Here is a 228,970-nt window from a genome sequence, read left to right as displayed (position 1 = left end):
GCGATGATGGCAAACGATCAGGAAGTGAAGTATCTGGTGCCGGGGCTGGAGCGCGGTTTACAGCTGCTGTTGGCCTTTGGCGAGCAGCATCGCGATCTGACCTTTGCCGAACTGCATCGGCTGGTGGATATGCCGAAGGCCACCGCCTATCGCGTGGTACAGACGCTGGAGTACATGGGATTTCTGGAGCGCAACACGCGCACCAATACCTTTTCGCTGGGCATGAACGTGCTGCGTCTTGGCTTTGAGTACATCGCCTCGCTGGACGTGGCGCAGGTCGGCCAGCCGGTGATCGAGCAATTGCGCGACGTGAGCCAGTGCAGCAGCCATCTGGCGATCCGCGACGGGCGCGACATTATCTATATCGCCCGCGTCAGCGCCGCCGGGTCGCGTATCAACCAGGTCAGCATTGGTACCCGTCTGCCGGTGCACTGCACCTCGCTGGGCCGCATGCTGTTGACCGATATTTCCCGCGCTGATTTCGAACAGCTGTTCCCGCATGAGCGCCTGCCGGGCAACACGCCGGGGCAGCTTCACGACCGCGAAGCCCTGTGGCAGATGGTGCAGCAGGACAAAGCCCGCGGGTATGTCATTGGCGAATCCTTCTTTCGCCACGGCATCTCTTCCATCGTCTACCCGGTGTATGACCGAAGCGGCCGCGTGGCGGCGGTGGTCAGCATTCTGGTGCCGTCGGAGGAGATCCCACTGAGCGACCGCGAGCGCCTGCAAAACGAGGTTCGCCTTGCGGCGGATAAAATTTCTGGCTTCTTAGGGTATCTGTCACAGGCCAGTTAAATCAGTGAGTTAACGTCAGGCGCTTGACTGCGTCGGGCATGTTTTACGCCCAATCTGGGCCAGATGAGGCAACGAACGATGAGTATAACCGGAATTGAAAAGCTGGAATTTGGTGTGGAAGACCTGACGCACTGCGCCAAATTTATGCGTGATTTTGGCCTGACGGGCGATGCCAGCGGCCAGCGTTTCATCACCCTGAGCGGCGCGCGCGTGGAGCTTAACCCGATCGACAGCCCCGACCTGCCGCCCGCGTTTGAAGCGGGCAACACTCTGCGCCGCATGACCTGGGCGGTTGCCAGCCAGTCTGAGCTGGATGCGCTGCGCCCGAAGCTGGCGCAACAGCCAGGTTTTCGTGAAGTGGGCGACGCGCTGGAATGCCTGGATCCGAACGGCATGACGCTGCGCGTGCAGGTGACCCAGCAGACCGACGTGGAGCTTAACGTCGAGCCAATAAACCAGTGGGGCGACGCCCGCCGTATCGACACGCCCAGCCCGGTTTACGATCGCGCCCAGCCGATCAACGTGGGGCATGTGGTGTTCTTCGTGGAAGAGCTGGCGGCAGTGGAGAAATTCTACCGCGAGGTGCTCGGCTTCCAGGTCTCGGATCGCTATATCAACCGCGCCGTGTTCCTGCGCTGCGGGGCGCGTGGCGGCCATCACAACCTGTTCCTGCTGCAACTGCCGAACCGCAAGCGCGGCCTTAACCACGTGGCCTTCACCGTGCGCGACATCCACGAGGTGATCGGCGGCGGTATCGCGATGAATAAACATGACTGGAGCACCTTTATCGGGCCGGGCCGTCATCCGGTGTCGTCGGCGTACTTCTGGTACGTCAACAGCCCGACCGGCGGCGCGTTTGAGTATTACACCAACGACGACTACCTGACCGAAAACTGGCAGCCGCGCGAGCTGGAGCACTCCCTGGTCTCCTTTACCGAATGGGCGGTGGAGGGCGGGATTGACCACGACACGCGCCGTCAGCAGAAAAAGCCGGAGGCGGTATGACATCGCGCATTGTCATTATCGGCGGCGGCCAGGCGGGCGGCTGGGCGGCGAAAACCCTGCGTGACGAGGGCTTCGACGGCGAGATTTGCGTGGTGGCGGAAGAGGAATGGGATTTCTACGAGCGGCCGCCGCTGTCAAAAGCGTCTCTGCTGGAGCCGGACTCCGCGCTTCCGCGGCTGTTTAGCGAAGAAGCGCAGCAGGCGCTGAACCTGATCTGGTACCGCCCGCTGCGTGCTGAATCAGTCGATCGTGAAGAGAAAATCGTGCGTTTAAGCAACGGCGAATGTCTTAGTTACAACATCCTTTTAATCGCTACCGGCGGTCGGGCGCGCCTGCCTTCGCAGGCGTGGGCCAGCCATCCGCAGGTCTACACCCTGCGCCACTGGCAGGACACGCAGCGCCTGAAAAGTCGCCTGTCGGAAAGTCACAAACTGGCGATTATCGGCGGCGGCTGGATTGGCCTTGAGATTGCCGCTTCCGCGCGGAAAAGCGGCGTAGCGGTCGCGCTATTCGAGCAGCAGCCTGCGCTGTGCATGCGCTCGGTGAGCGGCGAGGTGTCGCAGCGCCTGGAGGCCCTTCACCGCGAGCAGGGGGTGGAGATCCGTACCGGCTGCGGCGCGCTGGAGCTGGAGGACGACGGCGGACTGCCGGTCATCCACTGCGACGGCAACCGTGAAACCTTTGATACGGTCGTGGTCGGGATCGGCGTCGATCTCAATCTGGAGCTGGCGCTTGATGCGGGGCTGAAAACCGGGCGCGGGATCGTGGTGGATGCCCAGGGACGCACCTCGGATCCATTCATCTTTGCCGCTGGCGATGTGGCCCAGCACCATCACTACGGCCTGTGCATCCAGTCCTGGGCCTTCGCCCAGAATCAGGCGGTGGCGACGGCGAAAGCGATGCTCAACCCCGATGCGCCGGGCTACGACGACGCGCCGTGGCTGTGGTCGGATCAATATCAGCACAATATTCAGATCCTCGGTATTCCGCAGCCGGAGAGTAAAACGATAGTGCGTGAAGATGCGCTGTTCTTCTCGCTGGATGAAAACGGGCGGCTGACGCAGCTGGTGGCGTTCAACGATGCGCGCACCGTCAAGCTGGCGAAGCGCTGGATGGCGGCGGGGCGGGATCTGTCGAACGTACCGCTTGCCGACCCGACATTTTCACTGATGTCACTGCGATAGCTAACCCGCACCCGTAGGGGGAGAGATGACCACACTAGAGACGAACACCGCGCCGGTTGAGGCGAGCGGTGAGGGGACCCGCACGCCCGAAAAAGCGGTGCGCTGGGCCATCCCGCTGTCGCTGCTGGCCTGCGTGCTGCTGGCGTTTTTCGACAAAATCAGCATCGCGGCGCTCTTTTCGGATACCCATTTCCAGCAGGCGATGGGCATTGATTTCGACACCACGCGCCTCGGCATATTGATGAGCGCCTTCCTGCTGAGCTACGGCTTTTCGTCGGTATTTTTGAGCGGTTTAGGCGACAAAATTGCGCCGCTGCGCCTGCTCACCGGGATGATGGCTGTGTGGTGCGTGCTGATGGTGGCGATGGGCTTTACCCATAACTACACGCTGATGATCGTCCTGCGCATCCTGCTGGGCGTGGCGGAAGGGCCGCTGTTCCCGCTGGCTTTCGCCATCGTGCGCCACAACTTCCCGCAGCATTTACAGGCGCGCGCCACCATGCTGTGGCTGCTGGGCACGCCGGTAGGGGCGGCAATTGGCTTCCCGCTCTCCCTCTGGCTGCTGAACACCTTCGGCTGGCAGAGCACCTTCTTTGTCATGGCAATGCTGACCGTGCCGGTGCTTATCTTTGTGCGCATCGGCCTGCGCGGGATCCGTCTTGAAGCAAAACCCGGCACCTCGCAGGCGTCTCAGGACGAGCGGCGCGCCGCGCGGCGCGAGCTGTTCGTCAGCCCGCATTTCTGGATCATCTGCATCTTTAACATCGCGTTCCTGACCTACCTGTGGGGCATCAACGGCTGGCTGCCGGGCTACCTGATCAAAGGCAAAGGCATTCACCTTGAGCATGCAGGCTGGCTGTCGTCGATGCCGTTCATCGCCATGCTGGCGGGGGAAGTGATTGGCGCGTGGCTCTCGGACAGGGTCGATAAGCGCGCGGCGGCCTGCTTTATCTCGATGGCGGGGGCGGCGGTGGGGCTGGCGGCGGTAATGCACCTCGATACCCCGCTCGCCGTCATCGCGGCGATGAGCTTCAGCACCTTTATGTGGGGCACCGGCGCGCCCAACATTTTCGCCCTGCTGGCGAAGGCCACCCATCCCCGGGTGAGCGCCACGGCGGGCGGCATTTTCAACGGGCTGGGAAACTTTGCAGGCGCGCTGTCGCCGGCGGTGATGGGCGCGCTTATCGCCTTCACCCACAGCATGGATTCCGGGCTGATTTTTCTGGCGGTGATGGCGGCGGTGGGCTGCGTCCTGTTACTGCCGCTGCTGAGACGTTACTGAGGAGAGTGTCATGACTGATTCAACCGTAACCCACAAAACGGGCATCAAACCTGACCATCTGACGATGGAGGAGTGGGTCGAGTCGCGCATCGCGCGCTTCGAAGGCCGTAAATACGACTGGAACGCGCTGAAGTTCCAGGCCGATTTTGACCCAAAATACCGCCGGGCGCAGATGCGCTACATCGGCACCGGCGCAACCGGCGTGGCGAACGACACCAACACCGTGCAGGCGGACCATTTCACCTTCTCCACCATGGTACTGCCGTCGAAGTGCGAAGGGCCGCTGCACCTGCACGACGACGTGGAAGAGGTGTTCTTCATGCTCAAGGGGCAAATCACGCTGATGATCCAGGACGGCGACAACTACACCGAAACCGTGCTGCGCGAGCGTGACCTGATCTCCGTCCCGCCGGGCATCTATCGCGGCCTGTTTAACCACGGGGAAGAAGAGGCGCTGATGTGCGTCATGCTGGGGACCAACAAGCCGGAAATCCCGACCTATCCGTCCGACCATCCGCTCTCGAAAGTGAAGCGGAACTAAGGGGGCACCATGACGGGTTTTCGTGAACAGGGAAGCGGCATTCCGCTGATGCTGCTACACGGGATCAGCTCTGGCGCTGCGTCCTGGCACAAGCAGATGGCGCTGAACGGTTTTCGCGTGCTGGCGTGGGACATGCCCGGTTATGGCGAAAGCCCGATGCTGGCCGTCGCGCGGGCAAACGCGGGGGATTACGCCGACGTGCTGGCGGCGATGCTGGATCGCGCCGGTGTCTGGCAGGCGGTGCTGGTGGGCCATTCCCTGGGGGCACTGGTCGCAAGTGCCTTTGCGGCGAAGTTCCCGGATCGCGTCATTCATCTTGTACTGGCCGACGCTGCGCAGGGCTACGGCAATGCCGCGCCGGAGCAGCGGGAGCAGGTCTGGCGCAACCGCGAGCAGCAGATGGCGTTGGGCGGCGAAATCCTCGCCCAGACCCGTGCCGCGAAGCTGCTGCGCCCCGGCGCGCGCGCGGAAGATATCGCCACCGTCGCGGCGGGCATGCGCACGCTGCGCCCGGAAGGCTACCTTGCCGCCGCGTGGATGCTGGCGCATGACGACATTCACGGCTGGCTTAAACGATACTCCGGCACGTTTGAAGTCTGGTGCGGCGAGCAGGACGCGATAACGCAGCCCGAACTGGTGCAGGGGCTGGCGCTGCGCTACGGCATGCCGTTTACCGCCATTCCGCAGGCCGGGCACGCCAGCTATCTCGATAACGACGTGTTTTTCAACCAACAGCTTTTACGCATTAACGAAGAGGTGCGCGATGAATGCACAAATTGACGGGCGCGTAGCGGTAGTCACCGGCGGTTCTTCTGGCATTGGCTTTGAAACGCTGCGCCTGCTGCTGGGGGAAGGGGCGAAAGTCGCCTTCTGCGGCCGTGACCCGGACCGGCTCGCCAGCGCCCATGCGACGCTGCAAAACGAATTCCCCCACGGGGAGATTTTTTCTTACCGCTGCGACGTGCTGAATGCCGACGAGGTTCAGGCCTTTGCGGATGCGGTGCAGGCGCGCTTTGGCGCGGCTGATCTGCTGATCAACAACGCCGGGCAGGGCTACGTGGCGCACTTCCATGACACCCCGCGCGAGGCGTGGCTGCACGAGGCAGAGCTGAAGCTGTTTGGCGTCATCAATCCGGTGCAGGCGTTTCAGGCGTTGCTGGAGCAGTCAGACATTGCCTCTGTTACCTGCGTCAACTCCCTGCTGGCGCTACAGCCGGAGGAGCACATGATCGCTACCTCCGCTGCTCGTGCCGCGCTGCTGAACATGACGCTGACGCTCTCGAAAGAGCTGGTGGGTAAAGGCATTCGCGTCAATTCCATTTTGCTCGGCATGGTGGAGTCCGGCCAGTGGCAGCGCCGCTTTGAAAACCGGGCGGACAAAAGCCAGAGCTGGCCGGAGTGGACGGCGGATATCGCGCGCAAGCGCGGCATTCCAATGGCGCGCCTCGGCAAGCCGCAGGAGCCCGCGCAGGCGCTGCTGTTCCTCGCCTCGCCGCTGGCCTCGTTTACCACCGGCGCCGCGCTGGACGTTTCCGGCGGCTTCTGTCGCCATCTGTAAGGACGCATCATGAAAAAGGTAATGTTGATTGGTTTTGGTGCCATGGCGCAGGCGGTGATTGAGCGCCTGCCCGCCGGTGTGGCTATCGGCTGGATCGTGGCGCGCGCGTCTCACCATGCCGCCATTCACGACCAGTTTGGCGATGCGGTCGAGGCGCTGACGTCGCCAATGGCGTGCGCGCAAACGCCGGATCTGGTGCTGGAATGCGCCAGCCAGCAGGCGGTGGCCCAGTACGGGGAAGAGATCCTGCGTCGCGGCTGGCATCTGGCCGTCATTTCCACCGGCGCGCTGGCGGACAGCGCGCTGGAGCAGCGTCTGCTCGCGGCGGGCGGAAAACTGACTCTGCTTTCCGGTGCAGTGGCCGGTATCGACGGGCTGGCGGCAGCGAAAGAGGGTGGGCTTGAGCGCGTCACCTATCAGTCGCGCAAAAGCCCGGCCAGCTGGCGCGGCAGCTATGCCGAGCAGCTTATCGATCTGAATGCGGTGTCAGAGGCAAAGGTCTTTTTTGAAGGCAGCGCCCGCGAGGCGGCGCGGCTGTTCCCGGCGAACGCCAACGTAGCGGCGACCGTGGCGCTCGGCGGCGTCGGGATGGATGACACCCGCGTGCAGCTGATGGTTGACCCGGCAACGAAACGTAACACCCACACGCTGCACGTCGAAGGGCTGTTTGGCGAATTCCATCTGGAGCTGAGCGGGCTGCCGCTGGCGTCTAACCCTAAAACCTCCACCCTGGCGGCACTGAGCGCGGTGCGCGCCTGCCGCGAGCTGGCCCTGAGCTGAGGAGTGACGATGGACGATCTGAAGATTTTTATCGGCGGCCAGTGGCGACACGGCGGAGGTAACCCGATGCAGAGCCACTTCCCGGCAGACGGGTCGATCAACGCGACGCTGAACGCCGCCAGTCTGGATGACCTGGAGGAGGCGGTAGACGCCGGAGAGCGCGCCTGGCGCGATCCCGCCTGGCGTAACAGCCTGCCGCACGTGCGGGCGAAGATCCTGCACAAGGTGGCGGATCTTATTGAATCCCGTGTGGATGAACTGGCGCAGATGCAGAGCCGGGATAACGGCAAGCCGCTGGCGGAAGCGTGCGGGCTGGTGATGAGCGCGGCGGGAACGGCGCGCTACTTTGCCGCCGCCTGCGAGCTGCTGGAGGGTGAACTTCCGACACCGCGCCAGCCGGATCTGCTGACGCTGAGCCGCTACGAGCCCCTTGGCGTGGTGGCGGCCATCACGCCGTGGAACTCGCCGATTGCCAGCGAAATGCAGAAGGTCGCACCGGCGATTGCCGCCGGGAACGCGGTGATCCTCAAGCCCGCCGAAGCCACGCCGCTGATGGCGCTGGAGTTGGCGCGGATTTTTGAACAGGCCGGGCTGCCCGCCGGGCTGCTGAGCGTGCTGCCGGGCAAAGGCTCGGTGATTGGTGATGCGCTGGCGCGTCATCCTCGCGTGCGCAAAATTTCCTTTACCGGCGGAACCACTACGGGCCGTCATCTGGCGCACGTGGCGGCGGAAAAACTGATCCCGGCCTCGCTGGAGCTGGGCGGCAAATCGCCGACTATCGTGCTGGAGGATGCCGATATCGAACAGGCGGTGCGTGGGATCTGCTACGGCATTTTCAGCTCGGCAGGGCAGGCGTGCATCGCCGGATCGCGGCTGTTTATCCACGAGAGTATTTACGCCCCGCTGATGGCGAGGCTGCTGGAATTAACTCGCGGGCTGCGCGTCGGGCATCCGTTTACCGACGGCGTGCATGTAGGACCGCTGATCGGCGAGAAACATCGCCAGAGCGTGATCGAGTACGTCGAACTGGCGAAGCGGGAAGGGGGCCGCGTGCTGTGCGGCGGCGAGATCCCCGCCGATCCCGCTCTGGCAAACGGTAGCTTCTTCCAGCCAACCATTATCGAAGGGCTACACAACAGCGCCCGCGCATGTCAGGAAGAGATCTTCGGCCCGGTGCTGGTGGCGATGCCGTTTGGCGATGAAGCGGCGCTTATTCGCGAGGCGAACGACTCGGTTTACGGCCTGGCGGCGGGGATCTGGACGCGCGATACCGGGCGCGCCCTGCGTCTCAGCGAGCAGCTGGAGGCAGGCACGGTGTGGATCAACACCTACAAAGTTTTTGCGATTTCGACCCCGTTCGGGGGCTTTAAAGAGAGCGGTCTGGGCCGCGAGAAGGGTATCCAGGGGCTGAAAGCCTGGATGCAACAAAAGAGCATTTATCTGGCGACGGGTAACAGCGTCAACCATTGGTGCGACTGAGAAAGGGTGAGCAATGAGCGAAATGATAACCGTCGGCGACGCCATCGCCAGAACGCTGGAGCAGTATCAGGTTGAGGCCATCTACGGCGTCATCTCCATTCACAACCTGCCGATAGCGGATGCGGTTGGGCAGCGGGGCAATATCCGCTTTGTGCCCGCGCGCGGTGAAGCCGGTTCCGTCACCATGGCCGATGCTCACGGGCGCTTTTCCGGCCTCGGCGTGGCGCTGACCAGCACCGGCGCGGGGGCCGGGAACGCGGTAGGCGCGCTGGTGGAAGCGATGAATGCCTGCACGCCGCTGCTGCATTTAACCGGGCAGGTAGAGAAAGCCTGGCTGGACGCCGACACCGGGTTTATCCATGAAACCCGCGATCAGCTGACCTTCCTGAAGGCCAGCTCAAAACGGGCGTACCGTATCAGCAATGCGAATCAGGCGATAGCCATTCTGCATAAAGCCATCCAGGACGCGCAGACCCTGCCGTGCGGACCGGTTTCGGTGGAAATCCCGATTGATATTCAGGGCGCCAAAATTCCGCTGTCGCTGGTTACCGCCCCGGTCAAACCGGCATCGGTTCCAGCCGTGGATACCGGGATGGTTGACGCGCTGTGGGCGCAGCTCAAACAGGCGAAACAGCCGCTGCTGTGGCTGGGCGGCGGGGCGCTGGGAAGCGCTGAGGCGGTGAAAAAACTGGCGGATGCGGGCATCACCGTGATTTCCAGCACCCACGCGCGCGGCGTGCTGCCGGACGACCACCGCGCCAGCCTGCGGGCGTTCCACAACTCGCCGTCGGTGGAGGCGCTGATTGCGCAGTGTGATTTTACGCTGGTCGCCGGTTCACGTCTGCGCAGCAACGAAACCCGCTCCTGGACGCTTGAGCTGCCGTCCCCGCGCGTGCAGATTGATATCGACCCGGCGGCGGCCAGCCGTAACTACCTGATGGATAGCACGTTGATAGCCGATTGTTCAGCGCTGCTTGGCGCGCTGGCTAAAAAAGTGCAGGGCCGCGAGTGGGGCAACGCCCAGTGGGATATGCAGGTGCAGCAGGCGGTCGGGCAAGCTGAGCAGGGGCTGCGCGAGCAGTGCGGCGCCTATGCGAAGCTTAACGACGCCATAGAAAAAGCCCTGCCGAAAGACGGCCTGCTGGTGCGCGATATCACCGTGTCCGGCAGCCTGTGGGGTAGCCGCCTGTTCAGGGCTAACGGTCCGCTGCTGAACATTCACTCCCTCGCCGGGGCGATTGGTATGGGACTGCCGATGGCCATCGGCACCGCGATTGCTAACCCGCAGCGCAGGGTGGTGGGACTGGTGGGCGACGGCGGCCTGAGCCTCAATTTAGGCGAGCTGGCGACGCTGGCGCAGGAGAAAGCCAACGTGACGCTGCTCATCATGAACGACGGGGGCTACGGCGTAATGCGCGGTATTCAGGATAAATATTTTGGCGGGCGTCAGTATTATAACGAACTGCATACACCGGACTTTACCCTGCTGGCGCAGGCGATTGGCCTACAGGCCTGGAGCGTTGAGCGGGCCGAGGATTTTGATGCGGTGATGACGGAAGCGCTGGCGATGCCGGGGCCGTCGGTGGTTGAGGTGCGGATGGGGCAGATTGGCGCCCTTAAGTTTGCCGGGCCGCCACAGAAAACGCTGTACTGATTGAGCCTTGTTGCCCGGTAGCGCGGCGCGCACCGGGCCGAAGTTTTATTTAATTCCGTCTGCCGCCATGCGGTCACGGATATGCTGCGCGCGTTCAACGGAAGCCGGGTGATCGTCAAACATGGAGCTTTGACGGCCTTCCTCCAGTTTCGCCAGTTTTTCGAAGCTGGTGGCTAAACCCGATGGATTGATGCCGCGTTTGCGCAACAGATCGTAAGAGTAGTCATCCGCTTCCGACTCCTGACGCTGGGAGAACTGGGAGTTAACCAGTTTCTCACCCACGTCGCCCAGCTGCGACTGGGACAGGCTGCCGACAATGCCGCCCGCAGAGGCCGCCGCAGCACGCACGGCATTGGTGCCCAGCGCAACCTGCATCCCTTTCTTCACGTGACCGAGAGCAACGTGACCCATTTCATGGCCGATCACCGCTTCCACTTCGTTGTCGGTCATCATGTCCATCAGGCCGCTGTAAACGCGGATACAGCCGTTAGCCATCGCGAAGGCGTTAACGTCTTTCGCCATATACACCTTGTAGTTCACCGGCTGACCGTTAATGTTGTCGCCCAGCGCGGAAGCAATCTTGTTCAGACGCTGCGTGTAGGTGCTGTTTGCCGGGGCAAGCGTAGCTTTTCCATCCATATCCTTACAGGCCTCGTCGCTCAGCGCTTTCACCTGCGCATCGCTCAATGAGTAGGCCTGAAAAGCTTCTGCGCCTGAGGTCATCAGGCCGTTAGAATCCATATTCTGACAGCCGCTTAGCAGGAGCGTTGTTCCCACAGCCAGCCCAATTGCACGCATTTTCATGATGTTGCTTCCGTACTCGTTAATCTGAATTAATTCCGAAAAATGCACCGTCAACGAAGCCGGTGTCGGGCTAAGTATAAGGAATATCTACAGGGGCGGGCGAGTAGATTGCGCAACATGCGAGCATGATCCAGAGATTTCTTAAGCTGCAAAAGAATGGTCCATGTACATGCCCTGCGGCTTGGGTTACATTGTTGGCACTTTTTTCCGGCGTAGCCCAAAACGCGCTGTCGTCAAGGGCATGGCCTTTAACAGTCCGATCTGGAGTTAAAATGTCCTCACGTAAAGAGCTTGCTAATGCTATTCGTGCGCTGAGCATGGACGCAGTACAGAAAGCCAAATCCGGCCACCCGGGCGCCCCTATGGGCATGGCTGACATCGCCGAAGTCCTGTGGCGTGATTTCCTTAACCACAACCCGCAGAACCCGGCATGGGCAGACCGCGACCGTTTCGTGCTGTCTAACGGCCATGGCTCTATGCTGATCTACAGCCTGCTGCACCTCACTGGCTACGATCTGCCAATCGAAGAGCTGAAAAACTTCCGTCAGCTGCACTCCAAAACTCCAGGTCACCCGGAAGTGGGCTACACCGCTGGCGTTGAAACCACTACCGGTCCGCTGGGTCAGGGCATTGCGAATGCCGTGGGTATGGCGATTGCTGAGAAGACCCTGGCGGCACAGTTCAACCGTCCTGGCCACGACATCGTTGACCACTTCACCTATGCGTTCCTGGGCGACGGCTGCATGATGGAAGGCATTTCTCACGAAGTGTGCTCCCTGGCAGGCACCCTGAAGCTGGGTAAACTGGTTGCGTTCTACGACGACAACGGCATCTCCATCGACGGTCACGTTGAAGGCTGGTTCACTGACGACACCGCCGCACGTTTCGAAGCCTACGGCTGGCACGTTGTGCGCGGCGTTGATGGCCACGATGCTGACTCGATTAAACGTGCCGTAGAAGAAGCGCGCGCCGTGACCGACAAACCGTCCCTGCTGATGTGCAAAACCATCATCGGCTTCGGTTCTCCGAACAAAGCGGGCACTCACGACTCCCACGGCGCACCACTGGGCGACGCGGAAATCGCACTGACCCGTGAAGCGCTTGGCTGGAAACACCCTGCCTTCGAAATCCCGTCTGAAATCTACGCTCAGTGGGATGCGAAAGAAGTGGGCCAGGCGAAAGAAGCGGCCTGGAACGAGAAGTTCGCGGCTTACGCGAAAGCCTTCCCACAGGAAGCGGCTGAATTCACCCGTCGTATGAAAGGCGACATGCCGTCTGACTTCGACGCGAAAGCGAACGAGTTCATCGCGAAGTTGCAGGCGAACCCGTCTAAAATCGCCAGCCGTAAAGCGTCTCAGAATGCGATCGAAGCGTTTGGTCCTCTGCTTCCAGAATTCCTCGGCGGCTCCGCTGACCTGGCGCCATCTAACCTGACCCTGTGGTCTGGCTCTAAGCCAATCAACGAAGACACTGCCGGTAACTACATCCATTATGGTGTACGTGAATTCGGGATGACCGCGATTGCCAACGGTATCGCTCTGCACGGTGGTTTCCTGCCGTACACCTCTACCTTCCTGATGTTTGTGGAATATGCACGTAACGCCGTGCGTATGGCTGCGCTGATGAAACAGCGTCAGGTGATGGTCTACACCCACGACTCCATCGGTCTGGGCGAAGACGGTCCAACTCACCAGCCAGTAGAGCAGGTAGCTTCCCTGCGCGTGACCCCGAACATGAGCACATGGCGTCCATGTGACCAGGTTGAATCTGCGGTGGCGTGGAAATACGGCGTTGAGCGTCAGGACGGCCCGACCGCGCTGATCCTCTCCCGTCAGAACCTGGCGCAGCAGGAACGTACCCCAGAGCAGCTGGCAAACATCGCCCGCGGTGGTTACGTGCTGAAAGATTGCGCGGGCCAGCCTGAGCTGATCTTCATCGCGACCGGTTCAGAAGTTGAACTGGCCGTTGCAGCATGGGAAAAACTGACTGCTGAAGGCGTGAAAGCGCGTGTGGTTTCTATGCCATCTACCGATGCGTTCGACAAGCAGGATGCCGCGTACCGCGAATCCGTACTGCCTAAAGCGGTCTCCGCTCGCGTGGCAGTGGAAGCGGGTATCGCTGACTACTGGTTCAAATACGTTGGCCTGAACGGCGCTATCGTCGGTATGACCACGTTTGGTGAGTCTGCGCCGGCTGAACAGCTGTTTGAAGAGTTTGGCTTCACCGTTGAGAACGTTGTCGCTAAAGCGAAAGAACTGCTGTAATTGCCGTTTTGCCCGGTGGCGCTAACGCTTACCGGGCCTACAAATGGCATAAAATGTAGGCCGGGTAAGCGTTAGCGCCGCCCGGCTTTTTTGTATGCACGATTCCTCAGACATGTAACTGCTCTGTAAATTATTCCACCGAAAATGTGATGCAAGTCATATAGCTCGCTTATTCATCTGGACAGAGATTCCTTTTATTCCCCGATTCGCTTATTCTTGCTGAAGCGTTTCAGTCGATTAAATGTTCGACAATTGACCAATCAATCGCAGTTTGTGACAGCAAGGATTCCCCTTCGGGCGTCGCTGGATTACTCTTTCAGCCACCTCAAACTCAGGGATAGCTTTGCAGGAGATCTATGACCGTACGCGTAGCGATTAATGGCTTCGGTCGCATCGGGCGCAACGTGGTTCGTGCTTTATATGAATCCGGGCGTCGTGCGGAAATCACCGTGGTGGCAATCAATGAACTGGCGGATGCTGCGGGCATGGCGCATTTGTTGAAATATGACACCAGCCACGGTCGCTTTGCCTGGGACGTTCGCCAGGAAAGGGAACAGCTGTTCGTCGGTGACGATGCCATCCGCGTGCTGCATGAGAACAGTATTGAAGAGCTGCCCTGGCGCGAACTGGGTGTGGATGTGGTGCTGGACTGTACCGGCGTGTACGGTAACCGTGAACATGGCGAAGCGCATCTGAATGCTGGCGCGAAAAAAGTGCTGTTCTCCCATCCCGGCAGTCACGACCTCGACGCCACCGTCGTGTTTGGTGTCAACCAGCACGAGCTGCAGGCTGAACACCGCATTGTCTCCAACGCCTCCTGTACCACCAACTGCATTATTCCGGTCATTAAACTGTTAGACGATGCGTATGGCATTGAATCCGGTACCGTGACCACGATTCACTCCGCCATGCACGATCAGCAGGTTATCGACGCCTACCATCCGGATTTACGACGCACTCGCGCGGCGAGCCAGTCCATCATTCCGGTGGATACGAAACTGGCTGCCGGGATCACGCGTATTTTCCCGCAGTTTAACGACCGTTTCGAAGCGATTGCCGTGCGCGTCCCGACGATAAACGTCACCGCAATCGATCTTAGCGTGACGGTGAAAAAACCGGTAAAAGCCTGTGAAGTCAACCTGTTGCTGCAAAAAGCGGCACAGGGAGCATTTCATGGTATAGTTGACTATACGGAATTACCGTTGGTCTCAGTAGATTTTAACCACGACCCGCACAGCGCCATCGTGGATGGCACGCAGACGCGAGTCAGTGGTGCGCACCTCATCAAGACGCTGGTCTGGTGTGATAACGAATGGGGCTTTGCTAACCGAATGCTCGACACCACGTTAGCCATGGCCGCAAAAGGTTTCAGGTAGAGCGCACCTTGCGCTTGCAAAACTTTAAGAATCAACGAGAGGATTCACCATGTCTGTAATTAAGATGACCGATCTGGATCTGGCAGGTAAACGCGTTTTCATCCGTGCCGATCTGAACGTACCGGTTAAAGATGGCAAAGTGACCAGCGACGCGCGTATCCGTGCATCTCTGCCAACCATTGAACTGGCTCTGAAGCAGGGCGCTAAAGTGATGGTCACCTCCCACCTGGGCCGTCCAACTGAAGGCGAGTACAACGAAGAGTTCTCTCTGCTGCCGGTTGTTAATTACCTGAAAGACAAACTGTCCAACCCGGTTCGCCTGGTGAAAGATTACCTGGACGGCGTAGAAGTTGCTGAAGGTGAGCTGGTTGTTCTGGAAAACGTTCGCTTCAACAAAGGCGAAAAGAAAGACGACGAAACCCTGTCCAAAAAATACGCTGCGCTGTGCGACGTATTCGTGATGGATGCCTTCGGTACGGCTCACCGTGCGCAGGCTTCTACCCACGGTATCGGTAAATTCGCAGACGTCGCCTGTGCAGGTCCACTGCTGGCTGACGAACTGGAAGCTCTGGGTAAAGCACTGAAAGAACCTGCTCGTCCGATGGTCGCTATCGTTGGTGGTTCTAAAGTTTCTACCAAACTGACCGTTCTGGATTCTCTGTCCAAAATTGCTGACCAGCTGATCGTTGGCGGTGGTATCGCGAACACCTTCGTTGCTGCGCAAGGCCACAACGTGGGTAAATCCCTGTACGAAGCGGATCTGGTTGACGAAGCCAAACGCCTGCTGAGCACCTGTGATATCCCGGTTCCAACTGACGTTCGCGTGGCGACCGAGTTCTCCGAAACTGCTACCGCAACCCTTAAATCTGTTAATGACATCAAAGATGAAGAGCAGATTCTGGACCTGGGCGACGTTTCTGCACAGAAACTGGCTGAAATCCTGAAAAACGCAAAAACTATCCTGTGGAACGGTCCTGTCGGCGTGTTCGAATTCCCGAACTTCCGCAAAGGGACTGAAATCGTTGCAAACGCTATCGCAGACAGCGAAGCGTTCTCTATCGCAGGCGGTGGTGACACCCTGGCAGCTATCGACCTGTTCGGTATCGCTGACAAGATCTCCTACATCTCCACTGGTGGCGGCGCATTCCTCGAATTCGTGGAAGGCAAAGTCCTGCCAGCAGTAGCAATGCTCGAAGAGCGCGCTAAGAAGTAAGCCATTCAGGGGCAGGGAAACCTGCCCAATTTTCAGCGCGCTTATCAGAGCTCGCACCTTTTCTAACGGCCGAAGATACAGGACTAAGCAACATGTCTAAAATTTTTGATTTCGTAAAACCTGGCGTTATCACTGGTGATGACGTACAGAAAGTGTTCCAGGTAGCTAAAGAAAACAACTTCGCTCTGCCAGCAGTTAACTGCGTAGGTACCGACTCCATCAACGCCGTACTGGAAACCGCTGCAAAAGTTAAAGCACCGGTTATCGTTCAGTTCTCTAACGGCGGCGCTGCGTTCATCGCAGGTAAAGGCGTGAAAACTGACGTTCCTCAGGGCGCTGCTATCCTGGGTGCTATCTCTGGCGCACATCATGTTCACCAGATGGCTGAGCACTACGGTGTTCCGGTTATCCTGCACACTGACCACTGCGCGAAAAAACTGCTGCCATGGATCGACGGTCTGCTGGACGCAGGTGAAAAACACTTCGCAGCAACCGGTAAGCCACTGTTCTCTTCTCACATGATCGACCTGTCCGAAGAGTCTCTGGAAGAAAACATCGAGATCTGCTCTAAGTACCTGGCGCGTATGTCCAAAATGGGCATGACCCTGGAAATCGAACTGGGTTGCACCGGCGGTGAAGAAGACGGTGTGGACAACAGCCACATGGACGCTTCTGCTCTGTACACTCAGCCAGAAGACGTTGATTACGCTTACACCGAGCTGAGCAAAATCAGCCCACGCTTCACCATCGCAGCATCCTTCGGTAACGTGCACGGCGTGTACAAGCCAGGTAACGTGGTTCTGACCCCGACCATCCTGCGTGATTCTCAGGAATATGTGTCTAAGAAACACAACCTGCCGCACAACAGCCTGAACTTCGTCTTCCACGGCGGTTCCGGTTCTTCTGCTCAGGAAATCAAAGATTCCGTAAGCTACGGCGTAGTGAAAATGAACATCGATACCGACACCCAGTGGGCAACCTGGGACGGTATCCTGCAATACTACAAAACCAACGAAGCTTACCTGCAAGGTCAGCTGGGCAACCCGAAAGGCGAAGACCAGCCGAACAAGAAATACTACGATCCACGCGTATGGCTGCGCGCTGCCCAGACTTCTATGATTACTCGTCTGGAGCAGGCTTTCAAAGAACTGAACGCGGTTGACGTTCTGTAATTTGTACTGCTGACAGCACATCAGAAGGCCCGCAAATGCGGGCCTTTTTTTATGCTTTTTCAATATCCTGCAATACCTGATTTTGTGATCTGTTTGGCATTACCCGCTCTTTTTGTTTACCCTTTACTGACCTGCCTGTCCCCTTAAGGGATAGATTTTGTGTTTTGGTTTAGCAAAAGGAAGAATAAATGGAACAACTTGATGTTGTAGACAGCATCAATCACGCGGGTAACTGGCTGGTGCGCAACCAGGCGCTACTGCTGAGCTACGCTGTGAATATTGTTGCCGCTATTGCCATCATCATTGTCGGGATGATCGTGGCGCGTATCGTATCGAACGCGGTCAACCGGGTGATGGTTGCACGACACATTGACGCCACGGTCGCCGATTTCCTCTCCGCGCTGGTGCGTTACGGCATCATCGCCTTTACGCTGATTGCGGCGCTGGGGCGTGTCGGCGTGCAGACGGCATCCGTCATCGCTGTGCTCGGTGCTGCCGGTCTGGCCATTGGTCTGGCATTACAGGGTTCGCTGTCGAACCTGGCGGCGGGCGTACTGCTGGTAACCTTCCGTCCGTTCCGTTCCGGTGAATACGTGGATTTAGGCGGGATCGCGGGTACCGTGTTGCAGGTACAGATTTTCTCTACCACTCTGCGTACTGTCGACGGTCGTATTGTGGTGGTACCGAACGGGAAAATCATTGCCGGCAATATCATTAACTTCTCCCGCGAGCCGGTGCGTCGTAACGAGCTGATCATCAGCGTGGCGTACGATTCCGATATCGATCAGGTGAAGTCTCTGATTACCAACATCATTGCTTCAGATGACCGTATTCTGAAGGACCGCGAGCAGACCGTTCGTCTGAATGAACTGGGCGCATCATCCATTAATTTTGTGGTGCGCATCTGGAGCAAAAGCAGCGATCTGCAAAACGTATACTGGGATGTGCTGGAGCGCATTAAGCGTGACTTCGATGCTAACGGCATCAGCTTCCCGTACCCGCAGATGGACGTAAACGTCAAAAAAGTCAAAGAAGCAGAGTAACGTCTCCGTAGGCCCGGTAAGCGTCAGCGACACCGGGCTTTTCTTTTATTAGCCTCGCTAATCCCCAATTAATATTATCCATTTCCTCTAATGTCGTTCCCGCAGTATAGTCTGCCCAAGGACAACTCTGCGAGAATTACGTTATGTTATCTTACTATTTTCAAGGGCTTGCGTTAGGTGCGGCCATGATCCTTCCCCTTGGTCCACAAAATGCGTTCGTGATGAATCAGGGCATCCGCCGTCAGTACCATCTGATGATTGCCCTGCTGTGCGCGGTGAGCGATCTGCTGCTGATTTGCGCCGGGATCTTTGGCGGCAGCGCCCTGTTGATGCAGTCGCCGTGGCTGCTGGCGCTGGTTACCTGGGGCGGCGTAGCGTTTCTGCTGTGGTACGGGTTTGGCGCCCTGAAAACGGCCATGAGCAGCAATCTTGAGCTGGCGAGCGCCGAAGTGATGAAGCAAGGGCGCTGGAAGATTATCGTCACCATGCTCGCCGTGACATGGCTTAACCCGCACGTTTATCTTGATACGTTCGTGGTGCTCGGCAGCCTGGGTGGACAGCTGGACGTTGAGCCGAAACGCTGGTTTGCGCTCGGTACGGTCAGCGCCTCCTTCCTCTGGTTCTTTGGTCTTGCGATCCTGGCGGCATGGCTGGCACCACGACTGCGTACCGCCAAAGCGCAGCGCATTATCAATACCCTGGTGGGGCTGGTGATGTGGTTTATTGCCTTCCAGCTGGCGAAAGAGGGCATTCATCACGTACAGGGATTGTTCAACTAAGCGTTGTCTTATGGACATCTGAACAAGACCCGCTAAGCTTGCTGGCATGAGCCCTGTTAACAGGGCACTCTTCGCAACATGGAGGAATGACAGTGAAGTTTAAGGTGATGGCCCTGGCGGCATTAGTAAGTTTAGGTGCGGTGTCGGTGCAGGCGAATGAACTGCCAAACGGCCCGCACATTGTCACTTCAGGTACGGCAAGCGTGGATGCGGTACCGGATGTTGCAACCCTGGCAATTGAAGTGAACGTGGCGGCGAAAGATGCTGCTTCCGCCAAGAAACAGGCAGACGATCGTGTTGCGCAATACCTCTCTTTTCTGGAACAGAACGGTGTCGCGAAAAAAGACATCAGCTCTGCGAACCTGCGTACTCAACCGGATTACGATTACCAGAACGGCAAAAGCATCCTGAAAGGCTATCGCGCCGTGCGTACTGTAGAAGTGACCGTGCGCCAGCTTGATAAGCTCAACGGATTGCTGGATGGTGCGCTGAAGGCAGGGCTGAACGAAATTCGTTCCGTCTCGCTGGGCGTTGCGCAACCGGAGAAGTATAAAGACGAAGCGCGTAAAGCGGCGATTGATGATGCCATTCATCAGGCACAGCAGCTGGCATCCGGCTTCAAGAGCAAGCTCGGTCCGGTTTACAGCGTGCGTTACCACGTCTCAAACTACCAGCCAAGCCCGATGGTGCGGATGATGAAAGCGGACGCCGCGCCAGTTTCTGCTCAGGAAACCTACGAGCAGCCAACCATTCAGTTCGACGATCAGGTTGATGTGGTGTTCCAGCTGGAGCCGACTGAAAAGCCAGCTCAGTAACCCGTAGGCCGGGTAAGGCGAAGCCGCCACCCGGCTTGTTTTTCAATCCTGTCTTAACACCTTATGCCCAAACGCCAGCAGCGCGTCGGTGACGTTGCGCATCATGCGGCTTTCCGGCGCAAAACGGTGCCAGTACAACATCCGGCGCTGATACAGCCCCGGAGTTAAATCAATCAGCTCACCGCTTTTCAACTCTTTCTCAATCTGCAGATGCGGGATCATGCAGCAGGTGGTTCCCTGACGTGCAAGCTGTACGAAGGCTTCGGACGAGTTAACGATATGACACGGCACGCTGCCCGGCGGCAAATCGAAGTTTTGTTGCAGGAAGGCCTGATGCATATCGTCCAGATGGTCGAACGCGACGGCAGGCGCTTTCAGCAGCGCGGCGCGGGTCACACCGTTCGGGAAATAGCGCTCGGCAAAGGCTTTTGAACCGACGAAGAGGTAATCCAGCGCGCCCAACTGATCCACCAGACAGCTTGGCAGCGCCTGAGGCTGAATACTGACGGCACCAACCACTTCGCCGCGACGCAGACGTTCCTGGGTGCGGGTTTCATCTTCAACCTGGAGATTCAGGCGGATAGGGGAGTCGGCCAGCACCGGCGCAAGGGCCGGCAGCAGCCAGGTTGCCAGACTGTCGGCGTTCACCGCCAGCGACAGCAGCAGCGGCGTGGAGCCGGTCTGTTCATCGCCCAGCCACTCATCTTCCAGCAGTTCAACCTGACGTAGCAGGGCGAGGAGCTTTTGTCCTTGCTCCGTTGGACGCGGCGGTACGGTACGCACCAGCAGCGGCTGCCCGAACATATTTTCAAGCTGTTTGATACGCTGTGATACGGCGGACTGGGTGATGCACAGCTTTTGCGCCGCGCGCTCAAAACCGCGTTCACGAATAACTGCATCAAGTGCCTGTAGTGTTCTGTAGTCCGGACGTTTCATTGCTCTGGCTGACTCCTTAATTTTGCTTAATCTGCACTATGACACAATTTTCCCTTCGTGGCAGACGAAATCCATTCGACGTGTTCTATAATGCGCCCTGAGTTTTCACACCACAGGCAAAACGATCATGACGCAGGATGAACTGAAAAAAGCAGTAGGATGGGCCGCTCTCCAGTACGTACAGCCGGGTACCATTGTCGGTGTTGGTACGGGGTCGACGGCGGCGCACTTTATCGATGCGCTGGGCACGATGAAGGGGCAAATCGAGGGCGCGGTTTCGAGCTCCGATGCTTCCACGGAAAAGCTGAAAAGCCTCGGCATCACTGTTTTCGACCTCAACGAAGTGGACCGTCTGGGCATTTACGTTGATGGCGCGGATGAAATCAACGGCCACATGCAGATGATCAAAGGCGGTGGCGCGGCGCTGACCCGTGAAAAAATCATTGCCTCCGTGGCGGATAAGTTCATCTGCATCGCGGACGCCTCCAAGCAGGTCGACATTCTGGGGAGTTTCCCGCTGCCGGTCGAAGTGATCCCGATGGCGCGCAGTGCCGTGGCACGTCAACTGGTGAAGCTGGGTGGTCGTCCGGAATACCGTCAGGGTGTGGTGACCGACAACGGCAACGTGATCCTCGACGTTCACGGCCTTGAGATCCTCGATGCCATTGCGCTGGAAAATGCGATCAACGGCATTCCGGGCGTCGTGACCGTAGGGTTATTTGCCAACCGTGGCGCGGATGTGGCGCTGATCGGCACGGCTGACGGTGTAAAAACCATCGTAAAATGATCTGACGGGGGGAGCGCTCCCCCCGCTAAAAAATTTTGAAAAGCTAAATTCGGTGACTTGTGTCACGTTTTTCCGCCTCTTTTGCCGATCCTTCCGCGTTTGTAAATTTCCATAGCATTTTCCTCTGTCATTTTGCTCTGTATGACTTTTCTTCAGAGTGCCGACGCAAACGTTCATATTGCTGCAATAGTTTTTTTTGATATGTTGGCTGCACGGGATTTATATCCAGCACAACATCAGTTCAGATAAAAACAGGGTCGGGTAAATGGCAAAGGTATCACTGGAGAAAGACAAGATTAAATTCCTGCTGGTTGAAGGCGTGCACCAGAAAGCGCTCGATAGCCTTCGCGCTGCAGGTTACACCAACATCGAATTTCACAAAGGCGCGCTGGATACTGAAGAGCTGAAAGCGTCCATCCGTGATGCCCATTTCATTGGCCTGCGATCCCGTACCCAACTGACTGAAGACGTTATTGCTGCGGCGGAAAAGCTGGTGGCGATTGGCTGTTTCTGTATCGGTACCAATCAGGTTGATCTGAATGCCGCCGCAAAACGCGGTATCCCGGTCTTTAACGCCCCGTTCTCCAACACCCGTTCTGTGGCGGAGCTGGTGATTGGCGAGCTGCTGCTACTCCTTCGCGGTATTCCGGAAGCTAACGCCAAAGCGCACCGCGGCGTGTGGAATAAACTGGCCGCGGGCTCCTACGAAGCGCGTGGTAAAAAACTCGGGATTATTGGTTACGGCCACATCGGTACGCAGCTCGGTATTCTGGCGGAATCCCTTGGCATGCACGTGTTTTTCTACGATATCGAAAACAAACTGCCGCTGGGTAACGCGACGCAGGTGCAGCATCTTTCTGACCTGCTGAACATGAGCGACGTGGTCAGCCTGCACGTGCCGGAAAATGCGTCCACAAAAAACATGATGGGAGCGGAAGAGCTGGCGCTGATGAAGCCGGGCTCACTGCTGATCAACGCCGCGCGCGGTACAGTGGTCGATATTCCTGCCCTGTGCGATGCGCTGAAGCGTAAGCATCTGGCGGGTGCGGCGATTGACGTGTTCCCGACGGAACCGGCCACCAACAGCGATCCGTTCACCTCTCCACTGTGCGAGTTCGACAACGTGATCCTGACGCCGCACATCGGCGGTTCTACTCAGGAAGCGCAGGAGAATATCGGCCTGGAAGTGGCGGGCAAGCTGAGCAAATATTCCGACAACGGTTCAACGCTCTCTGCGGTGAACTTCCCGGAAGTGTCTCTGCCGCTACACGGCGGGCGTCGTCTGCTGCACATTCACGAAAACCGTCCGGGCGTGCTGACTGCTATCAACCAGATCTTTGCCGAACAGGGCGTCAACATTGCCGCGCAGTATCTGCAAACGAACGCGCAGATGGGTTATGTGGTGATTGATATTGAAGCGGATGAAGACATTGCCGAGAAAGCATTGCAGAGCATGAAGGCCATTCCGGGGACGATTCGCGCGCGTCTGCTGTACTGATAGTGCGGTCTGTGGTGTCGGGTGGCGCTTACGCTTACCCGACCTACAATGTTCGTGCGGTCTGTGTGTCGGGTGGCGCTTACGCTTACCCGACCTACAATGTTTGTGCGGTCTGTGTATCGGGTGGCGCTTACGCTTACCCGACCTACAATGTTTGTGCGGTCTGTGTATCGGGTGGCGCTTACGCTTACCCGACCTACAACGGTCGTGCGGTCTGTGTGTCGGGTGGCGCTTACGCTTACCCGACCTACAATGTTCGTGCGGTCTGTGTGTCGGGTGGCGCTTACGCTTACCCGACCTACAATGTTCGTGCGGTCTGTGTATCGGGTGGCGCTTACGCTTACCCGACCTACAATGTTCGTGCGGTCTGTGTATCGGGTGGCGCTTACGCATACCCGACCTACAACGGTCGTGCGGTCTGTGTGTCGGGTGGCGCTTACGCTTACCCGACCTACAATGTTCGAGGATTTATGTAGGCCGGGTAAGGCGTAGCCGCCACCCGGCTTTGTTCTACCAGGTCCAGGTTTTACTGGGCGTCACCACCGCTGGCAACGGCACATCCCATTTCTCCACGGGTAATGCCTCCACGCCCTGACAATCATGCGCATAGCCCACCGGCTGCAACCCGTACTGCTGCCAGTTTTGTAGCGTTCTGTCGTAAAAACCACCGCCCATACCTAATCGCCGTCCCTGCTCGTCAAACGCCACCAGCGGCGTAATCAGCACATCCAGTTCAGATAGCGGCAGCACATCGCGCACGTCGAGTTTGGGTTCGGTGATTTTCAGACGATTCACCACCAGCTCGCTGTGCGGATGGTAGTGCAGAAACAGCAGATTGCCCCGGCTAAAGGGATGCAGCACCGGCAGATAAACTTTTTTCCCGGCGCGCCAGAGCTGGTCGATAAGTGGTTGGGTATCCAGCTCACCATCAAACGAAAGAAACAGGGCGACGGTGTTTGCCATCACCACAGGCGGATAGGCCATCATACGGGCGGCGGCCTGCTGGGCAAACTGTGCCTGTTGTTCGGCGCTTAAGGCACGACGACGCTGGCGAATGAGCTGACGGATATCCTGGCGTGAAGCAGAGACTTCAGGGAATTGAGTCATGGTAGTTGGTAGAAGAAGAGAGAGGGAATCTCCGAGATGCCGCCGCAGGCTGTAACCCTTGAACCCTTGGTTCAAGGTGAATGTGTCGTCATAGTTTTAAGGCTTCTCGGACGGACCGAGCATGCTCACCAACCATGGAGCGCCACATTCTTGTGGTATGAAATATCGGCTCAGGGGACTGGCCCGCTTGCAAACATCTCAGAGAAATTTTGTCTTCACAGTTACTCTACCATAGTCAACTGAGAAGTGTTATTCAAACTTTGGTCCCGGTCTTTCAGGACTGCGACCTTGATCAAGCAATGCCTGTTCAATGGTCTGCTGGAGCATTTTAATGCGCTGCTCCATGCTTGCCGCGTAATCGCGGGTCTTCGCTTTTTCCTGAGTCAGTTCATAGCTGATGTTCAACGCGGCGATGAAAACCAGCTGCTCAGTATTTGTGACTCTAGTGCGTTCTTTTAGATCTTGCAACCGCTGATTCAAATCGTCCGCAGCCTGATTCAAAGCATCCCTTTGTTCAGGCGGACAATTCACTCGCAGTGAACGGCCAAAAATCTGGAGATCGACGGGTTGTGCAGACATGCCACCTTCCTGCTGATTGACTGCGCTGCCTTCGCTTACTGCCCCGGGGGCTGCGAAGGGGCGACACTATAGCTACCCTGATGTGAAGATACAAGCCCTTTTCTGGTATCACCAGGGTCCAAAGTGGTAGCATATCATGAATATCCTCCCTTTGATGACGAATGCGTATGTCTATACAGAACGAAATGCCTGGTTACAAGGATTTAAACCAGTTACTGAACCAGCAGGGAGTCGGTCTAACCCCTGCCGAAATGCACGGTCTGATCAGCGGCATACTGTGCGGCGGAAACAGCGACAGCTCATGGCAGCCGCTGATCCACGACCTCACCAACGAAGGGCTGGCGTTTGGCCACGAACTGGCGGAAGCGCTGCGTAAAATGCACGCCGCAACCAGCGATTCCCTGGAAGACGATGGCTTTCTTTTTCAGCTTTATCTGCCTGAAGGCGACGATGTCAGCGTCTTCGATCGCGCTGATGCGCTCGCGGGTTGGGTAAACCACTATCTGCTTGGCCTGGGCGTAACCCAGCCTAAACTGGATAAAGTGACCGGCGAAGCGGGTGAAGCGATCGACGATCTGCGTAACATCGCCCAGCTCGGCTACGATGAAGACGAAGACCAGGAAGAGCTGGAGATGTCTCTCGAAGAGATCATCGAGTACGTGCGCGTGGCGTCTCTGCTGTGCCACGACAACTTTACGCGCTCGCAGCCGACCGCGCCGGAAGTTCGCAAGCCAACATTACACTAAGAAAAATAACGCACAGGAGGGTGTCATGGTTATCTCCAGTCAAGAGTATTCTCGCCGTCGTCAGGCGCTGCTGGCAAAAATGCAGCCGGGAAGCGCTGCCCTGATTTTCGCCGCGCCGGAAGTGACGCGCAGCGCCGACAGCGAATACCCCTATCGCCAGAGCAGCGATTTCTGGTACTTCACCGGGTTTAACGAGCCGGAAGCGGTACTGGTGCTGATTAAAAGCAATGACACCCACAACCACAGCGTGATTTTCAACCGCGTGCGCGATCTGACCGCGGAAATCTGGTTTGGCCGCCGCTTAGGTCAGGAGGCGGCGCCGGAAAAACTGGGCGTGGACCGCGCGCTGGCCTACAGCGAAATCAACCAGCAGCTCTATCAACTGCTCAACGGCCTGGACGTGCTGTACCACGCGCAGGGTGAATACGCCTATGCGGATGAGATTGTTTTCACTGCGCTGGATAAGCTGCGTAAAGGCTCACGTCAGAATTTGTCTGCACCCGCAACCCTGACAGACTGGCGACCGGTGGTGCATGAGATGCGCCTGTTTAAGTCTGAAGAAGAGCTGAATGTGATGCGCCGCGCGGGCGAAATCAGCGCCCTGGCGCATACCCGCGCCATGGAAAAGTGCCGTCCCGGTATGTTCGAGTACCAGCTTGAAGGGGAAATTCACCATGAATTTAACCGTCACGGCGCGCGCTTCCCGTCCTATAACACCATCGTAGGCGGCGGGGAAAACGGCTGCATTCTGCACTACACCGAAAACGAAAGTGAACTGCGCGACGGCGATCTGGTGCTGATTGACGCCGGCTGTGAATATCAGGGTTACGCGGGCGACATCACCCGTACCTTCCCGGTGAACGGTAAATTCACCCCAGCGCAGCGTGAAATCTATGACATCGTGCTTGAGTCTCTGGAGACCGCGCTGATGCTGTTCCGCCCTGGCACCTCCATCCAGGAGGTTACGGGCGAGGTGGTGCGCATCATGATTACCGGGCTGGTGAAGCTCGGCATTCTGAAAGGCGATGTGGACACCCTTATAACCGAAAACGCCCATCGTCCGTACTTTATGCACGGCCTGAGCCACTGGCTGGGGCTGGATGTGCATGACGTGGGGATATACGGTCCGGAACGTTCGCGCGTGCTGGAGCCTGGCATGGTGCTGACCGTTGAGCCGGGGCTGTACATCGCGCCGGATGCCGACGTGCCGGAACAGTACCGCGGGATCGGCATTCGTATTGAAGATGACATCGTCATTACAGAAACCGGTAACGAAAACCTGACCGCGACCGTGGTGAAAAAAGCCGATGACATCGAGGCGCTGATGGCGGCGGCACGCGGATGAGCGTAATCATCGTTGGCGGAGGCATGACCGGCGCTACTCTGGCGCTGGCTATTTCGCGGTTAACCCAGGGCCAGCTTCCGGTGCATCTGGTTGAGGCGGTCGCGCCGCAGGCGACCGATCATCCCGGTTTCGACGCCCGCGCTATCGCGCTGGCGCAGGGAACCTGTCAGCAGCTTGCGCGTATTGGGATCTGGCAGGCGATAGCGGATTGCGCGACGGCGATCGGCACCGTTCACGTCAGCGATCGCGGGCACGCCGGGTTCGTGACGCTGGATGCCCACGATTACCGGATCGAGGCGCTGGGGCAGGTTGTCGAGCTGCATGACGTAGGGCTGCGGCTGTTCCGTCTTTTACAGGACACACCTGGCGTCACGCTGCACTGTCCGGCGCGCGTCGCCAGCTTTAACCGCCGTGACGAAGCCGTCAGCGTGACGCTGGACAACGGCACCACGCTGGAGGGGGAACTGCTGGTGGCGGCGGATGGTTCACGCTCCGCGATCGCCACGCAGTGCGGCGTCGAATTGCGCTCTGAACCCTATGGGCAGGTGGCGGTCATCGCTAACGTCTCTACGGCTGGCGCGCATAACGGCAGGGCATTTGAGCGCTTCACTGAGCACGGCCCGCTGGCCATGCTGCCGATGTCGAACGGGCGCTGCTCGCTGGTGTGGTGCCATGCGCAGGACCGGGCCGATGAGGTTCTCTCCTGGTCCGACGAACGTTTTAGTTCCGAGCTGCAAAAAGCCTTCGGCTGGCGGCTTGGGCGTATCACCCAGGCCGGAAAACGCGTGGCCTATCCGCTCGCGCTGACGACCGCATCGCAGACTGTCTCCCATCGCGTCGCCCTGGTCGGCAACGCCGCGCAGACGCTGCACCCCATCGCCGGGCAAGGCTTTAACCTTGGCCTGCGCGACGTGATGAGCCTGGCTGAGCTACTGGCGCAGACGTGGAGCGAACAACAGGATTGTGGCGCATACTCAGTGCTTAGCCATTACCAGAAACGACGTCAGGCGGACAAAGCGGCGACCATTGGCGTTACCGACGGTTTAGTCCACCTGTTTGCCAATCGCTGGGCACCGCTGGTTGCGGGTCGCAACCTTGGGCTGATGGCGATGGAACTGTTCATTCCGGCACGTGACGTGCTGGCGCAGCGGACCCTGGGTTGGGTCGCGCGTTAAGGAGTAATCACCGTGCAAAATGTTGATGTCGCCATTGTCGGCGGCGGAATGGTAGGACTGGCGCTGGCCTGTGGTTTACAGGGCAGCGGCCTGCGCGTGGCGGTGCTTGAGCAAAATGCGCCGCAGCCTGTGGCGCAGGATGCACCGCCGGAGCTGCGCGTCTCGGCGATCAATGCCGCCAGCGAAAAGCTACTGACGCACCTTGGCGTCTGGTCTGAAATCGTGGCGCTGCGTGCCAGCTGTTACCATGGCATGGAAGTGTGGGATAAAGACAGCTTCGGCCATATCGCGTTTGACGATGAAAGCATGGGCTACAGCCACCTTGGGCACATCGTTGAAAACGCGGTGATCCACCACGCGCTGTGGCAAAAAGCGCAGCAGTGCAGTGACGTCACGCTGATCGCACCGGCGAAACTTCAGCAGGTGGCGTGGGGCGAAAACGACGCGTTTATCACTCTTGAAAGCGGCGACATGCTGACCGCGCGGCTGGTAGTGGGTGCCGACGGCGCCAATTCCTGGCTGCGTAACAAAGCGGATATTCCGCTGACCTTCTGGGATTACCGTCATCACGCCCTGGTTGCCACAATCCGCACCGAAGAGCCGCATGGCGGCGTGGCGCGCCAGATTTTCCACAATGATGGCATTCTGGCCTTCCTGCCGCTTGCCGATCCGCATCTCTGCTCCATCGTCTGGTCTTTAGAGCCGGAGAAAGCGCAGCAGATGCAGGAGGCGACGCCGGACGCCTTTAATCAGGCGCTATGCGTGGCGTTTGATAACCGTCTGGGCCTGTGCACGCTTGAAAGCGAACGCCAGGCGTTTCCGTTAACCGGTCGCTACGCGCGTCAGTTTGCGGCGCACCGTCTGGCGTTGGTGGGGGATGCGGCGCATACGATTCATCCGCTGGCCGGGCAGGGGGTGAACCTCGGCTTTATGGACGCGGCCGAGCTGGTTGAAGAGCTGCGTCGTCTGCATCGGGAAGGTAAAGATATTGGTCAGCATCTGTATCTGCGTCGCTACGAGCGCAGCCGCAAACACAGTGCGGCGATGATGCTGGCGGGTATGCAGGGCTTCCGCGAGCTATTTGCCGGAGCGAACCCGGCGAAAAAACTGCTGCGCGATATCGGCCTCAAACTGGCCGACACCCTTCCCGGCGTCAAACCGCAGCTTCTTCGTCAGGCAATGGGCCTTAACGATCTTCCCGACTGGTTACGTTAATCTCGATCCCCGTCACACTTTATTTTCCCGGCCTTCGCGCCGGGGAAATCTCCTCGTTTGAAATAATCTAATTTCACGTCATTTTTCGCATTAGAAAATCTAATCTTACTATTTTTATGTTACGGAAATTCGGCCCGTTTTTCCGCACGAAATATCACCATCTGCTAAATCCTGTTAGCTCGATGTTAATTTTATGCGGGTTTAATCGCATTTTACCAGTGAATAACTCTGTAGGCTTTTCAGCGATTTTTGGTCATAAGCTAATGTGATGACCCGTTTTACCTTATGGTTAACCGCCGGTTTCGGTGGTAAGTTCAGGTAAAAGAGAACGTTTGCGTCGGCCCCCGATCGCGAGGTCGACACCGGGTTTCACGGTGAATTTTTCAACGAGGAAAAGATGGCTCAACAGACTCCTTTGTACGAACAGCACGTGTTATGCGGCGCCCGCATGGTGGACTTCCACGGCTGGATGATGCCGCTGCACTACGGCTCGCAGATTGATGAGCACCACGCGGTGCGCACCGATGCCGGTATGTTCGACGTGTCTCATATGACGATTGTCGACCTGCGCGGAAGCCGCACCCGGGAGTTTTTGCGTTATCTGCTGGCAAACGACGTCGCCAAACTAAAAACGCCGGGCAAAGCGCTCTATACCGGCATGCTCAATGCCTCTGGCGGCGTGATTGACGACCTCATCGTCTACTACTTCACCGAAGATTTCTTCCGCCTCGTTGTAAACTCCGCCACCCGCGAAAAAGACCTCTCCTGGATTTCCCAACACGCTGAACCTTACGCCATCGACATCACCGTTCGTGACGATCTGTCGCTGATTGCGGTGCAGGGGCCAAACGCCCAGGCGAAATCCGCGTCTCTGTTCAGCGACGAGCAGCGCAAAGCAACCGAAGGCATGAAGCCGTTCTTCGGCGTGCAGGCGGGGGATCTGTTTATCGCCACCACCGGCTACACCGGTGAAGCGGGCTACGAAATTGCAATGCCAAACGAAAAGGCCGCCGATTTCTGGCGTGCGCTGGTGGAGGCGGGTGTGAAGCCTGCGGGCCTGGGCGCGCGCGATACGCTGCGTCTGGAAGCGGGGATGAACCTCTACGGTCAGGAGATGGACGAAGGCGTCTCACCGCTGGCGGCCAACATGGGCTGGACCATCGCGTGGGAACCGGCTGACCGTGATTTTATTGGCCGTGAAGCGCTGGAGATGCAGCGCGAGAAGGGCACTGAACAGCTGGTTGGCCTGGTGATGAAAGAAAAAGGCGTTCTGCGCGGCGAGCTGCCGGTGCGCTTCACCGATGCCGATGGCAATCATCGCGAAGGCGTGATCACCAGCGGAACGTTCTCCCCGACGCTCGGCTACAGTATTGCACTGGCACGCGTGCCAGCGGGGATTGGCGAAACGGCGGTGGTGCAGATCCGCAACCGCGAAATGCCGGTCAACGTGACCAAACCGATTTTTGTTCGCGCCGGTAAGCCGGTCGCCTAACTATTTTTATCAGGAGAACTTCAATGAGCAATGTGCCAGCAGAACTGAAATACAGCAAAGAACACGAGTGGCTGCGCAAAGAGGCGGACGGCACTTACACCGTTGGGATCACCGAGCACGCGCAGGAACTGCTGGGCGACATGGTGTTTGTTGACCTGCCGGAAGTGGGCGCAACCGTGAGCGCAGGCGACGACTGTGCGGTGGCGGAATCCGTTAAAGCGGCCTCTGACATCTACGCTCCGGTGAGCGGTGAAATTGTTGCCGTGAACGACGCGCTGAGCGACTCCCCGGAGCTGGTGAACAGCGAGCCTTATGAAGGCGGCTGGATCTTTAAGATCAAAGCCAGCGACGAAGCGCAGGTTGCCGCGCTGCTGGATGCGACCGCGTACGAAGCACTACTGGAAGACGAATAACGTTGTGCCGGATGGCGCTGCGCTTATCCGGCCTACAGATCTACGTAGGCCCGGTAAGCGTTAGCGCCACCGGGCAACAGCGTTACAGATAATTACGATTCACTGCACGTTTCAGGAACCATCGCTCATGACACAGACTTTAAGCCAGCTTGAAAACCGTGGCGCCTTCATTGAACGTCACATTGGGCCGGATGCTCAGCAACAGCAGGAGATGCTGAAGACAGTTGGCGCGGATTCATTAAACGCACTGATCGGCCAGATCGTGCCAAAAGACATCCAGCTTGCCACACCGCCGCAGGTAGGCGAGTCCACGACGGAGTTCGCCGCGCTGGCGGAGCTGAAGGCCATCGCCGGCCTTAACAAGCGCTATAAGTCTTATATCGGCATGGGCTACACCAACGTGCAATTACCGCCGGTGATCCTGCGTAATATGCTGGAAAACCCGGGCTGGTACACCGCTTACACCCCGTATCAGCCAGAAGTCTCCCAGGGCCGTCTGGAAGCGCTGCTGAACTTCCAGCAGGTGACGCTGGATCTGACCGGTATGGATATCGCCTCTGCCTCGCTGCTGGATGAAGCCACTGCCGCCGCTGAAGCGATGGCGATGGCGAAGCGCGTGAGCAAGCTGAAAAACGCCAACCGCTTCTTCGTCGCGGCGGACGTGCATCCCCAGACGCTGGACGTGGTGCGCACCCGTGCGGAAACCTTCGGCTTTGAGGTGATTGTCGACGACGCTGACAAAGTGCTGGATCACCAGGACGTCTTCGGCGTGCTGTTACAGCAGGTGGGCACCACCGGGGAAGTGCATGATTACAGCGCGCTGATCGCCGAGCTCAAATCCCGTAAGGTTATTGTTAGCGTCGCCGCTGATTTTATGGCGCTGGTGCTGCTGACGGCGCCAGGTAAACAGGGCGCGGATATTGTCTTCGGCTCAGCGCAACGCTTCGGCGTGCCGATGGGCTACGGCGGCCCGCACGCGGCGTTCTTTGGCGCGAAAGATGAATTTAAACGTTCCATGCCAGGCCGTATTATCGGCGTATCGAAAGATGCCGCCGGTAACACCGCGCTGCGCATGGCGATGCAGACCCGCGAGCAGCATATCCGCCGCGAGAAAGCGAACTCCAACATCTGTACCTCGCAGGTGCTGCTGGCTAACATTGCCAGCTTATACGCGGTGTTCCACGGTCCGGCAGGTCTGAAACGCATTGCCAGCCGCATCCACCGTCTGGCCGATATCCTGGCCTGCGGTCTGCAACAGAAAGGTCTCAGACTGCGTCATGAGCACTACTTCGACACCCTGTGTGTCGATGTGGCAGACAAAGCGGCCGTGCTGGCGCGCGCCGAGGCAGCACAAATCAACCTGCGCAGCGATATTCACAATGCGGTTGGCATTACGCTGGACGAAAGCACCACCCGTGACGATATCGTGACCCTGTTCAACGTATTGCTGGGTGACGCACAGGGTCTGGACGTTGATACGCTCGACAAAGAGGTTGCGCTCGACAGCCGCTCCATTCAGGAAAGCATGCTGCGCGACGACGCGATCCTGACTCACCCGGTGTTCAACCGCTATCACAGCGAAACCGAGATGATGCGTTACATGCACTCTCTGGAACGTAAAGATCTGGCGCTGAACCAGGCGATGATCCCGCTGGGCTCCTGCACCATGAAGCTGAACGCCGCGGCTGAGATGATCCCAATCACCTGGCCTGAATTCTCCGAGCTGCACCCGTTCTGCCCGGCTGAGCAGGCGGAAGGTTATCACATGATGATCAACCAGCTCTCCGACTGGCTGGTGAAGCTGACCGGGTACGACGCGCTCTGCATGCAGCCGAACTCCGGTGCGCAGGGTGAATACGCCGGTCTGCTGGCGATCCGTCACTATCACGAAAGCCGCAACGAAGGCCACCGCGATATCTGTCTGATCCCAAGCTCTGCCCACGGCACCAACCCGGCCTCTGCCCAGATGGCAGGGATGGAAGTGGTGGTCGTGGCGTGCGACAAAAACGGCAACATCGATCTGGCCGACCTGCGCGCGAAAGCCGAGCAGGCAGGCGACAAACTCTCCTGCATCATGGTGACCTACCCGTCCACCCACGGCGTGTACGAAGAAACGATCCGTGAAGTGTGTGAAGTGGTGCATCAGTTCGGCGGCCAGGTTTACCTCGACGGCGCGAACATGAACGCCCAGGTGGGCATTACCTCTCCGGGCTTTATTGGCGCGGACGTGTCGCACCTCAACCTGCATAAAACGTTCTGTATTCCGCACGGCGGCGGCGGCCCGGGCATGGGCCCAATCGGCGTCAAAGCGCACCTGGCACCGTTTGTGCCAGGCCATAGCGTGGTGCAGATTGAAGGCATGCTGACCCGTCAGGGCGCGGTCTCCGCGGCACCGTTCGGCAGCGCCTCTATCCTGCCAATCAGCTGGATGTACATCCGCATGATGGGCGCGGAAGGGCTCAAGCAGGCCAGCCAGGTGGCGATCCTCAACGCCAACTACATCGCAACGCGTCTGAAAGACGCCTATCCGGTGCTCTACACCGGCCGCGATGGTCGCGTGGCGCACGAATGCATCCTCGATATTCGTCCTCTGAAAGAAGAGACGGGCATCAGCGAGCTGGATATTGCCAAGCGTCTGATCGACTACGGCTTCCACGCGCCAACCATGTCCTTCCCGGTTGCAGGAACGCTGATGGTTGAGCCGACCGAGTCTGAAAGCAAGGTGGAGCTGGATCGCTTTATCGACGCGATGCTGGCGATCCGCAGCGAAATCGACCGCGTGAAAGGCGGGGAATGGACGCTGGAAGATAACCCGCTGGTCAACGCGCCGCATACCCAGAACGAACTGGTGGCAGAGTGGAACCACGGTTATACCCGCGAGCTGGCTGTCTTCCCGGCAGGTGTAGCAAACAAATACTGGCCAACCGTGAAACGTCTTGATGATGTTTACGGCGACCGTAACCTGTTCTGCTCCTGCGTGCCGATGAGCGAATACCAGTAACGTTGTTCCTGTAGTAACGTAGGCCGGGTAAGGCGAAGCCGCCACCCGGCTTTTTTATTGGGAGAAAAGAATGGCAATTGCATTGGTCACCGGCGCCAGCCGGGGTATTGGTAAAGCCACCGCGCTACAGCTGGCAAGCGAAGGCTACACCGTTGCGGTGAATTTTCATCACAACATCAAAGCCGCGACAGAGGTTATTAATCAGATCGTGGACGCGGGCGGTAAGGCCTTTGCCGTGCGCGCGGATATCAGCGATGAATCGCAGGTGATGGCGATGTTCGACAGCATCGATCGCGAAGGTGAGCCGCTCGCCGCGCTGGTGAACAACGCCGGGATTTTGTTTGAACAATCCTCCATCGAAAACCTCTCCGCTGAACGTATTAACCGCGTGCTGTCCACCAACGTCACTGGCTATTTTCTCTGCTGCCGTGAGGCGGTGAAGCGCATGTCGCATAAACACGGCGGCAAGGGCGGCGCGATTGTGAATGTCTCCTCGGCGGCCTCACGACTGGGCGCACCGGGGGAGTATGTGGATTATGCTGCCTCCAAAGGGGCCGTGGATTCCCTGACAACCGGCCTCGCGCTGGAGGTGGCGGCGCAGGGCATTCGCGTTAACTGCGTGCGGCCAGGCCTGATTTATACCGATATTCACGCCTCCGGCGGCGAGCCGGGGCGTGTGGATCGGGTGAAGTCGATGTTACCGATGCAGCGTGGCGGTCAGCCGGAGGAGGTCGCCCAGGCCATTACCTGGCTGCTGAGCGACAAAGCCTCCTATGTCACCGGTAGCTTCCTGGAGCTGGCTGGCGGGAAGTAACGCTACGACGCCAGCCACAGCCGCAGGCGCATTCCCCAGCCGCTGGTCCAGCCGGTGGTGATCGACTTCACTTCACCGTGAGAGATCACCACAAGCGTTGGCGTCACCTGAACGTCCCACTGACGCGCCAGTTCTCCGCTGGCGTCGTTGACCGTGGGCATCATCGCCTTCTTCTTTCTCATCCATGTTTCGAGCGTCGCGTTATCGCCCGAGCGCAGCGCAACCGACATCACGTTACCCCCGTCCGCGGCAATCGCCGCCACCGACGGCGTGGTGTAGCGGCAGACGCCGCACCATGTCGCCCAGACGTAGACCAGCAGCGGTCGCTCCTTACTCATGGCGATAAGATCGACGGGCTGATCGTCGAGGGTGTGCAGTGCCGTCGCGGAGAAATTCTGCGGCAGCGCGGGCTGGCGGAAATAGTCCACCGCCAGGCTCACGGCTACGCCAATCAGCAGCCACACGGCCAGCTCGCGCAGCAGGCGAGGAAGCTTACTTGCCACGGGCGTTTGCCAGCTGTTCTTTGACCAGCCCCTCCAGATCGTCATACGGGATTGCGCCCGCCACCATCTGGTCACCGATGATGGTCGCCGGGGTGCCCTGAATATTCAGCACCTGCGCCAGGATCAGGTTCATCTTTACGCTGTCCATGGTTTTATCATCGGTTTTAATGCTGTCCGTCCCGGTCTTCACCTGCGCGGCGGCGATGCTGGCGTCATCGTGATAGCCCTTTTTCATCATCAGCCGCTGGTGTAGTGCCCAGAATTGATCCGGCGCCTGCTGCCACGTTGAGAGCGCCGCTTTCGCGGCATTTACCGAGCTTTGTCCCTTGAACGGCAGCAGTTTGATGATGAGCTGCACGTCGGGATTATCGTGCACGATTTTCTCCAGCATTGGGTCGAACTGCTTGCAATACGGGCAGTTGTAGTCTGTGAAGGAGACGATGGTGAGCTTCGGCGATGTCGCGCCGGTTCGCGGGCTGTTGGGGTCGTTAAACAGCAGTTTTGCCAGCTGGTCGTTGGAAGCGTCATCTGACGGTGCGGCGAAACCGAACGTTGATAACGACAGCAGAAGTAAGGCAACGAAGGTTCTCATGTTATTTTCCTTTTGCATCGGACAGGGTGCTCAGCACTGCTTCGCGGCTTAACAACGCAGGCAGCACGTGGCCCTGCGGTAATCCCGGTCCGTAGATCTGGTTAAACGGCACGGCGGCGCTGCCGCGCGTGGTTAAAAACTGGCTGATGGTATCTGAGGGGCGGCTCCAGTCGCCGCGCAGGGCGACAACGTCCGGGGCGGAGAGCGCATCCTGCACGTCGTCGCGCAGCAGAACGTTGTATTTATTGGCTTTACAGGTCACGCACCAGTCGGCGGTCACGTCGACGAACACCCGTTTGTTCTCCGCCAGCGCGCGGGCAATGGCCTGCTCGCTGAGCGGCTGCCAGTGAATACGATCGCGGCGGGAGCCCTCGCCGCCGGAGCCGGAAACAAACGCGACTACCCCGGCCACCAGTACAGCTAATACCCCGGCGCGCAGTGCCGTTTGCCAGCGGTAGCGCCAGGCGGTGATCAGCAGCAGCGCAAGGATCAGCAGCACGCTCAGCGTAATGACCGGCAGGCTGCCAATGTGCACCGTCAGCAGGCTCAGCAGCCACAGCGATGAGCCGAGCATCATCATCCCCAGCACTACGCGTACAACGTTCATCCAGCGCCCCGGACGCGGCAACCGCTGGGCCAGCCCCGGCCAGGCCGCCACCAGCAGCCACGGCAGGCTCATGCCGATACCCATCGCCAGGAAGATCCCCCACAGCAGGGGAAGCGGTGCCGCCAGCGCGACCGAGACCGCCGTCCCCAGGAACGGCGCGGTGCAGGGTGTCGCCAGCAGCGTGGCAAACGCGCCTTGCCAGAAATGACCCGCAAGCCCGTTGCCGCCGCGCGTGGCGAGGAAGGTGCTGGCGCCGGAAGGGAGACGGATTTCAAACAACCCCAGCAGGCTGGCGCTGAAGAGCACCATTACCAGCGCCATTGCGGCAATAAACCACGGGTTCTGGAACTGGATCCCCCAGCCGAGCGCCTGATTGCCTAAACGTAATACCGTCATCATCAGCGCCAGTGCGAGGAACGAGATCACGATCCCGGCTACCGATGCAAGAAACTGTCGGCGTACCTGACCGCGCGCCTGCCGTTCGGTTTGCATCAGCGTGCCCAGCTTCATGGCCAGCACGGGCAGTACGCAGGGCATGACGTTAAGGATCAGACCGCCAGCAAGCGCCATCAGCAGCACCCAGCCTAACGGGAGCGTCGGCGCGGCGTTCCCCGGCTGAATGCTCAGGCTGGACTCCTGCGCCTGCCCGCTATCGGCCAGAACCAGCGACAGGGTTTTGCCGCTGAGGTTGGGCGCGGCCTCGCCCCAGCTGTCCGTCACGGGCACGGTGGCGACCAGCGAATCACCGCGCACGGTGAGGGCCGGTTTGCCGAAATCAACATCATCCATACCGTCGATAAACAGCGACGGCGCCTGCCAGCCTGCGTCACGCTGCGCCGTTACGGTCAGCTTGCCGGGGGCATAGGTGGCGTTAAGCGTTGAGGTCAACCCGCCGCTGAGGGGAAGGGTGCCCATGACCCGACTGAAATCGTAATCAAAACTGGCGCCTGCGGATGCGGTCATGTTCAGTGAAAACGGGTAGTCGGTAAGAATACAGACGTTGCTACAGGTGGAGAGCGTCAGCACGCCGCTCAGGATCGTCGGGACGTCGCCCCGCAGAGTGAGGGGAAAGCTGACATCGCCGTGATAGCCCTGCGTGGTGATGCCCGCGACGTCGAAACGCTGCGGCACAGGCCAGCGCCAGATCGCCTCGACGGGCTGATGCCATTTAATCGCGGGTGCGACGCCGCCTTCGCCCGGCGAGCGCCAGTAGGTTTTCCAGCCTTTTTGCAGGGCGACGTCCAGCAGCAGGCGGGTTTCGCCAGTGCTTTCAGGTTGCGCACGCAGCCTGACGCTGGCGTGCTGATTATCGGCGGCGCGCAGCCAGCCGCTGTCGGCAGCCTGGCTGAGGGGCAGCCATAGCCAAAGCAGGCAGACCAGCAGTCGCCTGAATACAGTAAACATAAATTTTCTCCGTAAATGATGAATTAACCTGAAGTAACAGGCGAAGGCTCATTCACGGAAGACGCATAATCGCAGATGCACCCTTAACCGGGGCGGGGAGATAACGCGGGGAGGCCACTGCCGTTCGCGGCGCGGTGGACTGGCTGCCAGCAACGCAAGCAGCAGGGTGACGGCAATCAGGGCGCCTTCAAACAAAACAGGCGGGACCGACATCAGCGACTTGGCGCTTAGCTCACACGGGGTTACCGGTGCGTCGGCACTCTCCTGCCCCTGCTGGACAGACTGGCTCGTGGCGGTGACGTTCATGACAAGCGCGTGCATCCCGGCCATCCGCTGGGCGGTACATATCAGCACCACCAGACAGGCCAGGGCTACAAGCAGGATAGCGTTGCGTTGTCGCTTAATCATGTTCGCCTCAAATATTCAGGATGCCTATATTATCGGGCGAACATATTTTGGCAACGCAAAAGCTGTAAAGAAGTGTCTGGAAGATAAGCAGTTTGCCCTCTCCGCTTGCAGAGAGGGCAAGCCATTACAGCGTTTCGCCGTTGCTGGCAATGACGGTTTTATACCACTCAAAGCTCTTCTTACGGGAGCGGGACATGTCACCGGTGCCGTCGTCGTGCTTGTTGACGTAGATAAAGCCGTAGCGCTTGCTGTACTGGCCGGTGGTGAAGGAGACGCAGTCGATGCAGCCCCACGGGGTGTAGCCCATCAGATCCACACCGTCCCAGGTCACCGCCTTCATCATCTCTTCCACATGGGCGCGCAGGTAGTCGATGCGGTAGTCATCGTTGATGCTGCCGTCCTCTTCCACCTTGTCGTAGGCGCCGAAACCATTTTCCACGATAAACAGTGGCTTCTGGTAGCGCTCGTACAGTTCACACAGCGAATAACGCAGGCCCACAGGGTCAATCTGCCAGCCCCAGTCGGACGCCTTGACGTGTGGGTTCGGCACGCTGCCCTCGAAGCCGGAAATGGCGTCACCGGTGCCGCCTTCCGCTTTGACCGCGTTGGTCATGTAGTAGCTGAAACCTAAGTAATCGCAGGTGCCTTCACGCAGGATCTGCTCGTCGCCTGCTTCCATTTTGATGGAGAAGCCACGGCGTTCCCACTCGTTCAGCACGTAAGACGGGTAGTAGCCGCGCAGCTGTACGTCGGTAAAGACGTAGCGCTCGCGCATGGATTCCTGAGCAAACATGACATCTTCTGGCTTGCAGGAGTACGGATAGAGCGCCACCATCGCCAGCATGCAGCCGACTTTCATCTCCGGGTTAATGCGGCGGGCGGCTTTCACCGCCAACGCGCTGGCCACGAACTGGTGGTGCAGCACCTGGTACATGGTCTCTTCCGGGTTGTCGTGCTCGGTATAGACCACGCCAGAGCAGCAGTAGCCGAACAGCGGCGCACGCCAGTTGCGCTGGTTGTTGATTTCGTTGAAGGTCATCCAGTATTTGACCTTATTTTTGTAGCGCTCAAATACCACTTCCGAGAAGCGTACAAAGAAATCGACTACTTTACGGTTGGTCCATCCGCCGTATTCCTGAACGAGGTGCAGCGGCATTTCAAAGTGGGAGAGGGTGATCACCGGCTCGATGTTGTACTTCAGCAGTTCATCGAACATGTCGTCGTAAAACTTCAGCCCCTCTTCGTTTGGCTGAGTTTCGTCGCCTTTCGGGAAGATGCGCGTCCAGGCGATTGAGGTACGGAAACATTTGAAGCCCATCTCGGCAAACAGCTTGATGTCTTCTTTGTAATGGCCGTAAAAGTCGACGGCTTCGTGGTTCGGGTAATATTTGCCTTCACTCACTTCCTGCGTGATTTCACGCGGAACGCCGTGTGCGCCGCCGGTGAGCACGTCGCAAATGCTTGGACCTTTGCCGCCTTTGTTCCAGCCGCCTTCAACCTGGTGCGCCGCCACCGCGCCGCCCCATAAAAAATCTTTCGGTAAAGTGAGTTTTTTCATCTTTGCTATTCTCAATTCAGGACTTATTGATTTCGAGTCTAGCAAAGCGGAAATAAATGTCACGATATAACATTTTGCGGAAATTGTAATTTGTCACATCAAAAAAACAGGATGTTTTATTCTGTTAATTTCTTCGCCAGTTTCCGGCCTAATGATTCCAGAATATAGATAACGGGGATTTGCGTGGTGATATCGTAAACGCCGCCTATGCGCGTTTGGGGGACATGCCAGGAGAGATTAAAGTCCGCCAGTTTCGCGAGACGAGAATGTTCGTGGCTGGTGACAGAGAGCACCTTGCAGCGATGCAGGCTGAACTGGCTGGCGAAGCGCAGGATTTCCTCGGTTTCTCCGGAGACGGAAAGTACAATGGCCAGTGCATTTTTAGCCATATCGTTAGTGACCGGGAAATAAGGATCGTCGATATGGTTGCTGAATTTCCCGATATTTGAAAAGAAACGTGCGCCATATTTTGCCAGCGATCCGGACGTGCCTGCGCCAACAAAAATAATTCGTTCAGATGATAAAATAATATCGACGGCTTTATCTAATAACGCATCGAACTCTTCGTTATTTACGCTTTTAAAGAAGCTGATAATTTCACTGGCACCAAAATTCGCCTGCTGCGGCTCATTCTGCTCCAGATAGAGTTTAAAGCGCACCCGAAATTCCGAGTAGCCTTCGCAGTTGAGCTTTCGGCAGAAGCGCAGGATAGTAGTGGTAGAGACTCCCGCCGCATCCGCCAGCTCGCGGATGGTCATGTACATCACTTTGTCACGGTTCTTAATGACATAGTTGTAGACCATCATTTCCAGATTGTTGAGGCTGGCAATGGCGGAATGGCTGAACATACTCACAATGGCTAAACTCGCTGTCGGACACTATCCCTGAAGCATACCATGATGACGAAGGGTGAGAGACGGATTTATCTCCTTGATTACTCAGGTGTTAATGAAATCATTTACACCTGTGCGGTGGATTTATTTTGCATTATACTGATTTGTAAGGATAAATCTTGATTATGGATTTATTTTAGCTAACAGGTGTTCACTGGAATCATTCTCAGTTAGCATAGACTGGCGATGAATAATCATCTTTTGTTTTCCCGGAGTTAAGTATGGTGAGCAGACCATTAATCGCACAGGGATATTCGCTGGCTGAGGAAGTAGCCAACAGTATAAGCCATGGCATTGGCCTGGTGTTTGGGATTGTCGGCTTAGTATTGCTGTTGGTGCAGGCGGTAGACACCAACGCCAGCGCGATGGCCATTACCAGCTACAGCCTGTATGGCGGGAGTATGATCCTGCTTTTCCTTGCCTCAACGCTGTATCACGCTATTCCGCATCAACGGGCGAAGATATGGCTCAAGAAATTTGACCACTGCGCAATCTATCTTCTCATTGCAGGCACCTACACGCCATTTTTGCTGGTGGGGCTCAACTCACCGCTGTCGCGTGGCCTGATGATTGTAATCTGGAGCCTGGCGCTGCTGGGGATCCTGTTCAAGCTGACCATCGCGCACCGGTTCAAAGTGTTGTCGCTGGTCACCTATCTGACAATGGGCTGGCTGTCGCTGATTGTGGTGTATCAGTTAGCCATTAAGCTGGCGGTGGGGGGCGTGACGCTTCTGGCGGTGGGCGGAGTGATCTACTCGCTGGGCGTGATTTTCTACGTCTGCAAGCGTATCCCGTACAACCATGCCATCTGGCACGGCTTTGTGCTGGGCGGCAGCGTGTGCCACTTTCTGGCAATTTATCTGTATGTTGGTCAGGTGTAGTTTTTTTGTAAGGTGCGGTCTGATGCCCTCACCCCGACCCTCTCCCACAGGGCTGAGGGTTCCCCACAAATTAATGCGAGCACTGAGCAATCCCCTCGCCCCTCCGGGGAGAGGGTTAGGGTGAGGGGAACATACGGCGGTGGTGGTCATTCCGTTCACTTTATGTTCCTTGCTACTCTGTAACGACATGACCGGTGAACGTGCCAGGGTGGCTCAGTCGCCACCACCCTGGCGACCCGGGCTTCCGGCGGAAAATCGCCGCTTCGCGGTGCCTTCGGCTTATTCCTTCCGGCTTATCGGGGACGGGCGGAGGTAACATCCCTGTAAAGCCCGCCCTCTCGGCGCATCCCTGCGCCTCGCCCCGGCCTACAGGAAACGCCTCAGCGATTTACAGCCGGACCGAGGCATCGCTGAAAGCCCTCAGTTATTCTGAGGCAACGTTATCGCTTTTGCTTTCAAATTACTGGGGATCCCTCAGCCCACAGGGAGAGGGTGAATATCAACACCGGGCGATACAGCATCAATCTTCCAGTGAATACGGCAGCGGCTCAATGCTGAGCGTGTTTGCATCGTCCCGCACGCGGAACACGCTGTCGGGCTCCATATCATTATTCATGACAACCTGCACCAGCAGGCGGCCATCATCGAGCTGGACGGCGGCTAACACGGTGCCGGTACGGCGCCAGTTTTCGCCCATCTTCATCTCGAGATCTTCACCCGCTTCCGGCACACGGCTGGCGTGACCAGCCAGCGTCCACAGGGCACGTTTGTTCGCGCCGCGGAATTTCGCACGCGCCACCATTTCCTGTCCGGTGTAGCAGCCCTTCTTAAAGCTGATACCACCCAGCGCCTGGATGTTTGTCGCCTGCGGGATAAACTGCGCGCTGTTTGCCGCGTCAATAACCGGCAGGCCCGCTTCGATGTTCAGCGCCAGCCACTGCTGGCTGTTGTTGAGCTGTGCTTCACCGCGCAGGGCGTCAGTGACGCGTTCCGCCGTTGCTTCGTCGGTTACCAGCAGGAAGCGCTCCGCAGGGTGTTCGAACCACAGAATGGAGGTTTCTCCCTCGCTGATCAGCTGTTTTCCGGCATCCGGTAGCTCGGCAAACAGGTTTTTCAGCGCTGCACGCGCCTGGAAACCCGCTACCCCCAGCAGAACGTGTTCATCGTCCGGGGCGATGGTGACTTTAGAAAAGACCGCGTATTTTTTCAGCTCTTTAAGCTGGGCGTCACGCAGGCTGCGACGCTCAATGAAGGCGAATCCGTCCTGACGGCGGAACAGACGCAGGTTGCTCCACATTTTGCCTTTTGGATCGCAATGCGCGGCCAGCAGATGCTGGTGCTCAGTCAACTGCGCCACGTCCGCCGTGACCTGGCCTTGCAGGTATTTTTCGCTGTCTGCACCGGTCAGTGTCGCCAGTGCCCAGTCATCAAGAGTAATCAGCGTCAGCGGCAGACGCGCAGAGGCGGCGGGCTGGCGAGGAGAAAATGGTGTAAATGCCATAGTGATGTCCTGAATTGCTTAACGCTTTGATAATACCTAATGGTAAAAGAGACTGTATTCAATGCAAGCGCTTTCAGCAGGCCATTCGTGCCATTACGCGGTTATGCGTGGCGCTACGCAAAATAGTGTAATCCGCTGTCTTTATAAGGATTATTCAGGAAGCCTGCTCGAGGTTCGCAATATTCCAGTAAAGAAACGGTCAAAAACACGTTACACTAGCAGGTGTTCCCGAAGAGCAATAATGAATACCGAACGGGATACCGACTGTGCCAAACGTAATGCAGGAAACAGAACATGGATATTAACAACAAGGCCCGTATTCACTGGGCGTGCCGTCGCGGCATGCGTGAACTTGATATCTCCATCATGCCTTTCTTCGAGTATGAGTACGACAGCTTAAGCGATGACGATAAGCGCCTGTTTGTCCGTCTGCTTGAGTCCGACGATCCGGATTTATTCAACTGGCTGATGAATCACGGCAAGCCCGCCGACACCGAGTTGCAACGGATGGTGCAATTAATTCAAACACGGAATCAGGAACGTGGTCCTGTGGCAATCTGATCTTCGCGTCTCGTGGCGCTCACAGTGGATGTCCTTACTGCTCCACGGTCTGGTCGCGGCAATGGTGTTATTGGTGCCGTGGCCGCTAAGCTATACCCCTCTGTGGCTGCTTTTGCTGTCGTTTGTAGTGTTTGATAGCGTGCGCAGCCAGCGTCGAATCAACGCCCGTCAGGGTGAAATTAAGCTGCTGATGGATTCTCGCCTGCGCTGGCAGGGAAAAGAGTGGGAAATGATAGGGACGCCGTGGATGCTCAACACCGGGATGATGCTACGGCTGCGTCGGGTCGAGGACAATCGTCGCCAGCACCTGTGGCTGGCAGCAGACAGTATGGATCCTGCGGAGTGGCGAGATCTGCGCCGGTTGATCGTGCAACAGCCGACGCAGGAGTAAATCAGCTGAACTGCTCGGCCATCTCACCCAGAATCTGCTCGCACCAGCTCTGGAGGCGCTCGTCGCTAAGATCGTACTGGTTGGTTTCATCCAGCGCGAGCCCGACAAACAGCTGACCGTCGGCAATAATCGGTTTTTGACTGGTGAACTCATAGCCTTCCGTAGGCCAGTAGCCGATAAAGGTCGCGCCCTTTGGCGCCAGTTTGTCGTGCAGCATGCCGAGTGCGTCAAGGAACCACTCCCCGTAGCCCAACTGGTCGCCCATGCCGTACATCGCAATGATTTTGCCTTCAAAATTGACTGAATCGAGCTGATCCCAGATGGCTTCCCAGTCTTCCTGAATCTCACCAAAGTCCCAGGTAGGGATACCCAGAATCAGCACATCGTACTGCTCCATCAAGGCAACCGCGTCATCTTTCAGGTTATGCAACGTCACCAGTTCCGGGCCAATAATGTCGCGAATTTTCTCCGCCGCCATTTCGGTGTAGCAGGTGCTGGAACCATAGAACAGACCAATATTCATCGCGTAACTATCTCAATTCTTGCTATGACTTTGCGCGTAGTGTACCAGAAACCGATGGCAATCAGGCATAATGGCCAGATTGCAGAACCATAGGGGTTGATGTGGAAAAGGATCTCGCACTCATCGAACAGTTTCTCGACGCGCTGTGGCTGGAGAAAAACCTCGCTGAAAATACGCTCAGCGCCTATCGTCGGGATCTCACTCTGCTGGTCGAGTGGCTGGCGCACCGGGGGCTGACGCTTGAAAGCGCACAAAGCGATGACCTGCAAGGGTTACTGGCTGAGCGGATGGAAGGGGGGTACAAAGCCACCAGCTCCGCACGTCTGCTGAGCGCCATGCGCCGCCTGTTCCAGCACCTTTACCGCGAGAAGATCCGCGCGGATGATCCCAGCGCACTGCTGGCATCGCCTAAACTGCCTCAGCGGCTGCCAAAAGATCTCAGCGAAGCGCAAGTTGAGAGATTATTACAGTCGCCCGCAGTTGACCTTCCGCTGGAGTTACGCGATAAAGCCATGCTTGAACTATTGTATGCCACGGGCTTGCGCGTTTCCGAGCTGGTGGGCCTGACGATGAGCGATATCAGCCTGCGTCAGGGCGTGGTGCGCGTTATCGGTAAAGGGAACAAAGAACGGCTGGTGCCGCTGGGTGAAGAGGCGGTCTACTGGCTGGAGACGTATCTGGAACACGGGCGTCCGTGGCTGCTGAACGGCGTCTCCATAGATGTATTATTCCCGAGCCAGCGCGCGCAGCAGATGACGCGACAAACGTTCTGGCATCGCATTAAACATTACGCCACACTGGCGGGTATTGACAGTGAGAAGCTGTCGCCGCACGTTTTGCGTCACGCCTTCGCGACGCATCTGTTAAACCACGGCGCGGATTTACGCGTGGTGCAGATGTTGCTTGGACACAGCGATCTTTCAACGACGCAAATATACACCCATGTCGCGACGGAACGCCTGCGGCAGCTACACCAACAGCACCACCCTCGCGCGTGAGTGCCGACGAATTGTTACAGGATCATATATGAAAAAGTCTTTAGCGCTGTTCACCCTGCTGGCAGCTTCGGTTTCCGGTTTTGCCCATGCGGATGATGCCGCCATTAAACAGTCTCTGACGAAACTCGGCGTCGCCAGCAGCGAGATCCAACCAGCGCCGGTGGCTGGCATGAAAACGGTGCTGACCAACAGCGGCGTGCTGTACGTGACCGAAGACGGAAAGCACATCATTCAGGGGCCAATGTACGACGTGAGCGGTGCGCAGCCGGTGAACGTCACCAACCAGCTACTGATGAAAAACCTGAATGCGCTCGAAAAAGAGATGATTGTCTACAAAGCGGCGCAGGAAAAGCACGTCATTACCGTCTTCACCGACATCACCTGCGGCTACTGCCACAAGCTGCATGAAGAGATGAAAGACTACAACGCGCTGGGCATTACCGTGCGTTACCTGGCCTTCCCACGCGCTGGCGTGCAGAGTCAGCCTGAGCAGGATATGAAAGCGATCTGGTGTGCGAAAGACCGCAACAAGGCCTTTGATGACGCGATGAACGGCAAAGGCGTGAAGCCCGCCTCCTGCGATATCGACATCGCTAACCACTACGCGCTGGGCGTACAGTTTGGCGTGAGCGGTACGCCAGCCATTGTGCTGAGCAACGGCTATGTGGTGCCGGGCTACCAGGGGCCAAAAGAGATGAAAGCGTTCCTCGACGAACACCAGAAACAGACGGGTGGTAAATAATTCGCGTGAAAGCCCCGATAAAACTGCGCCGCCGCGATGCGGTTGAAACCGCGGATTTACCAGATACGCTTCCGCTGCTGTTAAAGCGGCTGTACGCCAGCCGTGGCGTGCGTACGGCAAGCGATCTTGAGCGCAGCGTCAAAGGCATGCTGCCCTGGCAAGCGCTGAGTGGCATCGAAAAAGCGACTGAAATGCTCTACGACGCGTTCCGTGACGGGACGCGGATTGTCGTGGTGGGCGATTTCGATGCCGACGGCGCAACCAGTACCGCGCTGAGCGTACTCAGCCTGCGTGCGCTGGGCTGCGATAACGTGGCTTACCTGGTGCCGAACCGGTTTGAAGACGGCTACGGCCTCAGCCCGGAAGTGGTCGATCAGGCCCATGCCCGTGGTGCACAGATGATCATGACCGTGGATAACGGGATCTCTTCTCATGCGGGGGTCGATCATGCCCATGCGCTGGGGATCCCGGTACTGGTCACCGATCACCACCTGCCAGGAGAAACCCTGCCAGACGCCGAAGCCATCATTAACCCGAACCTGCGCGACTGCGATTTCCCGTCGAAATCGCTGGCCGGAGTAGGGGTGGCGTTTTATCTGATGCTGGCGTTACGCACGTTGCTGCGTGATAAGGGCTGGTTCGAATCGCGCGGGATTGCCGTGCCGAACCTCGCGGAGTATCTCGATCTGGTGGCGCTGGGAACCGTGGCGGACGTGGTGCCGCTCGATACCAATAACCGTATTCTCACCTGGCAGGGCTTGAGCCGCATTCGGGCGGGCAAATGCCGTCCGGGGATCAAGGCGCTGCTGGAAATTGCCAACCGCGATCCGCTGAAGCTTGCGGCAAGCGATTTGGGTTTTGCCCTCGGCCCGCGCCTGAACGCGGCGGGGCGGCTGGACGATATGTCGGTTGGCGTTGCGCTGCTCCTGTGCGACAACATCGGCGAAGCGCGCGTGCTGGCCAGTGAGCTGGACGCACTCAACCAGACCCGTAAAGAGATTGAGCAGGGGATGCAGGCCGAAGCGCTGACCCTGTGCGAAAAGCTGGAGCGCAGCGGCGATAACCTGCCGGGTGGGCTGGCGATGTATCACCCCGAATGGCACCAGGGCGTGGTGGGCATTCTGGCGTCGCGCATTAAAGAGCGTTTCCACCGCCCGGTGATCGCGTTCGCCCCCGCCGGGGACGGCACGCTGAAAGGCTCCGGTCGTTCCATTCAGGGGCTGCATATGCGCGATGCGCTGGAGCGTCTGGATACGCTGCATCCGGGGTTGATGATTAAGTTCGGCGGTCACGCGATGGCGGCAGGCCTGTCGCTGGAAGAGGCGAAGTTCGAGGAGTTCCAGCGTCTGTTTGGCGAACTGGTCACCGAGTGGATCGATCCGTCTCTCTTGCAGGGTGAAGTGGTTTCTGACGGCGAGCTTTCTCCGGCTGAAATGACCATGGAGGTGGCGCAGATGCTGCGCGATGCCGGCCCGTGGGGGCAGATGTTCCCGGAGCCGCTTTTCGACGGACGTTTTCGTTTGCTGCAACAGCGCATCGTGGGCGAACGCCATCTCAAAGTGATGGTGGAACCGGTCGGCGGCGGGCCGCTGCTCGACGGCATCGCCTTTAACGTTGATACCTCCATCTGGCCGGACAACGGCGTGCGCGAGGTTGAGCTGGCCTATAAGCTGGATATTAACGAGTTCCGCGGTAACCGCACCCTTCAGATCATCATCGACAATATCTGGCCAATTTAGCGTCAGTAATCTCTATAAAAAAGGGCGTGGATTCGGTACAATCCCGCTCTTATCACCGCATTTTGACAAGCTCATAAAAGAAAACAGACCATGTTTGAAATTAATCCGGTAAAAAACCGCATTCAGGACCTCACGGAGCGCTCTGACGTTCTTAGGGGGTATCTTTGACTACGATGCCAAGAAAGAGCGTCTCGAAGAAGTAAACGCCGAGCTGGAACAGCCGGACGTCTGGAACGAACCTGAACGCGCGCAGGCGCTGGGTAAAGAACGTTCCTCCCTCGAAGCCATCGTAGATACGCTGGATCAAATGGCGCAGGGTCTGGAAGATGTTTCTGGGCTGCTGGAGCTGGCTGTCGAAGCCGACGACGAAGAAACCTTTAACGAAGCCGTGGCAGAGCTCAACGTGCTGGAAGAGAAGCTGGCGCAGCTGGAATTCCGTCGCATGTTCTCCGGCGAATACGACAGCGCTGACTGCTATCTCGATATTCAGGCAGGCTCTGGCGGTACCGAAGCGCAGGACTGGGCCAGCATGCTGATGCGTATGTATCTGCGCTGGGCAGAAGCGCGCGGTTTCAAAACCGAGATTATCGAAGAGTCCGAAGGTGAAGTGGCGGGTATCAAGTCCGTCACCATTAAGATTATTGGCGATTACGCCTACGGCTGGCTGCGTACTGAAACCGGCGTTCACCGCCTGGTGCGTAAGAGCCCGTTCGATTCCGGTGGCCGTCGCCACACCTCCTTCAGCTCCGCGTTTGTCTACCCGGAAGTGGATGAGGATATCGATATCGACATCAACCCGGCTGACCTGCGCATCGACGTGTACCGCGCATCCGGCGCGGGCGGTCAGCACGTTAACCGTACGGAATCTGCGGTGCGTATTACCCACATTCCAACCGGGCTGGTAACACAGTGCCAGAACGACCGTTCCCAGCATAAGAACAAAGACCAGGCCATGAAGCAGATGAAAGCGAAGCTTTATGAGCTGGAGATGCAGAAGAAAAATGCTGAGAAGCAGGCGATGGAAGACAACAAGTCCGATATCGGCTGGGGCAGCCAGATCCGTTCTTACGTCCTTGATGACTCCCGCATCAAAGACCTGCGTACCGGGGTTGAAACCCGTAACACGCAGGCGGTGCTGGACGGCAGCCTGGATCAATTTATCGAAGCAAGTTTGAAAGCAGGGTTATGAGGAACCAACATGTCTGAACAACAATCACAGGGCGCTGACGCGGTAGTCGATCTTAACAACGAACTGAAAACCCGCCGCGAGAAACTGGCAGCGCTGCGCGAGCAGGGCGTGCCGTTCCCGAACGATTTTCGTCGTGACCACACCTCAGACCAACTGCACGCAGACTTCGACGGTAAAGAGAACGAAGAGCTTGAAGCGCTGAACGTTGAAGTGTCCGTGGCGGGCCGCATGATGACCCGTCGTATCATGGGTAAAGCCTCCTTCGTGACCTTACAGGACGTTGGCGGCCGCATTCAGCTGTATGTCTCTCGTGACGACCTGCCGGAAGGCATCTATAACGAGCAGTTCAAGAAGTGGGACCTGGGCGACATCCTGGGCGCTAAAGGTAAACTGTTCAAAACCAAGACCGGTGAACTGTCTATCCACTGCACCGAGCTGCGTCTGCTGACCAAAGCCCTGCGCCCGCTGCCGGACAAGTTCCACGGTTTGCAGGATCAGGAAGCGCGCTATCGTCAGCGCTACCTGGATCTCATCTCTAATGATGAATCCCGTAAGACCTTCAAAATTCGCTCCCAGATCATGGCCGGTATTCGCCAGTTCATGGTTAACCGCGACTTTATGGAAGTAGAAACCCCGATGATGCAGGTGATCCCAGGCGGTGCCTCTGCCCGTCCGTTCATCACCCATCACAACGCCCTGGACCTGGACATGTACCTGCGTATCGCGCCGGAACTGTACCTGAAGCGTCTGGTGGTCGGTGGTTTCGACCGCGTGTTCGAGATCAACCGTAACTTCCGTAACGAAGGTATTTCCGTACGTCATAACCCAGAGTTCACCATGATGGAACTCTATATGGCGTATGCGGATTACAAAGATCTGATCGAGCTGACCGAATCCCTGTTCCGTACCCTGGCGCAGGATATTCTGGGCACCACGCAGGTCCCTTACGGTGAAGAAGTGTTCGACTTCGGCAAGCCGTTCGAAAAACTGACCATGCGCGAAGCGATCAAGAAATACCGTCCGGAAACCAATATGGCGGATCTGGATAACTTCGACTCTGCGAAAGCGATCGCTGAAAGCATCGGTATTAAGGTTGAGAAGAGCTGGGGTCTGGGCCGTATCGTGACCGAGATCTTCGAAGAAGTGGCCGAAGCGCACCTGATTCAGCCGACCTTCATCACCGAATACCCGGCGGAAGTGTCTCCGCTGGCGCGTCGTAATGACGAGAACCCGGAAATCACTGACCGCTTCGAATTCTTCATCGGTGGCCGCGAAATCGGTAACGGCTTTAGCGAGCTGAACGATGCAGAAGATCAGGCGCAGCGTTTCCAGGATCAGGTTAACGCGAAAGCGGCAGGCGACGACGAAGCGATGTTCTTCGACGAAGACTACGTAACCGCGCTGGAACACGGCCTGCCGCCGACGGCTGGCCTGGGTATTGGTATCGACCGTATGGTGATGCTGTTCACCAACAGCCACACCATCCGCGACGTGATCCTGTTCCCGGCGATGCGTCCGGTGAAATAAGCCGTTAAGACGTAAAAAAAGCCCCGTGCGTTTATCGCCGGGGCTTTTTTATTGCGCCGCAAAAGCGCTGAGTTTTTCGCGCGCAGTGTTCGCTTCCTGCACCATCCACGGACTAAATGCCCACGGTGTGGCGTCCAGCGCGCGGAAAAGCGCGTCCAGCTCCACCCACTGATACTCCATCACTTCGTCGCTATTGATTGCGAGGGTATTCGTTACGCGGGCGGCATAGACCGGGCAGATCTCGTTTTCAACGATCCCTGAAGGGTCGGCTTCACAGTAGCGGAACTCCGGGGCAACGGGGGTGATGTCGGTGATTTCGGCCCCGACTTCAAAGCGGCAGCGGCGGATAATCGCCTGCTCTGTCGCTTCGTCGGCCTGTGGATGTCCGCAAACGGAGTTGGTCCACACGCCGGGCCAGGCTTTTTTACTTAAGGCGCGCCGGGTAATCAGACATTCTCCGTTAGCGTTAAACAGCCATGAAGAGAAGGCCAGGTGAAGCGGGGTGTGTGACGTGTGCGCGGCGTACTTCTCCTGAGTGCCAATCACCTTTCCCTGGTCATTTACCAAAATAACGTGTTCTTGAATACTCATTGATGCTCCAGTGCCATAATGCTTAATGGTTCAGCACCATCAGCGGAATTATTATACTGCATTCTTATGCAAACGGTTTGGCCCACAGAGCGGAAAAGGGCATGACCCGCATCAGTTTGGGCTGCTATCATAGTGCGCCATTCACGCTGACCGAGGAGCTGTTTTGTTTGCAGGAAGCCTGACGAGAAACCCGATCATTGCCGTTTTCTGCCTGACGCTGACGCTACTTGTAGCAGGATGCTCGGGGAGTAAATCTTCGGATATGGGCAGTTATTCCGGTGCCGTCTATACCGTTAAGCGCGGGGACACGCTCTACCGCATCTCACGTGCCACGGGGACCAGCGTGAAGGAGCTGGCGCGCCTGAATAATATTTCTCCACCCTATACCATTGAGATAGGGCAAAAGCTCAAGGTTAACGGCGGTTCCTCCTCAGGGAATAAGTCCTCAACGCGTAAAACAGCCAAAGTGACGCCATCCTATCAGGTGCCTAAATCATCCTGGCCGCCGGTCGGTCAGCGCTGCTGGATCTGGCCTGCAAGCGGAAAAGTGGTTGCGCCGTACTCGCTCTCGGAAGGGGGCAATAAAGGTATTGATATCGCTGCCGCACGCGGCACGCCGGTTTACGCTTCAGGGGCCGGAAAGGTGGTCTATGTCGGTAACCAGCTTCGTGGATACGGTAACCTGATCATGATTAAGCATGGTGAGGACTACATTACGGCATATGCGCATAACGACACGATGTTAGTGAATAATGGCCAGAACGTGAAGGCGGGGCAGAAGATTGCGACCATGGGCAGTACCGGGACGGATACGGTGAAGCTGCATTTCCAGATCCGCTATAAGGCCACGGCCATCGATCCGCAGCGTTATCTTCCGGCGCAGGGCAGTAAACCGAAGTGCTAAGTGATTATTTAATCGCCACTTAGTGGGGTAAAGGCTTGTATGAAGAGGCGTAAGGTCTATAATGCCTTACGCACCTCAAAGCGGGCGTAGTTCAATGGTAGAACGAGAGCTTCCCAAGCTCTATACGAGGGTTCGATTCCCTTCGCCCGCTCCATGACACTTCTTAAAGTTCAATAAGTTACTGAATCCTAAGGGACATGGCTTAAAGCCTTCCGATAGTTTTACTCACTGTAACCAACACTGTGACTAACTTTGTTGAAGTAGTGAGCAGACCTAAGGTCTCAGTACATGCTCAACTCAATAACCTACCTTTATCAGCGTAACGGTGTCTTTTACATCCGTCTTAGGATGAAGACCACTGGTCGCCTGACCGCTTCGCTTCCTTCTCACAACCGTTATAAACTAGCGTCAGTATCACTACGGACTAAGGACAGACGCACCGCTATGGCTCACTCTCGTCACATCAAGTCAGCACTTAAAGCAATCCATGCAGATAACCCTAGCGCGTCCTATGAGGAGCTACGGGAGCACCTGAAGACCATTGTCGAGTGGGAACTTAGTGTCAGCCGTGATGAATCGCCACGGATAATAGCGACTCTCTTCACAAGATTTTTGATGACAAGCCCGTGTATGTTCAAAAGGGCGGGTGTCTTCCTGTGTTCGGATTTAAGTTTACACCTGGAGAGCGGTATAACTTCGCCTATGACGTCCAATCTGATAAATCAGGGTCACATTTAGTCACTGCTGTATTTTCTTATCCCAAAGAATAAGGGGCTGAACGCCCCATATTCTTAACGGCGTGTAAACGCCAATCTGAGCCCTAATCCAATGAATGTTACACCAACAATTCTATCCAGTATTTTCTGCAACCTTCTGTTTTGCGAAACGGTTCCGGCTGCACTACCTGCAAGTACGGCGAACGTTAAATCAGTCATAAAAGCGATCAATGCGTAGGTCATTCCCAGGAGTAGAAAAGAAGCTGTCTGGTGCTCGCTTCCAGGCGCAACGAATTGAGGGAAAAAGGAGATGAAGAATAACAGTACCTTCGGGTTGGTTAAGGTAGTTATGAAACCTTTAGTAAGTAGACTCGTCAAAGTCGCTTTTGCCTTAACGCGTTCAGCTTCGTTGTGATTCGTGGTTTGCTTTGTCAGCGTTCCCCAAATCATCTTACTACCGAGATACACCAGATAAGCCGCACCGAGAGACTTAATGATGGTGAACATCATCGGAGATGCTGTTATCAACGCGGTTAATCCCACAGCGCTTGCAATTGCATGTGTGCAACTACCTAATGCTACACCAGCGGCAGAGATAATTCCCGCTCGTCTTCCATTAACCACGCTTTGACCTACCACGTAGGCTATATCAGGCCCAGGTGTAACGGAAAGGAGAAATACAGATAGGACGAAAAGCCCAAAATGAGTTATGTCCAGCATAGCCATCTCCAGAAAAAATTATGTACCTCCATGCTAACACTGAATTTTTATGCGTAAAAGGTGATTTTATATGCTTTTAGTCTGCTTTTGCTAAACAACGAATCACTCATGGCATAACACGCTAAGTTGCACATTTCCTGTACCCTGGATACCCTGAGATTAATCCTAATAACTCAAGGGTGAGTATGGCTAGCGGGAAGAGAAAGAATCAAAAGGAATCGCCTGAAGAAGAGTTAGATCGCCTGCTGGATGAGCTTGAACTCACACCGGAGCAACGGGAGTTTATCGAATCCATGCGAGAGGATAAGAGCGATCCCAGTAGTGAGTAACGCTTGTCTTAAGCCGAACGAGTACAAACGGCATTGTAAGAAATTCTTCTCCTGGTGCATGCAGAATCACGGTGCCTTTGTTCCGGCTGTCGCTGGAGTGTCATAAATATAATTACGCGCGCGCATAATTTAAAATTAAACCCTCTTTCTTTTTACGTAATCAATTGCCCCTGTTATATCTGTCGGCAAATTTTTTATTTCCCGGATCGCAGATGAAAACACGACTCCTCCTGTGCGCTGGCTTATTAGCTGCCTCCAGTGCCCATGCCAGCGCCCTCTATTTTTATGAAGCTGGCACCGAAGATACCGCGCTTGCCGGAGCAGGGCAGGCGGCTCGTGCGCAGGATGCCTCTACAATTATGACCAACCCGGCTGGCATGACGCGCTTACCGGATCATATGGTCACCGGTGGGTTACAGGTTATGGATGGCTCCATCGACCACCAGCTGGATAACGATGCCCATCAAAGCCCCGGCGATGTGATGAAAACCATCCCGAATGCCAGCGCCTTTTATAGTCAGAAGATAAACGATGATCTTTATGCCGGGGTCGGGCTTTACGGTAATTACGGCCTGGGGATCGATTACGGCAGCTGGATGGGCGACAGGCTGATTAAGAAGAGTACCATGGTAGCCATGACGCTCAGCCCCTCGCTGGCCTATAAGCTTAACGACCGTCTTTCGATTGGCGCGTCCGCCAACGTTAACTACGGTTACTTCTCGCTGACTCGCAGCGTTAACGATGATGACTACCGGCGACGCGATGAAGACCTGGCCATGAGCTATCGGCTTGGGCTGCTGATGCAGCTAACTGACCAGACCCGAGCTGGTATTACCTGGAACAGCGAAACGGACTACAGCTTCAATATTGACGGCAACGCGCGTGTTCAGAACGGCACCTACGACCTGCCGGTGTCAGCACAAATCAGCGCGCCGCAGCAAATTATGCTCAGCCTTGTGCATGACATTAACCCGCAGTGGTCGGTTATGGGCGATCTCGGCTGGCAGGACTGGAGCCAGTTCGGCGCGCCGCAAATCGTCGTCGGGGACCAGCAGCTGAACAACGTCAGCCGCCTGAAGGACACGTGGCACGGTGCGGTGGGCGTGCAGTATCGTCCAACGCCTCAGTGGCGACTGAATGCCGGTGTGGCGTTCGACAGCTCGCCGTATGAAAGCCAGAGCGATGTGGCCTTAACCTTACCTACCGGCGATGAGTGGCGATTTGGTACGGGAGCCCAGTATCAGATCACCCCGGCCAGCAATATTGGTATTGCCGTGTCGTATCTTCATATGCAGTCGTCGCATGTGAAATCGCCGGTGGCGTTTGCCGGAAGTTACGACCATCCTTATCTTTGGTTTGCCAGCGTCAACTACAGCTATCAGTTTTGATCGGCTAACCGCTTAAAATATATGGTCTATAATGGCAGATACTGAATGTCAGAAGGTTGTACCATGCATATTTTACCGCCTGTTCGACCCGAAAAATCCATCGAACGACTGACCGCTATCCTTGAGCCGATAGCGGAGAAAGTGCACGTAGTTCCACGTAAGCGACTCACCTGGTTACGGAAGGGGAAACAGCAGATGTACCTCTTTCTGGAAGGGGAGCTGTCCCTGCTGCGGACATCGGATGGACTGGTGGTCGTGACCGTTTACGAGCCGCATTTGTTTGGTATTGCTGAGATGATCCAGCCTACGCAAGGCCATTTTCTCCGTGCGGAAAGGGAGTCGACCATTTTACGTCTCGATGCGGACAAGGCGGCCGAGTTATTCCGTGCCGAGGGCGTCTGGGAGGATGTCGCAGCGCTGCTCTCATACCATACGGCCTATTTGATATTCCGTGATGCGCAGGTACTCCAGCAGCGTACCTATTCCGTTATTCGTAACCACCTTCAGGAAATGATTTTGCTCCCGGAGGAGACGCGTTTGCGTACCACGATACTGGAATATATTCAGGATCGTACGCTGCTTTCTCGCAGTAGTATACTCAATGTATTATCCGCCCTTAAACAGGGAGAATATATCTCCTTTAAGCGCGGTGGGTATTTGCTTGAAGTCAGACACTTACCTGAATCATTCTAGGGGAAGTTTAAAATTAAACAGAAATGGAATTAACGAGGCTGTTAATTTTCTATATCGTTTGCTTTCTAAGTTTTATCTTTATTAAGTAAACGGTATATTTATGAAAAAGACAGTTCTCGCTTTGATTATGGTTAATGCGTTTACCGCCACTTCCGCGTTCGCCGCCGCTGATGCGGGCACCTGGTATGGCGGAGCGAAATTCGGCTGGTCACACTATTTTGATACCAATATGGGTTCAAAAGCGTTTGATAACAATAATTCCGACCACTTCGATTTTGACCATGATAATGTCGGTGGGGGTGTTTATACGGGTTACCAGATTACCCCATGGCTTGCGGTAGAAGGCGGTTATGATTATTTAGGCAACATGCAGATCAAGGGTCAGCATGGCGCAGGGGCGCAAATGAAGACGCAGGGTCTGCAAATGTCCCTGAAGGCCAGCTATGCCTTGACCAATGACTGGGATATCTACGGCCGTGCCGGGGCGATGGGCTATCGCGCTGAATCCGATGTAAGTGGTCACAATCGTTTTGAAACCGGTGTGCGCCCGCTTGCAGCTGTGGGTACTGAATACGCCTTCAATAAAAACTGGGCTGGCCGCCTGGAATATCAGTGGGTAAGCAATGTGGGTAATGCAAACCAGATCGGTGTGAGCAGCGACCTGAGTTCCGTCACCGCAGGGCTTAGCTATCGCTTTGGTCAGTACGACTGATGCATGTGATATGGCGATTAAGAAAAACCCGGCTGCTATGTTGCCGGGTTTTTTGTTGTCAGCTGGCGAATAACGGTTCAAGCATAATATGAATATTTTGCAGGCCCGTGACGTTATTGTCTTTCAGGTATTGCTGATTAACCATATCTAACTGTTCCAGTTTGGTCAGCGAGGCGTAAACGCGTTGAACAGCGCTGTCCGCAACAAAAATTTCTTTTGCGGTAGTGTCCTGAAGATACTGTGATTTTACGCTGCGCGTTAAGTTATCGATCTGCTGTTTATTTTCCTGATAAAGAGACGCGATATGAGATATCTGTGCCTGCGGCGGTTTTTCCCCCGGTAATACCAGCGGAATTTGCAGATGATTAATCTTTTCAACGTTGTCTGGTGGTGGAGAGCTACATGCTGTTAATGTGCTCAGACTTAATATAGCGAAAAAGAACGGCAGGCTCTTCATCGAATCACTCCGGGGAAATAATTGGACTCAGCATTATCCCTGAAGGCCGCAGCGACGAAAGAATAAACTTATTTATTTATAAACGTTATTTCCATAGGTAAAAGAAAATCCCGGTGATAGCCTCCTTTCCCCCCATGTACCGCCAGCGTGAATATGACGCCTCGAGGATGTATGAAATTTAAAACTCTCGTTAGTGCGATGGCCGTTGCTGGTCTGCTATTGGCCTCGTTGATCTCATTGCCTGTCCTGGCACAAAAGGAGGTGAAGGAAGCTACTGCCCATACGAAACAAATGAATGATGCACTTTATGGTCAACTGCCCTTCTTTGATAAAACCGATTTCCGAAATGCGCATAAAGGCTTTATTGCCCCGCTGCCACCTGCGGTGATTGAAGGTGAAAAAGGCGCCGTTATCTGGAATCCCCAGAAATACGCTTTTATCAAAGAAGGGCAAAAAGCGCCGGATACCGTCAACCCGAGCCTGTGGCGTCAGGCGCAGCTGAATAATATCGGCGGTCTGTTTGAAGTCACGGAAGGCGTCTACCAGATCCGCAACCTCGATCTGTCGAATATGACAATCATAGAGGGCAAAGAGGGGATCACGGTTATCGATCCGCTGGTGTCCGCGGAAACGGCTAAAGCGGGCATGGATCTTTACGTTAAGCATCGCGGCAAACGTCCGGTTGTTGCCGTTATTTATACCCATAGCCACGTCGATCATTATGGCGGCGTGCGTGGCGTAATTGATGAAGCCGGGGTAATGTCCGGCAAAGTGAAAGTCTATGCGCCAGCCGGTTTTATGGAAGAGGCGGTATCGGAAAATATCATGGCCGGAAACGCCATGAGCCGCCGTGCCAGCTATATCCACGGAAACCTGCTGAAACCCGGTGTGAAGGGGCAGGTGGGGGCAGGTCTGGGGACTACCACCTCAGCCGGAACGGTCACGCTCATCGCGCCCACTCACTCTATTACCGAAGAGGAGCAGAAAGAGGTCATTGACGGTCTCACCTATGACTTTATGCTGACGCCGGAATCGGAAGCACCGTCTGAAATGCTCTGGTATGTGGAAGAGAAAAAGCTGATCGAAGCAGCAGAGAACGTCACTCACACCCTGCACAATACCTACTCGCTGCGCGGGGCGAAAATACACGATCCGCTGGCATGGTCAAAGTACATCAATAACGCCATCGATCGTTGGGGTGATAAAGCGGAAATCATTATCGCGCAGCACCACTGGCCCACGTGGGGTAACAAAAAAGTGGTGAAGCTGATGAAAAGCCAGCGTGATATCTACCGCTATATCAACGACCAGACGCTCAGACTGGCGAATAAGGGGCTGACGAGGGATGAAATAGCCGCTAATTTCGCCCTGCCTTACGGGCTGGCTAAATCCTGGGCAGGCCGTGGCTATTACGGCTCGGTAAGCAACAACGTCAAAGCCACCTATGTCTACTATCTTGGCTGGTTCGACGGCAATCCGGCGACGCTCGATGAACTGCCTCCGGTCGAGGCGGCGAAAAAGTATGTCGATTACATGGGCGGAGCCCGCGCGATCCTTGAAAAAGCCCGTGTCGATTATGCCCGGGGGAATTATCGCTGGGTGGCTCAGGTGGTCAGTAAAGTCGTTTTTGCCGATCCGAATAATAAAGCGGCGCGCGAACTGGAAGCCGATGCGTTTGAACAGCTGGGATACCATGCGGAGTCAGGGCCGTGGCGTAACGCCTACCTCACCGGTGCGCAAGAGTTGCGTAACGGCGTGAAGATAAAGCCGACGCCCAAAACCGCCAGCCCGGATGCGGTCCGTGCCATGTCGACTGAGATGATTTTTGACTACTTCGGCGTTCATCTTAACGGCGTCAGAGCAGCGAATGCCAGAGGCGTTTTTAACGTTGATTTAGGCCGCGAGGGCGGCAGGTATAAGCTGGAGCTGGAGAATGGCGTGCTAAACCACAGTGCCAATATCCAGGCAGAAGATCCGGATGCAACCATTACGCTCAGCCGCGAAACGCTGAACAAAATCATCCTTAAGGAGACCACGCTGAAAAAGGCGCAACAGGCAGGAGAGGTGACGATCGTCGGCAACGCCGCGAAGGTAGACGAAATGCTGCGCTGCATAGAGAGCTTCAGTTTCTGGTTTCCTGTCGTCACCCCTTAAAAGTAAAAAAGGCTGCTTTCGCAGCCTTTTAGCATTCGCCAGCAACAATTTGCCGGGTGGCGGCTTCGCCTTACCCGGCCTACACTCTGCGCTGCTTAAGCGCTAGATGACGCCATCCCCGCCGTCTGAACACCAGACCTGCCCGGAGGCGTATGAACACTCATCCGAGGCCAGAGTGACATACAGCGGTGCGATCTCCACAGGCTGTCCCGGGCGTCCCAGAGGGGTACTCTCGCCAAAATGTTTCACTTTTTCCTGTGGCTGCCCACCGCTGGGCTGGAGCACGGTCCAGTAAGGTCCGGGCGCTACCGCGTTCACGCGGATCCCTTTCGGACCCAGCTGTTTCGCCAGCGCTTTGGTAAACACCGCGAGACAGGCTTTGGTCTGCGCATAGTCAAGCATTACGGCGCTCGGTTTTACCGCCTGTACAGATGAGGTGTTAATGATGGAAGCGGGAGCTTTCATGTGGCGCAACGCCGCCTTTGTGATCCAGAAAGGCGCATAGACGTTGGTTTTAAAGGTCGCGTCAAAATCTTCCGTGGTCAGTTCTTCCAGCGTCTCACGGTACTGCTGGCGGCCTGCGTTATTCACCAGGATGTCCAGCCCGCCCAGTTTTCCGACGGCCTGTTCCACCAGGTTCTGACAAAAAGTTTCGTCCCGCACATCGCCCGGTAGCGCGACGGCATTCCGTCCTTCCGCTTTAATCAGGGCGATCACTTCCGCAGCGTCTTCTTCCTCTTCCGGCAAATAGTTAATGGCGACATCTGCCCCTTCGCGGGCATAGGCAATGGCTACTGCGCGTCCGATGCCGGAATCGCCCCCGGTAATTAGCGCCTTCTTACCAGTAAGCCGGCCATGCCCTTTGTAGCTTGTCTCGCCGTGATCGGGAACAGGGTCCATTTCAGAGGCCAGGCCCGGTGGCGTCTGGGGCTGCTCCGGGAAAGGTGGCGTTGGGTAAGCGTTCGTACGTTGTTCATTATCACTCATAGCTAACTCCTTGTTAGGGGTGAGATTTGATGGATAGTTACAGCGTTAACGCTTCGCTGAATTATTTTTGCAAGTGGCTGACCCGCACTACGGGTGGGGATGATATTTTATCGAGCGAGCCGCTAATACTGATCATGTTGTCAGGTTCCACGGTTCTGTCGTCAAATACGGCTTTCGGGATAATAACGTCGATTTTCCCGGTTTTATCCTGGAATACGTATTTATCGCCATTGCCATCAATAAGATTGCCGCGCAATGAAATAGAGGCGCCATCATGCATCTCTTTTGCCTGAGTAATGGTCATAATGCGCGCATCATCGGTACCACGATAACCACTGTCCAGGGCATGCGGCGGTGGCGGCGCTTCACCCTTTTGTAACCCGCCGTTATTATCTGCCCATGCGGAAGGGATAATTAATATTAACAAGGCTGAAATCACTGATAATTTCATCTGATATCCTTCATTTTGGATGTCTTGACTTATTAAGTATTGTTGCTATTCCTTTATGTGGCAAATGTGATAAGTCTTAAAAGCATTTGCGTAGAAAAATCAAAAATTTCGGCAATTAAGCGAAACGGTGACAAAAGCCATGGAACCAAAAAATGAAAAAGTGCCTGGGATAAAAGAGAGTTATCGTTTACTGACGTTTGAGTATGCATTTCGTCAGGTGGGTTTTATTGTTCTGTTAGGTATTATCGTGGCCGCGTTAGCCGGCCTGTTTTCCAGCGGTGCGGTTAGCGACGTGGAGAAAACAAACGAAGCAAAATCCCTGAAGCTGAGCTATGAGCGCTTCGGCCGCCGCCAGACCGAATCGCGGATGACGCTGACGTTTCCGGTGACGTCTGAGGGTAAATATATTCTCAGCCTGACCAGCGAAAGCAGCGACGTATATGAGCCGGGCAGCGTCTGGCCGCAGCCGGACAGCATGTATAGCCGGGGGAACACCCTGTTTCTCGTTTACGACAATCTGAAACAGAGCGATAAGTTCACCGTCCTGCTGTTCATCACGCCGACAAAAGCAGGGAAATGGACCAACAGCATCCGCGTAAACAACGGGCCAGATATCCGCTTCTGGCAGTTTATTTACCCCTAGGAGTCGAATATGGACATGGTTTTTCGTGCCCTGGCAATATACCTGTTTCTGGTGATCGTGTTTAAAGTCGCCGGACGGCGCGCCCTGCTGCAAATGACCAGCTTTGACCTTATTTTGCTCTTAATTATCAGTGAGGCGACACAGCAGGCGCTACTGGGTGAAGATTTTTCCGTCACCGGTGCGATGATTACAATAACAACGCTGGTGGTGGTGGATATTATTTTTGGCCTGATTAAAAAATATTCTTCTTCTGTTGAGAATGTTCTTGATGGCACTCCGGTGATATTGGTAGAGAATGGTATTCCCATTGCGGATAAACTGAAAAAAGTCGATGTATCCTGCGATGATATATTGGTTTCAGCACGCCAGAACCACGGCATAACGGAATTAAAGGATATTAAGTACGCGATCCTTGAGCGTAACGGCCATATTTCAATTATTCCTGAAGAAAATTAACTAAGGGGCACATCCATGAGCAACCTTATTCACGATAATAATACGACCATCAGCGAGCTGACGAAAAAGCTTGCCACGACGCTCACAGAAAGAGGACTGCGTCTAACCACGGCGGAGTCCTGCACCGGGGGTAATCTCGCGGTTGCGCTTTGTGCCGAAGAGAACACGGCGGAATTTTATGACGTTGGCATGGTGGTGTTCAGCGATGCGGCGAAGGAGAGGATCCTCGGCGTGCGGCACGAAACGATTGAGCGCTTCACCGCCGTCAGTGAACAAACGGTTACTGAGATGGCCGCTAAAATTCGCGATATTGCCGAGGCGGATATTGGTGTTGCCATCAGCGGCTATGCGGGACCGGAAGGCGGAGACGATGGCACGGCAGCCGGTACGGTCTGCTTCGGCTGGGATATTCGCGGACAGACGGAAACCCGCACCGTGCTGTTTTCCGGTGAATGTCAGGATGTGGTGGAAAAAGCGGTGCGTTATTCGCTGTCTGAACTGATCGAAATACTCTCCGGGTGGGATAACGTCTGAGACAAGGGGAAAGGCTATGGCTGTTATCGTTATTACCGGCGGTACGGCGGGCGTGGGGAAAGCCACGGCGCTGCACTTTGCTAAAGCGGGCTACGATGTAGGCATTATTGCCCGCGATGAGCAGAGCCTGCGCTCCACAGAAGAGGAGTTGCGCCGTTTCGGGATCAACGCGTGTGCCGTTCAGGCCGACGTGGCGGACAGCAAGGCGGTGACCGATGCTGCTAACGAAATTGAATACCGGCTTGGAGCCATCGATGTGTGGGTGAATAACGCCATGGGCGGGATGCTGGCGCCGTTTCGCACCATGTCCCCGGAGGAGTTTCGCCGCGTCACCGAGGTGACCTATCTGGGCTATGTTAACGGCACCCGCGCCGCGCTGGAGTTAATGACCCCTCGCGATCGCGGAACGATTATTCAGGTTGGCTCCGCGCTGGCCTACCGTTCCATTCCCTTGCAGTCAGCCTACTGTGGGGCGAAAGCCGCGATCCGCGGATTTACCGATGCCGTACGCACCGAGCTGATGCATGAAAACAGCCGGGTGCAGATCGCAATGGTACAGATGCCAGGCCTCAACACGCCGCAGTTCGAGTGGGCGAGGAATAAATTTGCCTGGGCGATGCGCCCGGTTCCTCCCGTGTTTCAGCCGGAAGTGGCTGCCAGCGCTATTTTTAAGGTGGCGCAGAAACCGGTGCGGGAGCTGTGGGTGGGCAGCAGCACCATCCAGTCGATTGTCGGGCAGTTTCTTTTCCCCGGCTTTCTGGACCGGCTGATGGTTAAAAAGGCCTGGGAAGGGCAGATGACCGATACGCTAAATGCGGATGACCGTCAGGACTATCTGGATCAGCCGGTTAACGACCTGCATAAAATCCACGGGCACTTCACCGACGAAGCAAAAGAGCGCGCCACCAGCGTTACCTCCGGCATGCCGGGGAAAGTGCTGCTCGGCTCCCTCGCCGTTACGGGCGCGATCGTGGCGCGTCTGCTGCTCTCGCGGAGACGATAATCAGCGCAGTGCGGTACGATCGGTCCAGAACCAGCGGTAGCCATAGCCGCTGAGGTTAAGCGCGACGGTTTTGCCGCATACCAGCGCGTCGTCGTAGCGTTTGTCCGCCAGGCATGCGGTCCAGGTCGCATGCCGGATCCCTCTGGCGGTAAAATTAACGGGCTTATCGCTGAAGTTAACGAAGGTCAGAATGCTGCGCGTGTCGGTTTCGTAATAGATCCCCAGTACCGCATCGTTGTCGATAGTAATAAGACGAAACGGCGCGACGCCGATCTCAGGAAACTCCGAGCGCGTATTGGCGATATCGATAATGCAGTGCAGGAGGGAGTTGCGGTGCAACAGCGAATCCGCCACGTTGATTTTTTGATAGCGGTACGGACCATGGTCAATCATTGGGGCGATAAAGGTTTCCGGGTCGGCATCTGAGAAACCGCCGCCCTGCGATCCGGCCCACTGCATCGGGGTGCGTACGGCGTAACGCTCCTCCAGATCTAAATCATCGCCCATTCCAATTTCATCCCCGTAGCGCATGACCGGTACGCCCGGCAGCGAAAACAAGACCGCATGGCAAAAGGCCAGCCGCTTTCGATCGCCCTTAAGCATCGGCGCCAGACGGCGGCGGATCCCTCGCTGATACACGCTCATCTCTTCATCAGGGGCGAAGGCATCAATGACGGTCTGCTTCGCTTTTTTGCCTATCCCTTCCAGATCCAGCTCATCATGATTGCGCAGCCAGTTGGCGAAGCAGCAGGAGTCCGGCGGCACAATCATCTTTTTCACCGCGTTGCGCAGCGGTCGTGCGCTCTTCTCTGCAAGGCTGACGTAAAAGTACTTATTGAGCCAGAAATTCAGCACCAGGTTGAGCCGGTCATTCTGACCAAAATAATCTTTGTAGGCGTCGACCTCCACGTCGACTTCGCCGAGCAGGATCGCGTCCGGATTGCGCTGTTCGATAAGACGGCGCAGATGCTCCAGGATCCACAGGCCGCGTTTTTCATCTCCACGCCCGGCCTGTTTTGTCAGGTGCGACGCTGCATCCAGGCGAAAGCCCGACACCCCGAGCTTTAGCCAGAATATGATGATGTTCTCAACCTCCTTCAGCACCGCCGGGGAGGCCAGATTGAGATCCGGCTCGTGGTGATAAAACATATGCCGGTAGTATTGCCCCGCTTCGTCGTCCCATGTCCAGACGCTCTTTTCCACGCCGGGGAACATCGGTGGCGTATCGTCCTCGTCCGTGTCAGACCAGAGATAATAGTCACGGTAGGGTGACTGCGGGTTGCGGCGGGCTTGCTGAAACCAGGGATGCGCATCCGAGGTGTGCTGGATCAGCAGCTCAATAATGACCTTCATCCCCAGCTCCCGCGCCTGTTCAATAAAGGCGATGATATCGTTGAGCTTGCCGAAGCGGGGATCGACCTGCAAATGGTCGCTTACGTCATAGCCTTCATCGAGAAAAGGGGTGAGGTAAAACGGGGTGATCCAGATAACCGTCGCGCCCATCCGGCGGATGTAGCGCAGCTTCGCGGCGATCCCGGCGATGTCGCCACAGCCATCGCCGTTAAGATCGTAAAACAGGGCGGTATCAATCTGGTAAATAATGGCGCGTGTATGCCAGCCTGCCATAGCAATCCTTAGTGATAACCTTCGGTATCAGACACTTTGCCCCGGAAGACGTAGTAGCTCCAGGCGGTGTAAACCAGGATCACCGGGATGATTAACAGCGTGCCGATCAGCATAAACAGCTGGCTGGCAGGCGGCGCGGCGGCTTCCCACAGGGTGATGTGCGGCGGGATAATGTGTGGCCACAGGCTGATGCCCAGTCCGCTAAAGCCGAGGAAAATCAGGCCCAGCGTTAACAGGAACGGACGGGCATGGCTGTCGGGATTGCGCGTCAGCCGCCAGATCCACAGGCTGAATACCGCCACCAGAACCGGAACCGGCAGGAACCAGAAGAAGTTAGGCAGTGTAAACCAGCGCTCGGCGACAAACTGCCAGCCGAGCGGGGTCCAGATACTCACCACCGCAATGACGGCGATCAGTGCCAGCAGCACGTGCCGGGTCAGCTCACGCATCCGGTTTTGCAGCGCGCCTTCGCTTTTCATGATCAGCCATGTGGTAGCCAGCAGGGTATAGGCGACAATCAAACCCAGCCCGCAGAACAGGTTAAACGGGGTTAACCAGTCCAGCGAGGAGCCCACAAAGCGTCGCCCTTCCACGTCAAAGCCGTTGATCATCGCGCCGACCACGATCCCCTGGCTGAAGGTTGCCAGCAGGGAACCGCCAGCAAAAGAATAGTCCCAGAATTTGCGGTGGGAAGGGGTCGCCTTAAAGCGAAACTCAAACGCCACGCCGCGGAAAATAAGCCCGATCAGCATGGCCGTGAGCGGGATGGTCAGGGCATCGATAATCACCGCGTAGGCCAGCGGAAACGCGCCGAACAACCCTGCGCCGCCGAGAACCAGCCAGGTTTCATTTCCGTCCCAGACCGGTGCGACGCTGTTCACCATCACGTCGCGTTCTTTGGCATCGCCCACAAAGCTGAACAGCATGCCGATACCGAGATCGAAACCGTCCATGATGATGTACATCAGCGTGGCGAAGACAATAATGGCAAACCAGATGACCGGGATATCGACGCCCATCAGATCTTCTCCTCTTCCGGAACAGACTCGGCGGCGGACAGCGGACGGGCAGGGGTGCCCGACGTATTAGACGTTAGCGTGCCGACAGGCTGCGGCCCTTTCTTTATCAACCGGGCGAGATACACATAACCCACGCCAAATACCGAACAGTAGACCACGATAAAGGCCAGCAGGCTGATGCTCATCTGCAACGTGCTGTGCAGAGACACCGCATCTATCGTGCGCAGATAGCCGTAGACGACCCACGGCTGGCGGCCCACTTCGGTGGTGACCCACCCGGCGAGCAGCGCAAGCAGTCCGGCTGGCCCCATGCACAGGGCAAACCAGTGGAATGGTCGCGAGTGATAGAGTCGGCGGCGATAGCGCAGCCAGACGCTCAGCACACCAAGCGTAATCATCAGCAGCCCCATGCCGACCATAATGCGGAAGGACCAGAAGACGATGAGCGAGTTCGGGCGGTCCTCTTTCGGGAAATCTTTCAGCGCCGGGACCTGTTTATCCAGGCTGTGCGTCAGGATCAGGCTGCCGAGCGCCGGAATTTCAAGCCCGTACTTGGTGCGCTCCTCCTCCATATCCGGTACGCCGAACAGCAGCAGCGGGGTAGCCTCGCCGGGCGGATTTTCCCAGTGGCCTTCAATCGCGGCGATTTTGGCAGGCTGATGCTCAAGCGTATTCAGGCCGTGCATATCCCCAACGACTGCCTGGATGGGCGCGACCAGCAGCGCCATCCACATGGCCATGGAGAACATTTTGCGAATAGCGGGCGTGTCGTTGCCGCGCAGCAGATGCCATGCCCCGGACGCGCCCACAAACAAGGCGCTGCACAGGAAGGCGGCGATGGACATATGGATCAGACGGTAAGGGAATGAGGGGTTAAAAATAATGGCCAGCCAGTCTTCGGGAATGACCTGACCGTTCTGAATACTGAAGCCCTGCGGGGTGTGCATCCAGCTGTTGGAGGCGAGGATCCAGAAGGTGGACATCAGCGTGCCCAGCGCTACCATGCAGGTGGCAAAGAAGTGCAGGCCGGGGCCGACCTTGTTCCAGCCGAACAACATCACGCCCAGGAATCCGGCTTCGAGGAAGAAGGCGGTTAAGACTTCATAAGTGAGCAGAGGGCCGGTTATGCTGCCTGCGAACTGGGAAAATCCGCTCCAGTTAGTCCCAAACTGGTAAGCCATTACCAGCCCGGAAACCACGCCCATACCAAAGTTAACGGCGAAAATTTTCAGCCAGAAATGGTAAAGCGAGCGCCAGACATCATTTTTTGTGCGAAGCCACATGCCCTCGAGAACCACCAGATAGCTCGCAAGCCCGATGGTGATTGCCGGAAAGAGAATATGGAAAGAGACGGTAAAGGCGAACTGTATCCTGGCCAGATGAAACGCATCAAGCTCGAACATGCTCCGTACCTCTGGAACTGATAGCCCACAAGGCATTGCCAGACAGCCTCAGGCTGCCTGGCAAAACCGGTTACGGTTTTTTCTTACCCGCGCCAAGCTCGGCACCGGTAAGCGGATCGGCTTTAGGATCGGATTTCGTACGTGCGCACATTGCTTTGACCAGCGTAGCCTGCTCTGTTGTGAGCGTTACGCTTGCGCCGCCGTCACCGCCATCTACCGCTGGCTGAGGAGATTCCACGTAGTCGAAGTGCTTGTCGCTGTTCCAGCTTCCGCGAACTTCTCCCCCCTCAGACATATTGTAGTACTTGTTGGTGTACTCTTCGATTGGCGGCAATTTACCCGGTGGGAAGTTGTTACGGATCGACTGGAGCGCCTTCTCAAACGAAAGCTGGTGTGCTGCCTCACGCGTCATTAAAAACGCCAGCGCATCTTTAACACCTGGATCGTCCGTTACGTTAATAAGCCGTTCGTAGATAATTTTGGCGCGCGCCTCGGCCGCAATGTTAGAGCGCAGATCCGCGGTGGGTTCGCCAATGGTATCCACGTACGCCGCCGTCCACGGTACGCCTGCGGAGTTAGTGAGCGGAGTACCGCCCCCGTAGAGCAGGGAAGTGATATGACTGTCGTTGCCGTTTTCGGTCATGGACCGGTACAGCTCCGCTTCATTTTCAACGCCTTCCGCCAGTTCACCTTTCGCACCCTTATTAAGCATACCCACCAGGGTGCCGATAATTTCCAGGTGACTTAACTCCTCGGTCGCGATATCCATCAGCATATCTTTACGACCGGGATCGTCGTCGCTCAATCCTTGCGTAAAGTAACGACATGCCGCGGCAAGTTCGCCCTGTGGCCCGCCAAACTGCTCAAGCAGAAGATTAGCCAGACCCGGATTCGGTTCGGCTACGCGTACCGTGTATTGCAGCTGTTTTACGTGTCGAAACATAGTTTCTCCCTCTTCCGTTATTTTTTCGCTTCAACGCCGTCCGCGTCGGAGCGCAGCAGGAACTGTTCCGTCGTCTGTGGAATATGTTGAATCAGCCAGTCCGCCATCTGGCGCTCTTCTTCCAGAATGGATTCAATGGCTGGAATGGAGGCGGTATCGCCCGCTTGTTTGGCCGCGGCCAGCAGAGAGGTGTAGCAGGCAATTTCAAACTGCTCAAAAACGTAGCCGCTGATGGAGCCTTTAACAATTTCGTCGGAAGGGAACATGCCGCCAATGGACTGGCCGAGCGCCGCCATTTTGCTCATGGAATCTTTTATGACCGAACGGGAAATATTATTGCGGTCGAGAATTTCTTCCAGCACGGTAATTTGATGTTTAGTTTCATTAACGTGTTGTTCAATTCGTGCACGTAAGTCGGGATAATTATCAATACGGCTGGCCATTGATTCCAGCATGGATTCGGCTTGCTTTTCCATCGCATGGGCATCGCGTAGCCAATCATGGTAGTGTTCTACATGATTCATAATTAACTCCTGTGATTTATTTTCTGGTTAATTGTTGGTGCTGATGCTCATTAAATTATTATTTATCCTTTCTGGGCTTTTTGATTAATATTGCCGACAGCCAGATCGGTTAATTTGAGATCGGTTTCTTTTTCTTCTTCCAGTGTTTCTGCAAGAAGTTTAACGGCTTTTTTATAGCCTAATTGTTCAGCCAGGGTGGCCAGGGTGCCGTAGCTGGCAATTTCGTAGTGCTCGACTTTCTGTGCGGCGGCAATTAATGCAGCGTCACGCACTTCGTTTTTCTCAGTGCTCTCAATAACTTCGTTGGCTTCTTCAATTAAGCCTTCCATTGCAACGCATTTCATGCGCTTCAGCTTGAGGCCGGATTCCTGCTCAATAATTTGATCGATACGTTCGATCTGTCCCTGCGTCTCCTCAAGGTGAGCCGTGAAGGCAGCGCTCAGCTTCTCGCTTGATGCGGCGCGGGCTAACTTGCTCAGCGCGCGGGTCAGCTGCTTCTCAGCGCTATAGGTATCGGATAACAGGTGAATAAATACATCTTCAACAGTTTTCATATTCATATATTCGCTCCAGTGAAATAAAGGGAAGGTACTGCGAGCCGACAGGCCCGCAGCATGCTCTCGGTATATTTATAAGAGCTTTAAATAAGATCAGGAGTTATCAGATTTACGGCCCCCGCCGTGACTGTTCTGTCCCCCTTTCTTACCCGCTTCAGATGCGCGTTGCGGATCGTTTTTGAAATTACCGCCGCTGTGCTGGCCGCCTTTACGTCCAGCTTCTGATGCTTTTTCACGGTCTTGCGCGAAATTACCGGAACCACCACGATGTTGCTCTGCCATATATCAACCCTCATGTTGCGTTTATGTCAGGTGATACGATAAGTAATTCGTATCAGTTGTCGTTCAGAAATTAACATTAGTCGTTATGTGAGAAGAGTCAAATTTCCTGTCTGGGTTGTTTTGCGCCATTTCAAGAGATGCGGGGAAAATACCGCTTCGTTACGATTTTTGAAAATCGGAAGTAAATCCATTGCTTAGGGGGAAATAACTTGTGTCGTTAGGATTCCGCTTAGCTAATAATCTTAATATGAACGCGGCGGAAATGATTACAAGAATTGACGTAGCGCAAAAATATATCTTGCCGACCTGAGTCTTTATAATCGGAATAGTCTTAAGCGAGAAGTAAAATAACGAGCCGAAAACAGTGTATCCGATCGTCGTTTTGACGTGGTCAGGCGGATCGGGCGAGGGTATGCTGCATTTGTCACCACAATAATTACAGAGGCAATGTCATGGATCAGGAGCTACTGGATGCAGGGTACCGGGCCTATACCGGTGAGAAAATCGATGTCTACTTCAACACAGGGATCTGCAAACACTCGGGCAACTGCGTACGCGGCAGCGCGGCGCTGTTCGACCTGAAGCGTAAACCCTGGATCGCACCGGATGAAGTGGATGCAGAAACTGTTGCGCGCGTAATTGATACCTGCCCGAGCGGTGCGCTGAAGTACCGCCTAAAATAAGTGAGGAACCATGGATATTCTTGAAGGCCATAACAAGTTTTATGTCAACGACGCCGAAGGCAATCAGGTTGCGGAGATCGTCTTTGTCCCGACCGGCGAGCATCTGAGCATCATCGAGCACACCGATGTGGATCCGAGCCTGAAAGGGCAGGGTGTGGGTAAGCAGTTGGTGGCGAAGGTGGTAGAGAAGATGCGCGGGGAGAACCGTAAAATTATCCCGCTGTGTCCGTTTGCGAAGCATGAGTTTGATAATACGCGGGAGTATGACGATATTCGGGCGTAAAACAGATGCCCGGCATTGCGCCGGGCAGCACACTCAACCGACAAACATCACCGACACACACAGCACACCCACAATCAGCGTCAGCAGGTTACCGATGGAGCGGTAGGGTTTTAACGACGGGATCAGGTACGTCGACAGCGTCGGCATGATGAACAGGATCATGGCGATAAGCGGACCGCTGATGGCGTAAATCATCGAGATCGCATTCGGGTTGATGCAGCAGACCGCAAAGGTAATCAGCGACACGCCGAGAATCGAAACCGCGCGGTTAAAGGCGCGACTTTTCTTCACCCCCACCTGATTCAGCGACGATTTCACAATTTCCGTTGCCCCTTCAATCACGCCAAAATAGGTGCCGAGGAACGATTTCGACATCGCTATAATTGCCACGATAATACCGGAAATGCCCAGCCATGCCGGGGACGAAGGCATCATCGACAGCGCGGACAGGATCGTCACCCCTTCCTCTTTTGCCGCCACGATATAGGACGGTGGAATCGAAAGCAGGCAGCTGAACACAAAGAACAGCACGCTGAGGCAGATGATCAGGTACGCCACTTTCATGATTTTTTTGCATTTACCCATAGCCTCTTCACCGTATTTCTCGCGACGATCTACGGCGAAGGTCGAGATGATCGGGGTATGGCTAAAAGCGAAAACCATCACCGGGATCGATATCCACACCTGGTGCAGCGTATGCTGGTCGAAGGCCATCTGGCTGGTCAGCAGCGACGGCTGCCAGCTGCCCGTCAGATACAGCGAGACAAACAGGAAATAGGCGATCAGCGGAAAGACAAGGAAACCCATCACCTTAATGGTGATGTGCCGCCCCATCAGGAAGATCAGATTCAAAATCAGCACCACGCCAAAACTCACCAGCATCCGCACGCTGGTATCCACCGTCATCCGTTTCGCCAGCTGTTCAGTAAGTGAGTTGGTTATCGCCACCGCGTAAATCAGAACCACCACAAAGAAGGCCACGAAATAGAGCGTGGTGATGAGGTTGCCGATCTTTTTGCCGTAGTAATGGGAAACGGCACCGGTGATCCCTTCGTTGCCTTTCGTCTTCGACGACAGAATAAATTGCGCCAGCGCTTTATGCGGCCAGTAGGTTAAGGGATACGCCACAAGGGCGGTGATCAGCAGGACAATTGCGCCAGCAGAGCCGAGCTGAATGGGCAAGAACAGGGTTCCTGCGCCCACGGCAGTGCCGTAGAGGGCGAAACTCCAGAGAGTCTCTTCTTTTGACCAAATTTTCGACATTAGAGCAACGTATCAACTATAAAACGAACAAAAAGGAGTGCAATTTACCATAATTATGCGTTGAGGTCGCCGTTGCTTCGCTGGGGTTGGGCCGGAGAAGGTCTCCGGCCGGAAGGTCATTCGCTTGCCAGGGCGCGACGTTGCTGGCGGCGCTTGATAATTTTCTCCCGCAGGGTGTCATACACCCAGTTGTAGAGCATGGTGTACGGCAGGAAGAACAGGAAGAAACCAATCTCCAGCGTGAAGGCCTGGAACAGCGTCACGCCCAGCACGGCGGCAACGATGGTTACGCCAATCACAATAAAGCCGCATTCAAAACCCAGCGCATGCAGGGCGCGCACTTTTGCCGTGCGCTTCACCCGCTGGACAGGCCAGAAACGGTCGAAGCCAAAGTTATAGGTAATGTTCCAGAGCATTGCCGTGGTCGCCAGAATAATAGTGAGACCCCCCATTTCAACCACCGAGCGCTGCATTAGCCACGCGGCCATAGGGGCGAGGATCGCCGTAGCAATACCTTCAAAACAGACGGCATGGAAGATCCGCTCCGGCAATTTACGTTGGAGTGCATCCTGATGTTGCATATTTACCTCATATAGACGCCAGAATGGGCGTTAATGCGGCCTATTCTTATCGCATAAGGTGATATATAAAAGATGGTATCCATCGATAAAGTAGATACATCATGCGTTATTCTCCCGAAGCACTGACCGCGTTTGTTGAAACTGTCGCCGCAGGTTCGTTTTCAGCTGCGGCACGACGGCTGCGTAAAAGCCAGTCCACCATCAGCACCTCCATCGCCAACCTTGAAGCTGACCTTGGCTTTGAGCTGTTTGATCGCTCGGGCCGTCACCCGGTGTTAACCGCCCAGGGTGAACAGGTGCTGGGCTATGTCCAGTCAATCCTCGCCGCCAGCGCGCGCCTTGATGAGCTGGCCGTATCCTTAACGGCGCAAACGGAGGCGCGTTTTACCTTTGTTCTCTCCGATACGCTTAACCCGGCCGTGCTGGAAGAGATGATGAGCCAGTTCGACCAGCGTTTTCCGCACACCGAATTTGAGTGCCTGATTGGGGAAGAGGAGGACGTGATCGATCTGCTGCAAAAGGAGCGGGCGCAAATTGGCCTGACGGAAGCACGCGACAGCTACCCGACCGATATTGGCGCGACCCGCCTGCCTATGCAGACGCGGATGGCTATTTACGTTTCTGCCGGACATCCTCTGGCAGGGCAACATGAGACGCAGGCGGACGAGCTGCATGGCTGGCGCGAGCTGCGGCTGAGTACCTATCTTGAACGGGAAGCGCCCCTTGCGCGCGGGCCGGTCTGGTCTGCGCCGAACTACCTGCTGCTGCTAAGCATGGCTGTACAGGGCTTTGGCTGGTGCGCGTTACCCTGCGCGCTGGTCGACGAATTTGCCGCATCGAAATCGCTGGTGCAGCTGAACGTGCCGGGTTGGCCGAGGTCGATTGCCATCGATCTGGTATGGAACAAAAGAACCCCGCCCGGCGTCGCCGGAAGCTGGCTGCGCCAGTACTTGCAGGACGCACGATAATCCTGTGACTAAACTCACTAATTTTAAACATTTGCGTCAATTGTTGATAACAATCCTCTACTATCGTCATGTCATTTTGCACAGAGGTCGTGATGAAAGATGTCGTTATAGTGGGTGCGTTACGTACGGCTATCGGCTGTTTTCAGGGAGCGCTTGCGCGTCACTCTGCGGTTGATCTCGGCAGCGTGGTGGTAAGAGCGCTGGTGGAACGCAGCGGGGTTGCCGCACATGAAATTGATGAGGTGATCCTCGGCCAGGTGCTGACCGCTGGCGCGGGACAAAACCCTGCGCGCCAGGCGGCGCTGAAGGGCGGCCTGCCTAATACCGTTTCGGCGATTACCATCAACGACGTCTGTGGTTCAGGTTTGAAAGCGCTCCATCTTGCGACGCAGGCCATCCAGTGCGGTGAAGCGGACGTGGTCATTGCCGGAGGGCAGGAAAACATGAGCCGCGCCCCGCATGTCCTGACCGACAGCCGGACCGGCGCGCAGCTCGGGAACAGTCAGCTGCTTGACAGCCTGGTTCATGACGGGCTGTGGGACGCCTTCAACGACTACCATATGGGCGTAACGGCGGAAAACCTGGCGCGGGAATACGGCATCAGCCGCGAGCTTCAGGATGCGTATGCGCTTAGCTCGCAGCAAAAAGCGCGTGCAGCGATCGACTCCGGCCGTTTTCGCGATGAAATTGTCCCGGTCAGTACCCAACGCCAGAACGGCGAAGCGCTCATCGTTGATACCGACGAGCAGCCTCGCACCGATGCCAGCGCAGAAGGGCTGGCAAAACTCGATCCGGCCTTCGAAACGCTCGGTTCTGTAACGGCAGGTAACGCATCATCCATTAACGACGGTGCGGCGGCGGTGATGATGATGAGTGAAAGCAAAGCCCAGGAGCTGGCGCTGCCGGTGCTGGCGCGCATCAAAGCGTTTGCCAGCGTGGGTGTTGATCCTGCGTTAATGGGGATCGCCCCGGTCTATGCCACGCGCCGCTGTCTTGAGCGGGCGGGCTGGCAGCTGAACGATGTAGATCTGATTGAAGTCAATGAAGCCTTTGCTGCACAGGCGATCTCGGTCGGGAAAATGCTGGAATGGGATCCGCTGCGGGTCAACGTCAACGGCGGTGCGATCGCGCTCGGTCATCCTATTGGCGCTTCCGGCTGCCGCATTCTGGTGTCGCTAGTCCACGAAATGAAAAAGCGTAACGCCCGAAAAGGGATCGCAACGCTCTGCATTGGCGGAGGGCAGGGGGTAGCCCTGGCTATCGAACGGTAATTTCCCCCTCTGCGCATAGAAAGCCTCCCTCGGGAGGTTTTTTTATGTCCGCAGAATCCTTTTTTAACACTTCTGCGTTCTTTCTTAAGCCCACAATAATTATTGCGCGGTGAATTATTCGCTTTGTGAAGTTCTTAGTGTGATCTCACGCCTGGAATTTATGCGTTATACGCCTTTTTTGTTGATGAGGTTCACGTCGATCTTTGCCAAAAAAAATGAAACAAATAATTTCGATCCTTGTCACTAAAATAACGGTACATAAAAAATAAACTCAAGTTTCATAAAAACGAAACGTTATTTTAATTGAGGGTTTTTTCATGTTTAAGAAATCTCTGCTCCTTGCTTCCCTTATTAGTGCCTCTTTTGCGGTTAGCGCCGTTACCGTCGATCTGCGTCACGAATATATTGACAGCGGCTCGAATGCCGACCGTGTTGCCGTCTCGCACCGCTTTGATAATGGCTTCGGTTTTTCAGTCGAGGCGAAGTGGAAATCAGGCGGGGACAAGGCAGATCAGCCATTCGCGGATGTGGTGGGGAACGGTCACGAAGATCAGATTAGCTGGCGCTGGAAAGCGACAGACAATATCGCCCTGACGCCTGCGTTTACGATTGAAAGCACAGACAGTCGTACCATTTATAAACCGAATCTGCATGTGCAATATAGTTTCGATAATGGCTTCTACGTGGCCGCGCGTTACCGTTATGAATATACCCGCTACCCGTCAAGCTCAAATAAGGACGATGATAAAGTTAACCGTGGTGATGCGTGGGTCGGTTGGGTATTAGGTGACTGGCGTACCGAGCTGAACTATGTTTACGCGAAAAGCTCTGAAGGCGTGGCCCGAAATAACAATAAAGATTATTCCAATGAATATAACGCCAAGCTGGCCTACAAATGGGATAAAAACTGGGCACCGTATGTTGAGGTGGGCAACGTGGGGGTTAAAGACACTGACGAACGCCAGACCCGTTTCCGTTTAGGCGTGGCGTACTCCTTCTGATAATCCAGCTTCTTCGCTAAAAACCGCCGGGTGGCGCTTCGCTTACCCGGCCTACACTTTCCTTCCACTCCGTCGTTTCGTATGCCGGGTGGCCCTGCGCTTACCCGGCCTACACTTTCCTTCCACTCCGTCGTTTCGTATGCCGGGTGGCCCTGCGCTTACCCGGCCTACACTTTCCTTTTACTCCGTCGTTTCGTATGCCGGATGGCGATGCGCTTACCCGGCCTACACTTTCCTTCCACTCCGTCGTTTCGTATGCCGGATGGCGATGCGCTTACCCGGCATACACTTTCTCTCCAATCAGTCGTTTCGTAGGCCGGGTAAGCGTTAGCGCCACCCGGCAAAAAGCGCCGCAATCACCCAAAAAAAAGCCCTCCGAATCGGAGGGCAAGGCCAGTTACAGAAACACTAACTCATTCAGGCATGCAACATTTCAGGTTGCTCGGGGAGTTTCGCGATATAGAGGGCTGGTTTGCCGTCTTTATCGGAACTGTACAGCACCGCTTTTTCGTCCGGCGTGAAGGACGGATGCGGGTGGGTTACCTGGCGGCTGTTCGCCACCGTAGCCCAGGAAGTGTCATGACGGGCAATGCGGTAATAGGCTTTCTTCGCCACGTCAAAGGCATACAGATAAGGATCGTTATCAATGGTGTAGCCGCCGGTGTCTTTCACATCGACAGGCGTGCCGGAACCGTCGCCAACCAGCATGGTGCCGTCGACGTTGCTCATCAGGTGCGAACAGGCGGGCATGTTCATTACCGCTTCATTCACGCCGGTGTCCGGATTGAAGCGGGAGATGGTGCGCCCTTGCTGACCTTTCAGGTAAGAGACGTAGATCAGCGCGGACCCGTCCGGCACCCAAAATTCATGCGTGCAGCTTTCCCCTTCCGCGTGCGTTTTCACTTTCCGCACGTTGCTGCCATCTTCGTTGACCAGCCACATGCGGGCGTCAACCAGGTCGTGTGGCCCTTCATGACAGAAGGCCACGGTATTGTCATCGAACGGGCGATAAATCGGATGTCCCAGCCAGATCTTCTCGTCATGGATGGTGGTGCTTTCACCCGTTTTTAGATCAACGCGCAGCAGGCGGCAGTGCGGCCCTTTGTGGAAGAAGTCGTGGAAAATTTTCCAGTCGTTGAGTGGCGTCCAGTCACGTCTGGCAATCTCAATACCCACCAGTTTGGTGCAGTCGCTGTTCGCGACCCAGGTGCCGTAGCCAACCCACTCTTCCGGGACACGGTACACTTCGCGCTCTGCCAGCGTCTTTAAATCCACCTCAAGCAGGGTGCGATCGTTCTTCACATAGTAGAGGGATTGATCGTCCGGAGAGAGGAACCCGCCAAAGGTGTTATCGCCCGCGCCTTCGGTCAGCTGCACCGCTTCGGCGTTTTTCAGATCCAGCAGGTAATAGTTCCAGTGACCGTCGAACTCCCCGGCGAACAGCAGGTGGCTGCCATCGTTAAAGAAGCACTTCTGGTAAAAGTAGTTGCGATGACAGGTTACTTCCGGTGGGGTCAGGCGGGTAACTTCCACGCCTGTATCCGGATCGCGGCTTACCTCGTAGTTCAGCTTGACCCGCATACCTTTAGCCATAATGCACTCCTTTGAACGCGTAATATAGGTTGAAAACTAGGTGTTAAATTATCAAAACATCGTTTCATTGTGTGTGACTGACAGCGCAAATTCTCAGTTTCTTTAGCCAGATTGAGGGGCTTAAAGATTTATCGTGATCGAAACACCATTTCTGGCATAAACATACAGAAAAAATGAAACGTTGTTTTAAATGTAATTGAAAACCCCATGTACAGGGGATAATATGTGTTCATCACGAAAACGGAACATTGTTTCGTTATTCATCTTTGCCTTCGGGCACGATCAATTCTGGAGGTTTACGTGGACGTCAGACAAAGCATCCACAGTGCGCACGCAAAAACGCTGGATACTCAGGGGCTGCGCAGTGAGTTTTTAGTTGAGCAAGTGTTCGAAGCCGACAAGTACACCATGGTCTACAGCCATATTGACCGCATTATTGTGGGCGGGATTATGCCGGTGGCGAAAACCGTGTCCGTGGGCGGTGAAGTGGGCAAACAGCTGGGCGTGAGCTACTTCCTCGAACGCCGTGAACTGGGCGTGATTAACATTGGCGGGCCGGGCACCATAACCGTCGATGGCCAGTGCTACGAAATTGGTCACCGTGACGCGCTGTACGTCGGAAAAGGCGCGAAAGAAGTGGTGTTCGCCAGCATCGATGGCAGCAAACCGGCGAAGTTCTACTACAACTGCGCCCCGGCTCATACGACTTACCCAACCAAAAAAGTCACGCCAGCGGACGTTGCCCCGGTGACCCTTGGTGACAACCTCACCAGCAACCGCCGCACCATCAATAAATACTTCGTACCGGATGTGCTGGAAACTTGCCAGCTCAGCATGGGGCTGACCGAGCTTGCGCCGGGCAACCTGTGGAACACCATGCCGTGCCATACCCACGAGCGCCGCATGGAAGTCTATTTCTACTTCAACATGGATGAAGATGCCTGCGTGTTCCACATGATGGGACAGCCGCAGGAAACTCGCCATATCGTGATGCACAACGAGCAGGCGGTCATTTCGCCAAGCTGGTCCATCCACTCTGGCGTGGGAACGAAAGCTTATACCTTTATCTGGGGTATGGTCGGTGAAAACCAGGTCTTCGATGACATGGACCACGTCGCTGTTAAGGATCTGCGCTAGTCGCAGGCAGTTAAGCACACATCTGCCTGTTGGTGACAGGCGCTGAACGATTAAGGAACAAACATGATTCTGGATGCATTTTCTCTGCAGGGTAAAGTGGCTGTGGTTTCCGGGTGTGACACCGGGCTGGGGCAGGGTATGGCGTTAGGTCTGGCGGAAGCGGGCTGTGATATCGTCGGGATTAACATCGTAGAGCCAACGGAAACCATCGAGCGCGTCACCGCGCTGGGCCGTCGTTTCCTGAGCCTGACCGCGGACCTGCGCAAAATCGATGCGATCCCTGAACTGCTGGATCGCGCGGTGGCGGAGTTCGGGCATATCGATATTCTGGTCAACAATGCGGGCCTGATTCGCCGTGAAGATGCGATTAACTTCAGCGAAACGGACTGGGACGACGTGATGAACCTGAACATCAAGAGCGTGTTCTTTATGTCCCAGGCGGCTGCGAAGCACTTCATCGCGCAGGGGAAAGGCGGCAAGATCATCAATATTGCCTCCATGCTCTCTTTCCAGGGCGGCATCCGCGTACCGTCTTACACCGCATCGAAGAGCGCCGTGATGGGCGTGACCCGTCTGCTGGCGAACGAGTGGGCGCAGCACAATATCAACGTCAACGCGATTGCGCCGGGCTACATGGCCACCAACAATACCCAGCAGCTGCGTGCTGATGAAGAGCGCAGCGCGGCAATTCTGGAACGTATTCCAGCGGGTCGCTGGGGTCTGCCGAGCGATCTGATGGGCCCGGTTGTGTTCCTGGCTTCTCCGGCTTCGGATTACATTAACGGCTATACCGTCGCCGTTGACGGCGGCTGGCTGGCACGTTAATTCAGCCTTAATAAAGAACCTCTGCCCTCGGGTAGAGGTTTTTTTTGCGCCAAAATTGGCTTTATCCATATCCTTAAAGATGAAAAATCCATACTAAAAAGGAATAAATGACGGGTATCACACATTTATTGCTTAAATATTAACTAATTAATAAAAAATAAGGTTAAACCACCCTGATTTGAAATTGTAATGTCCATCACAGAACGGTATGTCGTAGCGAAATAATCCATATCTTCACCAGTTCCGACCTGACACTTTCTTCCGGTATCTCGTAATTTCACTTAACGAATTTCGCTGTTGAGGCAGGAAACTATGACATCTATAAATGACTCTACCCTTATGCCCGCTGCGCTGCGCGATACCCGACGCATGAACCAGTTTGTTTCTGTTGCGGCCGCCGTAGCCGGTCTACTGTTTGGTCTGGATATCGGCGTTATCGCTGGCGCACTGCCCTTTATTACCGACCACTTTACGTTAAGCAACCGCCTGCAAGAGTGGGTGGTGAGCAGCATGATGCTGGGCGCGGCCATCGGCGCGTTGTTTAACGGCTGGCTGTCGTTCCGTCTCGGGCGCAAATACAGCCTGATGGTTGGGGCGATCCTGTTCGTCGCAGGCTCCATTGGCTCCGCGTTTGCGACAAACATAGAAGTGCTGCTGCTTTCACGCGTGTTGCTTGGCGTAGCGGTGGGTATCGCGTCCTACACCGCGCCGCTTTATCTCTCTGAAATGGCAAGCGAGAACGTGCGCGGGAAGATGATCAGTATGTATCAGCTGATGGTGACGCTCGGTATCGTGCTGGCGTTTCTGTCGGATACGTACTTTAGCTACAGCGGCAACTGGCGGGCAATGCTTGGCGTGCTGGCGCTGCCTGCGCTGCTGCTGATTGTGTTAGTCATTTTCCTGCCGAACAGCCCGCGCTGGCTGGCGCAAAAAGGGCGTCACGTGGAGGCGGAAGAGGTGCTGCGCATGTTGCGCGACACGTCTGAAAAAGCGCGTGAAGAGCTGAACGAAATCCGCGAAAGCCTGAAGCTGAAGCAGGGCGGCTGGTCCCTGTTTAAGGCGAACCGCAACGTGCGCCGCGCGGTGTTCCTCGGCATGCTGTTACAGGCGATGCAGCAGTTTACGGGGATGAACATCATTATGTATTACGCCCCGCGCATTTTTAAAATGGCCGGTTTTACCACCACCGAACAGCAGATGATCGCCACGCTGGTGGTGGGGCTGACCTTTATGTTCGCCACCTTTATCGCGGTGTTCACCGTTGATAAGGCCGGACGTAAACCCGCCCTGAAAATTGGCTTTAGCGTGATGGCGCTCGGCACCTTAATCCTTGGCTACTGCCTGATGCAGTTCGATAATGGCACGGCGTCAAGCGGCCTCTCCTGGCTCTCCGTGGGCATGACCATGATGTGTATCGCCGGTTACGCGATGAGCGCCGCGCCGGTGGTGTGGATCCTGTGCTCTGAAATACAGCCGCTGAAATGCCGTGACTTTGGTATCACCTGTTCCACCACCACCAACTGGGTGTCGAACATGATCATTGGCGCGACCTTCCTGACGCTGCTGGATGCGATTGGCGCGGCAGGCACCTTCTGGCTCTATACGGTGCTGAACGTGGCGTTTATCGGTGTGACCTTCTGGCTGATCCCCGAAACCAAGGGCGTGACCCTGGAGCATATTGAACGCAAGCTGATGAGAGGGGAGAAACTACGTAATATCGGCGTGTAATGTAATTGCCCGGTGGCGCTTCGCTTACCGGGCCTACGATACCGTGTAGGCCGGGTAAGCGGCTTAGTGTTTACCGCATCGCACGTCTCAAAATACGCTCCGCCTGACGCTGGAAGTCAGCGGCCGTCTCTTCCACGGTTTTCTGCCCGTAGTCGATATACTGCAAAGAAGTACCGAACTGCGCCACAATCTGTGGGTCGTCAAAGTATGGCGAGACGGTGAGTTTCGCCGGCAACGACTGCGCCAGACGCAGGCCTGCCACGGAAGGATCGTCCTCTTTAATGGTGCCGTCTTCGGTCAGATACTGCACCGCCACTTTGCTCAGCGGTACGCCACGCTCAAGGCCCAACGTATCGACCCCTTCTTTGCTGTTGAGCAGGAAATTAATCAGCTTCGCCGCCGCTTCCGGGTTTTTGGTCGACTTACCAATCGACAGCATTTGCGCCGGTTTGAAGAACAGGCCCGCGTCGGTGGCACCCGGCAGCATTGGGTAGCTGCCCAGCTCCAGTTTCGCCGGTGGCTTCAGGTTGTCGGAATATTTGTTGATGGTGGAGTTCCACATATAGGTGCCGCCCCATTCTCCCTGGATCCACGGCTTCATCTCATACATGTTGCTCTTACCAAACGAGGCATAGTATTTGGTGTCCGGCATGACGTGGCTGTCGATCAGCTTTTTGTAGGTCTGGAAGAACTCCACCCACTGTTCCTTTGTGTAGCTGAACTTTTTGGTTTTCTCATCCACCGCAGGAATGTTGTACTTCTGGATCATGTACGAATTCAGCAGCGCCAGCGTATCCTGGTGCTCCAGGATCACCGGATAGTATTGCTTACCGAGCTTGCTCTCGAAGGTTTTACCGGCCGCCATCAGCTCGTCCCAGGTTTTCGGGTACGCAATACCCGCTTTTTTCCAGGTTTCGTCATTGAAGTAGAACACCCGCGCCGTCACCGAGATCGGAATGCCGTTCAGCTTGCCATCCACGGTGGTGGTTTGCAGCTCTTTGGGATCGAACTGCGACAGGTCGATCACCTCCTTCAACTTGTTCAGATCGTAGAAGCCGTCACCGGTTTTGGAGAAGATCGGCAGCCAGTTCCAGTTCGTCTGCATTACGTCTGGCTCGGTTCCACCCGCAATCTGGGTGGTCAGACGGGAGAGGTGACCGTCCCAGCCGGTGTATTCCGCTTTCACGTTGATGTCCGGGTTCTGCTTATGGAACTCCTCCAGCGCTTTCAGGGTGACCTGGTGACGGCCGTTGCCGCCCCACCAGGACATCCGTAAATCCACATTCTGCGCCATCGATGGCAAAGCGGTAAGGCCCAGGGTCGCGGAGATAGCTGCGCTTAAAAGCACTTTTTTCATTTTTATCACTCCATCAGAGAGAGAGGTTCTGTTCAGTTTTTGCGTCAAAAATATGACACTTATTCATATCAAACGTGAAATACACCTTACGATGAAGTCCCTTATCAATCATTGGTTTAGCTTCATCGGACGGGATTCTGGCGGTCAGTTCGTAGTCCGCGACCTTCAGGTACACAAAGAATTCGTGGCCCATGTTCTCAACGCGCACCATCTCCCCACTACAGCCGCCGTTCGGGAAGGGCTCATCAGAGAGCGACACAAATTCCGGACGCACGCCGAAGAAGATCTCCTGACCCGCGTAAGCGGCGACTTTCTCCTGCTTCTCCGCGTTCAGCGGCATGCTTTCATCACCAATGGCGATGTGCAGCTGTCCCGCTTTTTCGACCAGCACGCTTTTGCGTATATTCATCTCCGGCGCGCCGATAAAGCCCGCTACGAACATGTTCTTCGGCTTGTGGTAGAGATTGTCCGGCGTATCCACCTGCATGATATGGCCGAGCTTCATCACGCAGATGCGGTCGCCCATGGTCATCGCTTCGGTCTGGTCGTGGGTCACGTAAACGGTGGTGGCCGGTTTTCCGGATTTCTTCAGCTGCTTGTGCAGGTCGGAAATACGGATACGCATTGAGGCGCGCAGTTTGGCGTCGAGGTTTGAAAGCGGCTCATCGAACAGGAACACATCCGGCTTTTTCACAATCGCACGGCCTACCGCCACGCGCTGCGCCTGGCCGCCGGAAAGCTGGCGCGGCAGGCGGTCAAGCAGCTCTTCAAGCTCAAGAATTTTAGCGGCTTCATTCACCTGGGACTCAATCTGATCTTTCGGCAGCTTGCTCAACTTGAGGCCAAAGGCCAGATTCTCGCGCACCGTCATGTGTGGATAGAGGGCGTAGTTCTGGAACACCATCGCAATCCCGCGCTCTTTCGGCGCGAGGTTGTTCACGATCTTGTCGCCGATACGCACCTCGCCGCCGCTGATGGTTTCCAGTCCCGCCAGCATGCGCAGAGTAGTGGATTTGGCGCAGCCGGATGGGCCGACGATCACCATGAATTCCCCTTCGGCGATTTTAAGATCGATAGCGTGTACCGCTTTAAAACCGTTGGAGTAGACCTTTTCCAGCTTGTTGAAAATAACTTCAGCCATGGTATTTCCCTCTTAACCTTTAATTCCGCTGCTGGTGACGCCCTGTACGAAGTAGCGCTGTGCCAGGAAGAAGACAATGATGGATGGCAGAATGGAGATGCTCGCCATTGCCAGAATTTCGTTCCACGGCGCCCCTTCGGTGACGTCGATGGACATTTTCAGCGCCAGTGCAATCGGGTATTTATCCACGCTGTAGACATAAATCAGCGGCCCGATAAAGTCGTTCATGGACCACATGAACTGGAACAGGGCGACGGAGATAATGGCCGGTTTAAGGATCGGCACAACCACGTACCACAGCACCTGAAGGGAGTTACAGCCGTCAATCTGCGCCGCCTCTTCCATGTCACGCGGGACGCCGCGCAGGAACTGGATCAGCATGAAGACGAAGAACCCCTGGGTGGCGAAGGCCAGCGGCAGGTACAGCGGCATATAGCTGTTCAGCATGCCCATCTCACGGAACATCAGGTACTGCGGGATCAGCAGCACGGTGCTTGGCAGCAGCATGGTGGTAATGAGCGTGGCGAACCAGAACTTCTTCCACGGGATCTCGAAGCGGGCAAAGCCATACGCCACGATGGTGGAGGAGATAATGGTCAGGATCACTTTCGGGATCACATACTTAAAGGTGTTCAGCATGTAGTGGCCGAAGTTGTACTCGGTGCCGGTTTTCCAGCCGTTGATGAAGCCGTCCCAGGTGGCATGGGCAGGCCACAGGCTCAGGGTGGTGAAGATCTCGTGGTTCGGTTTGAACGACGCGGAGAACATCCACACCAGCGGGTAAAGCATCAGCAGGCCGACAAACAGCAGGATCGCATAGCGAACGGTGGCGTTGATTTTCTCTCTGCGCAGCGTGCGGGCTACTTCGCGTTCGGCGATGCTTCTTGCCGTGGAGAGTTGTTGAATATCAGCCATTTTTGCCTCCTTTATCGGCGGAGTAGAACACCCAGTATTTCGACGACTTAAAGGCGATACCGGCGAAGACGGCCACCACAAGGAACAGGATCCACGCCAGCGCCGCGCCATAACCCATATCGAAATACTTAAACGCGGTGTCGTAGATGTAGAGCGAGAACAGGTAGGTCGAATAGGTCGGCCCGCCGCCGGTGATCACGTACGGCCCGGTAAATTCCTGGAACGCCTGCGTGGTCTGCATGATGAAGTTGAAGAAGATCACCGGCGTAATCAGCGGCACGGTCACCTTCATGAACATCTGCCATTTCGATGCGCCATCGATCATCGCCGCTTCATACTGGGACTGCGGTACGTTTTGCAGCGCGGCCAGGAAGATGACCATCGCGGAACCGAACTGCCAGACGCGCAGCAGGGTAACGGACATTAGCGCCAGTGACGGTTCACCCAGCCAGTTCACCGGGTCAAAACCAAATACGCCGATAAAGCTGTTCAGCAGGCCATCGATGGCAAATAAGGCGCGCCACAATACGGCAATGGCGACGGAACTGCCGAGGATCGACGGAATATAGTAGGCAGTACGGAAAAATCCGATGCCGCGTAATTTAAAGTTCAGGACAAAGGCAATCCCTAATGCGAAGGCGAGCTTTAACGGAATGGTTAAAAATACGTATGCAAAGGTCACGCCCATGGATTTCCAGAAGAGCGTGTCTTCGGTAAACATGTAGCGATAGTTTTCGATGCCGTTAAACACCGGCGGACTCATCAAATCGTAATCCGTAAAGCTGAGGAAAAATGATGAGACGAAGGGGAATGCCGTAAAGAGTATCAACCCGATGATGTAGGGTGATATCCATGCGAGCCCCAGCAGCTTGTTTTCATTCATACATACCTACCTGGCGATCAATGGTTTAAAACGGAATCTGCTTTGTTACATCTTCCCAGGCCAGCATCGCGCGGCATGAGAGCTGAATTTTAGGGTGCAATATCTGGCGTCGGCTAAATATAAAATTGTTTTTTAACGCTTTTTTGCCTTCCTCTTTGCGCTAAATGCGTTGGGTTTCAAAAGAGCTGAACCGCCGTTCTTGGATACTAAAACATCGTTTTATTTTATATTATTGCGATTTATTTCTGCGTCATTCGCTTAATGATGGAAATGTGATCAGCGTCGAAACGCTGTTTCAATATAGTGAGGGAGGTGGCATTTTTGCCTTTTCACGGACGTTCGTCGGGGCTGCGAGGAGGCGATACGAAGCACAAGTGGAAACGGGAAAAACATTAGTCACGCAGCGTGGCTAACTACCAGATCTGATAGCAGGTCTACAGATGTACCAATTCGGCATTCAGATAATTCTTACATTCTTGTATGATTTCTCAAACCGGAACCAGTCAGGCAGAATTTCACTGCATCCTTAAAAGAAGAACAGTTATGTCAGCAATGGATTTCAAACAACATACGGATCTCAACTTTCCTCACTATGCTCCCCCGGCGGTGAGCGCTAAAGAAATAGATCTCCTGGGTCTGCTGGACGTCCTGCTGGCAGCAAAAAAACGCATCATTACCATTGTGTTTGCATTTGCACTGGTCGGCCTGGCAATCGCCTTCCTGATACCGCAAAAATGGACCAGTAAAGCGGTCATTACGCCAGCGGAACAGACGCAGTGGAGTTCGCTGCGCCAGATGATGGTGACGCTGCAGGTGCTTGATGTGGACGTTAAAGTTACCCGTGCGGATGTATTTAATCTGTTTATCAAAAAGTTTCAGTCTCAGTCCCTGCTTGAAGAGTACATGAAGAGCTCTCCTTACGTGATGGCTCAGCTCGATGGCACCGAGGTTGACCCGCTGGAGCTGCACCGCGCGGTGGTCAATATCGCCGAAAAGATGAAGGCTATTGATAACACCCAGGAAAAAAATGCTGATAAAGCACCGTATCTATCCTGGACGTTAAGCTTCACTGCCCCAACGGCAGAGGACGCGCAGAAAGTGTTAAATGGTTACATTCAGTACATTTCCCGCATCGTCGAGCAGGAGACCATGCAAAACATCCGCGATCAGCTGATCCTGAGAACCAAAACGGTTCAGCAGCAGCTGGAGCTGGATCGGGTTCGACTGACCAATATCCACAATACCAACCTGCAACGCCTTAACTACTCGCTGGAAGTGGCGAACGCGGCAGGGATCAAAAAGCCGGTTTACAGTAACGGACAGGCGGTGAAAGACGATCCGGATTACTCCGTCGCGCTCGGCGCGGACGGGATTGCGCAGAAATTGCAGATTGAAAAAAATCTGAAGGATGTTTCTGAGCTGAACGCCGATTTCCAGAACCGCGAATACTATCTGGCGCAGCTGCAAAAACTCTCCTTCGAAGACGTGAGCCTGGAGCCGTTCAAATACCAGCTCTCTCCTTCTATGCCGGTGAAAAAAGATGGCCCGGGCAAAGCACTGATCGTGCTGCTGGCGGGTATTCTGGGTGGGCTGTTCGCCTGTGGCAGCGTGCTGCTGCGCGAAGCAATGCGCTCCCGCAGCCCGCTGCCGGAACAACTTCCTGAGCCGGTTACGGAATAACATGAAAAAAGGCGCTCTGATGAGCGCCTTTTTTTATTTCAGGAAATCCTCGCGTACCGGCGTAAAGGTATCCAGCAAGGTGCCGGGTTTGAGGCAAACGCAGCCGTGCATCACGTGCGGCTTTTTATAGAGAGTGTCGCCCGCCGTCACCACATGCTTTTCCTCGCCAATGGTGAACTCAAATTCCCCCGAGAGAACGTAGGTGAGCTGCTCATGCGGGTGGTTATGCAGCGGGCCAATCGCACCTTGCTCGAAATTCACTTCCACCGCCATCATCCTGCCATCGTGCGCCAGAATACGACGCGTCACGCCGTTGCCCAAATCCTCAAGCGTGGTCTCTTTATGGAAAATAAACATATTTTCGCCCTGTTATGTAATGAAACATTGTTTCATTTAACTTATCTCAGCCGCAGCGAAAAGAAAACGTTTAGCCAAATAACTGGAAAGGCGATCACAAGTTTGCTTCACTGGGTGAAACGTACAGGAGGAAAGATGAAAACGATCGGTCTGTTAGGGGGCATGAGCTGGGAATCAACGATCCCGTACTACCGCCTGATTAATGAAGGCGTCAAACAGCGTCTGGGCGGTCTGCATTCGGCCAGCCTGCTGCTGCACAGTGTGGATTTCCATGAAATAGAAGCCTGCCAGTCGAGCGGGGAGTGGGACAAAGCCGGGCAAATGCTGGCAGACGCCGCACTTGGCCTGGAGCGTGCGGGCGCGCAGGGTATTCTGCTGTGTACCAACACCATGCATAAGGTGGCGTCGCATATTGAAGACCGCTGTTCGCTGCCGTTCATACATATCGCGGATGCCACCGGGCGTGCCATACGTGCCGCCGGCATGACGCGCGTGGCGCTGCTGGGGACGCGCTACACCATGGAGCAGGATTTTTACCGCGGGCGGCTGAGTAGCCAGTTCGGGATTGAAAGCCTGATCCCGGAGGAGGCAGACCGGGCGCGCATTAACCAGATTATTTTTGATGAACTGTGCCTCGGCACCTTCAGCGAAGCTTCGCGCGCCTGGTACGTCAGCGTGATTGAGAAACTGGCGCAGCAGGGGGCGGAAGGAGTCATCTTCGGCTGTACCGAAATTGGCCTGCTGGTGCCGGCAGACCAAAGCCCGATACCGGTCTTTGATACCGCCGCCATCCATGCCGCGGATGCGGTGGAGTTTATGCTGTCATAAAGGTTTTTGCAGGTCAGGTAAGCGAAGCGCCACCTGACGCGCGTGCGCAATCAGGTGTTCACTAAAGGCATCAACCAGCGCTGAGGCGGGCCGGTGCAGCGGGCGGATCAGGCTTACGGTAAAGGGAACGGAAACGCTAAAACGGCGCAGAACCACGCCGCTGCTGGCGTAGTCCATAGCCGTGAGCGGGTTCACCACCGAAATACCCACGCCCGCGCGCACCATCGCGCAAATTGATGCCGCACTGTGCGTTTCCATCACCATCCGCCGCTTCACCTGATGTTCGGCAAACAGGCCATCCAGAAGCTGCCGGTAGCTGTCGGTCTGCGACAGGCTGATATAGTTCTCACCGTGAAAATCTGCCGGGGTCAGAACTGCTTTGAAAGCAAGCGGGTGGCTGGCAGGCAGCACGCAGACCTCATCCAGCGAGAGCAGCTCCGTGCGTTCCGTTCCCGCTGGCGTGACGAGGGTTTCGGTCAGACCCAGATCGTGGCGCTGGGCCGAAAGCCACTCCTCCAGCAGCGGCGACTCCTGCGGCACGATGGTCAGGCTGACCTCCGGATAGCGGGCCAGAAACGGCTGTAGCAGTACCGGCAGGAATGACTGAGAAAAGACCGGCAGGCAGACGATGGACAGCTCGCCCTGGCGAAACTCCCTCAGGCTCTCCGCCGCGCTCACGATCCTGTCCAGCCCGTACCAGGAGCGCTGAACCTCCTCAAAAAGACGTAAACCCTGCACCGTTGGATGCAGCCTGCCGCGGGTGCGTTCAAACAGCTTCAGCCCCAGCACTTTTTCAAAACGCGCCAGCTCGCGGCTGACCGTCGGCTGCGAGGTGTGCAGCATCTGCGCGGCTTCAGTGAGATTGCCGGTGGTCATCACCGCATGAAAAATCTCGATATGGCGTAGGTTAACGGCGGGCATAGGGCACCTGATGGCTGAGCGTGGTCCATATCATTTTTGCATAGACTCACGATAAAACGATATTTTTTATTCTCTTCAGGCTGTGGCGTAATGATAAAAAACAGAATACCGGAGACGACCATGCCACGCCCGCTCAACCAGACCGAAACCGATTTAAACGCCGATAACCTGCTGCGCCTGCCTGCCGAATTCGGCTGTCCGGTGTGGGTCTACGATGCGCAGATTGTTCGCGAGAAAATCGCCGCGCTGCATCAGTTTGACGTGGTGCGTTTTGCGCAGAAGGCCTGCTCCAATATTCATATTCTGCGCCTGATGCGCGAGCAGGGCGTGAAGGTTGACTCCGTATCGCTGGGTGAAATCGAACGTGCGCTGGCGGCCGGGTTTGATCCAAAGGCCGATAGCGACGCGATCGTCTTCACCGCTGACCTGATAGACGACGCCACGCTGGCGCGCGTGCACGAGCTGCAAATCCCGGTGAATGCCGGTTCGGTGGATATGCTGGAACAGCTTGGGCAGGTTTCCCCGGGCCATCGCGTCTGGCTGCGCATCAACCCGGGCTTTGGTCACGGTCACAGTCAGAAAACCAACACCGGGGGCGAAAACAGCAAGCACGGGATTTGGTATGCCGATATGCCTGCGGCGCTGGAGGTTTTACAACGTTACAACCTTAAGCTGGTGGGTATTCACATGCATATCGGATCCGGCGTGGATTATGGCCATCTTGAGCAGGTCTGTGGCGCGATGGTGCGTCAGGTTATCGATTTTGGCCAAGATCTGGAGGCGATCTCCGCCGGGGGAGGGCTTTCGATCCCTTACCGCGAAGGGGAGGAGGCGATCGACACGGATCACTATTACGGCCTGTGGAGCGCCGCGCGTGACAGCATTGCCGCTCATCTGGGCCATGCGGTGAAGCTGGAGATTGAGCCGGGTCGTTTCCTGGTCGCCGAAGCTGGCGTGCTGGTGGCGCAGGTGCGGAGCGTGAAGGAGATGGGAAGCCGTCACTTTGTGCTGATTGATGCTGGCTTCAACGACCTGATGCGCCCGTCCATGTACGGCAGCTATCATCACATCACCGCGCTTGCCGCCGATGGCCGCGATCTGGTCAACGCCCCGCGCATCGAGACCGTTGTTGCCGGCCCGCTGTGTGAATCCGGTGACGTCTTTACTCAGCAGGAAGGCGGGAAAGTCGAAACCCGTTCGCTGCCAGAGGTAAAACCGGGAGATTATCTGGTGCTGCATGATACCGGTGCATACGGGGCGTCTATGTCTTCGAACTACAATAGCCGTCCGCTGCTGCCGGAAGTGCTGTTTGATAATGGCGTGGCGCGGCTGATTCGCCGTCGCCAGACCATTCAGGAATTGCTGGCGTTAGAGCTGGTCTGATTAAACCAGGGCCCTGTTGTCACCGAATCGCGTAACACCAGCGTGCCGGTGAACGGTGGGATCGCTTCAACCGGCTGGTTTTTTGCCAGCCGGATCGCCTGGTCGATCGCCGTCACGATCATGTTGTCGATCGGCAAATACACCGACGACAGGGCAGGCTCCAGCCACTTTGCGCTGGGGGCATCGTCAAAACCAAACAGCGAAATATCCTGCGGGATCTTCAGCCCGGCCTGGTGTAATGCTTTGGAGGCGCCCAGGGCCATATCATCATTACAGGCAAACAGGGCGCTGAACGATGTCTTTTCCGCAATCAGCTCCTTGCACAGCTCGTAACCCCGCGTCATGCCTGCATCGCCGTATTTAATCCGCCGCTCATCGAGACGAATACCGTGCTTCTCCAGCGCCTTGCGGTAGCCCATCAGCCGCGCTTTACCCGTTGGGGTGTGGATCGGGACGGTGATACAGGCGATCTCCCGATGGCCCTGGCTTATCAGGTAATCCACCGCTTTGAAGGCTGCGTCCTGCTGTTCAAAGAAGACGCAGCGATCCGCCGCCTGGCTCACTTCGCGGTTAATGATCACCAGCGGCGTCTGCACGCTGTTGATCAGCTTCAGGATCGTCTTTTCGCTCATGTAACGCGTGTACAGCACGATGGCGTCGCACTTGCGGTCGGCGAGCATCTGCACCGCCAGTTCTTCCTGTTCAGGGGCATCGTGACCGTCGGTAACAATCAGCTGTTTACCGTGCGTTTCGGTCTGCCGTGACGCCTGCTGTAGCAAACGACCAAAGTAAAAACCGTCGAACGTCGAGACGACCAGACCGATGCTGTTGCTGGTCTGGTTAGCCAGCGAGCGCGCGAGAAAGTTCGGACGATAGCCCAGCTCCTCCATCGCGCGAAATACCTGCTGGCGCGTGCTCTCTTTAACCTGACCTGTGCCGTTCAGCACGCGCGAAACGGTGGCCTTCGACACGCCCGCACGCAGTGAGACATCCAGCATTGTTGCCATTCGAAATTCCTGTTTCCACGTAATGGTTTGCAGTTTAACACAGACCATCCGGCGCATAAGCGACGTGGGAAGGACAAAACCCCATAACGATCACGCTTTTCAGTAACGATCCTCGCCCGCGGAATAAATGCCTGTCATTGGTATACCAAAATGGTGATAAATCATAATCTGGAATACCTCTAACGGCGTTGGGAGCTTAATCACAGAACAAATCGCCTGTGGACGCTATTTTTGGCATACCAATAGTATCCGGCTGTACACCTTATTCAATAAAAGCCCTTTTACTGAGGTATTACCCTATGGCATTTCAGGAAAAACTGATCGACGCTCTGGGCAGTTTTGCCACTACCTTCAACAGCTATCGCTATATCCAGGCGATCAAGTCTGCGTTTATTACCTTAATGCCAGTCATCATAGTGGGGGCGTTCTCGGTATTGATCTCCAATATGGTGCTGGATCCGAAAAACGGTCTGGCGAGCTTTCAGTCGCTGTCGTTTCTCGCGGCCTTAAAGCCGATCACCAGCGCGCTCAACTATGCCACGCTGAATTTTCTCAACATCGGCGCGGTGTTTTTAATCGGCATTGAGCTGGGGCGTATTAACGGCATTAAGTCCCTGTTCCCCGGCCTGCTGGCGGTGATCTGCTTTATCTGCGTGACGCCGACCACGGTGGAAATGCTGGTGGACGGTGAGATGCACGTGGTGAAAGATGTGCTGCTGCGCCAGTTCTCAGATACCCGCAGCCTGTTCCTCGGTATGTTTATCGCCATCCTGTCGGTGGAGATCTACTGCTGGCTGGAAAACCGCAAGGGGCTGAAAATCAGGATGCCGGACACGGTGCCGCCGAACGTTGCCGCGTCGTTCTCTGCGCTGATCCCGGCCATTATCACCACCACCGCCATCGCCACCTTTGGCTTCGTGTTTCATCAGGTTACCGGCATGTATCTCTACGACGCGGTTTATCAGGTGGTACAACAGCCGCTGGAGCGCGTGGTGCAAAGCCTGCCGGGGATCCTGCTGCTGATGTTTGTCGCCCAGCTGTTCTGGGTGATTGGTATTCACGGCAACCAGATGATCAAGCCGATCCGCGAGCCGCTGCTGCTGGGGGCAATCACCGTTAACATGAGCGCGTTCGAGCAGGGCAAAGAGGTGCCAAACATCATCACCATGCCGTTCTGGGACGTCTATATGAGCATCGGCGGCTCCGGCCTGACCATCGGCCTGCTGATAGCCGTCATGATTGCCACCAAACGTAAAGAGATGAAGGAGATAGCCAAGCTCTCCATCGGGCCGGGTATTTTTAATATCAATGAGCCGGTGATCTTCGGTATGCCAATCATGCTCAACCCGATCCTGGCTATCCCCTTCATCATCACGCCGCTGGTGACGGGCTCGATTGGTTACTTTGCCACCGTGACCGGATTTGCCGGGAAAGCTGTGGTAATGGTGCCCTGGACCACGCCGCCGCTGATCAACGCCTGGCTGTCAACGGCGGGCTCCATGGGGGCGGTCATCACCCAGTTTATCTGCATCGTGACCGCGGTGATTATCTATCTGCCGTTTGTGAAAATTGCTTCACGCCGCGCAGAGCAGGCCGCACTGCAACAAGCCACCGATAACGCATGAGGATACGATGAGCACAAAACAGATAGCCATACCGCAAGATTTTATTCTGGGCGCGGCGGCATCGGCCTGGCAGACCGAGGGCTGGAGCGGCAAAAAGCCGGGGCAGGATTCGTGGATCGATCTCTGGTACATGAACGATCGTCACGTCTGGCATAACGGCTATGGTCCGGCGGTGGCAACCGACTTTATCAATCGCTTCCGCGAAGATGTAGCGCTGATGAAGCAGGCGGGACTGACGCACTATCGCACTTCGATCAACTGGTCGCGCTTTTTAACCGACTATGAAAATGCGACGGTAGATGAAGAGTACGCCGCGTATTACGACGCGCTGTTCGATGAAATGCACCGTCAGGGCATTGAGCCGATGATCTGCCTGGAACACTACGAATTGCCGGGCGTACTGCTGGAGACCTACGGCGGCTGGGCGTCAAAGCACGTCGTCGAGCTGTTCGTTCGCTATGCGGAAAAGGTATTTGAGCGCTTTCACGGCAAAGTCACCCGCTGGTTTACCTTCAACGAACCGATTGTGGTCCAGACGCGCGTCTACCTTGACGCGCTGCGCTGGCCCTATGAGCAGAGCACCAGCACCTGGATGCAGTGGAACCACCATAAGGTGCTGGCGACGGCGAAAGTGGTGAAGCTGTTTCGCGAGAAAGGGTATGACGGCACGGTGGGCTGTATTCTTAACCCGGAAGTGACCTATCCGCGATCCCGCGCGCCGCATGACGTGCGAGCGGCAGAGATGTACGATCTGTTCTACAACCGCGTCTTTCTCGACCCGCTGGTGCACGGGCGCTATCCGCAGGCGCTCTTTACCCTGCTGGCGCAGCATCAGGTGCAGTGGGACTACACGGCTGACGAGCTGGCGCTGATTGCCGACAACACCGTCGATGAGCTGGGCATTAACCTCTATTACCCGCATCGCGTCAAAGCCCCGTCCCGCGCCTGGCACCCGGAGACGCCGTTCCATCCGGCGTACTACTACGAGCCGTTTGAGCTGCCCGGACGGCGTATGAACACCTCCCGCGGCTGGGAGATCTTTCCGCGCATTATTTACGACATGGCGATGCGGATTAAAAACGACTATCGCAACATTGACTGGTTTGTGGCGGAAAGCGGGATGGGCGTGGAGAACGAAGCGCAGTATCGCAATCGTGACGGCGTCATTGACGACACGTACCGCATCGCGTTTATCAGCGAACATCTCTACTACACGCTGCTGGCGCGGGAGGCGGGGGCGAACTGTCACGGTTATATGCTGTGGGCCTTCACCGACAATGTCTCCCCGATGAACGCGTTTAAAAACCGCTACGGGCTGATTGAGATCGACCTTGAAAATCAACGCGCACGGCGGGCAAAGAAATCAGCGTCCTGGTTCCGCCAGCTGCGCGATGAGCGTGTGCTGACGCTCAGGGTAGACGATGAATGGAAGTAAGCCTTCTGGTAAAATAGCGCACAAACTGGCCGGGGGGACGTCCGGCCCGCGCATTAACTGAAAAACACAGGTGAAAACGTGGATAAGGCTGTCATCCTGCCGGAAAAAAAACAGTACCAGGAAATTGGCGAGGATTTACGGGCGCAGATTATCCAGGGGCATTATCCCGTGGGATCGCGTCTGCCGCCGGAGCGCAACATCGCCGAGACGTATGGCGTCAGCCGCACTATCGTGCGCGAGGCGCTGCTGATGCTTGAGCTTCAGGGAACGGTGGATATTCGCCAGGGGTCAGGCGTGTACGTGATGCGCATTCCGGAAGAGCATGAAAACGAGGAAGAGCGTTTTCTGAACAGTGACGTTGGGCCGTTTGAAATTCTCCAGGCGCGTCAACTGCTTGAAAGCAATATCGCTGCCTTTGCCGCAAAAATGGCGACACGGGCGGACATCGACAACCTGCGCCGCATTATCGAGCAAGAGCAACGGGCGATTGCCGTCGACGATCGCAGCCAGGACAACAACAAAATGTTCCACCTGGTGCTGGCTGGGGCCACACAAAACCAGATGCTGCTGGCGACGGTTGAGAGCGTCTGGCATCACATGGACAGCAGTCCGCTGTGGCAGCAGTTCAATGGCCATATCGCCAGCCGCGCCTGGCGCCTGAAGTGGCTCGGAGACAGGCAAACCATTCTCGCTGCGCTCCGCCGCCGCGACGTGATGGGGGCGTGGCAGGCGATGTTCCAGCATCTTGAAAACGTCAAAAAGAGCCTGCTCGAGCTGTCAGACGAAGACGCGCCCGATTTTGACGGCTATCTCTTCGAATCGGTCCCTCTTTTCCAGGGGAAGCTGGTGTGAATATACTGCCGCTTCACGCTGCGCCGCAGTTTACACAGCAGGTGATCGACTGGATCTGGAACGCGTTTGGTGAAGGTATTCCGCGTGCCTTTTTTCCAGAGCATTGTCGAGCACAGCCTGACGCCAGGCGAGTTACCGCTCACCTTTATTGCCGTTGAGGATGACCAGCTGCTGGGCACCATTGGGTTGTGGCGTTGCGATTTAATTTCCCGGCAGGATCTTCATCCCTGGCTGGCTGCGCTGTATGTCGATGAAGCCGCGCGGGGAAACGGGCTGGCGGGAAAACTTCAGCAGCATGTTATCGGCTACGCGCGACGCGCCGGGTATCACGAGCTCCATCTCTGGTCTGCCTGCCGCGACTTCTACGAACGTTACGGCTGGCACTACATCGGTGATGCGCTGGAATACCCGGATAAAACCGTCCATCTCTATCGCTGTTCGCTCACGGCTTCCGCGGGCGATACCACCGAGTGACGGCGCACTAAGGTTGGGCTGAACAGGTGGGTAATTTCCGGTGGCGGGCGATGCTCGGCCAGCGCTAACGCCAGTTCTGCCGCCTGCGTTGCCATGGTCACAATCGGGTAGCGCACGGTGGTCAGGCGAGGGCGCACGTAGCGCGACACCAGCACATCATCAAAGCCAATCAGCGAAATTTCTGCCGGGACGTCGATTCCGTTATCATTCAGCACGCCCATTGCGCCGGCGGCCATGGAGTCGTTATAGCTGGCCACGGCGGTGAAATTCCGCCCGCGGCCCAACAGCTCGGTCATCGCCTGCTCGCCGCCACTCTCATCCGGTTCTCCGTACGCCACAAGACGATCGTTGCACGGCAGACCGGCTTCGCGCAGCGCGTCGTAATAGCCCTGAAGGCGATCTTCCGCATCGGAAATTGGGTGGTTGGAGCACAGATAACCAATTCGGGTATGGCCCTGCTGGATCAGGTGACGGGTTGCGAGCCATGCGCCGTAACGGTCGTCGAGCGCCACGCAGCGGGTTTCAAATCCGGGAATAATACGGTTGATAATCACCATCCCCGGCATCTGTTTCATCAGATGGATCAGCTCGGCGTCGGGGATCATTTTGGCATGGACCACCAGCGCCGCACAGCGATGACGGATCAACTGCTCAATGGCCTGGCGTTCTTTCTGTTCATTGTGGTAGCCATTACCAATCAGCAGGAAATTACCGGTGTGATAAGAAACTTGTTCTACGGCTTTGACCATCGCACCGAAAAACGGATCGGATACATCCCCGACCACAAGCCCGATGGTTTCTGTCGACTGTTGGGCAAGGGCGCGTGCGTTGGCGTTAGGGTGATAATTCAGGTTTTCCATGGCGTCCTGCACGGCCTGGCGCGATGCATCACTCGCTTTAGGGGAGTTGTTGATCACGCGGGAGACGGTCGCGACGGAAACACCGGCCAGACGAGCCACATCCTTAATTGTCGCCATTCAATACCTTCTTATAGGGGTAAGCGTTTACACACTAACTAGTGTTGCGGAAAAGCGGCGCGCATTCAAGGGGAGCGGGTGAGCGTCCTCTGCAAACGTGAAGCAGAACATCCCTCGCGGTGTAATCGTTACACGGCCAGTCATGTCTGAATAATGTCAATCTGAACCTTTAGTTACACTTTGCCTCAGGCTGTTGCGATTGTCCGTTGGCAACGATGCGTTGTGAATTGCTAGAGTCGAGATCCCAGAGGTATTGATAGGTGGAATCAACTTCGGTTGATTAACACGATTTACACCAACCTGCGTTTTACGCAGGTTTTTTTTTGCCTGTAAGTTCAACCTGTAACAGCAAAAGAGATTATTCACACCTGGTTGCACTTCGGCTCATTCCCTTGCGTTTTCCTGCTGGCGAAGCCTGTCGCCGGAGGCCACAATCAAGATCCCAGAGGTATTGATTGGTGAGAATTCCTGGTACGTTTTCGTACTCTTCACTTGCACCAACCTGCGCGGATGCGCAGGTTTTTTTTCGCCTCTGTTTTTGCTATCGCTCCCTCACTACTTCTCGTGTAATCTGCCACCATTTATACCTTTCACACTGGCTGGCAAAGGGAGTTGAAATGCTTTTTGGGTTCTTCCGCACACTGTTTCGTGTCCTGTTTCGCATTCGCGTGACTGGCGATACGCAGGCACTCTATGGCGAGCGTGTTCTTATCACACCGAATCACGTCTCTTTTCTTGATGGCGTATTGCTGGCGCTTTTTTTGCCCGTGCGGCCCGTCTTTGCGGTGTACAGCTCCATCAGTGAAAAATGGTACATGCGCTGGCTCAGGCCGCTGATTGATTTTGTCCCGCTCGACCCTACCAAACCGATGATGATTAAACATCTGGTGCGTCTGATTGGGCAGGGGCGTCCGGTGGTTATCTTCCCGGAAGGGCGGATTTCAGTGACGGGCTCCCTGATGAAAATTTACGACGGCGCCGGTTTTGTCGCGGCGAAGTCTCAGGCCACCGTCGTGCCGCTACGCATCGACGGGGCTGAGCTGACCTTTTTCAGCCGTCTGAAAGGGCTGGTGAAGCAGCGTCTGTTCCCGAAAATTACGCTGCATATATTACCGCCGACGTTACTGCCGATGCCCGAGGCGCCGCGCGCGCGTGATCGCCGTAAAATCGCCGGGGAAATGCTGCACCAGATTATGATGGAAGCGCGCATGGCCGTACGCCCGCGCGAAACGCTGTATGAATCGTTGCTGTCGGCGCAGTATCGCTACGGTGCGAAGAAAAACTGCATCGAAGACATCAACTTTACGCCGGATACCTACCGTAAGCTGTTGACCAAAACGCTGTTTGTCGGGCGTATCCTGGAAAAGTACAGCAAACAGGGCGAAAAGATCGGACTGATGCTGCCAAACGCGGGTATCAGCGCGGCGGTGATCTTTGGTGCTGTCTCCCGGGGCCGCATTCCGGCGATGATGAACTACACGGCGGGCGTGAAAGGGCTCTCCAGCGCGATTACCGCAGCACAAATCAACACCATCTTTACCTCCCGCCAGTTCCTGGACAAAGGCAAGCTGTGGCACCTGCCGGAACAGCTGACGCAGGTGCGCTGGGTGTTCCTGGAAGATCTGAAAGCAGACGTCACGACCGCCGACAAGCTGTGGATTTTCGCGCACCTGCTGATGCCGCGTCTGGCGCAGGTTAAGCAGCAGCCGGAGGATGATGCCATTATCCTCTTTACCTCCGGCTCTGAAGGCAACCCGAAAGGTGTGGTTCATAGCCACAAAAGCATTCTGGCAAACGTCGAACAGATTAAAACCATCGCTGACTTTACCGCCAACGATCGCTTTATGTCGGCGCTGCCGCTGTTCCACTCATTTGGTTTGACCGTGGGTCTCTTTACGCCGCTGCTGACCGGTGCCGAGGTGTTCCTCTACCCAAGCCCGCTGCACTACCGCATTGTGCCGGAGCTGGTTTATGACCGTAACTGCACGGTGCTGTTCGGGACGTCCACCTTCCTCGGAAACTACGCGCGCTTCGCCAACCCGTATGATTTCTTCCGCGTGCGCTACGTGGTGGCGGGGGCGGAAAAACTCCAGGACAGTACGCGCCAGATCTGGCAGGACAAGTTTGGCCTGCGGATTCTGGAAGGCTATGGCGTGACGGAGTGCGCGCCGGTGGTCTCCATCAACGTTCCGATGGCGTCAAAACCGGGAACGGTTGGCCGCATTCTGCCGGGGCTGGACGCGCGTCTGCTGGCGGTACCGGGTATTGAAGACGGCGGACGTCTTCAGCTGAAAGGGCCGAACGTCATGAACGGCTATCTGCGTGTGGAAAACCCGGGCGTGCTTGAGGCACCGACGGCCGAGAACGTCAATGGCGAGGTTGAAACGGGCTGGTACGACACGGGCGATATCGTGCGCTTCGACGATCAGGGCTTCGTGCAGATCCAGGGACGTGCAAAACGCTTCGCCAAGATCGCCGGGGAAATGGTCTCTCTTGAAATGGTCGAGACGCTGGCGACCGCAGTCTCGGCAGAGAAAATGCATGCGACCGTGGTGAAAAGTGATGCCAGTAAAGGCGAGGCGCTGGTGCTCTTTACTACTGACGGTGAACTGAAGCGTGATGCGCTTCTCAGGTATGCGCGCGAACATGGTATCCCCGAGCTGGCGGTCCCCCGCGATATTCGTTACCTCAAACAGTTACCGGTGCTGGGCAGCGGTAAACCCGATTTTGTGACCCTGAAGGGCATGGTTGAAGAGGCGGAACAGCATAATGCGTGAGTCAGTACACACTAACACTTCAATCTGGTCGAAAGGCATGATGGCGGTTATCGCCGCCCAGTTTCTTTCCGCGTTCGGCGATAACGCGTTGCTGTTTGCTACGCTGGCGTTGCTGAAAGCTGAGTTTTATCCCGACTGGAGCCAGCCGATCCTACAGATGGTGTTTGTGGGTGCTTACATTGTATTTGCGCCGTTTGTCGGCCAGGTGGCAGACAGCTTCCCGAAAGGTCGGGTCATGATGTTTGCAAACAGTCTTAAGCTTCTGGGCGCGGCAAGCATCTGCTTTGGTATCAACCCGTTTGTTGGCTACACGCTGGTAGGCATTGGCGCGGCAGCTTACTCCCCGGCGAAGTACGGCATTCTGGGTGAGCTCACCACCGGCGATAAGCTGGTGAAGGCCAACGGCCTGATGGAGTCCTCCACCATTGCGGCTATTCTCCTGGGTTCGGTGGCGGGCGGCGTGCTGGCAGACTGGCATGTACTCGCCGCGCTTGGCATCTGCGCCCTGATGTACGGCGGCGCGGTGATCGCCAACCTGTTTATCCCCAAACTGGCCGTGGCGCGTCCGGGACAATCCTGGCGCTTCGGGCCAATGACCGGCAGCTTCTTCAACGCCTGCCGCGTACTGTGGCGTAACGGTGAAACACGCTTCTCGCTGATGGGCACCAGCATGTTCTGGGGGGCCGGCGTTACGCTGCGTTTCCTGCTGGTGCTGTGGGTGCCGGTGGCGCTGGGTATAACAGACAACGCCACGCCGACCTACCTGAATGCCATGGTCGCCGTCGGGATTGTGGTCGGGGCCGGGGCTGCGGCCAAACTGGTAACGCTTGAAACCGTTGCGCGCTGCATGCCTGCAGGGATCCTGATCGGCGTCGGCGTTCTGTTCTTCTCCCTGCAACATGCCATATTGCCAGCCTATGCCCTGTTGTTACTGATCGGCGTATTAGGCGGTTTCTTTGTGGTGCCGCTCAACGCGCTTTTGCAGGAGCGCGGCAAGCAGACCGTCGGGGCTGGCAACGCCATTGCGGTGCAAAACCTTGGCGAAAACATGGCGATGCTGCTGATGCTGGGGATTTACTCGCTGGCGGTAAAAGCAGGTGCGCCGGTTGTGGCAATCGGGGTGGGGTTTGGCGCACTGTTTGCGCTGGCGATTACCGGGCTGTGGGTCTGGCAGCGTCGGCGGTGATATCTTTGCCGGGTGGCGGCTCCGCCTGACCCGGCCTACGTTTCGTGATGTTGGCGGATTTTGTAGGCCCGGTAAGGCAACGCCGCCACCGGGCAAATCGTCAACTTAAGGTGCCGGGTAAGTATAAACCTGATGCACCGCTTCAATCTCCGCTAAGACCTCTTCACTCAGGTTCAGGTGGAAACTCTCAATATTGGTTTTTAACTGATCCATTGTCGTTGCGCCGAGCAGGGTACTTGCCACAAACGGCTGACGACGCACGAAGGCCAGCGCCATCTGCGCCGGATCGAGTCCGTGACGCTTCGCGATATCCACATAGGCCGCCACGGCTTTTTGCGTCTGCTCGCCGCTATAGCGGGTGAAGCGGCTGAAAAGCGTGTTACGCGCGCCAGCCGGTTTCGCGCCGTTCAGGTATTTGCCCGTCAGGGTTCCGAAGCCCAGGCAAGAGTAGGCGAGCAGCTCCACCTCTTCGTACTGCGTCACTTCCGCGAGACCCACTTCATAACTGCGGTTCAGCAGGCTGTACGGGTTCTGGATGGTCACGATCCGCGGCAGGTCGTGTTTATCGGCCAGATGCAGATAGCGCATTACGCCAAACGCCGTCTCGTTGGAAACGCCGATGTAGCGGATCTTACCCGCGCGCTGGCATTCCGTAAGCGCCTCCAGTGTTTCCAGCAGGGTGACGGCCGGAGCACTCTCGTTCCAGGTGTAGCCAAGCTTACCGAAGCAGTTCGTCGGACGCTGCGGCCAGTGCACCTGATAAAGATCGAGATAATCGGTTTGCAGGCGCTTGAGGCTGGCATCCAGCGCAGCACGGATATTCTTGCGATCGAGGATCTGGTTAGGGCGGATCCCGGCATCGTTATTACGGGAAGGGCCGCTAACCTTAGAAGCGATGACCAGCTTTTCGCGATTGCCGCGTTTCGCCAGCCAGTTGCCGACATACGTTTCGGTAAGACCTTGAGTTTCCGGGCGGGGAGGAACTGGGTACATCTCCGCCACGTCAATCAGGTTAATGCCCTGGCTGACGGCGTAATCGAGTTGTGCATGGGCATCGGCTTCGCTGTTTTGTTCACCAAATGTCATGGTGCCTAACCCCAGCTGGCTGATCTCCAGAGCGCTATGGGGGATACGGTGATAATGCATAGCCGGTTTCCTTTTTTAGACATACAGACCGCGTCAGGAACCTCCCGACAAAGGAATATAAACATGGCAGAGGGAAGGCAAAAGGGGAAGGAAAAAATCAAAAAGGCCAGCAAGCTACTGACCTTTATCTGTTTAACGCTCGATGATCTGGGAGACTTCGTCGCGATTAATTTGCATTTGATTGCCTTCGCGATCGCGGTAACTCACCAGACCGGTATCGTCGTCGACTTCGGGTTTGCCATCGGTCAGGATCATACGACCATCTTTCGTTGACATGACATAGTCGCTGCTACAACCCGATACCGCAAACGCTAAACCGACTGCTGAGATAATTACTGCCCATTTTTTCATCGTTCTCATCCTCACCTGGCTCGTATCAAATCATAGTGTAGTAATAACCTGATATTACGACAGGTGAAAGGGGGGAAATCTTAAAAAGGAGGAGATTATGTTAGCCGGAGCGCAAAATTGGTAAAAAACTATGTTTTCAACAGGAAGTGTCGTGCCAGCAGTGCACCGGTGAAATTCTTTTTAAGATAGAAGCCGCGCGGCAGCGTCAGGATCGGTTCGCCCTGTGCACCTACCGCTTCAGTGAGCGCTTTGCTGTTGGCGGCTTTGGGACGGAGTTGCAGCACTTCGCCATGCCGGGCGGTGATCTGCTCAACCTGTCCCAGCACAATCATGTCCATCAGCTCTTCCCAGTCCTGGGAAAGCTGTCTCTCTTCTTCTTCATCCGGGCTCCAGAGCAGCGGGGCGCCAACGCGACGCTCTGCCAGCGGGATCTGCCTGTCACCCTCAACGGGTACCCACAACACCCGCTTCAGCTTATGCCTGACGTGGCTGGTTTCCCATGTCACTCCGCTATTACCCGTTAGCGGCGCAACGCAGACAAAGGTAGTTTCCAGTGGCCGCCCCAGGCTATCAATGGGGATCGTCTTCAGTTCCACCCCCAGCGCCGCAAAATCTTGCTCAGGTTTACTGCCCGCGCTTGCGCCCAGCCAACGTTCAAGCAACACGCCGATCCAGCCTTTATCGCGCTTCAGATCGTTGGGTATCGTCAACCCCGCCATCACGGCCAGCTCGCCCAGTGCATAGCCTGCCAGACGTTGTGCCTGCTGGAGCAACTGGGCTTCACTGACGGGAGGAGAGAGCAGTGGGGCGAGAGAATGCATGCTGACAACCTTTTGGTTAAAAAATGAACTGATATTTTATCCCTTGTGGATAGAGTTTACTTTTTTCTGAGTACATATTCCATGTGGATGATTTATATTATGTTTTTTAGGAATGTATCCCGTCGCGCCATGGCTAAAAAACAGGTTGTGCAATTCTGGTCACTGACAATAAACAGGATCTTACACCATGTTATCCACAGAAAAATGGGATAACTGGGAATAACCGCCACTACTGTTTCAATTTACAGCCTTGACGTGCGATGAAAATCGAATTTTCACACAAATTGTGCCTAACTTATTGGCACAATCTGTGGATAAAACCGACGCTGTTCGATCTTTCATCACCAGGAAGATCTTTGATGTGACGATCGTCACGTTAATCGCCTTTGATACCCTAAATTTACGTTTAACTAGATGAATTGAAATAATTTATTTTAAGTGATGAAAGTTGCCGATTCGCCGGGCCACAAGGTTGTTCATCGGTAATTCCATACTTCTTCACAACTATATCCACAGAAAAGGTGAATAAAAATGGTCTCAGTCGCCCTCATCTGTTTATAACTCCTCACAAAATTGTGAGTTATTCAAATGTTATTAGGTTGCAGGCCTGTAAGAGAGTGGTTTACCGCCTCCCTGTAGTGTGAAACAATCATTCATATATCAGATTTAGTTTGGGGTAGTCCGGTGATTGATGACGATGGCTACCGCCCAAACGTAGGAATAGTAATTTGTAATCGTCAGGGCCAGGTGATGTGGGCCCGGCGATATGGTCAGCACTCCTGGCAGTTCCCGCAAGGCGGGATCAATCCTGGAGAGTCCCCAGAACAAGCGATGTACCGGGAGCTGTTTGAAGAGGTTGGTTTAAGCCGAAAAGATGTTCGCATCCTGGCTTCGACCCGCAACTGGTTGCGTTACAAGTTACCGAAACGTTTGGTGCGTTGGGACACAAAGCCGGTTTGTATCGGCCAGAAACAGAAGTGGTTTCTTTTGCAGTTGGTGGGCAACGATTCAGATATCAATATGCAAACCAGCAGCACGCCAGAGTTTGATGGCTGGCGCTGGGTAAGCTACTGGTATCCGGTTCGTCAGGTCGTGTCATTCAAGCGCGATGTATACCGTAGGGTGATGAAAGAGTTCGCAAGTGTCGTGATGCAGCTTCAGGAGACGACTCCGAAGCCACAGAGCGCACCTACCTGGCGACGTAAAAGAGGTTAAGCTACGCAAATCATGCTCACCCGCTTGCGAGAAATAGTTGAAAAGGTCGCCAGTGCGCCTCGCCTCAACGAGGCGCTGAATATTCTGGTGACGGACATCTGTCTTGCGATGGAAACCGAGGTCTGTTCGGTCTACCTGGCCGACCATGACCGACGTTGCTACTACCTTATGGCAACCCGCGGATTAAAAAAACCACGGGGACGTACCGTCACGCTCGCGTTTGATGAAGGTATTGTTGGCCTGGTCGGGCGACTGGCGGAGCCAATCAACCTTGCCGATGCGCAAAAACACCCCAGCTTCAAATATATCCCTTCCGTCAAAGAAGAGCGTTTCCGCGCGTTTCTTGGCGTACCGATTATTCAGCGCCGCCAGCTGCTTGGCGTGCTTGTTGTTCAGCAGCGCGAGCTGCGCCAGTACGATGAAAGCGAGGAGTCCTTCCTCGTCACGCTGGCAACGCAGATGGCGGCGATCCTCTCTCAGTCCCAACTGACAGCCCTTTTTGGTCAGTATCGTCATACGCGTATTCGCGCGCTTCCGGCCTCGCCGGGGGTCGCTATTGCCGAAGGCTGGATGGATGCCACGCTCCCGCTGATGGAGCAGGTCTACGAAGCCTCTACGCTGGATGAGGCGCTTGAGCGCGAACGGCTCACCGCTGCGCTGGAAGAGGCGGCGAATGAGTTTCGTCGCTACAGCAAACGCTTTGCCGCTGGCGCGCAAAAAGAGACGGCGGCCATTTTCGATCTCTACTCACACCTGCTTTCCGATGCGCGTTTGCGTCGTGAGTTATTTGCCGAGGTCGATAAGGGGTCGGTGGCAGAGTGGGCGGTTAAAAAGGTCATTGAAAAATTTGCCGAGCAGTTTGCGGTACTGACTGACGGCTATCTGAAAGAGCGCGCCGGCGATTTACGCGCGCTTGGGCAACGTCTGCTGTTCCACCTCGATGATACTATTCAGGGGGCGAATGCCTGGCCGAACCGGTTTGTGCTGGTGGCCGATGAACTCTCGGCGACGACGCTGGCGGAATTACCGCAGGACAGGCTGGCGGGCGTGGTGGTGCGCGATGGCGCAGCTAACTCTCATGCCGCCATTATGGTGCGTGCGCTCGGTATTCCGACCGTGATGGGGGCGGATATTCAGCCCTCCGTACTGCATCGCCGTACGCTGGTGGTGGACGGATATCGCGGTGAGTTGCTGGTGGATCCTGAGCCGGTTCTCCTTCAGGAGTACCAGCGTCTTATCAGCGAAGAGAATGAATTAAGCAAGCTGGCGGAAGATGACGTCAACCTGCCCGCGCAGCTTAAGAGCGGTGAGCGGGTGAAGGTGATGCTCAACGCGGGATTAAGCCCCGAGCATGAAGAGAAGCTCGGCAGCCGCATCGATGGCATTGGTCTCTACCGCACCGAAATACCGTTCATGCTGCAAAGCGGCTTCCCGTCAGAAGAGGAGCAGGTTGCGCAGTATCAGGGCATGTTGCAGATGTTTAACGACAAACCCGTCACGTTGCGCACCCTCGACGTCGGCGCGGATAAGCAACTGCCCTATATGCCCATCAGTGAAGAGAATCCCTGCCTCGGCTGGCGTGGGATCCGCATTACCCTCGATCAGCCGGAAATTTTCCTTATCCAGGTTCGTGCGATGCTGCGTGCCAACGCGGCCACGGGGAATCTCAGCATTTTGCTGCCGATGGTCACCAGTATTGACGAGATCGACGAAGCGCGGCGGTTGATTGAACGTGCAGGGCGCGAAGTGGAAGAGATGATCGGCTACGCGATCCCTAAACCCCGTATTGGCGTGATGCTGGAAGTGCCTTCGATGGTCTTTATGTTACCGCAGCTGGCGACCCGCGTTGATTTTATCTCCGTTGGCACCAACGACTTAACGCAATACATTCTGGCGGTCGATCGCAACAATACGCGCGTGGCCAGTATCTACGACAGCCTGCATCCGGCGATGCTTCGTGCCCTGGCGATGATCGCCCGCGAAGCCGAGCAGCATAATATCGACCTGCGCCTGTGCGGTGAAATGGCCGGCGATCCGATGTGCGTGGCGATCCTGATTGGCCTCGGTTTCCGTCACCTGTCAATGAACGGACGTTCCGTTGCGCGTGTGAAATACCTGTTACGTCACATCGAACAAGATGAGGCGCATGAGCTGGCCGCGCGAAGCCTGGAGGCACAGCTGGCAGCCGAAGTGCGCCATCAGGTGGCGGCGTTTATGGAGCGACGCGGCATGGGCGGTTTGATCCGCGGCGGCCGCTGATCCCCACAAAAAAATGACTGCTCGGACGACCCCCTCTCCCTTGAGGAAGAGGAATGGGGTGAGGGGGAACAGCGCGCATAAAACCCTATACACATCTTTTACATCTCAGGCGCATCCTCCGCGCCTGCCTTATGCTATGATTCGCAACTTTGGAGCACCTGCCAACGGCGGGAATGCAATTCAGCCGCTGTCCACTTTCAGCGGAATAACAACATCTTGTGGTGACAGATGAACAGTGGTTATCTGCATTTTCCGGAATTCGATCCGGTTATTTTCTCAATAGGACCTGTAGCGCTTCACTGGTACGGACTGATGTACCTGGTGGGCTTCGTCTTTGCCATGTGGCTTGCTGGTCGTCGCGCCAGTCGTCCGGGCAGCGGCTGGACGAAGAACGAAGTGGAAAACCTGCTTTATGCTGGCTTTCTTGGCGTATTCCTGGGCGGGCGCATCGGCTATGTTCTGTTCTACAACTTCCCGGTATTCCTGAACGACCCGCTCTATCTGTTCCGCGTCTGGGACGGCGGCATGTCCTTCCACGGCGGACTGATTGGTGTGATCCTCGTGATGGTGATCTTCGCCAAACGCACCAAACGTAACTTCTTCCAGGTGGCTGATTTTATTGCGCCATTAATCCCGTTTGGGCTGGGTGCAGGGCGTCTGGGCAACTTCATCAACGGTGAACTCTGGGGGCGTGTCGATCCGAGCGTGCCGTTTACCATGCTGTTCCCGGGCTCCCGCGCAGAGGATATCGCGCTGCTGCCTTCGCATCCTGAGTGGCAGTCCATTTTCGATACCTACGGCGTTCTGCCGCGTCATATGTCTCAGCTTTATGAGCTGGCGCTGGAAGGTGTGGTGCTGTTTATCATCCTGAATCTGTATATCCGCAAACCGCGCCCAATGGGGGCAGTATCTGGTCTGTTCCTGATTGGCTACGGCGCGTTTCGTATCATCGTCGAGTTCTTCCGCCAGCCGGATGCACAGTTTACCGGCGAGTGGGTACAGTACATCAGCATGGGGCAGATCCTCTCCATTCCGATGATTGTCGCGGGTGCCATTATGATGATTTGGGCGTATCGTCGTCGTCCACAGCAACAACTTTCCTGAGGAATCATGAAACAGTATCTTGAATTGATGAAAAAAGTGCTCGACGAGGGCACGCCGAAAAACGACCGCACCGGCACCGGTACGCTCTCCATTTTTGGCCACCAGATGCGCTTCAATCTGCAAGAAGGCTTCCCTCTGGTGACGACGAAGCGCTGTCATCTGCGCTCGATCATTCATGAACTGCTCTGGTTCCTGCAAGGCGATACCAACGTTGCTTATCTGCATGAAAACAATGTCTCCATCTGGGACGAGTGGGCAGATGAGAACGGCGACCTGGGGCCGGTTTACGGCAAGCAATGGCGCGCGTGGCCTACCCCGGACGGCCGCCATATCGACCAGATCACGACCGTCATGAACCAGCTGAAAAATGACCCGGACTCGCGCCGTATCATTGTTTCTGCCTGGAACGTGGGTGAACTGGATAAAATGGCGCTGGCGCCTTGCCACGCGTTTTTCCAGTTCTACGTGGCGGACGGCAAACTCTCCTGCCAGCTGTATCAACGCTCCTGCGACGTGTTCCTCGGCCTGCCGTTTAACATCGCCAGCTACGCGCTGTTAGTGCACATGATGGCGCAGCAGTGCGATCTTGAAGTGGGCGATTTTGTCTGGACGGGTGGTGATACCCACCTCTACAGCAATCATATGGAACAGACGCATCTCCAGCTGACGCGCGAACCGCGTGCATTGCCGAAGCTTGTGATCAAACGCAAACCGGACTCGATCTTCGATTACCGTTTTGATGACTTCGAGATTGAAGGCTACGACCCGCATCCTGGCATCAAAGCCCCTGTCGCCATCTGATACGGCGAATCCTGACACAACCGGTGCTCTTTAGCGCCGGTTTTTTTTCGCGCTCGTTTTGTTCTTCGAGCCTGTTTCCAGAGACGATGTAACGCGTTGCAACGGGTGAAAATCTCCGGAAAGCGGCTCGTAATGTTCTGGTTTAACGCTCGCGCCTTTTCTGCCATTCCGCCACACTTCCGCCATGAAAAACGAACATGGCTTTACGCTTATCGAAACCCTTTTCGCCATCTCGCTGGTTGTGATCCTCAGCGCGACGGGACTTTATGGCTGGGACAGCTGGCAACAGCGGCAGCGGCTCTGGCAGACAGCCTGTCAGGTGCGGGATTACCTGGCGTTCTTACGAAACGACGCAAATCGTCACAACAGCGAGCACAGGATCGCACTTCACGCTGACGGGAATCAGGCCTGCCTTGTCAGCGCTGTGGTCCCGGGCTGCGACAGCGGCGACCCGTTCGTGATGAAACCGTTATGGCCGGAGGTCACGCTGAGCGACGTAACGCCTGCGCTGGGATTTTACGGCTTAAGGGATACCGCATGGGCCGGACATATTCGCGTGCAGAGCCGCGCCGGTGCGTGGTGGGTTATTGTCTCAAATGGCGGACGTATCAGGCTGTGTAATGCCGCAGGAGAAAGTCTATGCCAGTAAAACAAAAAGGGTTTTCCCTGCTGGAGGTCCTGATTGCGATGACGATAAGCAGCATTCTGTTACTCAGCACGTCACGTTTTTTACCGGGGCTACAGCGGGGTGTTTTACTGCAATCCGGGCAACGGGAGCTGGAAGATGAGGTGTGGCAACGCCTGCTTGCGATGGGTAAACAGCTCCAGCGAGCAGGATACTGTGCAGGGCATTGTCAGGGGCAAGGGTTAATTATCGGCAGGCAAGGGCGATGTGCAATTGTGCAATGGGATGCAAACAGCAACGGCCAGTGGGATAGCACCGCGTCAGAAAATGACAGCACGGGATTTCGGCTTGAGTCCGGAACGCTCGAAACGCTGCGGGGCGCGACATCCTGTGAAGGTAAGGGATGGGATAAGCTCACTGACCCGGATCGGGTCCTGATAGAGCAGTTTATGGTCACTAAAACCGATCGTGCTGGCTTTGCGCCGGTCATCAGTATCGAGCTGCGTGCCCGCCGCAAAGGTGAACTGACTGCACCCTTTTCGGCTCGCCACACCGTAACGGGGTTTAATCTGTGAATCGTCAGCGGGGCATGTCATCGCTGGCGCTGGTCCTGCTATTGCTGGTGCTCGGCACGCTGATCCTCACCGGATTAAACCAGCAGTTGCAAACCTTTAGTACGTTGGTGAATGGTGAGAGTTTGTCTGTTCGCCAGCAGGCTGCCTTGCAATCTGCACTGGAGTGGGGACGCGTTCAGGACTGGGCTTTACAGCCAGAGGTTCAGTGCAAGCAGACACAAGGTCTGCGGGTCTGTGTAAGGCTGTTTGAGGAGCGTGTTTTGCTTATTGCCGGAAATGACGATCTGTTGCTATGGCAAGGCGGGGATATCGCGGAAGGACAAATACGCTTTTCTGCCCACGGCTGGAGCGACTTCTGCCCCCTTAAGGAAAGTGCGCTATGTCAGTTACCCTGAGCAGACAAAAAGGATTTAGCATGGTTGAGGTTTTGCTGGCAATGATGTTGCTGGTTGTAGTTGTGACGGCGTTATCCGGATATCATCGCGCGCTGGCAGCCCGGTATGCGGCGCTTAGCCAGTATCGTCAGCTATGGCATCATGCGTGGAATCAGTCGCAGATCTCAACATTAACGCTCCCGCCGGGCTGGCAGGTCAGTCGGGGGCAGACAACACAGTCCGGATGTGTCAGCATCACGGTCACACTTATTTCTCCTCTGGGGCGGCAGGGCGCGTTGACGCGTCTGCATTGCCCGGTTAGCCGCTAGTCGGGAGCGTTTATGCTAAGGGTTTACCACTCAAATCGTCTGGATGTGCTGGAAGCACTGATGGAGTATATCGTTGAGCAAGAGCGTCTTGACGATCCGTTTGAGCCAGAAATGGTGCTGGTGCAGAGCACCGGTATGGCGCAGTGGCTACAAATGTCCCTTTCGCAGAAGTTTGGCATTGCGGCGAATATCGATTTTCCGCTGCCCGCGAGCTTTATCTGGGAGATGTTTGTTCGCGTCCTGCCGGATATTCCTGAGCAGAGTGCCTTCAACAAACAAAGCATGGCCTGGAAACTGATGACGCTGCTGCCGGACATGCTGGCGCATGATGAGTTCGCCATGCTGCGCCACTATCTGAATGACGACACCGACAAGCGCAAACTTTTTCAGCTGGCCTCACGCACTGCTGACCTCTATGACCAGTATCTGGTTTACCGCGCAGAATGGCTGATTCGCTGGGAAGCGGGAGAATTAGTCGATGGGTTACCGGAAGCGCAAATCTGGCAGGCGCCGCTCTGGAAAGCGCTGGTCGAGCATACCGGGCAGCTCGGTCAGCCTAAATGGCACCGTGCTAACTTGTACGATCGCTTTATCTCAACACTTGAGAACACCGCAGAACGGCCAGCCCGTTTGCCGTCACGCGTGTTCATTTGCGGTATCTCCGCGCTGCCGCCTGTCTACCTGAACGCGCTAAAAGCGCTCGGTAAGCACATTGATATCCATATCCTCTTTACCAACCCATGTCGGCACTATTGGGGAGATATTCAGGATCCGCGCTGGCTTTCACGGCTGGTCACCCGCCAGCGTAAACGCCTCTTTGAGGAACGCGCCGTGCCGCTGTTTAAAGACAGTGAAAACGCGGCGCAGCTTTTCGATGAAGAGGGGATTCAGAACCTGCCGAACCCGCTACTTGCCTCGTGGGGCAAGCTGGGGCGCGACTATATTTATCTGCTTTCAGATATCACCTCCTCGGGAGAGGGGGACGTGGACGCGTTTGCGGATATTACGCCGGACAGCCTGCTGCACAATATTCAGCTTGATATTCTGGATTTAGAAAACCGTGCCGTGGCCGGGATCACTGCCGAGGAGTTTGCGCGAAGCGATAAGAAGCGAAAACTGGATCCTGACGATCGCAGTATCGCGATCCACGTTTGCCACAGCCCACAGCGTGAAGTTGAAATTCTTCATGACCGCCTGTTGGCCATGTTGCAGGACGACCCAACCCTGACACCCCGCGATATCGTGGTGATGGTGGCGGATATCGACAGCTACAGCCCGTTTATTCAGGCTGTATTTGGCAGCGCAACGGGCGACCGCTATCTTCCCTACGCGATCTCTGACCGCCGTGCTCGTCAGTCACACCCGGCGCTACAGGCCTTTATCAGCCTGCTTTCGCTGCCTGATAGCCGGTTTATCTCTGAGGATGTGCTGGCATTACTGGATGTGCCTGTTCTGGCCGCACGCTTCAGCATTAACGAAGAGGGCTTGCGCTACCTGCGCCAGTGGGTCAACGAATCCGGCGTCCGCTGGGGAATCGACGATGATAACGTCCAGGAGTTTGAGCTGCCCGCGACTGGCCAGCATACCTGGCAGTTTGGCCTGACGCGTATGCTGCTGGGGTATGCGATGGAGAGCATCCACGGCGAATGGAATGACGTGCTGCCGTACGATGAGTCCAGTGGGTTAATTGCGGAACTGGTTGGTCACTTAGCCTCGCTGCTGATGCAGCTCAACCGCTGGCGCCGTGCATTGATGCAGCCCCGTCCACTCGAAGAGTGGCTGCCGATTTGCCGCGAAATGCTAAATGACTTCTTCCTGCCGGACAGCGAAACGGAAGCCGCCATGGCGCTTATCGAGAAGCAGTGGCAGGCCATCGTTGATGAGGGGGTTAATTCGCACTATCACGAGGCGGTTCCCCTTTCGCTTCTGCGTGATGAGCTGACGCAACGTCTCGATCAGGAGCGCATCAGCCAGCGCTTCCTTGCTGGGCCGGTGAATATCTGCACCCTGATGCCGATGCGTTCAATCCCGTTCAAAGTAGTCTGTCTGCTTGGCATGAACGACGGTATTTATCCACGTGCGCTGCCACCCCTTGGCTTTGATCTCATGAGCGCACAGCCGAAGCGGGGCGACCGCAGCCGCCGCGATGATGACCGTTATCTCTTCCTTGAGGCGCTGATGTCTGCGCAAAGCAGGCTTTATATCAGCTATATCGGCCGTTCAATTCAGGACAACAGCGAGCGTTTCCCGTCCGTGCTGGTGCAGGAGCTGGTGGACTACATCGGGCAGAGTCACTATCTGCCGGGCGATGAGGCCTGTAACTGCGACGAAAGCGAACGTCGGGTGAAAGCGCATATTACCTGTCACCATAGCCGTATGCCGTTTGATCCTGTCAATTACGTTCCTGATGAACTGCAAAGCTACGCCCGCGAGTGGCTTCCCGCTGCGAAGAACGCGGGCACACCGCAAACCGATTTCATTCAGGCGCTCGAACCGCGCGCCATAGACACCCTTACGTTTGAGCAGCTGCAGCGCTTTTGGGCCCATCCGGTTCGGGCTTTTTTCCAGCAACGCTTGCAGGTGAACTTCCGCTCGGAAGAGAGCGAAATCCCTGATGCGGAACCGTTTATTCTTGATGGACTGGAGCGTTTTAAGCTTAATTCCCAGCTTTTGAATGCGCTGGTTGACGAAGAAGACGCCAGTAAACTGTTCCGACGTTACAGGGCGTCGGGATTACTGCCGTATGGTGCGTTCGGCGAAATCGTCTGGGATGCCCAGTGTGAGGAGATGCAAGCGCTTGCTGACCGGGTTATCGCGTGTCGGCAACCGGCGAGCAGCATTGAAATTGATCTCGATTGTAACGGTATGCACCTCAGCGGCTGGCTCACGCACGTGCAGTCTGACGGGCTGCTACGCTGGCGCCCATCTATGCTCAGCGTTTCACATGGCCTGCAACTCTGGCTCGAACATCTTGTCTACAGTGCGAGTGGTCACGAAGGCGAAAGCCGGTTGTTTGTACGTAAGGACGGCGAGTGGCGCTTCCCGCCGATGGAGCCTGAGCAGGCGTTGACGTATCTGTCGCTTTATATTGAAGGTTATCGTCAGGGCATGAACAAGCCTCTGCTTTTGCTGCCTGAAAGTGGGGGGGCATGGATAAAAGCCTGTTACGACGCGCAGAATGATGCCATGTTAACGGATGAGGCTTCGCTCCAGAAAGCGCGCAGCAAGTTTTTGCAGGCCTACGAAGGGAACATGATGGTACGTGGCGAGGGCGACGATGTCTGGTATCAACGTTTATGGCGAACGCTGGAGCCAGAATATTTCGACATTATCACGGAAGAGGCGCAACGCTACCTGTTACCGTTGTTCAAATTTAAGCAGTCCTGAGTGCTGTATAAAAATTGCACAGCACGGGGTGTTCATTTATGATGCACCTCTTATCACGGACTGATGTACCCAAAGAAAGAGATGCTGGCGTGTCCAGCACGCACGTTGTTAATGATGTAGCCGTGATAAAGAGGTCGTAATGCCAGGCAGCACCTTGTTCAAAGCGTTTGTTTTGTTTATCGCCCTTTGGGCTCCCGTCACTCAGGCCGATTCCGGTTGGCAACCTGTCCAGGAAACAATCCGTAAGAGCGATAAGGACACCCGTCAGTATCAGGCGATTCGTCTTGATAACGGGATGACCGTGCTACTGGTTTCCGATCCTCAGGCGGTTAAATCGCTCTCCGCACTGGTTGTGCCGGTCGGATCGCTGGAAGATCCTGACGCCCATCCGGGACTGGCGCACTACCTTGAGCACATGACGCTGATGGGGTCTAAAAAATACCCACAGCCTGACAGCCTGTCCGAATTTCTGAAAATGCATGGCGGCAGCCACAACGCCAGCACTGCGCCGTATCGTACCGCGTTTTACCTGGAAGTGGAAAATGATGCGCTTGACGGGGCGGTGGACCGTCTGGCGGATGCCATAGCCGCACCGCTGCTGGATAAAAAATATGCTGACCGGGAACGCAACGCCGTAAACGCCGAACTTACGATGGCGCGCACGCGAGACGGTATGCGCATGGCGCAGGTTAGCGCTGAAACCATCAATCCGGCGCACCCGGGTTCGCGCTTCTCAGGCGGCAACCTTGAAACGCTGAGCGACAAGCCGGGTAGCCCGGTGCTCGATGCGCTGCATGCGTTTCGTGAAAAATACTATTCCGCCAATCTGATGAAAGCGGTTATTTACAGCAATAAACCGTTGCCGACGCTGGCAAACATGGCTGCGCAGACCTATGGCAGGGTGCCAAATAAAAATATCGATCTGCCGCAGATTAACGTGCCGGTTGTCACGGACGCGCAAAAAGGCATTGTTATTCACTATGTGCCGGCCTTGCCGCGCAAGGTGTTACGCGTTGAATTCCGTATTGATAACAACACGGCGCAGTTCCGCAGCAAAACCGACGAGCTGGTGACTTATCTTATCGGTAACCGCAGCCCGGGTACGCTCTCCGACTGGCTGCAAAAGCAGGGGCTGGTGGAAGGTATTCGCGCTGACTCCGATCCCGTCGTAAACGGGAATAGCGGCGTGCTGGCCATCTCCGCGACGCTGACCGATAAAGGGCTGGCTCACCGTGACGACGTCGTTGCGGCCATTTTCAGTTATCTCTCTCTGCTGCGCGACAAAGGCGTCGATAAACGCTACTTCGACGAGCTGGCGCACGTGCTGGATCTCGATTTCCGCTATCCCTCTATTACGCGTGATATGGACTACGTCGAGTGGCTGGCAGATACCATGATCCGCGTGCCGGTGGAACATACGCTGGATGCGGTAAATATTGCCGATCAGTATGACGCCGGGGCGCTCAAAGCGCGTCTGGCGATGATGACTCCGCAGAATGCCCGCGTCTGGTATATCAGCCCGAACGAACCGCATAACAAAATGGCCTACTTCGTTGATGCCCCGTATCAGGTTGAAAAAATCAGCGAACAGACCTTCGCGGGCTGGCAGAAAAAGGCGGGGGAAATTGCGCTGAAGTTACCGGAGCTTAACCCCTACATCCCGGACGATTTCTCGCTGATCAAACCCGCAAAGGCCTATCCGCATCCGGAGCTGATTGTTGATGAGCCGACGCTGCGCGTGGTCTACACCCCAAGCCGCTATTTCGGCGACGAGCCAAAAGCGGATGTCAGCGTAGTGCTGCGTAATCCTAAAGCAATGGACAGCGCCAGAAACCAGGTGCTGTTTGCGCTTAACGATTATCTGGCCGGTATTGCCCTCGATCAGCTCAGCAACCAGGCTGCCGTTGGCGGTATCAGTTTCTCCACCAATGCCAATAACGGTCTGATGGTGAATGCCAACGGCTATACCCAGCGTTTGCCGCAGCTGTTCCAGGCGCTGCTGGACGGTTATTTCAGCTATACGCCTACGGAAGAACAGCTCGAGCAGGCTAAGTCCTGGTATGCCCAGATGATGGATTCTGCCGAGAAGGGTAAAGCCTACGATCAGGCGATTATGCCAGCACAGATGTTGTCCCAAATTCCTTATTTCCAGCGCGAAGATCGCCGCGCGTTATTGCCCTCAGTCACCTTAAAAGAGGTGCTGGCTTACCGTGATTCGCTGAAAACCAATACTCGTCCGGAGTTCCTGGTTGTAGGGAACATGAGCGAAGATCAGGCTAAAACGCTGGCACAAAACGTGCGTGCGCAACTGGGTTCAAAAGGCGATGAGTGGTGCCGTAACCAGGATGTGCTGGTAGAGAAAAAGCAGAATGCGATCTTCGAAAAAGCGGGAAGCAGCACGGATTCCGCGCTGGCCGCGGTGTTTGTCCCTGTCGGATATGACGAATTTACCAGCTCTGCCCAGAGTGCGGTGCTCGGTCAAATTATTCAGCCGTGGTTTTACAACCAGCTGCGCACCGAAGAGCAGCTGGGTTATGCGGTATTCGCTTTCTCGATGAATGTGGGCCGTCAGTGGGGGTTGGGCTTCCTTCTGCAAAGCAGCGACAAGCAACCCGCTTACCTGTGGCAACGTTATCAGGCATTCTTCCCGCAGGCGGAAGCAAAACTGCGCGCCATGAAGCCGGAAGAGTTTGCCCAGATCCAGCAGGCGGTTATCGCCCAGGTGATGCAACCGCCGCAGACGTTGGGTGAAGAGGCCTCGCAGCTGAGCAAAGATTTTGATCGCGGTAATATGAAATTTGATTCGCGTGATAAAATAGTGGCCGAAATAAAACAGCTGACGCCACAAAAAGTTGCCGATTTCTTCCATCAGGCGGTAGTAAAACCGCAGGGTATGGCCATCCTGTCTCAGGTTTCTGGCAGCCAGAACGGGAAAACGGACTACGTAAAATCAAAAGAGTGGACCGTCTGGAAGAGCGTCAGCGCGCTGCAACAAACTATGCCCTGGAGTAAGAAAGAATGACCCATACCGCTGAGCCGCTTGATCCCCTAAGTTTACCTCTACAGGGTGAGCGACTGATTGAAGCCTCAGCGGGAACGGGAAAAACCTATACCATCGCCGCGCTCTATCTGCGTCTGCTGTTGGGGCTCGGCGGCAACGCCGCTTTTTCGCGCCCGTTAAGCGTGGAAGAGCTGCTGGTGGTAACTTTCACCGAAGCGGCCACTGCCGAGCTGCGTGGCCGTATTCGCAGCAACATTCATGAGCTGCGCATCGCCTGTCTGCGTCAGACGACGGATAACCCCCTCTACGCGAGCCTGCTGGACGAGATTGCGGATAAGCAACAGGCTGCGCAATGGCTGCTGCTGGCCGAACGGCAAATGGATGAAGCGTCCGTCTTCACCATTCACGGTTTTTGTCAGCGCATGCTGAGCCTGAATGCGTTTGAATCCGGCATGCTCTTTGAGCAGCAGCTTATTGAAGATGAATCCGAGCTTCGCTATCAGGCCTGTGCGGATTTCTGGCGTCGTCACTGTTATCCGTTGCAGCGCGACATTGCTGAAGCGGTTCACGCCCTGTGGAAAGGTCCGGAAGAGCTTCTTCGCGCCATCGACCGTTACCTGCAAGGCGAAGCGCCGGTCATTAAATCTCCTCCGCCTGCCGATGAAACGCTGGCCTCGCGCCATGGAAAGATCGTCGCCAAAATTACCGCGCTTAAGCAGAAGTGGAATGAGTCGGTTGGTGAAATTGATGCAATCATCGAAAACTCAGGCATCGACAGACGCAAGTTCAACCGTGGGAACCAGGGGAAGTGGATCGAAAAGATCAGCGCCTGGGCCCAGGAGGAGACGCGGGGTTACCAGCTTCCGGACGCACTGGAAAAATTTTCGCAGCGCTTTTTGACCGAGCGAACCAAAGCCGACGGTATTGTGCCTGAGCATCCCCTGTTTGTGGCGATTGAAGCGCTGCTTGCGGAGCCATTAACGCTCAATGACCTAATGATCACCCGCGCCATGACGGAGATCCGCCAGGCCGTCGCGCGCGAAAAACGTCGCCGGGGCGAGCTGGGGTTTGATGACATGCTGAGCCGCCTGGACGAAGCCCTGTCCAGCGAGAATGGTGAAGCGCTCGCCAGCGCGATCCGTACCCGTTTTCCGGTGGCGATGATTGACGAATTTCAGGACACCGACCCCCAGCAGTACCGCATTTTTCGCCGCATCTGGCGACAGCAGCCCGACACTGCCCTGCTGCTGATAGGCGACCCTAAACAGGCCATTTACGCCTTCCGTGGGGCAGATATCTTCACCTATATGAAAGCCCGTAGTGAGGTGGTCGCGCATTACACGTTAGATACCAACTGGCGCTCCGCTCCGGGGATGGTTGAGAGCGTCAATGCGCTGTTCAGCCGTATGGAGACGGCGTTTATGTTCAATGAAATCCCTTTCCTGCCGGTGAAATCCGCCCCAAAAAACGCATCCCTGCGCTTCGAAGTCAGCGGTGCGGTACAACCCGCCATGACCTTCTGGCTGCTTGAGGGGGAAGGCTATGGCGTTGCCGATTATCAGGCGGCGATGGCCCAGCACTGCGCCGCGCAAATCCGTGACTGGCTAAGCGCAGGCGCGCGCGGCGAGGCACTACTGTGGAAGGGGGAACAGGCATATCCTGTAAAGGCCTCTGATATTACCGTGCTGGTGCGCAGTCGTCAGGAAGCGGCGTTAATCCGCGATGCGCTAACGTTGCTGGATATTCCGTCAGTGTATCTCTCTAACCGCGACAGCGTGTTCGACACGCTGGAAGCCCAGGAAATGCTCTGGTTGCTTCAGGCGGTGCTGGCGCCGGAGCGCGAAAATAAGCTTCGAAGCGCGCTGGCCAGTTCTATGCTGGGGTTGAACGCACGGGATATTGATGAACTCAACCATGACGAAAACGCATGGGATGTGGTGGTAGAAGAGTTTGTCCATTACCGTGAACGCTGGCAAAAGCGCGGCGTCATGGCGATGCTGCGCGAGCTGATGACACGGCGTCAGATTGCCGAAAATATGCTGGCGACATCCGGCGGTGAAAGGCGTCTGACCGATATTTTACACATCAGCGAACTGTTACAGGAAGCGGGTACCCAGCTTGAAAGTGAACATGCCCTTGTGCGTTGGCTGGCGCAGCAAATCGCGGATCCAAACAGTAACTCTTCAAGCCAGCAGATGCGTCTTGAGAGCGATAAGCATCTGGTGCAAATCGTCACCATTCACAAATCCAAAGGTCTCGAATATCCGCTGGTCTGGCTGCCTTTCATCGCGAACTACCGGGTTCAGGATCAGGCCTTTTACCATGACCGCGAGACTTTCGATGCGGTGCTCGATCTCAGCAAGGCGGAGACCAGCGTTGAACTGGCAGAAGCGGAGCGTCTGGCGGAGGATTTGCGCCTGCTTTACGTGGCGCTGACCCGTTCTGTCTGGCATTGCAGCCTGGGCGTCGCCCCGGTTTTCCGCCGTCGCGGGGAGAAAACAGGGGAAAGCGATTTCCATTTAAGCGCGTTAGGGCGGCTTATTCAGCGTGGCGAGCCGAAAGATGCGGCGGGGTTGCGCCTCTGCATTGAGTCGCTCTCCGGTGACGATATCGCGCTGCATATCCCGTCTATGCCAGACAATAGCCGCTGGCAAATGGCGCAAGAGCCCGCGACCGACCTTAATGCGCGCCAGATCACGCGGGTGCTTACCGACGACTGGCGCGTCACCAGCTATTCTGGCCTGCAACAGCACGGGCAAAGTATTGCGCTGGATCTCATGCCGAAGCTGGACGTGGATGCCGCAGGGGTGGGTGATATTCCGGTTGAACCGACGTTAACTCCGCATCAGTTCCCACGCGGCGCGTCGCCGGGCACCTTTTTGCACAGCCTCTTTGAAGAGCTTGATTTTACTCAGCCTGTCAGTGAGGAGTGGGTGCTGAAGATGTTACAGAGCGGGGGCTATGACGCGCACTGGCAGCCCGTTCTCACTGACTGGATCAACGCCATTTTGCAGGCGCCGCTGACTGAGCAGGGCTTCGCTCTTCGTCAGCTAACGGCCAGAAATAAACAGGTTGAGATGGAGTTTTATCTGCCTGTCGCAGGCCCGCTTAAGGCCGACGCGCTCGATGCGCTTATCCGTCAGTACGATCCGCTCTCAGCCGGTTGCCCGCCGCTGAACTTCCGTCAAGTGCAGGGCATGCTGAAAGGCTTTATCGACCTGGTCTTCCGTCACGAAGGACGGTACTACCTGCTGGATTACAAATCGAACTGGCTGGGCGAGAACAGCGATGCCTATACCCAGCAGGCGATGGCGGCAGCCATGCAAATGCATCGCTACGATCTGCAATATCAGCTCTACACGCTAGCGCTGCACCGCTATTTGCGCCACCGTATTGCGGATTACCGCTACGACGATCATTTTGGTGGCGTCATCTACCTCTTCTTGCGCGGGGTCGACGCTGCCGATCCGCGCTCCGGGATCTTCAGCACCCGTCCGGATGCGGAATTGATTAATAAAATGGATAACCTGTTTGCAGCAAACACGGAGGAGATGGCATGACGATGCAGGACTTATTGCTGGAAGCGGTAGAGCAACGCGTGCTGCGTCAGCTGGATGTGCAGTTTGCCATGATGATTGCCGCTGACCAGCCCGCCGTGATGCTTGCCGCTGCCCTATTGAGTAAAGACGCCGGAGAGGGGCATGTGTGTCTGCCGCTCTCGCGTCTGGTTGTTGACGAGAAAATGCCGCCTGTCCTCCAGTCCTGCTTTGCGCTGCTGGGGGAGAGGGTGGACTGGCAGAAAATTTTGCGCGAATCGTCGGCCGTCGGGCCGGGAGAAAACCAGGCGCCGCTGATCCTGACGGGGGAGCGCTTATATCTGAACCGTCTGTGGCGAAACGAACTGACGGTAGCGCGTTTCTTTAGTGAGACCAACGCGCCGCTTCCCTGCGACGAAGCGCAGCTTCGCCAGACGCTGGACAGGCTGTTTGACTCCGGTGAGCCTACAGACTGGCAGAAAGTGGCGGCGGCCGTCGCCCTGACGCGGCGGATTTCGGTGATTTCAGGTGGCCCGGGGACCGGGAAAACCACGACCGTCGCAAAGCTGCTGGCAGCCCTGATCCAGCTATCAGGCGAGCAGCGATGTCGTATTCGTCTGGCGGCGCCCACCGGGAAGGCTGCGGCGCGACTGACCGAATCACTGGGCGGTGCGATGCAACAGCTGCCGCTCACTCAGGAGCAGCTTGCGCTTTTCCCGGGTGAAGCGAGTACCCTGCACCGTCTGCTCGGCGCGCAGCCGGGTAGCCAGCGGCTGCGCTACCATGCGGGTAATCCGCTGCATCTGGACGTGCTGGTGGTGGATGAAGCCTCCATGATTGACCTGACCATGATGTCGCGCCTGATCGATGCTCTGCCGCCGCATGCGCGCGTGGTTTTCCTGGGCGATCGCGACCAGCTCGCCTCCGTGGAAGCCGGGGCGGTACTGGGGGATATCTGTACCTACGCCAGCTACGGTTATACCGCCGCGCGGGCGCAGGAGCTTGCCCGCCTGACCGGCTGCTCGCTTGAACCCGATCACTCGCCGGTCGCAGGCGCACTGCGTGACAGCCTGTGCCTGCTGCAAAAAAGCTACCGTTTCGGTAGCGACTCCGGCATCGGCCAGCTGGCTGCGGCGGTCAACCGTGGCGATCGGCATGCCACGCGCACGGTGTTTGACGGCTCTTTCACTGACATTGAAAAGAAATCGCTGCAAAGCGGGGAAGAGTATCAGGCTATGCTTGAGGAGGCTCTCCAGGGATACCAGCGTTTTCTGAGCTGCGTGCAGCAGCGCAGTCAGCCCGGGCAGGTCATTGCCGCATTTGGCGAATACCAGCTTCTGTGCGCATTGCGGGAAGGGCCGTTCGGCGTTGCGGGCCTGAACGACAGGCTGGAGCAGCTGCTCGTGCAGAAACGCAAAATTAACCGTCAGCAGCATTCGCGATGGTATGAAGGCCGGCCAGTGATGATCTCCCGCAACGACAGTACGCTGGGGCTGTTCAACGGGGATATCGGTATTGCGCTCGATCGCGGTAACGGTTTGCGCGTCTGGTTCCAGCTACCGGACGGCAGCGTGAAGTCCGTCCAGCCCAGCCGTCTGCCAGAGCATGAAACGGCATGGGCGATGACGGTACACAAGTCTCAGGGCTCAGAGTTCAACCATGCGGCGCTGATCCTGCCGACACAGCTTTCGCCGGTCGTAACCCGTGAGTTGGTCTACACCGCCATTACCCGTGCGCGCCAGCGTCTGTCGCTGTATGCGGATGAGCGCGTGCTGGGTCAGGCGATTGCCACTCGCACCGAGCGCAGAAGCGGATTAAGCGCGATTTTTGAATCTGTCTGAGTAATCACCCTCTCCGACAGGAGAGGGTGATTGTTATCCCAGGTCCGCCATTAACACCTTCGAGCGGCGCTGGTAGTTGTACATCTCTTTCTTACTTTCCGGCAGCGAATCAATATCCACCGGCGTGAAGCCGCGCTCCTGGAACCAGTGAATGCTGCGCGTGGTGAGCACGAACAGCTTGCTCAGACCCATCTGGCGCGCCTGTGCCGCCACGCGTTCAAGCAGCAGTTCCCCCCGCGAGGAGCTACGGTAATCCGGGTGCACGGCAACGCACGCCATTTCGCCAATCTGTTCTTCCGGGAACGGATAAAGCGCCGCACAGGCAATGGTCAGGTTATCTCGCTGGATGATGGTGAACTTGTCGATCTCCATCTCCAGCTGCTCGCGGGAGCGGCGAACCAGAATGCCCTGTTGTTCCAGCGGACGGATCAGCTCCAGAATGCCGCCGATGTCATTGATGGTGGCACGGCGGATCTGCTCGGCGCTCTCCATTACGATCTGCGTACCGATCCCGTCCCGGGAGAACAGTTCCTGCAACAGCGCGCCGTCTTCCTGATAGCTGATCAGGTGGCTGCGGCGTACCCCGCTGCGGCACGCTTTGACGGCGCCGCGCAGAAAACGCACGGTACCGGAATAGTAATCGCCTTGTGCTTCCAGCGCTTCGACGCGCGCCTGGGCTTCATTCGGAAAAAGTTCTGGCACAATCACGCCCTCATCGTTCACGACACCCTGTGAGGAGCAAAAGCCGATCATTTTTTCCGCTTTCAGCTTGATGGCCAGCTGGGTGGCAATCTCTTCTGAGGTCAGATTAAAACTTTCACCCGTTACGGAAACGGCAACGGGTCCCATCAGGACGATCGCGCCATTGTCTAACTGGCGGTGAATGGCTTCTTCATCAATGCGCCGGATGCGGCCGCTGTGGCAGTAATCCACGCCATCGTCCACGCCGAGCGGCTGAGCGATGATAAAGTTGCCGCTCACCACGTTGATGTGCGCGCCCTGCAGCGGCGTATTACTCAGGCTCATCGACAGGCGGGCGGTGATATCGAGCTGCAACAGACCCGCCGCCTGTTTGACCAGTTCGAGGGTTTTCGCATCCGTCACGCGGGTATGTTTGTGGTAGATCGGCTCATGGTGATGGGCGGCCAGGTTGGCTTCGATTTGCGGACGTGCGCCATACACCACCACCAGACGGATGCCGAGGCTGTGCAGCAGGCCGATATCATTGACGATACTGGAAAAGTTCTCATGCTCAATGGCTTCGCCGCCAAGCATGATGACAAAGGTTTTCCCCCGATGGGTGTTGATATAGGGAACAGAATGGCGGAATCCCTGGACCAGTTCGGTTCTGCGTTCCTTAACCATGACACAACCCTTAATGAATGTTTATTCGTTATTTATGTATTTTTATTCGATTGTGGCCGCGTGTGCAAGCCAAAATTTTCTGCGACACACAGAAAATAATAAGTAATCCGTGCGTTAACGTATGATTGTTTACCCTTTTATAGATGACAGTTTATGCGTCATTCGTTAAAGTTTTCGGTCAATTTGGGCGTTTTGTTCATCAATCAGATTTCTTGCTCGGGAGAAGCATGTCGGGATCCAATTCAGCAATAAGCCGCCGCCGCCTGTTAAAAGGGGCCGGGGCGATGTGGTTGCTTAGCGTCAGCCAGGTGGGTCTTGCCGCCACAAGCCAGGTAGTCGCGGTGCGCGTCTGGCCGTCGTCGACCTATACGCGCGTGACGGTCGAGTCCAACCGCGTGCTGAAATACAAACAATTTGCCCTCAGCAATCCTGAACGTGTGGTGGTTGATCTCGAAGGTGTGAATCTCAACTCCGTGCTTAAAGGCATGGCGGCGCAGATCCGTGGCGACGATCCTTTTATCAAATCGGCGCGCGTCGGGCAGTTCGATCCGCAAACCGTGCGCATGGTGTTTGAGCTCAAGCAGAACGTGAAACCGCAGCTCTTTGCCCTTGCGCCTGTTGCCGCCTTTAAGGAGCGCCTGGTAATGGATCTCTATCCGGCGAATGCAACGGATATTCAGGATCCGCTCCTGGCGTTACTTGAAGATTACAACAAAGGCGATCTCCAGCGGCAGGTCCCACCTGCGCAAAGTGGTCCTAAGCCGGGCAGGGCGGGGCGCGATCGTCCGATTGTGATCATGCTCGATCCTGGCCACGGCGGAGAAGATTCCGGCGCCGTTGGGAAATATCACACCCGCGAAAAAGATGTGGTGCTGCAAATTGCCCGTCGTCTGAAGGCGTTAATCGACAAAGAGGGCAATATGCGCGCCTACATGACGCGCAACGAAGATGTCTTTATCCCGCTGAAGGTCCGCGTGGCGAAAGCGCAGAAGCAGCGCGCGGATCTGTTTGTCTCTATTCATGCGGACGCCTTCACCAGCCGCCAGCCGAGCGGATCGTCGGTGTTTGCCCTGTCAACGAAAGGGGCGACCAGTACCGCCGCGAGATACCTGGCGGACACGCAGAACGCCTCGGATTTAATCGGTGGCGTGAGTAAAAGCGGGGATCGTTACGTCGACCATACGCTGTTTGATATGGTGCAGTCGCTGACCATTACCGACAGTCTGAAGTTTGGTAAAGCGGTGCTGGGCAAACTGGGCCGGGTCAACAAGCTGCACAAAAACAGCGTCGAGCAGGCCGGATTTGCAGTACTGAAAGCGCCAGATATTCCGTCCATTCTGGTCGAAACCGCGTTTATCAGTAACGTGCAAGAGGAACGCAAGCTCAAGACGGCTAAATTCCAGCAGGAAGTGGCGGAGTCGATTCTGGCGGGTATTCGGGCCTATTTCTCAGACGGGGAAACGCTGGCGCGGCGGGGATAGGGTATTACGCCGGGTATCTCGCCCGGCACTTTCACAAACGGCAGATACAAAAAAACACCCTTAAGGGTGTTTATTGTTTTAAGAAGTGTTGGTTGCGGGGGCCGGATTTGAACCGACGACCTTCGGGTTATGAGCCCGACGAGCTACCAGGCTGCTCCACCCCGCGTCCGTCTTTCTACACTTGTAGAAACTTACTTCTTCAAATTTGATTGGTTGCGGGGGCCGGATTTGAACCGACGACCTTCGGGTTATGAGCCCGACGAGCTACCAGGCTGCTCCACCCCGCGTCCGTCTTTCTACAGTCGTAGAAGATACTTCATCAAATTTTAATTGGTTGCGGGGGCCGGATTTGAACCGACGACCTTCGGGTTATGAGCCCGACGAGCTACCAGGCTGCTCCACCCCGCGTCCGTGGAAGCGCACTATACTCGGATAGGTTTGTGATGCAACCCCTTTTTCGCATAATTCATTATTTTGTATGCAAAATGAACGGGAATAGCCACTTTGGACTATTTTTTGTCCAGAATTTGCCAAAGGGAAGGCGATCGCATTTCATTACCACGATGGGTTTGTTATCTTCATCACGCGGAATTGGGCAACTAAAAGACGAGATATAATGAAAGGACGTTGGGTGAAGTATCTGATGACAGGCGCAATGGTAGCGATTCTTGCGGCCTGCTCTTCCAAACCGACCGATCGCGGTCAACAGTATAAAGACGGGAAGTTATCCCAGCCTTTCTCTTTAGTTAACCAGCCAGATGCCGTGGGTGCTCCAATCAATGCCGGGGATTTCTCCGAGCAGGTGTACCAGATCCGCAAAGCGTCGCCGCGCCTGTATGGCTCACAGAACAACGTTTATAGTGCAGTGCAGGACTGGCTGCGTGCTGGCGGTGATACGCGCAATATGCGCCAGTTTGGTATTGACGCGTGGCAGATGGAAGGGGCGGATAACTACGGTAACGTTCAGTTTACCGGCTACTACACCCCGGTTGTCCAGGCACGACACACGCGTCAGGGCGAATTCCAGTATCCGATTTACCGCATGCCGCCAAAACGCGGTCGTCTCCCGTCCCGCGCTGAAATCTATGCCGGTGCGCTTAGCGAAAATTACGTGCTGGCCTACAGCAACTCGCTGATGGATAACTTCATCATGGACGTGCAGGGCAGCGGCTATATTGATTTTGGCGACGGCTCGCCGCTGAACTTCTTTAGCTATGCCGGGAAAAACGGCCATGCCTATCGCAGCATCGGTAAGGTGCTCATCGACCGTGGTGAAGTGAAACGAGAAGATATGTCGATGCAGGCGATCCGCGAGTGGGGCGAAAAACACAGCGAAGCGGAAGTGCGTGAGCTGCTTGAGCAGAATCCATCGTTTGTCTTCTTCAAACCGCAGAACTTTGCGCCGGTGAAAGGGGCGAGCGCCGTCCCGCTGATTGGCCGCGCTTCTGTGGCATCGGATCGTTCGATTATCCCGGCGGGTACCACGCTGCTGGCGGAAGTTCCTCTCCTCGACAACAACGGCAAATTCAACGGCAAGTATGAATTACGCCTGATGGTGGCGCTGGACGTGGGCGGGGCGATTAAAGGCCAGCACTTCGACATTTATCAGGGCATCGGCCCGGATGCCGGCCACCGTGCAGGCTGGTATAACCACTACGGGCGCGTGTGGGTGCTGAAGACAGCGCCGGGTACCGGGAACGTATTTAGCGGCTGAGTGTGGTATTCTGAGCGCAAGACGGATTACGGTTCAGGGTGAGGAATACCTCACCCTTTTTACATCTGAGGTTTTATGTCTGTGGTAATCAGCGATGCCTGGCGCCAGCGTTTCGGCGGCACGGCACGGTTATACGGTGAAAAAGCCCTGCAACTGTTCGCGGATGCGCATGTCTGCGTGGTGGGCATTGGTGGCGTGGGTTCGTGGGCGGCAGAAGCGCTGGCGAGAACCGGCATTGGCGCAATTACGTTGATTGATATGGATGACGTCTGCGTCACTAACACTAACCGTCAGATCCACGCCCTGCGTGATAACGTCGGTCTGGCGAAGTCCGAGGTGATGGCGGAGCGTATTCGTCTCATCAACCCGGAGTGCCGCGTAACGGTGATTGACGACTTTGTGACGGCAGATAACGTCGCGGAGTACATGAGCAAAGGCTACAGCTATGTGATTGACGCCATCGACAGCGTGCGGCCAAAAGCGGCGCTGATCGCTTACTGTCGTCGTTACAAGGTGCCGCTGGTGACAACGGGCGGCGCGGGTGGACAAATTGATCCGACGCAGATCCAGGTGGCAGATCTGGCGAAAACCATTCAGGATCCACTGGCCGCTAAGCTGCGCGAGCGCTTAAAAAGCGACTTCAATGTGGTGAAGAACAGTAAAGGCAAGCTGGGTGTGGACTGTGTGTTCTCGACAGAAGCGCTGGTTTATCCGCAGGCGGATGGTTCGGTCTGTGCAATGAAAAGCACAGCGGAAGGGCCAAAGCGGATGGATTGTGCCTCAGGGTTTGGAGCGGCCACCATGGTGACCGCCTCCTTCGGCTTTGTGGCGGTCTCTCACGCCCTGAAGAAGATGATGGCGAAGGCGGAACGTCAGGCCTGAGCCTGACGGGCGGCATCCAGCACCGCGTCGTTTAGCGCAATCAGTCCCTGACCGCGCGAGGCGCTAAGCTGCGTGCGAAGTCCCAGCTCATCAAACAGCGCCAGCGGAGAATGCGCCAGCAGCTCTGCGGCGCTTTTCCCTTCGATTGCGGTCAACAGCACCGCCATCAGACCGCGAACAATGCGTCCCTCGCTGTCGCCGAAGAAATGCAGTTTCTCACCGGATATGCTAAACCCAAGCCAGACGCGGTTCTCGCAGCCAGCTATCTCCTTCGCCTGCGATTTCAGTTCGTCTGACAGCGTGGGCAACTGTTTGCCCAGCAGGATCAACTGACGATATTTATCTTCCCACTGCGTGAGCGGGACGAAGGTCTGTTTTAACGTCTCTTCAGTGATAACGGTGCCGAACGGATGCCCGGCTAAGGCTGAACTTGTCATTAATCCACCAGTAATTCCAGGGCGCGGTCGACGGCGGAAACCAGCGCGTCGACGTCACTTTTTGTGTTGTACGGTGCAAACGAGGCGCGCAGGGTACCGCTCACCCCCATGGCCGCCAGCAGCGGCTGGGCGCAGTGCTGTCCTGCGCGCAGGGCAATGCCGTATCCGGCAAGCAGCGTCACCATGTCGCTATGGTGTACGCCCGCAAAATCAAAGGCGAGCAGGCTGGAGTCCTGGACGCGGAACGAGCGAAACCCGGGGCGTTTCTTAAGCTCTTCTTCTGCCAGCGTCGCCAGGCCCCGGCTCCAGCTTTCAGCCTGAGCCACGTCCGTATCTGCGAGAAATTCGAGCGCTGCGCTCAGACCGATAACCCCTGCCACGTTCGGCGTACCGGCTTCCAGGCGGTAAGGCACATCCTGCGTTTTGAAACCGTCGAAGGTGACTTCGGTAATCATCTTGCCGCCGCCGAGCCACGGCGTCATCCGGGCCAGCAGTTCAGGTTTGCCGTACAGCGCGCCGATACCGGTTGGCCCGTACAATTTATGCCCTGAGAAGGCATAGAAGTCGATATCCAGCGCCTGAACGTCAGCCGGAAAATGCACCACACCCTGCGCACCGTCGACCATTACCACCACGCCGCTGGCATGGGCAATCTCAATGGCGCGCGCCAGATCCGGACAGCCGCCGGTGACGTTGGACATCTGCCCCAGCGCCAGAATACGGCTGCGCGGCGTAATCAGCTCAGGCAGACGCGCCACGTCAGGCAGGAAGTCTGTACCCAACGGGAGTTTTACAACCCGTGCCCCGGTTTGTTCGGCCACCATCAGCCAGGGCACCAGGTTGGCGTGGTGTTCCGCCTCGCTGACGATGATCTCATCCCCGGGCTGCAACAGCGGACGCGCGTAACATTGCGCCACCATGTTAATGGCCTCGGTAGTGCCCCGCGTCCAGACGATGTTCTTACCGCTGTCAGCATTGATCAGGCGCGCGACCTGATCCCGTGCGGCTTCGTATTGCGCCGTTAAGCGCTGCGCGTCGGCATACTGGCTGCGATGCACGTTCCCGGCGCTCAGGCTGTAAAACTGGCGGGTTGCCTCAAGCACCGCTTGCGGCTTAAGGGCCGTGGCGGCGCTATCAAGATAAATGCCGGCATCGGCCAGCGCAGGAAACTGTGCGCGAAACTGCGCAGGACTGAAAGCGTTCATGGAATTCCTCATATCGATTCTACGATCGTCGCGCAAATTTATCGGCAGGGCAAGGAAGTTGATATCTATCAGATTTGTCTGCTTATCCTGGCGAGTCTGAAAAAGCAGGTTATGCTAAATAGTGTTAGGCGGATGTTTTAGCCTGTTATAAATCGAGGTTTGAATAGCATTAATTGCTAAAGGAGAATAATCATGAAAAAGACAGCTGCAATCATTTCTGCCTGTGCGTTGACCTTTGCCCTGAGCGCATGTTCTGGTAATAACTACGTAATGCATACCAACGATGGTCGATCTATCGTCTCTGAAGGGAAACCGACAACCGATAATGATACCGGGATGATTTCATACAAAGATGCTAACGGGAACAAACAGCAGATCAATCGCAGTGATGTGAAAGAGATGAAGGAAATCGAGCATTAACAGTTAGATAAGCGAAAAAAAAGCACCGCAAGTTGGCGGTGCTACATTAATCACTATGGACAGACAGGGTAAATGTACAGGAAGTGAAAAATTGGTAGCGTTGCTACCGTGGTCTGAATCGCAGACCAATTGCAAACACAACAACACAACATCACAACCGTAAGCCAAAAGCCCTTCAGAACACGCATTCCAAAAAAAGCTTTTCGTTCCGGCTCAGGAAGTGCCGCCACTATAGGTATTTGCTGGTAGTTCCTCAACGGACAAATTATAATGGCTCAGATAAAAAAAACTAATAGGTTAAACGTTGTTTCCTATATGTTAAATCTCGTTAACATCTAAGCCAGATAACCATGTCCAAGCGATTGCCACCCCTAAATGCATTACGTGTTTTTGATGCAGCAGCACGCCACCTCAGCTTCACCCGCGCAGCCGATGAGCTTTTTGTGACACAGGCCGCAGTAAGTCATCAAATCAAGTCTCTGGAGGATTTTCTGGGGCTTAAGCTGTTCCGTCGCCGCAACCGTTCGTTGCTGTTGACCGAAGAAGGGCAGAGCTATTTTCAGGATATTAAAGAGATTTTCTCCCAGCTGACGGAAGCCACCCGTAAGCTTCAGGCACGGAGCGCAAAAGGTGCACTGACTGTGAGTTTATTGCCCAGTTTTGCCATTCAGTGGCTGGTGCCGCGACTCTCAAGCTTTAACTCAACTTATCCGGGAATCGATGTCCGAATCCAGGCAGTGGACCGTCAGGAAGACAAGCTTGCAGACGATGTGGATGTGGCGATTTTTTACGGTCGTGGTAACTGGCCGGGCTTGCGTGTTGAAAAATTATACGCAGAATATCTGCTGCCGGTCTGTTCACCGCTGCTGCTGACGGGGGAGAAAGCGCTCAAAACGCCCGCCGATCTGGCGCAACACACGCTTTTGCACGATGCGTCGCGTCGCGACTGGCAAACTTATACCCGTCAGTTAGGTCTTAATCATATAAACGTGCAGCAGGGGCCCATTTTTAGCCACAGCGCGATGGTGTTACAGGCTGCCATTCACGGGCAGGGCGTGGCATTAGCGAATAACGTCATGGCGCAGTCCGAAATTGAGGCAGGCCGTCTGGTTTGCCCATTTAACGATGTACTGGTCAGCAAGAATGCATTTTATCTGGTTTGTCATGACAGTCAGGCAGAACTGGGTAAAATAGCCGCTTTCCGGCAGTGGATACTGGCGAAAGCGGCAAGCGAGCAAGAAAAATTCCGCTTCAGGTATGAACAATAACGTTTGTGTGCCGGGCACGCATTAATTCAGGACTTAAACATGACCAGCCGATTCATGCTGATTTTCGCCGCGGTGAGTGGCTTTATTTTTGTAGCTCTGGGCGCGTTTGGCGCGCATGTCTTAAGCAAGTCTTTGGGCGTTGTGGAGATGGGCTGGATCCAGACCGGCCTTGAATATCAGGCGTTCCACACGCTGGCAATTTTTGGGCTGGCGGTGGCGATGCAGCGCCGTATCAGCATTTGGTTTTACTGGAGCAGCGTCTTTCTGGCGCTGGGTACCGTACTGTTCAGCGGCAGTCTCTACTGTCTGGCGCTGTCGCATTTACGCCTGTGGGCGTTTGTTACACCTGTCGGCGGCGTCAGCTTCCTGGCGGGTTGGGTTTTAATGTTTATCGGAGCTATCCGTCTGAAACGCAAGGGCGTTGTTCATGAATAAGGTTGTTTTATATTGTCGCCCGGGGTTTGAGAAAGAGTGCGCCGCGGAAATCACCGATAAAGCGGCGAAGCGTGAAGTCTTCGGATTCGCTCGCGTCAAAGAGAACGCGGGCTATGTGGTATTTGAATGCTATCAGCCTGATGATGCCGACAAGCTGGCGCGCGAACTGCCGTTCAGCTCGCTGATTTTCGCCCGTCAGATGTTTGTCGCGGGCGAATTACTGAAAGATCTTCCGCCGGAAGATCGCATCACGCCGATTGTTGGCCTGTTGCAGGGTGTGGTGGAGAAGGGCGGCGATTTGCGCGTGGAAGTGGCTGACACCAATGAAAGCAAAGAGCTGATGAAGTTCTGCCGTAAGTTTACCGTGCCGCTCCGCGCGGCACTGCGTGATGCGGGAGTGCTGACAAACTACGAAACGCCAAAGCGTCCAGTCGTGCATATCTTCTTTATTGCGCCAGGATGTTGCTACACCGGCTACTCGTATACCACCAATAACTCGCCGTTCTTTATGGGGATCCCGCGTCTGCGCTTCCCGTCAGACGCGCCGAGCCGTTCAACCCTGAAGCTGGAAGAGGCGTTCCACGTCTTTATCCCGGCGGACGAGTGGGACGAACGTCTGGCAAACGGCATGTATGCCGTCGATCTTGGCGCGTGCCCGGGCGGCTGGACCTATCAGCTGGTGAAACGCAACATGTGGGTTTCGTCTGTGGATAACGGCCCGATGGCGCAAAGCCTGATGGACACCGGGCAGGTCACCTGGCTGCGTGAAGATGGTTTCCGCTACCGTCCTACCCGTAACAACATCTCCTGGATGGTGTGCGACATGGTAGAAAAACCGGCGAAAGTCGCGGCGCTGATGGCCTCCTGGCTGGTGAACGGCTGGTGTCGTGAGACGATTTTCAACCTCAAGCTGCCGATGAAAAAGCGTTACGAAGAGGTGTCGCAGAACCTGGCTTATATTCAGCAGCAACTGGACGAACACGGGATTAACGCGGAAATCCAGGCGCGTCAGCTGTATCACGACCGTGAAGAAGTGACGGTGCATATCCGTCGCTGGTGGGCGGCCGTGGGTGGGCGTCGCGACGAGCGATAACGTTTGTAACGCCCGGTGGCGCTGCGCTTACCGGGCCTACAAAATCGTGTAGTTGTTTTAACGTTCTAACCTTAACTGCTGTAAATTCCCATCCAGCTGTAAATCCGTCTGTAGCGTTGCGATTTCCCGGCAGATAAACGCCATCTCTTTATTCGCCTCCAGCTTCTTGCGCCATTTTTCCGGCACTTCCTCAAGCCTTGCGTAAATCCCTTCCAGATTCTGAAACTCCGTCAGCAGCTGTGCGGCACTTTTGGGTCCAATACCGGCGACACCCGGCACTCTGGAGCTGCTGATCCCCGCCAGCCCCCAGTAATCCGGCAATTGCTCAGGCGATACGCCAAACTCGCTGGCAATAAATGGTGCGTCCAGCCAGCGTTTTTGAAAGTAGTCCCGGATGCGGATCGTAGGAGAGAGCAGCTGGCAGTAGCCTTTGTCGGTTGAAACGATAGTCGCCTGATGCCCGGCGCTTGCCACTTTAACCGCCAGCGTTGCGGCTAAATCATCAGCCTCATTACCGTGTGCGCCCCAGCACGGAACGCCGCGCTGTTCAAAGGCCGTGCGTATAACGGGCATTTCGGCGTGCAGATCGTCCGGCATCGGCGCACGTCCGGCTTTGTAGTCCGGCAGGCGCTGGTGCCGCCAGCCGGTATTGCGTGCTTCATCGTCGAATACGGCAACAGCGTGGGTGGGTTCGCTATGGCGAATGAGCTGCTCCAGCGCGTGTAAACAGGTGTCCTTGCAGGGGGTGCCCTGTACCGCGTGAATACGGCGAATCAGGTTAAGTGCATCGACGATAAGCAAATGAACGGCCACAGATAATCTCCCTTCTGTCTAATGGGGGAAGGGTAACACTGAGCGCAGCATGAAACTATGAATGGTGGGGAAAACAGGAAGAAGCCTCGCAAAACGAGGCTTCCTGAGAGGCTTAATCGCAGGTAACGATCTTCATCGCCAGGCCACCGCGGGAGGTTTCGCGGTATTTGGCGTTCATATCTTTACCGGTTTCGTACATGGTTTCGATAACCTTGTCGAGACACACGCGCGGTTCACTGGTGCGGCGCAGCGCCATACGGGCCGCGTTCACCGCTTTCACAGAGGCGATGGCGTTACGCTCGATGCATGGCACCTGGACCTGACCGCCGACCGGATCGCAGGTCAGCCCCAGGTTATGTTCCATGCCGATTTCCGCCGCAATACAAACCTGCGCAGGACTTGCGCCCAGCAATTCGGCCAGACCCGCCGCCGCCATAGAGCAGGCTACGCCCACTTCACCCTGACAGCCCACTTCCGCGCCGGAAATCGAGGCGTTCATCTTGTACAGTGAGCCAATCGCACTGGCGACCAGCATATACCGCGCGAGTGAGTTTGCATTTACTTCACGGATAAACTTGTCGTAATACGCCAGGACCGCCGGAACAATGCCGCACGCCCCGTTGGTTGGCGCGGTGACGACGCGGCCACCCGCGGCGTTCTCTTCGTTCACCGCCAGCGCGAACATGTTGATCCAGTCGACAACGGCCATCGGGTCGGTGGTGGTTTTGTCGGTGCTGACCAGCATGCGGCGCAGCGCAGCCGCACGACGTGGAACACGCAGTTTCCCCGGCAGCACGCCTTCGGTGGTGATCCCGCGCTCAATGCCGCTGCGCATCACTTCCCAGACGTTTGCGAAGTGCTGTTCCAGCTCCTCTTTGCTGTGCAGGGCCAGCTCGTTTTTCATCATCAGGCCGGAGAGAGAAAGGCCTGTCTCCTGGCAGTGACGCTGTAAATCGGCCGCGTTTTTGTACGGGTACGGCACCTCAACGGCGGAGCCGTTGGTTTGACCAAAATGGTCTTCGTCGACGATAAACCCGCCGCCGATGGAGTAATACGTCTGGCTGTAAACCGCTTTATCGCCGACCAGCGCGGTAATGCGCATGCCGTTTTCGTGCAGCGACAGGTTATCCGCATGGAAATTCATGCAGTGGTCAACCGGGAATTCAACCTCATGCTCGCCGTTGGCCAGCAGCAAACGACCGTGGGTGTTCACGTCCTGGATAAAGCCAGGAATGGAGTCAATATCAACGGTATCCGGCAGGTTACCCGCCAGCCCCATGATAATGGCAATATCGGTATGGTGGCCTTTACCGGTCAGGGAAAGGGAACCGTATACATCGACAACCACGCGGGTGATGTCGTGCAAAATGCCGCGTGCAATCAAGTCATCCGTGAATTGTTTACCGGCTTTCATTGGTCCGACGGTGTGAGAGCTGGAAGGACCAATACCGATTTTGAAGATATCGAATACGCTAATCATGATGCGTCCATTGCTTCAGTCAGAGGGGAGGAGTGCGCCATCCGAAGACGGCGCAGGAGGTATTAGCTGAACAGCGAGTAGAAAATAGCGGAGATGGCAATCAGACCCATCACAACAACGAACACGTTGCTGATATGGCCGCTGTATTTACGCATCGCTGGCACTTTCTGAATCGCGTACATCGGCATCAGGAACAGAATCATCGCGATAATCGGGCCGCCCAGGGTTTCAATCATGCCCAGAATGCTTGGGTTCAGGGTGGCTACCGCCCAGGTGGTCACCAGCATGAACAGCGCGGTGATTTTGTTCAGACGGTTGATTTCAATGCTCTTGCCTTTACCGCGCAGAGATTTAATCACCATACCGTTGAAGCCTTCACGTGCGCCCAGGTAGTGGCCCAGGAAGGATTTGGTGATGGCGATAATCGCGATGATCGGTGCCATCCACGCAATCAGCGGTGCGTTAAAGTGGTTTGCCAGGTAGGACAGAATAGAGATGTTCTGCTCTTTCGCCGCCGCCAGATCCGCCGGGGAAAGGCTCAGCACGCAGCTGAACACGAAGAACATAACTGTCAGTACCATCATGATGTGTGCGCGAGCCAGGATGCTGGAGCACTTCTTCTCTGCGCCATTGCCGTACTCTTCACGCTTCGCCACCGCGAAGGAGGAGATGATTGGTGAGTGGTTGAAGGAGAACACCATTACCGGGATCGCCAGCCACAGGGTCAGTAGCAGGCCGTTACCGGTTGCGGATGCGCTGCTCAGAGACAGAGTTTCCAGCGCAGCGCCGTTCCACTGTGGGATCAGGTACAGCGCCAGCACCATCAGGGCTGCAACAAACGGGAATACCAGCACGCTCATCGCTTTGACAATCATCTGCTCGCCAAAGCGCACGATGGTCATCATACCGACGATCAGGATCAGGGACAGGATCGCACGCGGCGGCGGGGTCATCTGCAGCTGGTGCATCATGAAGCTTTCAACGGTGTTGGTGATAGCAACGCTATACACCAGCAGAATCGGGTAAATCGCGAAGAAGTAGAGCAGGGTAATCAGCTTACCTGCGCCGACGCCGAAGTGTTCTTCAACGACTTCAGTAATGTCTTCGCCCGGGTTTTTACCGGACAGCACGAAGCGGGTCAGGCCGCGGTGTGCAAAGAAGGTCATCGGAAAGGCGATGATGGCCATGATGATCAGCGGGATCAGACCGCCGACACCTGCGTTGATAGGAAGGAACAGTACACCAGCGCCGATTGCCGTGCCGTACAGGCCAAGCATCCACATGGTATCCGTTTTGCGCCAACCGCTTCGGGATTCAATCGAAGCAACGGTGCTGGTTTGAGTGGTTTCCATCTGTATCTCCTGGAGGAAGCAAATTGTCAGGTTTTTAGTCAAATCCGATGAAAAAGTGCCTGACGGTAATATGAAATTCGTTCAGTGACGGTTTTTTAATAATTTTTGCCCGTAACTATTGGCGGGCGGAAAGATACATTCTCGTTATGAATCTATCAGTGATCGCGATCCCAAATGCAATAATCCACTTATGATGTGGGCATATTTAGACCATTTATCTGTTAAAAAAACATCAAAGAGGATTTACGGGCGCGAAGGCTACCATTAACGACATGTTTTCGAAAAGGCTGACCCGCGAGATAGGTGTCTTTCGCTGTAAAGAAATAGGATTTTAGGATTTTCTGGCAGGTAATTTCGATTAAGGCTGATTATTTACGGTTTCAAAAACGAGGTAATCGTTTGCGCGGGCGCCAGATTTGTTAATAACATTGAAGATCGCTATGAATTACATCACTAATAAAAAAGCCGGATGACAATCCGGCTTGAGAGGAGGGAAAGGACGCTTTATTTGATGATTTCGTAACAGGGAATATAGGCAGAACCCGGAAGTTTCATGCGGTGCTGAGCTACAAAGCCCTGCAGCATGTCATCCATGCGGCGCATCATTTCCGGGTCTCCGTGGATTTTATACGGCCCGAACTCCTCAATCGCGCGGATCCCCACCTCCTTCACGTTCCCCGCCACGATGCCAGAGAAGGCGCGACGCAGGTCAGCTGCCAGTACTTCCACCGGCTGATCCGGATAGAGTTTGAGGTTCGCCATGTTCTCATGCGACGGCTCGAAGGGGATCTGGAGATCCGGTGCGATACGGATGGACCAGTTAAAGCTGTAGGCATCCCCGGTATCACGACGGTTCTCTTTCACCAGCGGCATCGCTTTTTTCATCTGACGGGCCACTTCTGCGGCATCGTCAATAATAATGCGGTAGTGACGGCGCGCGTCTTCCCCCAGCGTATGCACGATAAACTCGTCCAGCACGCGGAAATAGTCGGCGCTCTCTTTCGGGCCGGTCAGGATCAGCGGCAGAACCTGATTTTTGTTGGCCGGGTTCATCAGGATCCCGAGCAGATAAAGCAGTTCTTCCGCCGTACCTACGCCGCCCGGGAAGATGATAATGCCGTGCGCGATACGGACAAACGCCTCAAGACGTTTTTCGATATCCGGCATAATAATCAGTTCGTTAACCAGCGGGTTAGGCGGCTCAGCGGCGATGATCGACGGCTCGGTCATGCCGATAAAACGGCCTTCTTTATAGCGTTGCTGCGCGTGTCCTACTGCCGCGCCTTTCATCGGCGCTTCCATCGCGCCAGGACCGCAGCCGGTACAGATGTTCAGCTCGCGCAGGCCGAGCTGATTACCCACGCGGCGGGCGTACAGGTATTCGGTTTCGTTAATAGAGTGACCACCCCAGCAGACGACCATGTTCGGCGCTTCGCCAACGTGCAGGGCGCGGGCGTTACGCAGAATGGAGAAAACCAGGTTGGTGATATGAACGGAGCTTTCCAGATCGAGATGCTGGAAACGACCGGCGTTGCTGATCTGTCCGTTAACAAACAGGATGTCGCGCAGCACGGCAAAAAGGTTGGCCTGAAGTGAGCGAATAATACGCCCATCGACAAACGCCTCTTCCGGCGGGTTGATCACTTCCAGCTTCACCCCGCGCTCGCGGCGCAGCACATTGATATCAAAACTTTCGAAGCGGGACAGCAGCTCTTTACTGTTGTCGGTCAGGCTTCCGGAGTTCAGTACAGCAAGTGAACAGTTACGAAACAGTTGATACAGGTCGCTACTGGCGGTGCGTTTAAGCATGTCCACTTCCAGTTGCGACAACATATCCATAGAGCCAAGCGGGCTAATATGTGTAATCAAGTGAGCTCCTTATGGGACGATTATCGTCTTTCCCTGTTGATTACAATAGCCCTGGCTTATGACGTTTCACAACACTTCGGGCGGAATACCGCCCGCATATTGTGAAAATATTTATCTTACTGGCGCACCAGCCGTCCGGTGGCAGGCACAAAATCGGTATTGGTGCGCCATGGGTTAATGTCCAGGCCGCCGCGACGGGTATAGCGGGCATAAACGCTCAGCTTTTCGGGCTGGCAGAAACGCTGTATGTCATTGAAGATGCGTTCCACGCACTGCTCGTGGAATTCGTTGTGATGACGGAATGACACCAGGTAACGAAGCAGCTTTTCCCGGTCAATCTGCGGGCCGCGATACTGGATCTGTACCGAGCCCCAGTCCGGCTGATGGGTGATAAGGCAGTTGGATTTCAGCAGATGGCTGACCAGCGTTTCGTCGACCACTTTTCCGCCCGCTGCGTTTTCCAGATAGTCGGTGCTAAATTCGTAGCTCTCCACATCAATGTCCTGATCGTCGATGCAGGTGCCGTGGAAATGGGCGATGGGCTGACCTTCCAGCTCATGCAGACGGTATAACGAGACGGTTACGTTCCCCTGCGCGCACGCGCTTAAATCACGTTCAAGCGTCTGTTGTACCTCGTCCCAGCTGTTAAATTTGGTCTGGTTAAAGCTGTTGAGATAGAGCTTAAAGCTCTTGGATTCGACCAGGTTTACGCTGGCGTAATCCAGCTCGACATGGCCCACGGCTACCTGCGGCAGACCGCGCGCATTCAGCCAGGAGAGTTCGTACAGCGTCCAGATGTCGCCGCCGACGAACGGCAGCGCGTCGGCATGAAGGCCAAGCGGATCGCGGTTCAGACTGCGCGGCACACCCTGAAGCAGGCTTGCGTCGTAGGTGTCGCGGTAATCGGTCGATTTACCCAGCGTTAAGCCCGTTAACGCCTGATGATTTTCGTAAGACATGTTTCATAGCCACTTTACAGGTACACTTAGGGGCTGAGTTTATCCTGTCTTACAAGAAGAGAGAAATCGGTGGATATCGAAACTGCAAATGCCCTGACGTCCTTCACGACCCGCTATTGCGATGCCTGGCATGAAAAGCGGGGGACGTGGCCGCAAAGTACTGACTTATATGGCGTGCCGTCACCGTGCATTATCGCTTCGCAGGATGATTACGTTATCTGGCAACCGAAACCGTTCACGGGCGAGCAGAATGTAAATGCGGTTGAACGCGCAATGGACATTGTGATACAACCTGCGCTTCATGCAATTTATACCACGCAGTTTGCCGGGGATATGACTGCATGTTTTGCAGGACAGCCGCTGACGCTGCTGCAAACCTGGAGCGAAGACGATCTTCAACGCGTTCAGGAAAACCTCATTGGTCACCTGGTCACGCAAAAACGCCTTAAGCTCTCCCCGACTCTCTTTATTGCGACGCTCGACAGTGAACTGGACGTCATTTCAGTCTGCAACCTGTCTGGCGAGGTCATTAAAGAGACGCTCGGCACCCGCAATCGCGACGTTCTCGCGCCTTCTCTTGCGGATTTTCTTACCCGACTTGAGCCGCTTCTGTAATCCATGATGCTACTGGACGTGTGAGAGATCTCTTACACGCACTGTGAGACATCGCCGAAACAATTAGCATTGTCTTAGGGATTTCAGATTAATATTAACTTCCCTTTCAACAGGTTAGCGATTTCCTGAAACGATTATCCCCGTTTCGCCAGGCTTACCTTGCTCACAGGATGGGTTGTAAGACGAGGCAGAATAGCGGATTCTATCTGTGTCGACAGGATGCCGACGCGAGAAACGAACATCAGGATGATGGCGTTTCTCACCAGGAACACGTCAGGACGACGCCGCAGGAAGGCTTCAGGATGAAGCAAAGTGGATCACGCAGGATGCGTAAGGGACACCTCCAGGAAGGAGAACGTGAGCCGGTCAGGATGGTCGGTGGGTCAGGATGGCCAGGACGTTTCAGGACGAAACCTACACGTCAGGATGATGTGAGCAGGAAGCAAAAGGTAAAGGGATGACCAGGCCTTCGGGCATCAGGAAAAGTTGTCACGGATGAGCAGGGAGCACGTATTGTAGCTGGAATGCTGCGAAACGAACCGGGAGCACTGTTTTTACAGTGCTCCCTTTTTTTATTTCTGTCTTCCGCAATGCTATGCTTCGCGCCATTCCGTTTTTCAGTTGAGGTTACTATGACGCATCACGATAGCGTTCGTGCGCAGTTGCACGCCATCGAAGCCCTTATGCGCCAGCATCAGCTGTGGCAGGAAAGTGCGCCGCAGCCAGACGCGTTCGCCAGCACCCAGCCGTTTTGTCTGGATACGCTGTCTCCATTCGAATGGCTCCAGTGGGTATTAATTCCGCGCATGCACGCGCTGCTGGAAGGGGGACACGCGTTGCCCCAGGCGTTTGCCGTCTCTCCCTATTACGAAATGGCGCTGGAGGCGACTCACCCGGCGCGCGACGTTATGTTGGTTGAGCTGGAAAAGCTGGATACGCTTTTCGCCGGTGACGATGCATGACGCTTGAGATCCTGTATCAGGATGAGTGGCTGGTGGCGGTGAATAAACCGTCCGGCTGGCTGGTACACCGAAGCTGGCTCGATCGCGATGAGAAAGTGGTTGTTATGCAAACCGTGCGCGACCAAATCGGTCAGCACGTCTTTACTGCCCACCGTCTGGATCGGCCAACCTCTGGCGTTCTGCTGATGGGGCTTTCCAGTGAGGCCGGGCGCCTGCTGTCGCAGCAGTTTGAACAGCACCAGATCCAGAAGCGCTACCACGCCATTGTGCGCGGCTGGCTGACGGATTCCGCCACGCTGGATTATCCGCTGGTGGAGGAACTGGATAAAATCGCCGATAAATTTGCCCGCGAAGATAAAGGTCCGCAGCCTGCGGTGACCGACTATCGCGGTATGGCGACCACAGAACTGCCGGTGGCGACCAGCAAATTTCCCACTACGCGATACAGTCTGGTTGAGCTTTTGCCCAAAACCGGGCGCAAGCACCAGCTTCGCCGCCACCTTGCACATCTGCGCCACCCAATTATCGGCGACAGCAAGCACGGCGATCTGCGGCAGAACCGCAGCGCGGCAGAGCACTTTGGCTGTAACCGACTGATGCTGCACGCCAGCGAGCTAAGCCTGACGCACCCGTTTACCGGCGAACCGCTGACTATTCGCGCGGGGCTGGACGAGGTCTGGATGCAGGCGCTGTCACAGTTTGGCTGGCTGGGACAACTCCCCGAAAATGAAAGGGTTGAGTTTGCCGCAGGCAACGTTCAGGATGAACAGCAAGCGCAATAATGACGGGAGCAAAGCATGGCTGAAGTAGGTATTTTTGTCGGCACGATGTACGGCAACTCGCTGCTGGTTGCGGAGGAAGCAGAAGCAATCCTCGTCAATCAGGGCCATAAAGCAACGGTCTATGAAGACCCGGAGCTGGCGGACTGGGAAAAGTATAAAGATAAATACATTCTGGTGGTGACCTCCACCACCGGGCAGGGCGATCTCCCGGACAGCATCGTCCCGCTTTTCCAGGGCATTAAAGACCAGCTTGGCTATCAGCCAGATGTTCACTATGGCATCATCGCCCTCGGCGATAGCTCTTACGCCAATTTCTGCGGCGGCGGTAAGCAGTTCGACGCGCTGTTGCAGGAACAGCACGCTCAGCGGGTCGGCGAGATGTTACTGATTGATGCTGGCGAGCACCCCGAACCGGAAAGCGAGTCAAATCCCTGGGTTGAACATTGGGCCACGCTCCTGAACTAACCCTGTACTATACGAGCTATATGCCGGGTAGGGCGTAGCCGCCACCCGGCAACGAAGCTGCACCATATCCTCAATTCCGTGAAGTATCTTCCACCACTTTGGGCTTATGCCCCAAACCACGTTCCCCACGCCCGTCAATGTTGTGTTCCTGCACGGTGAGAGAACCGGTCACTCCTTCATATACTTTTCCCGTCACTATAAAACGGCTTCGGGCCGTACCAAAACCAAACACAAATCTCTCATTCTGATTACCCTACAGGTGCTGTACAGAATGAACCAGGCGAAAGCTATGTTTCAGGAGTGCAACAATGAGTACATTAAGCCACGCGGCGAGCAGCGCTGAGAAGCGCACCAACGCCCGATACTGGATAGTGGTGATGCTGTTTATCGTCACCTCTTTCAACTACGGCGACCGTGCCACGTTATCCATTGCCGGCTCTGAGATGGCAAAGGACATCGGACTTGATCCGGTGGGTATGGGTTATGTTTTCTCCGCATTTTCATGGGCCTACGTAATCGGCCAAATCCCTGGCGGCTGGCTGCTGGACCGCTTTGGCTCAAAACGGGTCTATTTCTGGTCCATTTTCATCTGGTCGATGTTTACCCTGTTACAGGGCTTCGTGGATATCTTCAGCGGCTTCGGCATTATCATTGCGCTCTTTACCCTCCGCTTCCTGGTGGGTTTAGCGGAAGCGCCATCTTTCCCGGGCAACAGCCGCATTGTGGCCGCCTGGTTCCCGGCGCAGGAGAGGGGAACGGCGGTAGCAATCTTTAACTCGGCGCAATACTTTGCGACGGTTATTTTCGCGCCAATTATGGGCTGGCTGACGCACGAAGTGGGCTGGTCGCACGTCTTCTTCTTCATGGGCGGGCTGGGGATCGTCATCAGCTTTATCTGGCTGAAAGTGATCCACGAACCAAACCAGCACCCGGGCGTGAACAAGAAAGAGCTGGACTACATTGCTGAAGGCGGGGCGCTGATCAACATGGATCAGAAAACCCAGAAAGCAAAAGTCCCGTTCAGCCAGAAATGGGGGCAGATCAAACAGCTCGTCGGCTCCCGGATGATGATCGGTATCTATCTCGGCCAGTACTGCATTAACGCCTTAACCTACTTCTTCATCACCTGGTTCCCGGTTTACCTGGTGCAGGCGCGCGGGATGTCGATTCTGAAGGCGGGTTTTGTCGCCTCTGTGCCAGCCATCTGCGGCTTCGTGGGCGGGGTGCTCGGCGGGGTCATCTCCGACTGGCTGATGCGTCGTACCGGTTCGCTGAATATTGCGCGTAAAACGCCAATCGTGCTCGGCATGCTGCTCTCCATGACCATGGTGTTCTGTAACTACGTCAGCGCGGAGTGGATGATTATCGGCTTTATGGCGATGGCCTTCTTCGGTAAAGGCATCGGCGCGCTGGGCTGGGCGGTGATGGCAGATACCGCGCCGAAAGAGATCAGCGGCCTGAGCGGCGGTCTGTTCAACATGTTTGGCAACATTTCCGGCATTGTCACCCCAATCGCTATCGGTTACATCGTCGGCACCACCGGCTCCTTCAATGGTGCGCTGATTTATGTAGGCGTCCATGCGCTGGTGGCGGTACTCAGTTACCTGGTGCTGGTGGGGGACATCAAACGAATCGAACTGAAACCTGTTGGGGAGCGCGGATGATGACAACGCAATCAAGCCCGATTGTGACGGAGATGAAAGTCATCCCGGTGGCGGGTCAGGACAGCATGCTGCTCAACATTGGCGGCGCGCATAACGCCTGGTTCACCCGCAACATCGTGGTGCTGACCGACAGCGCAGGGAATACCGGCGTCGGGGAAGCGCCGGGCGGAGAGGTGATTTACCAGACGCTGGTCGACGCCATCCCGCAGGTGGTTGGGCAGGAGGTCGCCCGCCTGAACAAGGTGGTTCAGCGGGTGCATAAGGGCAACCAGTCGGCTGATTTTGATACCTTCGGCAAAGGCGCCTGGACGTTTGAACTGCGCGTTAACGCGGTGGCGGCGCTGGAGGCGGCTCTCCTTGATTTACTGGGCAAGGCGCTGAATGTGCCGGTCTGCGAATTGCTGGGGCCAGGCAAACAGCGTGATGCGGTAACGGTGCTGGGCTATCTGTTCTACGTTGGCGACCGGACGAAAACCGATCTGCCGTATCTGGAACGCTCGCCGGGCAGCCACGCGTGGTATCACCTGCGTCATCAGGAAGCGCTCTCTGGCGAGGCGGTGGTACGCCTGGCAGAGGCGGCGCAGGATCGCTACGGCTTTAAAGACTTCAAGCTGAAAGGCGGCGTTCTGCCGGGCGAACAGGAGATTGACAGCGTGCGCGCGTTGAAAAAACGCTTCCCGGAGGCACGCATCACCGTCGATCCCAACGGCGCCTGGCGGCTGGATGAAGCTATCGCGCTGTGCAAAGGACTGGGCGACGTGCTGACCTACGCGGAAGATCCGTGCGGCGCCGAGCAGGGCTTTTCTGGCCGCGAGGTGATGGCCGAATTCCGCCGCGCTACCGGGCTGCCGGTTGCGACCAACATGATCGCCACTAACTGGCGCGAAATGGGCCACGCGGTGATGCTGAATGCGGTGGACATACCGCTGGCTGATCCGCACTTCTGGACCCTTTCCGGCGCGGTGCGCGTGGCGCAGCTGTGCGATGACTGGGGGCTCACCTGGGGCTGCCACTCCAATAACCATTTCGACATTTCGCTGGCGATGTTTACCCACGTTGGCGCGGCGGCGCCGGGTAACCCGACCGCCATCGATACGCACTGGATCTGGCAGGAAGGCGAAGCGCGCCTGACCAAAAATCCACTTGAAATCAAAAACGGCACCATTGCCGTACCGGATGCGCCGGGGCTGGGCGTGGAGCTTGACTGGGATCAGATCCACAAGGCGCATGAAGCGTATAAAAAACTGCCGGGCGGCGCGCGCAACGACGCAGGCCCGATGCAGTACCTTATCCCCGGCTGGACATTTGACCGTAAGCGCCCTGTATTTGGACGTCACTGATAAAAGGATCGAACGATGAGCACATTTTCTACCCCTGTAGTCACCTCCATGCAGATCATTCCTGTCGCGGGACATGACAGCATGCTGATGAACCTGAGCGGCGCCCATGCGCCGTTCTTCACCCGTAATATTGTGGTGATCAAGGACAACTCAGGGCATACCGGTGTCGGTGAAATCCCGGGCGGGGAGAAGATCCGTAAAACGCTGGAGGACGCCATTCCGCTGGTGGTGGGTAAAACGCTGGGCGAGTACAAAAATGTGCTGACCAGCGTGCGTACGACCTTTGCCGATCGTGATGCGGGTGGCCGTGGTCTGCAAACGTTTGATCTGCGTACCACTATCCATGTGGTCACGGGCATTGAAGCCGCGATGCTGGATCTGTTAGGCCAGCATCTGGGCGTCAATGTCGCCTCCCTGCTGGGCGACGGCCAGCAGCGCAGCGAAGTGGAAATGCTCGGCTACCTGTTCTTTATCGGCAACCGCAAACTCACCCCGCTGCCGTACCAGAGCCAGCCGGACGAAAAATGCGACTGGTATCGTGTGCGTCACGATGAAGCGATGACCCCGGATGCGGTGGTGCGCCTGGCTGAAGCCGCGTATGAAAAATATGGCTTTAATGACTTCAAGCTGAAAGGCGGCGTACTGGCGGGTGAAGAAGAAGCTGAGGCGATTGCCGCGCTGGCGAAGCGCTTCCCGCAGGCGCGCGTCACGCTGGATCCGAACGGTGCCTGGTCGCTTGAAGAGGCGATCAAAATTGGTAAGCAGCTCAAAGGCGTGCTGGCCTACGCGGAAGATCCGTGCGGCGCAGAGCAGGGGTTCTCTGGACGTGAAGTGATGGCGGAGTTCCGTCGCGCCACCGGGCTGCCAACCGCCACCAACATGATCGCGACCGACTGGCGCCAGATGGGGCACACGCTCTCGCTGCAATCGGTGGATATTCCGCTGGCAGACCCGCACTTCTGGACGATGCAGGGCTCGGTTCGCGTGGCGCAGATGTGCCATGAGTTCGGCCTGACCTGGGGCTCGCACTCCAACAACCACTTCGACATCTCGCTGGCGATGTTCACCCACGTAGCGGCTGCTGCGCCGGGCAACATTACCGCTATCGACACCCACTGGATCTGGCAGGAGGGCAATCAGCGCCTGACTAAACAGCCGTTTGAGATCAAGGGGGGGATGGTGCAGGTTCCAGCTACGCCGGGGCTGGGCGTTGAACTGGATATGGATCAGGTCATGAAAGCGCACGAGCTTTACCAGAAACACGGGCTGGGCGCACGTGATGATGCGCTGGCGATGCAGTACCTGATCCCAGAGTGGTCATTCGACAATAAACGTCCGTGCATGGTACGATAAGTCAACTGGGACCGCTCCCATGAGCGGTCCCTTACGTGGTGTATGCTTAACGTAACTAACATGCGTAAGGATGGCTTATGAAAATTGTTATCGCTCCGGACTCGTATAAGGAAAGCTTGAGCGCGCTGGAGGTGGCGACAGCGATAGAGGTCGGTTTTCGCGAAATTTTCCCCTCAGCGGAGTACGTCAAATTACCGGTTGCCGATGGCGGCGAAGGGACGGTGGAAGCGATGGTGGCAGCCACCCATGGGCGTCTTGTCCATGTTCCCGTTACCGGGCCTTTGGGAGAACACGTGGAAGGGTTTTTCGGGTTATCCGGAGACGGGAAAAGCGCGTTTATCGAGATGGCGGCCGCGAGCGGTCTGGAGCTTGTTGCTCCTGCAAAGCGTAACCCGTTAATCACCACCTCGTGGGGGACCGGGGAACTGATCCGTCATGCGCTGGATGCGGGCGTTAAGCATATCATTATTGGCATTGGAGGCAGCGCGACCAATGACGGTGGCGCAGGCATGGTGCAGGCGCTGGGCGTAAAACTGCTGGATGCGAAAGCACAGCCCGTTGGGCCGGGCGGCGGCGAACTGGCAAGCCTTGCGCATATCGATCTTAGTGGGCTGGATGAGCGGCTGGCAGACTGTCGAATTGAAGTGGCCTGCGATGTGACCAACCCCCTGATTGGCGAGACTGGCGCTTCTGCGGTATTCGGTCCGCAGAAAGGGGCGACGCCGGAGATGGTCAGGACGCTGGACAACGCGCTTGCGCATTACGCAAACATTATCGCCAGGGATCTGGACATTGACGTCTTAAACCTGGCGGGGGGCGGAGCAGCTGGCGGAATGGGGGCGGCGCTGTATGCATTTTGCGGGGCACAGCTTCGTCGGGGGATTGAGATTGTCACCGATGCCCTGCATCTCGATGAACAGGTCGCGGACGCCGATCTGGTGATCACGGGCGAAGGGCGTATCGACAGCCAGACGATCCACGGCAAAGTGCCCGTTGGCGTGGCGAGAGTCGCGAAACGCTATAACAAACCGGTTATCGGCATTGCCGGCAGCCTGACGGCGGATGTTGGCGTGGTGCACGAGCACGGACTGGATGCGGTATTCAGCGTGATTTACACCATCTGCTCGCTGGAGGATGCGCTGGAAAATGCGCAACAGAATGTACAGATGGCCGCAAGGAATATTGCGGCGGTGATAAAGGTGGGACAGGGGATGTCGCGTTAACGTTCGTGCTCCTGTAGGCCCGGTAAGCGAAGCGCCACCGGGCTTTTTCTTAGCTTCCCAACACCTTCATCGCTTCCCGCGTCACGTTGTCCATCTCGTCCAGCAGCTCCAGAAACTCCGGCTCAAGATCGGATTCTGGCGTACCCGCGCGGAGCTGCTGTTCAAGCAACTGGCAGAGATTTTTCAACCGCGGCACGCCGCTGTAGCCGCAGCTACCGTGCAGTTTATGGATGGCCTCCAGCAGCCCTTCAGGGTTTTCGCCCACCAGCTGTTCTTCAACCTTGTTACGGATCTCAGGCAGGAAGTCCACCAGCATTTGCAGCATATCGCGGGCCAGATCGGCTTTGCCTGCTGCCTGGCGCAGCGCCAGTTGCCAGTCAAACGTGGCATTCTGGTTAACGCTGATTTCCGGCGATTCAGCTGAAATGGTGTACGTCCCGCCAATGTGCCCCGGTTTGTAGCGCAGCAGCAGGCTGTGCAGCTTCTCTTCATCGATCGGTTTCGCCAGATAATCGTTCATGCCCGCACCCAGCAGTTTCTCTTTTTGTCCCGCCATCGCGTGCGCCGTCACGGCAATCACCGGCGTCTGCTGCTGGTGCGGAAGCTGACGAATTAATTCGCAGGCGCGGATGCCATCCATGCCCGGCATCTGAATATCCATCAGGATCAGGTCAAACTGCATCTGTTTGGCTTGTTCTACGGCTTCGGCGCCGCTGGTACACAGTTCAACGTGCTGAACCTGATCCTCAAGCAGCACGCCAATCAGCTTAAGGTTTGCCGGGTTATCATCCACGGCCATCACCGTCATCGGCAGCTTATGTTCGTCGTTTTCCAGCGGCAGGGACTGATGCGTCAGACGGCAATATTCGGTCAACGCAGGTAACAGCCGTGTGGCGGTGAGGGGTTTCAGCAGACATGCCGCCGCCCCGTCGTTTTTAAGCTCTTCGGCGTTGATTTGGGCGTGGCACGGCAGAGCCAGCAGCAGGTAGTCCGTCATTGAGGCCGCCTTCGCCAGCCGTTCCTGCTGCATGGTCAGTTCTCCGGTAAACGTCACCGGAATCCCCAGCAAAAGAATATCGTAATGATCGTTCGCCAGCGCGGAGAAGGTCGGGCTGTAGACCACCTCCAGCGGCGTGCTGCTTAATACATCCAGCGTACACTGCGCCGCGGCGGCGTTCGGTTCCACATAGGCCAGACGCATCCCTTTCAGGCAGTCGGTGACCGGACCGTCGGTTTGCACGTTCGGATTAAGATCAAGATTGATATGGAACCAGAAGGTCGAGCCCCGGTTAGGCTGGCTGTGGAAGGAGATATCGCCTCCCATCTCTTTCACCAGCTTTTGGGTGATCACCAGACCCAGGCCCGTTCCGCCGTGACGACGGGAAATGCTCGCATCGGCCTGGCGGAACGCCTGGAACAGACGCGACTGATCGCGCTCCGGAATGCCGATGCCGGTATCCCGGATCTGAACTTCAATCTGGACCTTATTATTACTGAGCGCCCTTTTTTCGACCAGAATGTCGATGTTGCCGCTCTCGGTGAACTTAATCGCGTTGCCCACCAGATTGGTGATGACCTGTTGCAGGCGCAGCGGGTCGCCAATGACGTTATCCGGTACGTCATTTTTGATATTGAGCGTCAGTTCCAGCCCCTTATCATGCGAGGAGTGGGCGAGAAGCGTGACCACGTCATCCAGTGTGCTGCGCAGCGGGAAGGGGATACTCTCCAGAATCAGCTTGCCCGCTTCCAGCTTCGAGAAGTCCAGTACGTCGTTAATAATGGTCAGCAGGTTGTTGGCTGAGCGTTCAATGGTATGCAGGTGGTCACGCTGGGTCGGGTTGAGCTCGCTTTTGAGCGTCAAACGGGTGAAGCCAATCACCCCGTTCAGCGGCGTGCGCAGCTCATGCGACATGTTTGCCAGGAACTCAGACTTAATACGGGCCGCCTCCTGAGCGCGTTTTTTCGCCAGATCCAGCTCCACGTTCTGGATCTCCATCTGCTCCAGCGTTTCGCGCAGGTCAGAGGTGGCCTGGTCAACGTTGTGCTGCATCTCTTCGTGATAAGCCGCCAGCGACATCGCCATTGAGTTGATGCCGTTTTTCAGCATATCCAGCTCGCCGAGCATGAAGCCTTCCACGCGGCTGTCCAGCTGACCCCGGCGGATCCGGTCAACGGTATTCACCATGTTACGGATAGGCCCCGTGACGTCGCGCATCAGCCGCCAGCCGAAGATCAACGCGATGCCGATACAGAACAGCATCATCACGCCGGAGATGAATATTTCTTTGTACTGCTGGAGCCGCACCGACTTGAGATCCAGCTCCAGCGCCACATATCCCAGCATATTATTGCTGGACTTCGCATCGGACTGGGCGGATTCGTCGGGTGAATAGCTTTCTGAGATAATCGGCGTGCGCAGGATCATGATATCGCCGCGCCGCAGGACCGTGAGATGACGCGGGAAAGGGGTACCTTCCGGGATTTTAAGCGACGTGGGATCCAGATGGAAATTCGAGGTGACGAAAAGACGGTTATGCTCATCGTAAACGGAAATGGCGCGCACAATCTCTGAATGACGGCGGTGCAGCACGCTGATTAACTGACCAATGGATTCACGGTTTTGCAGGTTCATACCGTACTCGCTGGAGACGGCCAGCGGTTCGATAATGCTGGCCCCGGCATCTTCAAGCTGTCTCTGCAAATCGTTATAGCGATGCACCACAAAGAAAATGCTCAGCAGCAAACCGATGAGAACGGTAGGAGCGAGGATCAAAATCATCATGCGCGCGCGCAGGCTGTAGTTGGTCATGGAGTTCCGTTATGGGACAATCAGGCTAATTATGTTTATTTGAGAACAATCTCGGCGATGGCGCAATTCTACTCTGCAAAACGACGCGTGACGACGCGTCAGATCATAACTGTTGAAGCCTCTGACCTCGATCCTTTTGGACAGGGGGTAGCGCGTCACAAGGGTAAGACACTGTTTATCACAGGTTTGCTGCCAGGAGAACGCGCAGATATTACGCTGACGGAAGACAAACGCCAGTATGCGCGCGGCCAGGTCAAGCGCCGTCTTAATGATAGCCCGGAGCGCGTGACGCCTCGCTGCCCCCATTTTGGCGTTTGCGGAGGCTGTCAGCAACAGCATGCCAGCACAGAATTACAGCAAAAAAGTAAAAGCAACGCGCTGGCCCGCCTGCTAAAACATGACGTCAGTGACATTGTCGCTGACCAGCCGTGGGGCTACCGTCGCCGCGCTCGCCTGAGTCTAAGCTACCAGCCAAAAACTGAAAGGCTGGAGATGGGTTTTCGCAAAGCCAGCTCCAGCGATATCGTCTCCATCATGCAATGCCCTGTTTTGGTGCCCCAACTTGAGGCACTGCTCCCGGCCGTGCACCACTGTCTTGCATCGCTGGATGGTGTGCGTTCGCTGGGCCATGTCGAACTGGTGCTGGCCAACGGCGGCCCGCTGATGGTGCTGCGCCACACCGCACCGCTGTCCAGGGCAGATCGCGAAAAACTGGAACGCTTTTCGCATTCTCATGAGCTTGCGCTTTTCCTCGCGCCGCAAAGCGAGATACTTGAGCAGGTTAGCGGAGACGCGCCCTGGTATGCGTCAGACGGGCTACGCTTAACGTTCAGCCCGCGGGATTTTATCCAGGTCAATGACGGCGTGAACCAGCAGATGGTGGCGAACGCGCTGGCGTGGCTTGACGTCCAGCCCACCGATCGGGTGCTCGATCTGTTCTGCGGTATGGGTAACTTTACCCTGCCGCTGGCCCGCAAAGCAGCAAGCGTGGTCGGGGTGGAAGGCGTTGAGGCGCTGGTGGCGAAAGGCCTGGAGAACGCCCAACAGAACGGCTTGCAAAATGTGACATTCTTTCATCAAAATCTTGAGGATGATGTTACTCAGCAACCGTGGGCTAAGCAGGGCTTTGATAAGATCCTGCTCGATCCGGCGCGCGCAGGTGCGCCGGGCGTGATGCAGCATATAATTAAACTCGCGCCTGAACGCGTGGTCTATGTTTCCTGTAACCCGGCGACGCTGGCCCGTGACAGCGAAGCATTATTGAGCGGGGGTTACCAGATTCGGCGTCTGGCAATGCTGGACATGTTCCCGCACACTGGACATCTGGAATCAATGGTGTTGTTCGAGCACATCTAATGAGTTTGGCTTGTCGACTTCGACAGGCCCTTGTCCCTAAAGGAGAGGACGATGGTTGCGGTAAGAAGTGCACATTTAAATAAAGCTGGTGAGTTTGACCCTCAAAAATGGATCGCAAGTCTGGGGATTTCCAGCCAGCAGTCGTGTGAACGCTTAACCGAAACCTGGGCCTATTGTTTACGCACAACGCAGGGGCATCCGGACGCTGAACTGCTGTTGTGGCGCGGCGTGGAGATGGTTGAAATTCTCTCCATGCTTAACATGGATATCGAAACGCTACAGGCCGCGCTGCTGTTCCCACTGGCAGATGCTAACGTGGTGACGGAAGACGTGCTGCGTGAAAGCGTCGGCCAGTCCGTCGTGGCGCTCATCCACGGCGTGCGTGATATGGCCGCCATCCGTCAACTGAAAGCCGCGCAAACGGATTCTGTCTCTTCCGAGCAGGTGGATAACGTCCGCCGCATGCTGCTGGCGATGGTGGATGATTTTCGCTGCGTGGTGATCAAGCTGGCCGAACGGGTTGCCCATCTGCGCGAAGTGAAGGATGCGCCGGAAGACGAGCGCGTCCTGGCCGCCAAAGAGTGTACGAATATCTATGCGCCGCTGGCGAACCGTCTGGGTATCGGGCAACTGAAGTGGGAGCTGGAAGATTACTGCTTCCGCTATCTGCATCCGGCGGAATACAAACGCATTGCCAAATTGCTGCACGAACGCCGCATCGACCGCGAACACTATATCGAGGAATTTGTCAGCGGGCTGCGCCAGTCGATGAAAGAGGAGAATGTGCGCGCCGAGGTCTACGGGCGTCCGAAGCACATCTACAGCATCTGGCGCAAAATGCAGAAGAAACACCTCGCCTTTGACGAGCTGTTTGACGTGCGCGCCGTGCGTATCGTGGCGGAGCGTCTCCAGGACTGCTACGCCGCGCTGGGGATAGTACATACTCACTTCCGCCATCTGCCGGATGAGTTCGATGACTACGTCGCGAACCCCAAACCGAATGGCTATCAGTCCATCCACACCGTGGTGCTTGGCCCCGGCGGCAAAACTGTGGAAATTCAGATCCGTACTAAACAGATGCACGAAGACGCCGAGCTGGGCGTCGCCGCGCACTGGAAGTACAAAGAAGGCACTTCCGGCGGCGCGCGCTCCGGTCACGAGGACCGTATCGCCTGGCTGCGTAAGCTGATTGCGTGGCAGGAGGAGATGGCCGACTCCGGCGAAATGCTCGACGAAGTGCGCAGTCAGGTCTTCGACGATCGCGTCTACGTCTTTACCCCGAAAGGGGATGTGGTTGATCTGCCGGCAGGCTCTACGCCGCTCGATTTCGCCTACCACATTCATAGCGACGTGGGGCACCGTTGCATCGGGGCGAAGATCGGCGGACGTATCGTACCGTTTACCTACCAGCTACAGATGGGTGACCAGATTGAAATCATCACCCAGAAGCAGCCAAACCCAAGCCGCGACTGGCTGAATCCAAACCTCGGTTACGTGACCACCAGCCGCGGGCGCTCTAAAATTCACGCCTGGTTCCGCAAGCAGGATCGTGACAAGAATATCCTTGCCGGTCGTCAGATCCTTGACGACGAGCTGGAGCATATCGGGATAAACCTGAAAGAGGCGGAGAAGTTCCTGCTGCCGCGCTACAACTTCAACGAGCTCGACGAACTGTTAGCGGCGATTGGCGGCGGCGATATCCGCCTGAACCAGATGGTGAACTTCCTGCAAGCGCAGTTCAACAAGCCAAGCGCGGCAGAGCAGGATGCGGCAGCGCTGAAACAGCTCCAGCAGAAAACCTACGCTCCGCAGCAGCGCAGCAAGGACAATGGCCGCGTGGTGGTTGAAGGGGTGGGTAACCTCATGCACCATATTGCCCGCTGCTGCCAGCCGATACCGGGTGACGATATTGTCGGCTTTATCACCCAGGGGCGCGGGATCTCAATTCACCGCTCCGACTGTGATCAGCTTGCTGAGCTGCAATCGCATGCGCCGGAACGTATCGTGGAAGCCGTCTGGGGTGAAAGCTACTCCGCTGGCTACTCGCTGGTGGTGCGCGTCACTGCCAACGACCGCAGTGGCCTGTTGCGCGACATCACCACCATTCTCGCCAACGAGAAGGTCAACGTGCTGGGCGTTGCCAGCCGCAGCGATACCCGCGAGCAGCTTGCCACCATCGATATGACCATCGAAATCTATAACCTGCAGGTGCTGGGCCGGGTGCTCGGTAAACTGAACCAGGTGCCGGATGTGATTGACGCGCGTCGTCTGCACGGCGGCTGAACATCCTCTTCTGTAGGCCGGGTAAGGCAACGCTGCCACCCGGCATTTTGACATCAGGACAGAACTATGACTCAAATCGACCGCCTGCTTGGCATCATGAAACGCCTGCGCGACCCGGAAAACGGCTGCCCGTGGGATAAAGAGCAGACTTTCGCCACCATTGCGCCTTACACGCTGGAAGAAACCTACGAAGTGCTGGACGCGATTTCGCGCGAAGATTTCGACGACCTGCGCGGTGAGCTGGGCGACCTGCTGTTCCAGGTGGTGTTCTACGCACAGATGGCGCAGGAAGAGGGGCGCTTTAACTTTGACGACATCTGCGCCGCTATCAGCGACAAGCTGGAGCGCCGTCATCCGCATATCTTTGGCGATGCCTCCGCAGGCAACAGTGCGGAAGTGCTGGCGCGCTGGGAGCAGATCAAAAGCGCCGAACGCGCTGAAAAATCTCAGCACTCGGCGCTGGACGACATTCCCCTGAACCTTCCTGCGCTGATGCGCGCGCACAAAATTCAAAAGCGCTGCTCGGCGGTAGGGTTTGACTGGACCTCTCTCGGCCCGGTGCTGGAAAAAGTGCACGAAGAGATCGACGAAGTGATGCATGAAGCGCAGCAGGCCGTTGTGGATGAAGCAAAGCTAGAAGAGGAGATGGGCGATCTGCTGTTCGCGACCGTCAACCTTTCTCGCCACCTCGGTGTAAAAGCGGAAACCGCCCTGCAAAAAGCGAACATTAAATTCGAACGTCGCTTCCGCGAAGTTGAGCGCATTGTGGCCTCGCGTGGCCTGGAAATGAGCGGCATTGACCTCGACGCGATGGAGGAAGTCTGGCAGGAAGTTAAACGCCAGGAACATGATCTCTAACGAAATTTTGCGATCAAGCGCAATTTGTGTGATTTTTTAAATGACAAGCGCTTGATTTGCGTCAAAAACATTTACCCAAAAGGGGCTATTTTCTCACTCCTTATGTTTGTCATGGCCTGGGAAGGAGACGGAGAATGAAAGTTTGTGGCGCTCGTCGTGTTCGGGTATACTACTTTCCCGTCCTGGTTATTCCATCGTTTCACCCTAACTTCTCAGGTTCAGCATGACAACGAACTATATTTTTGTGACCGGCGGGGTCGTATCCTCTCTGGGTAAAGGCATTGCCGCAGCCTCCCTCGCAGCCATTCTTGAAGCCCGTGGCCTCAATGTGACCATGATGAAACTGGATCCGTACATCAACGTCGATCCAGGCACCATGAGCCCAACCCAACACGGGGAAGTGTTCGTTACTGAAGACGGCGCTGAAACCGATCTGGATCTTGGCCACTACGAGCGTTTCATCCGTACCAAAATGACCCGTCGTAACAACTTTACGACTGGCCGTATCTACTCTGACGTTCTGCGTAAAGAGCGCCGTGGTGACTACCTGGGCGCGACCGTGCAGGTCATCCCACACATCACTAACGCCATCAAAGAGCGTGTCCTTGCCGGTGGCGAAGGGCATGACGTTGTGCTGGTTGAAATCGGCGGTACCGTAGGGGATATCGAATCCCTGCCGTTCCTCGAAGCGATTCGTCAGCTGGCGGTAGATATTGGTCGTGAGAACGCGCTGTTCATGCACCTGACGCTGGTGCCTTACATGGCGGCAGCAGGTGAAGTGAAAACCAAACCGACTCAGCACTCCGTTAAAGAGTTGCTCTCCATCGGTATTCAGCCTGATATCCTGGTTTGCCGTTCCGATCGCGCGATTCCGGCGAACGAACGCGCGAAAATTGCATTGTTCTGTAACGTGCCTGAAAAAGCCGTTATTTCAATGAAAGACGTCGATTCCATTTATAAAATCCCGGGCCTGTTGAAATCACAGGGTCTGGACGATTATATTTGTAAACGATTCAGCTTGAACTGTCCGGAAGCTAACCTGTCTGAATGGGAGCAGGTGATTTACGAAGAAGCCAATCCGGGCGGCGAAGTGACTATCGGTATGGTCGGCAAGTATATTGAACTGCCGGACGCCTATAAGTCAGTTATCGAGGCGCTGAAGCACGGTGGTCTGAAGAATCGCGTCTCCGTCAACATCAAGCTGATTGATTCGCAGGATGTTGAAACGCGCGGCGTCGAAATTCTCAAAGATCTGGATGCGATTCTCATCCCTGGCGGCTTCGGCTACCGTGGTGTTGAAGGCAAGATCGCCACTGCACGCTATGCGCGTGAAAACAATATTCCATACCTCGGCATCTGCCTGGGTATGCAGGTTGCGCTGATTGAATTTGCGCGCAATGTAGCGGGAATGGAAAACGCGAACTCTACGGAATTTGTGCCAGACTGTAAGTACCCTGTCGTGGCGCTGATTACGGAATGGCGCGACGAAGACGGTAACGTCGAAGTCCGTACCGAGAAGAGCGATCTGGGTGGCACCATGCGTCTTGGCGCACAGGCCTGCCAGCTGTCAGACGATAGCGTGGTTCGCAAGCTGTACGGCGAGCCGGTGATTACCGAGCGCCATCGTCACCGCTATGAAGTCAACAACATGTTGTTGAAACAAATTGAAGCTGCGGGTCTGCGTGTTGCGGGCCGTTCCGGGGATGATCAGTTAGTCGAGATCATCGAAGTGCCAAACCATCCGTGGTTCGTGGCCTGCCAATTCCACCCGGAATTTACTTCAACGCCGCGTGACGGGCATCCGCTGTTTGCAGGCTTCGTGAAAGCCGCCAGCGAGTACCAGAAGCGTCAGGCGAAGTAAAAAAAGTTAGAACGGCAACGCGTACCCCTGGTACGCGTTGTTTGTCTGGAGTTTTAGTTTAACTTGTACTGAGGAAAATCTAATGTCCAAAATCGTTAAAGTCATCGGTCGTGAAATCATCGACTCCCGTGGTAACCCGACCGTTGAAGCCGAAGTTCATCTGGAAGGTGGTTTCGTCGGTATGGCTGCTGCTCCATCAGGCGCATCTACAGGTTCCCGCGAAGCGCTGGAACTGCGTGATGGCGACAAATCCCGTTTCATGGGCAAAGGCGTACTGAAAGCGGTTGGCGCTGTTAACGGTCCTATTGCTCAGGCTATCGTTGGCAAAGATGCCAAAGATCAGGCTGGCATCGACAAGATCATGATCGATCTGGACGGTACTGAAAACAAATCTAACTTCGGTGCGAACGCAATCCTGGCAGTTTCCCTGGCGAACGCCAAAGCAGCAGCTGCTGCTAAAGGTATGCCACTGTTCGAGCACATCGCTGAACTGAACGGCACCCCAGGCAAATACTCCATGCCTGTACCAATGATGAACATCATCAACGGTGGTGAGCACGCAGACAACAACGTTGATATTCAGGAATTCATGATTCAGCCTGTTGGCGCGAAATCCCTGAAAGAAGCGGTGCGTATGGGTTCTGAAGTGTTCCACAACCTGGCTAAAGTTCTGAAAGCTAAAGGTATGAACACTGCTGTTGGTGACGAAGGTGGCTACGCGCCAAACCTGGGTTCTAACGCAGAAGCGCTGGCTGTTATCGCTGAAGCGGTTAAAGCAGCAGGCTACGAGCTGGGCAAAGACATCACTCTGGCGATGGACTGTGCAGCATCTGAATTCTACAAAGACGGTAAATACGTTCTGGCTGGCGAAGGCAACAAAGCGTTCACCTCCGAAGAGTTCACCCACTTCCTGGAAGACCTGACCAAACAGTACCCAATCGTTTCTATCGAAGACGGTCTGGACGAGTCTGACTGGGATGGTTTCGCATACCAGACCAAAGTACTGGGCGACAAAATCCAGCTGGTTGGTGACGATCTGTTCGTAACCAACACCAAGATCCTGAAAGAAGGCATCGAGAAAGGCATCGTTAACTCCATTCTGATCAAATTCAACCAGATCGGTTCTCTGACCGAAACGCTGGCTGCGATCAAAATGGCGAAAGACGCTGGCTACACCGCTGTTATCTCTCACCGTTCTGGCGAAACTGAAGACGCTACCATCGCTGACCTGGCTGTGGGTACCGCTGCTGGCCAGATCAAAACCGGTTCTATGAGCCGTTCTGACCGTGTTGCTAAATACAACCAGCTGATTCGTATCGAAGAAGCGCTGGGCGAAAAAGCACCTTACAACGGTCGTAAAGAGATCAAAGGCCAGGCATAAGCCTGAACTTTCGTTCTTATGAAAAAACCCGCTTCGGCGGGTTTTTTGTTTTCTATAGCAGAAGCGGCAGCGTGGCGCTGGCCGTTTGCTGGCTTACGTCACCGTAATGGCTGTCTACTGCGATAAGGGAAGTGGTAAGCAGTTCAACCAGCAGCATCACGCCAACCTTGGCATTGAGCGCACCTGCGCTCAGCGGTCCCTCGGGCTTGGCTGCAACCAGCTGTAAATCGCTCAGGGAGGCCAGCGGGCTGCGGGGCGTATTGCTGAGCGCCAGTACCTTAACGCCACGCTTGCGGGCGAGTTTCACCACGTGAAGCAGATCCCGTGTAGAGCCAGAACTTGAGATGGCCACCACCAGCGTCTCTTTCGAGAGCGTCGTCGCATTCATGGCGGCGCGATGCATATCGCTAAACAGCTGTGCAGGTTTGCCGAGTCGCAGCAGCTTGTAATGCAAATACTCCCCCAGAATCGCGCTGGCTGCCACCCCGTAAATTTGCACTGATTGCGCCTGATGCAGGGCCAGTGTCGCCTGTTCAAGCTGGGCCCGGTCGAGGAGTTTTGCGGTATCTTGCAGCGCCTGGACAGACTCATCCACCACGTTATCTATCGCATCTCCTGCCTGACGCTCTGGCAAACCCTGCTGAATATCCAGCGCAAGCGCCATTTTAAATTCGTTATATCCCTTACAGCCCAGCGTGCGGCAAAGGCGTGTGACGCTGGCCTCGCTGGTGCCGCTTTCACGCGCCAGCTCGGTGATCGTCAGGTAGAGCACCCTGGCAGGATCGTTGAGAACAAACTCCCCCAGTTTTTGTTGCGTTGGGCTGTACCCGGAAGCCTCCTGGCGTAGCTTCAGCAGCAGGTTTTCATGGTCCGACATGCTAGATCCTTAATGCGTTTCTCTGCCAACTAGTGTGGCGGAAAGCGGGGGAGAGATGCCAGTCATTTCGAAAAAGTATGATCGGCGTCCTGGTTTTTGGTGGTAATTTTCACAATTAAAATTATATATGGTAAAAATTTTCATCAACAACCAGGGGGATAATAAAATGATGCAAATGTTCAGCGGAGCGTCTTCCGGCGGATGGTTTGAAAAAGCGCAGCGCTTTGGCAAATCCTTTATGTTACCTATCGCCATACTGCCCGCAGCAGGTCTGTTGTTGGGGATCGGCGGGGCGCTATCGAATCCGAATACGCTTACCGCGTATCCATTTTTAGACGTTGGCTGGCTACAGGCCATATTTACCATCATGAGCAGTGCAGGCTCGATTGTGTTCGCAAACCTGTCGGTACTGTTTGCTGTTGGGGTCGCCGTTGGGCTGGCAAAAAATGATAAAGGTACGGCAGGGCTGGCGGCATTACTCGCTTATCTGGTGATGAATGCCACTATCAATGCGCTGCTGATCCTGACCGGAAAACTGGCGCATGAGAACCCGGGCGCCGTAGGGCAGGGCATGACGCTGGGTATTCAGACGCTTGAAACGGGCGTGTTTGGTGGGGTCGTTATTGGGCTTGTGACCTGCGCACTGCATCATCGGTTTAATAAAATCGCGCTTCCGCAATTTCTGGGCTTTTTTGGCGGCTCACGCTTCGTACCCATTATCAGCTCACTGGTGGCGATACTCGTCGGCGCGCTGATGACCGTGGTCTGGCCGCATTTTCAGAAGCTGATCTTTGGCCTTGGCGGTCTGGTGGATGCCACCGGCTATCTGGGGACATTGCTGTACGGCTTCATCCTGCGCATGCTTGGCCCGTTTGGCCTGCACCACATCTTTTATCTGCCGTTCTGGACCACCGCGCTTGGCGGCAGTGAAATTGTTAACGGTCACCTGGTTGAGGGCACGCAGCGGATCTTCTTCGCCCAGCTCGCCGACCCGAACACGCAGCATTTCTATGAGGGCACGTCGCGCTTCATGTCCGGGCGCTTTATTACGATGATGTTTGGCCTGCTGGGCGCCTGCCTTGCGATGTACCACACGGCGAGGCCGGAGAACAAAAAGCGGGTTGCCGGGCTGCTGCTCTCTGCGGCGTTAACCTCATTCCTGACGGGAATTACCGAGCCCATCGAGTTCTCATTCCTGTTTATTGCCCCGGTGCTGTACGTCATTCATGCGCTGTTTGACGGGCTGGCGTTCATGCTCGCGCACATGCTGCACATCACCATCGGACAAACATTCTCCGGCGGGTTTATTGATTTCGTGCTGTTCGGCATTTTGCAGGGTGAAGCGAAAACTAACTGGATGTTCGTCCCGCTGGTGGGCGTACCGTGGTTCTTCCTTTACTACTGTACCTTCCGCTATCTGATCAAACGTTTTGATTTTGCCACGCCGGGCCGTGAAAAGGAGGCGTTGGCTGACGAGGCTACCCTGCCGCAAAGCGAGCGCGCCGCGGCGGTGATCGCCGGGCTGGGAGGAAAAGACAATCTGGATGACGTTGACTGCTGCGCCACGCGCCTTCGCGTCACGGTGAAAGACGGTAGCAAAGTCAATGAAGCAGCACTGAAAGCGACCGGCGCGCGCGGCGTTATCGTCCGCGGCAACGGTGTCCAGGTCATCTATGGCCCGCACGTCACCATTATCAAAAACGAAGTGGAAGAGATCTTATCGTAATGAAAACTGTACTGGATAACCTGAAAGGAAAACTTGTCGTCTCCTGCCAGGCGCTGGAAAATGAACCGCTGCACAGCCCGTTTATTATGTCGCGAATGGCGCTGGCGGCAGCCCAGGGCGGTGCCGCTGCGATCCGCGCCAATAGCGTGGTGGATATCAAGGCTATCAAAGGGCTGGTCTCACTGCCGGTCATCGGCATCATCAAACGGGACTATCCGGATAGCGAGGTGTTTATCACCGCGACGCTCAAAGAAGTGGATGAGCTGATGGCGGTCGCCCCGGACATCGTTGCGCTGGATGCGACCGCCCGGAAACGGCCCGGTGGCGTATCGCTGGACATGCTGATCGCGCAGATCCGCACCCGTTACCCTTCGCTGCTGCTGATGGCGGATATTGCCACCTTGCAGGAGGCCGTGACCGCGCAGGCGCTGGGGTTTGATTGTGTCGGAACCACCCTTTACGGTTATACGGCAGAGACCGCGGGCCATTCGCTACCGGAAAATGACTGCGCGTTTTTGAAAGAGGTGCTGTCTGCCGTCACGATCCCCGTGATTGCCGAAGGTAACGTGGATACCCCCGATCGCGCGGCCAGGTGTCTGGAGTTGGGGGCGCATACGGTTGTCGTCGGCGGGGCGATCACCCGACCGCAGCAAATTACGGAACGGTTTATGGCGGCAATTGGCGCGCAAAGCACCGATGGAGCATGATCATCTGACGGGGATCTGCGATACTTATCGTTTATTCCCTTAACAGAGTTGACTATGCAGTACCCGATTAACGAGATGTTCCAGACCCTGCAAGGCGAGGGTTACTTTACCGGCGTTCCCGCTATCTTTATTCGTTTACAGGGATGCCCGGTTGGCTGCGCCTGGTGTGATACCAAACATACGTGGGATAAGCTCGCAGATCGGGAAGTGTCGCTGTTCAGCATTCTGGCGAAAACCAAAGAGAGCGATAAATGGGGCGCGGGCAGCGCGGAAGATCTGCTTGCCATAATTGGTCGTCAGGGCTGGACGGCGCGGCACGTGGTGATCACCGGTGGGGAACCCTGCATTCACGATCTGATGCCCCTCACCGAACTGCTCGAGAAGAACGGCTATAGCTGTCAGATCGAAACCAGCGGTACCCATGAAGTGCGCTGCTCCCATTCAACGTGGGTAACGGTTTCACCGAAAGTGAATATGCGTGGCGGTTATGACGTGTTGTCGCAGGCGCTTGAGCGTGCGGATGAGATCAAACATCCGGTGGGGCGCGTGCGTGACATCGAAGCGCTGGACGAACTGCTGGCGACGTTGACGGATGAGAAGCAGCGCGTGATCGCGCTACAGCCTATCAGCCAGAAAGACGATGCAACCCGTCTGTGCATTGAAACCTGTATCGCCCGCAACTGGCGCCTGTCGATGCAGACGCACAAATATCTGAACATTGCCTGATACTTGTGTGGCCCCGCTTAACGCGGGGCTTTTGTTGTTGGCAGTAAAGCCCAGGTCACTACGGCTGACCCAAGACAAATCGCACTGTTGAAAAGCAAGGCATACTGCGCGGCACTGGCCGTTCCCATCGGCAGCCATAGGGCGTACAGCGATGCGGTGACCGCGATCCCCATTGCGCCGCCCAGGGAACTGCCCATCTTATAGATCCCTGAAGCCACCCCCACTTTGTTTTCAGGGGCATTCATTACCGCCGTGTCCGTTGAGGGCGTGGCGTAACATCCGAGCCCCAGCCCGAATAAAATATTGCTCAGAAAGACGGTGACAATGTAGACCTCTTTGCTTAAGAAGGTGCATGAAATCAGCGTAATACCTGTTGCAGTCAGCAGCGGGCCGGTCATCATCGGCAGCCTGGCGCCATAGCGCTGAAGCAGTTTTTCACCCACCCGGATCATCGCCAGTACGGTAACCAGATACCCCAGCGTCATCATGCCGGTCTGTAGCGGTGACAGATGATGGCCTTGCTGCAACCAGATGCTGGCGATCATCATGGTGCCAATGCAGCCGTTGAGCAGGAAATTTGAGAATACCGAGGCGCTATAGGCACGGTTTTTAAACAGGGCGAAATCGATCAACGCCGCATCGCCCTTCCGCCGCCCGGTAACGACAAAGCACATCAGTGCAATCACGGCTCCACACAGTACAAGAAGCGATAAACTGCTGCTCCAGCCCCAGCTGTGTCCTTTGCTGATAAACAGATTGAACAGCACCAGCATAAGGACAAAACTCACCAGGCCGCTGATATCCAGCTTGTGTCGACACGCATCAGGGCTGCGGCTTTCCGGCGTGGCGCGGATAAGCAATAGCGCGACCAGAGCCACCACTATCGACAAAATAAAAATCCAGCGCCAGCCCAGCGTGGTGGCGATGGCACCTCCCACAAACGAGCTCAGGCCACTCCCGCCCCATGAACCAATAACCCAGAAGCTGATTGCGCGCTGGCGTGCTTTACCTTCATACCAGGTCTTAATCAGCGCCAGCGTGGCGGGCATGATGCAGGCCGCGGATAGCCCCTGTATCGCTCTTCCCAACAGAAACAGGACGGGCTCCCATGAAATGAACAGCAGACCGCTTCCGATCATGCTCAAAATCAGGCCTGTCATGGTCAGGCGCATGCGCCCAAACTTATCGGCAAACCCACCGCAGGCTACGACAAAACAGCCGCTAAACAACGCGCTCAGGCTGACGGCCAGCGTAAGGGTTTCGAGGGCAATGTCGAGGCTATTCTGCATGGCCGGAACCACGTTGATAACCGACTGGGCAAACAGCCAGAAGGTCAGAACGCTCATGACGATACCCGCCAGCAGCCGATCGTTACCGGCGTAGGCGGATGCGTCTGTCAGGGAAACGGTACTCATAATGCAGCCCTCCCGGGAAGGTGCGAATCAGCGCAGATAGTGTTCGGTCAGTGCGGCCCACAGCGCCGCGCCGGTGAGGAGAATAGTGTCGTTAAAGTCGTAGCCCGGGTTATGCACCATGCAGCGGTCAGGCTCATCGCCAGCGCCAAGGGTGAAATAACAGCCATTGGGATTTTTCTCGAGCATGAACGCAAAGTCCTCGCTGCCCATAAACGCATTCACCTCCGCGACGGAATCCTGACCGAACAGATCGGTGGCGACGTTGCGCACCATCTCATTGGCTTGCGGATTGTTTTTCAGTACCGGGCTGCCATTAATGTGTCGAATGGTAGCCGTGGCATTGAAACTTTCCGCCTGCGCAACGGCGATATCATGGATGCGCTGTAGCACGGTTTGCCGCACGCTTTCATCCAGCGTGCGCACGGTAAGTTTCATCAATACTTTGTCGTTGATGATGTTGGGGGCATGTCCAGCCTGAATGCTGCCTACGGTAACGACGGCAGGCTGAAAAGGGGTGATATTGCGCGAAACAATGGACTGCAAAGCGATAGTGATATGACAGGCAACCAGGGTGGCGTCTACGGTATGTTCTGGCACCGCACCGTGACCCCCCACGCCGTTAACCTCAATATGAAGGGTGTCCGAAGAGGCCATCATGGCGCCATCGCGCAGACCAATTTTTCCGACGGGCTGTGACGGCATATTGTGCAGACCAAAAATGTGGTCGCAGGGGAACAGGTCAAACAAACCGTCCTCTACCATAACGCGTCCGCCATACAGAAGTTCTTCCGCAGGCTGAAAAATAAGGTGCAGCGTGCCGTTAAAATTGCGGGTGCGTGCCAGGTACTCCGCTGCATACAGGAGCGTTGTGGTGTGGCCGTCATGACCGCAGCCGTGGAATTTACCCTCAACGGTACTGCTCCAGGCCTTGCCGCTGTTTTCCTGCATAGGCAGCGCATCCATGTCGGCGCGCAGACCCAGGCGTTTAGGCCCGTTACCCACCTTCAGCGTGCCGACCACACCGGTTTTCGCCAGGCCGCGATGAACCTCATATCCCCATTCCTCAAGCAACGCCGCAACGCGATCGCTCGTATTGTGCTCCTCAAAACCAATTTCAGGATGCTGATGAAAATAGCGACGTAATTCAGTGAACTGGGCCTCTTTGCCGCGCAGAGCTTCGATAATTGGATGTGTCATTTTTGTTATCCTTTTTATGCCAAACGGTGATAATTTCGAGTCTATGACGATCGCACTGCCAGAAAATGCATTTTTTTGTTGTAAAGCGACGGTTTTGTTTTGATTGTTTTTCATACAATTCCGTTATGACAAAAAAGAGCCGGTCATTATTTGTCTTTGATGAGGGGAAAGATGAATCAGCGGGGAGATGAATTTTGGGTGGAGATCCAGGACATTCGCCACTGCGTGGAGGATGAAGGCGATACGCTAACGTTGCTCTGGGTGCTGGAAGGGCGGGCTGAGCTGAATACCGATGTGGGACGTGACATCCTGGAGGCCAATACCCTTGCCATCATCAACCGTCATCGGCGCTGGCAGTTCACGAGCGAAACGGCAAATATCACCCTGCGCGTGTCCCTTTCCGGGCGCTGGGTGGTCCAGCTCTGCAATGATTTTTTTGTCCATGATTACGCTATACCGGCAGAAGCCGGAGGCGTCTGGCCCCAATGCGATGCGCTTCGCGATCTGCTGCGCCAGCTTCTTGTGGTCACCCTCATCAACGACCCACACCGCTACCGGCTGGAGGCGTACCGCTGGCTGAGCGAGATATTGCTGTTGCTGACCAGCCGCTTTCAGCAGCCCGCCCGGTTTTTGTCCCGTGAACTTTCCCCAGCGCACAGCAAACGCATTGCCCGGGTGATAGAGCGGATCAATGCCAGTTATTCTCGCCGTATTACGCTTGCGGAAATCGCCGCGAGTGAATATGTCTCTGAAGCCTGGCTCTCTCGTCTCTTTAGAAAGGAAGTGGGGATCAGTTTCATGCAGTACATCACTACCCTGCGGCTGGAAAAGGCGGCTGACGCGCTCCGTCTGACGAACCGACCGCTGCATCAGATTGCGCTTGAGCAGGGTTTCGCCAGCACGCGTATGATGACCGATCGGTTTCGGCGTGTTCACAATATGTCCCCGGGTGAGTTTCGTAAGTCCCGACGCCAGCACCCGGAGGCCACACGTGTTCGTACGGACAGGTGTGAGCAGCGCTATCCGGTGGCCATGGATAAGCTGTTTAGCCTGCTCAATGAACCGGTGGCGCGCGGCTGGGGAACCTCCCCGCTTATCGATCGACCGCAGCAGGAGCAGACACTGGATCTTGAGCAGCTTAATCCTCTCTCCACCTCGCTGCGCCGTATGCGGGTGGTCATTACCCTGCGTGAGCTCGACGATTTACTGCGTGAGGACGTTCGTCAGAATCTTGAAGCGATAAATGAGGCCATTCCCATAGAGGGAATTGATATCGCCGAACCTTTTCTCAGCAGCCGTCTGTTTGCCACCGGGTGGGATGACCCCCAGATGGCGGGCTACGCCTGCTGGTACAATCTGCATCAGCTCTTCACCTGGCTGGCAAAAAAGCAATGGACGGTGCTGCTGCACACCGGCGTAACGACCCGTCGCGATCTACTTGCCCGTTTTTTACAACGGTCGGTCAATCATTTTTCGCCCGAGATCACCGCGGGCTGGCACTTTGTCATGCACTGGTCAACACAGGCGAGTGAGGAGACCCGGGAGCAGGTCTGGCTGGCGCAACAAAACGTCATACGCAACTATCTGCCACAGGCAAAGTTTGGTTTATGGCATCGATTTTCACCCGACAGCGCGGGCGTGAGCGACAATACCCTGTTCAGCTCAGCCATCCTGATGCAGGCCGATTTTCTTGCCTGTTCAGCCGATGCCAATGAACTTCTCGATCCTGCGCAGCGGGAGCCAGCCCAACTCTCTTCTACAGAAAATTATCCGGTACAGAAGATCCGCCAGATTATCGCCGCCCTTCGTCTGCGCAAATGTTCGCTTCCCGTCTGGCTTCTCTCCTGGAATACCCTCACCGGGAACACGCGGGCGACAAACGGCTGGTTTTTTCGTGGGGCGCTGCTGATGCAGAGCCTGCTCGGGCTATCGGAACAGGTCTGGCTAGGGGGATTCTGGCTCAATTCGGGCCTTCAGGGTGAAGCTCGTGCGAACAATACCATCGATACGTCAAGCCTTGCGCTACAGTACAACCATGGTCTCCCACGGCCGGTTTATTGGGTACTCTGGCTCTGGCAACGCCTGCGGGGCGAGGTGCTGGTAAACGACGGGCGTGTTCTGCTCACGCGCCATCACAATGGTTACCAGTTGCTGCTGCGTAATGTGGTGGTTTTTAATCCGCTCCTTTCCAGTGAAGAAGCCTTCATCCAGCGTTTTCGCCAGCAGTATCATTTACACCTGAAGGGAATGCGCGGTAAATGGCGAATTAAATGCCATCTGTTTGATCAGCACAACGGCGCGCTCTATCCGTTGCTTGAAGGGGTAGGCAGCGAAAGCGGCCCTGACGAAGAGATGTGGCGCTGGATAGCGCACAAAGCGCGTCCAACGCTTTCCCTGTACGATGAACGCATTGATGACGGCTGGCAACTGACAGAATCACTGGAGAGTAATGCGCTGGTGCTCTATGAGTTTACACCGCTCGTGCCTCTTGAGGCCGAAACGGAGGAGATTCACTCCCCGCGGTAGACGCAGCCTGCCGTGCAGGTCTCTTTGATCATCACCGCGCTCAGCAGCGGCACAAGCGGTTTCATCTGATCCCAAATCCATTTCGCCAGCACTTCGCTGGTCGGGTTTTCAAGGCCCGGAATATCATTCAGATAGTAGTGATCGAGACGATCGTAGGTCGGCTTAAACGCGGCCTTCAGTTCGGCAAAGTCCATGATCCAGCCCGTATGGGGATCGACTTCACCGGTGATTTCAAGACGCACCATAAACGAGTGTCCATGCAGGCGGCCACATTTGTGCCCGGCAGGAACGTGTGGAAGGTGGTGTGCGGCTTCGAAGGTGAAATCTTTAAACAGTGTGGTGGACATCATAGCTCTCAGGAATGCGGAAAAAACCGCCGCATAGTACCGGAAAGCACAATTTTTATCATTAACTAAAACGGCTCTGAACGGTCACCGCCTCGTATTCATGGTGTTTATCGACTTTTGTTGTTTCATTTCATATAGTTATTTAATCGCTTTTATCGTTAAGAACGATAACTAAAACAGGTTAGTCCATTTGGTTATTTATTATTTCCATCCCTTCTTTAATTGTTATTATCCCCGCCGTTAACCTTATCTTCAGTTTGGATTTATTCGCTTAAAGTCCGCTTTGCTACTGGAACATAACGACGCATGACAACACAGGCCCCACCTTCAAATTTGCTTCCCCTTAACCCGGAGCAACTGGCGCGCCTCCAGGCCGCGACTTCCGATTTTTCACCCACCCAGCTTGCCTGGGTCTCCGGCTATTTCTGGGGAATGCTGAACCAGCAGCCGGGTGCTGTGGCAGGCGTCCCGCCAACGGCCGTTGAAATTCCTGCCATCACGCTTATCTCCGCTTCGCAAACGGGTAATGCCCGTCGTGTGGCCGAAGCGCTGCGTGATGACCTGCTCGCCGCGAAGCTGAACGTTAACCTGGTCAACGCCGGGGATTATAAATTCAAACAGATCGCGTCAGAAAAACTGCTGGTGGTGGTGGCGTCAACGCAGGGGGAAGGTGAGCCTGCTGAAGAAGCCGTCGCACTGCATAAGTTCCTGTTCTCGAAAAAAGCACCAAAGCTCGAGGGCACCGCCTTTGCCGTCTTCGGCCTCGGTGATACGTCCTATGAATTTTTCTGCCAGTCCGGTAAAGATTTCGACAGCAAGCTGGCGGAGCTGGGCGCAGAGCGCCTGCTGGATCGCGTAGACGCTGACGTGGAATACCAGGCTGCCGCCGCCGAATGGCGGGCGCGCATCGTTGAGGTGCTGAAGGCCCGCGTCCCGAAAGAGACGCCAGCGCAGGCCGCCGTTACCGTAGCCGGCACCGTTAACGAAATCCACACCAGCCCTTACACGAAAGAGGCGCCGCTGACGGCGAGCCTGTCGGTAAACCAGAAAATCACGGGCCGTGATTCAGAAAAAGACGTGCGCCATATCGAAATCGATCTCGGTGACTCTGGCCTGCGTTACCAGCCTGGCGATGCGCTGGGCGTCTGGTATCAGAACGATCCGGCGCTGGTGAAAGAGCTGGTCGAACTGCTGTGGTTGAAAGGCGATGAACCGGTTACCGTGGACGGCAAAACGCTCTCGATCTCCGAGGCGCTCCAGTGGCATTTCGAACTGACGGTCAACACCGCCAACATCGTTGAAAACTACGCCACCTTAACCCGCAGCGAATCGCTCCTTCCGCTGGTCGGGGACAAGGCGAAGTTACAGCAATACGCGGCGACAACGCCGATTGTCGATATGGTGCGTTTCTCTCCGGCACAGCTGGATGCTGACGCGCTGGTCGGCCTGCTGCGTCCGCTGACCCCGCGCCTGTACTCCATCGCCTCCTCGCAGGCGGAAGTGGAAAACGAAGTCCACATCACCGTTGGCGTGGTGCGTTACGACATCGAAGGCCGCGCGCGCGCGGGCGGGGCGTCAGGCTTCCTGGCAGACCGCGTGGAAGAAGAGGGTGAAGTTCGCGTCTTTATCGAGCACAACGACAACTTCCGCCTGCCGGCGAACCCCGAAACGCCGGTGATTATGATTGGCCCGGGCACCGGTATTGCGCCATTCCGCGCCTTTATGCAGCAGCGTGCAGCAGACGACGCGCCGGGTAAAAACTGGCTGTTCTTCGGCAACCCGCACTTTACTGAAGATTTCCTCTACCAGGTTGAGTGGCAGCGCTACGTCAAAGAGGGCGTGCTGACCCGCATCGATCTGGCCTGGTCCCGCGATCAGAAAGAAAAAGTATACGTACAAGACAAACTGCGCGAACAGGGCGCAGAGCTGTGGCGCTGGATCAATGACGGCGCCCACATTTATGTCTGCGGCGACGCCAATCGCATGGCGAAAGACGTTGAGCAGGCACTGCTGGAAGTGATTGCCGAATTCGGCGGTATGGATGCCGAAACGGCGGATGAATTTTTAAGTGAGCTGCGCGTAGAGCGCCGTTATCAGCGAGATGTCTACTAATGAGCGAAAAACATCCTGGCCCACTGGTGGTCGAAGGCAAACTGACTGATGCCGAGCGCATGAAGGTAGAGAGCAACTACCTGCGCGGTACCATTGCCGAAGATTTAAATGACGGCCTGACCGGCGGTTTCAAAGGCGACAACTTCCTGCTGATCCGTTTCCACGGTATGTACCAGCAGGACGACCGCGATATCCGCGCCGAGCGTGCCGAACAGAAGCTGGAGCCGCGTCACGCGATGCTGCTGCGCTGTCGTCTGCCGGGCGGGGTAATCACTACGAAACAGTGGCAGGCGATCGACAAGTTTGCCGGTGAAAACACAATCTACGGCAGCATTCGTCTGACCAACCGTCAGACCTTCCAGTTCCACGGCATTCTGAAGAAGAACGTCAAGCCGGTGCACCAGATGCTGCACTCCGTGGGTCTGGACGCGCTGGCGACTGCCAACGACATGAACCGTAACGTGCTCTGCACCTCGAACCCGTACGAATCTGAGCTGCACGCCGAAGCGTACGAGTGGGCGAAAAAAATCTCCGAACATCTGCTGCCACGTACCCGCGCCTATGCGGAGATCTGGCTCGATCAGGAGAAAGTCGCCACCACCGATGAAGAACCGATCCTTGGCCAGACCTATCTGCCGCGTAAGTTTAAAACCACGGTGGTGATCCCGCCGCAGAACGATATCGACCTGCACGCCAACGACATGAACTTCGTGGCGATTGCCGAAAACGGCAAGCTGGTCGGCTTTAACCTGCTGGTGGGCGGCGGTTTGTCCATTGAGCACGGTAACAAGAAAACTTACGCCCGCACCGCGAGCGAGTTCGGCTTCCTGCCGCTGGAGCACACGCTGGCCGTGGCAGAGGCGGTGGTTACGACCCAGCGCGACTGGGGTAACCGTACCGATCGTAAAAACGCGAAAACCAAATATACCCTTGAGCGCGTAGGCGTCGAGACGTTCAAAGAAGAAGTGGAGCGTCGCGCGGGCATCAAGTTTGAGCCGATCCGCCCTTACGAATTCACCGGTCGCGGCGATCGCATCGGCTGGGTGAAAGGCATCGACAATAACTGGCACCTGACGCTGTTTATCGAAAACGGCCGTATTCTTGATTATCCGGGCCGTCCGCTGAAAACTGGCCTGCTGGAAATCGCAAAGATCCACAAAGGCGAGTTCCGTATTACCGCCAACCAGAACCTGATCGTCGCCAGCGTGCCGGAAAGCGAAAAGGCGAGAATTGAAGAGTTGGCCCGCGAGCACGGGTTGATGAACGCGGTGAAGCCGCAGCGTGAAAACTCCATGGCCTGCGTATCGTTCCCGACCTGTCCGCTGGCGATGGCCGAAGCCGAGCGTTTCCTGCCGTCATTCACCGACAAAGTGGAAGCGATTCTGGAAAAACACGGTATTCCGGACGAGCATATTGTTATGCGCGTGACGGGCTGTCCGAACGGCTGCGGCCGCGCGATGCTGGCCGAAATCGGTCTGGTAGGGAAAGCGCCGGGTCGCTATAACCTGCACCTGGGCGGTAACCGTATCGGGACACGTATTCCGCGTATGTTCCGCGAGAACATCACCGAGCCGGAAATTCTCGATTCCCTCGACGTGCTTATCGGACGCTGGGCGAAAGAGCGCGAAGCGGGTGAAGGCTTCGGCGACTTTACGGTACGTGCGGGCATCATTCGCCCGGTGCTCGATCCCGCAAGGGATTTCTGGGAATAACCCATCCTTTGCCCGGTGGCGCTTCGCTTACCGGGCCTACGGGTTTTGTAGGCCGGGCAAACGCAGTGCCGCCCGGCGAAACAGGCAAACGAGGTTCTTATGTCCGTACTCGATCTAAACGCCCTTAATGACCTGCCAAAAGTTGAACGCATTCTGGCTCTGGCAGAAACTAACGCCCAACTGGAAAAGCTCGACGCCGAAGGGCGCGTGGCGTGGGCGCTGGAAAACCTGCCGGGAGACTATGTGCTTTCGTCGAGCTTTGGCATTCAGGCGGCGGTCAGTCTGCATCTGGTGAATCAGATCCGTCCGGACATTCCGGTGATCCTCACCGATACCGGCTATCTGTTCCCGGAGACCTATCAGTTTATCGACGAGCTGACGGACAAGCTCAAGCTGAACCTCAAAGTTTACCGCGCGACGGAAAGCGCGGCCTGGCAGGAGGCGCGCTACGGCAAGCTGTGGGAACAGGGCGTTGAGGGCATTGAGAAATACAATGAGATCAACAAGGTCGAGCCGATGAACCGGGCGCTGAAAGAGTTGAACGCTCAGACCTGGTTCGCGGGCCTGCGCCGCGAGCAGTCCGGTAGCCGGGCAACGCTGCCGGTGCTGGCGGTGCAGCGCGGCGTGTTCAAAGTGCTGCCGATCATCGACTGGGATAACCGCACGGTGTACCAGTATCTGCAAAAGCACGGGCTGAAGTACCATCCGCTGTGGGATCAAGGCTACCTGTCGGTAGGCGACACCCACACCACGCGTAAATGGGAACCGGGAATGGCGGAAGAAGAGACGCGATTCTTTGGGCTGAAGCGCGAGTGCGGGCTGCACGAAGGGTAATGTTTTTTCGCCCGGTGGCGGCTACGCCTTACCGGGCCTACGTTTCGTGCCGTTGTAGGCCCGGTAAGCGCAGCGCCACCGGGCTTAATTGCATCAGGCTTTCCCCGCTTTCGCCAGCTCCTTCACCAGCGGCAGCATCACTTTCACGACATCCCGGCTGCGGTGCTCAATCCGCTGCGGCAGCGTTTTATCAATGTGCTGCTGATTATCCAGCCGCACGTCATGCCAGCTGGTCCCGTTTGGGAACGCCTTCGATTTAGCGCGCTGCTGATAGCCATCTTTTTTGCCCAGCGCCCAGTTAGTTGCCTCGACGTACAGCACCGGAATGCCCGCCTTATCAAACACTTCACCGTCATTACAGCAGCCCGTGCCTTTGGGATAATCGGGGTTACCGCCCGGATTTGTCGCGGCATAGACGCCATGCGTGCGGGCAAGCGCCAGCGCGCGGTCGCGGGTGAGTTTACGTACGCTGCTCGGCGTGCTCTGTCCGCTATTAAAATAGAGCTTATCTCCCACGATCAGATTATCGAGGTTAATCACCAGCAATGTATTTTTCTTCTCCTCAGCGGTCATGCGCTTAAGGAGATTCTCAGCGCCGAGTTTTCCTTCTTCTTCACCGCTGGTCGCAACAAAGCGAATGCTGTATTTCGTCGGAATATTCTTCAGGCGTTCGGCCAGCTCAAGCATGACGCCCAGCCCCGCCGCATTGTCATCCAGTCCCTGAAGCGTCAGCCCGCCGAGGTTATTATCGACATCGGCGTCGCTCATCGGCGTGTAGGTATCAAGGTGCGCCATAATAATAATCTGCTCAGCCGCCTTTCCTTCGTGCGCCGCAATGACCGTGCTGCCGGTTACGTTATGCCAGTTCTGCGTTTTATTGCGTGAGGTATAGATGTAGCGGCTGTGGAAAGCGCGAATGTCGCTCTCATAGCCCATATCCGCAAACTGCTGACGAATATAGTCTGCCGAGAGCATTTCGGCTGGGGTTCCGGTCATGCGGCCCGGAAAGACCGTCGCAATATGCCGCGCCTGCATACTGGCTATTTCACCGTAAGATTGATTTTTTGCCTGAGCCGGAAGGATAAAGCAAACGCCGAGCGCCAGGGCAACGAATCGGTGGCGCATTGCGGAAAACATAGTGAGTCCTTAAAAACAGAGCAAAATTTTAACCCGCCTAGTATGAAACTGTGATCGGGTAGACACAATTTGAATTGCGCTTAAATGCCCGAAATTTCGCATGTTAAGCACTTTTTGATATTTGCTTTTCCACGGCGTTATTCCATTGAGTAACTACTCATTCCAATTCGTAATTTCATTCGATCTAAGCCGCCCCCTATAGTCCCTTTATTCCTGGTTGTTAGTGAGTTGTTGCCTGTGGACTATCTCCCCCTTTTTGCCGCCTTGAAAGACCGACCGGTACTGGTTGTCGGGACGGGTGAAATTGCCGATCGCAAAATCGCGTTCCTGCAACGCGCCGGGGCGCAGGTGCAGGTCGTTGCAGAGGCGGATTTTGAAGAGTCTCAGATCGACAGCGTGGTGCTGGTGATTGCGGCAACCGAAGATCGGGCGCTCAACCGCCGCATCTCCGACGCAGCTCAGGACCGTCACCGTCTGGTGAACGTGGTAGACGACCAGCCGCTGTGCTCGTTTATCTTCCCGTCGATTGTTGACCGCTCGCCGCTGCTGGTGGCGATCTCCTCCGGCGGCACCGCGCCGGTGCTGGCGCGCGTGCTGCGGGAAAAAATCGAAGCGCTGCTGCCGACCAGCCTCGGGCGCATGGCGGAGAAGGCCAGCTACTGGCGCAACCACCTTAAAACGCGTCTGACCAGCGTGACGGAACGCCGTCGCTTCTGGGAGCGTGTGTTTCGCGGCCGCTTTGCCAGCCTGATGCATGCCGGTAACGAGACGGCGGCGCAACAAATACTCGAAGACGAACTGGATAACCCCGGCAGTACGGGCGGGGAGATCATTCTGGTGGGCGCCGGGCCGGGCGATGCCGGGCTGCTCACGCTGCGTGGCCTCCAGGTTCTTCAGGATGCGGATGTCGTGTTCTACGACCATCTGGTCACCGACGGTATTCGCGAACTGATCCGCCGTGACGCGGAGCAAATTTGCGTCGGCAAACGTGCCGGCGAGCACTCCGTGCCGCAGCACGACACCAATCAAATGCTGATTGCCGCCGCGAAAGCGGGCAAGACCGTGGTGCGCCTGAAAGGGGGCGACCCGTTTATCTTCGGCCGTGGTGGCGAGGAGTTGCAGGCGGCAGCCGAAGCGGGCGTCCCGTTCCAGGTGGTCCCCGGTATTACGGCGGCGTCTGCCGTCACGGCCTACGCCGGTATTCCGCTGACCCATCGCGATTACGCCCAGAGCGTGACCTTTGTGACCGGGCATTATAAAGCCGACAGCACGCCGTTTGACTGGTCGCATCTCGCCCAGAGCCGACAAACGCTGGCGATTTATATGGGCACGATGAAAGCGGCAGACATCAGCGAACAGCTTATTCAGCACGGTCGCGATGCGACGACGCCGGTAGCAGTTATCTCCCGCGGGACACGCGTCGATCAGCATGTCGCCATCGGCACTTTACAAGACCTTGCAACCCTGGCGAAAGACGCCCCGATGCCCGCCCTGATCGTGGTGGGAGAAGTGGTGCAGTTGCACAGCTCGCTCGCCTGGTTCCAACACACAACCGACACAGAAGGCTTCGGCGCTTCTGTTGTAAATTTGGCTTAAGGAACGGTTATGGACCAAAAACGACTTACTCACCTGCGGCAGCTCGAAGCGGAAAGTATCCACATTATCCGCGAAGTGGCCGCCGAGTTCTCTAACCCGGTGATGATGTACTCCATCGGTAAAGATTCCAGCGTCATGCTGCACCTGGCGCGTAAAGCGTTTTATCCGGGGACGCTGCCGTTCCCGCTGCTGCATGTGGATACCGGCTGGAAATTCCGCGAGATGTACGAGTTTCGTGACCGTACCGCCAAAGCCTACGGCTGCGAGCTGCTGGTGCACAAAAACCCGGAAGGGGTGGCGATGGGCATCAACCCGTTCGTGCACGGCAGCGCCAAGCATACCGATATCATGAAAACCGAAGGGCTGAAGCAGGCGCTGAATAAATACGGTTTTGATGCGGCCTTCGGCGGCGCGCGCCGTGACGAAGAGAAATCCCGCGCCAAAGAGCGTATCTACTCTTTCCGCGACCGCTTCCACCGCTGGGACCCGAAAAACCAGCGTCCGGAGCTGTGGCACAACTACAACGGCCAGATCAACAAGGGCGAAAGCATTCGCGTCTTCCCGCTCTCCAACTGGACCGAGCTGGATATCTGGCAGTACATCTATCTGGAAAATATTGAGATCGTTCCGCTGTATTTGGCAGCAGAGCGCCCGGTCCTGGAGCGCGACGGCATGCTGATGATGATCGACGACGATCGCATTGATTTACAGCCGGGTGAAGTGATCAAAAAACAGATGGTCCGTTTCCGTACTCTCGGCTGCTGGCCGTTGACCGGCGCGGTGGAATCCAGTGCGCAGACGCTGCCGGAGATCATCGAGGAGATGCTGGTGTCGACCACCAGTGAGCGACAGGGCCGCGTGATTGACCGCGACCAGGCAGGCTCCATGGAGCTGAAGAAACGTCAGGGTTATTTCTAAGGAGCCGCCATGAATACGACTATTGCCCAACAAATTGCCGATGAAGGCGGCGTAGAAGCTTATCTGCACGCCCAACAGTACAAAAGTCTGTTGCGTTTCCTGACCTGCGGCAGCGTTGATGACGGGAAAAGTACCCTGATTGGTCGTCTGCTGCACGACACGCGACAAATTTACGAAGATCAGCTCTCTTCCCTGCACAATGACAGTAAACGCCACGGCACCCAGGGCGAAAAACTCGACCTGGCGCTGCTGGTGGACGGCTTGCAGGCGGAGCGCGAGCAGGGCATTACCATTGATGTCGCCTATCGCTACTTCTCTACCGAAAAGCGCAAATTTATTATCGCCGACACCCCGGGGCATGAGCAGTACACCCGTAACATGGCGACCGGCGCGTCCACCTGTGACCTGGCGATCCTGCTGATGGACGCCCGTAAAGGCGTGCTGGATCAGACGCGTCGTCACAGCTTTATCTCTACGCTGCTGGGGATCAAACACCTGGTGGTGGCGGTGAACAAAATGGATCTGGTGGACTACAGCGAAGCGCGATTCGACGAGATCCGCCAGAGCTACCTGACCTTTGCTGAACAGCTGCCGGGCAACCTCGATATTCGCTTTGTGCCGCTGTCGGCGCTGGAAGGGGATAACGTCGCCTCTCAGAGCGCGAACATGCCGTGGTACAGCGGCCCGACGCTGCTGGAGGTGCTGGAAACCGTTGAAATTCAGCGCGTGGTTGAGACCCAGCCGATGCGCTTCCCGGTGCAGTACGTAAACCGTCCGAACCTCGATTTCCGCGGCTTCTCCGGCACCCTTGCGTCCGGCTCGGTCAACGTGGGCCAGCGCGTGAAGGTGCTGCCGTCCGGCGTGGAATCGACCATTGCCCGTATCGTCACCTTTGATGGCGATCTGGACGAAGCAGGGGCAGGTGAAGCGGTAACCCTGGTGCTAAAAGACGAGATTGACATCAGCCGCGGCGATCTGCTGGTCGACGCGCAGGAAACGCTGGCGGCGGTGCAGGGCGCATCCGTGGACGTGGTGTGGATGGCGGAACAGCCCCTGACCGCAGGCCAGAGCTATGACATTAAAATTGCCGGCAAGAAAACCCGCGCCCGCGTGGACGGCATTCAGTTCCAGGTGGACATCAACAACCTGACCCACCGTGACGTGAGCGAGCTGCCGCTGAATGGCATCGGTCTGGTGGATCTGACCTTCGACGAGCCGCTGGTGCTGGATCCGTATCAGCAGAATCCGGTGACGGGCGGGCTGATCTTTATCGACCGCCTGACCAACGTCACCGTCGGCGCCGGGATGGTCCGTGAGCCAAACGCGCAGGCTACCGTGGCCTCTGAGTTCAGCGCGTTTGAACTTGAGCTGAATGCGCTGGTGCGTAAACACTTCCCGCACTGGGGCGCACGCGATTTGCTGGGAGGCAAGTAATGGCTGCCCATGATGAGAACGTCGTCTGGCATCCTCATCCGGTCACCGTCGCCCAGCGCGAACAGCTCCACGGTCACCGTGGGGTTGTGCTGTGGTTTACCGGGCTGTCTGGCTCCGGTAAATCCACGGTGGCAGGCGCGCTGGAAGAGGCGCTGCATCAGCAGGGAGTGAGCACCTACCTGCTGGACGGCGACAACGTGCGTCACGGCCTGTGTAGCGATTTAGGGTTCAGCGATGAAGACCGTAAAGAGAACATTCGCCGGGTGGGAGAAGTCGCCAGCCTGATGGCGGATGCCGGGCTGGTGGTGCTGACGGCGTTTATCTCACCGCACCGCGCCGAACGTCAGATGGTGCGTGAGCGCGTGGGCCGGAATCGCTTCATTGAAGTGTTTGTGGATACGCCGCTGGCAATCTGCGAAGCGCGCGATCCGAAAGGGCTGTATAAAAAAGCCCGCGCGGGAGAGCTGCGAAACTTCACCGGTATTGACTCGGTTTACGAAGCGCCTGAATCCCCTGAGATTCATCTGGAAGGTCAACAATTGGTAACAAATTTAGTAAGCCAATTATTAGACCTGCTCAGACGGGACGATATTATCAGATCCTGAGACGGTATCGTTCGGGAGCTGTCTTCCCGAGCGATGAGTCACGGTCACAGGATTAGCTATGCGCAACAGTGAAAACTACATGATTACCACCGGGTCGGAACCGTTAACGACCGACGACGAGACGACCTGGTCCTTCCCTGGGGCGATTGTCGGCTTTGTGTCGTGGCTACTGGCGCTGGGTATCCCGTTCTTGATCTACGGTGGAAACACCCTCTTTTTCTTCCTCTATACCTGGCCTTTCTTCCTCGCGCTGATGCCCGTTGCGGTTGTGGTGGGCGTGGCGCTGCACTCCCTTTTCAACGGCAAGCTCCTGTATAGTACGCTCATCACTATCGCCACCGTTGTGGTCATCTTTGGCCTGCTGTTTTTATGGCTGATGGGCTAACTTACGGCATAATTAAAACCCCGCAGTAGAGTCCAGCGGAAAGTTATGGGATGATGATGCCGTTTTTTCAGGGGGCAGGATGGGTAAACTAACGCTGCTGTTGCTGGCTTTGCTGGTCTGGCTGCAATATTCGCTGTGGTTCGGCAAAAACGGACTGCACGACTACAGCCGGGTGAGCGATGACGTCGCGGCACAGCAGGCGACAAACGCCAAACTTAAAGCGCGTAACGATCAACTTTTTGCTGAAATTGATGACCTCAATGGCGGCCAGGAGGCGATTGAGGAGCGCGCACGCAATGAACTTAGTATGACTAAGCCGGGCGAAACGTTTTATCGCCTGGTTCCGGATGCGTCTAAACGCAATCAGGGCTCCGCACAAAACAATCGATAATCAGGCCCAGGATTACGACATGGCAGCAACTTTTTCGGACGTCTGTGCCGTGGTGCCGGCCGCAGGTTTTGGCCGGCGTATGCAGACAGAATGTCCTAAGCAGTATCTCTCAATTGGCGATAAAACGATCCTCGAGCACGCCGTGGCGGCGCTGCTGGCGCATGCCCGGGTGAAACGCGTTGTTATTGCCATCAGCCCCGGCGATGCACGTTTTGCGCAGCTCCCGCTGGCGAATCATCCTCAGATTACCGTCGTTGACGGCGGCGCAGAGCGGGCTGACTCCGTTCTGGCGGGCATTCAGGCTGCCGGGAACGCGCAGTGGGTGCTGGTGCACGATGCCGCGCGTCCCTGTCTGCATCACGACGATCTGTCGCGTCTGCTGGCCCTGAGTGAAACCAGTAAAGTGGGCGGCATTCTGGCCGCCCCGGTGCGTGACACCATGAAGCGTGCCGAACCGGGTAAACCGGCGATTGCCCACACCGTCGAGCGCGTCGATCTATGGCACGCGCTGACGCCACAATTTTTTCCCCGCGAATTACTCCACGACTGCTTAACGCGAGCGCTTAAAGAAGGTGCGACCATTACGGACGAAGCCTCGGCGCTGGAGTATTGCGGTTTCCACCCCACGCTTGTTGAAGGACGCGCTGATAATATAAAAGTGACGCGCCCGGAAGACTTACAGCTCGCGGAATTTTATCTTACCCGTACGACCCCTCAGGAGAAGGCATAATGCGTATTGGACACGGTTTTGATGTACACGCCTTTGGCGGCGTTGGCCCAATTATCATTGGCGGCGTGCGCATTCCTTACGAAAAAGGTCTGCTGGCGCATTCTGATGGAGACGTGGCGCTGCATGCGCTGACCGACGCGCTGCTGGGTGCCGCTGCGCTGGGCGACATTGGCAAACTGTTCCCGGACACCGATCCTGCTTTTAAAGGCGCAGACAGCCGCGAACTGCTGCGCGAAGCCTGGCGTCGTATTCAGGCCAAAGGCTACACCCTCGGCAACGTTGATGTGACGATCATTGCCCAGGCACCGAAGATGCTGCCGCATATCCCTCAGATGCGCGTGTTTATCGCTGAAGATCTGGGTTGCCATATGGACGACGTCAACGTCAAAGCGACCACCACGGAGAAGCTGGGCTTTACCGGTCGTGGCGAAGGCATTGCCTGTGAAGCCGTGGCGCTGCTGGTGAAGGCGGCCAAATGACGGATTTCGACAATCTGACGTATCTGCACGGTAAACCGCAGGGCAAGGGTCTGCTGAAAGCCAACCCTGAAGATTTCGTGGTAGTGGAAGATCTGGGTTTTGAGCCGGACGGCGAAGGCGAGCACATCCTGGTGCGCATTCTGAAAAACGGCTGCAACACCCGCTTCGTGGCGGACGCGCTGGCAAAATTCCTCAATATTCACGCCCGCGAAGTGAGCTTTGCCGGTCAAAAAGATAAACATGCCGTGACCGAACAGTGGCTTTGCGCCCGCGTGCCCGGCAATGCCATGCCCGATTTAAGCAAATTTGAGCTTGAGGGCTGTAAGGTACTGGAGTACGCCCGCCATAAACGCAAATTGCGTCTGGGCGCACTGAAAGGCAATGCCTTTACCCTGGTGTTGCGCGAAGTGACCGAACGCGAGGACGTTGAAAAACGCCTGAAGGCCATTAACGAACGCGGCGTACCAAACTATTTCGGCGCTCAGCGCTTTGGTATCGGTGGTAGCAACCTGCTGGGCGCGCTGCGCTGGGCGCAAAGCGGTGCACCGGTGCGCGATCGTAATAAACGCAGTTTTTGGTTGTCGGCGGCCCGCAGTGCGTTGTTTAATCAGATTGTGAGCGAACGGCTGAAAAAACCGGACGCGAATCAAGTTGTTGTCGGCGATGCGCTACAATTAGCGGGACGCGGAAGCTGGTTTGTGGCAACGGCCGAAGAGATGGCCGATGTCCAGTCGCGCGTGGACGCTAAAACGCTGATGATTACCGCCGCCTTGCCGGGTTCAGGCGACTGGGGAACCCAGGGCGAGGCGCTGGCCGCTGAGCAGTCAGCGGTGGCGGATGCGCCAGAATTACAATCGTTGCTGGTGCGGGAAAAGGTCGAGGCGGCACGTCGTGCGATGCTCCTCTACCCGCAACAGCTGAGCTGGAACTGGTGGGATGACGTAACCGTCGAGTTACGCTTCTGGCTGCCGGCAGGTAGCTTTGCCACCAGTGTTGTCAGGGAACTTATCAACACGTCGGGTGATTATGCGAATATTGCTGAGTAACGATGACGGGATCCATGCGCCAGGTATTCAGACGCTGGCGAAACACCTCCGCGAATTTGCGGATGTGCAGGTCGTGGCTCCCGATCGTAACCGCAGTGGCGCGTCTAACTCATTGACGCTGGAGTCTTCACTTCGCACCTTTACCTTTGAGAATGGCGATATTGCCGTCCAGATGGGGACGCCGACCGACTGCGTGTTTCTGGGCGTGAACGCGCTGATGCGCCCGCGGCCGGATGTTGTGGTCTCCGGCATCAATGCCGGGCCAAATCTTGGCGATGATGTGATTTACTCCGGCACCGTGGCCGCGGCGATGGAAGGGCGTCACCTGGGGTTTCCGGCGCTGGCGGTCTCGTTAAACGGTCACACCCACTATGACACAGCCGCTGCGGTGACCTGCTCCATTCTCCGTGCGCTTGGCCGCGAGCCGCTGCGTACCGGACGTATCCTCAATATTAACGTGCCGGACCTCCCGCTGGACGAGATCAAAGGGATCCGCGTGACGCGCTGTGGCAGTCGCCATCCTGCCGATCAGGTTATTCCCCAGCAGGATCCGCGCGGCAATACCCTGTACTGGATCGGCCCGCCGGGAGATAAATGCGATGCCGGGCCAGACACCGACTTCGCTGCGGTGGATGAGGGTTACGTTTCCGTTACGCCGTTGCACGTAGATTTAACCGCTTATAGCGCGCATGATGTGGTGTCGGACTGGTTAGATCGGGTCGGAGTGAACGCGCAATGGTAAGTAAACGTGTACAAACTCTTCTGGAACAATTACGCGCACAGGGGATCGCCAACGAGCAGGTGCTGAACGCGCTTGCCCAGGTTCCCCGTGAGAAGTTTGTAGATGAGGCGTTTGAACACAAAGCGTGGGAAAACGTGGCGTTGCCCATTGGGCAAGGCCAGACGATTTCGCAGCCCTACATGGTGGCGCGTATGACGGAGCTTCTGGAGTTAACGCCAGAGTCCCGGGTGCTGGAAATTGGTACCGGTTCAGGGTATCAAACCGCGATCCTGGCTCACCTTGTGCACCATGTCTGTTCGGTGGAACGGATTAAAGGGTTGCAGTGGCAGGCGCGCCGTCGCCTGAAACAGCTTGATTTACATAATGTATCGACACGCCACGGCGATGGATGGCAGGGTTGGCAGGCTCGCGCCCCGTTTGACGCCATCATTGTCACGGCAGCGCCACCTGAAATCCCCACTGCGCTTCTTTCGCAGCTGGACGAGGGTGGCATTCTTGTATTGCCCGTCGGCGATGAGCAGCAGCTTTTGAAGCGCGTTCGTCGACGCGGCGGCGAGTTTATTATCGATACCGTGGAAGCCGTGCGCTTTGTGCCCCTGGTTAAGGGCGAATTGGCCTGAGACTCGGATTTTTCCAGGGTTATTAAGGCAAATTCAGCGTATGGTGTGGCGCGATAGATTCGTGCCATCACGGTTATTTTTAAGTCACTGGTAGTTAACACATTCCTGGGGGATAAATGAGCGCGGGAAGCCCAAAAATCACCATCAGCCGTGTTGCGGCATTATCACTGGTTTCGCTCTGGCTGGCAGGCTGTACAAGTTCAAATAACGCGCCTGCGCCCGTCAGTTCCGTTAATGGAACCAGCGGCTCGGGTAACACGTCCAGCGGAATGTTGATCACCCCTCCGCCTAAAATGGGCACCTCAACGGCGCAGCAAACTCCGCAGATCCAGCCGGTTCAGCGTCCAGTTACGCAGCCTACGCAGATTCAGGCAGTGGAACAGCCTGTTCAGACTGAAAATGGCCGTATAGTGTATAACCGTAAGTATGGGAACATTCCGAAAGGTAGCTATACCGGCGGCAGCACCTATACCGTGAAGCGCGGCGATACGCTGTTCTATATTGCCTGGATCACCGGGAACGATTTCCGCGATCTGGCACAGCGAAACAACGTCCAGGCCCCGTATGCTCTGGAAGTCGGGCAAACGCTTCAGGTTGGCAACGCGACGGGGACACCGCTTACGCCAGGCAACACCGTTTCAGCGGCCGACGTAACTGCGCAAAATAACAGCGTTACTCCTGCACAAAAAACCACCACGGTGGTTGCTTCACAACCTGTAATTACGTATTCTGAGGATTCAGGTGATCAGAGTGCTAACAAAATGTTGCCGAATAATAAAGGTACTGCGACTGTTGTCACAGCACCGACTACGGCACCTGTGGTTAGCTCTACTGTACCGACTGCAAGCAGTCAGAATGCCAGCTCGTCAATCACCACCTGGCGCTGGCCAACTGACGGCAAGATTATCGAGAACTTCGCTACCTCTGAGGGGGGCAACAAAGGGATCGATATCGCAGGCAGTAAAGGACAGGCAATCATCGCGACCGCAGACGGACGCGTTGTCTATGCCGGTAACGCACTGCGCGGTTACGGTAATCTTATTATCATCAAACATAACGATGATTACCTGAGTGCCTACGCCCATAACGACACTATGCTGGTCCGGGAACAACAAGAAGTTAAGGCGGGGCAAAAAATCGCTACCATGGGTAGCACCGGAACCAGTTCTACACGCTTGCATTTTGAAATTCGTTACAAGGGGAAATCCGTAAACCCGCTGCAATATTTACCGCAGCGATAAATTGACGGGGCATGCCAGCCAGGGTGTCTCGTCCAGGGATCACGGGTAGGAGCCACCTTTATGAGTCAGAATACGCTGAAAGTTCATGATTTAAATGAAGACGCGGAATTTGATGAGAACGGATCAGAGGCTTTTGACGAAAAAGCCTTAGTAGAAGAGGAACCCAGTGATAACGATTTGGCTGAAGAAGAGCTGTTATCGCAGGGTGCCACACAGCGTGTGCTGGACGCGACTCAGCTTTACCTTGGGGAGATTGGTTACTCCCCACTGCTAACGGCCGAAGAAGAAGTCTATTTCGCACGTCGTGCTTTGCGTGGTGATGTTGCCTCGCGTCGTCGCATGATCGAAAGTAACCTGCGACTGGTCGTGAAAATTGCTCGCCGTTACGGCAATCGTGGTCTGGCTCTGCTGGATCTGATTGAAGAGGGCAACTTAGGTCTCATCCGCGCAGTTGAGAAGTTTGACCCGGAACGCGGGTTCCGTTTCTCAACCTACGCGACCTGGTGGATTCGTCAGACCATCGAACGGGCTATTATGAACCAGACCCGTACGATTCGACTGCCGATCCACATCGTCAAAGAGTTGAATGTTTATCTGCGTACCGCGCGCGAGTTGTCCCATAAACTGGACCACGAGCCAAGTGCGGAAGAGATCGCAGAGCAACTCGACAAACCGGTTGATGACGTAAGCCGTATGCTGCGTCTCAACGAGCGCATTACCTCGGTTGACACCCCGCTGGGTGGTGACTCCGAAAAAGCGCTGCTGGACATCCTGGCCGATGAAAAAGACAACGGCCCGGAAGACACCACGCAGGACGATGACATGAAACAGAGCATCGTCAAATGGCTGTTCGAACTGAACGCCAAACAGCGTGAAGTGCTGGCACGTCGTTTCGGTTTACTGGGGTATGAAGCTGCGACACTGGAAGATGTCGGCCGTGAGATTGGCCTGACCCGTGAACGTGTTCGTCAGATTCAGGTTGAAGGGCTACGCCGCCTGCGTGAAATCCTGCAAGGGCAAGGTCTGAATATCGAAGCGCTGTTCCGCGAGTAAGCAACCATTCGTCAGAAAAGGCCCGTCGTGAGACGGGCCTTTTTTATGCCTTACGATTGCGCCGTTTCGTGCAGCAAACGCCAGGTGATGTTATCCCCTTCCTGAATAAGCACCGCGGTTGACCAGCGCACGTTGACGGGCTGGCCTGGCCGGGTTTGCGTCTCCCGGTAATGGAGCACCGCGCCGTTGTCCCATGTCTGAAGCGTTGTTAACGCATCAATACCGATCCTGAGCCCGGGTCGGGTTCCCCGCTGCGCATATAAAAATTTGGCCAGAGCGTGATGATCTAAATGGGCGCCACTCGGTGGAACCATCAGAAAATCCGGACGGAAACGGGCGAGCAGGGCGTCCTGTTCGCCTTCGCCTGCACCTAACCAGTTTTCAAGGGCGACGTGGATGTCGAGGATCTCTTGTTCGAAATGGGTCATGGTTGCTCCTGTTGCAGTTGCGCAAGTAACTGCGTGTTATTAAGACGGTAGACGTACAGTACGGGCAGTAGAGTGATAACTGCGGCAAAAATAAACATCCCGTGCCAGGCGACCAGCGGCGTAAAATAAGCTTGCATGAAGCTCAGCGCCTGCGCCAGCAGCAGGGTACCCGCAAAAAAGCTCAACTGACGATTCAGATTCCATAGCGCACTGGCATCAGGCATATCTTCCCGCCGCGTTGTCAAAAACGCGCTGCTCTGAGCCGTACTGCTGCAAAGGCTTCCCCCCGCACCCATTAACGCAAACGCAACGGCAGGTAACAGCATAGCCGGGCCGACGTTAATTAAAAGCAGAATGCCCGTCGCCTGCAAAAGGCAACCGATGACCACCAGCGGCCGCGGGCCGATACGGTTGAAATAGCGTCCTGTCGCGGTGATAGCCAAAAACGATGCCACAGACCACGGCAGCATAAGCATGCCCGTTGCGGTGGGCGTCATATTGGCCTCGCTCTGAAGGTAATACATGCCCGTTACGTTCACGCCAATAAAGATGCCGGGTACGCATACATAGATAAGCATGGATAAGCGCAACAGCGGATCCGTCAGCAAAGACAGGTTTACTATTCTGGTGGTGTTTATCGGTGACGGTTCTGTTTTAAGCCACGCGCAGGCCAAAACAAAGGTGACAATGGCGACGGGCAGGGTGGCAAAAAATATCCAGCGCCAGGTGAATGTCTGAACCAGCATGCCGCCCACAGCCGGTGAGCAGGCGGGGGCAAGCAGCGCGACCAGCATCACCGCCGAGGTGAGTCTGGCCCGCTCATGAGGCTTAAACTGTTGCCAGGTCAGCGCCTGACCAACCGGGATCAGTAAACCCCCTCCGGCGCCCTGCACGACGCGCCAGGCAATCAAACTTTCCAGCGAAGATGAGAAACCCGCCGCAACGGAGGCCGCGCTAAAGAGAAGCAGTGAGAGCAGAATAACGCGCTTCGGCCCGACGCGGCGCGTCAGAATACTGCTGAATGGGATGACTAACGTCAGCCCGGCAATGTATCCGTTACTTACCCAGGCAAGCGCGGAAGGTGTGGTATTGAATGCGTGAGCCATCGCCGGAAAGGCGACGCTGGCAATAAACATGTTTATCAAATCAAGGAAAAAGCCGAGCAGAAAGACGACGGCGATTTTGCTGCGATACGTCATGGAAGTTCCTCCGGTGAGGTGGCGTATCGTATCGGCCCGCGCGTTACGGATAAACGCGACAAAGGACGATATACTGTCAACATTATTTTGACAGTTAACCAGGCAAGCGATGCTTAATTTACAGCGTACGGCGATGTTTATCGCCGTAGCGGACACCGGCAGTTTCACCGCCGCGGCGGAGGCGATGGGGCTGACAAAAGCGGTGGTCAGCTTTCATATTCGTCAGCTTGAAGAGGAGCTGGGCGTCACCCTGTTGCTGCGAACCACCCGACGCCTGACGCTGACCGAAGCGGGGAAGCTCTTTCATCAACGAAGCGTGATGCTGTTACGGGATGCAGAGCGATTGCAGGATGATGTTCGCGCCAACCACGCCGGGCTGACGGGAGAACTGCGGATCACCACCACGCCCGAGTATGGCTCGCAGGTGGTGGTGCCTTTGCTGGCTGAGTTTAGCCAGCTGCACCCTGATCTCCGCGTGCGGCATGTCTCGTCCTCTTTGCATGCCGATCTTATCGCCGAGCGCTTCGATGTCGCTATCCGGCTCGGCACGCTTGCAGATTCGCGCTACCACGCCGCGTTGATGACCTCCTTCACCATCCTGCCCGTGGCGACGCCATGCTGGCTGGCAAACCATCCGGTTGACTCGCTGGAGCAGCTGGCGGAAGCGGACTGGATCATTCACGAGCGTTTAACGTCGCCGCTGCGCTGGCAGGTGAGAGGCGTTGATCGGCATCCTGTTTCCTTTGAGATCAGAAAAGCGCCGCGCCTGTATGCAGACAGTGCCCAGGCGTTGATGGCTTTTGCCCTCGCGGGATGTGGCGTGGCGCTGCTGCCGGAGTGGCTAGTGCGTAACGCACTGGATACAGGGACGCTGGTCTCGCTGTTACCGGAGTACACGTTTGCTCAGCAGGGCATCTATGCTGTTTATCCCGATGCCCGGCATGTGCCCGCGAAAGTGCGAACATTTATTGATTTTATGCGCGTCAGGGTTACTTAACCCTGCATCATCTTTTTAATGAGCGCTGAAAATTGCTCTCGTTCCGCGCCGTTAAGGCGACCTAAAAACGCCTCATCCACCTCATTTCCAATCGGTTTACTGCTCTCAAGCAGGGCCTCACCTTCGGCCGTCAGAAAGACAAACCGACGGCGTTTGTCCGCCGGATCGTGCTCGCGCCTGACCAGGCCGCGTGCTTCCATGCGGCTCAGCATTTCTGCCAGCGTCGCTTTGGTGCTCACCGCGACTTCAGTCAGGGCAACCTGCTCAATGCCAGGATTTTCAGCAATTGACCGCATCACCGCATATTGTGGTTTGGTCAGTTCGGGCAATGCGTGTTGCCACTGGGCGGTATGCTGTTGAAAAAGCTGACGTAGCAGGTGAAAAGCTTCTTGTCTTAACTCCATGGACACTCCGACGGAAAAATACTCCCTCTATGATAGCCGCTCTCGGGCTGAATTTTAACGCGAGAGTTTTTAGCGAATAGTGTGATCGTATGCGAACGATCTTGTCAGCAGCAGGATCGAGGCGTAGTTTAGTTAATATGTTCGTATACGAACAAACTAATTGAGGTGCTGAATGAGATTGATTGTGGGAATGACTGGCGCGACGGGTGCGCCATTAGGCGTGGCGTTGTTGCAGGCGCTGCGGGAAATGCCGGAGGTGGAAACGCATCTGGTGATGTCGAAGTGGGCAAAAACCACGATTGAGCTGGAAACGCCCTTCACTGCGCATGACGTTGCTGCACTGGCGGATGTCGTCCATAGCCCGGCCGATCAGGCTGCCACCATCTCCTCCGGCTCGTTTCGCACCGACGGCATGATCGTCATTCCGTGCAGCATGAAAACGCTGGCGGGTATCCGCGCGGCCTACGCCGAAGGGCTGGTAGGGCGTGCGGCAGACGTGGTGCTGAAAGAGGGACGCAAGCTGGTGCTGGTTCCGCGTGAGACGCCGCTCAGCACCATCCATCTTGAGAACATGCTTGCCCTTTCCCGCATGGGCGTGGCGATGGTGCCGCCTATGCCTGCGTACTACAACCACCCACAAACCGCCGATGACATAACCCAGCATATCGTGACCCGCGTTCTCGACCAGTTTGGTCTGGAGCATAAAAAAGCCCGACGCTGGGAAGGTTTGCAGGCAGCGAAACATTTTTCACAGGAGAATAAAGATGGCATTTGATGATTTGAGAAGCTTCTTGCAGGCGCTCGATGAGCAAGGGCAGCTGCTGAAAATTGAGGAAGAGGTAAACGCTGAGCCGGATTTAGCGGCCGCCGCCAACGCTACCGGACGCATTGGCGATGGTGCGCCTGCGCTGTGGTTCGATAATATTCGCGGCTTCACCGATGCCCGTGTGGTGATGAACACTATCGGCTCGTGGCAAAACCACGCTATTTCGATGGGGCTGCCAGCAAATACCCCGGTGAAAAAACAGATCGACGAGTTTATTCGTCGCTGGGACAAATTCCCCGTCTCGCCAGAGCGTCGTGCAAATCCGGCCTGGGCGCAGAACACGGTGGACGGGGAAGACATCAACCTGTTCGACATTCTGCCGCTGTTCCGCCTGAACGACGGTGACGGGGGCTTTTATCTCGATAAAGCGTGCGTTGTCTCCCGCGATCCGCTCGACCCCGAACACTTCGGCAAGCAGAACGTCGGGATTTACCGTATGGAAGTGAAGGGCAAGCGTAAGCTCGGCCTGCAACCGGTGCCGATGCATGATATCGCGCTGCATCTGCATAAGGCAGAAGAGCGCGGCGAAGACCTGCCTATTGCCATTACGCTGGGTAACGATCCGATCATCACCCTGATGGGCGCCACGCCGCTGAAATACGATCAATCCGAGTATGAGATGGCCGGTGCGCTACGCGAAAGTCCGTATCCGATTGCGACGGCTCCGCTGACCGGTTTCGATGTGCCGTGGGGGTCGGAAGTGATCCTGGAAGGGGTGATTGAAGGCCGAAAACGTGAAATTGAAGGGCCATTCGGTGAGTTTACCGGACACTACTCCGGCGGGCGCAACATGACGGTCGTGCGCATTGATAAAGTCTCTTACCGCACAAAACCCATTTTCGAATCTCTCTACCTGGGGATGCCGTGGACCGAGATTGATTATCTGATGGGGCCCGCTACCTGCGTGCCGCTCTATCAGCAGCTGAAGGCGGAATTCCCGGAAGTGCAGGCGGTAAACGCCATGTACACCCACGGCCTGCTGGCGATTATCTCCACCAAAAAACGATACGGCGGTTTTGCCCGTGCGGTCGGGCTCCGCGCCATGACCACGCCACACGGTCTGGGTTACGTGAAAATGGTGATTATGGTGGATGAGGACGTCGATCCGTTTAACCTGCCGCAGGTGATGTGGGCGCTGTCATCTAAGGTCAATCCGGCAGGCGATCTGGTGCAGCTACCGAATATGTCTGTGCTGGAGCTTGACCCCGGCTCCAGCCCGGCGGGGATCACTGACAAGCTGATCATTGATGCCACCACCCCTGTCGCTCCGGACAACCGTGGTCACTACAGCCAGCCGGTACAGGATCTCCCTGAAACCAAAGCCTGGGCCGAAAAACTGACCGCGATGCTGGCGGCACGTCAATAAGGAGGAAAAAATGATTTGTCCACGTTGTGCCGATGAACATATTGAGGTGATGGCAACATCACCGGTGAAAGGTGTCTGGATGGTATACCAGTGTCAGCACTGTCTGTATACCTGGCGCGATACCGAACCGCTGCGCCGTACCAGCCGCGAGCATTACCCGGAAGCGTTCCGCATGACGCAGAAGGATATTGATGAAGCACCGCAGGTGCCGACGATCCCGCCGCTGCTGTAATAAAAAGCCCGGAGGCGCTGCGCTTACCGGGCGATAATATTGTGCGGTCTTTTGCCCGGTGGCGCTACGCTTACCGAGCCTACGGGTTTTGTAGGCCGGGTAAGGCGAAGCCGCCACCCGGCAAAAAAGACCGCAGAGAACTAAACCAGACTCTTCAACCGATAAATCCACTCCAGCGCCTGACGCGGCGTCAGCGAATCCGGATCGAGATTTTCCAGCGCTTCCACAGCCGGAGAGGTCTCTTCCGGCACCGCCAGCAGTGACATCTGCGTACCATCTATCTGCGTAGCTGCCGCATTCGGTGACAAACTTTCCAGCTCACGCAATTTCTGACGCGCGCGCTTAATCACCTCTTTCGGCACACCCGCCAGCGCGGCGACGGCCAGGCCATAGCTCTTGCTTGCCGCGCCGTCCTGCACCGTGTGCATAAAGGCGATGGTGTCGCCGTGCTCAAGCGCATCAAGGTGGACGTTAGCCACGCCTTCCATTTTCTCTGGCAGCTGTGTCAGTTCGAAATAGTGCGTCGCGAACAGCGTCAGCGCCTTGATTTTATTCGCCAGACTTTCCGCGCACGCCCAGGCCAGGGACAGGCCGTCATAGGTGGAGGTACCGCGTCCTACTTCGTCCATCAACACCAGACTGTTTTCTGTCGCGTTATGCAGAATGTTGGCGGTTTCGGTCATCTCGACCATAAAGGTAGAGCGACCGCTCGCCAGATCGTCCGCCGCACCCACACGGGTGAAGATACGGTCGACAGGGCCAATCTCAACCTTCTGCGCCGGAACGTAGCTGCCGATGTAGGCGAGCAGCGCGATAAGGGCTGTCTGGCGCATATAGGTACTTTTACCGCCCATATTGGGGCCGGTAATGATCAGCATCCTTCGCTGCGGTGACAGGTTCAACGGGTTGGCAATAAACGGCTCGTTCAGCACCTGCTCAACCACCGGATGGCGACCTTCGGTAATGCGAATACCGGGTTTGTCAGTAAAGGTTGGACAGGTGTAGTTCAGCGTTTCGGCGCGCTCGGCCAGGTTTACCAGCACATCCAGCTCGGCCAGCGCAGCGGCGCTCATTTGAAGGTCAGCCAGATGCGGCATCAGGATGTCGAACAGCTCGTCATACAGCTGTTTCTCCAGCGCCAGCGCTTTACCTTTCGACGTGAGCACTTTGTCTTCGTACTCTTTCAGCTCGGGAATAATGTAGCGCTCGGCATTTTTCAGCGTCTGGCGGCGAACGTAGTGAATCGGTGCCAGGTGGCTCTGCCCACGACTGATCTGGATATAGTAACCGTGTACGGCGTTGTAGCCGACTTTCAGGGTGTCGAGCCCCAGACGTTCACGCTCGCGGATTTCCAGCTTATCCAGATAATCCGTCGCGCCATCGGCCAGCGCACGCCATTCGTCCAGCTCTTCGTTATAACCCGGAGCAATAACCCCGCCATCCCGCACCAGAACAGGCGGCGCATCAATGATGGCGCGTTCCAGCAGTTCGCGAAGCTCGGTAAATTCGCCCATGGTTTCGCGCAGCTTTTGCACTGGCGCGCTGTCGATCTCTCCCAGCTGAGCGCGCAGTTCCGGCAACTGCTGGAAAGCGTGACGCATACGGGCGAGATCGCGTGGACGCGCGGTACGCAATGCCAGGCGCGCCAGGATACGCTCAAGATCACCCACCTGACGCAGCACCGGCTGCAACTCGGTGTAACGATCCTGCAATGCGGCAATGGTTTGCTGACGGCCAATCAGCGTTTCGGTGTTGCGGATCGGCATATGCAGCCAGCGTTTGAGCATACGGCTGCCCATGGGGGTAACCGTGCTGTCAAGAACCGACGCCAGCGTATTTTCCATGCCGCCAGCGAGGTTCTGCGTGATCTCCAGGTTGCGGCGCGTGGCGGCATCCATGATGATGCTGTCCTGCTGACGCTCCATGGTAATTGAACGGATATGGGGCAGGGCGGTACGCTGCGTATCCTTCACGTACTGCAACAGGCAGCCTGCAGCACATAGCCCGCGCGGGGCATTTTCCACACCAAAGCCAATCAAATCGCGCGTGCCAAATTGCAGGTTCAGCTGCTGGCGCGCGGTATCAATTTCGAACTCCCACAGTGGACGACGACGCAGGCCGCGGCGACCTTCAATCAGCGCCATCTCGGCGAAATCCTCTGCATAAAGCAGTTCTGCCGGATTAGTGCGCTGTAGTTCAGCCGCCATGGTTTCACGGTCAGCCGGTTCACTCAGGCGAAAACGACCGGAGCTGATATCCAGCGTGGCGTAGCCAAACCCTTTACCGTCCTGCCAGATCGCCGCCAGCAGGTTATCCTGGCGCTCCTGAAGCAGGGCTTCATCGCTGATGGTTCCCGGCGTCACGATGCGTACGACCTTGCGCTCAACGGGGCCTTTCGACGTGGCCGGGTCGCCAATTTGTTCGCAGATAGCGACAGATTCGCCCTGGTTCACCAGCTTCGCCAGATAGTTTTCAACCGCGTGATGCGGGATACCCGCCATCGGGATGGGCTCGCCTGCCGACGCGCCACGTTTCGTCAGAGAAATGTCGAGCAGCTGAGACGCACGTTTCGCATCGTCATAAAAAAGCTCGTAAAAATCGCCCATACGGTAAAACAGCAGAATTTCCGGATGCTGTGCCTTCAGCTTCAGGTACTGCTGCATCATCGGCGTATGCGCGTCGAAATTGTCGATTGTGCTCATGGAGTTATGATATCCATTTCTTTGAAAATATTACGCTTTGAGCGGCTCAATGGCCGATTGTTCCTTCTATTGTCGCATGAAAAAAAGGTGCGGCGCAGAAAAAAGTCACGGCTTTACGAGGCATCTTCCGCTATTAATTCAATGATGATTTTTCCGTGCTCGACGCCCACCCGAACTTGCGAGTTGGTGGTAAATCCCGCTTGTTCAAGCCAGTCGCCTTTCAGGCTCAGCGCTGCGTGTACGCTGTAGCGTTTTGGAATTTTCGTTTTACGGTCTTCATGACGTTTTCTGAAGTAACCCACTTTTAAGTGCCGATAGGGTTTGGCGATCGCGATCTGTTGCATAAGCTCTCCGGTGAATGCGGTTATTTACACCTGTATAAAATACCAGTAAAACGCAGCGAGGGGAGGGGTAATTCTGGAAGGACGCTTCAGAAAACGGAATGCAATAACTGAAAATGTGCGGATAAAAAGGTATTATAAATACACTTTATTGTTGAGGACGACGTTATGTCCGGTAAACGTATTTCACGAGAAAAAAAGACGATCGCCAGAATGATCGACCTGTACGAAAACAGGTGTCCACACGCCATAAAGGAAGAGGGGCACTATTCGGCGCTTAAGGCTTATGCCGATAAGCGGCTGGATAAATGCGTATTTGGTGAGGAAAAACCTGCCTGCAAACAGTGCCCGGTGCACTGTTATCAGCCCGCCCGACGGGAAGAGATGAAGCAGGTGATGCGCTGGGCAGGGCCACGTATGTTATGGCGTCATCCGATTCTGACCATCCGACATCTGATCGACGATCGTCGTCCGGTTCCGAAATTACCGGAAAAGTATCGGCCCAAAAAATAACCGGCTCAGCGCCGCAGTGGACGACAAATCACGCTCAGGACGACGGCGTGGCGCAGGCAGACAGAAAAAGAGCACCAAATATCCCTGCGCCAGCGCGGGAGCGATATGTACCCGCTGACGCTCGCCGCCGGAATGACGGGTTATTTCAGGCTCTCTTTATCGATTCCCAGACGCTTCATACGCGAGAGCAGGGTGGTACGCTTCAGCCCCAGCCGTTGCGCCGCACCTTTCGGTCCGGCTACCACGCCGTTGGTCTCCTTCAGCACTCGCATAATGAGCTGATATTCATCTTCTCCCTCTTTCGCAAGCTCGCTTGCGGCCACGGTCGTTTCAGAGAGAGTAACCTCTGGCAGGGAGAGCTGGAGCACGTTCCCGCGCGTCAGCAGGACCGCGCGCTCAATGACGTTTTCCAGCTCGCGCACGTTCCCCGGCCACTCCATCGCCGAAAGGGTGCGTAGCGTTTCGGCAGGAATACTGTCGATATTTCGCCCCATCCGGCGGGCAATCTTCGCGGTAAAGGCTTTCACCAGCAGCGGAATATCTTCCGGGCGTTCGCGCAGCGGCGGCAGGCAGATCGGGAAGACGTTCAGACGATAGTAAAGATCGCTGCGAAACTCGCGGTCGGCGACCATTTTTTTCAGATCGCGGTTGGTGGCGGCAATCAGACGCACGTCGGTCTGGATCAGCTTGTTGCTGCCGAGACGCTCGAACTCCTGCTCCTGCAAAACGCGCAGCAGCTTAGGCTGAAGCTCCAGCGGCATATCGCCCACTTCGTCGAGGAACAATGAGCTTTTATCCGCCAGTTCAAAACGGCCCAGCCGCTGGCTGCTGGCGCCGGTAAACGCGCCGCGCTCGTGGCCGAACAGGTCGCTTTCCAGTAAGCCCGCAGGCATCGCCGCGCAGTTCATCTTCACCATCCGGCGGCTGTTGCGGTTGCTCAGGTTGTGGATCGCCCGGGCAATCAGCTCTTTCCCTGTGCCGGTTTCACCGAGGATCAGCACCGTGCTGTCGCTCTGCGCCACCATCTCCACCTGCTTGAGGATGTTGTACATGGCATCGCTGCGTCCGATGATTTCGCCAAACTCGCTGTCCACATTGTTGAGCTGCTCGGTCAGCGCCAGGTTTTCGTCCACCAGCCGTTCTTTCAGACGGTGGATCTCCTGATAGGCGAGGGCGTTATCCAGCGCAATGGAGATACGTTCGGCGATCTGGCGCAGCAGCTTCAGGTTGGCGGTGGTAAATACGGCTTCATCGCACTGCGCCAGTTTAAGCACGCCGAGCATGGTGTTGCCGGACATCAGCGGCAGCAGGCACAGGGTCTGGATCTTGTTGCCCCAGGTGTTAAACAGCATCCGCTCGTAGGGCGCTACCGGATCCTGCTCGCTGAGGTTTAACAGCAGGATCTCTTTGCTTTTAAATACCCGTTCAGACAGGGTTCCCGCTTCGTCCACTTCGCTTTGCTCGTGCGCCGGGTTAGCTTCGTCGAGGTAGTGGGTGGAGTAGATGTTCAGCTTGCCCTTACGGTTGCCGCGCAGCGCAATGCTGATAGCATCGATCCTGAAATAGTGATGGATCTCTTTGGCGACTTCGCTCACCAGTTCGTCCATATCGAGACGCGACAGCACGGCATTGGTGATGGCGACCAGAATGCGGAAATTATCGCGCTCGCGGCTCAACAGGTCGTAATCCACGTTATTGGTGACGCGGCTTTGGATCTGCTCTGCCACGACGGCCACAATCTGCGTGAAGGTATGCAACCGCTCGTACTCCGCCTCGGTCCAGGGCTGGTCGTTATTACGGATAAACTCGCAGCCGCCAAAAATTTGCCCTTCCACCGCCAGCGGCAGCATGCTGTAGTGGCCGAACGGGTGGTAAAGGTTGCTCTCTGCCAGCTTCGGCCAGGCCTGGCGAAACTGGTCAAAATTGCAGTGCAGCGCTTCCGGGCGGGAGAGAATACGTCGCACCGGACCGTGGGCCAGAAACGTTTCATCTTCATATTCGAAGATTTTGCCATTATCACGCGTTGAGAAATAGCTCGCGCGGTGGGTTGCGCTATGCCAGAGCACAATGGCGGCGCTGTCCGCCAGCGCTGATTGCCTGACCAGCCGCGTCAGGGCATCGCTCAGCGCGCCGAGGTCGGGCTGTTGTAAAAGTGTGCGCGTGATGTCAAACAGGCCCTGCTGTCCAAGATCGCTCATCGGTGTATACGGCATTATTGCTTTCCAATAGAAACTGGCAAAAAAGAGACATTCAGCGCTGACCGCTTTTGGCGCGGTCTAGCAAATTCGGGGTAACGGTTCAGCGTGCGGCAGATCCAGCGTGCGCTTCACGCCGTAAAGCCCGGTCAGGCGCACCCCTTTGCGCTCAACCACGTCGCCGATGATGGCCGCGTCTTTCCCTAAGGGATGTGCGCGCAGTTGTTCAAGTACGGCTTCCGCCACCGTACGTTCCACGCCGATCACCAGCTTGCCTTCGTTGGCAAAGTTAAGCGGGTCTAGCCCTAATAGCTCGCACAGCCCGCGTACAGCAGGCTTAACGGGCAGGCCGCGCTCGGTCAGTTCAATTCCACAGCCGCTGCTTGCGGCAAATTCGTGTACGACGGCGTTCACGCCGCCTCGCGTGGCGTCGCGCAGGGCTTTTACACCCGGCATGTCGCGCAGCGTCTGGATCAGCGGCGTGAGTACCGCGCAGTCACTGTGCAGCTCGCCATCCAGCCCTAAGCCTTCGCGCAGGTTGAGGATGGTTGCCCCGTGGCAGCCCAGCGTGCCGCTGACAATCAGCACGTCGCCTGCACAAAGCTGCTGCGCGCCCCAGTGAATGTTGGCGGGGATCGCCCCCATTCCGGCGGTGTTAATGAAGAGCTTATCTGCCGCGCCGCGCTGCACCACCTTGGTATCCCCGGTCACGATGGCGATCCCCGCCTCGCGGGCGGTGTGCGCCATGCTGTTGACCACCGCCGTGAGCGTCTCCATGGGTAACCCTTCTTCGAGGATAAACCCGCAGGAGAGGTAGCGGGGGATCGCGCCGCTGACGGCCACGTCGTTTGCCGTGCCGCAGACGGCGAGCTTGCCGATATCGCCGCCCGGGAAGAACAGCGGGTCAATCACGTAGCTGTCGGTAGAGAACGCCAGCCTGTCGCCGTGGGCGGTCAGGGCCGCGAGGTCAATACGCGCCTGATCTTCCTGCTCGGCGAGCCAGGGGTTGTTAAAGGCTTCCATGAACAGCCTGTTAATCAACTGCTGCATCGCCTGTCCACCGCTTCCGTGCGCCATTTCCACCGTGTTCATGCTTCACACTCCTGGTTGCGATAGTGATACCACGCGGCGCATGCCCCTTCGGAAGAGACCATCAGCGCGCCAAACGCGGTTTGCGGGTTACAGGCGTTGCCAAATAACGGGCAGTGATGAGGTTTGCATTTGCCGGTGAGTACGTCGCCACAGCGGGCGCGGGGATCGTCGCACACCTTCTGCGGCTGCGGGCGGAAATGCGCTTCGGCGTCGAAGGCGCGATACGCGGGCGTCAGGTGTACGCCGGATTCGGCAATCAGCCCCAGTCCGCGCCACTCGCTGTCGCCTTCGACGCTAAACACGTCGGCTATCGCCTGCTGTGCCCGTCTGTTACCTGCATCGGGCACCACGCGGCGATACTGATTTTCCACCACACTCAGGGCCGCTATTTTCTGCTCAACCAGCATGGTCACGCCTTGCAGTAGATCAAGTGGCTCGAAACCAGCCACCACTAACGGACGATTGTACTGTTCAGCGATAAAACCGTAGGCTTCTGTGCCGATCACCATGCTGACGTGTCCTGGTGCCAGGAAGGCGTCGATGCCGTTGTCCGGCGCTTCAAGCAGGCTACGCAGCGTGGGAATAAGCGTGATGTGCTGGCAGAAAAAGTAAAAGTTAGTGACGTTGCGGGCTTTCGCCTGCTGGAGAGTGATAGCGGTGGCGGGCATGGTGGTTTCAAAACCCAGCCCGAAAAAGACCACCTTACGCTCAGGATTAGCCTCTGCCAGCGTCAGGGCATCCATCGGTGAGTAGACGATCCGCACGTCCGCGCCGCGCGCCTTCGCCTGGAGCAGCGAGCCATTTTTTCCCGGTACGCGCATGGCGTCGCCAAAGGTGCAAAAAATCACACCGGGGCGGCTGGCGATGTCGAGACAGCTGTCGATGCGCCCCATCGGCAGCACGCACACCGGGCAGCCGGGGCCGTGGATAAATTCGATGTTCTCCGGCAGCAGCTGGTCGAGGCCAAATTTAAAGATGGCGTGGGTGTGTCCGCCGCACACCTCCATGATCCGCAGCGGTTTTTCTTTCGTGTAGTCCAGCAGGGACGCGCGGGTTTTCAGGCGATCGATAAGCTGCAACACCTGCTCAGGCGCGCGATATTCATCAACGTAACGCATGTGTTATCGTTCCTCACCATACAGCAGGGCACCCACGTCCGGCTCAACGTCGAACATATTCTGTAGCGCGTCCAGCGTGTCGCGGGCTTCTTCCTCATTAATCACGCTCATGGCAAACCCCACGTGGACCAGCACCCACTGGCCGAGACGCGATGCGCCGGTCTCATCGTGGCTGCCCACCAGCGTCAGATCGACATCGCGCAGGATGCCGCAGATCTCCACTTTGGCCTGATTGCCGACGATGGAATGAATTTGTCCGGGGACGCCTATGCACATCGTTCGCTCTCCAGCCAGTTCAGCCAGGCATCCATCCCGTCGCCGCGCGTGGCGGAAACCAGCAGGATCTCAATGTCCGGGTTCACTTCCCGGGCGTAAGCCAGGCACTTATCCACGTCGAAATTCAGGTACGGCAGCAGGTCGACTTTGTTCAGCAGCATGAGGGAGGCGGCGGCAAACATATGTGGATACTTCAGCGGCTTGTCTTCCCCTTCGGTCACGGAGAGCACCGCCACTTTATGCCGCTCGCCGAGGTCGAAGCTTGCCGGGCAGACCAGGTTGCCGACGTTTTCAATAAACAGGATGCCGTTATCCGCCAGCGGCAGGCGCGGGGCGGCGTCGGCAATCATCTGCGCATCCAGGTGGCAGCCCTTGCCGGTGTTGACCTGAATCGCGGGCGTACCGGTTTCGCGGATGCGCGCCGCGTCGTTTACCGTTTGCTGATCGCCTTCGATAACGGCGCAGGAGACACGTTTATTCAGTCGTTTGAGGGTTTCGGTCAGCAGGGTGGTTTTACCGGAGCCGGGGCTGGAGACCAGGTTCAGTACCAGCTGTTGACGGGCGGCAAAGCGGGCGCGATTGCGGGCGGCGAGCTGGTTATTTTTGTCCAGCACATTGATCTCCACCTCCAGCATCTCGCGCTGGCTGATGCCCGGCGCGTGGGTGCCTGCTTCGCCGTGGCCGTAATGCAGGTCGCCCGCGTCTGAACGCTGCGGCGCAAAGGTGATGCCGGTCAGTGCCGCCGCGGGACGCGGTGCAGGAGAAAAGGGTGCGGAGCGAAACGCGGAGTGGGGACGGTGTTCATCCCCTTCTATATACAGGTTGCCTTCAGCGCAACCGCAGGTACTACACATACATTACTCCTTCTCGATTTCGAGGCGTTGGATCTGCATACCGTCATCCGCCACGATGCGCAGCCCGCTGCTCTGGCACTGCGGACAGCGCTGTACCTTCGATGACAGCAGCGTGACGTACTGCTGACACTGCTCGCACCAGCACTCCGCCTGCTGCTCCTCGATATGCAGTGCGCAACCCTCCGCCAGCGTGCCGCGGCACACCAGCTCAAAACAGAAGGTGAGGGCGCTGTTCTCGACGCAGGAAAACGCCCCGACCTTCAGCCAGACGCCGGTCACGCGCTTCGCATGGTTCTGCACAGCCTGCTGTTCGATAAGTTCCAGTGCCCGCTGGCAGAGGGTGATTTCGTGCATGACGCCTCCTTAATGAATTGCCCCTTTAATGCAATAACAGTGCCAGCTTGATTTGCGTTACGGCGTGACGATGTCAACGCTGTCGAAATGACACGTCGACACCGCAGCGGTGACAGTGTGCATCTCTTTAAAATCCATTTAAATCAATAAATTAAAAACTGGCACGAAATCTGCTTAACAGCCGCTAACTCCATTAACCGGATACCTTTTATGACTATTTGGGAAATTAGCGAAAAAGCGGATTACATCGCGCAACGTCATCAGCAGCTTCAGGATCAGTGGCACCTCTACTGCAACTCTCTGATTCAGGGGATCACCCTGTCAAAAGCCCGTCTGCACCATGCCATGAGCTGCGCGGCGCAGGGGGATATGCGCTTTGTGTTGTTTGGTCACTTCACGATTTTTGTCACCCTGGCGGAGAGCTTCAACAGCCACACCATTGAGTATTACGTTGAGACAAAAGAGGGTGAAAAACAGTGTATTGCGAAAGCCCAACTGATGGCCGACGGCATGGTGGACGGTCACGTCAGCACCCGCGATCGCCAGCAGGTGCTGGAGCACTATCTGGAGAAAATCGCGCCGGTTTATAACGGCCTCTACGCTGCCGTTGAGCACGATCAGCCGATCAACCTGAAACAGCTGATCGACGGAAAATCCTCCGCGAACGTGGCCTGAAGAGCGAGTGTCGAGAAGTGTCGATAAGACAGTTTTTTTTCGTCAAAAATGACCATCACCAGAGGATGACCCGGTGAACCGTTTTGTAATTGCTGACTCGACGGTCTGTATTGGCTGTCGAACCTGTGAGGCGGCGTGCTCGGAAACGCACCGCCTGCACGGGCTACAGTCCATGCCGCGCCTGCGCGTCATGCGTAATGAGAAAGAGTCTGCCCCGCAGCTCTGTCACCACTGTGAAGACGCGCCATGCGCAGGCGTCTGTCCCGTCAATGCCATCACCCGCGTTGACGGCGCGGTACAGCTGAACGAAAGCCTGTGCGTGAGCTGCAAGCTGTGCGGCATCGCCTGTCCGTTCGGTGCCATTGAGTTTTCCGGCAGCCGTCCGCTGCATATTCCGGCGAATGCCAACACCCCGAAAGCGCCGCCTGCGCCACCGGCACCGGCACGCGTGAGCACGCTGCTGGACTGGGTGCCGGGCATTCGCGCCATCGCGGTGAAGTGCGACCTGTGCAGCTTCGATGAACAAGGTCCGGCCTGCGTGCGCACCTGTCCGACCAAAGCGTTAATTCTGGTAAATATTCGCGACATCGCCCGCACCAGCAAACGCAAGCGCGAGCTGACCATCAATACTGACGTCGGCGATCTTTCGCTGCTGCGGGCGCTTAACGAGGGGGCGAAATGAACGCGATAGTTATGATGACCAGCGGCGTGGCCTGGTTTGCCACCGCCGCTGTCCTGGCGCTGCTCCTCTCCTTCCATAAAACGCTGAGCGGCTGGATCGCCGGTATCGGCGGAGCGGTCGGCAGCCTGATGACGCTGGCGGCGGGCGGCGTTGTCCTGATCGACGGCCAATCCGTCGACACCCTCATCCCGCTGATTCACCACGCCGTTGAGCTTACGCCGCTAAATGCCATCTGGCTGGTCACCTTTGGTCTGTGTGGGCTGTTTATCAGCCTGTTTAATATCGACTGGCACCGCCATCAGCACACCAACGCCAACGGCCTGCTGGTTAACCTGTTGATGGCCGCCGCGGTCTGCACTGTTGTCGCCAGCAACCTCGGCGCGCTGGTGGTGATGGCTGAAATCATGGCCCTGTGTGGCGTGTTCCTGACCGGATGCAGCGCCTCCGGCAAGCTGTGGTTTGCGCTCGGACGACTCGGCACGCTGCTGCTGGCGCTGGCCTGCTGGCTGGTGTGGCAGCGTTTCGGCACGCTGGACTTTGCCGTGCTTAACGGCCAGCCGCTGGGGAATGACGTCTGGCTGTTGGGCGTAGTCGGTTTTGGCCTGCTGGCCGGGATTATCCCGCTGCACGGCTGGGTGCCGCAGGCGCATGCCAATGCCTCGGCCCCGGCTGCCGCGCTGTTCTCCACCGTGGTGATGAAGGTCGGTCTGTTCGGCATCCTGACGATAACCCTGACGGGCGGCCAGCCGCCGCTGTGGTGGGGCGTGGCGCTGCTGATTGCGGGGATGATCACCGCATTTGTCGGCGGGCTGTACGCCCTGATGGAGCATAACATCCAGCGCCTGCTGGCGTACCACACCCTGGAGAATATCGGCATCATCCTGCTCGGCATGGGCGCGGGCGTCAGCGGGCTGGCGCTCAACCAGCCGGCGCTGATTGCCGCCGGGTTTATTGGCGGTCTGTATCACCTTATCAACCACAGCCTGTTTAAAAGCACCCTGTTCCTCGGGGCGGGCAGCGTCTGGTTTCGCACCGGGCACCGCGATATTGAAAAGCTCGGCGGGATTGGCAAAAAAATGCCCGTCATTTCGCTGGCGATGCTGGTCGGGCTGATGGCGATGGCCGCGCTTCCGCCGCTGAACGGCTTTGCCGGGGAGTGGGTAATCTATCAATCCTTCTTCGCGCTCGGCCAGAGCGACGCGTTTATCGCGCGGCTGCTCGGCCCGCTGCTGGCGGTTGGGCTGGCGATTACCGGGGCGCTGGCGGTGATGTGTATGGCGAAGGTTTACGGCGTCACCTTCCTGGGCGCGCCGCGCACCCGCGAAGCGGAAAACGCCTGTTGCGCCCCGGTGCTGATGGCCACCAGCGTGGTCGCGCTGGCGCTGTGCTGTATCGCAGGTGGGGTTGCCGCGCCGTGGCTGCTGCCGCTTCTGGGCCATGCCATTCCGCTGCCGCTGGCTACGGCGCATACCGTCGTGTCCCAGCCGATGATGGCGCTGCTGCTGATTGCCGCGCCGCTCCTGCCGTTCGTGCTGATGCTGTTCTTCAGACGCGACCGTCTCGCCTCTCGCTCGCGCGGCGCGGCGTGGGCCTGCGGCTACGAACACGAGCAGTCGATGGTCATCACCGCCCACGGTTTCGCCATGCCGGTGAAGGAGAACTTCGCCGCCGTGCTGAAGCTGCGCCACTGGCTGAACCCGGTGGGCTGGGTGCCGGGCTGGCAGAGTGCCGCCGTGCCCGTGCTGTTCCGCCGCCTGGCGCTGATCGAGCTGGCGGTGCTGGTGGTGATTGTCATTTCACGAGGAGCCTGACATGAGTTTGTTACTGGCAATACTTCAGGCGCTGGTGCTGTTCGCCGCCGCGCCGCTGCTGTCGGGCATCACGCGCGTGGCGCGCGCCCGGCTGCACAACCGTCGCGGGCCTGGCGTGCTCCAGGAGTACCGCGATCTTTTCAAGCTGCTCTCCCGTCAGAGCGTCGCGCCGGATGCCGCAGGTTGGGTGTTCCGCCTGACGCCGTTCGTGATGGTCGGCGTGATGCTGACCATCGCCACCGCGCTGCCGGTAGTGACGGTGGGCTCGCCGCTGCCCGTGCTTGGCGATCTGATTACGCTGATCTACCTCTTCGCCATCGCGCGTTTCTTCTTTGCGATTGCGGGCCTGGACACCGGCAGCCCGTTTACGGGTATCGGCGCCAGTCGTGAGGCGATGCTCGGCGTGCTGGTTGAGCCAATTCTGCTGCTGGGGCTGTGGGTCGCCGCGCAGGTTGCTGGCTCGACCCACATCAGTTTCATCACCGACACCGTTTACCACTGGCCGGTTTCACGTTCGCTCCCGCTGGTGCTGGCGCTCTGCGCCTGCGCGTTCGCCACCTTTATCGAGATGGGCAAGCTGCCGTTCGATCTCGCGGAAGCGGAGCAGGAATTGCAGGAGGGGCCACTCACCGAGTACAGCGGCTACGGCTTTGCGGTGCTGAAGTGGGGCATCAGCCTCAAGCAGCTGGTGGTGTTGCAGATGTTCGTCGGCGTTTTCTTCCCGTGGGGGCAGATGACGCACTTCTCTGCGGGCGGCCTGCTGCTGGCCGTTGTGGTGGCTGCGCTCAAGCTGCTTATCGGCGTGCTGGTGATTGCCCTGTTTGAAAACAGCATGGCGCGCCTGCGTTTTGTCGAAACGTCACGCATTACCTGGGCTGGTTTTGGTTTTGCATTTTTAGCGTTCGTCTCCTTGCTGGTGGCGTGATTAAAGAGAGTGTTTATGTCTGAAGAAAAGAAAGGTCAGCAGTATCTCGCCGCGTTGCATCAGGCTTTCCCGGGCGTGGTGCTGGAGGAGTCATGGCAAACCAAAGACCAGGTAACCGTCACCATTAAGGTGAACTACCTGCCGGAAGTGGTGGAGTTTCTTTACTACCAGCAGGGCGGCTGGCTGTCGGTGCTGTTCGGCAACGACGAGCGTCAGCTGTGCGGCAACTATGCGGTGTACTACGTGATGTCGATGGAGCAGGGCGAGAAGTGCTGGCTCACCGTGCGCGTCGAAGTTGACCCGAACAAGCCGGAGTACCCGTCCGTCACGCCGCGCGTACCCGCGGCCGTCTGGGGCGAGCGCGAAGTGCGCGACATGTACGGCCTGGTGCCGGTTGGTCTGCCTGACGAGCGTCGCCTGGTGCTGCCGGACGACTGGCCGGATGAACTCTATCCGCTGCGCAAGGACAGCATGGACTACCGCCAGCGTCCGGCCCCGACAACCGACAGCGAAACCTACGAGTTCATCAACGAGCTGGGCAGCAAGAAGAATAATGTGGTGCCGATCGGCCCGCTGCACGTCACCTCTGACGAACCGGGCCACTTCCGCCTGTTCGTCGACGGCGAAAACATTATCGACGCCGACTACCGCCTGTTCTACGTCCACCGCGGCATGGAGAAGCTGGCGGAGACCCGCATGGGCTACAACGAAGTCACGTTTCTTTCTGACCGCGTGTGCGGCATCTGCGGCTTTGCCCACAGCACCGCCTACACCACCTCGGTGGAGAACGGCATGGGGATCGTGGTGCCGGAACGCGCGCAGATGATCCGCGCCATTCTGCTGGAGGTGGAACGCCTGCACTCACACCTGCTGAACCTCGGCCTGGCCTGCCACTTCGTCGGCTTTGACTCCGGGTTTATGCAGTTCTTCCGCGTGCGTGAGGCATCAATGAAGATGGCGGAGATCCTCACCGGGGCGCGTAAAACCTACGGCCTGAACCTGATCGGCGGGATCCGCCGCGACCTGCTGAAAGACGACATGATCCAGACCCGCCAGCTGGCGCAGCAGATGCGCCGCGACGTGCAGGAGCTGGTGGACATGCTGCTCAGCACGCCAAACATCGAGCAGCGCACCGTCGGGATTGGTCGTCTTGACCCGGAAATCGCCCGCGACTTCAGCAACGTCGGCCCGATGGTGCGCGCCAGCGGCCACGCCCGCGACACCCGCGCCGATCACCCGTTCGTCGGCTACGGCCTGCTGCCGATGACCGTGCACAGCGAGCAGGGCTGCGACGTCATCTCCCGCCTGAAGGTGCGCATCAACGAGGTGTTTACTGCGCTGAACATGATCGACTACGGCCTCGATAACCTGCCGGGCGGCCCGCTGATGGTGGAAGGCTTCACCTACATTCCAAACCGCTTTGCCCTCGGATTCGCCGAAGCGCCGCGCGGGGATGACATTCACTGGAGCATGACCGGCGACAACCAGAAGCTCTACCGCTGGCGCTGCCGTGCGGCGACCTACGCCAACTGGCCAACCCTGCGCTACATGCTGCGCGGTAACACCGTCTCTGACGCGCCGCTGATCATCGGCAGCCTCGACCCGTGCTACTCCTGCACCGACCGCATGACCGTCGTGGACGTGCGCAAGAAGAAAAGCCAGGTGGTGCCCTACAAAGAGCTTGAGCGCTACAGCATCGAGCGTAAGAACTCGCCGCTGAAATAAGGACTCGTCATGTTTACCTTTATCAAAAAAGTGATCAAAACCGGCGCGCAGACCAGCAGTTATCCGCTGGAGCCGATGCCGGTGGATAAAAACTTTCGCGGCAAGCCGGAGCACAACCCGCAGCAGTGCATCGGCTGCGCGGCCTGCGTCAACGCCTGCCCGTCGAATGCCTTAACGGTGGAAACGGACCTGAAAACCGGCGAGCTGGCCTGGCAGTTTAACCTCGGGCGCTGCATCTTCTGCGGCCGCTGCGAGGAGGTCTGCCCGACGGTAGCCATTCGCCTGTCTCAGGAGTACGAGCTGGCGGTGTGGAAAAAAGAGGATTTCCTCCAGCAGTCGCGCTTTGCGCTGTGCAACTGCCGCGTCTGCAAGCGTCCGTTCGCCGTGCAAAAAGAGATCGACTACGCCATCGCGCTGCTGAAGCACAACGGCGACGTGCGTGCGGAGCATCACCGTGAAAGCTTCGAAACCTGCCCGGAGTGCAAACGTCAGAAATGCCTGCTGCCGTCTGACCGCATCGATTTAACCCGTCATATGAGAGAGGCCAGCTGATGGAAAACTTACTCGGCCCGCGCGACGCTAACGGCATTCCGGTGCCGCTGACGGTGGAGGAGTCCATCGCCAGCATGAAGGCGTCGTTGCTGAAAAAAATCAAACGCTCGGCCTACGTCTATCGCGTGGACTGCGGCGGCTGCAACGGCTGTGAGATCGAAATCTTCGCCACCCTGTCACCGCTGTTTGACGCCGAACGCTTCGGCATCAAAGTGGTGCCGTCCCCGCGCCACGCGGATATCCTGCTGTTCACCGGCGCGGTCACCCGCGCGATGCGCTCGCCTGCGCTGCGCGCCTGGCAGTCTGCGCCGGATCCGAAAATCTGCATCTCCTACGGCGCCTGCGGCAACAGCGGCGGCATCTTCCACGATCTTTACTGCGTCTGGGGCGGCACCGACAAAATCGTGCCGGTGGACGTCTACATTCCGGGCTGCCCGCCGACGCCCGCCGCCACGCTGTACGGTTTTGCCATGGCGCTCGGCCTGCTGGAGCAGAAGATCCACGCCCGCGAGCCGGGCGAGCTGGACAACCAGCCAGCCACTCTCCTGCACCCGGATATGGTGCAGCCGCTGCGGGTGAAGATCGACCGCACGGCGCGCAGGCTGGCGGGTTACCGCTATGGCCGTCAGATTGCAGACGATTATCTGCGTCTGCTGAGCCAGGGCGACCATCAGGTGGCGCGCTGGCTGGAGGCGGAAAACGATCCGCGTCTCAATGAGATCGTGGCAAACCTGAACAGTATTGTGGATGAGGCGCGTATCCGATGAGTGAAACGGTGGTGTTCAGCCAGCTGAGCCGTAAGTTTATTGATGAGAACGATGCCACGCCGGATGCGGCGCAGCAGGTGGTCTATTACAGCCTGGCGATTGGGCACCACCTCGGGGTGATCGACTGCCTTGAAACGGCGCTAAGCTGCCCGTGGCCCGAGTACCTGGCGTGGATCGCCACGCTGGAGGAGGGCAGCACGGCGCGGCGCAAAATGGAGGGCGTGCCGAAGTACGGTGAGATCGTTATCGACGCCAACCACATTGCGATGCTCGCCAACGCCTTTGACGCGGCGCTGAGCGTACAAACCCCGGCGCAGCAGGCGTGGAGCAAAACGCTGCTCGGCATGCTGCACGATATTCATCAGGAGAGCGCCATCTACCTGATGGTGAGGAGATTACGTGACTGACGTTTTACTGTGTGTCGGCAACAGCATGATGGGCGACGACGGCGCGGGCCCGCTGCTGGCGGAGATGTGCGCCGCGAACCCGCCGGGCAACTGGGTGGTGATTGACGGCGGCAGCGCGCCGGAAAACGACGTGGTGGCCATTCGCGAGCTGCGCCCGGACAGGTTGTTAATCGTCGATGCCACCGATATGGGGCTCAACCCCGGCGAGATCCGCCTGATTGACCCGGACGACATCGCCGAGATGTTTATGATGACCACCCACAACATGCCGCTGAACTACCTGGTGGATCAGATTAAAGACGACGTGGGTGAGGTGCTGTTTCTGGGCATTCAGCCGGACATCGTCGGGTTTTATTATCCGATGACGCCGCCGGTGAAAGAGGCGGTGGACGTGGTGTATTCACGGCTTGCAGGGTGGGTTGGGGACGGGGGATTTCAGCCCCTCACCCCGGCCCTCTCCCCAGAGGGGAGAGGGTGAAAACCGCATCGAGCAGTTTGTACGCCGGGTAAGGCAACGCCGCCACCCGGCAAAACAGGCTACGCCAGATCCGCCCCGTTACTCGCAATCACCTTCTTATACCACCAGAACGATTTCTTGCGCTTGCGGTCCAGCGTGCCGTTCCCGGCGTCGTCGCGGTCGACGTAGACAAACCCGTAGCGCTTGCTCATCTCCCCGGTTGAGGCCGAGACCAGGTCAATGCAGCCCCAGGTGGTGTAGCCCAGCAGCGGCACGCCGTCCTCAATCGCGTCACCCATCGCACGGATATGCTCGCGCAGGTAGCTGATGCGGTAGTCGTCGTTGATCTCGCCGTTTTCATCAATGACGTCCTTCGCCCCGAGGCCGTTTTCCACCAGGAACAGCGGCTTCTGGTAGCGGTCATACATCATGTTCATGGTGATGCGCAGCCCGAGCGGGTCGATGCCCCAGCCCCACTCGCTCACCTGAATATGCGGGTTGCGCAGGGACTTCACGATGTTCGCCGCGCTGGTGTTGCCCGCGTTCATATCCGCCGACGCGCAGCGCGAGGCGTAATAACTGAACGAGACAAAGTCGACGGTGTTTTTCAGCAGGTCGTCGTCGCCGGGGTCTTTCACAATCACCACGCCTTTTTCGCGGAACACGCGGGCGGAGTAGGCCGGATAGCTGCCGCGCGCCTGCACGTCGATAAAGAACAGGTTCTCGCGATCTTTCTCCAGTGCCATCCACACGTCTTCCGGCTTGCAGGAGTAGGGGTAGAAGTTACCGCCCGCCAGCATGCAGCCGACCTGGTTTTCCGGGTTCACCTCGTGGGCGATTTTGGTCGCCAGCGCGCTCGCCACCAGCTCGTGGTGCGCGGCCTGGTATTTCACCTGGTCTTCGTTTTCCCCTTCCTCAAACACCAGCCCCGCGCCGGAGAACGGGCTGTGCAGCATGATGTTGATTTCGTTGAAGGTCAGCCAGTATTTCACCAGCCCGTTAAACGCCTCGAAGCAGGTGCGGGCGTAGCGGGCGAAGAAATCCACCATCTTACGGTTGCGCCAGGAGCCGTACTCCGTCACCAGGTGCATCGGCACGTCGAAATGGCAGAGCGTCACCAGCGGCTCGATGTTGTACTTTTTGCACTCCTCGAACACCGCGCGGTAGAAGGCAATGCCCTCCTGATTCGGCAACGGTTCGTCGCCGTTCGGGTAGAGGCGGCTCCAGGCAATCGAGGTGCGGAACACCGTAAAGCCCATCTCCGCCATCAGGGCAATGTCTTCTTTGTAACGATGGTAAAAATCAATCGCCTCGTGGCTCGGGTAAAATTCGTCGTCACGCAACGAAAACCGTTTTTCCTTGCCGACTTTTACCGCCAGACGGTTTGCGCCGTGGGGGATCATATCGACCGTCGTCAGTCCTTTGCCGCCTTCACGGTAAGCCCCTTCACTCTGGTTGGCGGCAAGCGCGCCGCCCCATAAAAATCCTTGTGGAAAAACAGACATTCTTACCTCGCTTTCAGTTTATGCTTCTGCTGCTTTGTTCTGTACCGGTGCGGTTTGCAGGGCGCGTGCTTTTTCGGCTTCGTCTTCTACCGGGATATCTTCAAACCCTAACAGCAGGGTCAGCACGAACGACAGCACCACCGCCAGACCCATCACGCCAAACACCCAGACGATGGTCATCGGGTTGGCCGGGTCGAAGAACTGCACGCTGGTGAACAGCCCCGGCGCTGCCATGGAGTGGCTGGCAAGACCGGCCATGCCGGCCACCGCGCCGCAGATAAAGCCGCTGATCAGGCTCGCAATCAGCGGACGTTTCAGGCGTACCGCCACGCCGTACAGCGCCGGTTCAGAGATCCCCGCCATGATGGCGGAGGCCGCAGCCGCCAGCGCCGTCTGGCGCAGCTCCGGGTTTTTGGTTTTCCACGCCACCGCCAGCGATGAACCGCCGAGTGACAGGTTGGCGCCAATTTCCGACGGCATCACCATCCCTTCTTTGCCCGTTTCGGCAATGGTCTGGATGATGGTCGGCGTAAACACGCGGTGCATCCCGGTCATCACCAGCAGCGGCCACAGCGCGCCCATAATGGCAACGGAGAGCCAGCCCAGATAGCCGTGAATGGTGTAGACCAGCGCGGAGATGGCGCTACCGATCCAGATCCCGAGCGGGCCAATCAGCACGATGGCGAGCGGGGCGGCAATCAGCACGATCAGCATCGGCTTGAGGAAGTTTTTGGTCACCGCCGGGGTGATGCGATCCACCCAGCGTTCGATATACGACAGGCACCAGGTCATCACCAGGGCCGGGATAACGGTATAGGTGTATTTCACCGCCGTCACCGGAATTAAGGCAAATTCTACATGCTCGCCCTGCGCCGCTTTCGCCATCAGCTCGATAAAGCTCGGGTGAACCAGTACGCCCGCAATGGCTATCGCCAGGGACATGTTGGTTTTGAACTTCACCGCTGCGGAAGCCGCCACCATCAGCGGCAGGAAGAAGAACGCGCCATCGCCGATAACGGTCAGGATCGTCAGCGTCGGGTCACCTTTGCCCAGCACGCCGGTCATCTCAAGGATCATCGCCAGCAGCTTGACCATCGACCCGCCGATGATCGCCGGGATCAGCGGAGACATGGTGCCGATCAACGCGTCGAGGATCCCGGCGCCAATCCGGCGCAGCGTAAGCTTCTGTGGACCTTCCGCTACGGCAGGTTGCAGGTTGGCGGGCAGCAGGCTCACCACTTCACGGTATGCCTGGGACACGGTGTTGCCGATGATCACCTGGCACTGATTGTCGTTGCGCACCACGCCGAGCACGCCGCTGATGCTTTTCAGACGCGCGGCGTCGGTAAGGCTTTCGTCTTTCAGAACGAAGCGCAGGCGCGTCATGCAGTGGGTGACGGCGACGATGTTCTCTTTACCGCCCAGCGCGCTAACCACGTCATTTGCCAGCGCAGCGTAATTTTTTGCCATCGGATGTGATCCTGTTATCGTTGTGAGAAGTGTAGGAAACCGGTTTCACATAATCATCATGAGTTTCTTTTAATGAAACAAGACCACTTTTTATGCATTTTTTCGTTTCGTGATGACGATCACTCGTGGCCGTAAAAAGCGTGATAACGCCGCTGCGACAATTTTTCTGCGGTGAAGTACACTGCGGCTCATCAGATTTGAATGGAATAACACTATGACCACGATGCTGGAAGTGGCGAAGCGGGCAGGCGTGTCGAAAGCGACGGTCTCCCGGGTGCTGTCGGGGAACGGTTACGTCAGCCAGGAGACGAAAGACCGCGTGTTTCAGGCCATCGAAGAGAGCGGGTATCGCCCCAATCTGCTGGCGCGAAACCTGGCGACCAAACGCACCCAGACCCTGGGGCTGGTGGTGACAAACACCCTGTACCATGGGGTCTACTTTAGCGAGCTGCTGTTTAACGCCGCGCGGATGACGGAAGAGAAGGGGCGTCAGCTGATCCTGGCGGACGGCAAGCACAGCGCCGAAGAGGAGCGCGAGGCGATCCAGTACCTGCTCGACATGCGCTGCGACGCGGTGATCATCTACCCGCGTTTTCTGAGCGTGGAAGCGCTGGACGAAATTATTGAGAAATGCGAGCAGCCGATTATGGTGCTCAACCGCCGTTTGCGGAAAAACAGCAGCCACAGCGTCTGGTCCGATCATAAAGCGTCGTGTCAGGACGCAGTATCGCAGCTGATTGAGAAAGGCCACCGGGAGATTGCGTTTATCACCGGTTCGCTGGATTCCCCCACCGGCGTGGAGCGTCTTTCCGGATACAAGGACGCGCTGGCGCAGCACGGCATTGCCCTGCGTGACGCGCTGATCGCCGAAGGGAAGTGGAGCCCGGCCAGCGGCGCGGCGGCGGTCTCTCAGCTGCTCACCCGCGGCGAAACGTTTACCGCCCTGGTGGCGAGTAACGACGATATGGCGATTGGCGCCATCAGGCAGTTGCACGAGAGCGGCGTCGCCACGCCGGGCGCGGTGTCCGTCATCGGCTTTGACGACGTGGCAATCGCGCCCTATATCGTGCCGTCCCTCTCCAGCGTGCGTATTCCGGTAACGGAGATGATCCAGGAGACCATCAGCCGCCTGATCTTCATGCTCGACGGCGGTGAGTTTAAGCCTCAGCAAACTTTTTCCGGCGAGCTTATCCTGCGCGGCTCCGTCATTGACGGCCCGCATCGCTGACGTCGACATCTGTCATCGTCACAAATGACGATGACAGATCCTCTTCTTTTTTATTTCTCTTTAAAATCAATGTATTAAATATTGGCACGGTTTATGAATAGCTTCGCGCATAACAGTTATGCCGGAGAAGCAGATGAACCGTTTTATTATGGCCGATGCCAGCAAATGCATTGGTTGCCGTACCTGTGAAGTGGCGTGCGTGGTGTCCCATCAGGCGGAGCAGGATTGCGCCTCCCTGACCCCCGACACCTTCCTGCCGCGCATCCACGTCATTAAAGGCGTGAACATTTCCACCGCCGCTATCTGTCGCCAGTGCGAAGACGCGCCGTGCGCCAACGTCTGTCCGAACGGGGCGATTAAGCGCGAGAAAGGCTTCGTGCATGTGATGCAGGAGCGCTGCATCGGGTGCAAAACCTGTGTGGTGGCGTGTCCGTATGGCGCGATGGAGGTGGTCGTTCGCCCGGTGGTGCGCAACAGCGGTATCGGGCTCAGCGTGCGCGCGGAGAAAGCCGAAGCCAATAAATGTGACCTCTGCTACCACCGCGACGCCGGTCCGGCGTGTATGGAAGCCTGTCCGACGCATGCGCTGGTCTGCGTCGATCGAGACAAGCTCGAACAGATGAGTGCCGAAAAACGCCGCCGTGCGGCGTTCGACACCTCGTCATCGCTGCTGTTTTAAGCTGCAATGCGCGTTAACGGCGTACAGCTTCGGGTGCGCGGCAAGGTGCAGGGGGTAGGATTTCGTCCCTTCGTCTGGCAGCTTGCACACCAGCTGGGGCTGGCGGGCGACGTGTGCAACGACGGAGAGGGTGTCCTGGTGCGTCTCGCGGGTAATGGGGGTGACTTTACCGCGAGACTGCGCCAGGACTGCCCACCGCTGGCGCGCATCGATCGCGTTGAAACGCAGCCGTACAGCTGGAATACGCTGCCGGACGAGTTTGTCATCCGCCACAGCGAGAGCGGGGCGATGGACACGCAAATCGTCCCGGATGCCGCCACCTGTCCCGCGTGCCTGGCGGAGATGCGCGATCCGCGCGAGCGCCGTTATCGCTACCCGTTTATCAACTGCACCCACTGCGGGCCGCGGTTTACCATTATCCGCGCCATGCCCTATGACCGCCCGGCCACGTCAATGGCGCCTTTCCCGCTCTGTGTGCCCTGTGAAACGGAGTACCGCAACCCGGCTGACCGGCGTTTTCACGCCCAGCCGGTGGCCTGCCCGGACTGCGGGCCGCAGCTGGAGTGGCAAGCCGGGGATGCTGCCACCACCCGCGAATCGGCGTTAAGCGCGGCGGTGGAGAGATTGAAAAACGGCGGGATTGTGGCGGTCAAAGGGCTGGGCGGATTTCACCTGGTCTGCGACGCGCTTAACCCACAGGCGATTCGGAAATTGCGGGCACGCAAGCAGCGCCCGACCAGGCCGCTGGCAGTGATGATCCCGCATGCGAACGATCTGCCGGAGGCCATCCAGACGCTGTTACGTTCACCCGCTGCGCCGATTGTGCTGACGCCAAAAGCCTGCCTTCCTGCGTTTCCTGAGGAGATTTCGCCGGGGCTGAATACAATTGGCGTGATGTTGCCTGCGAACCCGCTCCAGCATTTGCTGATGTTGGACTGCCAGCGCCCGCTGGTGATGACCTCCGGCAACCTCAGCGGCCATCCACCCGCCATAAGCAACCAGCAGGCGCTGGAAGAACTCAGTGACGTCGCTGACGGCTTCCTGCTGCACGACCGCGACATCCTGCAACGGATGGATGATTCAGTAATGGACCGGGAGGGCACGATGCTGCGTCGCGCACGCGGTTTTGTGCCGGATGCCATCACATTGCCCGCCGGATTCCGCGACATCTCGCCCATGTTATGCACCGGCGCGGAGATGAAAAATACCTTCTGCCTGGTACGTGGCAACCAGGCGGTGCCGAGCCAGCATTTTGGCGATCTGAGCGACGAGGGCGTAGAGGCGCAGTGGCGCAGTGCGCTCTCGACGATGCAGGACATCTACGCCTTCCAGCCAGAGCGCGTGGTGTGCGATGCCCATCCGGGATATCACGCCCGACAGTGGGCCCGGGCGCAGGCGCTGCCCGTAGAGACCGTGCTGCATCATCATGCGCATGCAGCAGCGTGTCTGGCGGAGAATGGCTGGCCGCTCGACGGCGGGGATGTTATTGCCCTGACGCTGGATGGGATCGGCATGGGTGAGAACGGCGCGCTGTGGGGCGGCGAGTGCCTGCGGGTGAACTATCGCGACTGCGAATGGCTGGGCGGTCTGCCAGCCGTTGCGCTGCCGGGGGGCGATCTGGCGGCAAAACAGCCGTGGCGCAATTTGCTCGCCCACTGTCTGGCGTTCGTACCTGACTGGCCGCAGTACCCGGAAACAGAGGCGGTACAGCGTGAGAACTGGCCGCTGCTGGCAACGGCAGTGTCGCGCGGTATCAATGCGCCGCGGGCCTCCTCCTGTGGTCGTCTGTTTGACGCCGTGGCCTGTGCGCTGGGCATTGAAACGCAACGCTATGAGGGCGAAGCCGCATGCCGGCTGGAGGCGCTGGCCGAACGCTGTGCAGGGGTTGATCATCCGGTGACGCTCAAGACGGATAACCTTGCGCTGTTCTGGCAGCAGTGGCTGGCCTGGCGGGCGGAGCCCGGAGAGCGCGCCTGGGCCTTTCACGATGCGCTGGCAAAAGGGCTGAGCGAACTGGCGGCAACGCATGCCCGCCGACGGTCGCTCTCTACGGTGTGCTTCAGCGGAGGTGTCCTTCACAACCGTCTGCTACGCGCGCGCTTTCGTCATTACCTTTCTGATTTCACGCTTCTTTTTCCTTCGTGCCTGCCCGCAGGCGACGGAGCGATCTCCTTCGGGCAGGCGGTGGTTGCTGCCGCCCGATCATGTTCACAAAGGATTTAAAATGTTACGACTTTTACGCAATGAACCTCGTGCAGCGTGCCTGCTGCTGGCTCTGGTGATGGCTAACCTGCTGGCCTGGGGGCTGGCGTGGCACACCTTTAGCGGCAGTACGGCGCTGATGGCGGCCAGCCTGCTGGCCTGGTGTTACGGACTGCGTCATGCGGTGGATGCCGACCATATCGCCGCGATTGATACCGTGACGCGTAAGATGATGCAGCAGGGCAAGCGCCCGTCCGGCGTGGGCGCATGGTTTTCCCTCGGACACTCCACCATCGTGGTGCTGGCCTCCATTGCCATCGCCGCCACCGCCACGGCGTTTCAGAAAAATATGGAATGGTTCCACGAAACCGGCAGCCTGATTGGCACCGCCGTCTCCGCCACCTTCCTGCTGGCGATGGCGCTGGTGAATATGGTGATCCTGCGCGGCGTCTGGCGCAGTTTTCAGGCACTGAAACACGGCAGGCCCGTGCAGGGCGACATCACGCTGCCTGCCCAGGGTGGCGTCATGAACTGGCTGTTCGGCAAAACCTTCCGCCTCGTCAATAAAAGCTGGCAGATGTATCTGGTGGGCTTCCTGTTTGGCCTCGGCTTTGACACGGCCACCGAAATCGGCGTGCTGGGGATCTCCGCCGCCAGCGCCTCCAGCGGGATGTCGGTGTGGTCGATCATGATCTTCCCGGCGCTCTTCGCCAGCGGCATGGCGCTGGTGGATACGCTCGATAACCTGCTGATGGTGGGTGCCTATGGCTGGGCGTTTAACAAGCCGCAGCGCAAGCTGTACTACAACATGACCATCACCGGCACTTCGGTGGTGGTGGCGCTGTTTATCGGCGGGCTGGAAGCGCTGGGTCTGCTGATGGACAAGTTCGCCCTCAGCGGCGGCGTGTGGGATCTGATTGGCGCGGTGAACGATAACCTGGGCGACGCCGGGTTTGTGGTGGTCGGGCTGTTTGTCGCCTGCTGGCTGATCTCGATGGCGAACTACCGCTGGCGCGGTTATGACGCGCTGGTGGTGCGGTCCTGAACCACGCAGCCCTGTTTTGCCCGGCGGCGCTACGCTTGCGCGGGCCTACAAGGTTTACCGTTATGGTGTTAAGTAGGCCGGGTAAGCGGAGCGCCACCCGGCATGACGAGGGTTAAGCAGGTAACGATTTCAGCAGCGCGAAGGCCTCCTTCATTCTGTCTTCGCTGACCACAAAGGCGCGCATCTGACCGACAGTATCGGTGCCGCGAGCTACCATGCCCTGAGCCGAAAGGGCAATCTCCCAGTTCAGATCCTGACGCTGCGTTTCACCTGCGAGATGCAGCGGTAGTTCCGGCGTTTTTACCTTCACCAGCATGGCGGGTAATTTCACCGGGGCGTTGCCGCCGAGCAGGTTTTTCGCCAGGAACATGGCGCTCAACTGAATCGGTTGCAGGAACGGCAGCACCTGGCCGTTAATTTCCGCGCAGTCGCCCAGGGCATAAATGTCCGGCTGGGTGGTTTGCAGGTAGCTGTCTACCTTCACGCCGCGATTGATCTCTGCGCCTGCGCGGTGCGCCAGCGCGGTTTCCGGGCGCAGCCCCGTCGCCGCAATAACCACATCCACTTCCACCCTGCGGGTGCGGTCGAGCGTCGCACAAATGCCGGTTTCGGTTTTGCTCAGGCTCTGCAACTGCGATTTCAGCAGCAGATGCACGCCCATGTCGGTCAAACGATGCTGTAAGCGACTGCTTACTTCTGCCGGCATCAGCGCTGACAGAATGCTGGCCGCGTGGTCAACAAGGGTGACGGATTTTCCCGCCCGGCAGAAGTCCATCGCCAGCTCGGTGCCAATCAGCCCGCCGCCGACAATCATCACCCGCATGGCGTCGCGTAACAGGGTCTCGCTGGCCTGATACTCCTGCTGACTGTTGAGCGTGACCATTAACTCGCGGCCCTCAACCGGCGGCACAAACGCAGATGCCCCCGTCGCCAGCACCAGCTTGTCGTACTGCCAGGTTTTATCTTTCGCGTTCACCACGTGGGCGTCGGCGTCGATATCGGTGACCCAGGTGTACGGAAACAGACGCAGATTAAATTGTTCTGCAAACTCCCCCGCCGTCTGGCGGGTGAGATCGTCGGCGCGCTGATTTTGGCTAATGACGTGGCTTAAATCAGGCTTGTTGTACTCATCCATGCTGTCGGCGGCGATCACCGTCAACGGCACGTTAGCATCCTGTTTGCGGATATTTTTCACCAGCTGGCGGGCGGCAAAGCCCGAGCCGATAATGACGATGCCGTGGCTCATTTTGCCTCCGTTGCCAGTTCATCAAAGACGTCTTTTCCGAGGGAACATTCCGGGCAGAGGAAGTTGTCCGGCACCTCGCTCCACGGTGTACCCGGCGCGACATCCTGCAACGGCTCGCCCAGCTCAGGATCGTAAATCCACTGGCAGACGCTGCACTGCATGCAGGGGCCGAGGTCGGCAGCGGCAGGAGCGGCTTCTGCTACGGCTTCCGGCGCAGCAGCCGCGGCGGGTGCGGTTTCCGGCAGCGGCGCAAGCGCCCACTGGCGGGCAATGTCGCGACCGTGCTGGCGACAGATTTCCAGCGCGTCGAGATCCGGACGCCATTTCGCCTTCAGGCTCAGTGACATCTCAAAACCGGCATCCTGTAAACGGGTGGAGAGACGGTCTACCGCGCCGCCGCTCCAGCCGTGTGAACCAAAGGCGCTGGCGCGTTTGTTACGGAAGCGCAGGCCGGTCATCTCTTCCACCAGTCCGGCAATTTTCGGCATCATCACGTTATTCATGGTGGAGGTACCCACCAGCACGCCTTTGGAGCGGAAGACGTTGGTCAATACCTCATTCTTATCGCTGCGCGCCACGTTGAAGATTTTCACTGCCACGTTCGGGTCCACTTCGTTGATGCCCTGGGCAATGGCGTCCGCCATCATGCGGGTGTTGTTGGACATGGTGTCGTAGAAGATCGTAATGCGGTCTTCCTGATAGTCCGCCGCCCACTTCAGGTACAGCTCGACGATCTGGGTTGGATTTTCACGCCATACCACGCCGTGGGAGGTGGCAATCATATCCACCGGCAGGTTGAAGCCGAGGATCTCGGTGATTTTTGGCGTGACCAGACGGCTGAACGGCGTCAGGATGTTGGCGTAGTAGCGCTGGCACTGTTCGAACAGCTCGGTCTGATCCACTTCGTCGTTGAACAGACGTTCGTCGCAGTAGTGCTGGCCGAAGGCGTCGTTACTGAACAGCACCGCGTCACCGGTCATGTAGGTCATCATGCTGTCCGGCCAGTGCAGCATTGGGGTTTCCACGAAGATCAGCTGTTTGCCGTTGCCGATATCCAGCGTGTCGCCGGTTTTTACAGTGTGGAAGTTCCACTCTGGATGGTGGTGGTGGCCGTTGATGGAGTCAATGGCATTGGTGGTGCAGTAGATCGGGGTATCCGGAATGTGGGACATCAGCTCGGTCAGCGCCCCGGCGTGATCCTCTTCCGCGTGGTTGATGATGATGTAGTCGATGTCATTCAAATCGATTTCGCTGCGCAGGTTCTGCACGAACTCGCGGCTGAATTTGTGATCGACGGTATCGATCAGGACGTTTTTACCTTCGCGAATGAGGTAGCTGTTGTAGCTGCTGCCGCGCAGCGTTTTGTATTCCGTCCCGTGAAAATCACGTACTTCCCAGTCACGTTGACCCACCCAATGAATGTTATTTTTAACCAGAATAGACATAGCAACCTCAACTTAATACGGCGTTTTCAAATAAGATGACTGTCATATATCAAGTTGCGTGCCAGTTTTTTAACTTATTGAAAATAATGTATTTGTGTTTTGATTCTCCCTAATGGGTAGTCATTTTGACTATCTTAAAAATTGTCAATATGACACTATGTGTTGTCAAAATGACAGTGAGGCAGAGATGAGCTTTTCCGTAGATGTGCTGGCGAAGATCGCCATAGAACTGCAAACCGGTATTGGTCATCAGGACCGCTTTCAACGGCTGATCTCCACGTTGCGCCACGTGCTGGATTGCGATGCCTCAGCGCTGCTGCGTTACGAAGGGCGGCAGTTTATTCCGCTGGCTATCGACGGTCTGGCGAAGGACGTACTCGGGCGGCGCTTTACCCTGGAGGGGCACCCGCGTCTGGAAACCATCGCCCGTGCGGGTGACGTGGTGCGTTTCCCGGCAGACAGCGATCTGCCCGATCCGTACGACGGCCTGATCCCCGGCCAGGAGAGCCTGAAGGTTCACGCCTGTATCGGCCTGCCGCTGTTTGCCGGGCAGAACCTGATTGGCGCGTTAACCCTCGACGGCATGTCGCCGGATCAGTTCGATACCTTCAGCGACGAAGAGCTACGGCTGATTGCCGCGCTGGCGGCCGGGGCGCTGAACAACGCCCTGCTGATAGAACAGCTGGAGAGCCAGAATATTCTTCCGGGTAGCCCGACGGCGTTTGAGCAGGTGGCGCACACCGAAATGATTGGCCTTTCGCCGGGCATGGTGCAGCTTAAAAAAGAGATTGAGATTGTCGCCGCGTCTGATTTGAACGTGCTGATCTTCGGGGAGACCGGCACCGGTAAAGAGCTGGTGGCGAAAGCGATCCACGAAGCCTCGCCCCGTGCGGTGAACCCGCTGGTGTATCTCAACTGCGCGGCGCTGCCGGAAAGCGTGGCGGAAAGCGAGCTGTTCGGACACGTCAAAGGGGCCTTTACCGGGGCGATCAGCAACCGCAGCGGCAAGTTCGAAATGGCTGATAACGGCACGCTGTTCCTCGATGAAATTGGCGAACTCTCCCTTTCGCTCCAGGCCAAACTGCTGCGGGTGTTGCAGTATGGCGATATTCAACGCGTGGGTGACGATCGCAGCTTACGCGTGGATGTGCGCGTGCTGGCGGCGACGAACCGCGATCTGCGCGAAGAGGTGCTGGCGGGCAATTTCCGCGCCGATCTGTTCCACCGTCTGAGCGTGTTCCCGCTCACGGTGCCGCCGCTGCGCGAGCGGGGCGATGATGTGGTGCTGCTGGCGGGCTTTTTCTGCGAACAGTGTCGGCACAAAATGGGGCTTTCCCGCGTGGTGCTAAGCCCCGGCGCGAGGACGCACCTGCTGAGCTACGGCTGGCCGGGTAACGTGCGTGAACTGGAACATGCGATTCACCGCGCGGTGGTGCTGGCGCGGGCTACGCGTTCGGGGGATGAAGTGGTTATTCATGCGCGCCATTTCGCGCTGCATGAGGAAACGACGCCGTCCGTGAAGCCGGTGATACCTGAGAGCGTGAACGAAAACCTGCGCGAGGCGACGGATGCGTTCCAGCGTCAGATGATCACCCGCGCCCTGGAGCAGAATAACCGCAGCTGGGCGGCATGCGCGCGGGCGCTGGAGATGGACGTCGCCAACCTTCACAGGCTGGCGAAACGTCTGGGGCTTAAGGGTTAAATAATCCCCGCCTGGTAGAAGTCTTGCAGGTTGATCGCGCCGCACAGCCTGCCGTGCTCGTCCACCACCGGCGCAGCGGTGATTTTGCGCTTCATCAGCACCTCTTTGGCTTCAATGGCGCGGCTGTCGGCATTCAGCGTCAGCCCGCCCCGGGTCATTGCTTCGGATACCCGCGCCTCCAGCTTGCCGCCGCCCACCAGCCAGCGGCGCAGGTCGCCGTCGGTGAATACGCCCTTCACCTGACGGTCGTTGTCGCATACCGCAACCAGCCCCAGCCCGGTGCGGCTCAGCTCCAGCATGGCGTCCATCACGCTGGTGTCGAGTTTGACCTGAGGAATGGCATCGTCCGTGCGCATCAGATGGTGAACCTTGTTGAGCAGACGTGCCCCAAGCGCGCCAGCAGGATGGGAACGGGCGAAATCCTCTTCGTTAAAGCCGCGCGCCTGCATCACCGCCATCGCCAGCGCGTCGCCCATCATCAGCGTGTTGACGGTGCTGGAGGTCGGTGCCAGGTGCATCGGGCAGGCTTCGCGCTCAACGGAAATATCCAGCGTTGCTTTCGCGGCCAGCGCCAGCGGCGAACGGGATTTGCCGGTCATCGCTAACAGGGCCACCGATTTTTCTTGCAGGCGAGGGATGATGAGATCCAGCTCTTTGGCTGAACCGGAGTAGGAGATAAACAGCATCACGTCGCGGCTTTCGATCATCCCCAGATCGCCGTGCAGCGCTTCGGCAGGATGCACGAAGAACGCCGGTGTGCCGGTGCTGGCAAGCGTCGCGGCAATCTTCTTGCCGATATGACCGGATTTACCGATACCCGCCACGATCACTTTGCCCTCGCAGTGGATAATGGTGTTGGCTGCACGAACAAAATCCTCACCCAGACGCTCCGGCAGGCGGCTGGCTTCCTGTAGCTCCAGCAGCAGAGTCTGGCGGCCTGCGTTTAACAGAAAATCACTCATTTTTCTCTCCGGTTACGATCACGTCGATGCCCTTCGCTTCCAGCGCTTTTTTAAATGCCGGATCGATACCTGCGTCGGTAATCAGCTTATCGACGCTTTCAAGGCTACAGACAATGTTGGGGCTTTTACGGCCAAACTTCGACGAGTCCGCCATCAAAATCACTTCCCGCGCGGCGTTGCACATCGCTTTGCTGACGCTGAACACCTCGTTGAAGGTGGTCACGCCCGCGTTGAGGTCGATGCCGTCCGTGCCCATAAACAGCTTATCGAAGCTGAAGTGGTCGAAGGCATTCTCCGCCAGCTGCCCGTGAAACGACGCGGATTTTTTACGGAAGGTGCCACCGGGCATCAGGATGGTCTGCTCGCTGTCGAACTCTGACAGGGCATTGACGATGTGCAGGCTGTTGGTCATCACGGTGATGTTATTAAAGCGGCTGAGCAGCGGGATCATCTGCAGGACGGTACTGCCAGCGTCGAGGATGATGGAATCGCCGTCCTGGATAAATTTGACCGCGGCTTCGGCAATCAACGCTTTCTGGTGCGTATTAATCAGCGTCTTGTGATCGATAGGCGGGTCGGCTTCGTCTTTATTGAGCACCACGCCGCCGTAGGTACGAATGACGGCGCCGGAGTTTTCGAGCAACACCAGGTCCTTGCGTATTGTCGTGCCGGTGGTGTCAAAGTAGTGGGCCAGATCCTCTACCGAGCACTTTCCCTGCTTTTGCAGATGCTCAAGTATGGCCGCCTGCCGCTGACGTGGTTTCATAGGCGCTTCGTTCCTTACGTTGCGAAATGATAATTCCGCAAGTTTATAACTTTCACAACGAAATTATCCATGTTTCAGATTAAGCGCTAATGATAGTGCATTCTGACAGAGTGAATCATGGGGGAAGATCACATCAGGTTGTAATTCATGCAGCAAAATGCCGTTGATCGCCTGGATTTTCACCGGGCGGGCAAAGACGGTCATGCCGCGCATGATGAGGGAATCGCAGACCTTATTGTTTTCATCCAGCGCAACAGCGACGACAACCCGCGGTTTGAAGCGTCCGCCGGAACGCCCGACGCCCACACGGCCTTTCTGGCACAGGGCGTCAAAGGCGCGGTTAAACTGATGGATCTGCCAGCCGCCAAACGCCATCTGGCAGATCCAGGCGAGGGCGGCGAAGGTGATTAATGCGGTTACCATATCGGCTCCTTAATTGCCGGGTGGCGGCTGCGCCTTACCCGGCCTACGGGGGTTGTAGCCCCGGTAAGTGCAGCGCCACCGGGGATTAAACTCAGAACATCACCTGCCCACCGGTGACGTTAATCGACTGCCCGGTGCAGTACGAGGCTTTCGGGCTGGCGTAAAACAGCAGCATGTTCAGCACGTCCTGATAATCACACCCGCGCTTGAGCGGCACTTTGTCGATGTAGTACTGCTCCACTTCTTCAGCTTTGATGCCGAGCTTGGAGGCGTACTGCGGAAGCAGGGACTGGAACATCGGCGATTTCAACAGGTTACCCAGCATCAGCGAGTGAACGGTGATGCCGTATTCGGCCAGATCCAGCGCCAGAGACTGCGTCAGCCCCACGCCGCCAAACTTCGCCGCGCTGTAGCCGGAGTTGTGCTTGCTGCCCACTTTCCCGGATTTCGAGTTGATCTGAATGATGCGCCCCTGAATACCATCGCGGATCATCAGCCGGGAAAACTCACGGGCGCAGAGGAAATAGCCCACCAGATTCACCTGCAACGAGCGGTCAAAATCCCCCAGTTCGAAATCGCTGATAAAGGCCGCTTTCGCGATCCCCGCGCTGTAGACCAGCAGGTCGATACGCCCAAATATCTTATCTACGCCGCGGGCCAGCGCCATCACGCTCTGCTCGCTGGTGGCGTCGGCACCAAATCCGTACGCCATCCCTTCGCCAAACTCGGTGTTGATGGCGTCCGCCACGCGGGCGGCTTTTTCACTCTGAATGTCCACAACCGCCACGCGGTAACCCTCTGCGGCAAGCCCACGGCAGAGGAACTCGCCTAAGGTTTGTCCCCCACCAATGACAACGGCAACCTGACTCATGTGTTTCTCCTTAATTACGCAACAAATTTTAACGTACAGCCTGGTGTGACAGCCTGCGGAACCGGCCCCTCAACGTGAACCGTGCCGGGATACTCCGCCTGCGGCTGCCCGTCAAAACGCAGGGTGATGTGCCCCAGCTCGCGCAGGTTTTGTTCAGCGACGTCGCCGACGGCGGTCACGGCATAGCGCGCCTCGCCCAGCTCAAGCTGGCTCCCGGCCTTCAGCTCGCCGTTTAGCTCGCCGTGGCAGTGGATAAAGCAAAACTCTTCGATATCCGCAGGCGCCCCTTCGCGGAAGGTGATCAGCATCTGGTCGCTCAGCGCATCGGCTGCGCTCTGGCCGATGCGGGTAATGGTGGTCTGGTAAATCACGGTCATGGCAGGAACCTCTTATTGATAAATAAAGCCGGAGACAAACCAGGCAATCAGCACCGTGGGCGCGCCCGTCAGGAAGCGGCTCACAAGCACGGAGGGGACGCCCACGCGCACGGTGTCCTGACGTGCTTCCGCCAGCGACAGCCCGACGGGGATGAAGTCGCACGCCGCCTGAGCGTTAATGGCGAAAAGGGCTGGCAGAGCGAGGTGCGGGGGAATGTTGCCCAGACCAATCTGTACGCCAATCAGCACGCCGATGACCTGGGCAATCACCGCGCCCGGGCCGAGAAACGGCGACAGCAGCGGGAAGGAGCAGATCAACGCCAGCGTCACCAGGCCGAGCGGGTGGCTGGCGAGCGGGGCGAGGCCGTGGGCAATCCAGTCGCCCAGGCCGGAGGCCATGATGATACCGATCAGCGCCGAGACGAACGCCATAAACGGCAGAATGGTTTTCAGCACCGTGTCGATGGTGTCGCGCCCGGACTGGAACAGCACCGCCACGGCGGACCCCATCCCCATCCCGACCTTCGCCAGCAGGCCATCGCTCTGCTCGGTGATTTTTTTGCTGGTGTCGTACTCGCGCGGGGCCGCTTTTTGCGGCGCGGATGTGCCATTCACCAGCGTGATGTTGTCCTCCTTCACCCCAGAGACATAAATATCCTCAAGGATGTACTGCGCCAGCGGGCCGGATTTCCCGGTGGAGTGAATATTTACCGTCGGAATGCGGCGCTTCGGATAGATGCCGCAGCGCAGCGTGCCGCCGCAGTCGATCACCGCCACGCCGATTTCCGCTTCCGGCGGTTCGCCTTCCTTGAAGCCGTCGACCGCTTCCCAGCCCGTCAGCTCGTGCAGCCTGTCGACGATCGCCGGGCGCGTGCCCGCGGTGATGTACACAATCTTTTTGCCTTCGGTGGCGTCGAACTCCAGCGGGCCACCCCAGCCGCCCGTGCCTTTCTCAATGCGGATCCGGTTCATGCTGTAGCTCCTGAAAGATGGACTTTCTGTTCAAGCTGGATGCCCATTTTTTTCTCAAAAATGGCGGTGGTGAGATCCGTCACCCAGCCGCGGAAGAAGTTGGTGACCAGACCGACCAGCAGGTAGCTCACCGCCAGCGGGCCGAGCGGCAGGCCAAGCGTGGTAAGGCCGCTGGCGATCCCGAGATAAACGAACAGCTCGCCGGGGTTGATGTGCGGGAACAGGCCGTTCATGGAATGGCAGCTGTAGGAGGCGGCGGCGTAATAGCTCGGCTTGTACTTCTCTGGCATAAAGCGGCCGAGGCTTAAGGTCATCGGGTTGCAGAACACAAAGGTGCCGATGAAGGGCAGGATCAGGTAGCGGGACAGCGGGTTTCCGGCGCAGCGCTGGGCGAAGCGTTCAATACGCTGCTGGCCGATAAAGTTAATCAGCGCGTTCATGATTACCAGCAGGCTGATCAGCAGGGGCAGGATCCCGGTCACCATGCCGGTGAATACCTCGCCGCCTTTCTGAAAAAGCCCGATGAACCACTCGGCGCCGTGGGTGATGGTTTCTATCATTCTTCTCTCCTGTAGGGCGTTTGTTTTTGTCTGTTCGGGGCTAATAATAATCAAATCGAAAGCTTTTAAAGTGTTAATCAGATCTCACAATGAAAGAAAAATGGATTAATTTGAAAGATAATTGGTGGGGCGAATGATTTTCGATGGAAAAAAGCGCGGATTTGCGTTGGGGAGGTGTGTACCGCTTCCTTGAGGTGTTGCGGATGCTTTACCATACTGGGTTCTTACCGAACTCGTTAAATGGATGCCACATGTTCAAGCGTCGTTATGCAGCGCTGTTACCTGCGCTTATTCTCCTGTCCGCCTGTAGTAGCAAACCCAGGACTGAAGCTGTTCAACAAACGGCGGGCGCGCCTTCCGGCGGGTTCCTGCTTGAGCCGCAGCACAATATGATGCAGATGGGCGGCGACTTCGCGAATAACCCTGCGGCCGAACAGTTCATCGATAAAATGGTGAGCAAGCACGGTTTTGATCGCCAGCAGCTGCATGCCATTTTGTCTCAGGCGAAGCGTCTGGACTACGTGCTGCGCCTGATGGACAGGCAGGCGCCGACGGCCCAGGTGCCGACCGGGCCAAACGGGGCGTGGCTGCGCTATCGCAAACAGTTTATTACCCCGGACAACGTGCAAAATGGCGTGGTGTTCTGGAATCAGTATGAAGACGCCCTGAATCGCGCGTGGCAGGTCTATGGCGTGCCGCCGGAGATCATCGTCGGTATTATTGGGGTTGAGACCCGCTGGGGACGGATTATGGGTAAAACCCGCATCCTCGATGCGCTGGCGACGCTCTCCTTCAACTACCCGCGCCGCGCCGAGTATTTCTCCTCTGAACTGGAAACCTTCCTGCTGATGGCGCGAGACGAACAGGACGATCCGTTAGATCTGAAAGGGTCGTTCGCCGGTGCGATGGGCTACGGCCAGTTTATGCCGTCCTCCTATAAGCAGTACGCGGTAGATTTTAACGGGGATGGTCACATCAACCTGTGGGATCCCGAAGACGCCATTGGCAGCGTGGCCAACTACTTCAAAGCGCACGGCTGGACGCCGGGCGGCCAGGTGGCGGTGCAGGCAAACGGCGAGGCGTTTGGTCTGGAAAACGGATTTAAAACCAAATACAGCGTGGCGCAGCTGGCAGCGGCAGGCTTAACGCCGTCGCAGCCGCTGGGCAATGTTGACCAGGTGAGCCTGCTGCGCCTGGATGTCGGAACCGGTTATCAGTACTGGTTCGGACTGCCGAACTTCTACACCATTACCCGCTACAACCACAGCACGCACTATGCGATGGCGGTGTGGCAGCTGGGGCTGGCGGTGTCTCAGGCGCGTGTGCCGGCAGCGTCACCGTTTAGCCAGTAAGTTACCCCGACGGGTAAGCCGGGTAAGGCAACGCCGCCACCCGGCATGGCTGCCCGCACGGTGCGGCCTGATGCCCTCACCCTGACCCTCTCCCACGGGAGAGGGAAGTTTGCAGAAACATTTCGCCACATTCCCATTTCACTCCCGCCGTTTACATCTTAATCGTCTTTCATTATTGTTATGTTATAACATAATTTTTAATTGAGATATCCATGTCCCTGTTTTCTCTCTCATCCCCGGTTCGTCTGCTGCTGGCGCTGGTGCTCATTCTGTTTCTCGGCCTGGCCGTGCGCTGGGCGGTGGCGTTGCCATGATCGTGATGAACGACCTGGTGGCGGGTTACGATCGCCAGCCCGTTACGCGCGCACTGTCCGGCGTGATTGAACGCGGGAGCATGACCGCCATCGTCGGGGCCAACGGCTGCGGCAAATCCACGCTGCTGAAAACGCTCGCTGGCTTTCTTCCGCCCGTCAGCGGTACGTTTCGCTGGCAGGGGAGACGTCCGGTGGTGGGCTGGCTGGCGCAGCGTCACGCGCTGGAGGCGCAATTTCCTCTGACCGTGCAGGACGTGGTGAGCATGGGCTGCTGGCCAGAAATCTCGCTATTTGCCGGTTTTCGTCGGGATACCCGCATGCGCATTGCCGGCGCGCTTGAGCGCGTGGGGCTGGCGTCCATGGCGTTATCCACCATCGATGAACTCTCCGGCGGGCAATTCCAGCGCATGCTGTTTGCCCGCGTTTTAGTGCAGCAGGCACCGCTGGTGATGCTGGACGAACCCTTCACCGGCGTTGATGAAGCGACCTGCAACGTGCTGATGGATCTGATGCTGGAGATGTATATGCAGGGGCAGACCCTGCTGGCGGTTCTGCATGACAGCGAGCGCGTAGCACGTCACTTCCCGCAGACGTTACGTCTGGACGCTGATAGTCCCCAATGGAAAACCGAGCGGGTGAGGGTGGCATGATCTGGCATACATTCTTCCAGCCGTTTATTGAGTACGGCTTTATGCGCCGTGCACTGGTGGTTTGCCTGGCGCTCTCCGTCAGCACCACGGCGCTGGGGGTATTCCTTCAGCTGCGTCGGATGAGCCTGATGGGGGACGCCCTTTCTCATGCCATTTTGCCGGGTGTCGCGGTGGGCTATCTGCTCAGCGGTATGTCGCTGCTGGCAATGACTGTCGGCGGGTTTATTGCCGGGATCGCCGTTGCGCTGGTGGCCGGGCTGGTCAGCCGCCGCACGCCGCTTAAAGAGGATGCCAGCTTCGCGGGGTTTTACCTGGGTTCCCTGGCGCTGGGCGTCACGCTGGTGTCGCTGCGCGGTTCAAATGTCGATCTGCTTCATCTTCTGTTTGGCTCCATTCTCGCCGTGGATAGCGCGTCAGCCCTGTTCGTGACGGGCGTTTGCATGTTCACGCTCCTCACGCTGGCGATGTTTTATCGGGGGCTGGTCAGCGAAGCGTTCGATACCGCGTGGTTGCAGGTGAACGCGCGCTGGCTGCCCGGGATGTTACACGGTCTGTTTCTGGCGCTGCTGGTGCTCAACCTGGTGGCCGGTTTTCAGGTGCTCGGCACGTTGATGGCCGTCGGGCTGATGATGTTACCCGCCGTGGCGGCACGCTGCTGGGTGCGCACCCTGCCAGGGTTACTTTTGATGGCGGGTATCAGCGGTATTTTTTGCGCGTGGCTGGGCTTAAGCCTTTCCTGGGCAGTGAGTCTGCCCGCCGGGCCCTCCATTGTGCTGACCGCCAGCGCATTGTTCTTTATTTCCGTTTTATTTGGCACGCGCAGCAGGCTGGCGGATAGCCTGCGGGCGCTTTTTTAACGCAAGGGGAAACGATGAAACGTACAGGGTTAGCCGTGGCGCTCGCGCTCGGCATGATGACGCACGGCGTAATGGCGAAAACGCTTAATGTGGTGACCAGCTTTTCCATCCTGGGAGACATCACGCAGCAGGTTGGCGGCGATCGTGTGAAGGTGACGACGCTGGTGGGGCCGGACGGTGATCCCCATACTTTCGAACCCTCGCCCAAAGACAGCGCGGCGCTGAGTAAAGCCGACGTGGTGGTAGTCAATGGGCTGGGGCTGGAAGGCTGGCTCGATCGTCTGGTGAAAGCCTCCGGATTCAAAGGCCAGCTGGTGGTTGCTTCGGACGGCGTGAAAACGCACACGCTGGAAGAGGACGGTAAAACCGTGACCGATCCGCACGCGTGGAACAGCGCGGCGAACGGCGCGCTGTATGCGCAAAATATTCTCTCAGGGCTGGTGAAGGCCGATCCTGAAGATACGGCGGCGCTTGAAGCTACCGGTAAACCCTATATTGCGCAGCTCTCTCAGCTGGACGGTTGGGCTAAAAAGCGTTTCAGCGACATCCCACAGGCGAAGCGCAAAGTGCTGACCAGCCACGACGCCTTCGGCTATTTCAGCCGCGCCTACGGCGTGACGTTTATGGCGCCGCAGGGGCTGTCGTCTGAGAGTGAAGCCAGCGCGGCGCAGGTAGCGGAGATCATCAATCAGATTAAAGCTGACGGTG

The 228,970-nt window shown here is 56.7% G+C and carries 210 protein-coding genes, 4 tRNA genes, 1 other RNA gene and 4 pseudogenes (1 of these 219 cut by a window edge); 140 read left to right on the top strand and 79 right to left on the bottom strand.

What is annotated here, in order from left to right; all coding sequences use genetic code 11:
- The first annotated feature begins 6 nt into the window (after positions 1-6).
- The 10 genes from ACOTXC_RS03955 to ACOTXC_RS03910 all read left to right on the top strand — a co-directional run bounded on the left by ACOTXC_RS03955 (position 7) and on the right by ACOTXC_RS03910 (position 10,278).
- Positions 7-795 (top strand): IclR family transcriptional regulator, encoded by a 789-nt coding sequence (locus tag ACOTXC_RS03955; protein ID WP_032671673.1) that lies wholly within the window; start codon positions 7-9, stop codon positions 793-795.
- Positions 796-873: 78 nt separating this feature from the next.
- Entirely contained in the window at positions 874-1,800 is a 927-nt protein-coding gene (locus tag ACOTXC_RS03950) for a VOC family protein (protein WP_063853792.1), read from the top strand.
- Complete coding sequence (locus ACOTXC_RS03945) at positions 1,797-2,984, top strand: NAD(P)/FAD-dependent oxidoreductase (RefSeq protein ID WP_421767423.1); 1,188 nt, start codon at positions 1,797-1,799, stop codon at positions 2,982-2,984. The genes ACOTXC_RS03950 and ACOTXC_RS03945 overlap by 4 nt, the downstream gene beginning before the upstream one ends.
- 25 nt (positions 2,985-3,009) lie before the next feature.
- Positions 3,010-4,266 carry an MFS transporter gene (locus ACOTXC_RS03940; protein WP_022649340.1) on the top strand — a complete coding sequence of 419 codons (1,257 nt, stop codon included), beginning with the start codon at positions 3,010-3,012 and terminating at the stop codon, positions 4,264-4,266.
- 10 nt (positions 4,267-4,276) lie between these two features.
- The gene (locus ACOTXC_RS03935; RefSeq protein WP_022649339.1) at positions 4,277-4,807 is read left to right on the top strand and encodes a cupin domain-containing protein; all 531 of its coding nucleotides are present in this window, start codon (positions 4,277-4,279) and stop codon (positions 4,805-4,807) included.
- A 9-nt stretch (positions 4,808-4,816) separates the two neighbouring features.
- Positions 4,817-5,587 (top strand): alpha/beta fold hydrolase, encoded by a 771-nt coding sequence (locus ACOTXC_RS03930; protein ID WP_038416704.1) that lies wholly within the window; start codon positions 4,817-4,819, stop codon positions 5,585-5,587.
- Positions 5,571-6,365 carry an SDR family oxidoreductase gene (locus ACOTXC_RS03925; protein ID WP_421767422.1) on the top strand — a complete coding sequence of 265 codons (795 nt, stop codon included), beginning with the start codon at positions 5,571-5,573 and terminating at the stop codon, positions 6,363-6,365. The genes ACOTXC_RS03930 and ACOTXC_RS03925 overlap by 17 nt, the downstream gene beginning before the upstream one ends.
- A 9-nt stretch (positions 6,366-6,374) precedes the next feature.
- Positions 6,375-7,145 carry an aspartate dehydrogenase gene (locus tag ACOTXC_RS03920; RefSeq protein WP_023295404.1) on the top strand — a complete coding sequence of 257 codons (771 nt, stop codon included), beginning with the start codon at positions 6,375-6,377 and terminating at the stop codon, positions 7,143-7,145.
- A 9-nt stretch (positions 7,146-7,154) separates the two neighbouring features.
- The gene (locus ACOTXC_RS03915) at positions 7,155-8,624 is read left to right on the top strand and encodes an aldehyde dehydrogenase (RefSeq protein ID WP_063150138.1); all 1,470 of its coding nucleotides are present in this window, start codon (positions 7,155-7,157) and stop codon (positions 8,622-8,624) included.
- 13 nt (positions 8,625-8,637) lie between these two features.
- Positions 8,638-10,278 carry a thiamine pyrophosphate-binding protein gene (locus ACOTXC_RS03910; RefSeq protein ID WP_421767421.1) on the top strand — a complete coding sequence of 547 codons (1,641 nt, stop codon included), beginning with the start codon at positions 8,638-8,640 and terminating at the stop codon, positions 10,276-10,278.
- A 45-nt stretch (positions 10,279-10,323) separates the two neighbouring features.
- Here ACOTXC_RS03910 and ACOTXC_RS03905 read toward each other — a convergent pair whose 3' ends face one another.
- Positions 10,324-11,082, bottom strand: coding sequence for a M48 family metallopeptidase (locus ACOTXC_RS03905; RefSeq protein ID WP_003860073.1), 759 nt, complete (start codon positions 11,080-11,082; stop codon positions 10,324-10,326).
- A gap of 272 nt (positions 11,083-11,354) precedes the next feature.
- Between ACOTXC_RS03905 and tkt the strand changes: the two genes are divergently transcribed.
- The 7 genes from tkt (at position 11,355) to ACOTXC_RS03870 (ending at position 19,744) form a co-directional block, all read left to right on the top strand.
- Positions 11,355-13,346 (top strand): transketolase, encoded by a 1,992-nt coding sequence (tkt, locus tag ACOTXC_RS03900; protein ID WP_041908344.1) that lies wholly within the window; start codon positions 11,355-11,357, stop codon positions 13,344-13,346.
- A gap of 356 nt (positions 13,347-13,702) precedes the next feature.
- Positions 13,703-14,722, top strand: a complete 1,020-nt coding sequence (gene epd / locus ACOTXC_RS03895) for an erythrose-4-phosphate dehydrogenase (protein ID WP_022649326.1) — start codon at positions 13,703-13,705, stop codon at positions 14,720-14,722.
- 49 nt (positions 14,723-14,771) lie between these two features.
- Positions 14,772-15,935, top strand: a complete 1,164-nt coding sequence (gene pgk / locus ACOTXC_RS03890; protein ID WP_023298554.1) for a phosphoglycerate kinase — start codon at positions 14,772-14,774, stop codon at positions 15,933-15,935.
- Positions 15,936-16,027: 92 nt separating this feature from the next.
- Positions 16,028-17,107 carry a class II fructose-bisphosphate aldolase gene (fbaA, locus tag ACOTXC_RS03885; RefSeq protein ID WP_017692704.1) on the top strand — a complete coding sequence of 360 codons (1,080 nt, stop codon included), beginning with the start codon at positions 16,028-16,030 and terminating at the stop codon, positions 17,105-17,107.
- A gap of 188 nt (positions 17,108-17,295) precedes the next feature.
- Positions 17,296-18,150, top strand: coding sequence for a small-conductance mechanosensitive channel MscS (locus ACOTXC_RS03880; RefSeq protein WP_022649325.1), 855 nt, complete (start codon positions 17,296-17,298; stop codon positions 18,148-18,150).
- A 143-nt stretch (positions 18,151-18,293) separates the two neighbouring features.
- The gene (argO, locus tag ACOTXC_RS03875) at positions 18,294-18,929 is read left to right on the top strand and encodes an arginine exporter ArgO (RefSeq protein ID WP_003860085.1); all 636 of its coding nucleotides are present in this window, start codon (positions 18,294-18,296) and stop codon (positions 18,927-18,929) included.
- A 92-nt stretch (positions 18,930-19,021) separates the two neighbouring features.
- Positions 19,022-19,744: an oxidative stress defense protein gene (locus ACOTXC_RS03870; protein WP_022649323.1), complete on the top strand. Its 723-nt coding sequence runs from the start codon at positions 19,022-19,024 to the stop codon at positions 19,742-19,744.
- A 42-nt stretch (positions 19,745-19,786) separates the two neighbouring features.
- Here the strand turns inward: ACOTXC_RS03870 and argP are convergent, their stop codons facing one another.
- A complete protein-coding gene (gene argP / locus ACOTXC_RS03865) occupies positions 19,787-20,680 on the bottom strand; it encodes a DNA-binding transcriptional regulator ArgP (protein ID WP_003860089.1) in 894 nt (297 codons plus the stop codon).
- 127 nt (positions 20,681-20,807) lie between these two features.
- On the opposite strand from argP, the gene rpiA reads away from it, so the two are divergent.
- The 3 genes from rpiA to ACOTXC_RS03850 all read left to right on the top strand — a co-directional run bounded on the left by rpiA (position 20,808) and on the right by ACOTXC_RS03850 (position 23,441).
- A complete protein-coding gene (gene rpiA / locus ACOTXC_RS03860; RefSeq protein ID WP_022649322.1) occupies positions 20,808-21,467 on the top strand; it encodes a ribose-5-phosphate isomerase RpiA in 660 nt (219 codons plus the stop codon).
- Between the two features lie 265 nt (positions 21,468-21,732).
- A complete protein-coding gene (gene serA / locus ACOTXC_RS03855) occupies positions 21,733-22,965 on the top strand; it encodes a phosphoglycerate dehydrogenase (protein WP_022649321.1) in 1,233 nt (410 codons plus the stop codon).
- Between the two features lie 14 nt (positions 22,966-22,979).
- Complete coding sequence (locus ACOTXC_RS03850; protein WP_421767420.1) at positions 22,980-23,441, top strand: hypothetical protein; 462 nt, start codon at positions 22,980-22,982, stop codon at positions 23,439-23,441.
- Positions 23,442-23,475: 34 nt separating this feature from the next.
- On the opposite strand, the gene ACOTXC_RS03845 is transcribed toward ACOTXC_RS03850, so the two are convergent.
- The 3 genes from ACOTXC_RS03845 to zapA all read right to left on the bottom strand — a co-directional run bounded on the left by ACOTXC_RS03845 (position 23,476) and on the right by zapA (position 24,651).
- Positions 23,476-24,072, bottom strand: coding sequence for a 5-formyltetrahydrofolate cyclo-ligase (locus tag ACOTXC_RS03845; protein ID WP_421767419.1), 597 nt, complete (start codon positions 24,070-24,072; stop codon positions 23,476-23,478).
- Positions 24,073-24,096: 24 nt separating this feature from the next.
- Positions 24,097-24,280: non-coding RNA, 6S RNA (gene ssrS / locus ACOTXC_RS03840), on the bottom strand.
- A 41-nt stretch (positions 24,281-24,321) separates the two neighbouring features.
- On the bottom strand, positions 24,322-24,651 hold the full coding sequence (gene zapA / locus ACOTXC_RS03835; RefSeq protein WP_003860096.1) for a cell division protein ZapA: 330 nt from the start codon (positions 24,649-24,651) through the stop codon (positions 24,322-24,324).
- Between the two features lie 167 nt (positions 24,652-24,818).
- Here zapA and ACOTXC_RS03830 point away from each other — a divergent pair, with 167 nt between their 5' ends.
- From ACOTXC_RS03830 to ACOTXC_RS03795, 8 genes are all read left to right on the top strand, one after another.
- Positions 24,819-25,397 carry a YecA family protein gene (locus tag ACOTXC_RS03830; RefSeq protein WP_003860099.1) on the top strand — a complete coding sequence of 193 codons (579 nt, stop codon included), beginning with the start codon at positions 24,819-24,821 and terminating at the stop codon, positions 25,395-25,397.
- A 31-nt stretch (positions 25,398-25,428) separates the two neighbouring features.
- Positions 25,429-26,742, top strand: a complete 1,314-nt coding sequence (gene pepP / locus ACOTXC_RS03825) for a Xaa-Pro aminopeptidase (protein WP_421767443.1) — start codon at positions 25,429-25,431, stop codon at positions 26,740-26,742.
- Positions 26,739-27,917 (top strand): 2-octaprenyl-6-methoxyphenyl hydroxylase, encoded by a 1,179-nt coding sequence (gene ubiH / locus ACOTXC_RS03820; protein WP_421767418.1) that lies wholly within the window; start codon positions 26,739-26,741, stop codon positions 27,915-27,917. The genes pepP and ubiH overlap by 4 nt, the downstream gene beginning before the upstream one ends.
- Positions 27,918-27,929: 12 nt before the next feature.
- Positions 27,930-29,132 (top strand): FAD-dependent 2-octaprenylphenol hydroxylase, encoded by a 1,203-nt coding sequence (ubiI, locus tag ACOTXC_RS03815; protein ID WP_022649317.1) that lies wholly within the window; start codon positions 27,930-27,932, stop codon positions 29,130-29,132.
- A gap of 397 nt (positions 29,133-29,529) precedes the next feature.
- Positions 29,530-30,624 (top strand): glycine cleavage system aminomethyltransferase GcvT, encoded by a 1,095-nt coding sequence (gene gcvT / locus ACOTXC_RS03810; protein ID WP_023298548.1) that lies wholly within the window; start codon positions 29,530-29,532, stop codon positions 30,622-30,624.
- Positions 30,625-30,647: 23 nt separating this feature from the next.
- Positions 30,648-31,037: a glycine cleavage system protein GcvH gene (gene gcvH, locus ACOTXC_RS03805; RefSeq protein ID WP_006811885.1), complete on the top strand. Its 390-nt coding sequence runs from the start codon at positions 30,648-30,650 to the stop codon at positions 31,035-31,037.
- Between the two features lie 127 nt (positions 31,038-31,164).
- Positions 31,165-34,038 (top strand): aminomethyl-transferring glycine dehydrogenase, encoded by a 2,874-nt coding sequence (gene gcvP, locus ACOTXC_RS03800; protein ID WP_421767417.1) that lies wholly within the window; start codon positions 31,165-31,167, stop codon positions 34,036-34,038.
- A gap of 70 nt (positions 34,039-34,108) precedes the next feature.
- Positions 34,109-34,852, top strand: a complete 744-nt coding sequence (locus tag ACOTXC_RS03795) for an SDR family oxidoreductase (RefSeq protein ID WP_023306889.1) — start codon at positions 34,109-34,111, stop codon at positions 34,850-34,852.
- A gap of 2 nt (positions 34,853-34,854) precedes the next feature.
- On the opposite strand, the gene ACOTXC_RS03790 is transcribed toward ACOTXC_RS03795, so the two are convergent.
- From ACOTXC_RS03790 to ACOTXC_RS03765, 6 genes are all read right to left on the bottom strand, one after another.
- Positions 34,855-35,355, bottom strand: a complete 501-nt coding sequence (locus ACOTXC_RS03790; RefSeq protein ID WP_421767416.1) for a protein disulfide oxidoreductase — start codon at positions 35,353-35,355, stop codon at positions 34,855-34,857.
- On the bottom strand, positions 35,345-35,947 hold the full coding sequence (locus ACOTXC_RS03785) for a DsbA family protein (protein WP_023298545.1): 603 nt from the start codon (positions 35,945-35,947) through the stop codon (positions 35,345-35,347). The genes ACOTXC_RS03790 and ACOTXC_RS03785 overlap by 11 nt, the downstream gene beginning before the upstream one ends.
- 1 nt (position 35,948) lies before the next feature.
- Positions 35,949-37,958 (bottom strand): protein-disulfide reductase DsbD family protein, encoded by a 2,010-nt coding sequence (locus ACOTXC_RS03780; protein WP_421767415.1) that lies wholly within the window; start codon positions 37,956-37,958, stop codon positions 35,949-35,951.
- Positions 37,959-38,006: 48 nt separating this feature from the next.
- Positions 38,007-38,366, bottom strand: coding sequence for a hypothetical protein (locus ACOTXC_RS03775; RefSeq protein WP_022649310.1), 360 nt, complete (start codon positions 38,364-38,366; stop codon positions 38,007-38,009).
- A gap of 124 nt (positions 38,367-38,490) precedes the next feature.
- Entirely contained in the window at positions 38,491-39,924 is a 1,434-nt protein-coding gene (bglA, locus tag ACOTXC_RS03770) for a 6-phospho-beta-glucosidase BglA (protein ID WP_421767414.1), read from the bottom strand.
- A 116-nt stretch (positions 39,925-40,040) separates the two neighbouring features.
- Positions 40,041-40,772 (bottom strand): MurR/RpiR family transcriptional regulator, encoded by a 732-nt coding sequence (locus tag ACOTXC_RS03765; protein WP_022649308.1) that lies wholly within the window; start codon positions 40,770-40,772, stop codon positions 40,041-40,043.
- 266 nt (positions 40,773-41,038) lie between these two features.
- Here ACOTXC_RS03765 and trhA point away from each other — a divergent pair, with 266 nt between their 5' ends.
- Entirely contained in the window at positions 41,039-41,698 is a 660-nt protein-coding gene (gene trhA / locus ACOTXC_RS03760; RefSeq protein ID WP_022649307.1) for a PAQR family membrane homeostasis protein TrhA, read from the top strand.
- A gap of 520 nt (positions 41,699-42,218) precedes the next feature.
- Here trhA and ygfZ read toward each other — a convergent pair.
- Complete coding sequence (gene ygfZ / locus ACOTXC_RS03755; RefSeq protein WP_032626101.1) at positions 42,219-43,199, bottom strand: tRNA-modifying protein YgfZ; 981 nt, start codon at positions 43,197-43,199, stop codon at positions 42,219-42,221.
- Between the two features lie 294 nt (positions 43,200-43,493).
- Here ygfZ and sdhE point away from each other — a divergent pair, with 294 nt between their 5' ends.
- Entirely contained in the window at positions 43,494-43,760 is a 267-nt protein-coding gene (sdhE, locus tag ACOTXC_RS03750; RefSeq protein ID WP_003863437.1) for an FAD assembly factor SdhE, read from the top strand.
- Positions 43,741-44,151: a protein YgfX gene (locus ACOTXC_RS03745; protein WP_022649305.1), complete on the top strand. Its 411-nt coding sequence runs from the start codon at positions 43,741-43,743 to the stop codon at positions 44,149-44,151. The genes sdhE and ACOTXC_RS03745 overlap by 20 nt, the downstream gene beginning before the upstream one ends.
- A gap of 1 nt (position 44,152) precedes the next feature.
- On the opposite strand, the gene fldB is transcribed toward ACOTXC_RS03745, so the two are convergent.
- Complete coding sequence (gene fldB, locus ACOTXC_RS03740) at positions 44,153-44,674, bottom strand: flavodoxin FldB (protein ID WP_015571793.1); 522 nt, start codon at positions 44,672-44,674, stop codon at positions 44,153-44,155.
- Between the two features lie 101 nt (positions 44,675-44,775).
- On the opposite strand from fldB, the gene xerD reads away from it, so the two are divergent.
- The 5 genes from xerD to lysS all read left to right on the top strand — a co-directional run bounded on the left by xerD (position 44,776) and on the right by lysS (position 50,869).
- The gene (gene xerD, locus ACOTXC_RS03735; RefSeq protein ID WP_003863442.1) at positions 44,776-45,672 is read left to right on the top strand and encodes a site-specific tyrosine recombinase XerD; all 897 of its coding nucleotides are present in this window, start codon (positions 44,776-44,778) and stop codon (positions 45,670-45,672) included.
- Positions 45,673-45,700: 28 nt separating this feature from the next.
- The gene (gene dsbC, locus ACOTXC_RS03730; RefSeq protein ID WP_022649304.1) at positions 45,701-46,414 is read left to right on the top strand and encodes a bifunctional protein-disulfide isomerase/oxidoreductase DsbC; all 714 of its coding nucleotides are present in this window, start codon (positions 45,701-45,703) and stop codon (positions 46,412-46,414) included.
- Between the two features lie 5 nt (positions 46,415-46,419).
- A complete protein-coding gene (gene recJ, locus ACOTXC_RS03725; RefSeq protein ID WP_023298541.1) occupies positions 46,420-48,153 on the top strand; it encodes a single-stranded-DNA-specific exonuclease RecJ in 1,734 nt (577 codons plus the stop codon).
- Between the two features lie 90 nt (positions 48,154-48,243).
- A protein-coding gene (gene prfB, locus ACOTXC_RS03720) for a peptide chain release factor 2 (protein WP_115438011.1) occupies positions 48,244-49,342 on the top strand; the annotation gives its coding sequence in 2 pieces (ribosomal slippage) (positions 48,244-48,318 and positions 48,320-49,342; 1,098 coding nt in all).
- Between the two features lie 9 nt (positions 49,343-49,351).
- Complete coding sequence (gene lysS, locus ACOTXC_RS03715; protein ID WP_022649302.1) at positions 49,352-50,869, top strand: lysine--tRNA ligase; 1,518 nt, start codon at positions 49,352-49,354, stop codon at positions 50,867-50,869.
- 48 nt (positions 50,870-50,917) lie between these two features.
- Here lysS and idi read toward each other — a convergent pair whose 3' ends face one another.
- Positions 50,918-51,460 (bottom strand): isopentenyl-diphosphate Delta-isomerase, encoded by a 543-nt coding sequence (gene idi / locus ACOTXC_RS03710; protein WP_421767413.1) that lies wholly within the window; start codon positions 51,458-51,460, stop codon positions 50,918-50,920.
- 163 nt (positions 51,461-51,623) lie between these two features.
- Here idi and actS point away from each other — a divergent pair, with 163 nt between their 5' ends.
- The 4 genes and pseudogenes from actS to ACOTXC_RS03690 form a co-directional block, all read left to right on the top strand.
- Positions 51,624-52,364, top strand: coding sequence for an amidase activator ActS (gene actS, locus ACOTXC_RS03705; RefSeq protein ID WP_063137624.1), 741 nt, complete (start codon positions 51,624-51,626; stop codon positions 52,362-52,364).
- Between the two features lie 80 nt (positions 52,365-52,444).
- A tRNA-Gly gene (locus ACOTXC_RS03700) sits at positions 52,445-52,518 on the top strand.
- 134 nt (positions 52,519-52,652) lie between these two features.
- Positions 52,653-52,940: pseudogene (locus tag ACOTXC_RS03695) on the top strand (integrase); the annotation flags it as partial.
- Positions 52,940-53,134: pseudogene (locus ACOTXC_RS03690) on the top strand (putative T6SS immunity periplasmic lipoprotein); the annotation flags it as partial. The pseudogenes ACOTXC_RS03695 and ACOTXC_RS03690, both read left to right, overlap by 1 nt.
- A 21-nt stretch (positions 53,135-53,155) precedes the next feature.
- Here ACOTXC_RS03690 and ACOTXC_RS03685 read toward each other — a convergent pair.
- Entirely contained in the window at positions 53,156-53,800 is a 645-nt protein-coding gene (locus ACOTXC_RS03685; RefSeq protein ID WP_023306874.1) for a LysE family translocator, read from the bottom strand.
- Positions 53,801-54,341: 541 nt separating this feature from the next.
- Between ACOTXC_RS03685 and ACOTXC_RS03680 the strand changes: the two genes are divergently transcribed.
- From ACOTXC_RS03680 to ACOTXC_RS03670, 3 genes are all read left to right on the top strand, one after another.
- The gene (locus ACOTXC_RS03680) at positions 54,342-55,517 is read left to right on the top strand and encodes an OmpP1/FadL family transporter (RefSeq protein ID WP_421767412.1); all 1,176 of its coding nucleotides are present in this window, start codon (positions 54,342-54,344) and stop codon (positions 55,515-55,517) included.
- Positions 55,518-55,580: 63 nt separating this feature from the next.
- Positions 55,581-56,210, top strand: coding sequence for a winged helix-turn-helix transcriptional regulator (locus ACOTXC_RS03675; protein ID WP_022649277.1), 630 nt, complete (start codon positions 55,581-55,583; stop codon positions 56,208-56,210).
- 100 nt (positions 56,211-56,310) lie between these two features.
- Positions 56,311-56,922, top strand: a complete 612-nt coding sequence (locus ACOTXC_RS03670; RefSeq protein ID WP_022649276.1) for an outer membrane beta-barrel protein — start codon at positions 56,311-56,313, stop codon at positions 56,920-56,922.
- A 58-nt stretch (positions 56,923-56,980) separates the two neighbouring features.
- On the opposite strand, the gene ACOTXC_RS03665 is transcribed toward ACOTXC_RS03670, so the two are convergent.
- Positions 56,981-57,379 carry a hypothetical protein gene (locus ACOTXC_RS03665; RefSeq protein ID WP_022649275.1) on the bottom strand — a complete coding sequence of 133 codons (399 nt, stop codon included), beginning with the start codon at positions 57,377-57,379 and terminating at the stop codon, positions 56,981-56,983.
- A gap of 171 nt (positions 57,380-57,550) precedes the next feature.
- Between ACOTXC_RS03665 and ACOTXC_RS03660 the strand changes: the two genes are divergently transcribed.
- Positions 57,551-59,533: an alkyl/aryl-sulfatase gene (locus ACOTXC_RS03660; protein WP_421767411.1), complete on the top strand. Its 1,983-nt coding sequence runs from the start codon at positions 57,551-57,553 to the stop codon at positions 59,531-59,533.
- A 102-nt stretch (positions 59,534-59,635) separates the two neighbouring features.
- On the opposite strand, the gene ACOTXC_RS03655 is transcribed toward ACOTXC_RS03660, so the two are convergent.
- The gene (locus tag ACOTXC_RS03655; protein ID WP_421767410.1) at positions 59,636-60,520 is read right to left on the bottom strand and encodes an SDR family oxidoreductase; all 885 of its coding nucleotides are present in this window, start codon (positions 60,518-60,520) and stop codon (positions 59,636-59,638) included.
- A 61-nt stretch (positions 60,521-60,581) separates the two neighbouring features.
- Positions 60,582-60,971 carry a YdeI family stress tolerance OB fold protein gene (locus tag ACOTXC_RS03650; RefSeq protein WP_421767409.1) on the bottom strand — a complete coding sequence of 130 codons (390 nt, stop codon included), beginning with the start codon at positions 60,969-60,971 and terminating at the stop codon, positions 60,582-60,584.
- Between the two features lie 139 nt (positions 60,972-61,110).
- On the opposite strand from ACOTXC_RS03650, the gene ACOTXC_RS03645 reads away from it, so the two are divergent.
- From ACOTXC_RS03645 to ACOTXC_RS03630, 4 genes are read left to right on the top strand one after another with little or no spacing between them, the layout of a single operon-like run.
- Positions 61,111-61,614 carry a hypothetical protein gene (locus ACOTXC_RS03645; protein WP_032626079.1) on the top strand — a complete coding sequence of 168 codons (504 nt, stop codon included), beginning with the start codon at positions 61,111-61,113 and terminating at the stop codon, positions 61,612-61,614.
- Positions 61,615-61,623: 9 nt separating this feature from the next.
- Positions 61,624-62,070, top strand: coding sequence for a DUF421 domain-containing protein (locus tag ACOTXC_RS03640; RefSeq protein WP_022649269.1), 447 nt, complete (start codon positions 61,624-61,626; stop codon positions 62,068-62,070).
- A 15-nt stretch (positions 62,071-62,085) separates the two neighbouring features.
- Entirely contained in the window at positions 62,086-62,604 is a 519-nt protein-coding gene (locus ACOTXC_RS03635; protein WP_280004806.1) for a 2-oxo-tetronate isomerase, read from the top strand.
- A gap of 16 nt (positions 62,605-62,620) precedes the next feature.
- A complete protein-coding gene (locus tag ACOTXC_RS03630) occupies positions 62,621-63,607 on the top strand; it encodes an SDR family oxidoreductase (RefSeq protein WP_421767408.1) in 987 nt (328 codons plus the stop codon).
- Here ACOTXC_RS03630 and ACOTXC_RS03625 read toward each other — a convergent pair whose 3' ends face one another.
- The 7 genes from ACOTXC_RS03625 to ACOTXC_RS03595 all read right to left on the bottom strand — a co-directional run bounded on the left by ACOTXC_RS03625 (position 63,608) and on the right by ACOTXC_RS03595 (position 69,961).
- Positions 63,608-65,233, bottom strand: coding sequence for an alpha-amylase family protein (locus ACOTXC_RS03625; protein WP_045622067.1), 1,626 nt, complete (start codon positions 65,231-65,233; stop codon positions 63,608-63,610).
- 8 nt (positions 65,234-65,241) lie between these two features.
- Positions 65,242-66,252, bottom strand: a complete 1,011-nt coding sequence (cydB, locus tag ACOTXC_RS03620; protein WP_022649265.1) for a cytochrome d ubiquinol oxidase subunit II — start codon at positions 66,250-66,252, stop codon at positions 65,242-65,244.
- Positions 66,252-67,655, bottom strand: a complete 1,404-nt coding sequence (locus ACOTXC_RS03615) for a cytochrome ubiquinol oxidase subunit I (protein WP_003862857.1) — start codon at positions 67,653-67,655, stop codon at positions 66,252-66,254. The genes cydB and ACOTXC_RS03615 overlap by 1 nt, the downstream gene beginning before the upstream one ends.
- Positions 67,656-67,725: 70 nt before the next feature.
- Entirely contained in the window at positions 67,726-68,598 is an 873-nt protein-coding gene (locus ACOTXC_RS03610) for a manganese catalase family protein (RefSeq protein ID WP_022649263.1), read from the bottom strand.
- A 17-nt stretch (positions 68,599-68,615) separates the two neighbouring features.
- Complete coding sequence (locus ACOTXC_RS03605) at positions 68,616-69,122, bottom strand: ferritin-like domain-containing protein (protein ID WP_022649262.1); 507 nt, start codon at positions 69,120-69,122, stop codon at positions 68,616-68,618.
- Positions 69,123-69,184: 62 nt separating this feature from the next.
- Positions 69,185-69,682 (bottom strand): ferritin-like domain-containing protein, encoded by a 498-nt coding sequence (locus ACOTXC_RS03600; RefSeq protein ID WP_003862851.1) that lies wholly within the window; start codon positions 69,680-69,682, stop codon positions 69,185-69,187.
- Positions 69,683-69,772: 90 nt separating this feature from the next.
- Positions 69,773-69,961 carry a general stress protein gene (locus ACOTXC_RS03595; RefSeq protein ID WP_022649261.1) on the bottom strand — a complete coding sequence of 63 codons (189 nt, stop codon included), beginning with the start codon at positions 69,959-69,961 and terminating at the stop codon, positions 69,773-69,775.
- 452 nt (positions 69,962-70,413) lie between these two features.
- On the opposite strand from ACOTXC_RS03595, the gene yjdI reads away from it, so the two are divergent.
- The gene (gene yjdI / locus ACOTXC_RS03590) at positions 70,414-70,644 is read left to right on the top strand and encodes a 4Fe-4S mono-cluster protein YjdI (protein WP_022649260.1); all 231 of its coding nucleotides are present in this window, start codon (positions 70,414-70,416) and stop codon (positions 70,642-70,644) included.
- 10 nt (positions 70,645-70,654) lie between these two features.
- Positions 70,655-70,927, top strand: coding sequence for a GNAT family N-acetyltransferase (locus ACOTXC_RS03585; RefSeq protein WP_006811846.1), 273 nt, complete (start codon positions 70,655-70,657; stop codon positions 70,925-70,927).
- 33 nt (positions 70,928-70,960) lie between these two features.
- On the opposite strand, the gene ACOTXC_RS03580 is transcribed toward ACOTXC_RS03585, so the two are convergent.
- A complete protein-coding gene (locus tag ACOTXC_RS03580; protein WP_022649259.1) occupies positions 70,961-72,190 on the bottom strand; it encodes an amino acid permease in 1,230 nt (409 codons plus the stop codon).
- Between the two features lie 116 nt (positions 72,191-72,306).
- The gene (locus ACOTXC_RS03575) at positions 72,307-72,771 is read right to left on the bottom strand and encodes a multidrug/biocide efflux PACE transporter (protein WP_421767407.1); all 465 of its coding nucleotides are present in this window, start codon (positions 72,769-72,771) and stop codon (positions 72,307-72,309) included.
- A 101-nt stretch (positions 72,772-72,872) separates the two neighbouring features.
- Between ACOTXC_RS03575 and ACOTXC_RS03570 the strand changes: the two genes are divergently transcribed.
- The 3 genes from ACOTXC_RS03570 (at position 72,873) to ACOTXC_RS03560 (ending at position 76,011) form a co-directional block, all read left to right on the top strand.
- Positions 72,873-73,739: a LysR family transcriptional regulator gene (locus tag ACOTXC_RS03570; protein WP_032626067.1), complete on the top strand. Its 867-nt coding sequence runs from the start codon at positions 72,873-72,875 to the stop codon at positions 73,737-73,739.
- 92 nt (positions 73,740-73,831) lie between these two features.
- Positions 73,832-75,010 (top strand): acetyl-CoA C-acetyltransferase, encoded by a 1,179-nt coding sequence (locus ACOTXC_RS03565; protein WP_022649256.1) that lies wholly within the window; start codon positions 73,832-73,834, stop codon positions 75,008-75,010.
- A gap of 317 nt (positions 75,011-75,327) precedes the next feature.
- On the top strand, positions 75,328-76,011 hold the full coding sequence (locus tag ACOTXC_RS03560) for an oligogalacturonate-specific porin KdgM family protein (protein ID WP_022649255.1): 684 nt from the start codon (positions 75,328-75,330) through the stop codon (positions 76,009-76,011).
- A gap of 417 nt (positions 76,012-76,428) precedes the next feature.
- Here ACOTXC_RS03560 and ACOTXC_RS03555 read toward each other — a convergent pair whose 3' ends face one another.
- Positions 76,429-77,604, bottom strand: a complete 1,176-nt coding sequence (locus tag ACOTXC_RS03555) for an oligogalacturonate lyase family protein (RefSeq protein WP_022649254.1) — start codon at positions 77,602-77,604, stop codon at positions 76,429-76,431.
- Positions 77,605-77,904: 300 nt separating this feature from the next.
- Between ACOTXC_RS03555 and kduI the strand changes: the two genes are divergently transcribed.
- From kduI to ACOTXC_RS03540, 3 genes are all read left to right on the top strand, one after another.
- Entirely contained in the window at positions 77,905-78,741 is an 837-nt protein-coding gene (gene kduI, locus ACOTXC_RS03550; protein ID WP_017382863.1) for a 5-dehydro-4-deoxy-D-glucuronate isomerase, read from the top strand.
- A 63-nt stretch (positions 78,742-78,804) separates the two neighbouring features.
- A complete protein-coding gene (gene kduD, locus ACOTXC_RS03545; RefSeq protein WP_003862835.1) occupies positions 78,805-79,566 on the top strand; it encodes a 2-dehydro-3-deoxy-D-gluconate 5-dehydrogenase KduD in 762 nt (253 codons plus the stop codon).
- A 312-nt stretch (positions 79,567-79,878) separates the two neighbouring features.
- On the top strand, positions 79,879-81,294 hold the full coding sequence (locus ACOTXC_RS03540; RefSeq protein ID WP_023298523.1) for a sugar porter family MFS transporter: 1,416 nt from the start codon (positions 79,879-79,881) through the stop codon (positions 81,292-81,294).
- A gap of 70 nt (positions 81,295-81,364) precedes the next feature.
- Here the strand turns inward: ACOTXC_RS03540 and ACOTXC_RS03535 are convergent, their stop codons facing one another.
- The 4 genes from ACOTXC_RS03535 to ACOTXC_RS03520 are packed head-to-tail and all read right to left on the bottom strand — an operon-like array spanning position 81,365 to position 85,590.
- Entirely contained in the window at positions 81,365-82,651 is a 1,287-nt protein-coding gene (locus ACOTXC_RS03535; RefSeq protein WP_023298522.1) for an ABC transporter substrate-binding protein, read from the bottom strand.
- A gap of 13 nt (positions 82,652-82,664) precedes the next feature.
- Entirely contained in the window at positions 82,665-83,792 is a 1,128-nt protein-coding gene (locus tag ACOTXC_RS03530) for an ABC transporter ATP-binding protein (RefSeq protein WP_023306863.1), read from the bottom strand.
- 12 nt (positions 83,793-83,804) lie between these two features.
- Positions 83,805-84,707 (bottom strand): carbohydrate ABC transporter permease, encoded by a 903-nt coding sequence (locus tag ACOTXC_RS03525; protein ID WP_022649251.1) that lies wholly within the window; start codon positions 84,705-84,707, stop codon positions 83,805-83,807.
- A complete protein-coding gene (locus ACOTXC_RS03520) occupies positions 84,700-85,590 on the bottom strand; it encodes a carbohydrate ABC transporter permease (protein ID WP_003862825.1) in 891 nt (296 codons plus the stop codon). The genes ACOTXC_RS03525 and ACOTXC_RS03520 overlap by 8 nt, the downstream gene beginning before the upstream one ends.
- A 543-nt stretch (positions 85,591-86,133) precedes the next feature.
- Here ACOTXC_RS03520 and wzz(fepE) point away from each other — a divergent pair.
- Complete coding sequence (gene wzz(fepE) / locus ACOTXC_RS03515) at positions 86,134-87,270, top strand: LPS O-antigen length regulator Wzz(fepE) (protein ID WP_421767406.1); 1,137 nt, start codon at positions 86,134-86,136, stop codon at positions 87,268-87,270.
- Between the two features lie 33 nt (positions 87,271-87,303).
- On the opposite strand, the gene ACOTXC_RS03510 is transcribed toward wzz(fepE), so the two are convergent.
- Positions 87,304-87,627, bottom strand: a complete 324-nt coding sequence (locus ACOTXC_RS03510) for a cupin domain-containing protein (protein WP_022649249.1) — start codon at positions 87,625-87,627, stop codon at positions 87,304-87,306.
- 135 nt (positions 87,628-87,762) lie between these two features.
- Here ACOTXC_RS03510 and ACOTXC_RS03505 point away from each other — a divergent pair, with 135 nt between their 5' ends.
- Positions 87,763-88,455: an aspartate/glutamate racemase gene (locus tag ACOTXC_RS03505; protein WP_045620840.1), complete on the top strand. Its 693-nt coding sequence runs from the start codon at positions 87,763-87,765 to the stop codon at positions 88,453-88,455.
- Here the strand turns inward: ACOTXC_RS03505 and ACOTXC_RS03500 are convergent.
- Positions 88,450-89,376, bottom strand: coding sequence for a LysR family transcriptional regulator (locus ACOTXC_RS03500; RefSeq protein ID WP_022649247.1), 927 nt, complete (start codon positions 89,374-89,376; stop codon positions 88,450-88,452). The two genes, ACOTXC_RS03505 and ACOTXC_RS03500, sit on opposite strands and share 6 nt — an antisense overlap.
- 120 nt (positions 89,377-89,496) lie before the next feature.
- Here ACOTXC_RS03500 and lysA point away from each other — a divergent pair, with 120 nt between their 5' ends.
- Positions 89,497-90,759, top strand: coding sequence for a diaminopimelate decarboxylase (lysA, locus tag ACOTXC_RS03495; RefSeq protein ID WP_017692727.1), 1,263 nt, complete (start codon positions 89,497-89,499; stop codon positions 90,757-90,759).
- Here lysA and ACOTXC_RS03490 read toward each other — a convergent pair.
- A complete protein-coding gene (locus ACOTXC_RS03490; RefSeq protein WP_022649245.1) occupies positions 90,729-91,766 on the bottom strand; it encodes a LacI family DNA-binding transcriptional regulator in 1,038 nt (345 codons plus the stop codon). The two genes, lysA and ACOTXC_RS03490, sit on opposite strands and share 31 nt — an antisense overlap.
- 299 nt (positions 91,767-92,065) lie before the next feature.
- On the opposite strand from ACOTXC_RS03490, the gene ACOTXC_RS03485 reads away from it, so the two are divergent.
- The 4 genes and pseudogenes from ACOTXC_RS03485 (at position 92,066) to ACOTXC_RS03470 (ending at position 96,152) form a co-directional block, all read left to right on the top strand.
- Positions 92,066-93,391 (top strand): PTS sugar transporter subunit IIC, encoded by a 1,326-nt coding sequence (locus tag ACOTXC_RS03485; RefSeq protein ID WP_006811828.1) that lies wholly within the window; start codon positions 92,066-92,068, stop codon positions 93,389-93,391.
- 7 nt (positions 93,392-93,398) lie between these two features.
- Positions 93,399-94,826 (top strand): glycoside hydrolase family 1 protein, encoded by a 1,428-nt coding sequence (locus tag ACOTXC_RS03480; protein ID WP_023298517.1) that lies wholly within the window; start codon positions 93,399-93,401, stop codon positions 94,824-94,826.
- Between the two features lie 78 nt (positions 94,827-94,904).
- Complete coding sequence (locus ACOTXC_RS03475; protein ID WP_022649243.1) at positions 94,905-95,678, top strand: GntR family transcriptional regulator; 774 nt, start codon at positions 94,905-94,907, stop codon at positions 95,676-95,678.
- Positions 95,675-96,152 (top strand): annotated as a pseudogene (locus tag ACOTXC_RS03470) (GNAT family N-acetyltransferase). The gene ACOTXC_RS03475 and the pseudogene ACOTXC_RS03470 overlap by 4 nt, the downstream one beginning before the upstream one ends.
- Here the strand turns inward: ACOTXC_RS03470 and galR are convergent.
- Complete coding sequence (galR, locus tag ACOTXC_RS03465; RefSeq protein ID WP_003862806.1) at positions 96,107-97,129, bottom strand: HTH-type transcriptional regulator GalR; 1,023 nt, start codon at positions 97,127-97,129, stop codon at positions 96,107-96,109. The pseudogene ACOTXC_RS03470 and the gene galR sit on opposite strands and share 46 nt — an antisense overlap.
- A 617-nt stretch (positions 97,130-97,746) precedes the next feature.
- Here galR and aas point away from each other — a divergent pair.
- Both aas and lplT read left to right on the top strand, forming a co-directional pair.
- Complete coding sequence (aas, locus tag ACOTXC_RS03460; protein WP_108367790.1) at positions 97,747-99,906, top strand: bifunctional acyl-ACP--phospholipid O-acyltransferase/long-chain-fatty-acid--ACP ligase; 2,160 nt, start codon at positions 97,747-97,749, stop codon at positions 99,904-99,906.
- A complete protein-coding gene (gene lplT / locus ACOTXC_RS03455; protein ID WP_022649240.1) occupies positions 99,899-101,092 on the top strand; it encodes a lysophospholipid transporter LplT in 1,194 nt (397 codons plus the stop codon). Before aas ends, lplT begins: the two co-directional genes overlap by 8 nt.
- Positions 101,093-101,197: 105 nt before the next feature.
- Here the strand turns inward: lplT and ACOTXC_RS03450 are convergent, their stop codons facing one another.
- The 4 genes and pseudogenes from ACOTXC_RS03450 to ACOTXC_RS03435 all read right to left on the bottom strand — a co-directional run.
- A complete protein-coding gene (locus ACOTXC_RS03450) occupies positions 101,198-102,238 on the bottom strand; it encodes an NADP(H)-dependent aldo-keto reductase (RefSeq protein WP_015571754.1) in 1,041 nt (346 codons plus the stop codon).
- 132 nt (positions 102,239-102,370) lie between these two features.
- Positions 102,371-102,589 (bottom strand): YgdI/YgdR family lipoprotein, encoded by a 219-nt coding sequence (locus ACOTXC_RS03445; RefSeq protein WP_003862794.1) that lies wholly within the window; start codon positions 102,587-102,589, stop codon positions 102,371-102,373.
- A gap of 128 nt (positions 102,590-102,717) precedes the next feature.
- On the bottom strand, positions 102,718-103,410 hold the full coding sequence (mutH, locus tag ACOTXC_RS03440; RefSeq protein WP_022649239.1) for a DNA mismatch repair endonuclease MutH: 693 nt from the start codon (positions 103,408-103,410) through the stop codon (positions 102,718-102,720).
- 155 nt (positions 103,411-103,565) lie between these two features.
- Positions 103,566-103,640 (bottom strand): annotated as a pseudogene (locus tag ACOTXC_RS03435) (hypothetical protein); the annotation flags it as partial.
- A gap of 454 nt (positions 103,641-104,094) precedes the next feature.
- Between ACOTXC_RS03435 and rppH the strand changes: the two are divergent.
- The 12 genes from rppH to recD all read left to right on the top strand — a co-directional run bounded on the left by rppH (position 104,095) and on the right by recD (position 122,457).
- Positions 104,095-104,625: an RNA pyrophosphohydrolase gene (rppH, locus tag ACOTXC_RS03430; RefSeq protein ID WP_421767405.1), complete on the top strand. Its 531-nt coding sequence runs from the start codon at positions 104,095-104,097 to the stop codon at positions 104,623-104,625.
- 12 nt (positions 104,626-104,637) lie between these two features.
- Positions 104,638-106,884: a phosphoenolpyruvate--protein phosphotransferase gene (gene ptsP / locus ACOTXC_RS03425; RefSeq protein ID WP_023306854.1), complete on the top strand. Its 2,247-nt coding sequence runs from the start codon at positions 104,638-104,640 to the stop codon at positions 106,882-106,884.
- A 228-nt stretch (positions 106,885-107,112) separates the two neighbouring features.
- The gene (gene lgt, locus ACOTXC_RS03420) at positions 107,113-107,988 is read left to right on the top strand and encodes a prolipoprotein diacylglyceryl transferase (protein ID WP_022649236.1); all 876 of its coding nucleotides are present in this window, start codon (positions 107,113-107,115) and stop codon (positions 107,986-107,988) included.
- A gap of 6 nt (positions 107,989-107,994) precedes the next feature.
- Positions 107,995-108,789, top strand: a complete 795-nt coding sequence (gene thyA, locus ACOTXC_RS03415; protein ID WP_006811817.1) for a thymidylate synthase — start codon at positions 107,995-107,997, stop codon at positions 108,787-108,789.
- Between the two features lie 184 nt (positions 108,790-108,973).
- Positions 108,974-109,438, top strand: coding sequence for a prepilin peptidase-dependent protein (locus ACOTXC_RS03410; protein ID WP_032626041.1), 465 nt, complete (start codon positions 108,974-108,976; stop codon positions 109,436-109,438).
- Positions 109,429-109,989 carry a prepilin peptidase-dependent protein gene (locus ACOTXC_RS03405; RefSeq protein ID WP_032626039.1) on the top strand — a complete coding sequence of 187 codons (561 nt, stop codon included), beginning with the start codon at positions 109,429-109,431 and terminating at the stop codon, positions 109,987-109,989. Before ACOTXC_RS03410 ends, ACOTXC_RS03405 begins: the two co-directional genes overlap by 10 nt.
- Complete coding sequence (locus ACOTXC_RS03400) at positions 109,986-110,384, top strand: DUF2509 family protein (protein WP_421767404.1); 399 nt, start codon at positions 109,986-109,988, stop codon at positions 110,382-110,384. Before ACOTXC_RS03405 ends, ACOTXC_RS03400 begins: the two co-directional genes overlap by 4 nt.
- Entirely contained in the window at positions 110,369-110,692 is a 324-nt protein-coding gene (locus ACOTXC_RS03395) for a prepilin-type N-terminal cleavage/methylation domain-containing protein (RefSeq protein ID WP_023298509.1), read from the top strand. Before ACOTXC_RS03400 ends, ACOTXC_RS03395 begins: the two co-directional genes overlap by 16 nt.
- Positions 110,693-110,704: 12 nt before the next feature.
- A complete protein-coding gene (gene recC, locus ACOTXC_RS03390; RefSeq protein ID WP_165716042.1) occupies positions 110,705-114,079 on the top strand; it encodes an exodeoxyribonuclease V subunit gamma in 3,375 nt (1,124 codons plus the stop codon).
- Positions 114,080-114,218: 139 nt separating this feature from the next.
- Entirely contained in the window at positions 114,219-117,101 is a 2,883-nt protein-coding gene (gene ptrA, locus ACOTXC_RS03385; protein WP_023298507.1) for a pitrilysin, read from the top strand.
- Entirely contained in the window at positions 117,098-120,640 is a 3,543-nt protein-coding gene (gene recB, locus ACOTXC_RS03380) for an exodeoxyribonuclease V subunit beta (RefSeq protein ID WP_421767403.1), read from the top strand. Before ptrA ends, recB begins: the two co-directional genes overlap by 4 nt.
- Positions 120,637-122,457, top strand: a complete 1,821-nt coding sequence (recD, locus tag ACOTXC_RS03375; protein ID WP_421767402.1) for an exodeoxyribonuclease V subunit alpha — start codon at positions 120,637-120,639, stop codon at positions 122,455-122,457. The genes recB and recD overlap by 4 nt, the downstream gene beginning before the upstream one ends.
- A 33-nt stretch (positions 122,458-122,490) precedes the next feature.
- On the opposite strand, the gene argA is transcribed toward recD, so the two are convergent.
- Positions 122,491-123,822 (bottom strand): amino-acid N-acetyltransferase, encoded by a 1,332-nt coding sequence (argA, locus tag ACOTXC_RS03370; protein ID WP_022649227.1) that lies wholly within the window; start codon positions 123,820-123,822, stop codon positions 122,491-122,493.
- A gap of 227 nt (positions 123,823-124,049) precedes the next feature.
- Here argA and amiC point away from each other — a divergent pair, with 227 nt between their 5' ends.
- Entirely contained in the window at positions 124,050-125,303 is a 1,254-nt protein-coding gene (gene amiC, locus ACOTXC_RS03365; protein ID WP_022649226.1) for an N-acetylmuramoyl-L-alanine amidase AmiC, read from the top strand.
- An 89-nt stretch (positions 125,304-125,392) separates the two neighbouring features.
- Here amiC and ACOTXC_RS03360 read toward each other — a convergent pair.
- The 3 genes from ACOTXC_RS03360 to ACOTXC_RS03350 all read right to left on the bottom strand — a co-directional run bounded on the left by ACOTXC_RS03360 (position 125,393) and on the right by ACOTXC_RS03350 (position 125,711).
- A tRNA-Met gene (locus ACOTXC_RS03360) sits at positions 125,393-125,469 on the bottom strand.
- A 44-nt stretch (positions 125,470-125,513) separates the two neighbouring features.
- Positions 125,514-125,590: transfer RNA gene (locus ACOTXC_RS03355), tRNA-Met, on the bottom strand.
- Between the two features lie 44 nt (positions 125,591-125,634).
- Positions 125,635-125,711, bottom strand: a tRNA-Met gene (locus tag ACOTXC_RS03350).
- 208 nt (positions 125,712-125,919) lie between these two features.
- Here ACOTXC_RS03350 and mltA point away from each other — a divergent pair.
- Both mltA and tcdA read left to right on the top strand, forming a co-directional pair.
- Positions 125,920-127,017 (top strand): murein transglycosylase A, encoded by a 1,098-nt coding sequence (mltA, locus tag ACOTXC_RS03345; protein WP_022649225.1) that lies wholly within the window; start codon positions 125,920-125,922, stop codon positions 127,015-127,017.
- Between the two features lie 75 nt (positions 127,018-127,092).
- The gene (gene tcdA, locus ACOTXC_RS03340; RefSeq protein WP_006811804.1) at positions 127,093-127,899 is read left to right on the top strand and encodes a tRNA cyclic N6-threonylcarbamoyladenosine(37) synthase TcdA; all 807 of its coding nucleotides are present in this window, start codon (positions 127,093-127,095) and stop codon (positions 127,897-127,899) included.
- Here the strand turns inward: tcdA and csdE are convergent.
- Both csdE and csdA read right to left on the bottom strand, forming a co-directional pair.
- Complete coding sequence (csdE, locus tag ACOTXC_RS03335) at positions 127,890-128,336, bottom strand: cysteine desulfurase sulfur acceptor subunit CsdE (RefSeq protein ID WP_155025166.1); 447 nt, start codon at positions 128,334-128,336, stop codon at positions 127,890-127,892. The two genes, tcdA and csdE, sit on opposite strands and share 10 nt — an antisense overlap.
- Positions 128,336-129,541, bottom strand: coding sequence for a cysteine desulfurase CsdA (csdA, locus tag ACOTXC_RS03330; protein ID WP_150312489.1), 1,206 nt, complete (start codon positions 129,539-129,541; stop codon positions 128,336-128,338). Before csdA ends, csdE begins: the two co-directional genes overlap by 1 nt.
- A 192-nt stretch (positions 129,542-129,733) precedes the next feature.
- Here csdA and ACOTXC_RS03325 point away from each other — a divergent pair, with 192 nt between their 5' ends.
- The 4 genes from ACOTXC_RS03325 (at position 129,734) to rlmM (ending at position 132,757) form a co-directional block, all read left to right on the top strand.
- Complete coding sequence (locus ACOTXC_RS03325) at positions 129,734-129,961, top strand: YgdI/YgdR family lipoprotein (protein WP_015571738.1); 228 nt, start codon at positions 129,734-129,736, stop codon at positions 129,959-129,961.
- A gap of 350 nt (positions 129,962-130,311) precedes the next feature.
- Complete coding sequence (gene gcvA, locus ACOTXC_RS03320) at positions 130,312-131,229, top strand: glycine cleavage system transcriptional regulator GcvA (protein WP_022649222.1); 918 nt, start codon at positions 130,312-130,314, stop codon at positions 131,227-131,229.
- Between the two features lie 39 nt (positions 131,230-131,268).
- Positions 131,269-131,664, top strand: coding sequence for a DUF423 domain-containing protein (locus ACOTXC_RS03315; RefSeq protein WP_003862756.1), 396 nt, complete (start codon positions 131,269-131,271; stop codon positions 131,662-131,664).
- Positions 131,657-132,757: a 23S rRNA (cytidine(2498)-2'-O)-methyltransferase RlmM gene (gene rlmM / locus ACOTXC_RS03310; RefSeq protein ID WP_022649221.1), complete on the top strand. Its 1,101-nt coding sequence runs from the start codon at positions 131,657-131,659 to the stop codon at positions 132,755-132,757. The genes ACOTXC_RS03315 and rlmM overlap by 8 nt, the downstream gene beginning before the upstream one ends.
- Before the next feature lie 57 nt (positions 132,758-132,814).
- Here the strand turns inward: rlmM and xni are convergent, their stop codons facing one another.
- From xni to queF, 5 genes are all read right to left on the bottom strand, one after another.
- On the bottom strand, positions 132,815-133,570 hold the full coding sequence (xni, locus tag ACOTXC_RS03305; RefSeq protein ID WP_252065931.1) for a flap endonuclease Xni: 756 nt from the start codon (positions 133,568-133,570) through the stop codon (positions 132,815-132,817).
- 112 nt (positions 133,571-133,682) lie between these two features.
- Positions 133,683-135,050, bottom strand: coding sequence for an L-serine ammonia-lyase (locus ACOTXC_RS03300; protein ID WP_022649219.1), 1,368 nt, complete (start codon positions 135,048-135,050; stop codon positions 133,683-133,685).
- A gap of 62 nt (positions 135,051-135,112) precedes the next feature.
- Positions 135,113-136,402: an HAAAP family serine/threonine permease gene (locus ACOTXC_RS03295; protein ID WP_022649218.1), complete on the bottom strand. Its 1,290-nt coding sequence runs from the start codon at positions 136,400-136,402 to the stop codon at positions 135,113-135,115.
- 504 nt (positions 136,403-136,906) lie between these two features.
- Positions 136,907-138,271 (bottom strand): nucleotide 5'-monophosphate nucleosidase PpnN, encoded by a 1,365-nt coding sequence (gene ppnN / locus ACOTXC_RS03290; RefSeq protein ID WP_023298502.1) that lies wholly within the window; start codon positions 138,269-138,271, stop codon positions 136,907-136,909.
- A 116-nt stretch (positions 138,272-138,387) separates the two neighbouring features.
- Positions 138,388-139,230 carry an NADPH-dependent 7-cyano-7-deazaguanine reductase QueF gene (gene queF / locus ACOTXC_RS03285; RefSeq protein ID WP_023298501.1) on the bottom strand — a complete coding sequence of 281 codons (843 nt, stop codon included), beginning with the start codon at positions 139,228-139,230 and terminating at the stop codon, positions 138,388-138,390.
- A 69-nt stretch (positions 139,231-139,299) separates the two neighbouring features.
- On the opposite strand from queF, the gene syd reads away from it, so the two are divergent.
- The 8 genes from syd (at position 139,300) to ACOTXC_RS03245 (ending at position 147,634) form a co-directional block, all read left to right on the top strand.
- Positions 139,300-139,845, top strand: coding sequence for a SecY-interacting protein (syd, locus tag ACOTXC_RS03280; RefSeq protein WP_022649215.1), 546 nt, complete (start codon positions 139,300-139,302; stop codon positions 139,843-139,845).
- A gap of 632 nt (positions 139,846-140,477) precedes the next feature.
- On the top strand, positions 140,478-140,807 hold the full coding sequence (locus ACOTXC_RS03275; RefSeq protein ID WP_022649214.1) for a YqcC family protein: 330 nt from the start codon (positions 140,478-140,480) through the stop codon (positions 140,805-140,807).
- The gene (truC, locus tag ACOTXC_RS03270) at positions 140,804-141,589 is read left to right on the top strand and encodes a tRNA pseudouridine(65) synthase TruC (protein ID WP_023298500.1); all 786 of its coding nucleotides are present in this window, start codon (positions 140,804-140,806) and stop codon (positions 141,587-141,589) included. The genes ACOTXC_RS03275 and truC overlap by 4 nt, the downstream gene beginning before the upstream one ends.
- Positions 141,590-141,604: 15 nt before the next feature.
- Entirely contained in the window at positions 141,605-142,054 is a 450-nt protein-coding gene (locus tag ACOTXC_RS03265; protein ID WP_022649212.1) for a flavodoxin, read from the top strand.
- Between the two features lie 308 nt (positions 142,055-142,362).
- Positions 142,363-143,718 (top strand): galactarate/glucarate/glycerate transporter GudP, encoded by a 1,356-nt coding sequence (gene gudP / locus ACOTXC_RS03260; protein WP_003862734.1) that lies wholly within the window; start codon positions 142,363-142,365, stop codon positions 143,716-143,718.
- A complete protein-coding gene (locus tag ACOTXC_RS03255) occupies positions 143,718-145,058 on the top strand; it encodes an enolase C-terminal domain-like protein (protein ID WP_023298498.1) in 1,341 nt (446 codons plus the stop codon). Before gudP ends, ACOTXC_RS03255 begins: the two co-directional genes overlap by 1 nt.
- A gap of 15 nt (positions 145,059-145,073) precedes the next feature.
- Positions 145,074-146,411 (top strand): glucarate dehydratase, encoded by a 1,338-nt coding sequence (gene gudD, locus ACOTXC_RS03250; RefSeq protein WP_046618678.1) that lies wholly within the window; start codon positions 145,074-145,076, stop codon positions 146,409-146,411.
- 77 nt (positions 146,412-146,488) lie between these two features.
- Complete coding sequence (locus ACOTXC_RS03245) at positions 146,489-147,634, top strand: glycerate kinase (RefSeq protein WP_046618677.1); 1,146 nt, start codon at positions 146,489-146,491, stop codon at positions 147,632-147,634.
- A gap of 49 nt (positions 147,635-147,683) precedes the next feature.
- Here ACOTXC_RS03245 and barA read toward each other — a convergent pair whose 3' ends face one another.
- Positions 147,684-150,443, bottom strand: a complete 2,760-nt coding sequence (gene barA / locus ACOTXC_RS03240; protein WP_022649206.1) for a two-component sensor histidine kinase BarA — start codon at positions 150,441-150,443, stop codon at positions 147,684-147,686.
- A 57-nt stretch (positions 150,444-150,500) separates the two neighbouring features.
- Here barA and rlmD point away from each other — a divergent pair, with 57 nt between their 5' ends.
- The 5 genes from rlmD (at position 150,501) to eno (ending at position 158,182) form a co-directional block, all read left to right on the top strand.
- Positions 150,501-151,799, top strand: coding sequence for a 23S rRNA (uracil(1939)-C(5))-methyltransferase RlmD (rlmD, locus tag ACOTXC_RS03235; protein ID WP_155025173.1), 1,299 nt, complete (start codon positions 150,501-150,503; stop codon positions 151,797-151,799).
- Positions 151,800-151,850: 51 nt separating this feature from the next.
- Positions 151,851-154,082 (top strand): GTP diphosphokinase, encoded by a 2,232-nt coding sequence (gene relA / locus ACOTXC_RS03230; RefSeq protein ID WP_022649204.1) that lies wholly within the window; start codon positions 151,851-151,853, stop codon positions 154,080-154,082.
- Positions 154,083-154,148: 66 nt separating this feature from the next.
- A complete protein-coding gene (gene mazG / locus ACOTXC_RS03225; RefSeq protein WP_003862720.1) occupies positions 154,149-154,940 on the top strand; it encodes a nucleoside triphosphate pyrophosphohydrolase in 792 nt (263 codons plus the stop codon).
- Between the two features lie 223 nt (positions 154,941-155,163).
- Complete coding sequence (pyrG, locus tag ACOTXC_RS03220; RefSeq protein WP_022649202.1) at positions 155,164-156,801, top strand: glutamine hydrolyzing CTP synthase; 1,638 nt, start codon at positions 155,164-155,166, stop codon at positions 156,799-156,801.
- A gap of 82 nt (positions 156,802-156,883) precedes the next feature.
- Complete coding sequence (gene eno / locus ACOTXC_RS03215; protein ID WP_022649201.1) at positions 156,884-158,182, top strand: phosphopyruvate hydratase; 1,299 nt, start codon at positions 156,884-156,886, stop codon at positions 158,180-158,182.
- A 52-nt stretch (positions 158,183-158,234) separates the two neighbouring features.
- On the opposite strand, the gene ACOTXC_RS03210 is transcribed toward eno, so the two are convergent.
- Positions 158,235-159,059, bottom strand: a complete 825-nt coding sequence (locus ACOTXC_RS03210) for a MurR/RpiR family transcriptional regulator (RefSeq protein ID WP_015571725.1) — start codon at positions 159,057-159,059, stop codon at positions 158,235-158,237.
- Between the two features lie 166 nt (positions 159,060-159,225).
- Here ACOTXC_RS03210 and ACOTXC_RS03205 point away from each other — a divergent pair, with 166 nt between their 5' ends.
- The 3 genes from ACOTXC_RS03205 to queE are packed head-to-tail and all read left to right on the top strand — an operon-like array spanning position 159,226 to position 162,218.
- Entirely contained in the window at positions 159,226-160,785 is a 1,560-nt protein-coding gene (locus tag ACOTXC_RS03205) for a maltose/glucose-specific PTS transporter subunit IIC (protein WP_023330180.1), read from the top strand.
- Positions 160,785-161,492 carry an N-acetylmannosamine-6-phosphate 2-epimerase gene (locus ACOTXC_RS03200; protein ID WP_045308741.1) on the top strand — a complete coding sequence of 236 codons (708 nt, stop codon included), beginning with the start codon at positions 160,785-160,787 and terminating at the stop codon, positions 161,490-161,492. The genes ACOTXC_RS03205 and ACOTXC_RS03200 overlap by 1 nt, the downstream gene beginning before the upstream one ends.
- A gap of 54 nt (positions 161,493-161,546) precedes the next feature.
- Positions 161,547-162,218, top strand: coding sequence for a 7-carboxy-7-deazaguanine synthase QueE (gene queE, locus ACOTXC_RS03195; protein ID WP_006811780.1), 672 nt, complete (start codon positions 161,547-161,549; stop codon positions 162,216-162,218).
- A gap of 17 nt (positions 162,219-162,235) precedes the next feature.
- On the opposite strand, the gene ACOTXC_RS03190 is transcribed toward queE, so the two are convergent.
- Complete coding sequence (locus tag ACOTXC_RS03190) at positions 162,236-163,633, bottom strand: MFS transporter (RefSeq protein ID WP_032626005.1); 1,398 nt, start codon at positions 163,631-163,633, stop codon at positions 162,236-162,238.
- Positions 163,634-163,660: 27 nt separating this feature from the next.
- The gene (locus ACOTXC_RS03185; protein ID WP_023306836.1) at positions 163,661-164,830 is read right to left on the bottom strand and encodes a M20 aminoacylase family protein; all 1,170 of its coding nucleotides are present in this window, start codon (positions 164,828-164,830) and stop codon (positions 163,661-163,663) included.
- 171 nt (positions 164,831-165,001) lie between these two features.
- Here ACOTXC_RS03185 and ACOTXC_RS03180 point away from each other — a divergent pair, with 171 nt between their 5' ends.
- Positions 165,002-167,356, top strand: a complete 2,355-nt coding sequence (locus tag ACOTXC_RS03180; RefSeq protein ID WP_421767401.1) for a helix-turn-helix domain-containing protein — start codon at positions 165,002-165,004, stop codon at positions 167,354-167,356.
- On the opposite strand, the gene queD is transcribed toward ACOTXC_RS03180, so the two are convergent.
- Positions 167,341-167,706, bottom strand: a complete 366-nt coding sequence (queD, locus tag ACOTXC_RS03175) for a 6-carboxytetrahydropterin synthase QueD (RefSeq protein WP_006811776.1) — start codon at positions 167,704-167,706, stop codon at positions 167,341-167,343. The two genes, ACOTXC_RS03180 and queD, sit on opposite strands and share 16 nt — an antisense overlap.
- A gap of 303 nt (positions 167,707-168,009) precedes the next feature.
- Here queD and cysJ point away from each other — a divergent pair, with 303 nt between their 5' ends.
- The 3 genes from cysJ to cysH all read left to right on the top strand — a co-directional run bounded on the left by cysJ (position 168,010) and on the right by cysH (position 172,361).
- On the top strand, positions 168,010-169,815 hold the full coding sequence (gene cysJ / locus ACOTXC_RS03170; protein WP_058676750.1) for an NADPH-dependent assimilatory sulfite reductase flavoprotein subunit: 1,806 nt from the start codon (positions 168,010-168,012) through the stop codon (positions 169,813-169,815).
- Positions 169,815-171,527 carry an assimilatory sulfite reductase (NADPH) hemoprotein subunit gene (gene cysI, locus ACOTXC_RS03165; protein WP_421767400.1) on the top strand — a complete coding sequence of 571 codons (1,713 nt, stop codon included), beginning with the start codon at positions 169,815-169,817 and terminating at the stop codon, positions 171,525-171,527. The genes cysJ and cysI overlap by 1 nt, the downstream gene beginning before the upstream one ends.
- Before the next feature lie 99 nt (positions 171,528-171,626).
- Positions 171,627-172,361 carry a phosphoadenosine phosphosulfate reductase gene (gene cysH, locus ACOTXC_RS03160; RefSeq protein WP_063146470.1) on the top strand — a complete coding sequence of 245 codons (735 nt, stop codon included), beginning with the start codon at positions 171,627-171,629 and terminating at the stop codon, positions 172,359-172,361.
- A gap of 93 nt (positions 172,362-172,454) precedes the next feature.
- On the opposite strand, the gene ACOTXC_RS03155 is transcribed toward cysH, so the two are convergent.
- Positions 172,455-173,498 (bottom strand): aminopeptidase, encoded by a 1,044-nt coding sequence (locus tag ACOTXC_RS03155; protein WP_023298484.1) that lies wholly within the window; start codon positions 173,496-173,498, stop codon positions 172,455-172,457.
- A 237-nt stretch (positions 173,499-173,735) separates the two neighbouring features.
- Between ACOTXC_RS03155 and cysG the strand changes: the two genes are divergently transcribed.
- The 13 genes from cysG to rpoS all read left to right on the top strand — a co-directional run bounded on the left by cysG (position 173,736) and on the right by rpoS (position 184,738).
- The gene (gene cysG / locus ACOTXC_RS03150) at positions 173,736-175,094 is read left to right on the top strand and encodes a siroheme synthase CysG (RefSeq protein WP_023306832.1); all 1,359 of its coding nucleotides are present in this window, start codon (positions 173,736-173,738) and stop codon (positions 175,092-175,094) included.
- A gap of 9 nt (positions 175,095-175,103) precedes the next feature.
- A complete protein-coding gene (gene cysD / locus ACOTXC_RS03145; RefSeq protein WP_006811770.1) occupies positions 175,104-176,012 on the top strand; it encodes a sulfate adenylyltransferase subunit CysD in 909 nt (302 codons plus the stop codon).
- Between the two features lie 9 nt (positions 176,013-176,021).
- Positions 176,022-177,446, top strand: a complete 1,425-nt coding sequence (cysN, locus tag ACOTXC_RS03140) for a sulfate adenylyltransferase subunit CysN (protein WP_022649189.1) — start codon at positions 176,022-176,024, stop codon at positions 177,444-177,446.
- On the top strand, positions 177,446-178,051 hold the full coding sequence (gene cysC, locus ACOTXC_RS03135) for an adenylyl-sulfate kinase (RefSeq protein WP_022649188.1): 606 nt from the start codon (positions 177,446-177,448) through the stop codon (positions 178,049-178,051). Before cysN ends, cysC begins: the two co-directional genes overlap by 1 nt.
- A gap of 58 nt (positions 178,052-178,109) precedes the next feature.
- Positions 178,110-178,436, top strand: a complete 327-nt coding sequence (locus ACOTXC_RS03130; RefSeq protein ID WP_006811767.1) for a DUF3561 family protein — start codon at positions 178,110-178,112, stop codon at positions 178,434-178,436.
- A 79-nt stretch (positions 178,437-178,515) separates the two neighbouring features.
- Positions 178,516-178,827 carry a cell division protein FtsB gene (gene ftsB, locus ACOTXC_RS03125; RefSeq protein WP_003862095.1) on the top strand — a complete coding sequence of 104 codons (312 nt, stop codon included), beginning with the start codon at positions 178,516-178,518 and terminating at the stop codon, positions 178,825-178,827.
- 19 nt (positions 178,828-178,846) lie between these two features.
- A complete protein-coding gene (gene ispD / locus ACOTXC_RS03120) occupies positions 178,847-179,557 on the top strand; it encodes a 2-C-methyl-D-erythritol 4-phosphate cytidylyltransferase (RefSeq protein ID WP_000741569.1) in 711 nt (236 codons plus the stop codon).
- Positions 179,557-180,036, top strand: coding sequence for a 2-C-methyl-D-erythritol 2,4-cyclodiphosphate synthase (gene ispF / locus ACOTXC_RS03115; RefSeq protein WP_003862097.1), 480 nt, complete (start codon positions 179,557-179,559; stop codon positions 180,034-180,036). Before ispD ends, ispF begins: the two co-directional genes overlap by 1 nt.
- Positions 180,033-181,082, top strand: coding sequence for a tRNA pseudouridine(13) synthase TruD (gene truD / locus ACOTXC_RS03110; protein ID WP_023298481.1), 1,050 nt, complete (start codon positions 180,033-180,035; stop codon positions 181,080-181,082). Before ispF ends, truD begins: the two co-directional genes overlap by 4 nt.
- Entirely contained in the window at positions 181,063-181,824 is a 762-nt protein-coding gene (gene surE / locus ACOTXC_RS03105; protein ID WP_017382816.1) for a 5'/3'-nucleotidase SurE, read from the top strand. Before truD ends, surE begins: the two co-directional genes overlap by 20 nt.
- Positions 181,818-182,444, top strand: coding sequence for a protein-L-isoaspartate(D-aspartate) O-methyltransferase (locus ACOTXC_RS03100; protein WP_022649184.1), 627 nt, complete (start codon positions 181,818-181,820; stop codon positions 182,442-182,444). Before surE ends, ACOTXC_RS03100 begins: the two co-directional genes overlap by 7 nt.
- 116 nt (positions 182,445-182,560) lie before the next feature.
- Complete coding sequence (gene nlpD, locus ACOTXC_RS03095) at positions 182,561-183,685, top strand: murein hydrolase activator NlpD (protein ID WP_421767399.1); 1,125 nt, start codon at positions 182,561-182,563, stop codon at positions 183,683-183,685.
- Positions 183,686-183,745: 60 nt separating this feature from the next.
- Positions 183,746-184,738, top strand: coding sequence for an RNA polymerase sigma factor RpoS (gene rpoS, locus ACOTXC_RS03090; RefSeq protein ID WP_022649182.1), 993 nt, complete (start codon positions 183,746-183,748; stop codon positions 184,736-184,738).
- Positions 184,739-184,788: 50 nt separating this feature from the next.
- Here rpoS and ACOTXC_RS03085 read toward each other — a convergent pair whose 3' ends face one another.
- Together ACOTXC_RS03085 and ACOTXC_RS03080 are read right to left on the bottom strand one after the other, a co-directional pair.
- On the bottom strand, positions 184,789-185,166 hold the full coding sequence (locus tag ACOTXC_RS03085; protein ID WP_421767398.1) for a DUF4440 domain-containing protein: 378 nt from the start codon (positions 185,164-185,166) through the stop codon (positions 184,789-184,791).
- Positions 185,163-186,365: an MFS transporter gene (locus ACOTXC_RS03080; protein WP_108367806.1), complete on the bottom strand. Its 1,203-nt coding sequence runs from the start codon at positions 186,363-186,365 to the stop codon at positions 185,163-185,165. Before ACOTXC_RS03080 ends, ACOTXC_RS03085 begins: the two co-directional genes overlap by 4 nt.
- A 109-nt stretch (positions 186,366-186,474) precedes the next feature.
- Here ACOTXC_RS03080 and ACOTXC_RS03075 point away from each other — a divergent pair, with 109 nt between their 5' ends.
- A complete protein-coding gene (locus ACOTXC_RS03075) occupies positions 186,475-187,362 on the top strand; it encodes a LysR family transcriptional regulator (protein ID WP_046618652.1) in 888 nt (295 codons plus the stop codon).
- On the opposite strand, the gene ACOTXC_RS03070 is transcribed toward ACOTXC_RS03075, so the two are convergent.
- On the bottom strand, positions 187,359-187,766 hold the full coding sequence (locus tag ACOTXC_RS03070; protein ID WP_022651767.1) for a MarR family winged helix-turn-helix transcriptional regulator: 408 nt from the start codon (positions 187,764-187,766) through the stop codon (positions 187,359-187,361). The two genes, ACOTXC_RS03075 and ACOTXC_RS03070, sit on opposite strands and share 4 nt — an antisense overlap.
- Positions 187,767-187,938: 172 nt before the next feature.
- Here ACOTXC_RS03070 and ACOTXC_RS03065 point away from each other — a divergent pair, with 172 nt between their 5' ends.
- The 3 genes from ACOTXC_RS03065 to ACOTXC_RS03055 are packed head-to-tail and all read left to right on the top strand — an operon-like array spanning position 187,939 to position 190,190.
- On the top strand, positions 187,939-188,541 hold the full coding sequence (locus tag ACOTXC_RS03065; protein WP_421767397.1) for a non-oxidative hydroxyarylic acid decarboxylases subunit B: 603 nt from the start codon (positions 187,939-187,941) through the stop codon (positions 188,539-188,541).
- Positions 188,531-189,958, top strand: a complete 1,428-nt coding sequence (locus ACOTXC_RS03060) for a non-oxidative hydroxyarylic acid decarboxylases subunit C (protein ID WP_022649178.1) — start codon at positions 188,531-188,533, stop codon at positions 189,956-189,958. Before ACOTXC_RS03065 ends, ACOTXC_RS03060 begins: the two co-directional genes overlap by 11 nt.
- A gap of 10 nt (positions 189,959-189,968) precedes the next feature.
- A complete protein-coding gene (locus ACOTXC_RS03055) occupies positions 189,969-190,190 on the top strand; it encodes a non-oxidative hydroxyarylic acid decarboxylases subunit D (RefSeq protein ID WP_154849400.1) in 222 nt (73 codons plus the stop codon).
- Positions 190,191-190,330: 140 nt separating this feature from the next.
- Here the strand turns inward: ACOTXC_RS03055 and mutS are convergent, their stop codons facing one another.
- Both mutS and ACOTXC_RS03045 read right to left on the bottom strand, forming a co-directional pair.
- Positions 190,331-192,892: a DNA mismatch repair protein MutS gene (gene mutS / locus ACOTXC_RS03050; RefSeq protein WP_022649176.1), complete on the bottom strand. Its 2,562-nt coding sequence runs from the start codon at positions 192,890-192,892 to the stop codon at positions 190,331-190,333.
- 113 nt (positions 192,893-193,005) lie between these two features.
- Positions 193,006-193,236, bottom strand: coding sequence for a SymE family type I addiction module toxin (locus ACOTXC_RS03045; RefSeq protein WP_022649175.1), 231 nt, complete (start codon positions 193,234-193,236; stop codon positions 193,006-193,008).
- A 165-nt stretch (positions 193,237-193,401) separates the two neighbouring features.
- On the opposite strand from ACOTXC_RS03045, the gene ACOTXC_RS03040 reads away from it, so the two are divergent.
- A complete protein-coding gene (locus ACOTXC_RS03040; protein ID WP_421767396.1) occupies positions 193,402-193,746 on the top strand; it encodes a nitrous oxide-stimulated promoter family protein in 345 nt (114 codons plus the stop codon).
- Positions 193,747-193,886: 140 nt separating this feature from the next.
- Here the strand turns inward: ACOTXC_RS03040 and flhA are convergent, their stop codons facing one another.
- From flhA to hypA, 6 genes are all read right to left on the bottom strand, one after another.
- Entirely contained in the window at positions 193,887-195,959 is a 2,073-nt protein-coding gene (gene flhA / locus ACOTXC_RS03035) for a formate hydrogenlyase transcriptional activator FlhA (protein WP_023330179.1), read from the bottom strand.
- Between the two features lie 63 nt (positions 195,960-196,022).
- Positions 196,023-197,033 (bottom strand): hydrogenase expression/formation protein HypE, encoded by a 1,011-nt coding sequence (gene hypE / locus ACOTXC_RS03030; protein WP_023306824.1) that lies wholly within the window; start codon positions 197,031-197,033, stop codon positions 196,023-196,025.
- Positions 197,030-198,151, bottom strand: a complete 1,122-nt coding sequence (gene hypD / locus ACOTXC_RS03025; protein WP_045308749.1) for a hydrogenase formation protein HypD — start codon at positions 198,149-198,151, stop codon at positions 197,030-197,032. The genes hypE and hypD overlap by 4 nt, the downstream gene beginning before the upstream one ends.
- 3 nt (positions 198,152-198,154) lie before the next feature.
- Positions 198,155-198,427, bottom strand: coding sequence for a HypC/HybG/HupF family hydrogenase formation chaperone (locus ACOTXC_RS03020; RefSeq protein WP_023298471.1), 273 nt, complete (start codon positions 198,425-198,427; stop codon positions 198,155-198,157).
- Positions 198,418-199,281, bottom strand: a complete 864-nt coding sequence (hypB, locus tag ACOTXC_RS03015; RefSeq protein WP_032625971.1) for a hydrogenase nickel incorporation protein HypB — start codon at positions 199,279-199,281, stop codon at positions 198,418-198,420. The genes ACOTXC_RS03020 and hypB overlap by 10 nt, the downstream gene beginning before the upstream one ends.
- A 3-nt stretch (positions 199,282-199,284) precedes the next feature.
- The gene (hypA, locus tag ACOTXC_RS03010; RefSeq protein WP_421767395.1) at positions 199,285-199,635 is read right to left on the bottom strand and encodes a hydrogenase maturation nickel metallochaperone HypA; all 351 of its coding nucleotides are present in this window, start codon (positions 199,633-199,635) and stop codon (positions 199,285-199,287) included.
- 210 nt (positions 199,636-199,845) lie between these two features.
- On the opposite strand from hypA, the gene hycA reads away from it, so the two are divergent.
- The 9 genes from hycA (at position 199,846) to hycI (ending at position 207,657) form a co-directional block, all read left to right on the top strand.
- A complete protein-coding gene (gene hycA, locus ACOTXC_RS03005; protein WP_022649167.1) occupies positions 199,846-200,310 on the top strand; it encodes a formate hydrogenlyase regulator HycA in 465 nt (154 codons plus the stop codon).
- Between the two features lie 73 nt (positions 200,311-200,383).
- Entirely contained in the window at positions 200,384-200,992 is a 609-nt protein-coding gene (locus ACOTXC_RS03000; RefSeq protein WP_157506837.1) for a 4Fe-4S dicluster domain-containing protein, read from the top strand.
- The gene (hycC, locus tag ACOTXC_RS02995; protein ID WP_023306821.1) at positions 200,989-202,803 is read left to right on the top strand and encodes a formate hydrogenlyase subunit 3; all 1,815 of its coding nucleotides are present in this window, start codon (positions 200,989-200,991) and stop codon (positions 202,801-202,803) included. The genes ACOTXC_RS03000 and hycC overlap by 4 nt, the downstream gene beginning before the upstream one ends.
- A 1-nt stretch (position 202,804) precedes the next feature.
- Positions 202,805-203,728 carry a respiratory chain complex I subunit 1 family protein gene (locus ACOTXC_RS02990; RefSeq protein ID WP_032625965.1) on the top strand — a complete coding sequence of 308 codons (924 nt, stop codon included), beginning with the start codon at positions 202,805-202,807 and terminating at the stop codon, positions 203,726-203,728.
- 15 nt (positions 203,729-203,743) lie between these two features.
- Complete coding sequence (gene hycE / locus ACOTXC_RS02985) at positions 203,744-205,453, top strand: formate hydrogenlyase subunit HycE (RefSeq protein WP_022649163.1); 1,710 nt, start codon at positions 203,744-203,746, stop codon at positions 205,451-205,453.
- Between the two features lie 9 nt (positions 205,454-205,462).
- Positions 205,463-206,005: a formate hydrogenlyase complex iron-sulfur subunit gene (locus ACOTXC_RS02980; RefSeq protein WP_022649162.1), complete on the top strand. Its 543-nt coding sequence runs from the start codon at positions 205,463-205,465 to the stop codon at positions 206,003-206,005.
- Positions 206,005-206,772 (top strand): NADH-quinone oxidoreductase subunit B family protein, encoded by a 768-nt coding sequence (locus ACOTXC_RS02975; protein ID WP_022649161.1) that lies wholly within the window; start codon positions 206,005-206,007, stop codon positions 206,770-206,772. Before ACOTXC_RS02980 ends, ACOTXC_RS02975 begins: the two co-directional genes overlap by 1 nt.
- The gene (locus tag ACOTXC_RS02970) at positions 206,769-207,179 is read left to right on the top strand and encodes a formate hydrogenlyase maturation HycH family protein (protein ID WP_063163528.1); all 411 of its coding nucleotides are present in this window, start codon (positions 206,769-206,771) and stop codon (positions 207,177-207,179) included. The genes ACOTXC_RS02975 and ACOTXC_RS02970 overlap by 4 nt, the downstream gene beginning before the upstream one ends.
- Positions 207,172-207,657: a hydrogenase maturation peptidase HycI gene (gene hycI, locus ACOTXC_RS02965; protein ID WP_022649159.1), complete on the top strand. Its 486-nt coding sequence runs from the start codon at positions 207,172-207,174 to the stop codon at positions 207,655-207,657. The genes ACOTXC_RS02970 and hycI overlap by 8 nt, the downstream gene beginning before the upstream one ends.
- A gap of 59 nt (positions 207,658-207,716) precedes the next feature.
- Here hycI and ACOTXC_RS02960 read toward each other — a convergent pair whose 3' ends face one another.
- The gene (locus tag ACOTXC_RS02960) at positions 207,717-209,141 is read right to left on the bottom strand and encodes a 6-phospho-beta-glucosidase (RefSeq protein WP_022649158.1); all 1,425 of its coding nucleotides are present in this window, start codon (positions 209,139-209,141) and stop codon (positions 207,717-207,719) included.
- A gap of 18 nt (positions 209,142-209,159) precedes the next feature.
- Positions 209,160-210,611: a PTS cellobiose/arbutin/salicin transporter subunit IIBC gene (gene ascF, locus ACOTXC_RS02955; protein WP_022649157.1), complete on the bottom strand. Its 1,452-nt coding sequence runs from the start codon at positions 210,609-210,611 to the stop codon at positions 209,160-209,162.
- A gap of 214 nt (positions 210,612-210,825) precedes the next feature.
- Here ascF and ACOTXC_RS02950 point away from each other — a divergent pair, with 214 nt between their 5' ends.
- The 4 genes from ACOTXC_RS02950 to ACOTXC_RS02935 all read left to right on the top strand — a co-directional run bounded on the left by ACOTXC_RS02950 (position 210,826) and on the right by ACOTXC_RS02935 (position 215,765).
- Entirely contained in the window at positions 210,826-211,839 is a 1,014-nt protein-coding gene (locus ACOTXC_RS02950) for a LacI family DNA-binding transcriptional regulator (protein ID WP_063147460.1), read from the top strand.
- 133 nt (positions 211,840-211,972) lie between these two features.
- Positions 211,973-212,518, top strand: coding sequence for an electron transport protein HydN (hydN, locus tag ACOTXC_RS02945; RefSeq protein WP_017382793.1), 546 nt, complete (start codon positions 211,973-211,975; stop codon positions 212,516-212,518).
- A gap of 6 nt (positions 212,519-212,524) precedes the next feature.
- Positions 212,525-214,741, top strand: a complete 2,217-nt coding sequence (hypF, locus tag ACOTXC_RS02940) for a carbamoyltransferase HypF (protein ID WP_421767394.1) — start codon at positions 212,525-212,527, stop codon at positions 214,739-214,741.
- A 1-nt stretch (position 214,742) separates the two neighbouring features.
- A complete protein-coding gene (locus ACOTXC_RS02935) occupies positions 214,743-215,765 on the top strand; it encodes a HoxN/HupN/NixA family nickel/cobalt transporter (protein ID WP_045308758.1) in 1,023 nt (340 codons plus the stop codon).
- Positions 215,766-215,877: 112 nt separating this feature from the next.
- Here ACOTXC_RS02935 and norW read toward each other — a convergent pair whose 3' ends face one another.
- On the bottom strand, positions 215,878-217,011 hold the full coding sequence (gene norW, locus ACOTXC_RS02930) for an NADH:flavorubredoxin reductase NorW (RefSeq protein WP_154849446.1): 1,134 nt from the start codon (positions 217,009-217,011) through the stop codon (positions 215,878-215,880).
- Positions 217,008-218,456, bottom strand: a complete 1,449-nt coding sequence (norV, locus tag ACOTXC_RS02925) for an anaerobic nitric oxide reductase flavorubredoxin (protein ID WP_022649152.1) — start codon at positions 218,454-218,456, stop codon at positions 217,008-217,010. The genes norW and norV overlap by 4 nt, the downstream gene beginning before the upstream one ends.
- 187 nt (positions 218,457-218,643) lie before the next feature.
- On the opposite strand from norV, the gene norR reads away from it, so the two are divergent.
- A complete protein-coding gene (gene norR, locus ACOTXC_RS02920) occupies positions 218,644-220,158 on the top strand; it encodes a nitric oxide reductase transcriptional regulator NorR (protein ID WP_421767393.1) in 1,515 nt (504 codons plus the stop codon).
- On the opposite strand, the gene gutQ is transcribed toward norR, so the two are convergent.
- From gutQ to srlA, 7 genes are all read right to left on the bottom strand, one after another.
- Positions 220,155-221,120 (bottom strand): arabinose-5-phosphate isomerase GutQ, encoded by a 966-nt coding sequence (gene gutQ / locus ACOTXC_RS02915; protein WP_023298458.1) that lies wholly within the window; start codon positions 221,118-221,120, stop codon positions 220,155-220,157. The genes norR and gutQ overlap by 4 nt on opposite strands.
- Positions 221,113-221,886 carry a glucitol operon DNA-binding transcriptional repressor SrlR gene (gene srlR, locus ACOTXC_RS02910; protein ID WP_015571676.1) on the bottom strand — a complete coding sequence of 258 codons (774 nt, stop codon included), beginning with the start codon at positions 221,884-221,886 and terminating at the stop codon, positions 221,113-221,115. Before srlR ends, gutQ begins: the two co-directional genes overlap by 8 nt.
- A gap of 63 nt (positions 221,887-221,949) precedes the next feature.
- Positions 221,950-222,309 carry a transcriptional regulator GutM gene (gene gutM / locus ACOTXC_RS02905; protein ID WP_023298457.1) on the bottom strand — a complete coding sequence of 120 codons (360 nt, stop codon included), beginning with the start codon at positions 222,307-222,309 and terminating at the stop codon, positions 221,950-221,952.
- 91 nt (positions 222,310-222,400) lie between these two features.
- Positions 222,401-223,180, bottom strand: coding sequence for a sorbitol-6-phosphate dehydrogenase (gene srlD / locus ACOTXC_RS02900; RefSeq protein WP_199160369.1), 780 nt, complete (start codon positions 223,178-223,180; stop codon positions 222,401-222,403).
- 14 nt (positions 223,181-223,194) lie between these two features.
- Positions 223,195-223,557 carry a PTS glucitol/sorbitol transporter subunit IIA gene (gene srlB, locus ACOTXC_RS02895; RefSeq protein WP_022649147.1) on the bottom strand — a complete coding sequence of 121 codons (363 nt, stop codon included), beginning with the start codon at positions 223,555-223,557 and terminating at the stop codon, positions 223,195-223,197.
- Positions 223,558-223,569: 12 nt separating this feature from the next.
- A complete protein-coding gene (gene srlE, locus ACOTXC_RS02890; RefSeq protein WP_022649146.1) occupies positions 223,570-224,529 on the bottom strand; it encodes a PTS glucitol/sorbitol transporter subunit IIB in 960 nt (319 codons plus the stop codon).
- Positions 224,526-225,089, bottom strand: coding sequence for a PTS glucitol/sorbitol transporter subunit IIC (gene srlA / locus ACOTXC_RS02885; RefSeq protein ID WP_003862164.1), 564 nt, complete (start codon positions 225,087-225,089; stop codon positions 224,526-224,528). Before srlA ends, srlE begins: the two co-directional genes overlap by 4 nt.
- A 251-nt stretch (positions 225,090-225,340) precedes the next feature.
- Between srlA and mltB the strand changes: the two genes are divergently transcribed.
- The 4 genes from mltB to ACOTXC_RS02865 form a co-directional block, all read left to right on the top strand.
- Positions 225,341-226,441, top strand: a complete 1,101-nt coding sequence (mltB, locus tag ACOTXC_RS02880) for a lytic murein transglycosylase B (RefSeq protein WP_022649145.1) — start codon at positions 225,341-225,343, stop codon at positions 226,439-226,441.
- 310 nt (positions 226,442-226,751) lie between these two features.
- Positions 226,752-227,405: a metal ABC transporter ATP-binding protein gene (locus tag ACOTXC_RS02875; protein ID WP_022649143.1), complete on the top strand. Its 654-nt coding sequence runs from the start codon at positions 226,752-226,754 to the stop codon at positions 227,403-227,405.
- Entirely contained in the window at positions 227,402-228,262 is an 861-nt protein-coding gene (locus ACOTXC_RS02870; protein ID WP_022649142.1) for a metal ABC transporter permease, read from the top strand. Before ACOTXC_RS02875 ends, ACOTXC_RS02870 begins: the two co-directional genes overlap by 4 nt.
- A gap of 14 nt (positions 228,263-228,276) precedes the next feature.
- A protein-coding gene (locus tag ACOTXC_RS02865) for a metal ABC transporter substrate-binding protein (RefSeq protein WP_022649141.1) crosses the window boundary here: on the top strand, positions 228,277-228,970 show its 5' portion. Its footprint extends 185 nt past the window's final position; the window shows 694 of its 879 coding nt (coding positions 1-694); its start codon is at positions 228,277-228,279; its stop codon lies beyond the right edge, outside the window.

This window comes from Enterobacter cloacae complex sp. IR5428 (genome assembly GCF_049238585.1).
Taxonomy (GTDB): Bacteria; Pseudomonadota; Gammaproteobacteria; order Enterobacterales; family Enterobacteriaceae; genus Enterobacter; species Enterobacter intestinihominis.
This window is presented reverse-complemented; position numbering and strand designations above follow the sequence as displayed.

Coding starts and splice junctions, on each gene's coding strand:
- ACOTXC_RS03955 (WP_032671673.1), top strand. CDS start 7: ATGGCAAACGATCAGGAAGTGAAGTATCTGGTGCCGGGGCTGGAGCGC.
- ACOTXC_RS03950 (WP_063853792.1), top strand. CDS start 874: ATGAGTATAACCGGAATTGAAAAGCTGGAATTTGGTGTGGAAGACCTG.
- ACOTXC_RS03945 (WP_421767423.1), top strand. CDS start 1,797: ATGACATCGCGCATTGTCATTATCGGCGGCGGCCAGGCGGGCGGCTGG.
- ACOTXC_RS03940 (WP_022649340.1), top strand. CDS start 3,010: ATGACCACACTAGAGACGAACACCGCGCCGGTTGAGGCGAGCGGTGAG.
- ACOTXC_RS03935 (WP_022649339.1), top strand. CDS start 4,277: ATGACTGATTCAACCGTAACCCACAAAACGGGCATCAAACCTGACCAT.
- ACOTXC_RS03930 (WP_038416704.1), top strand. CDS start 4,817: ATGACGGGTTTTCGTGAACAGGGAAGCGGCATTCCGCTGATGCTGCTA.
- ACOTXC_RS03925 (WP_421767422.1), top strand. CDS start 5,571: ATGAATGCACAAATTGACGGGCGCGTAGCGGTAGTCACCGGCGGTTCT.
- ACOTXC_RS03920 (WP_023295404.1), top strand. CDS start 6,375: ATGAAAAAGGTAATGTTGATTGGTTTTGGTGCCATGGCGCAGGCGGTG.
- ACOTXC_RS03915 (WP_063150138.1), top strand. CDS start 7,155: ATGGACGATCTGAAGATTTTTATCGGCGGCCAGTGGCGACACGGCGGA.
- ACOTXC_RS03910 (WP_421767421.1), top strand. CDS start 8,638: ATGAGCGAAATGATAACCGTCGGCGACGCCATCGCCAGAACGCTGGAG.
- ACOTXC_RS03905 (WP_003860073.1), bottom strand. CDS start 11,082: ATGAAAATGCGTGCAATTGGGCTGGCTGTGGGAACAACGCTCCTGCTA.
- tkt (WP_041908344.1), top strand. CDS start 11,355: ATGTCCTCACGTAAAGAGCTTGCTAATGCTATTCGTGCGCTGAGCATG.
- epd (WP_022649326.1), top strand. CDS start 13,703: ATGACCGTACGCGTAGCGATTAATGGCTTCGGTCGCATCGGGCGCAAC.
- pgk (WP_023298554.1), top strand. CDS start 14,772: ATGTCTGTAATTAAGATGACCGATCTGGATCTGGCAGGTAAACGCGTT.
- fbaA (WP_017692704.1), top strand. CDS start 16,028: ATGTCTAAAATTTTTGATTTCGTAAAACCTGGCGTTATCACTGGTGAT.
- ACOTXC_RS03880 (WP_022649325.1), top strand. CDS start 17,296: ATGGAACAACTTGATGTTGTAGACAGCATCAATCACGCGGGTAACTGG.
- argO (WP_003860085.1), top strand. CDS start 18,294: ATGTTATCTTACTATTTTCAAGGGCTTGCGTTAGGTGCGGCCATGATC.
- argP (WP_003860089.1), bottom strand. CDS start 20,680: ATGAAACGTCCGGACTACAGAACACTACAGGCACTTGATGCAGTTATT.
- rpiA (WP_022649322.1), top strand. CDS start 20,808: ATGACGCAGGATGAACTGAAAAAAGCAGTAGGATGGGCCGCTCTCCAG.
- serA (WP_022649321.1), top strand. CDS start 21,733: ATGGCAAAGGTATCACTGGAGAAAGACAAGATTAAATTCCTGCTGGTT.
- ACOTXC_RS03845 (WP_421767419.1), bottom strand. CDS start 24,072: ATGACTCAATTCCCTGAAGTCTCTGCTTCACGCCAGGATATCCGTCAG.
- zapA (WP_003860096.1), bottom strand. CDS start 24,651: ATGTCTGCACAACCCGTCGATCTCCAGATTTTTGGCCGTTCACTGCGA.
- ACOTXC_RS03830 (WP_003860099.1), top strand. CDS start 24,819: ATGTCTATACAGAACGAAATGCCTGGTTACAAGGATTTAAACCAGTTA.
- ubiH (WP_421767418.1), top strand. CDS start 26,739: ATGAGCGTAATCATCGTTGGCGGAGGCATGACCGGCGCTACTCTGGCG.
- gcvT (WP_023298548.1), top strand. CDS start 29,530: ATGGCTCAACAGACTCCTTTGTACGAACAGCACGTGTTATGCGGCGCC.
- gcvH (WP_006811885.1), top strand. CDS start 30,648: ATGAGCAATGTGCCAGCAGAACTGAAATACAGCAAAGAACACGAGTGG.
- gcvP (WP_421767417.1), top strand. CDS start 31,165: ATGACACAGACTTTAAGCCAGCTTGAAAACCGTGGCGCCTTCATTGAA.
- ACOTXC_RS03795 (WP_023306889.1), top strand. CDS start 34,109: ATGGCAATTGCATTGGTCACCGGCGCCAGCCGGGGTATTGGTAAAGCC.
- ACOTXC_RS03785 (WP_023298545.1), bottom strand. CDS start 35,947: ATGAGAACCTTCGTTGCCTTACTTCTGCTGTCGTTATCAACGTTCGGT.
- ACOTXC_RS03780 (WP_421767415.1), bottom strand. CDS start 37,958: ATGTTTACTGTATTCAGGCGACTGCTGGTCTGCCTGCTTTGGCTATGG.
- ACOTXC_RS03775 (WP_022649310.1), bottom strand. CDS start 38,366: ATGATTAAGCGACAACGCAACGCTATCCTGCTTGTAGCCCTGGCCTGT.
- bglA (WP_421767414.1), bottom strand. CDS start 39,924: ATGAAAAAACTCACTTTACCGAAAGATTTTTTATGGGGCGGCGCGGTG.
- ACOTXC_RS03765 (WP_022649308.1), bottom strand. CDS start 40,772: ATGTTCAGCCATTCCGCCATTGCCAGCCTCAACAATCTGGAAATGATG.
- trhA (WP_022649307.1), top strand. CDS start 41,039: ATGGTGAGCAGACCATTAATCGCACAGGGATATTCGCTGGCTGAGGAA.
- ygfZ (WP_032626101.1), bottom strand. CDS start 43,199: ATGGCATTTACACCATTTTCTCCTCGCCAGCCCGCCGCCTCTGCGCGT.
- sdhE (WP_003863437.1), top strand. CDS start 43,494: ATGGATATTAACAACAAGGCCCGTATTCACTGGGCGTGCCGTCGCGGC.
- fldB (WP_015571793.1), bottom strand. CDS start 44,674: ATGAATATTGGTCTGTTCTATGGTTCCAGCACCTGCTACACCGAAATG.
- dsbC (WP_022649304.1), top strand. CDS start 45,701: ATGAAAAAGTCTTTAGCGCTGTTCACCCTGCTGGCAGCTTCGGTTTCC.
- lysS (WP_022649302.1), top strand. CDS start 49,352: ATGTCTGAACAACAATCACAGGGCGCTGACGCGGTAGTCGATCTTAAC.
- idi (WP_421767413.1), bottom strand. CDS start 51,460: ATGAGTATTCAAGAACACGTTATTTTGGTAAATGACCAGGGAAAGGTG.
- ACOTXC_RS03685 (WP_023306874.1), bottom strand. CDS start 53,800: ATGCTGGACATAACTCATTTTGGGCTTTTCGTCCTATCTGTATTTCTC.
- ACOTXC_RS03680 (WP_421767412.1), top strand. CDS start 54,342: ATGAAAACACGACTCCTCCTGTGCGCTGGCTTATTAGCTGCCTCCAGT.
- ACOTXC_RS03675 (WP_022649277.1), top strand. CDS start 55,581: ATGCATATTTTACCGCCTGTTCGACCCGAAAAATCCATCGAACGACTG.
- ACOTXC_RS03670 (WP_022649276.1), top strand. CDS start 56,311: ATGAAAAAGACAGTTCTCGCTTTGATTATGGTTAATGCGTTTACCGCC.
- ACOTXC_RS03665 (WP_022649275.1), bottom strand. CDS start 57,379: ATGAAGAGCCTGCCGTTCTTTTTCGCTATATTAAGTCTGAGCACATTA.
- ACOTXC_RS03660 (WP_421767411.1), top strand. CDS start 57,551: ATGAAATTTAAAACTCTCGTTAGTGCGATGGCCGTTGCTGGTCTGCTA.
- ACOTXC_RS03655 (WP_421767410.1), bottom strand. CDS start 60,520: ATGAGTGATAATGAACAACGTACGAACGCTTACCCAACGCCACCTTTC.
- ACOTXC_RS03650 (WP_421767409.1), bottom strand. CDS start 60,971: ATGAAATTATCAGTGATTTCAGCCTTGTTAATATTAATTATCCCTTCC.
- ACOTXC_RS03645 (WP_032626079.1), top strand. CDS start 61,111: ATGGAACCAAAAAATGAAAAAGTGCCTGGGATAAAAGAGAGTTATCGT.
- ACOTXC_RS03640 (WP_022649269.1), top strand. CDS start 61,624: ATGGACATGGTTTTTCGTGCCCTGGCAATATACCTGTTTCTGGTGATC.
- ACOTXC_RS03635 (WP_280004806.1), top strand. CDS start 62,086: ATGAGCAACCTTATTCACGATAATAATACGACCATCAGCGAGCTGACG.
- ACOTXC_RS03630 (WP_421767408.1), top strand. CDS start 62,621: ATGGCTGTTATCGTTATTACCGGCGGTACGGCGGGCGTGGGGAAAGCC.
- ACOTXC_RS03625 (WP_045622067.1), bottom strand. CDS start 65,233: ATGGCAGGCTGGCATACACGCGCCATTATTTACCAGATTGATACCGCC.
- cydB (WP_022649265.1), bottom strand. CDS start 66,252: ATGGGCGTCGATATCCCGGTCATCTGGTTTGCCATTATTGTCTTCGCC.
- ACOTXC_RS03615 (WP_003862857.1), bottom strand. CDS start 67,655: ATGTTCGAGCTTGATGCGTTTCATCTGGCCAGGATACAGTTCGCCTTT.
- ACOTXC_RS03610 (WP_022649263.1), bottom strand. CDS start 68,598: ATGTTTCGACACGTAAAACAGCTGCAATACACGGTACGCGTAGCCGAA.
- ACOTXC_RS03605 (WP_022649262.1), bottom strand. CDS start 69,122: ATGAATCATGTAGAACACTACCATGATTGGCTACGCGATGCCCATGCG.
- ACOTXC_RS03600 (WP_003862851.1), bottom strand. CDS start 69,682: ATGAATATGAAAACTGTTGAAGATGTATTTATTCACCTGTTATCCGAT.
- ACOTXC_RS03595 (WP_022649261.1), bottom strand. CDS start 69,961: ATGGCAGAGCAACATCGTGGTGGTTCCGGTAATTTCGCGCAAGACCGT.
- yjdI (WP_022649260.1), top strand. CDS start 70,414: ATGGATCAGGAGCTACTGGATGCAGGGTACCGGGCCTATACCGGTGAG.
- ACOTXC_RS03585 (WP_006811846.1), top strand. CDS start 70,655: ATGGATATTCTTGAAGGCCATAACAAGTTTTATGTCAACGACGCCGAA.
- ACOTXC_RS03580 (WP_022649259.1), bottom strand. CDS start 72,190: ATGTCGAAAATTTGGTCAAAAGAAGAGACTCTCTGGAGTTTCGCCCTC.
- ACOTXC_RS03575 (WP_421767407.1), bottom strand. CDS start 72,771: ATGCAACATCAGGATGCACTCCAACGTAAATTGCCGGAGCGGATCTTC.
- ACOTXC_RS03570 (WP_032626067.1), top strand. CDS start 72,873: ATGCGTTATTCTCCCGAAGCACTGACCGCGTTTGTTGAAACTGTCGCC.
- ACOTXC_RS03565 (WP_022649256.1), top strand. CDS start 73,832: ATGAAAGATGTCGTTATAGTGGGTGCGTTACGTACGGCTATCGGCTGT.
- ACOTXC_RS03560 (WP_022649255.1), top strand. CDS start 75,328: ATGTTTAAGAAATCTCTGCTCCTTGCTTCCCTTATTAGTGCCTCTTTT.
- ACOTXC_RS03555 (WP_022649254.1), bottom strand. CDS start 77,604: ATGGCTAAAGGTATGCGGGTCAAGCTGAACTACGAGGTAAGCCGCGAT.
- kduD (WP_003862835.1), top strand. CDS start 78,805: ATGATTCTGGATGCATTTTCTCTGCAGGGTAAAGTGGCTGTGGTTTCC.
- ACOTXC_RS03540 (WP_023298523.1), top strand. CDS start 79,879: ATGACATCTATAAATGACTCTACCCTTATGCCCGCTGCGCTGCGCGAT.
- ACOTXC_RS03535 (WP_023298522.1), bottom strand. CDS start 82,651: ATGAAAAAAGTGCTTTTAAGCGCAGCTATCTCCGCGACCCTGGGCCTT.
- ACOTXC_RS03530 (WP_023306863.1), bottom strand. CDS start 83,792: ATGGCTGAAGTTATTTTCAACAAGCTGGAAAAGGTCTACTCCAACGGT.
- ACOTXC_RS03525 (WP_022649251.1), bottom strand. CDS start 84,707: ATGGCTGATATTCAACAACTCTCCACGGCAAGAAGCATCGCCGAACGC.
- ACOTXC_RS03520 (WP_003862825.1), bottom strand. CDS start 85,590: ATGAATGAAAACAAGCTGCTGGGGCTCGCATGGATATCACCCTACATC.
- ACOTXC_RS03510 (WP_022649249.1), bottom strand. CDS start 87,627: ATGTTTATTTTCCATAAAGAGACCACGCTTGAGGATTTGGGCAACGGC.
- ACOTXC_RS03505 (WP_045620840.1), top strand. CDS start 87,763: ATGAAAACGATCGGTCTGTTAGGGGGCATGAGCTGGGAATCAACGATC.
- ACOTXC_RS03500 (WP_022649247.1), bottom strand. CDS start 89,376: ATGCCCGCCGTTAACCTACGCCATATCGAGATTTTTCATGCGGTGATG.
- lysA (WP_017692727.1), top strand. CDS start 89,497: ATGCCACGCCCGCTCAACCAGACCGAAACCGATTTAAACGCCGATAAC.
- ACOTXC_RS03490 (WP_022649245.1), bottom strand. CDS start 91,766: ATGGCAACAATGCTGGATGTCTCACTGCGTGCGGGCGTGTCGAAGGCC.
- ACOTXC_RS03485 (WP_006811828.1), top strand. CDS start 92,066: ATGGCATTTCAGGAAAAACTGATCGACGCTCTGGGCAGTTTTGCCACT.
- ACOTXC_RS03480 (WP_023298517.1), top strand. CDS start 93,399: ATGAGCACAAAACAGATAGCCATACCGCAAGATTTTATTCTGGGCGCG.
- galR (WP_003862806.1), bottom strand. CDS start 97,129: ATGGCGACAATTAAGGATGTGGCTCGTCTGGCCGGTGTTTCCGTCGCG.
- aas (WP_108367790.1), top strand. CDS start 97,747: ATGCTTTTTGGGTTCTTCCGCACACTGTTTCGTGTCCTGTTTCGCATT.
- lplT (WP_022649240.1), top strand. CDS start 99,899: ATGCGTGAGTCAGTACACACTAACACTTCAATCTGGTCGAAAGGCATG.
- ACOTXC_RS03450 (WP_015571754.1), bottom strand. CDS start 102,238: ATGCATTATCACCGTATCCCCCATAGCGCTCTGGAGATCAGCCAGCTG.
- ACOTXC_RS03445 (WP_003862794.1), bottom strand. CDS start 102,589: ATGAAAAAATGGGCAGTAATTATCTCAGCAGTCGGTTTAGCGTTTGCG.
- mutH (WP_022649239.1), bottom strand. CDS start 103,410: ATGCATTCTCTCGCCCCACTGCTCTCTCCTCCCGTCAGTGAAGCCCAG.
- ptsP (WP_023306854.1), top strand. CDS start 104,638: ATGCTCACCCGCTTGCGAGAAATAGTTGAAAAGGTCGCCAGTGCGCCT.
- lgt (WP_022649236.1), top strand. CDS start 107,113: ATGAACAGTGGTTATCTGCATTTTCCGGAATTCGATCCGGTTATTTTC.
- thyA (WP_006811817.1), top strand. CDS start 107,995: ATGAAACAGTATCTTGAATTGATGAAAAAAGTGCTCGACGAGGGCACG.
- ACOTXC_RS03410 (WP_032626041.1), top strand. CDS start 108,974: ATGAAAAACGAACATGGCTTTACGCTTATCGAAACCCTTTTCGCCATC.
- ACOTXC_RS03405 (WP_032626039.1), top strand. CDS start 109,429: ATGCCAGTAAAACAAAAAGGGTTTTCCCTGCTGGAGGTCCTGATTGCG.
- ACOTXC_RS03395 (WP_023298509.1), top strand. CDS start 110,369: ATGTCAGTTACCCTGAGCAGACAAAAAGGATTTAGCATGGTTGAGGTT.
- recC (WP_165716042.1), top strand. CDS start 110,705: ATGCTAAGGGTTTACCACTCAAATCGTCTGGATGTGCTGGAAGCACTG.
- ptrA (WP_023298507.1), top strand. CDS start 114,219: ATGCCAGGCAGCACCTTGTTCAAAGCGTTTGTTTTGTTTATCGCCCTT.
- recB (WP_421767403.1), top strand. CDS start 117,098: ATGACCCATACCGCTGAGCCGCTTGATCCCCTAAGTTTACCTCTACAG.
- recD (WP_421767402.1), top strand. CDS start 120,637: ATGACGATGCAGGACTTATTGCTGGAAGCGGTAGAGCAACGCGTGCTG.
- argA (WP_022649227.1), bottom strand. CDS start 123,822: ATGGTTAAGGAACGCAGAACCGAACTGGTCCAGGGATTCCGCCATTCT.
- amiC (WP_022649226.1), top strand. CDS start 124,050: ATGTCGGGATCCAATTCAGCAATAAGCCGCCGCCGCCTGTTAAAAGGG.
- mltA (WP_022649225.1), top strand. CDS start 125,920: ATGAAAGGACGTTGGGTGAAGTATCTGATGACAGGCGCAATGGTAGCG.
- tcdA (WP_006811804.1), top strand. CDS start 127,093: ATGTCTGTGGTAATCAGCGATGCCTGGCGCCAGCGTTTCGGCGGCACG.
- csdE (WP_155025166.1), bottom strand. CDS start 128,336: ATGACAAGTTCAGCCTTAGCCGGGCATCCGTTCGGCACCGTTATCACT.
- csdA (WP_150312489.1), bottom strand. CDS start 129,541: ATGAACGCTTTCAGTCCTGCGCAGTTTCGCGCACAGTTTCCTGCGCTG.
- ACOTXC_RS03325 (WP_015571738.1), top strand. CDS start 129,734: ATGAAAAAGACAGCTGCAATCATTTCTGCCTGTGCGTTGACCTTTGCC.
- gcvA (WP_022649222.1), top strand. CDS start 130,312: ATGTCCAAGCGATTGCCACCCCTAAATGCATTACGTGTTTTTGATGCA.
- ACOTXC_RS03315 (WP_003862756.1), top strand. CDS start 131,269: ATGACCAGCCGATTCATGCTGATTTTCGCCGCGGTGAGTGGCTTTATT.
- rlmM (WP_022649221.1), top strand. CDS start 131,657: ATGAATAAGGTTGTTTTATATTGTCGCCCGGGGTTTGAGAAAGAGTGC.
- ACOTXC_RS03300 (WP_022649219.1), bottom strand. CDS start 135,050: ATGATTAGCGTATTCGATATCTTCAAAATCGGTATTGGTCCTTCCAGC.
- ACOTXC_RS03295 (WP_022649218.1), bottom strand. CDS start 136,402: ATGGAAACCACTCAAACCAGCACCGTTGCTTCGATTGAATCCCGAAGC.
- queF (WP_023298501.1), bottom strand. CDS start 139,230: ATGTCTTACGAAAATCATCAGGCGTTAACGGGCTTAACGCTGGGTAAA.
- ACOTXC_RS03275 (WP_022649214.1), top strand. CDS start 140,478: ATGACGCATCACGATAGCGTTCGTGCGCAGTTGCACGCCATCGAAGCC.
- truC (WP_023298500.1), top strand. CDS start 140,804: ATGACGCTTGAGATCCTGTATCAGGATGAGTGGCTGGTGGCGGTGAAT.
- ACOTXC_RS03265 (WP_022649212.1), top strand. CDS start 141,605: ATGGCTGAAGTAGGTATTTTTGTCGGCACGATGTACGGCAACTCGCTG.
- gudP (WP_003862734.1), top strand. CDS start 142,363: ATGAGTACATTAAGCCACGCGGCGAGCAGCGCTGAGAAGCGCACCAAC.
- ACOTXC_RS03255 (WP_023298498.1), top strand. CDS start 143,718: ATGACAACGCAATCAAGCCCGATTGTGACGGAGATGAAAGTCATCCCG.
- gudD (WP_046618678.1), top strand. CDS start 145,074: ATGAGCACATTTTCTACCCCTGTAGTCACCTCCATGCAGATCATTCCT.
- ACOTXC_RS03245 (WP_046618677.1), top strand. CDS start 146,489: ATGAAAATTGTTATCGCTCCGGACTCGTATAAGGAAAGCTTGAGCGCG.
- barA (WP_022649206.1), bottom strand. CDS start 150,443: ATGACCAACTACAGCCTGCGCGCGCGCATGATGATTTTGATCCTCGCT.
- rlmD (WP_155025173.1), top strand. CDS start 150,501: ATGGCGCAATTCTACTCTGCAAAACGACGCGTGACGACGCGTCAGATC.
- relA (WP_022649204.1), top strand. CDS start 151,851: ATGGTTGCGGTAAGAAGTGCACATTTAAATAAAGCTGGTGAGTTTGAC.
- mazG (WP_003862720.1), top strand. CDS start 154,149: ATGACTCAAATCGACCGCCTGCTTGGCATCATGAAACGCCTGCGCGAC.
- pyrG (WP_022649202.1), top strand. CDS start 155,164: ATGACAACGAACTATATTTTTGTGACCGGCGGGGTCGTATCCTCTCTG.
- eno (WP_022649201.1), top strand. CDS start 156,884: ATGTCCAAAATCGTTAAAGTCATCGGTCGTGAAATCATCGACTCCCGT.
- ACOTXC_RS03210 (WP_015571725.1), bottom strand. CDS start 159,059: ATGTCGGACCATGAAAACCTGCTGCTGAAGCTACGCCAGGAGGCTTCC.
- ACOTXC_RS03205 (WP_023330180.1), top strand. CDS start 159,226: ATGATGCAAATGTTCAGCGGAGCGTCTTCCGGCGGATGGTTTGAAAAA.
- ACOTXC_RS03200 (WP_045308741.1), top strand. CDS start 160,785: ATGAAAACTGTACTGGATAACCTGAAAGGAAAACTTGTCGTCTCCTGC.
- queE (WP_006811780.1), top strand. CDS start 161,547: ATGCAGTACCCGATTAACGAGATGTTCCAGACCCTGCAAGGCGAGGGT.
- ACOTXC_RS03190 (WP_032626005.1), bottom strand. CDS start 163,633: ATGAGTACCGTTTCCCTGACAGACGCATCCGCCTACGCCGGTAACGAT.
- ACOTXC_RS03185 (WP_023306836.1), bottom strand. CDS start 164,830: ATGACACATCCAATTATCGAAGCTCTGCGCGGCAAAGAGGCCCAGTTC.
- ACOTXC_RS03180 (WP_421767401.1), top strand. CDS start 165,002: ATGAATCAGCGGGGAGATGAATTTTGGGTGGAGATCCAGGACATTCGC.
- queD (WP_006811776.1), bottom strand. CDS start 167,706: ATGATGTCCACCACACTGTTTAAAGATTTCACCTTCGAAGCCGCACAC.
- cysJ (WP_058676750.1), top strand. CDS start 168,010: ATGACAACACAGGCCCCACCTTCAAATTTGCTTCCCCTTAACCCGGAG.
- cysI (WP_421767400.1), top strand. CDS start 169,815: ATGAGCGAAAAACATCCTGGCCCACTGGTGGTCGAAGGCAAACTGACT.
- cysH (WP_063146470.1), top strand. CDS start 171,627: ATGTCCGTACTCGATCTAAACGCCCTTAATGACCTGCCAAAAGTTGAA.
- ACOTXC_RS03155 (WP_023298484.1), bottom strand. CDS start 173,498: ATGTTTTCCGCAATGCGCCACCGATTCGTTGCCCTGGCGCTCGGCGTT.
- cysD (WP_006811770.1), top strand. CDS start 175,104: ATGGACCAAAAACGACTTACTCACCTGCGGCAGCTCGAAGCGGAAAGT.
- cysN (WP_022649189.1), top strand. CDS start 176,022: ATGAATACGACTATTGCCCAACAAATTGCCGATGAAGGCGGCGTAGAA.
- cysC (WP_022649188.1), top strand. CDS start 177,446: ATGGCTGCCCATGATGAGAACGTCGTCTGGCATCCTCATCCGGTCACC.
- ACOTXC_RS03130 (WP_006811767.1), top strand. CDS start 178,110: ATGCGCAACAGTGAAAACTACATGATTACCACCGGGTCGGAACCGTTA.
- ftsB (WP_003862095.1), top strand. CDS start 178,516: ATGGGTAAACTAACGCTGCTGTTGCTGGCTTTGCTGGTCTGGCTGCAA.
- ispD (WP_000741569.1), top strand. CDS start 178,847: ATGGCAGCAACTTTTTCGGACGTCTGTGCCGTGGTGCCGGCCGCAGGT.
- ispF (WP_003862097.1), top strand. CDS start 179,557: ATGCGTATTGGACACGGTTTTGATGTACACGCCTTTGGCGGCGTTGGC.
- truD (WP_023298481.1), top strand. CDS start 180,033: ATGACGGATTTCGACAATCTGACGTATCTGCACGGTAAACCGCAGGGC.
- surE (WP_017382816.1), top strand. CDS start 181,063: ATGCGAATATTGCTGAGTAACGATGACGGGATCCATGCGCCAGGTATT.
- ACOTXC_RS03100 (WP_022649184.1), top strand. CDS start 181,818: ATGGTAAGTAAACGTGTACAAACTCTTCTGGAACAATTACGCGCACAG.
- nlpD (WP_421767399.1), top strand. CDS start 182,561: ATGAGCGCGGGAAGCCCAAAAATCACCATCAGCCGTGTTGCGGCATTA.
- rpoS (WP_022649182.1), top strand. CDS start 183,746: ATGAGTCAGAATACGCTGAAAGTTCATGATTTAAATGAAGACGCGGAA.
- ACOTXC_RS03085 (WP_421767398.1), bottom strand. CDS start 185,166: ATGACCCATTTCGAACAAGAGATCCTCGACATCCACGTCGCCCTTGAA.
- ACOTXC_RS03080 (WP_108367806.1), bottom strand. CDS start 186,365: ATGACGTATCGCAGCAAAATCGCCGTCGTCTTTCTGCTCGGCTTTTTC.
- ACOTXC_RS03075 (WP_046618652.1), top strand. CDS start 186,475: ATGCTTAATTTACAGCGTACGGCGATGTTTATCGCCGTAGCGGACACC.
- ACOTXC_RS03070 (WP_022651767.1), bottom strand. CDS start 187,766: ATGGAGTTAAGACAAGAAGCTTTTCACCTGCTACGTCAGCTTTTTCAA.
- ACOTXC_RS03065 (WP_421767397.1), top strand. CDS start 187,939: ATGAGATTGATTGTGGGAATGACTGGCGCGACGGGTGCGCCATTAGGC.
- ACOTXC_RS03060 (WP_022649178.1), top strand. CDS start 188,531: ATGGCATTTGATGATTTGAGAAGCTTCTTGCAGGCGCTCGATGAGCAA.
- ACOTXC_RS03055 (WP_154849400.1), top strand. CDS start 189,969: ATGATTTGTCCACGTTGTGCCGATGAACATATTGAGGTGATGGCAACA.
- mutS (WP_022649176.1), bottom strand. CDS start 192,892: ATGAGCACAATCGACAATTTCGACGCGCATACGCCGATGATGCAGCAG.
- ACOTXC_RS03045 (WP_022649175.1), bottom strand. CDS start 193,236: ATGCAACAGATCGCGATCGCCAAACCCTATCGGCACTTAAAAGTGGGT.
- ACOTXC_RS03040 (WP_421767396.1), top strand. CDS start 193,402: ATGTCCGGTAAACGTATTTCACGAGAAAAAAAGACGATCGCCAGAATG.
- flhA (WP_023330179.1), bottom strand. CDS start 195,959: ATGCCGTATACACCGATGAGCGATCTTGGACAGCAGGGCCTGTTTGAC.
- hypE (WP_023306824.1), bottom strand. CDS start 197,033: ATGAACACGGTGGAAATGGCGCACGGAAGCGGTGGACAGGCGATGCAG.
- hypD (WP_045308749.1), bottom strand. CDS start 198,151: ATGCGTTACGTTGATGAATATCGCGCGCCTGAGCAGGTGTTGCAGCTT.
- ACOTXC_RS03020 (WP_023298471.1), bottom strand. CDS start 198,427: ATGTGCATAGGCGTCCCCGGACAAATTCATTCCATCGTCGGCAATCAG.
- hypB (WP_032625971.1), bottom strand. CDS start 199,281: ATGTGTAGTACCTGCGGTTGCGCTGAAGGCAACCTGTATATAGAAGGG.
- hypA (WP_421767395.1), bottom strand. CDS start 199,635: ATGCACGAAATCACCCTCTGCCAGCGGGCACTGGAACTTATCGAACAG.
- hycA (WP_022649167.1), top strand. CDS start 199,846: ATGACTATTTGGGAAATTAGCGAAAAAGCGGATTACATCGCGCAACGT.
- hycC (WP_023306821.1), top strand. CDS start 200,989: ATGAACGCGATAGTTATGATGACCAGCGGCGTGGCCTGGTTTGCCACC.
- ACOTXC_RS02990 (WP_032625965.1), top strand. CDS start 202,805: ATGAGTTTGTTACTGGCAATACTTCAGGCGCTGGTGCTGTTCGCCGCC.
- hycE (WP_022649163.1), top strand. CDS start 203,744: ATGTCTGAAGAAAAGAAAGGTCAGCAGTATCTCGCCGCGTTGCATCAG.
- ACOTXC_RS02980 (WP_022649162.1), top strand. CDS start 205,463: ATGTTTACCTTTATCAAAAAAGTGATCAAAACCGGCGCGCAGACCAGC.
- ACOTXC_RS02975 (WP_022649161.1), top strand. CDS start 206,005: ATGGAAAACTTACTCGGCCCGCGCGACGCTAACGGCATTCCGGTGCCG.
- ACOTXC_RS02970 (WP_063163528.1), top strand. CDS start 206,769: ATGAGTGAAACGGTGGTGTTCAGCCAGCTGAGCCGTAAGTTTATTGAT.
- ACOTXC_RS02960 (WP_022649158.1), bottom strand. CDS start 209,141: ATGTCTGTTTTTCCACAAGGATTTTTATGGGGCGGCGCGCTTGCCGCC.
- ascF (WP_022649157.1), bottom strand. CDS start 210,611: ATGGCAAAAAATTACGCTGCGCTGGCAAATGACGTGGTTAGCGCGCTG.
- ACOTXC_RS02950 (WP_063147460.1), top strand. CDS start 210,826: ATGACCACGATGCTGGAAGTGGCGAAGCGGGCAGGCGTGTCGAAAGCG.
- hydN (WP_017382793.1), top strand. CDS start 211,973: ATGAACCGTTTTATTATGGCCGATGCCAGCAAATGCATTGGTTGCCGT.
- hypF (WP_421767394.1), top strand. CDS start 212,525: ATGCGCGTTAACGGCGTACAGCTTCGGGTGCGCGGCAAGGTGCAGGGG.
- ACOTXC_RS02935 (WP_045308758.1), top strand. CDS start 214,743: ATGTTACGACTTTTACGCAATGAACCTCGTGCAGCGTGCCTGCTGCTG.
- norW (WP_154849446.1), bottom strand. CDS start 217,011: ATGAGCCACGGCATCGTCATTATCGGCTCGGGCTTTGCCGCCCGCCAG.
- norV (WP_022649152.1), bottom strand. CDS start 218,456: ATGTCTATTCTGGTTAAAAATAACATTCATTGGGTGGGTCAACGTGAC.
- norR (WP_421767393.1), top strand. CDS start 218,644: ATGAGCTTTTCCGTAGATGTGCTGGCGAAGATCGCCATAGAACTGCAA.
- gutQ (WP_023298458.1), bottom strand. CDS start 221,120: ATGAGTGATTTTCTGTTAAACGCAGGCCGCCAGACTCTGCTGCTGGAG.
- srlR (WP_015571676.1), bottom strand. CDS start 221,886: ATGAAACCACGTCAGCGGCAGGCGGCCATACTTGAGCATCTGCAAAAG.
- gutM (WP_023298457.1), bottom strand. CDS start 222,309: ATGGTAACCGCATTAATCACCTTCGCCGCCCTCGCCTGGATCTGCCAG.
- srlD (WP_199160369.1), bottom strand. CDS start 223,180: ATGAGTCAGGTTGCCGTTGTCATTGGTGGGGGACAAACCTTAGGCGAG.
- srlB (WP_022649147.1), bottom strand. CDS start 223,557: ATGACCGTGATTTACCAGACCACCATTACCCGCATCGGCCAGAGCGCA.
- srlE (WP_022649146.1), bottom strand. CDS start 224,529: ATGAACCGGATCCGCATTGAGAAAGGCACGGGCGGCTGGGGTGGCCCG.
- srlA (WP_003862164.1), bottom strand. CDS start 225,089: ATGATAGAAACCATCACCCACGGCGCCGAGTGGTTCATCGGGCTTTTT.
- mltB (WP_022649145.1), top strand. CDS start 225,341: ATGTTCAAGCGTCGTTATGCAGCGCTGTTACCTGCGCTTATTCTCCTG.
- ACOTXC_RS02875 (WP_022649143.1), top strand. CDS start 226,752: ATGATCGTGATGAACGACCTGGTGGCGGGTTACGATCGCCAGCCCGTT.
- ACOTXC_RS02870 (WP_022649142.1), top strand. CDS start 227,402: ATGATCTGGCATACATTCTTCCAGCCGTTTATTGAGTACGGCTTTATG.